Source organism: Epilithonimonas sp. (assembly GCF_032054305.1).
GTDB lineage: Bacteria > Bacteroidota > Bacteroidia > Flavobacteriales > Weeksellaceae > Epilithonimonas.
The window spans coordinates 115,344-346,029 of sequence record NZ_DAMBSX010000003.1 but is presented as its reverse complement, the minus strand read 5'-3'; the positions used below and the strand labels follow the sequence as shown (position 1 = coordinate 346,029).

Here is a 230,686-nt window from a genome sequence, read left to right as displayed (position 1 = left end):
CGTCAACTAATCAGCGAAAAATTGAAGGAAGCTTCCGAAGAAATTCCAAAAGGGGTTGGCTCGCCTGAACTTGCTCCGGTGAGTACGGGCTTAGGAGATATCTATCAATATATTCTTCGCCCGAAGAAAGGAAGTGAAAAAAAATACACGTCCAAAGAACTGCGCACAATGCAAGACTGGATCGTAAGAAGGCAATTGAACGGAACTCCCGGTGTTGCGGAAGTCAATAGTTTTGGCGGAGAGCTGAAACAGTATGAAGTTGCTGTTGATCCCAACCGTCTCAGGGCGATGGGAGTTAGCATTACAGAACTTTTTACGGCATTAGAAAAGAATAATCAAAATACAGGAGGGGCTTACATTGATAAAAAGCCTAATGCCTATTTTATCCGTGGCATAGGTGTCGTAACTTCTCTCGAGGATATTAAAAATATAGCAGTCAAGAATGACAAAGGAAATGTCCCTATTTTCATTAAGGATGTAGCTGATGTTCGTATTGGAAGTGCAGTTCGTTACGGAGCTATGACATACAATGGTAATGTAGATGCTGTTGGTGGCATTGTAATGATGCTAAAAGGCTCCAACAGCAATGAAGTTGTAAATCTGATTAAGGATAAAATTCCTACGATCCAAAAATCTTTGCCGGATGATATTGTAATAGAACCATTTTTGGACAGGACAAATCTTGTTGGAAGAGCAATCAGCACAGTGGAAAAGAACCTGATTGAAGGTGCATTGATTGTTATTTTTGTTTTGGTCGTATTTTTAGGAAATCTAAGAGCGGGATTGATCGTTGCATCAGCGATTCCGTTATCGCTCCTTTTTGCATTAGGGATGATGAATGTTTTTGGGGTCAGTGCCAATTTGATGAGTTTAGGCGCAATCGACTTCGGATTGATTGTCGATGGAGCTGTCATCATTGTGGAAGCAACACTTCACCATTTAGGATTACGGAAATCTACTCAAAAACTGACGCAAACTGAAATGGATGAAGAAGTTTTTCTTTCTGCTTCAAAAATCAGAAATAGTGCGGCATTTGGCGAGATCATCATTCTGATCGTTTACATTCCTATTTTAACTTTGGTCGGTGTTGAAGGGAAAATGTTTACACCGATGGCAAAAACAGTAGGGTTTGCTATTTTGGGAGCTTTGATCCTATCGCTGACTTATATCCCGATGATGAGCGCATTATTTTTATCAAAAAAAATATCACGAAAGGAAACTTTTTCAGATAAGCTGATGAATAAACTACAGGGTGTCTATCAGCCATTACTAAAAAGAGCTATCAAAATCAAGGGTATAATTGTTTCCGTTACGGTACTTTTATTTGCAGTGAGCCTATTTTTATTCAGTCGAATGGGTGGCGAATTTATCCCACAGTTACAGGAAGGCGATTTTGCTTTTCATTGCATCTTGCCTCAAGGAAGCTCCCTGTCGCAAAGCATTGAGACTTCAATGCAGGCTTCTAGAATTATCAAAAAATTTGATGAGGTAAAAATGGTGGTGGGAAAAACAGGGGCTGCCGAAGTACCTACCGACCCAATGCCTTTTGAAGCTACAGATCTGATCATTGTTTTAAAGCCACAAAAAGAATGGAAAAGTGATAAATCTTATGATGAATTAGCGGACGAAATTTCAGAACAACTAGAATTGATTCCCGGTGTATTTTTCGAGAAAAACCAGCCTATACAAATGCGCTTTAATGAGCTGATGACTGGAATCCGTCAGGATGTGGCGGTGAAAATCTTTGGTGAAAATTTGGATTCCCTTGCAATTTACGCAGATAAGGTTGGCAAAGTCATTCAATTTGTTGATGGGGTTACTGCTCCACAAATTGAACGCATCAGCGGGCTGCCACAGATCAATGTAGAGTACGACCGTACAAGAATGGCAAACTATGGATTAAGTATTGAGGATGTTAACAATACTTTAAGTACAGCTTTTGCAGGAAAATCTGCTGGTCAGGTTTTTGAGAACGAAAGACGTTTTGATCTGGTAGTCAGACTCGACAGTCTTCACCGAACCAATATCGATGATGTCAATAATCTGATGATATCCACCAATACAGGAAACCAGATCCCACTTTCTCAAGTGGCTAATATCGGCTATAAACTCGGCCCGGCACAGATCAGTCGAGAAGAAGGGAAACGAAGAATAGTTGTAGGTTTTAATGTCAAAGGTCGGGATGTAGAAAGTGTAGTCGATGATATTCAAAGCAGACTTGAACAACAAATAAAGCTGCCCTCAGGATATTATTTCACCTACGGCGGACAGTTTGAGAATCTGCAGGCTGCAAGCAAGAGACTGCTGATTGCTGTTCCTGTGTCTTTACTTCTGATTTTTTTCTTACTGTATTTTACATTCCGCTCTTTCAAACAGGCTGCATTGATTTTCACGGCCATTCCAATGAGTGCCATCGGCGGGATCTTCGCTTTATTGATCAGAGATATGCCATTCAGTATCAGTGCCGGAATAGGTTTTATCGCATTGTTTGGCGTTGCTGTTCTCAACGGAATTGTCCTCATAGGAACATTTAATCAGCTGGAAAAAGAGGGCGAAACAAATCTTATGAAACGTGTCGTAGAAGGTACTAAAACTAGACTTCGGCCAGTTCTGATGACCGCAACAGTGGCTTCATTAGGATTTCTTCCAATGGCAATTTCGACAGGAGCTGGAGCAGAAGTTCAGAAACCTTTGGCAACGGTGGTAATAGGTGGCTTGATCACTGCGACGTTTCTAACGCTATTTGTTCTACCGATTCTTTACATCATTTTCAACAGTAACTTCAGAATTAAAAATATGAAGATGAAATCTTTGACAACAATTATCGTGTTAGGATTTCTACTTGTCGGACAAACATTGAATGCTCAAACAACAAAAACACTTTCTGTGGAACAGGCTACAGAAATGGCATTGAGCAATAGTTATTCAATAAAAACGAAAGAATTGGATATTAAAGTTTCCGAGGCCTTGAAACCGACCGCTAATGAACTTCCAAAAATGAATTTCAATGCACAGTTAGGTCAATACAACAGTCCGAAGTTCGATCAGTCGTTTTCCATTTCGCAGAGCATCCCATTTCCGACTTTGTTTAAAGCCAGAAAAGACCTGATTGCAGAAGAGATTAAAGCTAAACAGATCAGTAAAGACATCACCGCCAACGAAGTTGCAAGGCAGGTCAGAACTTATTTTTACCAGATTGAATATCTGCACTACAACCAGACCAAACTGATGAAGCTCGACAGCCTTTATCAGGATTTTATCAGGATAGCCACTGTCAGATTCAATGCAGGTGACATCAAAAAAATTGAAATCAGTACAGCAGAAACTCAGAAAGGGGAGATCGGTCTATTGCTAAATCAGAATAAAATTTATCTTGATAATGCATACAAAAATCTGAAAGCACTATTAAATACAGACGATGATATAAAGGTTTTGTTTAAAGAAAATTATGAACCGATGAAAGCGGAATATGTTCTTGACAGTACAGCGATTTCCAGCCATCCAACCGTCAAAGCATTTTATCAGGAAATGGAAATTGCCGATAAAAATAAAAACGTAGAGCTATCGCAGGGCTTACCTGAGTTCAGTTTGGGTTACACGAACCAGTCGATCATAGGTTTTCATACACTCAATGGGCAGGAAAAATATTTTGATGCAGGAAAGCGATTTCACATTGCCAATCTTGGAATTTCAATTCCTTTGACTTTTGGAGCGACGAAAGCGAGAATCCAGTCTTTGGATTATCAGAGGCAAATGGCAGAATCGAACGCAAAACTCCAGCAAAGGCAATTGACAGTTCAACTTGAGAATGCCTTAGAGCAATATAAGCAGGATGTGCAGCAATATGAATATTATGTAGGTAAGGCTATTCCAAATGCAGAAAAAATTGTAAAAGCAGGTCAGCTCGGTTACAAAACCGGAGAAATCTCCTACGTCGAATATCTTTTCGCTCTGCAGACTGCAACCAATATTCAGCTAAAGTATCTGGAATCCATTCAACAGGTCAATCAGTCTGTAGTCATCATTAACTCTTTAATCAATAAATAATATGAAAAAAAATATCATCTATACTGCTTTCGTTTTTGTTATTCTTATGAGCTGTGGAAAGAAGGAGGCCAACACAGAATCGGAAAGCGAAATCAAAACTGAGCAGGCAGAAGAACACGGTGATGAGGTTCCACAGACCATAGCAAGCCTGTCTGAAGAACAGATTAAAGCGGTTGGCATCAATCTAGGAAAGATTGAGATGAAGGAATTGACTTCTACCATCAAAGCCAATGGAGCACTTAGAGTTCCGAACAATAATAAAGCGACCGTCACATCAATGTATGGTGGGATTATTAAAACTTTGAATGTACAGATCGGGGATTTTGTAAGAAGAGGACAGGTAATTGCCTCCATTTCAAATCCGGAATACATTCAGTTGCAAGAGCAATACCTGACCGTGAAAAGCAGGATTGCATTTGCAGAACAGGAATACAGGAGACAAAAGGAATTATTTGATAATGATGCCGGCGCAAAGAAGAACCTTCAGAGTTCAGATGCTGAGCTGAAAACCCTGAGAACACAAAGATCATCTTTGCAGAGACAGCTTCAAATTATGGGCATCAATCCCGCAAATGTCAATAATGGAAATTTGCGATCCGGTTTAGTGATCACGTCACCAATCAGTGGAACGATAAGTACTATTTCTGCACAAATTGGAAGTTACGTTGACATCTCATCGCCCGTTGCGGAAATTATAGATAATGGTTCCCTGCATCTTGATTTGCAGGTTTTTGAAAAGGATCTGCCAAAAATGAAAGTGGGACAAATCGTTCATTTTAAATTAACAAATAATCCTGAAACCGAGTACGATGCCAAAATCTACAGCATTGGTTCATCCTTTGAAAACGACAGCAAAACAATCTCAGTACACTGTTCTGTAACGGGAAACAAATCAGGATTGATCGACGGAATGAATATCACAGGAATCGTAAGTCTCGATAAAAGTACCACGCCTGCGGTTCCCAATGAAGCTATTGTAGAAGCGGACAGCAAATATTTCATTTTTATCAAAACAGATAAAAAGGCTGAAGAGCATCAAGAAGAGGGAGAAGATGAACATTTAAATGAAAAGAAAATATCTAACAAAGAAGAAAAAATGACTAATTTCGAAAAGATAGAAGTTGTGAAAGGTTCTTCTGATATGGGTTACACGGCGATTACAGCTGTCAATGAAATTCCGGCAAATGCTGAAATAGTAGTAAAAGGCGCATTTTTTGTCAATGCTAAACTGAGTAATTCAGGTGAACACGAAGATTAAATTTTTAAAATAACTGTAATGGAACACAAACATATTTACGACGAGGAAGGAAACCAGCTTTGTTGTACAGCGCAGGAAGGCAAAATTTACAAAGACGCAGGTGCCAAAAAATTGCTTAATAACGATAGCTGCTGCTCTACAGAGAATAATAAATCTGAAACGCACAGTGACGATGATGGACACGACCATAACGATGGTGAGAAAAATACATTTCAAATGTTTTTACCAGCAATTGTTTCTCTGGTTATACTTTTGATAGGGATCGTACTGGATAACTTTTTTCCGCAGGAGTGGTTTAAAGGCTGGGTACGGATCGTATGGTATGCGGTGGCTTATTTGCCTGTGGGTCTACCCGTTCTAAAAGAAGCGTATGAAAGCATTGCCAAAGGTGACGTTTTTTCGGAATTTTTTCTAATGGGCATTGCTACTATAGGCGCATTTGCAATCGGAGAATATCCGGAAGGGGTTGCTGTTATGTTATTCTACAGTGTAGGAGAGGTTTTCCAGACACTTGCTGTTTCGAGAGCAAAGAATAATATCAAAGCATTGTTGGATCAGCGTCCTGATGAAGTGACCATTCTGGAAGGTAACCAATCAAAGACCATCCCTGCTAAACAGGCGAAAATTGGGGATATTGTACAGCTAAAATCAGGAGAGAAGCTGGCTCTGGACGGAGAGTTGGTAAGTGAATCCGCATCGTTCAATACTGCTGCATTAACGGGTGAGAGTAAGCCTGATACCAAAAACAAAGGTGAGAGCGTGCTTGCCGGAATGATCAATCTACAGACTATTGCTCAGGTAAAAGTGACAACTGCTTACGAAAACAGTAAGTTGAGCAAAATTCTGGAATTGGTACAAAATGCGACGACTCAGAAGGCACCTACCGAACTTTTTATCCGAAAATTCGCAAGGATTTATACACCCATTGTCGTTGGACTCGCAGTACTGATATGCCTACTACCATATCTGTTCTTGGAAAATTATGTTTTCCGTGACTGGCTTTACAGAGCATTAGTGTTCTTAGTTATCTCTTGTCCTTGCGCTTTGGTTATTAGCATTCCTCTAGGTTATTTCGGCGGAATTGGCGCAGCTTCAAAGAACGGTATACTGTTTAAAGGAAGTAATTTTTTAGACATTATCGCCAATATTAAAAATGTGGTAATGGACAAGACCGGAACAATGACCGAGGGCGTCTTTAAAGTTCAGGAAGTTACGTTAAAATCTGAATTTAATAAAGATGAAATTCTGAAGATGGTAAATGCTTTAGAAAGCAAAAGTACCCATCCGGTCGCTACGGCAATCCATCAATATGTCGGCGAAATCGACCATTCTATACAATTAGAAAATACAGAAGAAATTGCTGGGCACGGATTGAAAGCCAGTATCAACGGAAAAGATTTGCTTGTGGGAAATTTTAAATTGATGGATAAATTCAATATCAAATATGATCTTGACCCTAAGCAGATCGTTTATACAATAATTGCAATCGCATATGACGGAAAATTTGCAGGCTACATTACTATTGCAGACAGTATAAAAGCCGATGCACAGCTGAGCATTGATAAACTTAAAGCCTTGGGTGTAAAAACAACGATGTTAAGCGGAGACAAGAGCACTGTTGTACAATTTGTTGCAGATCAACTGGGAATAACTAACGCCTTTGGCGACTTGCTACCGGAAGATAAAGTCAACAAAGTTAAAGAGATCAAATCACACAACGAAACAGTTGCCTTTGTTGGAGACGGCGTCAATGACGCTCCGGTTGTTGCCCTGAGCGACGTAGGTATTGCAATGGGCGGATTAGGAAGTGATGCAACCATTGAGACCGCAGATGTAGTCATTCAAGACGATAAGCCAAGCAAAATACCGATGGCAATCAATATTGGAAAGCAAACCCGGAAGATTGTTTGGCAAAATATTTTTCTTGCTTTTGCTGTGAAAGCTATTGTATTGGTTTTGGGAGCTGGTGGATTAGCCACAATGTGGGAAGCAGTTTTTGCAGACGTAGGCGTTGCTTTATTAGCTATATTAAATGCTGTCAGAATCCAGAGGATGAAATTTTAGTAAATATTTTCTTCGAAATTATATCCAGAGAGATTAGATGTAACTGCGAGTAAATTGTAAGTTGCAGAAATATTTTTTTACAGGCAAAAAGGACGTTAGGTTAAAACTAACGTCCTTTCGCTTTAAGTATAAATCATTGATAGTGCAATCCTTTATTTAATTTGCTTAACTATATTATTTCTATTAGTTCCATACTTCCAAAATTTAAGTAGTTTATTGTTTAATAAAGAATTATTAAATTACTCTTATAAAGGAAGAATTTTTAATCAACATTTTTTACATTGTTCTTATCTTGAGCGAATATTCCAGATTAATCTTTTTTATTCTTTTTTAATCTTCTTAAGTTTCCAAACTAATCCAGATTATTCTTATTTAGCCAAAACCCTTTGAATACTATTGTTTTAGAAGGTTTTAACGCCCAATTTTGTCACAGAATTTTTAATCAAAATACTAATGAAAAAATTGAGTCATCTTCTACTGGCATTAATAGTAGTATCAATCCAAGGTCAGGTCGGCATCAATACCCAAAATCCAGAGGCGACTTTAGAAGTGGTAGGAAAACCAAATGATGTCAATCATTATGACGGAATTATTCCTCCACGAATTACAGGAAACCAACTCGCTGCAAAGACATATTCATCTACAAAAAAAGGAACTGTCGTCTTTGTTACATCTCCGGCTACCAATTTATCAGGACAGGTCATTCAAATAACTGAACCCGGATTATATTATTTTGATGGCAATTTGTGGCAAACATTTTCAAAAGAAAAGCAACCCACTGAATATAGAATTCTATTGACATTTGATCATACCAGCACTGCGACTCTTAGTGCAACTTCTACCTGGTCCGCTCCGGTTAATTATAATGGAAATACAAATAATCATTTAACCGCTTCTAAATACTATACCATTGGGACAAAAAATTATGGAGGCTTAAAAGGATCCGTATCATTCAGAAAAGTTAATGGTATCGTCAATGTAAAATTTCAAATATTCAGGTCGACTGATTCAGAACCAATTACTTCAGACGCACTTATAAATATTCCGGATATCTTTAGTGACATAGGGTATATTCCTAACCAGATTGTTTTTTTACATCCTGAGAATTCAACAATGCTTATTCCTGCCTTGCTTGAAAATTTTACCATAAAAATTCCTCAAGCTTCTTTAGGCGCAATATCAACATCATATTATACTTATGGAGAAGTTCAGGGCTACTCAAATTGGATCAGACCCTATCTACAATAGGATGCTAAAATTATAGCAATTAATACAAATTATACACAATTAATACGATTCTTAAGACCAAATGAATTTTAATAAAAAATAGAATGAAAACATTAATTTATTTTTTTCTGCCTTTCATAGCAATAACAATACAGGGACAGATTGGAATTAACACCCAGACGCCGGAGGCGACTTTAGAAGTTGTAGGGAAACCAAATGACACCAATCATTATGACGGGATTATTCCTCCACGGATTACAGGAAACCAACTCGCAGCAAAAACATATTCATCTACGAAAAAAGGAGCTGTCGTGTTTGTAACATCTCCAGCTACTAATTTATCCGGTCAGGTCATTCATATCACAAAGTCCGGATTGTATTATTTTGACGGTGATCTATGGAAGTCATTTATACAAGAAGACCCACTAAATACAGTTGCACTCAAGGGCAACACTTCTACGGTTGAACTTATTGTCAAGAACAGTCTGCATCTTAATTTTGATGAGAAAGAAAATTACATACTGGGCATTTCCAGAAATCCAATCACCGGTGACTACAATTCTATTTTTGCCACCGATTCTAATATAACGTCAGGAAAAGGAAATTCAGCCAGTGCTTACGCAATGTCTCAAGGCGAAATTACTGGCAAGCTCAATTATGGCGCGGGAGTTTCGGCATTGAATGGTATTTCAAACGGTGTGATTTCAGGAAGTAGAAATATTGGAATTGGTCCAGGAGCTATGTCCTACATTACTTCAGGAAATGATAACATATCGATTGGCTATCTGTCAGGAACAGGAAACAGAACAGGAGCTAACAATATTTTCATTGGTATTGGCGCTGGTAGCCCGGCCACCGGAAACAGAAGCGTAAGTAATAAACTAGCTATACATTCAACCCCCGTCACAACAAGTTCAACCAGCTTTTGGGATAGTATCACGAACAATTATACGGATTACAAATTTGCTTTGATTTCGGGGGATTTTTCTGAAAGATGGTTAAATATCAATGGCAAGCTCAGCGTAACACCTTCCCAAATGCCCAATGCAGACGGAGATTTATCCTATACAAAAAAAGTGGTTGCCAAAGCTGATGGATCATTTGGTTTCGCAACAGAAACGGTTCCTAACCCTCCGTCTACCGGAACATATATTCTGAAAAGTGTTAACGGCGTAACAAGTTGGGTAACGCCATAATCATAAAACTATGAAAATTTTTTTTAAATCTTTATCGCTAATAATTATCGTTTCGCTAACATCTTGTAGAGCTATTATTTCGAATCCGGGCAAACCATTAAAAGATAATTCTCTAGAAATAAATCAGAAATATGAAGTTCAGGATTTCACTGCAAAAATCCACAAAATAAAAATCACATTAATTGATAATAAAAGTATTTATGGCATTTCCAAAAAAGGAGAGACTATCTCAATCGATAAAAAACAAATCAGGGAAGTGAAAAAAGTAAAGGTCGTGAGTTCTATCGTTGTAGGCATTATGGCAATTGCAACGGTCATCCTTGTTCCAATATAGAAAACAACATTTAGAAAATCAAATTTGAATTTGAAAGATGAATACTGATGAAGCAAAAGATGAGGTGATTTTGATCAGGATCAAGGGTCAAAAAAAGAAAGACTGGAAAAATCTTTGTTCCAAAAGGCAAATTTCTCTGACAAGCTTAATCATCGACTCTGTTGAGAACAGGATTTTAAATGATGAGAGGAGAAAAATATTGGCGTTCATTGAAAAACAGGATAACATTTTCGGGAAAATTGAAACCAACATCAATCAGGTAGCAAAAATAGCAAATGGTCAAAAGTTCATCAGCGAAAAAGAGCTCAGAAATTTTTCGGATAAGTTAGCAGAGATCTTAATTCTGAAAAAAGAACAGAACGAAATATTTATGAAAATCTATGCAAAGCTATCAAAATGATTGTTAAGATCATGGATCCGGCAGGTCCGAGTTTTCCAGGAGTTCATTATAACGATAAGAAAATTGATAATGGAACCGGAGAATTAAAGCTGATGAAAAATTTTCCTTCCTTCATTAACGAATCAAGCAGCAAGGAAGAAGTAAGAAACTATTTGAGAGCTATTTCGATTGGGAACAAAAAAGTGCAGAAACCTCAATTTCACGCAATGATCTCTACGAAATTTCAAGGACATTCGAAAGAAGAGCTGACTAAGATCGCGGCGAATTTTATGGATGAAATGAAATATGGCGAACAGCCTTTCATTGTGGTGTTTCATAAGGATACAGATAATAATCACGTACACATAGTTTCTACCCGAGTTGATAAACAGACAGGGAAAAAGATCAATGACAGTTATGAAAGGCTTAAAGCCCAAAAAGCATTAAGCGTTACAATGGAAAAATTGTATGGTCAGAAACCGGAAGAAGAACTGGAAAAACTGCTGAACTACAAAATAAGTTCGCTTAATCAGTTGGAAACTCTACTCAATAGAAATGGATATAAGATAGGCAAAAACACAAATGATGAAAATTCTTTTAAAATTTTAAAAAACGGGGTAATACAGCAAACACTTTCAGGAAGTCAGATTGTTTTTGATAACAGCAAAAATGATAAAAGGGCAAAGCAGATCAAAGGTATATTAAGCAAATACAAAGAATTGTATTCCACCAAGGTTTTTAAAGTAGAAGATGATAGGCAACTGAAATCGATGCTCCCAAAAGAAAAATTAGAAGAAAATGATTTAAAAGTAAAAATCACTTTTGAAAGTGAACTTCAAAAAAAGTTGAGAGATGTTTTCGGGATCGATATGGTTTTTCATCATAAAGAAAAAAATCCTTTTGGCTACACTGTAATCGACCATAAAACACAAAAAGTATATAAAGGTAGTGATCTACTGAAAATGAATGAAGTATTTGAATTTACTTCTGAAAAGCTGGATAAGAAGACTTTTGAAATCCTGAAGGATTATAATATTCGCAGCCAGGAAACAAAAAAGATCCTGCTTGAATTTTTTAAGAAGAATAATCCGGAAGCAGAAATCAAGGACTTTATGCTTTTTGAAAACCGGGGTAAAAAAGATCTGGAAACCTATCGAAAAGTCCAGTTTGAAGTAAAGGACTTTATTAGAAATAACAAAAACACAAATGATGAAAAAAAAGATATTTCTATAACGACTGCTGAAGACGGAAAGCTGTATGCTGTTCATACCAAGTTCCATTACGTGGGTGAACTTCAGCCATTAATCGGAGAAAAGGAATATCAAAAATTTCTGAATCCCATAAGCGTAAATGAAGTGCAAACAGAAAACCGGACTGAAAATAATGAAAAAACAGAATTAAACAAAGCCGTCAACGAACTTCTTTTTGAGTTGATGAAAAGTTCGGGAACTGCAAAAGACCCTGCCGAAAATGAACTCAAAAAAAGACGAAAAAAGAGACGATAAAGTTGATGGAAAAATCGTCTTCAGTCCAGTAAAAATCAACTAAAACCTATGATCATCACATTTGCTACCCAAAAAGGAGGAACCGGAAAAACGACATTAGCCATAGCTTTTGCCAATTACATTACCGCTATTTCAGAAAGGAAAATCAATGTTTTCGATTTTGATTATCAGAAATCATTTTACTACAAATGGAAAGATGATGAGCTATTGGACATTCCAAAATTGTACGATGTAGAAATTATTGGCGAGGAAGAAGATCAGCCTTTTTCAGACTTTGAAACTCTCATTAATTTAAAAGAAAGCGATGAGATTAACCTCTTTGATTTGGCCGGAACGCTCGATGCAAAATACAGTGATTTGCTCATATACAGTGATTTTATCGTAACACCTTTTGAGTATTCCGATGTTTCTGTAAAATCGACTTTGGTCTTTATCAATATGCTGGGACTATTGGAAAGTGAGGCTGAAAGAGTATTTATCCGTTCCAAATATGATAAAGGCTACAAGTATCTGAATCAGGAAGCAATGGACATTGAGCTCGCAAAATATGGAATGCTGCTGCCAAGTCCGGTATTCAAAAGAAACTGCCTACAAACTATTAATACCAGAAGCCTGATAAGCAAACAAAAATATGCAGTAGAACATACATTCGATGAACTTATAAAATACATCAATGAAACCTCAAAAATCAAAATACAAGTGATTAAAAAGAAGGAAAAAATAAAAGATTCAATACCAACATAAAACAACGATCGACTGACAACTAAATCAATAAAAAATGATAAAAATCTCACTTACCATTCTGGCTGTTTATCTGATGTATTATGCAGGTAATATCTTATACGATCTGTTTCTGAAAAAAGAAAGAGAAACCTATAAAGAAGAGACGGAGGAATTTTCTTTGTCCGAAATTTCCGAACAGTACGAAGATCTTACTGCAACTATAGGGATTGAAGATGTAGAAAATCTCAACACTCCCAAGTCCTTTAATAAAAATGTAATCCATTCTGATATCACTGAAGGAAATGAAGAACGACAAGATCTGGAGTATTTAAGAAAACAATTTGAATCTGAACAAGATCTGGATGAATTCGATAATCCATCAAAAAAGGATTTTACCGAAATTGAAAACCAATCACATCCTGAAAATGCTGAATCAAGCGAAGAGTATTTTGAACAAAAGGAAAAAATATCAACCGAAAAGGAAAATCAGAAACCTAATGAAGTGATTAGCGAAAACCCGATCACGGTTAGTGCAGACCAGAAAACTTCCAGAATTAAAGATTGGAAGGCGATGCTGAATCTTTCTGAAACCCTGGTTCAATTGGTTGCAAATCACGATGGATATAAGGTTTATCAATCCATTATGTAGTTAGTCAACTTAAACAAAATCTAACGTACTGATTATTAGACTTAACAGCGGATTTCCATCCGTTGTCCGGGACTTCTATGCCCAAAATTTAACACTCAATTGATTATTAACCCTTTATAAATTTTTTGAATTATGATGAAAAATTTTTTCACAAAAAACGTGACAACAAAGAAAGTTCTAACCCTAGCCTTGGCAATTATGGCGATAACTCCAGCATTTGCACAAGGTGGTGCAACCGCTATTTCAAATGCCGCAAGTGATATCACTGATTATTGGGATCCGGTCAAGCTGATTTTGAAAGCAGTAGGAGGATTGGTCGGTTTTATCGGAGGTCTCCGAGTGTATAATAAATGGACGAATGGTGACCAGGACGTCAACAAAGAGATCCTTGGTTATGGGGGAGCAATGATCTTCTTGATTGTAGTTCCGGAATTCGTAACAGCATTCTTTGCCTAATATGGGATTCTACCTTTATAAGGGGCTGAAAAAGCCCCTTATATTCTTCGGACTCAAAGGGAAATATATCTTTTACGCAGTTGGTGTCATCGGAGGCGGGGTCATTTCAGCATTGGTACTCTCGAAGTTCGGTCTCTTAGGCTCTTTACTTGGTCTTGCAGTCACCGCAGGCGGAGTTTATCTTATCTTCAGAAGACAGGACAAATATGGTTTGTATGACAAAACCAAAAACTTCGATCACATCTTAATTTTTCCCAAAAGGTTAGACAGTAATAAACTTTTAAAGAATGGCAACAACAAAAAAACAGGCATTTAGCATTCCTTTTATCGGATATGATCTTGGAAAGGATTTCAATTGGGATTTTGATGTACTTTTCGGACAATACGGAAACCCTATTATCGGGATCAAGATAAAAAACATTGTCGAGCAATATTCGGCAGATCCTGACAGCTATCTCACTTTCCACACGGTTTTAAATCAGGTGGTATCAATCATTGGAGAAGGAAGAATTGTTCAGAAGCTCGATATTTTTTCAAAAAAGAAATATTCAGCCGAACAATCCAACCAATTTCTACAACAAAAATATTCGGAACATTTTGACGGCAGACTTTTCAAAACCATTGAAACGGTTCTGTTCTTTACCGATATTATTGATGACAAGCTGAAAAAGAAAAATAAGCATTACAATTTCTCTGAAAAAAGCTATAAAGAACTACGGGACAAATGTCAGAAAGTATTGATGCTTTTGAAGCAGAATGACTCTGAACCGCAGTTTTTGTTTGAGAAAGATTTTGAATATTATATATCAGGTGTTTTGTCGATGCAATTTTCCGATTCTCCCATATTTGATAATATCAAAAGCACCAACGAATTTTTGCAGATCGGAAACAGGTTTGTAAAAAATATTTCCTACGTGGATGTAGAAAATATTGATCTTCCTTCAGAAATTGAGCCTTACTCTGTTCTCGGCGGTAACGGTGCAGCAGCAGAAACAGCAGTTGATAATTTTAGTTTTATCAATGAACTAGAAGATTATGAGACCATTGTCTACAATCAGATCATTACGATTCCGCTTCAGGCACAACAGCAGAGGGAACTCGACAAAAAAAAGAAAAAGCACGAAGGAGCAGCCAACAATTCTCCGTCCAACGCCATTATAGCAGATGAAATCCAGACCCTGCTTCATAACATAGCCATTGACGGACAGCTCGTTGTCAATGCTCATTTTTCAATCCTTTTTTCAGCACAGACACTGGAGAAAATGGAAAATATTCAGTCAATGATTGAAAACAAGCTTTTTACGAAAGGAATCATTGTTTCTAAAAACGCTTATAACCAATTGGAACTCTTTCGGTCAGCTATTCCGGGCAATGGAACAGAACTTAGGGAGTATGATTTATTTATGACGACAAGCGAAGCGGCCTTGTGTTTTTTTTTTAAGGAAAGTTACCCCGTCAATGAAGAGTCCAATTTCTACCTGAGATTCACCGACAGACAAGGTGTTCCGCTAAAAGTTGACCCATCGGATCTACCGATGAAAACAGGAAGAATAAACAACAGGAACAAGTTTGTATTAGGACCGTCAGGTTCGGGGAAATCATTCCTGATGAACAATATTATTGAGCAGTATTTGACCTACAATTATGACGTGGTCATTGTTGATACAGGAGATTCGTATTCGGGAACGTGCAAATATAAGGGAGGCAGATACATCCAATACACTGAAGAAAAACCAATCACGATGAATCCTTTTCTTATGGATCAAAAAGAATTTAATATCGAAAAAATAGAATTTTTAACCAACCTGATCTTCTTGATTTGGCAAGGTCCGGATTCTTCAATGTCTTCCGCACAAAAATCCATTTTAGACAATGTGTTGATGTCGTTTTACCACGGGTATTTCAATGCTGGAACTCGATGGTATGAAAATAAAACTTCTGAAGAACTGATTCTATATCTCGGAAAATACAACATTCACGAAGATGATCTATTCACGGAATATGAGAATGAAGCAAAAGGACAGCATACTTACTATGACATTTTGGGAATTACTTTCGATGCCAGTTCCGATGAAATAAAGGAAGCGGGAAGAAAATTATTGAAATTCTATCATCCTGATAAGAACATCAATAACCCGGAATATGAAAGCGAAAATTTCTATAAAGTGTATGAAGCGTATGACACGCTGAACGATGAAGAAAGAAGGAAAATATACAATGAAACGCAGTTGATTTTAATCAAGTCGAATGACATCATCAGGCAACCCCGATCAGCAGAAGAATGGAATGAATCCTTTAGAAAAGCCATCATCAGGAAAATAAAAGAACTGGAAGAAAAGCTGGTTGTAACAGAACTTTCGTTCAATGGGTTTTATGATTATTGCGATCAATTTCTTCCTATTTACCTGAATAATAAAAAACATAATATTATAGAGAAAGAGTTTAATCTGCGCACCTTTTTATTTGTACTGAAAGATTTTTACAAAGGCGGAAGGTACGGAACAACGCTCAATGAAAGTGCAGATAATACGCTGTTCGATGAATCTTTCATCGTTTTTGAAATTGATAATGTAAAAGATAATCCCAAGCTCTTTCCGATAGTAACGCTCATTATTATGGACACTTTCATTCAGAAAATGAGACTCAGAAAAGACCGCAGAAAAGCCTTAATAATCGAAGAAGCATGGAAGGCCATTGCTAGTAAATTGATGGGTGGATACATTCTTTATTTATATAAAACGGTGAGGAAATTTTGGGGAGAAGCGGTGGTGGTAACGCAGGAACTGGATGACATTATTGGAAATGCAGTGGTTAAAGATTCCATCATCAATAATTCGGATACATTTATTTTGCTTGACCAGACGAAGTTCAAAGACAACTTTGATAAAATCGCTTCATTGCTATCGCTCAATAAAGTAGAGCAAAACAAGATTTTTACCATCAACAATCTCAACAACAAATTCGGGAGAAGCCGATTCAAAGAATTTTACTTAAAAAGAGGTTCAAAAGGAGAGGTCTATGGAAATGAAGTTTCGCTTGAACAATATCTCACCTACACTACAGAAAAACCGGAAAAATCGGCAGTTGAATATTATGTGCACCAATACGGAGACTATGATGAAGCATTGCGCAGAATAGTTGGTGATTTAAAAACCTTCGGAGACAGTCTGGAAAACTTAGTGTCACTCGTGAATTTATACCAAAATCCTTTAGATCAAAAAATCAATTCCTTTTATAGAATGATGAAAAAAGAGAACAAAGGAAAGAATGTTTTTAAAATCATTTCACAGCAACTGGAAGACCGTAATATCAGTTTTTCAGAATTAATCAGTAAACAAAATTACGCTTATGAAAACGTTTAAACCTATAAATTTCCCAAGAGGATTTCGTCACGTTTCATCTCTGGCGAACCATATTATATTGAAGGTTTTTCTACTAATTTTCTCCCTCTGGGGGACAATGGGATTCGCCCAAAACACCTACATCGACCCTACGGTAACAGCGGCAATGATTCTTTATTCTGAAAATCTAAAAGCCAAGCAGAACGAAGTCATTGAGGAAACTTCAAAATTAAAGGACGCACAGACCTGGGTGGGAACACAGATGGTAGCGGCTAATGACATTCAGAATAAAATTCTGAAGGGTTTAAAAGAGGTTTCCGGCACTTTACAAAATGGAATCCAAGCACAGGAAATCTACTCTGAGCTCAATAAATGTTATGCTTATTCATCACAAGTGGTACAACTAGCATCAGAACATCCTGAGTATGCCATTTTTGGGGTGAAAGCTTCACAAAAAACGTATGAGCAAAGTCTCAAGATAGTGAACGATGTTTCTGATATTCTAGCCTCCGGAGAGCTGAATCTGGCTACTGCAGGAGATAGATATAAAATTTTGCATAATATTTCCGGTAATGTGAAAAATCTGAAGCTTTGGCTTTTAGCAATCAAACTGCGATTAGAAAAAGCAAACCGATTAGGATTCTGGAATTCTATTAATCCATTTGCAGGGTACATCAATACCGATAAAGGGATTGTTGAAAACATAATGAACAGGTACAAACGGAATTTTTAATTTTTTCTATTATGAAAAAAAGAATTCTTTTCAGCCTATTTATTCCCGCTGTTTATTTTGTGTTGACATCCTCCGGTGGTGGCTCTACACCAGCTTGGCAACAGGAAAATGTTTCCTTTCCGATGATGGATATAGAGATCAATGCCACGATGAAAGAACACGACAGGCAAAAAGAAATGCGACAAAAACAAACAGCAAATGCTACCGTAGAAACTGCCAACAGAGCCCAATGGAACCAGTTCAAAGATAAGATTACCAAAGTTCAGGACAGATTGCGAATTGTTTCATTTGCCATTCAAGCTATACCAACCGGAATTACAATGAGCAGGGAAATAACGAAGATAACAAACAATCAGACCGCCACTATCAATGAGATAAACGATGCTCCTTATTCCATTATAGCTGTTTTGCCTTCTCAGGTTCAGTTTGTTGATGATCTGCAAATGGTAACACGGCTTGTAACCGGGATCATTTTGTCTTACGGAGCCATTAACCAAATGGAAAAATCAGAACGTAAAGTGTTATTAGAATATGCTTTGGGCGAAGTAAAAACATTGAGCAGGAATTCCACGCATATGCTTTTGAAGATAAGGGATATTAAAGCCAAGATAAAACGCAACAAAAGAGCCTTTCAATATTATGTCAACAGAGATAAGCAAGTGGTTGAGAACATAATGAGTCACATCAAATCCTTTTAGAAATGAAGAAATTAATGACCATTGGAATTGTGGTATTTTCAGGAATCACTGTTAATAGCCAGCAAATAGTTATCAACGACAAACTTCTGTCACAAATTACCGTAAACCACGGCGTCCGATTAGGAAGTGAGCAAACTTTTCTGGATTCATATAAAAAGCAAAAAGAACTGTATGATGATGTCAACAATAAAATTACGCAGATCATAGCCATCCAGGAGTATATCTATCAGCAGTTGAAGAATGTGAATTCAGCCCTGACCCAGAGTAAAAAACTCATTTATCTCTATCAGTATTTGGGTAAAATAGTGACGAACTCCAATAAGATGCTGGATCTATCCACACAGCATCCTGAATATTCTGTACTCATTTCAAAATATTATGTTGAAATCGGGAAGCAGACGATGAAGCTTCAACAAGAAGTTACCCAGGACATTCTCAATGAAGACAAAGATTTTTTGATGGATGCAATGGATAGGGAAATGCTTATTGAAAAGATATTTACCCGTGTCAGAAACATCAACGGAAATATTCTGTACATCAATCTACGATTGGAGAATGCCAAGAAAATCCCTTATCTGTATCAGGTTCCGGTTCTCCGTAATTACATCAATATTGACAGAGCCATTGTCGGAGACATTATCACAAAATACCACTACATCTTTAATTAAAAATTATGGAAAATCTACTGAGGAAAATAAGCTTATTTCAGTTCCTCTTGCTTGCAACCACTGTGTTTGGACAATTAAGTGTAAAGAGATTGAATGACCCTTCCATTGTTGCCCAGCATAAAAGAATGGTCTTTCAAGATTGGGGAGATTGGAGGCCTTACCCAAAGTATTTTTTAGGAATCCAAACCAATTTTGCCTATGCAACAGTTTGGGGAATTTGGGCTCCAAAAATCAACAGGGATTATAAAGATGGGGAAGACATTCGACCATTAAAACCGACAGGAGTGCAAAATCAAAGATTCGCTCAGTTAAAATTTCAGGAGGAAGAAGCACAAAAAATAAAAGCTGCTTCAGATACCATTCATAAAAGAAGCGTTCAGGATTTTGCCCATTGGACATCCGCTACTGTTGATGCCGATCCACTTTGGCTGCTGTATTACAAACGAATGCTAAAACCTATTACTGAATTCCCCGATACACCGCAAAATTTTATCGAGTGGCGATTGAAAGACCAGCAAACGTTTGAAACACTTAGCACTACAGGCACCATAAGAAGATTTCAGGAAGAATTGGATCTCATCAAAGAAAAATATTCAATGTCGAGAAGTATGGATATGCCAAGGGGAAAACGATTCATTATGTACCACGAAACCCTTATCAAATGGAGAAAATTTGTAACGGAATTAAGGAAGCACAATAATAAGACAACACTTCTTACAGATTATAAAAATATTTTGAAAAACCATTCAAATTATGCCTTACCACCGGGATGGATACCTGCTTCAGACCAGCAGATCGTTCACAATGTGATGAGCCAATATAAACACCGATATTAAAAATGAATAAAACGATAACCGTAACTTTTTGCGTATTCGCAATTCTACTGCCTGTCATGGGTTTCGCCCAAACAGACGGCGATTACAGTAATCTACTCCAATTTTTAAAAGGAGATGGCGCCTTTGAAAAATGGTTTATGGAGGTTTTTACCAAATTAGATAATAGTGTACAAGATAGCGCAGCAGGATCTGCTTTGGTAGGAAAAGCGATAGGCGGATTAGGCGCTCTTATGTACCTCGGATATATGGGTTGGCAAATGGCAGCAGGAGATAGAGAATGGGAAATCACTCCAATGCTGAAACCAATTCTGATCGGATTTACGCTTGTTTATTGGAGTGGATTTGTCAGTATGATTCAAGCGCCATTTGAGGCCATTGCCGAACCCGGAATCTCAATTTTCAGCGAAATCGAATCGGAAGTCAATGATCTACGGGTTGAAAGATTTAAAAAACAGCAACAATTATTGGATGCTGTTATAAAACTGAAAGCGGAAGAAGATGCGAAGCAGGAAGTCATTGAGAATACCACTGAAGATGCTGATGATTCGTGGTTTGATATCAGTGAGGGATTGGATAAATTGATTCAGCCTATCAAAGAATGGTCAATACGAATGGAATTCCAAATGCAAAAATTAGTCGCAGAACTCATTGAGTTTTGTTGCCTTTCCATTCTTAGGATTTGTGTATATCTCATTTTCTTCATTCAAAAAATATGGTCTTACATTTTAATCATTTTAGGACCGATAGCTGTTGGAATGGCTCTTATTCCCGGATTTGAAAATTCATTATACAGTTGGGTCTCAAAATTCATCAACATTAATCTTTACACATTTGTTGCCTACACGATCATCAACATCGGTCAGCAATTGATCGCTTCCGGTTATACAATGGAGATCGAAAGGTATGATACCTTATTATCCAATGGAACCATTACCAACTTAGACGCTTTAATGGTCTATGTGAGTAATTCGGGAATGATTTATAACCAGCTCTTTACCTGTGTTGCCTATGTTGTAACAGGCATCGGAGTTTTAATGACCCCTACAATTGCAGACAGTATTGTTTCAGCCGGAGGGGCGGGAGCGATGACTAAAATGAAAAGTGCAGCAGGAAAAATGGCAAGCAGTGCAAAGACAGCAATATTGGCAGCTAAAACAGGTGGTGCATCTGTAGCAGCAGCCACAGCAAAAAATGCAGCAGCAGGTTCAGCATCGGGAAGAGTTCAAAGAGCGCTGAAAAATGGAAAATAACCTCAAAAAAATACCAAAACAAAATGCTTATCAAAAATATAGAACAAAGAATTAAAATCAACAAGGTCATTTCAATCTCAACCATTGTTTTTGCCGTTTTCATTGTCATTGCCGGATTTTTCTTTGCATACAGAATGATTGAGGATTCCAGAAAATCAATTTACATTTTAGACAATGGCGTTCCGGTTCTTGCCAAGCAAACGGACGTACTACTGAATCGACCTGTAGAATACAAAGCGCAAATAGAACTTTTCCACCGATTGTTTTTTACGCTCGCACCAGATGATACCTATATCAAAGATAATATTCAAAAGTCATTGTATCTCATAGATGACAGCGGAAAAAAAGAATATACCAACTTAAAAGAAAAAGGTTTTTACAATCAGATCATCGCCTCCAGTTCGATGGTAAGTATCCATACCGATTCAATTGCACTCAATATGGAACAGGAGAAATTCTCTTTTTTCGGGAAACAAATGATCACAAGAAAATCTTCCGTCATTACTAGGAAGCTGATTACCGAAGGATTTTTTGAAGACATCATCAGAAGTCCCAATAATCCTCACGGCGTGATCCTTAAAAACTGGCGGATCATCAATAACGAAGAACTATCCAATCAAAACAAAAACTCTTACTAAAAATGGAAACTACATTTAAAAAAAAAGGTCAGAAATGGCTGCAGTGGGCAGTTCAACATCCGAAGAAATTCTTCACGTATTCAATGATTCTACTGTCGGTTTCATTTATTGGGTCTCTCATTCAAGGTGTTTTTTTTCCTTCAGAAACAGCATTTAAAATAAGGCCTCCGGTTTTATACTCTAAAAACAAGACCACTCAAAATCTGACAGCAAACAATGATAAAGAAATGGAGAAAATCGTGACGGAATTGAAAACTTTAAAAATAAAAAGAGACCAAAACGCACTGAACAAAGAAGACAGCTTACGAATTGACTATCTGTTCAACCAATACCAAAAATTAAAAAATGGCCGGTAGCACCGGAGGCAATTTATATAAAAATTAAAAATAAATGAAAAAAATAAATTTTAAAGAAAAAAAATATGTTTTGCCACTATTGGCTTTACCATTTCTTTTTCTTTTCTGCTATGTAGGAGCGCAGTTTGTCAAAGAAGACACGTCTGAAAAAGAGAAACTAAAAGAATTGTCTATTTCACTGGGCGATACGCAAGATTCGATTATGACCAAAAATGATGCTTACGATGCGTTTTTCAAAAAAGAGGACAACCGAACAATGCTTGGTGGATTGGACAAAGAACAAGATAGTTTGTTAAACTATGATGACCAATTGTCATTGGCACAAAAAAGAAAAATTGATTCCTTAAAAGCAGAAAACGGAAGACAAAACAGATACCAGACGAAAGAAAATCAATCCTCGTATTACAAACCAAATCAATCACAAAGGGATGACAAAGATTACAATAGGTCTTCTGAGATTATAAAAATGCTGAATGACAAATCTTACGGAAAGCCAGAAAAAGATTATGCTTTAGAAAATCCGAAAACCAATACTCAAACTACCCAACCAGACCCTGTAAAATATCTGAAAGAACAAATGCTTGTGATGGATTCTTTAGAAAAGTCCCGTGATCCTGAGTACCAAAACAAACTTGCTGCAGAACAGAAACTCAAATCAAATAAGGATAAGATGGATGATTTTCTCAATTCAACTTTCAATGTGAGCAAATCCGGAATCAACAGTGGTTTCAATGCTTTCTATAAAGAGAAGGAAAATAGTTTTATCAAGGCGGTCATTGACGAAAATAACAAAGGGTTTTTAGGAAGCAGGATCAGGTTCCGCTTGTTGGAAGACATCTTTGTTGGAAACAAAAAAATAACAAAAGGTTCCATTTTATATGGTCAGATCTCAGGATTTTCAATGCAACGAGTTAATCTCAATATTGTTTCGGTCTTTACTAATGGAGAAATCTATCCGGTCAATCTATCTATTTATGATGTTGACGGTATGAAAGGATTGTACGTTCCACAAAGTGTTTTCAGAGATATGATGCGGGAAATGGGAAGTAACTCTGTACAAGGCACTCAGATGGATATGGGCGGAAAAGGATTCTTCTCAAGTATTGGATCCAGCCTGTTTACATCAACATCCAAATCTATTGCCAACCTGATCAAAGAGAACAAAGCAAAATTGAAGTACAATTCTTATGTCTTTCTCATCGACGAAAAACAATTGAAAGATTCACAAAACCAAAAAAAATAAAACAATGAAAACTTTATTATACACGCTTTTAATTTTCGTAGCAAACTTACTCACTGCAAAAACAGCAACCAAAGAGCAAATTATTTCCGACTTACCGGAAATTGAAATTACTGAAGGAATCAACCTGCATATTATTTCGCCGGAACCCATTCAGTATGTGGATCTGTCAACAGAAAAACTGACTGGAGATCTTCCAACTACCAATATTGCCAGAATAAAAATCACAGACCATCCTGATTCTGACGAGAAAGGAAAAATCAAAACACCATCTGTTTTTTTTAATGGTAAGAAAATCGGAGTGATAACCGTTGTTGCTCAATCTTTCATCGCACAGTATAAAGCTGTTTACAGAAACCAGGACAACCTCAATACGATTACCAATATCCATATTCAACCCGAAGCGATGCAACCTATAGAGTTTGATAAAATGGTTTTCTCAAATCTTGAATTGCGAAAATTTGCGATGGATATTATTCAAAAAAAATCTGAGAAAAATCCAATTAGAGAAGAGAAAAATTTAAAACTCAGCTTTCAACTCAATAATGTATATGTGATAAGCGATTACATCTTTTTGGATATGACTATCAAAAACAATTCTAATCTGAGCTATGATATTGAGGATTTGAAATTTTCGTTAGAAGACAAAAAAATCCACAAAGCAACAAACAACCAAAGTGTAGATCTGACGCCCATTTTACAACTCAATCCTCAAAAGCACTTTAGGAAAAATTTTAGAAACGTTTATGTTTTCAAAAAATTTACCTATCCAAACAGTAAGGTAATGATGATTCGCCTCATTGAAGAGCAACTCTCCGGACGTACCATAGAAATGAAGGTCAATTATTCTGAAATTCTTAAAGCCGATACCTTTTAATTTAATGATTTATACAATGGAAAATTTTTCAATTACACTATGCTTCGCGCTCTTGCTATTAATATTTACCTACCATTCTATTTTGATAATCATTTTTTCTAAAAAACGAAAATTACTCATAAATGACTATGAAAAGCTATTAAACCTTAAAGATTGGTATGAGAAAATATCTGAAGAAGCAAGCCGCTCATACATTATTGAGAGAGTCGAAAAAAGAGGAAATGAGCTAATTAATCAATTGAATCTGTTGAATTCCAATCTTATTGCAATAATAAGAAAAGCAAAAAAAATTGCAGGAACAGCAACAAAAGCTACACAGTAACCTATTAGAAGAACACAAATTACTGAATCAATACTTCGAAAATTATTCTTAATGCAAGAACAACAACATCAAATCAAGATCTATGGCTTTCTACAAAAAGCTGTCTATGCAGTCGTTGCATTAGATTGTGCTTCGCTTTTTTACCTTAATGCTGATGTTCGGGTATTATCAAACTTGTTAAAAAATTTTTCAAAGCTGAGTTTTATTTACCCGCCCATCAATGCCAAATTTGCAACATTAATTTTGATTGGATTAGTAGCTGTAGGAACAAAAGCCAAGAAAAAGAAAGACCTTAATATTAGTAAAGAAATTATCGCTCCTATGATTTTCGGACTGCTGATGATTTTCTCTTCGCTGATATGGCAAAATGAGGCAGGAAATGCAACACTTCCAAAAGTATTTCCCGGCTTCAATCTCTATCAGGTAATTTATGCTGTTCTTTCTTTTTTGGGAGCCGTTATCCTTCAAATGGGTGCAGACAGTATTTCAAAACTGATGCAGCAGAAAATGGGAAAAGACCGATGGAATGTAGAGGAAGAATCCTTCGATCAAAACCAGGAGTTAGTGAACACTGACACATCGATCAACATTCCTTACATCTTCAGATATAAGAATAAGACATATAAAGGGTATATTAATATTGATCCTTTTAGAGGAACAATGGTCATCGGAACACCGGGTTCAGGGAAGTCGTTCGGTGTCATCAATCCTGCCATAAGACAAATGATCGCAAAAGGTTTCTGTCTCTGCATCTATGATTTTAAGTTCCCGGATTTAGCCCAAATTGCTTATTATCATTATCTATTAAAGAAACAAAAAGATCCCAATTACAAACATCAATTTTATGTTATCAATCTGAATGAAGTTGAAAAATCAAAACGAGTTAACCCGTTTCATAAAAAGTACATCCAAACTTTGGCAGAAGCCCAGGAAATGGCAGAATCGATGGTTTCATCTTTACAGAAAGGAGGTTCCAGTTCCGGAGGTGGTTCTGAAGCTTTCTTTACCCAATCTGCGATAAATTTCCTTTCGTCCTGCATTTATTTTTTTGCAACATTCGAAAATGGAAAATATTCTGATTTACCTCATATTCTTTCCTTTATGAATAGAAGCTATAAAGAAATTTTCGATACTCTTTTTACCAATGAAGAAATTTTCTCTTTGCTGTCACCTTTCAAGACGGCCTATGACAACAAAGCATTTGACCAATTGGAAGGCCAAATCGGAACACTCAAAATTTTCCTTTCAAGATTGGCAACAAAAGAAAGTTTTTGGGTGTTTTCAGGAGATGAAGTAGAATTGAAGATAACCGACAGAGATAATCCTTCTATTATTATTCTGGCATCAGACCCGGGAACACAGGATATTAATTCTGCATTGTATTCTTCGGTATTAAACAGGACTTTAAGATTGATCAATTCCAAACACAATTTACCGGGAGGAATTATCGCAGACGAATTTCCGACGATTTATATTCATAAAATTGATAACATCGTAGCAACTGCAAGGAGCAATAGGGTTGCAGTTTTATTAGGGCTTCAGGAACTACCACAACTTCGACAATTTTATAAAAAAGAAGTAGCAGATACCATTTCTGCAATTGTTGGAAATATTCTTTCCGGTTCCGCCAGAGACAAAAATACGCTCGATTGGCTGGAAAAACTATTCGGAAAAATAAAACAGAAGTCATACTCACAATCTATTTCCCAGCAAGGAACGACCACCAGTATCAATGAAAAAATGGACAATATGATTCCTGCCGGAAAAATTGCGGCTCTGAAAACAGGAGAAATGGTTGGAATGATCGCACAGGGAGAAGAAAACGCTGCTGAGGAATATAAAACGTCTGCAATTAGGGGTAAAATAAATTTGGATATGAAAGCCATTCAAGAAGAAGAAAAACACTATGTGAAAATGCCCTCTTATTATTCTTTTGTAGATAAAAAAGGAGTTAACCGCAAAGAAGAAGTGTTGATGACCAACTTTAGAAAGATCAACAAAGAAGTGGAACTCATTGTGAATGAAAATATTAAAGCTGCATAAAATGAAAAAACTAAAATACACATTTACCTTGATGGCGCTGTTTTACAGTTGTTTATCATCTGCGCAATTTAATACGATTACACCAACAATACCGAAAAAATCTGAAAATCCAAAGCTATCCGAAAAATCTAATATTGAAGATCCAGTAAAACAAAAGAATGCTAAGAAATCTTGGAAGCAAGTTTTAAATATCACCACAAAATCAGATTTAAAAAATGAAACCAAAGGTTCGACGAAGTGGTTAACGAGTCAAATTGATTCTTTGAAAATGTTGATTAAAGAATCTAGCAGTGTAAATGAAGTACGAAAAAATGAGTTTGAAAAACTGAAAGATTCCTTGGTGCTGCAATCACTGAATAGAGTAGAAGAGGCACAGCAAACATCAAAAAAACAAAACTTTTCTACAACGTATGATTTCGTAGATGAGCCGGCGGCATCTTTTTCAAAAATTGTGATGCCCCTTAAAAACAAAATTACAGTTACATCTTCTTACGGGACAAGAACGCATCCTATTTTCAGAACAAAAAAAACGCACAACGGTATCGACTTAAAAGCCAGTTATGAAAATGTTTATTCCGTTTTGGACGGAATTGTTACTGCAACAGGTTGGGATTCTAAAGGCGGTGGAAATTACATTAAAGTAAAACATTTTAACCGTTTCGAAACCTCGTACCTACATCTCTCAGAAATATATTATCGAGTTGGAGAAAAAGTAAAAGCGGGATTCATCATTGGAAAAAGTGGGAATACCGGAAACTCTACGGGTCCACATCTGCATTTTTCGGTGAAAGAATTTGGACAGAGCATCAATCCTTCTCATTTCTTAAATGACCTCATAAAAGTAAACAATTTAATAGCAAACCATTATGAACACTAATACTTTACCAACAGACGAACTAAAGAAATATGGAATTATTAATGAAGATAATTCTTATTCAAAAAAACTAAATGCGGATGATATTCAGAAGTTTCTACAAGGATATACCATCGTTGCGGATAACGACAAAAGCAGAGCAACTTTTCAACTGACTGATAATAATACCAAACTGAAGGTCATCCATTTAGAACGAGACAAAAACCTACCGGAAATACTTAAAAACAGTAAGGACAGAGTTGAATATACCGATATTCAAAAGGTCTCTAACAATCTGTTGCCGGAATTTTCGACGCTTGAAAAAAAAGCTTTCATTTTCGACAAAGAAACCAATAAGGTAGTAGAATTCGATTTCATTAAAAATGCAAGAGAATTGACCGCAATTATTGCCGACAAAAAGAATACCGAAGAACTTAACCGTTACATAGCAGAACTTCTAAAACTTAAATCTTTTCTGCAAGATAAAATAGTTCAGTTCCCAGAAATGGCAAAAGAAATTACGAATGATTTGAATATTGTGTCCAAAGAATTCAATACGGTTGCTGGAATCTCTGAAAAGCAAAATCACTCTCAAAAACAGGAAAAATCAGACGTACAACTGAATGTGAACGACCCCGATGTCTATCAAGATGCCAATCGAATGAGAGAGGAGGAAAGCCAAGAGCAGGACGAGGAAATACAAAAGTCAAGAGGTTTTAGAAGATAGCTTAATAGGTGGAAAAAATGGAAGATAATCTAACCTGGTTTGATAAGAATATAACTCCAAGAACAGGAGCCTATAAAAATTTTGTAAAAGAAATGGAAAGTATGTCACCTGAACAGTTTTTTCGGGACGGAGAGAGGCTGTTTACTGATAAAGAGAAAAAGTTTATGGTAATTCACCAATCTAAGGGAAGAGCAGTTATCATAGGTTCAAATTTCACATTGAAAACAATTTTTCATTCAAATCCCGATCTCGTTACTAAGGATACATTTAACAATCCTGCTGAATTAGTCAGATTTATTGAAAAGCAACAACTAGCCAATAAACATTTGATTTTGCAAAATAACAGGGAGTCTACTGAAATCACTGTAAGTAGCGAGTCAAAAAAGCAGAAATTTCTTTCTGATCTCTGGGCTCAGGAATTGGAAAAAAAAACTGATTTAAGTTCCGGATTGACCTATACACAAATTGATGAAAAGCAAGCTCATCATTATCGAAATTATGAAGTTGAAGCTGCAAAGATATCATTAGAAGGGATTCATCAAATTGAAATGACTGATCTGGAAGAAAATGCAGACTTTTTTTCAGATGAAGGCTTTGAAGAAAATTTAATCCCTGCATCTGACCTTCCGGACGGCTGGACCTGGAACGATTACGATGATGGAAGTGGCTCGCTGAAGAGTCCAAGCGGTCATAGGTATTACAGCTATGATCTGCAAACTCAGGAATATACACTACCGTACGGTCGGCGAGAATGGACAGGTATGAGAGATTTTTATAATGAACCACAAACTTTGCACGACTTTAAAATATATGCGGAAGGAGACATAAAGGAAAAAGCAGTCAAAAATAATCTTTATCCGAAACTTTCCGAAGAGGAAAAAAATGATATTCTCAATTACAGGATCTTTATGAAAGAAAACGAATTCATACTGGAGAACTTGCAGATCACAGCGAACCAAAGAAAAGCTTATTCAGAAAAAATGGAATTCGGAACAACAGATGGAGATTATTCTCTTACAAAGGCACAAATGGACACAATCCCAAATGTTATTGATGGTCATACGTTGTCAAAAAATGACAAATACGAATTGGCTTTCGACCTATTGGAAAAACAGCTATATGGGGAATCCTACGAATTATTGGATAGCGGTGAAATTCTAAAAAATTATCTCGATGAAAATGTTTTTTCAAGACACAGAATATTAACAATGAATGATATAAAGTTTAACAATCAAAACCCAAACATTATGGAAACACAAAAAGAACATGAACCATCTCAGTATCCGAAACTTCAATTAAAATATCTTGGTTTCGGAGAAGGAGAACAACTGCACAAAGATTTAGAAAACGGAATTAATGCTCCTGAAAAGGAGTTTGAAATTAAGACCACTTCGGAAAAAACCATGCCCGGAAATGAAGTTGAATTTACATTAAAATTTAATAAAATCGAAAATGGGAGCGTTTTTATGAATTTTTACAATGCTAAACTCAAGAAAGAAAATGGAGACATTTTATCCCATAATTTCCCGGTTAACAGAGTAAATACATTTACAGCTAAAGAAGCTATTAACCTTTTAGAAGGGCGCACAGTTAAAATAGAATTTCACAATCCGAAAACAGAAAAAATAGAACCTGCATTTGCCAAGCTCAATTTTAACGAACCCAAAACGGAAAAAGAAAATTACAATTTCCAGAATTTTTACAAAAATTATGGTGTTGATACGGCTCAGATCGTAGAAAAATCCAATCTGATCTTTGATAAACCGGAATGGAAGGAAAACACCATAAAATCTTTGGAAAAAGGAAATATTGTTAAGGTAAAATTTGAATTAGATGATAAAATATTAGAAGGTAAAGCGGTGCTGAATCCGCAGTATAAAAATCTAAGCCTATACGATCAGGATATGAACAGAATCAACACCAATAAACCTTTAGAAGGATTGGAACAGGATAACAAGCACGAAAAAAACAATGTGAAGGAACAAAGCATTAAACGATAGATAAGACTTACAACCAATCATTTATATCCCAGCGGTAAGTCAAATTAATTTGGCTACCGCTTTTTTTAAATCTACCAAAATGAAAAAACTTATAATACTTCCCTGTTTATTTTTACTACTTGCCCTTATTTCCTGCCACAAAGAAATCAAATCCGAAAAAGGAGGAATCGATGTTTTCTCCAATGTGTATTTTGATGTTTCCAAAAATCTGAACAACATCCAAAGTTTTCATTTGTCAAGCCTTAATTATTCGCGAGATTCTATTATAGAAAGGATTCCGGATGCTGATGCTCCCGAAATAACCCAACAGATTTATTTCATTAAAGATTCATTGTGCTATACCATTGAAAATGAAAATCCGGGCAAAATTATTCTGTCAGACGTCATAAAAAAACAAAAGCCGCTTTCGGTTGAAGAGAAAAAACGAGGAACATTGTTTTCTCAGGAAAAAATCCCCAATTACAGAAACAGAAAAAATCTGAGTGATACGGTTTTGTTTAAGAAAAAATACAAACGATTTGAAATCAACTCACCTTGGATGTACACCCGGTTTTACATTTATCCAACGGACACTATTTTACCGTACTCTATTTACAAACACGTGGAAAAGGACTACCAAGGTAGGCTTGAAAGGATTGATTCTTACAATAAAAAGACGGACATATTCGTGACGCTTCAATTGATAGCAAGAAAAAACTGGGACAGTGAAGCCAAAGAAATTTTTGAATTTAACCACTTCATAAAAAGCAGAAAAAGTGAAAGATGAAGATTTTTTTAATGAGATAAATAATGACATTTCTGTAGTTGAAGGAAATAAAAAGGAACTTATTGTTTTCACAAACAGTAAGGATATGCTTTCATTCTTGGAGCTTCTTCAAATGAATAAGAAAGTCAATAATAGAACATTGATTACGCTTAATTCCGGTTCAAATAGCAAAAAGTTCCTCAATAGATATCAGAATTATGATGGTAAAATGTTTCTTTGTCTTACCGGGGACAGAACGGGAAATGCAATAACCATGAAAATTCTTACAGAATTTAATGGCAAAAATATCAAAGACGTTCGTCCGTTGTATGAAATTTCTGAAAATGGGAATCAAGACCTAAGCGAATATTTAGACAATAAACTCAATCGTCAAGATAAAAATACTAATTTAGTTGAACCAAAAATTTCTGAAAATGAAAGCAATGCAATTGAATCCGGAAGAACATCCGATTCTCAGCAAGTGGGAAACGGAACACCTGAACAACACACTGGAGAACTTGGCTCAAAAAACCAATCCGAGCAAATCGGAAGTTACGGAAGCGGACAATCATTGGGCAGCAACAATGCTGGAAATGGACTTGCAGGCACAGAGCGGAGCAATTTGGGAAACAGAGACCGAGAAAGAGGATCCGATGGTGGAACACAATCGAAAAATGCTCAAAAAAATGAGGGAAGAGAACATTCCTTGGGCGGAATCATATCCGGGAGACCTGTATCCGATAGACGAAGATCCGAAGGAAGATTTTCCGAGGTAAGCGAAAATTCAACAAATTATGTAGAGCTTGATGCTCTCATTTCAAGATATAAAGACCGAAAACTGAATAATGAACAAGTTGCAGAATTGGTTTCCGCAGCTTGTTTTGTTTCTGACGACCACAAAATCTTTCTAAAGGAAAATCTTAACATCACTGATAATTTAAAAGTAATCTGCAACCAATTCCAAAGTGGTGGAACTTCAAAAGAGGGTAGAGGGATTTTAGATGAATACTACACGCAGGATAAAATCGTTGATGCCGTCCGTAATTTAATCAAAGACCATTTCAAAACCCAAAAAGAAATTTCTATTTTAGAACCTAGTATTGGAACCGGAAATTTCATTTATGCTACTCACCGATTATCTGTAAATTCTAAAATTACAGGTTTTGAAATCAACGAGACCACCGCAAAAATTGCCAAAATTCTACATCCCGAGGCGGACATTAATCTTCGTTCGTTTGAAACTGAATTTATTGATGATCGAGGTAATAGAAAAGACTCAAAAGATTTTTCAGAAAAGTATGATTTGGTCATCGGGAATCCGCCCTATGGTGAACATCGGGGACTTTACAAGGGGTTGGGAGAGGAGCCTAAAATTTCAAAATACGAAGATTATTTCGTTAAACGGTCTTTGGATTCACTAAAACCTAATGGAGTTTTGGCAATGGTACTTCCATCATCTTGGCTGAACCGTCGAAGCAATTTAAAAAATGCCAATATTCTGGAAGGTTTCCGCTTACCCAATGGAGCTTTTGCAGGAACACAAATCGGAACCGACATTATCATTCTAAGAAAAAACACTCAAAATATCTCTACTGATATTTCTAATTATTTCGATGATAACCCAGCAAGAATTTTGGGTGAAACCCGAGAGAAAACCAACCGGTTCGGGCGATTAGAAAAATATATTCGCGGAAATTTAGATGAAGCTTTATTTAAGATTGACCAGTTTAAAAATAGGATAGAAACCCAACGGATCGGAAATCTGTTTGAAGATTTGTTTTTAGAGGAAGAAGCTAAAGTTGAAAATAAAGTTTCTGTACCTAAAAAAGGGATTGCAGAAATTGAAGATCCTGCGAGGATTGAAAACAAAAACAAAAATAAAAATGAACTCAATGTAACAGAAGCTCAAGAAAAAATTGACCAAGTACTTTCCAAACTCAATGACATTAAGTTTAAATCTCCCACAATTACGACTGAAATTAGCAAGTATGAAAAACTGCGCAAAGATCTAATCACAAAGCCGACATCGTTTTCTGATGAAAAATTAAAAGAATTGATTGAAAAAAGTGACAGGATTATTTCTATTCACAATATAAAAAATCAGACTGAGTATAAAATTCAGTCAAAACCCGAACTCAAAAAAGGTGTTTTAAAATATCAATTCTCCAAACAGGATAGAATTGTCAATACTTCATTACAAAACAGTTCTGATATTACAAAAGAACAAATTGAAGCATTCAGAGATACGTCTTATGACGGCACATTAAATAATCGCGGAAAGCATTATAGGTTTGCCAACTTCATTGATGGAAACTGGGTTCACGATTTTTATTATACTGAAGGAAATATTTACGCGAAACTGGAACAATTGGAGTGGGATTTTTCTGATAAAAATGCAGTTGGAGGAACAGAAAATCAATACGAAAAACAAAAAGCATTATTAGAAAATGTCCTACCAAAAGCGAAATCGCTAGATGAGATTTATATCAGTCCGAACCACGAGTTCGTACACAAATTTGAGCTAGGTCAAATAGAAAAAGACCAATATAATCACATTACAAAACGTACCGAATCGGTCATTGTAGATTACAATCTTGCGGAAAAATTTAAAGATTTTGTAGGCACCTTGTCAAGTGAAGCGTTTGCGGGTTCTTCAGCTTGGGAAGTGCGAAGCTTTGTAGATAATGAAACGGTTACAGGAAGCGATAAAGAGAGGAATGCGCTAATCAGAGAAAGACGAAAAGCTGCTGCGAATGATTTGTTTTACAAATTTGTCCGGGAGGAACTTTCCGATGATATTAGAACTCGTTTTGTAAAAGAGTTTAATCGAAATTACAATAATATCCACGTTCCGGATTATTCTAAGTTCCCATTATTTTCAAGAATTTATCTGCATTTCAAAGGTCAGGAATTGCGTTTGACCGAAGTTCAGAAAGCAGGAATCGGAAGACAGACCACAAAAGGAGTAGGGCTCTTAGCGCACGAAGTGGGTTTTGGTAAAACATTATCAGGAATCCTTTCTATGCACGAAGCAATGGAAAGGGGAAATGCGAAAAGACCAATCATTGTTGTCCCGAATGACAATATTTTGAAACAATGGGTGGAAACGATTTTTGAAACGATTCCCAATGCGAAAGTTAATGTTTTAGGGAATTTGGGGAAAGATTATGATCTCTCAAAATTTGACAACAAAGACGGAGAAATTACCATCGTTACTTATGAAGGTTTTAATAATATCGGGTTTTCATCAGAAATAACCGAAGAACTTTCTTCAAAATTCAGCTACATCTCTACAAGCGAACTGAAAGGTGTTACCAATACGGAAAGAGACCTCCAAATTGAACTTCAGAAAGAAAAGGAGATCGAGGGAAAAATGAAACGTGGTAAAATCTATGATTGGGAAGATTTTGGATTCGACCATTTGACCTACGACGAAGTTCACAATGCCAATCACATTGTAGGAAAAGTAAAAGTAGAAGACCGAAGATTTGCGTCCGATTTTAGAAGCCAAAACCAACAGACTTCTAACTTGGGAATCAATACCTGGATGGCAGCTCAGTACATTCAAGACAAAAATGACGGAAGAAATGTAACCTTGCTTTCAGCAACGCCTTTTACCAACAAGCCTTTGGAATATTATTCCATTCTTTCTTTAATAGCAAATAAAAGATTAGAAGAATCGGGATATTTTAATGTGAATACATTCTTCGAGACCTTTATGGAAGCGGATAATGATATGGAAATTGATGCAAAAGGTGATGTGAAGTTTAAAGCCAATGTTCGGAGATTTAAAAACAATTCGCTGTTTCAGCAATTACTTTCGGAATTCATTGATATAAAAGGAGAAGAAGACAATCCTGAATTGATTCGTCCGAATAAAATTAACAAAGAGTATAAAATTGAGCAGAATGATCTGACAAAAGAACAATATGACATGCTCAATGAAAATTTCAGCGAAACTGAAAAGGGAGCAATTCTTACGCATATTCTTAACGCCCGACTGATTGCAATTTCGCCGTACCTATCACCATATTATGATGGAGAAGAGCCTTATGTAAAAGAATTTATAGAAAATTCTCCCAAGCTGAAACAGACGATGGATTTAATTCATCAAAATAAAAAAGACATTCCGGAATCCGGACAAATCATTTATTCTGAATTGGCGGTTGCTCAATTTCCAAAACTAAAAGAATATCTCATTAAAGAAATCGGTTACAAACCTGAAGAAATAGGAATTATTACTGGAGCGACCAATAAAAATCAGAGAATTTCTATTCAAAATGATTTTAATGAAGGAAAAATAAAAGTGGTTATTGGAAGTGAGGCCATTCAGGAAGGAATGAACCTTCAGGAACAAACAACAGATGTTTATATGCTTACATTACCCTATAATTTTACTTCACTCCGACAAGTGGAAGGACGAGCGTGGAGACAAGGAAATAAAAACGAAAATGTGAGAATCAATTTTATGCTGGCTAATGACAGTATCGATGTTTTTATGCTTCAGAAATTACAGGCTAAACAGGCAAGATATTTAGAGGCAATGAAAAAAGGTGCTGATCTGCTGGATATATCAGATATCAGTACCCAAGAACTTAAAACATCCATCATCACCAATCCTGAAACTCGAGCCAATATCGAGATTGAACTGATGAAGAAAAGAATTGAAGTCGAGAAAAATAAATATTTAGCTGATAGTGCTTTTGTGCTAAGAAAATACGAAGATGTTTTGAAAGTAAAAGAGTTGGTGACCAAAGCTGAACATTCTTATAACAGGATTGAAGGTTATTCGAAAAATGGCGATGCAAATGCTGACTATTGGAAAAAAGAATTGCCATCTTATCAAAAAACTATTGAACTTCATAAAGCTCAAGTTCAAGAAGTAATTGAAAATTTAGCTCAGAAAGGAATAGATGTTTCTCAAATTGAATTTCAAACCAAAACTACTGAAGATAAAATTGCAGAACTGGATAAAAAGCTGGAGGAACTTACGGAAACGAGGGAGAATTTAGTGACATTGTATAAAATAGAAAAGGCTGAAATGCTTAAAGCGAATGAAAATAGGGATTATGTGAGGGAAAGGGAAGATGAGAATAGAACTCTCTATAATATTTTAATAAAGGCTAATTCTATTAATGATTTTAAAACTAAAAATTCTTTCGGTATAACAATAAACGAAAATGAAGATGCAAATTTGAAAGATCTCTCAACTGTAATCAGAAAAAGGTAAATGAATCTTATAAATATAGCTAAAGTATTTTGTAAGTCATAGTATATTTCAGATCACTAGTGTAAGCAGATTATTATTAAAACAAAGTTAGAGGGGGGGGAAAGGATCACCTAAATTAAATACTCTGCCTCTGGTGCTTAGAATACGATTTAAATAGAATAAAATATAGCAATTTAAAGAATTTATTCATAATTTTGTAGCGTTGAAAAATTTGAGTAAACATATCAGCTTTGTCATTTTATTGTGTTTGGGCTTTTTCCTAATGCCAAACATAACCTATGCTTGTGCTAAAAAAGCAGTTAAGACAGAGCAAAAGTCCTGCTCAAAAGAACAATCCAAAAAATCAGAAGATAAAATCAGTTGCAAGGACAAGTCCTGTGAAAAATGCAACGATGGTCACGGCTGCAACGGTAAATGTAAACACAGTTCTTGCAAATGTAGCATTTCTTCATCTTCATTTGGTTTACCAATACTTATAGATATAAAAACAGAAAACCAGTTTGCAGAAATTAAAACGCAAAAATTCGGTTTCAAGCAAGCCTATTATTCATCGGGCTTCCATTCCTTTTGGCAACCGCCTAAAATAGGTTAAAAAGATGGCTTGTACGCCACAGTTATGTCTTGTCGAAAGCTAATATTAGTTTTCGTAAAACTCTCTATCCCTTAATAATTTAAAAAATTCAAAATGAAGTCAATATCAAAAATATTGATGGTAATCACCGTATTACTATCAGCCATAAGCAGTTTTGCCCAAATTAAAAATGCAAAAACAGAAACAGTGAAAGTATATGGTAACTGTGAAATGTGTAAAACCACAATCGAGAAAGCAGGAAATGTAAAAAATGTAGCCACAGTAAATTGGAATAAAGATACCAAGATGGCTACAATCGACTACGATAGTAAAAAAACAAATCAGGATGAGATTCTGAAACGTATTGCTTTAGCAGGGTACGACAATGAAAAATTTTTAGCACCTGATGATGTTTATGCAAAGTTATCAGGTTGTTGCCAGTATGACAGGGAACTAAAACCAATTGCCACATCTAAAGATGCAGGTATGGATATGAAAGCTGATCACGCTAACCACAACACCAAAGAAATGCCAGCCACAAATATGGCAACTACCCAAAATGAGCCACAACTGAAAGCTATTTTCGATAACTATTTTTCAGTGAAAGATGCTTTGGTAAAAACTGATGCAGGCACTTCATCTGCAAAAGCTGCTGAATTATTAAAGGCAATAAAAGCTATAGAAATGACAAAACTTTCCAACGAAGAACATACCGTCTGGATGAAAATAATGAAAGATTTAACTACTAATGCAGAAAAAATTGCTGTGGCAAAAGATGTTAACAAACAAAGAGAATTTTTCGCTTTACTGGCTAACAATATGTACGAATTAGCCAAAGTTTCAAAACAGGAAACACCTGTTTATTATCAGCATTGCCCAATGTATAACAATGGCAAAGGTGCAAATTGGTTAAGTAAAGAAGAAGCCATTAAAAACCCGTATTACGGTTCTCAAATGCTCACTTGTGGCAGTGTACAAGAAACTATTAATAACAAATAAAAAAAATGTTATGGAAAGTATGAAAAATCAACACGGAATGCAACATACGCAAAAGAGTGCAGAAAATGACCATAATAATTCTTTAGCAATGTACAAACGCTTTGCTGTAATGGCTGTTGCAATGTTTGTAGCAATGTACTTTATTATGTATGCTATGATAGACGGATTTGATAATCTTATTCCGAACATCAATAATTTATATATGACCCTGCTGATGATTTCGGCAATGCTGGTTATTGAATTATGGATAATGAAAGGAATGTATGAAAACAAAAAAATCAACTGGTCAATCATTACAGTTTCCCTTGCAGTTGGCATCTTTTCTTGGTTTGGTATTCGAGAACAATTATTTGTTGGTGATAAGGAGTTTGTAAAAGGAATGATACCACACCACGCAGCGGCAGTACTAATGTCCGAAAAAGCAAACCTTACCGATCCCGAACTAATACAGTTGCAAAAAAACATACTCAGAACCCAAGCACAAGAAATAGAATTTATGAAGCGGAAGCTAAATGAATTTGAAAACAAATAAATAAGATAAATTCTTTTAATGATATCAAAATTTAAATAAAATGAAAAATATAATTTTCTCAGTCATTACATTAGTAACAGTTGCAGCGGCAACAATTTCCTGTAAGCAATCTTCCAATAATAATAGCGACCAGCAGGCCGATGATAGCACAGTGATAACTAGAACCCAAGATTTGTCGACAGCAACACAAAATGATACAGCGCCTTCCGTTACTTCAAGAGATACAGTATCTCAAAAGATGGAAAAGTCTGCTTCAAAAGAGCAGACACAAAACTTCTCTATTGAACCAATTGTAAAAGATTATCTGGTTTTAAAAAATGCACTCGTTGCAGATAATGACAAAGTAGCTGCTAACGCAGGGAAGCAATTATTTACAACTATAAACAATGTAGATATGAAATCAATAGCCGCAAACAAGCATAAGGAGTTTATGGACATTGCGGAGAGTGCAAAAGAAAATGCTGAGCATATTGGTGACAACGCGGGAAAGATAGACCACCAAAGAGAGCATTTAGCAATGTTGAGTAAAGATGTTTCAGACCTTATCGTATTGTTTGGCACAACTCAAAAAGTTTATCAGGACTTCTGCCCAATGTATAATGATGGTAAAGGTGCTGTTTGGATTAGCGAAGCTAAGACAATAAAAAATCCTTATTACGGTAGCAAGATGCTTACTTGTGGCTCTGTAAAAAAAGAGTTCTAAATGAAGAGAGTATTAAAGATAATGTTGGCAATAGTGCTGTTTATTTTTATTGCAATACAATTTTATCAACCTGCCCTTAATGTAAATAAAGGGCAGGTTTACACAACCGATTTTTCGAAAGTTTATACAGTTCCGCCGAATGTGCAAAACATCTTACAGAATGCCTGTTACGATTGTCATAGCAACAATACCAATAATGTTTGGTATTCCAACATTCAACCAATTGCGTGGCTGATGAAGAAGCATATTGATAATGGCAAAGAAAAATTAAACTTTAGTGAGTTTGGCAGTATTACTAGTCGAAGGCAAATAAGTAAATTGAAAGGAATAGCAAACCAAATTAAAGACGAACAAATGCCTTTAGCTTCTTATAAAATAATGCACAGAAATGCACAGCTTTCAATGGAGCAAAAAAAAATGATAGTGGATTGGATGAACAAAACAGCAGACAGCCTTTCAACAGAAAATTAAATACAATGCGAAAAATTAAACAAATATTAATCAGCATTTTTAAAGCAATCTTTATTCATAAACAGGATTGTTGCAAATGAAATTATTTATATGGAACATCAACATACAGAAAATAAAGAAACCCGTGCAGGGCATAAAATGAGCAATATGCATCATGGAGCAAACCCATCAATGGAAATGGCAGGACATAACCATCATGCCATGATGATAGCCGATTTTAAAAAAAGGTTTTATGTCGTGCTCATCCTAACCATTCCAATCATGTTGCTATCAACCATGATACAACATTTTATAAAAGTTGATTGGCAGTTTGCAGGTTCGCAATACATACTCTTTGCATTGTCAACCGTTGTGTTTTTTTATGGCGGCTTTCCATTTTTAAAAGGATTGGTTGACGAAGTAAAAGCAAAGAACCCCGGCATGATGTTTTTAATCGGCTTCGCCATAACAGTTGCGTACATCTACAGCGTTGCAATTGTGTTTGGGTTACAGGGCATGGATTTCTTTTGGGAATTGGCAACCCTTATACTCATCATGCTTTTGGGGCATTGGATAGAAATGAAATCTGTTGCAGGTGCATCAAAAGAATTAGAATTATTGGTGCAGTTAATGCCAGCCGATGCACACATGGTAATGCCCAACATGGTGCATGATGTAAAAACCGACACACTAAAAGAGAACGATATTATTTTAGTAAAGCCAGGCGAAAAAGTAGCAGCAGATGGAATAATATTAGAAGGCGAAAGCTACCTGAACGAAAGTATGCTTACAGGCGAAAGCAAACCAGTACAAAAAGTAAAAGGCGATAAAGTAATTGCAGGTGCAATCAATGGCAACGGTTCTATAAAAGTTACCGTTACCCATGCCGCAAAAGACTCTTACTTATCACAGGTTATCAAATTGGTAGACGATGCACAAAAATCAAAATCACAAACGCAGCTATTAGCAGACAAAGCAGCAAGATGGCTTACGATTATAGCATTGGTTACAGGCATTGCCACATTTTTATATTGGTATCTTACAGGGCAATCATTGGCTTTTGCAATGGAAAGAATGGTAACCGTAATTGTTATTTGCTGCCCTCATGCTTTGGGTTTGGCAGTACCATTGGTTGTTGCAAAATCAACAGCATTATCAGCTAAGAATGGTTTACTTATTAAAAATCGTACAGCGTTTGAAAATTCAAGAAAAATAACCACTATCGTTTTTGACAAGACAGGAACATTAACTGTAGGAAGATTTGAAGTGTCAAAAATTGTTTCGCTGCAAAAAGAGTTCAATGAAAATGAAATCATTCGCCTTGCGTCTGCATTAGAACAAAAATCAGAACATCCCATTGCAACAGGCATCTTGCAAAAAGCAAAAGACCTATCGATCACCGTTCCTGAAACGGAAAACTTTAATGCCATAACAGGCAAAGGGGTTGAAGCAACGGTTGAAGGCGAAAAAATATTGGTAGTCAGTCCGGGATATTTAAAAGAAAATAATTTAGCAATTCCCGAAGGCTTTAATGCCAACGATACGGAAACGGTTGTGTTTGTAATCGTAAATAATGAGTTGGCAGGTTATATTGCTTTGTCAGATGAAATTCGACCTGAAGCTGCCGAAGCAATAAAGACCTTGAAAGAAAATAATATCAAATCTATTTTACTTACCGGTGATAATAACAAAGTAGCAAAAAGTGTAAGCGATGTTTTGGGTATGGATAGTTTTATTGCCGAAGTATTACCACATCAAAAATTAGAAAAGATAAAAGACCTGCAAAGCAATGGCGAATTCGTAGCTATGACAGGTGATGGCGTAAACGATGCACCAGCACTGGCAATTGCAGATGTTGGTATAGCAGTTGGCAGCGGTAGTGATATTGCAGCCGAAACCGCAGGTATTGTTTTAGTGAACAGTAACCCTAAGGATGTTGTAAATCTTATTTTATTTGGCAAAGCCACCTATCGTAAAATGATACAGAATTTAATTTGGGCTACGGGTTACAATGTAATCGCATTGCCTTTGGCAGCAGGTGTTTTGTACAAGCAAGGCATATTGTTAAGCCCAGCCGCAGGTGCGGTTTTAATGACGGTTAGCACAGTCGTAGTTGCAATCAATGCAAGTTTTTTAAAAGTAAAAAAATAAAATGAAAAAGATAACATTAATAATATTCATCGTTGCAACGTACACCTGTGCACAATCACAGGATATGAAAGGTATGGATATGACTAAAAAAGAACAGGTTCAACAGGCAACTTATACTTGCTCGATGCATCCCGAAATTCACGCCACAAAACCAGGCAACTGCCCAAAGTGTGGTATGAAATTGATAAAAGAAAAGGCTAAAACGGTAAAGCAGTCATCAAACAAAAAAAATGATGAAATGCAGATGCCTCCAAAAGAGCAGCCGAAAAAGGTGGACAAAATGAACAATATGTCTATGCAAAAAGAAAAGCCTCAAACCGTAAAAAGAATTGTAAACACAAAACCTCCAAAAACAGTTCGATACGAATTATATGTAACAGATACACTAGTAAACTACGCAGGGAAAGAAAAGAGAGCTATTGCCGTAAATGGTCAAATACCTATGCCTGCACTCACTTTTACAGAAGGCGATACAGCCGAAATTGTCGTACATAATCAATTAAAAGAAAGTACATCATTGCATTGGCATGGCGTTTTTTTACCCAATAAAGAGGATGGTGTGCCTTGGCTTACACAAAAACCAATTAAGGCGGGCGATACTTATACCTATCGTTTTCCGATTATCCAACATGGCACGCACTGGTATCACTCACATTCTGGTTTGCAGGAGCAGATTGGTATGTATGGTAGTTTTGTGATGAAAAAGCGTGAGGATGATAAAACTTTTAGAGAAGGAATAGATGATTTGCCTACTGTACCCATCATTTTAAGCGAGTGGACAAACCTCAATCCCAATAACATTAATCGGATGTTACATAATGCCAATGATTGGGCGGCTATTAAAAAAAATGCTACACAATCATACGCAGAAGCTATCAAAGAAGGTCATTTCAAAACAAAAGTAACCAACGAATGGAAACGTATGTTGGCAATGGACGTAAGCGATGTATATTATGACAAAATTTTAATCAACGGAAATCATACTACCGATTTAAAAAATGTTGATGGCAAAACGCTAAAAGCAGGAGATAAAGTAAGATTACGAGTGTCAAATGGTGGTGCATCCTCTTATTTTTGGTTGCGATATGCAGGAGGTAAAATTACCGTAGTTGCAAATGACGGCAATGATGTAGAACCTGTGGAAGTAGATAGATTAATCATTGCAGTATCAGAAACATATGATGTAGTTGTTACGATTCCTGAAGATGGAGTTTCTTATGAGTTTTTAGCTACTACTGAAGACAGAACACAATCGGCAAGCTATTTCGTAGGTAATGGCATCAAACAACTCATTTCACCACTTCCTAAATTGAAATATTTTGAGGGAATGAAAATGATGAACGATATGATGAAGATGAACGGAGATTTGGACGATATGGGAATGAAAATGAGCTTGAACCAAATGGATATGAACGTAGTAATGTATCCTGAAATCACAGGAGATAGTAAGCAGAAAGAAGACCATAGCCAACACAATATGAATATGAATATGGAAAATGATCCCAACCGTTACAATGCAAATGCTTTGGGAGAAATTAAAACCCTTAATTATGCAATGTTACAATCTCCTTCCAATACGGAACTTCCTAAAGATGCTCCAGTAAAAGAATTGAAATTTACCCTTACAGGAAATATGAACCGTTATGTGTGGAGTATGGATAATAAAATACTTTCAGAAGTTGATAAAATACCTGTAAAAAAAGGAGAAATTCTACGAATTACCATTCATAATAACTCAATGATGCGACACCCGATGCACTTGCACGGCTTTGATTTTAGAGTTATTAATGGCAAAGGTGAAAAATCTCCACTTAAAAATGTTTTAGATATAATGCCGATGGAAACTGACACTATTGAGTTTTTAGCAAACGAAGAAGGAGATTGGTTTTTCCACTGTCATATCCTTTATCATATGATGTCAGGAATGAACAGGGTATTTGCGGTTGATGATTATCAAAATCCAAATTTGCCTGACAAGAAACAAGCATATAATATGTTGCAAAGAGAAAGCAATATGCCTCATTTTATGGCACAAAATGATTTTGCAACTAACGGAAATGATGGTGACGCAATGCTTCAAAATGCAAGATGGAGTTTAGGTACAGAATGGCGTTTAGGTTATAATGATATGCACGGCTATGAGATAGAAACTCATTTAGGAAGATATATTGGTAAAATGCAATGGTTTATGCCATTCATCGGTTTCGACTGGAGGTATCGTAAAATGGGTATGGATGAACACGAAACCAATTTATTTGGTCAGAAAAATGAAAAAGATACACGTAGAGCCATTAGTTTAGGTTTTATGTACACTTTGCCAATGTTAGTGAACTTTCAGGCAGAAGTCTATCACGATGGTATAGTACGTCTTTCCTTAATGCGTGAAGATATCCCCATTACAAAAAGGTTGAGAGCAGGTTTTATGGTCAACACCGATATGGAATATATGACAGAACTAAAATATATTATCAATAAAAATGTGGGCATTCGTACACATTATGATAGTGATATGGGATGGGGAGTAGGCTTATCTCTTAATTACTAAAATAAATTCAACAACCTGCTCGTGGTGTTGAAATAGTTATTAAGATTCATCTTGAATCTTTGTAATATAATACAGATATGTACGCATATCTGTATTATATTTATGAGCAATATTTTATGTAGGAATACAGCCTCTTTTCCGTTCTGGAGCAAATTATAAAACAGGAAATAATGTATGTTTTTTAAAATTGGTATCATAAAAATACTAATCATAATATTCAACAACTGATAAAAGAAGGAGTTGGTATTAGAGGTATCAGCAGATTACTTGATGTCAGCAAAACAACTGTACTTAGAAAGATTTTAAAGATTGCTTCTAAAGTTGTTAAGCCACCAATTCCTAAGAATATTACAATCGAAATTGATGAGTTAAAAACATATACTCAAAGTAAAACCAATGAACGGTGGGTAGTTGCAGCTTATTGCAGGGAAACAAAGAAAGTAATTGATTATAAGCTTGGGAGAAGAACAACCAAGACACTGCAATGTATTATAAATACTTTACTTTATGCAAATCCAAAAAAGATATACAGTGATCGCTTGAATATCTATCCTAAATTAATTCCAAAGCATCTCCACAGTACAAAACGAAGAGAAACCAATCATATTGAGCGTAAATTTCTTGATTTACGAACTCATATAAAACGATTGGGAAGGAAGAGTATCAATAAAGCTCAAAGAGATAAATATACAGATGCTATATTGAAAATCTATTTTTGGGGAATTTCTCTTAATGAAAATAAGGAATCTAAGAGTTTGTCTTATTTGAATTAGGTAGCATTATTGATTTAGTTAAGGTGGCAATATAGTCTAATGTAAAAACTTATAATTTTATATTAGAGTATATTATTGACCTGTTTTTTTTAATCAGCCATTTTCCTAATTCAAACTTCTATATTCATTCGGAGTAACGCCAGTTCTTTGCTTAAAAAGCCTAATGAAATGTTGTGGATACTTGAATCCTAACTCATAAGCAATTTGGCTGATGGATTTATCAACGTGAAAAATTCTTTCTTTTGCGACATCAATAATCTTATTTTGGATAAACTCTTGTGCTGTTTTTCCCGTTTCTTTCTTTATCAAATCTCCAAAATAATTGGCTGAAAAATGCAGTTCATCAGCACAGTAAGCAACAGATGGAAGTCCAATCGAATTAGGCTTTTCAGAAGAAAAATAACCATTGAGTAGTTCTTCAAATTTTTCTAATGTTCCTTTATTGACGTTTTCCCGCGTAATAAACTGGCGGTCGTAGAAACGTTCACAATGACTGAGAAAAAGTTCGATGTTGGAGGTAATAACTTTCTTGCTGTGTTTATCCACAGGTCGATTAAGTTCAAATAGAATATTAGCGAACATTTCCAAACCATTTGCTGTTCTTTTTTTGAAAGATGAAGTGCTTCATTGGTTTGATAGTCAAAAAAACCGTAATCTGAAATACTTTTAGCGAGAGGAGTTCCTTTAATCAAGTCTGGATGGAAAACCAATCCGTGACCTAATGGTTGGTAGATATCGACTTTATTTTCTACATCAACAACCTGTCCCGGAGAAACAAATACCAATGTTCCTTCTTGGTAATCATATGTTGCTCTGCCATATTTTAAATCACCACATTTTACATCTTTTAAAAAAATGCAGTACAAATTAAAATACATTTTAGACCCTGTTCTTTTATGCGCTTTTGAAAAGTCTATCACACTTACCAAAGGATGAAGTGTCTCGTGATTATTGAATTTATTATAATCATCGACGGTCTCAAAATAGATGGACTGATTCATAACGGTATCATTTTGTAATGCAAATCTAAATATAAAAACGACCTCTTTTTTATCTTCTGTCCCGAAACAGTAATATTGGTAATAAGTTCCGTAATCTATCTACCATTATACATATTAATAGGTTGGAAATTTGCAATAACAAGTTGATAAACAATTTTACTTCTTTTTGAAGCAATAATAATTTAAATAAAAAAAATGAAAAAAGTAATATTAAACAACGGTGTAGAAATGCCAGTTTTAGGATTTGGAGTATTTCAAGTGGCAGATTTGGCAGAATGTGAAAAAGCTGTTGTTGAAGCAATTGAAACAGGCTACCGATTGATTGACACAGCAGCATCTTATGGAAATGAGGAAGCAGTAGGAAACGCAATTAAAAGAAGCGGTGTTGCCAGAGAAGAACTTTTTATAACGACAAAGCTTTGGGTTCAGGATGCAGGATATGAAAATACTTTAAAGGCTTTCGAAAAATCGCTGAAAAAACTTCAATTAGAATATTTGGATTTATACCTTATTCATCAGCCTTACGGAGATATATTCGGTTCTTGGAAAGCGATGCAGGAATTATATAATGCAGGAAAAATAAGAGCAATAGGCGTTTCAAATTTCCACCCCGACAGGATTGCAGATTTGATTGCTAACAGTGGATTTACTCCGGCAGTCAATCAAGTGGAAACTCATCCATTTCATCAACAAACAGAAACTCAAAAATTCTTGACTGAAAATAATGTTCAGATAGAATCTTGGGGACCTTTTGCAGAGGGAAAGAATGATATTTTTAATAATGAGGTTTTAAAATCAATAGCAGAAAAATATAACAAATCGGTAGCTCAGGTCATTTTAAATTGGTTGACTAGCAGAAATGTCATTGTTATTCCAAAGTCTGTAAGAAAAGAAAGAATGGCCGAAAATTTCGACATTTTCAATTTTGAGCTTTCTTCTGAGGATATGAATGCTATTGCAACTTTGGATACTGCTTCAAGTCTATTCTTTGACCACAGAGACCCGAATATGGTTAAATGGCTTAGCGAAAGAAAATTAGATTTATAATTCTATTAATCAATAAAAACGAATAAAATGAACAGAAGAGATATTTTGAAAACCGCAGGTCTTGTAGCAGTGGGAAGTGCATTAATGCCTTTTGACTCTTTGTTAAAGGGAGCAGTTCCAACAAATGATAAATTAACTGAAAACGATAATCAGACAGGTCTTTTAAGTGGTCGCAGAAAATTAGGGAAATCTCTGGAAGTTTCTTCTGTTGGATTAGGCGTTCAGAATATGAGCAGAACGTATCAGACAACCATACCGAACCGAAAACAGATGCACAGTATCATTCAGAAAGCATTTGATAATGGAGTGACTTTATTTGATACGGCAGAAGCTTATGGACCTTTTGAGTGCGAAAAGATTTTAGGAGAAGCAACATCCTCTTTTAGAGATAAAATTGTTATTGAAACAAAATTCGGCTGGAACATCGATCAGCAGACTGGAGCTCGTTTACCGGGATTAAACAGTAAACCGGACCATATCAAATTGGTGGTCGAAGGAATGTTGAAACGTCTTAAAACCGACAGAATTGATTTGTTGTTTCAGCATCGTGTTGACCCTGAAGTTCCAATTGAAGATGTAGTGGGAACAATACAGGATTTAATAAAACAAGGAAAAGTTCTGCATTACGGACTTTCAGAACCAGGCGTTGAAACCGTCAGACGCGCACACAAAATTCATCCTGTAACAGCGATTCAAAATGAATATTCGTTGTTGTGGAGAGGACCGGAACAAAAGATATTACCACTTTGTGAAGAACTGGGTATCGGTTTTGTGGCTTGGAGTCCGCTTGGAGTAGGTTTCACAACAGGAGCCATCGATGCTAATACAAAATTTGCCCAAGGTGATATTCGAGGTGGTGAAACTCGCTTTTCGCCAGAAAATATTACTAAAAACCTGGCAATGGTAGAAGTTCTTAAAAACTGGGCTGAAAAGAAAAATGCTACACCTGGACAGATTTCTTTAGCGTGGCTACTTCATCAAAAACCTTGGGTTGTACCCATTCCGGGAACGACACAGATGGAACATATGCTGGAAAATGCAGGAGCGGATAATGTCAAATTTTCAAGCATTGAATTTCAGCAATTTAGTAAAGAATTAGATGCTATTAAAATAGCGGGAGACAGACTTCCTCCATTTGTACAGCAGTTTTCTGATGTGGAAGCGCCTTTAAAAACAAAATAAAATTTAGCAAAAAGTAAAAAAATGAAAAAAAGAATATTAGGAAATAATGGATTAGAAGTTTCCGCATTGGGATTAGGATGTATGGGCTTAAGTTTTGGTTATGGAAAAGTGACTGAAAAAGAAGAAGCCATTCGATTGATAAGAACCGCATTTGAAAATGGTGTAACTTTTTTTGATACCGCTGAATGTTACGGACCGTTTACTAATGAGGAATTAGTAGGTGAAGCATTGAAACCATTCAGAAAAGATGTTGTGATTGCAACGAAATTCGGGTTTGAGGATGGGGATTCTACAAAAGGTCTGGACAGTAGCCCTGCAAGAATCAGAAAAGTAGTTGAAGATTCTTTGAGAAGATTGCAGACCGATTATATCGATTTATTTTACCAGCATAGAGTTGACCCCAATGTTCCGATTGAAGATGTTGCAGGAACGGTAAAAGATTTAATTAAAGAAGGAAAAGTAAATCATTTCGGACTTTCAGAAGCTAGTATAGAAACGATTCGAAGAGCCCACGCAGTACAATCGGTAACCGCTTTACAAAGTGAATATTCTTTATTTTACCGAGAACCTGAAAAAGAAATCATTCCAACATTGGAAGAATTTGGAATCGGGTTTGTACCATTCAGTCCATTAGGCAAAGGTTTTTTAACGGGAGCGATTAATGAAGAAACAAAATTTGAAGACTCAGATTTTAGAAATATCGTCCCTCGATTTTCAGAAGAAAACAGAAAGGCAAATCAGGCTTTAGTAGATTTGGTAAAATCAATCGCAACAGAGAAAGAAGCTACGCCTGCTCAGATTGCTTTGGCTTGGCTTTTGGCTCAAGAACCTTTCATAGCACCGATTCCTGGAACTACAAAACTAAATCGTTTAAACGAAAATATTGGTGGAGCTGATTTGAAACTGACTTCTCAGGATTTATCTGAAATCGAAAAGGCTCTTTCTGCAATTAAAGTTGTTGGAGAACGATATCCACAGCATTTAAAAGAGAGAGTAGGGAAGTAGAATCCCGATATATTATCTCTAAACAAAATTTTATTATTAAATACCATCACTATGAAAAATCTAATTCTTAGCCTTTTTTTAATTCTTGCAAATATGAATCTATTATCTGCACAAAGTTCAAATAATCCTACAGAACAAGAAATTATCAATCTATCCAAACAAAAATGGCAGTGGATGGCTGACAAAAAATCAGAGGAACTCGCTGATTTATTTGATGCTCAGTCTATGTTTGTTCATATGGGTGGCGCTTGGGGAAAAGAGCAGGAATTAAATATCATTAAAAGTGGAGGTATTTGGTACAAAAAAGCAGACATCCACGATGTTTCTGTAAAATTGATAGGAAACACGGCAATTGTTTTAAACAGAATTACATTACTGGCGGTAGTCGGCGGAAATGAAGTTACGAATCCTTTTATGGTAACAGAAGTTTACATCAAAGAGAATGAAGAATGGAAATTGGGTTCATTGTCTTTTACCAAATTAATGACATCCGAAAAATAAAAATATGAAAGATAGAATTTTATTATTTCTCAGCACGATAAATATTCAAGCTCAAAAAACTCAAAGGCAACCTTTAATGATTGCTGAACAGGGAAGTTTTGCCGTGGGTGGAACAGTAATTACCAATCCCGGAACATTTAATCCTTCCAAACCTACTTGAAGGACAAACCTATCGTGGCGACCACGCCTATCTTTTCTACCAAATTCCTGTAAAACCCCGTAAATATCCTTTGGTAATGTGGCACGGCATCGGGCAGTTTTCTAAAACCTGGGAAACAACACCTGATGGAAGAGAAGGATATCAAAATATTTTCTTGCGAAGAAATTTCCCTGTTTACATCATCGACCAGCCAAGACGCGGAAATGCAGGAAGGAGTACAGTTTCTTCAAAAATTGACCCAGTTCCCGATGAGCAGCAGTGGTTCAATGTTTTTCGTGTAGGATTGTGGCCGAAATATTACGACAATGTACAGTTTGCACGTGATTCGGCTACACTTAATCAATATTTCCGTTCTATGACTCCTAATCTTGGGACGATTGATATTAATGTGACAACAGATGCTGCTTCTGCTTTATTTAGTAAAATAGGTCCTGCAATTTTGGTTACTCACTCACATTCTGGCGGAATGGGTTGGATAACTGCTATCAAAAATCAGAATGTTAAAGGCATAGTATCGTATGAACCGGGAAGCGGATTTTTATTTCCTGAAGGAGAAGCACCAAAACCAATTGCAAGTTCTGCTGGAGCTTTAGAAGCTTCAACTGTGCCAATGCAAGATTTTATGAAGTTGACTAAAATCCCAATTGTGATTTATTACGGAGATAATATCCCAGAAAAACCGTCTGAAAATTCAGGTGCAGATGGTTGGAGAGCCCGTTTGGAAATGGCGAGATTATGGCGGGATGTTGTTAATAAATATGGTGGGGATGTAACTGTTGTCCATCTTCCAGAAGTTGGTCTCAAAGGAAATACACATTTTCCATTTTCAGATTTGAATAATATAGAAGTAGCTGATTTGATGTCAAAGTGGCTGAAAGATAAAGGTTTGGATAAGTAATTTTGGTTGCATTATCCGTAATCTGTCTACCGATTTTAATATGCTCTTTTCTGAACTTTGTAATAATAAAATAAGAGATATGAAAAAGTTGAAAAATTATAGTGTATGGTTTTGTGCAGTACTTTTCCTATTGTCATCTTGTTCTAAAGCTCAGGAATCGATGTCCGAAAAAAAGGAAATATCTAAAGACAAAAATGTATTGATTGTTTATCTATCGAGAACAAAAAATACAAAAACAGTTGCAGAAATCATTCATCAAAATGTTGGTGGAACTTTAGTAGAACTGGAATTACAAAATCCTTATCCTGAAAATTATAAGTCAATCGTTGATCAGGTTGCCAAAGAAAATGAAGCCAATTTTTTGCCTCCGCTTAAAACAAAGATTGAGGATATAGAAAAATATGATGTTATCTTTTTAGGATTTCCCACTTGGGGAATGCAATTGCCTCCACCTATAAAAAGTTTTTTAAGCCAGAATGATTTTAAAGGAAAAACAATTATTCCATTTAATACCAATGCAGGTTACGGAATAGGAAGCAGTTTTGAAACGGTGAAAAAATTAGCTCCAAATAGTAAAGTATTAGAAGGATTTACCATCAGAGGAGGAATAGAACGTGACGGAATTTTATTCGTAATGGAAGGAAAAAAGAAAGTAGAAGCAGAAAAAAAAGTGAAAGAATGGATGACTAAAATCGGAATGTCGAAAATAAAGCCATTGAATTAATCTTTAAAAGTAAAGTAATGAAACAATTGAAATATTTTGGTTTTATAGCATTATTAATAACTGCTTCACTGTTTACAAATACCATATACGCACAAAAAATGAAAACCTCCAATCAACAGTTAAGCGAAAAAGATAAAAATATCATCACCATTTCCTCATTTACAGCGCAAGGTAAATTACCAGAATTAAAAAGTAGCTTAAATTCCGGACTTGAGTCAGGTCTAACCATTAATGAAATAAAAGAAATTTTGGTTCACACTTATGCTTATTGTGGTTTTCCAAGAAGCATCAGAGGGTTACAAACTTTTATGGAAGTTCTTGATGAAAGAAAGGCAAAAGGCATTAATGATGTCGTTGGAAAAGAAGCTTCAACAATAGAAGATAACAAAAGTAAGTATGAACGAGGAAAGGAAATTCTTGGTGAACTTACCCAAACAAAACAACCAGACAAACTTTCGGGTTATTCAGCATTTGCACCAGCAATAGATATATTTCTAAAGGAACATCTGTTCGCCGATATTTTTGAGAGAGATGTTTTGACTTATGCTCAAAGAGAATTGGTGACGATTTCTGTAATCAGCGCCATCGGTGATGCAGAACCAATGTTGCAATCTCATTTAGGTATTTCTTTAAAGGTTGGATGGAAGCCAGAGCAATTGACTGAATTTGTTTCTGTTGTAAGCTCTACAATTAATAAGGAAAAATCAAGTGCAGTTAAAACAGTTTTAAATGAGGTTTTAAAAAATAATCCCAAATAAACTGCAAAAAATTGAAAAATGAAAAAGATAATAATGTCAGTAACAGCATTAATCATACTTGCGGTCAGCTCAGGTATTAATGCCCAAACAAAAAAAACAAAAATGGAAAAAATTCAGGAATTAGAAAAAGACTGGCTGGATAATCCACGTTGGAATGGCGTGAAAAGACCTTACACAGCCGAAGATGTACTGAAACTTCGAGGTTCTTACCAATTAGATTATACGATTGCTACCGAAATGTCAAAGAAATTCTGGACAAAACTCAATTCTCAGGATTTTGTTGCCGGATTAGGAGCTTTAACTGGAAATCAAGCGGTTCAGGAAGTTGATGCGGGACTGGAAGCAATTTATCTTTCAGGTTGGCAAGTTGCAGCAGATGCTAATTTGTCTGGTGAAATGTATCCCGATCAATCTTTGTACCCAGCGAATTCAGTACCTTCTGTTGTGAAGAAAATTAATAATGCATTATTAAGGGCAGATCAAATTCAATCCGTAAACGGAGGTGGAGAAAAAGAATATTTAGTTCCAATAATCGCCGATGCAGAAGCAGGTTTTGGCGGAAATTTAAATGCTTATGAATTAATGAAGCAAATGATTGAGGCGGGAGCGGCAGCAGTACATTTTGAAGATCAGTTATCTTCTGCGAAAAAATGTGGGCATTTGGGTGGAAAAGTTTTGGTTCCGACTCAAGAAGCGGTTAATAAGCTAATATCGGCTCGTTTAGCAGCAGATGTTTTGGGAGTACCGACTGTAATTATTGCTAGAACAGATGCAGATGCGGCAGATTTGTTGACTTCAGTTATTGATGACAGGGATAAAAAGTTTGTGACAGGGAAAAGAACTTCCGAAGGTTTCTATGTTGTGAAAAATGGTGTAGAGCAGGGAATTGACAGAGGTTTATCTTATGCTCCTTATGCCGATTTGATCTGGATGGAAACGTCAAATCCGGATCTGGAGATGGCAAGAAAATTTGCAGAAGGAATTCGTACAAAATTTCCAGATAAAATGTTGGCTTATAACTGTTCACCTTCTTTTAATTGGGCTGCAAAATTAAGTGTCGATGAAATGCTGAATTTCCGAGAAGAATTGGGAAAAATGGGTTACAAATTCCAGTTTATTACATTGGCTGGTTTTCATGCTTTGAATACTGCGATGTTTGAATTAGCTTTGGCATATAAAGAAAAAGGAATGGCAGGTTATTCTGAATTGCAGGAACGCGAATTTGCTTTGCAGAAGCAGGGTTTCAGAGCGGTAAAACATCAGTCTTTTGTTGGGACAGGATATTTTGATGAAATTCAAAATATTGTAACCAATGGTTCGGCAGCAACAGTGGCGATGAGAGATTCGACAGAAACAGCACAGTTTCATTAAAAATTTAATATTGGCAAATTTCATTGTATTTTTGCGTTTAACTATTCTTACAAAAAATCCATTATAATTAAATTTAATTGTTGCAATCTTCCTGTTTTGAGGAAGGTTTTTGTTTTGAATGTTCTATTGAGTAAATATTGAGAAATCTCAATTATAAAGATTGATTTTTTATAGTTAAATAGGTTTTATTCTCTCAAAATTACAACAAGATTAAAGATAAGATATTTCCTTTTATCAATTGAAGCTTTTAAAGCAAATAGGTGGGATTAGGGAGTTTTAGTACATAATATACGAATTTTGGTATATTTTTAAGGCTGCCTGTGGCTTTACATTTGTAGTACACTCTTGAAAATTATTGTTTTTATCTCAAAAAACAATGTGAATAATTAATCAAAAATCTGAATTATGGGTTTCATAGACAAAATCAAATTGACTGCCGAATTGGCAAAGGCGAATTTCAGTGAAGGTATTGATGATGGTTACGACCATTCCACTACATCTGCCGGCAAAAAAGGGTTACGCTCTGGGCGTGTATCTGAGTTAACGGCGATGGCAGACCTTAAACCGGGAGGTGCAGAAAACCTCAGGACCATAATGGAAATTGCAGGCGGAAACCTGAAAGGGGCAACCAAAGTAGGAACACTGCACGACCTGCGTATCGTTTTATTTGATAACGATACCAAGATTCTTTTCTGCACGGCTTATGATGGCGACTGGGATGCTTATATTGATGATTTCGCCACAAAAATTCCGCAGCTGATGGACATCATTTTCGGTAATGTGGAAGGCTGGCCGGGCATAAAAGACCCGAGTGTAAAACAGTTCATTCTAGACCATCAGATTACCGCGACCGGCTGGTATGTTGGTGTTCCGCATCTTACTGTAAATGATGTGAGGAGAAATGATAAAATCATTACCGGACTTAATAGGGCGATTGACGAAGCAAATAAAATCTAAGTATGGCATTGGAATTTTTAAAGCGGATATTCAATCCCAATAAAGTAGAAATTGAGCTGAACGAAATACAGGCCTTAATTCTCAGAAGCCGCCCTATTCCGTATTTCGGAACGGTGGCAATCATTGAAATCAAAGATGCTGTGGCAGCCAGACAAATGCTCCAAAAACTCTTGCCGATTGTGAGTTCTGCGGAAGACTGGCATAAGAATGAAGGGGCATCGGTTACGTTGACGTTCACTTATAAAGGTCTGGAAAAAATCGGCGTGCCTAAAGAGTCGCTTGAGACTTTCCCCGAATCCTTCAAGGAAGGAATGGCAGACCGCTCCCGTTTTCTATATGACATTGGTGTCAATGACCCCAAAAACTGGGAAAGGGTTTTTAAAAGGTCGCATATTCACATCGCTGCGGCGATTATCGCCAACAATGAAGAGGCGTGGAAAAGCAAGCTGGAGGAATTTCGGTCTAAATTGGCTGATAATAGAGGCATAGAAGTAATCTTGAGTCACAATTTCAGCGTATCTGAAGAGGTTAAAAATGTGTTCGGATTCAGAGACGGTATTAGCAACCCGGAAATTGAAGGCAGTGGGATAGAAGTTCCGCCTGGATTTGACCGCCCGCTTAAAGCAGGCGAATTTATACTGGGCTATCCTGGAGAAGCCGGCACCATAAAGCCGTTTCCACAGCCTGAAGTTTTAGGGAAGAACGGTTCTTTTATGGTTTTCAGAAAGTACCAGAGCCAAGTGGCGGAATTTAATCAGTTCGTTAAGGAAAATTCTTCTTCGCCGGAAGAAGGCGAACTTTTGGCCGCTAAAATGGTGGGTCGCTGGCGAAGTGGTGCACCTTTGGTTTTAGCTCCCGAAAAAGACGATGAAAAGCTGGGCGATGATTTGCAGAAGAACAATGACTTTTCTTTCAAAGATGATGAATACGGTAAAAAATGCCCGTTCAGTTCGCATATCCGTAGGATGAACCCGAGAGATTCCAAATCTTTTGTTTTGGAGGATGAACGTTTGCACAGGATTATCAGAAGAAGTGTAACTTTTGGCGATATTGTTCCACCGGATATAACCAAAAATGACGGTAAGGAACGCGGCCAGTACTTTATTGGCATTAGTGCCAATGCAATGGGAACACTGGAATTTCTTCAAAAACAATGGGCGAACGATGGTAATGCCCAAAATCTGGGAACAGAAAAAGACCCTGTAATCGGTGTTCAGGACAAAGACGCATTGTTTTCTGCACCGGCAGACCCTTTCATCAAAAGATACCGTGGTTTGCAGACCTACAACATCGTGAAAGGCGGCGAATATTGTTTTATCCCAAGCATTTCCGCATTAAAATGGATTAGCGAACTCCCCTAAAAAAAAGAATTATGGAAGAATACATCAAATACAGTTACGAGCTGGAAGAAATTCCCGAAAATTTCGACGAATATATTACCACCATTAATAACGACATCCGGGAATACATCAAAAATACGCCGCACCTGAGCAGGGCAACGCAACATACAAGAGATGCGCACGCCAACGGCTACGCAGTGTTGAAAGCAGAGGTAGAAATTTTGGATAATCTGCCCGAAGAACTGGCGCAGGGCATTTACGCCAAGCCCGGAAAGCACCAGGCGGCAGTTCGCCTGTCCAATGGTTCGTCCAGAGTTTTGCCCGATAAACTGAGCGGTAATGCACAGGGATTTGCTTTAAAGATTTTTGAGGTAGAAGGCAAAAAATTATCTTCCGGAGAAGAAGATTCGCCCAATGTGGATTTTAACCTGATTAATAACCCTGTGTTTTTCTGCAACTCGGCAGAACATTATGTTTTCATTTCAAAGCTCTTTTTAAAACTAAATGATTTCTTTGAAAGGGGAGCTTTGGGAAAATTGGAATTTGCCGCACTTTGGGTCACCGAAAATAAAAAAGCATTCCCGAATTTTGAGGCTTTGAAGGAATTGGGCGCTCTTAAAACTTTTGAGAAAATCCCTTCCATCAACAGTTTTCTTTACGAATTTTACAGTATGGGAGCGGTTCGCCACGGCGATTATATTGCCAAAGTAAGGGTAGTCCCAACTCAGCAGACAAAGAACGCCATCACGGAAAAAGATATTGATATAGACAGCGCAGAATGGCCTTACAGGAAAGGAATTATCAAAGAAATAGCCCAAAATGACCTTACGTTTGAGCTGCAAATACAACTTTGCAAAGACCTGAAAGAAATGCCTGTCAACGACCTCACAAAAGAATGGTCGCAGGAATTATCACCATTCCGAACAGTAGCAAAAATCAAAATACCGAAACAAACAGTTCCTGAGGACGGTAATTTCGAAATTATGGAAAATATGTCGTTTACACCGTTCAGAACCATCGAAGAAAATTCACCGATTGGAAATTTACAGCGTTCACGACAGTCAGCGTATGTAACATCTTCAACCTCAAGACACGAGCTGAACCACAAAAAACGTCAAGAACCAAAGAACTTGGAGGAAGCATTCAATCCGGAGTTTTATAAATTGTAAAATATTATAAATAAGAAAATCGAAAATCAAATGCTAATATCCTGGAAATTTATGTGATACTGCTATTTCTAGGAAATTTCCCTTTTATTTTAAAGATGAGAAATGGATTTCAACAGAGGGGAATTAGAAAAGTATATGTAGATTCATTTTCAAAATAAAAAGAGGCTGTTGCTTTGTAACAGCCTCTTTTTATAATTGTATAAATAATTAAATTAAAAAAATCTTTTATAACAACTTGGCTTCTTTTAAAATCTCTTCAACATAAGTACCTTCTATTTTCTTGACACCATATTTTTCAAGGATTGAAATCAACCAAGGAAATTCAATTTCATTTAGGTTTTTATTGTCATTAAGGTGATAGATGGATTTCAGCAGTACCCTGATGTCATATGAAGAAGCAAAAACTTCCGGGACACCTCTGTCTACATCCAAAAGGGTGTAAACTGCCTCCATTGCTGTACGCACGGAATATTCGGTCGTGAATACGGTGTCTTTTCCAGTTTCGGCAAAATTACCGATAAAAGCAAGGTTCACAGAACCCTCCGGAACCACCAATGGGCGGTCTCCCAATGCACGAGGCATAAAGTAAGATGTGATATAAGGCATACGGCAAGGGATGCTGTTGGCAGCTTGTGCAATTTCTGCAATTTCATTTTCAGGAACACCAATATGGTATAAAAATTCTTTGCAAAGCTCTATCCCCGTGGCTTCCGTAATTTTCTTTTGGATATAATTTCCTGGTTTATGAGAATACAACCCATAAACCCAAACAATTACTTCATTTTTTTTCTGAGCCTTGAAGTGGGGCTGTCTGCTGATGGAAAAGCCATACCACCAGTTAGAATCGTTTATTGTGACAGGTCCGCTAGTCACTATAGAACCGCTTCTTGGGTCTTTTTTTGTTATTTTTTCTATATACGGAATCACTTTTTCGTCGAAGAAGGTAATGCTTCCGGAGATTACCCAGTTGGCTTCGGGAATGTTTTTGTAGAACTTTTCGGGTTTTCCAAAGGCATCATTCTGGTCTGCCAGATTCTGCCAAAGTTGCCAACTTCCGCCAATGCCGTCAGCAACAGGAGCAGGGTTATGATTGTCACCGTATGTACTGCTTTCGGTAATGGAGCCGTTGGTAACAAACACCAGGTCGTTTTCGGTCAGGCTGATGCTTTCTGCATTGCCATTCTTAATATATTCGATTTTCTTCGCTACTTTTTTGCCGTTTTCATTTTCTACAAGTATGTTCTGAACCTGGCTATCATACTGGAAGGTAACACCGTGGGACTCAAGGTAGCTTACCAACGGACGAATCAGTGATTCATATTGGTTGTATTTCGTGAAGCGTAGTGAGGACATATCTGCTATGCTGCCAACGTGATGGATGAAACGAAGAACATATCGGCGCATTTCCATCGCACTTGCCCAGGGTTCGAATGCGAACATCGTAGCCCAGTAGGTCCAAAAGTTGGATTGGAAAAATTCTTCTGTAAATACCTGGTCTATCTGTACATCCTGTAGTTTTTCTTCAGGAAGAAGAACCAGCGCTATAAGTTCGTGGATGGCTTTCTGGGAAAGTGTAAGCTTGCCATCCGTGGGCAGTCTTTCTCCACGGTTTTCGATAACACGGGCGTGGGAAAAGCTAGGGTCTTCTTTATTGAGCCAATAATATTCGTCCAGTACGGAAACGCCTTCCGTTTCTAATGAGGGTATCGAGCGGAACAAATCCCAGAGGGTTTCGAAATGTGTTTCCATTTCCCGTCCGCCTCGTATGATGTAGCCTTTCTGCTCATTCCAGATACCGTCCATACTGCCACCGGGTAAAGCTAATTCTTCCAGAATACGGATTTTGTTTCCTTCCATTTGCGCATCGCGTATCAAAAAAGCTGCGGCGGCCAATGAAGCTAATCCAGAACCGATAAGTACGGCAGATTTCTGTTCAATATTTGCCGGTTTTTTCGGGCGGGCAAATGCTTCGTAATTCCCATTACTGTAATACATAATTAGATTTTTTTAGTTTATAATATATGATAAAATAACCTTGTTTTTGTTTAATAAAGTTACACATATTGCTTTCACTTTATATATCCCAAAATTCTAATTGTATGTGCTGATATTCCAATAATGTTATCTTTGGAGATTCTGTTTTTCGGTTTCCCTTTTCTTTTTTTCCTGTTTGCGGAAGTAACCTCTGAAGAGAAAATTATGCTTCAGAGCCTCCATATTCTGGTTGAAGCCTTCGGTTCCCTTTTCGATATTGTAAAGGCTGTTATTGATGTTTTTTGTAAGAACGGTATCAGTGATAAGGGCATTTACCGGTCCTTTTCCATTTTCTATATTTTTACTGAATGTCTGCAGGTTTTTACCAACTGTGATAAGTTCATTGCTTACTGTATTAAGATTATTGCTGGCGGCATTGACGTTATTGAAAGTCTGCTTAAGCTGGGACTCAAAATCTTTGTTGGCAAGGAGAAGTCCCGTTGCTCCTTTTCCCTGGCGTGTAGACGTAATGATGGCTTCTGCAGTACTGCTCAGGTTTTCTATATTTTCCGTGCTTTGGCGTATTTTCAGGATGGATAATTTTAAGTTTTCGGCAAATGCCTTGTCATTAATTAATTTTAAAATCTGGCTGCTGTCAATTTTATGCACAGTGTTTTTAAGAGATTTGGATATATCGTGTATATTGTTGTTGCTTGCCGATAGCGTGTTGAGTATTTCATCCACACCTGGTTTGGTATCTGCCGTGAGATATTCTTTTTCCTGCACCGGTCTGCCCGGCTTCCCGTAAGGTAAAATATTGACCACCGCATTGCCGATAATGCCTTCTGTTCCAATCGAGGCTTTGGCACTATTGTCTATATGCTTTGCAATATCTTTGTCTATAAGCATAATGACCTCTATATCATCCCTTTCGGACAATTTTACAGATTTTACAGAACCCGCCTGCATCCCTGAAAATAGCACATTGCTTCCTTCCCTGAGCCCATTAGAGTTTTTGAATTTTGCCCTGAGCTCAAATTTGCTGGTAAAAATACCCGAACCGCTGCCAATGTAAAAGAAAACAGCCATCATAAGTATAGGCCCCGAAATTACAAATAAGCCGAGCTTGATATTATTTTTATTCATATTTTAATCAAAAAATTGTTTAATGTTTTCGTCATCAGAACTTTCAAATTCCTGATAAGTACCTTGTGCATAGCATTTTCCGTCAAGCAGCAAGACTACTCTGTCAGCCGTATTTTTCACACAGTTCATATCGTGTGAGATAATGATTGATGATGTTTTGTATTTTCTATGTATATCCATGATAAGGCTGTCTATTTCTTTTGCCGTTACCGTATCAAGTCCGGTGGTAGGTTCATCATAAAGGATGATTTCCGGCTTGAGGATGACAGTACGTGCCAGAGCTATTCTTTTCAGCATCCCTCCCGACAATTCGGATGGCATAAGGTCTACGGTATGTTTAAGCCCCACACTATCGAGTGCTTCTTCAATCCGTGCGTCAATTTCAACCTGCTTCAGCCGGAACCACCGTCTTCTTAAAGGGAATTCCAGATTTTCGCGGATGGTCATAGAGTCATAGATGGCATTTCCCTGAAAAAGAAAACCTATTTTTGAGCGTGCCTTGTCCAGCTCTTGATTTTCCAGTTGGACAATATCCTGCCCGGAAATCATTATCCTACCGCTATCAGGTGTTAAAAGCCGGACGATACATTTGATAAGCACAGATTTTCCCGTGCCTGATTTTCCGAGAACTACAACATTTTCGTTCTTATCGACCGTTAGGTTAAAACCGTTAAGCACTTTTTTTTCACCAAAGCTTTTATAAATATCTTCAATGACGATGGCCGGTCCATTGTCATTATTGCCGTTTGCTGTTGTTTTTGTTTCCGCCATAATGATGATTTAATTATATCCGAGAATGCCGGTTATCTGTACCGCAATCAGGTCCAAAACGAAGATAAGGATAGAGGAGAGCACGACCGCTGAATTGGCGGCGTTCCCCACGCCCCGTGTTCCTTTTACTGCATTATAGCCTTTATAGGCACCCATAATTCCCACTGCAAAACCGAAAAAAAAGCTTTTGATAAAAGCTGGTATGATGTCACTGAAATCCAAGGAGTCAAAAACCTGTGAATAGAAAAGTGACAGGCTAGTTGTACCGCCAATGTTAACACCTATCCAGGCACCATATAGTGAAATGGCATCCGCCAGGATGATAAGTACGGGAAGCATAAATGTTGTAGCCAGGACACGTGTGGCAACAAGGTATTTAAAAGGATGTGTACCGCTTACTTCCATTGCGTCTATCTGTTCGGTAACCCGCATCGAGCCCAGCTCTGCCCCGATGCTACTGGCAATTTTACCTGCAAAGATGAGAGCGGCGATTACGGGTGCTATTTCACGGATGATGGCAATGCCTACCATTACAGGCAGCTGGGATTCCACACCATAGCGTACGAGGCTTGGCCGCAGCTGCATCGTAAGAACCAAGCCGATGATAAAGCCTGTCATGGCAATAAGCCCCAAAGATTTGTAACCTATGAGATAGCATTGTGCGAGCAGTTCCTTTATTTCATATGGTGGACGGAAACCTAATAGAAAGTAATTTTTGGTAAACTGTGTGATATTGCCTGTTTCCTGTAAAAAACTACGTATTTTAATCATTAACAAATTATTTTTTTAAATTAAAATATTTTTAGTCTACTTTTCCAATTGCTGTATTTTTTTATTGAGCCAATCCCTTATATCTTCATATACATATTCTTTAATATCCTCATTAAGTATTTCGTGTCGCATAGCAGGATAAATTTTTGCTTTAACATCTGTAAAACCATCTTTTTGCATTTGTGTTACCGTTTTTTCGACACCTTTTCCGAAGTCTCCTATGGGATCATCACCTCCGCTTACAAAAAGAAAAGGAAATTCTTTTGGTATTTTTTCTGCCCATTTTCTTTCCGTTGCCTGTTGATTTAGAGAAACTAATGCGCAAAAACCATTATTGGTAAAAGGTACTCCGCATAGGCTGTCCCGGCAAAATGATCCACGGTTGGATTTGCTGAGGCTTAGCCAACTGGTAAGGTCGCCATCTTTCTCGCCTTTAAAATGTTGATTATTAATTATTGAAAAAGTTCGGTTGATGAGTTTGCTCCTGTGTTTTGGTGCAATAATATTGCTGATGGACAGGAAAAATTTAGCCAAACCGATTCCGTTGATTTTTCCTCCCGTTCCCACGATGACCGCGCCTTTAAAATCAGCTTCCTGATTCTGAAGTAAGCATCTTGCAACGAAAGACCCCATAGAATGCCCCAATAAAAAGTGAGAAATGTTAGGGTATTTGTTTTCTAAAAATGCTGCCATCGTTGCTGCATCGTCTATCAGTTGCTGTTCGGGATTTTCTTTTTGAAAATAACCAAGTTCTTCCCGGTTTACCGCCGTTTTTCCGTGTCCGAGATGGTCGTATAATAGAACTGCAAAACCTTTGTTCGCCAGATATTCCGCAAAATTTTTATAACGACCGCTATGCTCCTGCATCCCGTGTAGAATGAGGACAGTAGCTTTCGGAGCTTCATTTATTGGTTCAAATAATTCATAAAAAAGTTGGTGCGTACCTGAGTTGGCAATTTTTTGCCTTTTTATATAGCCTGATGAATGTTTTGCCATAGTCGGTTGATTTTGTACAAAAATAAAAATTCTGCCCTTGATAAAAGCAAGAGCAGAATAAAGTTAGATAAATTGGTTATTATAGACAATCTCTTTTATCGGTTAAAGAGATACGCCTTTAGCAAGAAAGAACTTCGATAAAGTGTAAAGGCAGCTCTTTTTTTATATTTAATTTCTGTAAGAGGTATGGATGGCTTTTGCCAAAACGTCTGGTTTTTTCCAGTGTTCTGTTACTGGTGTTACTTTTTTATCGAGGCCGAGTAGGGTATATACCGCGATACGTGCTGCACGTACCGAATATTCTTCTGTGAAAACCATATCTTCCGGTATTTCTACAAACTGACTAATCATTGCTAGGTTGGTGCTGCCTTCAGGAACAACTGCAGGGCGGTCTGCTTTAGCGTGCGGCTGAAACAAAGCATCGATATAAGGCATCATACACGGAATAACATTGATAACGCTATCTTTTATTTCCTGTTCGTGTTTTTCAAAATGCAAATGATGAATCAACTCTGTCAAAATTTCTTCGCCCGTGCAATCAATCATCGGCTTTTTCACATAATCTCCCACTGCATCTGGATATAATCCGTAGCCCCAAAGGATGGTAGTATCATCGCCTTGCGCTTTGAAATGCGGTTGTGCGGCCACCACAATTGACATTCGCCACGATGAATCTTTAAACGTCATCAAAGCTCCGCTGCCCGGTTTGTTTCCAGTGTATTCTTCAATAAGTTTCAGAAATTTATTTCCTTTGAATGTTGGCGTAAATGAATACCATTTTGTTTCGTCCGGTTTGGTAAAGAACGGGTCTGGGTTACCCAACGTGCCGGGTTTCTTGTTGGCAATTTTACGCCATAATGCAAAACTTGGCGGATTTGACGGCAAATATTTTGCAGGCGTGTAATAATCGCCGTTATTAGAATTGTCTGTAATACATCCGTTGGTAAAGAATACCAAATCGACTTCATTTACGGTTATTTTCTCTGTGTTTCCTTCTGCATTGATGCATTCTATTTCCGTCACGGTAATGCCATCATCATCGGCAAAATCCAAATCGGTAACGGTTTTTCTTAATGAAAAGTCCACTTTATGCTGTTCCAAAAATGCCTTCAACGGTAAGATAACGGATTCATATTGGTTGTATGGTGTTCTGGTAACCCCCTCGAGTGTTTCGATTCTTGAAAATTCCAACAGCATACGTTTCATATAGCGTTGAAATTCAAAAATACTGCTCCATTCCTGCCAGGCAAAAGTGGTTTGCCACATATACCAGAAGTTGGTCGTAAAAAAATGATCGTCAAACCAATCACGAATAGTAATGTTGTCTAAATCATTTTCATCGGCAAAAAACAATTTCAAAAATTTCATCCGGTCCTGAGTGTTGAAACCCATATCCGTTACGGGTAAAATGTTTCCGTTCTTGTCAATCAACCGCGCCTTTGCATTGGTAGGATTCGCGTGGTCAAATGCCAGAATTTCGTCTTTTACGGAAATGTTCGGGACATCCAGAGAAGGGATACGGGATGTTAATTCCCAAAAGTTTTCATAGGTTTCTTCGTTGAGCATACGCCCGCCACGACAGATGAACCCTTTTTCTTTAGATCCCGCACCATCGTTGCTACCGCCCAAAATCGGCAGGGTTTCAATGATGTGAATGTTTTCGCCTTTAAAGTCACCGTCTTCTAACAGATATACGGCACCGGCAAGACTTGCCAATCCGCCTCCGATGAAATATGCATGTTTGTTCGAATTGCTCATATGATATTTTTTTTAGGTTATTTTTATATAATAAAGGTATTGATATACATTAATTCCTTGGTATCCCTAAATTCGAAAATCATATACGGAATTTCTTTTTTAAAAATGCTGTTGTCTTCGATACCTTTGGGGCGATATTGACGCATGCTTTTTAAAGAAACGGCCGAATGCAGAGGTAGAATTAAAGCCCGTTTCAAATGCAATCTGAGAAATATTTTTTTCTGGATAGCCGAGCAGAACGCATACTTCTTTTAATAAGGCCTCGTCAATAATCTGATGTGGCGTTTTGCCGGTCGCTTTTTTTACAATCAGAATAAGATATTTGTTGGTAATGAATAGCTTGTCCGCATAGTATTGTACGTCCTTATGCTGCAAAATATTTTCTTTCACCAATTCATTGAATTTAAAAAAAATATGATTGTTATACTGTGGAGTGGGATATGCGTTGTCTTTTCTGCCTTCATCAGTTAGGACGGCAACTTCCAATAAAATATTAATAATAATAGTACGAACAATATCTTCTGTAAAACGACCATTTCTCGTGGTCTGCTGTTGAAGATAATCCAATAAATTGATTAAGTGCGTACTACTTGATTCGTTGGAAATTACTACGTTAAAGCTATTTTTATTGAATAGAGACAGATTCTCGATAAAAAATGGATTAGAAATGTTCTTGAGCAGGAAATTCTTTTCAAAGAAAAGAACTTTCAGACGGAAATCTTTGCTGTTATTTACAAATTTTATAATTGTTGATGGAGCAGATATCAGGAATCCGTTTTGGGATATCTTGTAATGCTGATTATCAATTTCTAAATCTATACTACCAGAAACACAGATGCAGAATGCATAAAAATCCATTCGGAAGAGTCTTTTTGGGAATTCAAAAATGAGTTTTCCTGACGATATAAAGTAAGGTTTCTCACAATGTACGTGATAAAAAGATAATATTTCTTTAATACTTTCGTAAGCTTTCATAGCTTCTTATTTAGTGGATTTATGCAGGAAGATATATTTTTCGCCTTATATTTATCTCGCTACAGCTCCTCTCTTTTAATCTTTCGGACTTTGTAAAATAAAACACTATAACTGGCAATGGCGCTTACTGTTCCTATGATTATCATTTTTATAACATAAGGATAGGTGAGGTCTACAGCGCCTTTTTCTATGATAAGTATTCTAAAGGCAGGCAGGAAATGCGTAAGCGGGATGATATTTGCAATATACTGAACCCAAACTGGCATTTGGCTGAGCGGCCAGGTAAATCCTGACAGGATAAAGCTGGGTGTGGCAATAACCATAAGGATTTCCGTAGCTTTCAGCTGGTTCGGAACAAGGATGCTCACCAAAATTCCTATAAAGCAGACCGAGATTACAAAAACACCCGCTATTAGGGTAAGCGGAAAAATGTTTTCATAAAAAGGAATTCTGAACCACTTCGTAAAACCCCAGTACATCAGCCATATCCCGAAGCTCATTATGAGATAAGGCACGATTTTAACCAGCATCAGCATAAATGCAGAACGGCTTTTATGTACCAGATATTTGAAAGTGCCGTTTTCAAACTCGGAAGCAAAAGAAAGAGCCAGTCCCAATAGTAATACCTGCTGAAGCACAGTAGCCAAAACACCAGGCCACAAAAAATACATATAGTTGGTGCTTCTGTTGTTCTTTTTTATAAATGTGGTTTTAAATGGCTCATACTGACTCATCAGCAAATTTTCCGGAACTCCTTGTTTACGTAAGGTTTCGACCTGTGTTCCTGCTTTGAGGGTTCCTAAGACCAGCTGAAGGGCTGATGAAGAATAATTTGCGGTCAATACATTTGCTGTATTGACTATGGTAGTGACTTCAGGATATCGTTTTGTAAGCACATCTTTCTCAAAATCTTTTGGAATAATAACGACGCAGGTTGCATCTTTCTCAATCATCAAACGATTGAGGTTTGTCTCATCAAACTGCAGCCTTGCAACAGACAAAACTTCGTTGTCATTCATCATTTCGATTGCTTTCCGGCTGAGTGCGCTTTGGTCATAATCTACCACTATGATTGGTAAATCTGTCACTTTCCCTTTGCTGTACACATATCCCAACAAAACACCGTACATCAAAGGAGCCCCAATAAACAAAATTCGGAGAACCTTGTTGCTCCAGAACAAACCGAACTCCCGTTTGATCAGATTGAGAAATGTTTTCATTATTAAGGTTTTAGCGTTACTGTTGTTTTGCTTAGGATATCGTTTGCTTGTTGGATGTTAATAGGGTCTATTAATATTTCATACAAAGCGTCCTGCACTTCATAATCAGGATATGCTGTAGCAATATTAGCATAGGCACCTATTTGTTTTATATTTCTGATTTTCCCTTTGATATCCCGATTTTTGTAAGGTATATGCACATTGATTTCTTTTCCTTCTGCATAATTTGCCAATTGACTTTCAGGAATAGTAAAACGGAAATATATGGAATTATTAAGAGAACCTTTGAAAAGCGTATATCCTGGTAGTGCCAGTTCCCCCAGCTTCAATGTGATCGATTCTATTTTCATATCCTGTGGTGCAATGATATACCTTTCTTTCTCGGCAACCTGTACTTCTTCCAAAGCTCCCTGTGCACGGTCTTTTTGTCCCAACGCCATTGTTTGCTGTTCTATGCGGACCCCGTTTTTAACATCGGCAATTTCTGCATCTACGGCTATCATTTGTGATTTGGCTCCCTGATACTTTGCGAATACTTCATCATATTGCTGTTGCGGAACCAATGAATCCTTTACCATGGCATTCATTCTTGCCAGGGATTTTTTTGCAAACTCATATTGCTCTACCAAAGCCGATTTTTTGGCATAGAGCTGTGCCAACTGATTGGCAGTAGCACCGTGTACACTCATATCGTACTGTGCCTGAGCAGATTTTACGGCACCCTGTGCCTGTGATTTTTTTGCGTCTACTTCCGGGATTTCCAATATCGCCAATGTATCTCCCTTTTTTACAAGAGCTCCCTCGCTGATCAGAATTTTATCTATCCTGCCTGCTATTTTGCCTACTACTGCAATCTCTTCCCGCTCGGTTTTTCCCTGGATGGTTTGTGATACTTTCGGTTTATTCTCACAAGAAGCTAAAATGCCTGCAATGCTGAGTATGTAAATAATTTTTTTCATTTTGCTTAGTTTTGGATTTTAATAAAGTTTGATAATTTTCCCGATGCACGGTAAACTTCAATAGCAGCATTCCGCTGTTCAATCACGGTTTCTACTTTGTTTAAGGATTCTTTGTATATATCATTTTCCGCTCCAAGGCGTTCAGTGACGTTAATAAGCCCTAATCTGTATTGCTTTGATGCTATTTCATTATTATTTTGTGCTATTTTTTCCCTTTGGATCGCAATATCTACCTTATGTAACGTGGTATTGTATTCTACCTTGTTTTTTTCCAATTCAAGATCTACTTTTTCTTTGGTGTCAGCCAGTTTATTTTCAACCTGGGCGAGTCCTATTTTGGCTTCGTCTATTTTATGTTTACGTTCAAATCCGCTGAAGAGTTCCCATTTCACAGCCACGCCCAACATCCAGTTAGGATGTAGTGTCAATTCATTTAGTTTCAAATTGGCGGTCGTATTTAATTGTTCAATCGGCACTTTTGTATTGGCATTATATAATGATGCATAGCTATATCCCGCAAAAGCCCCAACTGTGGGAAGAAGGCTTCCTTTTTCTTTTTTAAGGGCATATTCGGAAGCTTTTTTGAAAGATTCCAGTGCTTTTATCTCATTTCGTTCTGCTGTGCTCAGGCTGTCCAAAATAATGATGGGTTCCAACTGATGATTAGTTTTAAGAATTTCTTCTTCAGAAAGATTGGTGGACTGTTTTATCTTGAGTATCAAAAGTTTTCTTTTATTTTGAACATCTGCACGTTTGGAAGCCAATTCCAGAGTGGAGAGTTTGATTTTATCTCGGTCATAAGGAATTGCTAACCCTTCGGATATTGCCTTTTCTACTCTTTCTTTTTCCTTATTCAATCTCTTTTCGCTGTTATCGATGAGTGTTTCGGCGGTTTCAAGAAGTTTGAGACGGTCAAAGCTCCCTATGATATCTTTTATGACCTCATCTTTCTGATTTTCCATCATAAAAGCTGTGCCTGTATTTTTTTCTTTGAGAGCCTTGGCTCCATTTAGGATTTGTCCGCCACTGAACAGTACAGCTTTTGCGGTAAGACCTCCATAAAGGATATTCGCATTTGTGCTGAAATCGGAAGATCCCGCAAAAACCGGATATCCTGTGACGGGTAAGTTCAAGGTAGCTAAATCCAATTTTGCATCGCTGCTGATGTAGGAATACAACCCTGCAGCCTCGATCTTCGGTATGTATTTGGCCAATACACTTTTACGCTCCAATTCTAATTTTTGTAATTCAAGATCTTGATTCCTTATTTCAGTGTTTTTTTGCAATGCCTTTCCGATAGCGTAATCCAAATCCTTACTTATAAGAATCTGTGCTTTTGTGATAGTGCCGAATAGGATCAAAGTAATGGCTAACGTTATTTTTTTCATACCATTTCGTTTTGAATATTTTTTTGAATATGCTGAAAGAAGTTTTTTATCTCCATGATTTGATTTTCTGAAAGTCCTTTGGTTGCCCTTTCGGTTACATTGTTAACAATATACATTACTTTTTCCTCTATCTCCTTTCCTTTATTTGTTAAATATATCAGGTTTTGCCTTCTGTCGGTAAGGTGGGGCCTTCTTTCTACGTAGCCTTCTTTTTCCAATTGGTCGATAAGTCTGGTTATACTGGGCTTATCCCTGTGGGTAAAATCTGCTATTGCCTGTTGTGAACATCCATCTTCTTTCCATAGCGGTACCAGCACCGACCATTGTTCCCGGGTCAGGTCAATATTATTCAATTTGAATTGCTGACCCAAAAAACGATTAAACAGCATAGGTACATTGCCAGTAAGCAGATTGTATCGATCTTGTTCAGTTAATATTTTTTCAGCTTTCATATAAAAATTATTTATTGAACAAAGTTAATTAAACAATAGTTGTTGTTGCAACTAATTTATATTAAATTTTTTTAAATCTTAATATGATGAATTTCCAGATGGAATTTCTTACCGATGCCGTTCAACAGACGGGTTATTTAAGTTTGCCATTTCACAGGGTTTATTTTAATGATAATTCGGTTCATCAGGAAACGTTGCCGGATAAGAGGTTTAAACTTCCGGTTGGTGTGAGAGCGAATTATTTTCTTGGAGATAAAGTGATTCTGAGAGCGTACTACAGATATTACACCGACGATTGGGGTTTGAAATCGAACACTGTAAGTCTGGAAACACCTGTTAAAATCTCACCTTTTGTTTCTGTTACGCCTTTTTACAGGTATTATTCGCAAACTGCAGCGAAATATTTTTCACCTTACCAACAACATACGGCTTTCGACGATTATTACACGAGCAATTATGATTTGTCTAAATTCAACAGTAATTTTTACGGTGCAGGAATTAGATTTAATCCTAAAAATGGTCTGTTTGGAGTACAAAGGTTGAATATGTTGGAAATCAGGTATGGCCATTACACGAAATCTGTCGGGATGACTTCTGATATTATTTCGTTAAATTTAAGATTCAAATAGAATTGTAATACTTGACTTGTTGAATGATATTTGACAAGTAATTTTTTAAACGAGTAAAGTATGCATCATCAAGTAGAAAAACATTACGTCAATAGAGTAGGATGGCTTCGTGCAGCGGTTTTGGGTGCGAATGATGGCTTGTTATCAACGACGAGTATCGTGATTGGAGTTGCGGCTGCTTCTCCGGATAGAAATACGATAATTCTTGCCGCATTAGCCGGAATGATTGCTGGAGCAATGTCGATGGCTGCAGGTGAATATGTTTCTGTAAGTTCGCAGGAAGATACCGAAAAGGCGGATTTATTGAGAGAAAAAAGTGAGCTTAAAGAAATGCCGGAAGTAGAGCTGAAAGAATTGGCTAAAATCTATGAAAAGCGCGGTGTAAGTAAGGAAACTGCTCTACAAGTGGCGACAGAACTTACTAATCACGATGCTTTGGCAGCTCACGCTCATGATGAATTAGGAATTAACGAAATCACACAGGCAAAACCTTTGCAGGCGGCCATGGCTTCGTTTGCTTCTTTTGGTTTGGGAGCGTTGCTTCCATTTGCGGTTTCACTTTTGGCACCTATCAAACAAATGGTCTATTTCCAATACGGATTTTCCATTATGTTTTTGATGATTTTGGGAGCGATTTCTGCGAGAACAGGCGGTTCCAAGATGGGAATTGCCATTTTGAGAATTTGCTTTTGGGGAACTGTCGCAATGGGCGTTACGGCTTTGATTGGACATCTTTTCGGAGTTTCTGTGGCGTAAGTAATATTATTAAATAAAAAATAAAGACTGTAGTTTTGGATTACAGTCTTTATCTATTTAAGATTTTAATGAGGTAATTTTTCTCTGAAATAACCATACACCCAAGTTCCCAAAATGGCACTTGCCAAAGTTACGATAACTGCTAATGCTCCGGTTCCGATTTGTGCAAAAAGAGGTCCAGGACAAGCTCCTGTAATTGCCCAGCCAAAACCGAAAATCAATCCGCCATAGATTTGCCCTTTGTTAAATTTTTTTGGCGCAATTTTGATGGGTTCGCCATGAATGGTTTTAATGTTGAACTTTTTGATGAGCCAAACGGAAATCATTCCTGTGAGAATTGCAGTTCCAATCACGCCATACATATGAAAAGACTGCAAACGGAACATCTCCTGAATTCTGAACCAACTTATAACTTCCGCTTTTACAAATACAATCCCGAAAATAATTCCGACGATGAGGTATTTGAGATTTTGGTACCAGTTGTGTTTCAGTTCACTTTCGTTAACGCAAATGGTGTCCTGATGACGTATATCTTCTGTTTCTTTTATCATTTTTAAAATTATTAAAGTGAAAGAATAATCGGCAGAATGACATTTGCCATTAAAAAACCTCCTGCCATAAAGCAGATTGCTGCAATAAGCGACGGTAATTGTAAATTGGATAATCCCATAATAGCGTGACCGCTGGTGCAACCTCCTGCATATCGGGTTCCGAAACCTACGAGAAAACCTCCGACTACCATTGTAATGAAACCTCTCAAAGTTAACAGACTTGCAAAATTCATCAGCTGAGCGGGAACGAGATTGCTGAAATCCGTAATTCCGTAAGTCGCTAATTCTGCTTTCAGTTTAGGATTTACCGAAATTTCTGCGTTGTTGATGAGATAATGAGAAGCGATTATTCCACCCAGAAAAATTCCGAAAACGAAAAACAGATTCCATAATTCTTTCTTCCAGTCATATTTAAAAAAACTGATATTCGCAGGAATACAAGCCGCACAAATATGTCTCAAAGAAGAGCTTATTCCGAAAGATTTATTCCCTAAAATCAGCAAAACAGGAACTGTAAGGCCGATGAGAGGTCCTGCAACATACCACGGCCAAGGTTCTTTTATTAATTCTAACATTAATTTTATTTTTATTTTAAAACTTTACTCTGACAAACAAAATCGCTTTTCGGAACTGCCGTTTTTGCAATTTCGCCAAAACCACCTGCAATTTCGCTAAAATTCCTGTATCCTCTTGCCTGCAAAATACTCGCAGCCATCATACTTCTGTATCCTCCTGCACAATGTAAGTAGAAATGTTCTTTAGAATCTAATGTGTTAATCCATTGATTGATATAAGCTAAAGGCTTGTTGAAAGCTTCATCCATATGTTCTGCACTGTATTCGGATTCATTTCTCACATCGATAATTTTTACCTCTTTTCCCGAGATTTCTTTCTCAAATTCCTTAGCAGAAATTCTATTCACAGTATCGATTTCTTTACCGCTGTTTTTCCACGCATCGAAACCGCCTTTTAAAAAACCAATCACATTATCAAAACCTACACGACTCAATCTTGTAACTGCTTCTTGCTCCTGATTTTCGTCTGTAATCAATAAAATCGGTTGTTGTACATCTACAATAAGAGCTCCAACCCAAGGTGCAAAATCTCCGTCTAAACCAATATTTACAGATTGCGGAATGAGGCCTTTAGCAAAATCATTATTGTTCCGTACATCTAACAATAAAGCTGCGGTGTGTTCCGCGGTTTCTTCGAATTCGTCAGGAAACAATGCGTGAAGTCCTTTAGATAAAACTTCATCAAAACTTTCGTAGCCTTTTTTATTCATCGCAACATTCACCCCAAAATAAGCAGGTGGCGGCAGAAGCCCATCTGTAACTGCTTTTATGAAGCTTTTCTTATCTTTTTGGTTAAGCGCATAGTTTGTTTTCTTCTGATTTCCTAAGCTGTCAAGCGTTTCTTTCTGCATATTTTTTCCGCAGGCAGAACCTGCTCCGTGCGCTGGATATACAATAATATCATCTTCTAATGGCAATATTTTTTCGTATAAACTGTCGTAAAGCAAACCTGCTAATTCTTCCTGCGTAAGATTCGCCGCTTTTTGAGCCAAATCCGGACGACCGACGTCACCCAAAAACAAAGTGTCTCCACTGAATAGTGCTGTTTCTTTTCCTTTTTCATCCATTAATAAAAAAGACGAACTTTCCATCGTATGACCTGGCGTGTGAAGCACTTTTATTTTGATATTTCCCAATTCAAAAACCTGATTGTCTTCTGCAATAATAGTTTCAAACTCTGGTTTTGCGGTTGGTCCGTAGATGATTGGTGCCTTTGTTTTTTTACTTAAATCGACATGACCGCTCACAAAATCTGCATGGAAGTGGGTTTCAAAAATATACTTTAAAACAACGCCGTCTTTTTGCAATCTTTCGATGTAAGGCTGGGTTTCTCTTAACGGGTCAATAATCGCTGCTTCTCCGTTTGAAACAATATAGTAAGCTCCCTGGGCAAGACATCCGGTATAAATTTGTTCTATATTCATTATTCTATTTTTTTAAATTTTTTATTGATACAAAGTTCTCGGTTTAGAAATTTCTGTACCGCTACTTTTGTTACATAAGTATTTTAGATGAATAATTCTTTCACAATAATGTAAATGCCCATTATCAAAATAAACCATCCAAAAGCGGGTTTCAGTTTTTCTCCGTCAATCTTTTTCGAAAGTTGAGCACCAATAATTATCCCGATAATGGCGATGGAAGAAATAGTAGCCAGAAGTTTCCAGTCGATTTCGATATTTTTTATAGATAAGAAAAAACCGATAAGAGAATTGAGAGAAATAATCACCAGAGAAGTTCCAATGGCTACTTTCATTGGTGTCTTCAGCAAATTAACGAGTGCGGGAATAATCATAAATCCACCACCTGCGCCGACAAGTCCGGTAAGAATTCCCACTACAAAGCCTTCACCTGCGGCCAAAATTGTTTTGTTTTTATCAATTTCTACAGCCTGTAATTCTAATTTTGGACTTTTTTTAATCATTTTATACGATGCTAAAATCATTAAACCAGCAAAAATGAGAAGCAGAAAAATATTCTTGGTCACCACAAAATTGCTGATGCTGAAAACTTCATCAGGAATAAGTGGAACAAGATAATTTCGGGTTAGAAAAATTGAAATAATAGAAGGGATTCCAAAAATGAAAGCTGTTTTCAGATTGACCAGACCTTTTTTAAAGTAAGCAAAAGAACCTACAATACTGCTGATTCCGACGATGAAAAGTGAATATTCAGTTGCTAAAAATGCATCCAATCCAAAAAGATAGACTAAGACCGGAACGGTAAGAATACTTCCTCCACCGCCAATTAATCCTAAAGAAATCCCAATTAAAACTGAAGCGATATAGCCAAAAATTTCCATTTGCTTTTATTTATGATGCAAAATTGAAAATCTTGTAGAACACGTACCGCTACTTTTGTTACATAAGAATAATTAATTTTCTGAAAGTGTGATTTTGTTACGTCCAAGTTTTAATTTTCCTGAATCTTCGAGTTGTTTCAAGAGTCTGGAAACCACCACTCTTGCCGTTCCCAATTCGTTGGCAAGCTGCTCGTGGGTTATAATAATAGTTTTTGAACTAAGGTTTGACGATTTTTTATACAATAAATTAAGAAGTCTTTCATCTACTTTTTTAAAGGCTATGGCGTTGATAATATCAAGCAATTCTTCAAAGCGTTTGTGATACAGTCTGAAAATATAGTCGAGCCATTCGGGATATTCTTTAATAAAAAGCGAAACTTTATCCACCGGTAAAAACAGAATTTCGGCATCTTCTTCCACTTCGGCTTTTACGATGCTTTTTTCTTTATGCATACCGCCAAGAAAAGACATAATACAGCTTTCTCCGGCTTTGATGTAGTACAGCAAAATCTCCCGACCATCTTCCTCGGTACGCATTACTTTTATCATTCCCTTCATCACAATAGGAATAGAGCGGATAGAAGCGTTTTCATCGAGAATGATGTCGCCTTCGCGGTAGGCCTTTGTAATACCGTTTTGGTAGAGTTTATCCAGCAAATCTTTTGAATTAGGAAATTCTTTTAATAAAACGGGGTTGTTCATTTTTTTCAATTAGGAAATAAAATTATGTAAATTTCTATTAACACAAACAAGAAATAGCGCCAACTGTCTTCCGCAGGCGCCATTTGGCTGTTGGTGAGCTCCAAAGGAATTTATTCAAATCATTTATTGACAGATATAGATAACATTTTGAGGATATTATATGATGTTTAAATTATAATTCAACGTGAATAATTAAAACAAAATCTCCGTTTTTTGTGATGATCTGGTGAAATTCTATTGATATTGAATTGATACAATAAAGTATATCGTCGCTTAAAATCATATCAGAAAGCTTTAGCGTTAGAACCAAATTCAGAAGCTGCAAAAACAATGATTCAGAAATTAGAAACCATTAAATAAAAAAATGGTTAGTAGTTTAGTTTCCGTTGCGTGCTACGAATGCAACGGATTTAACTGGTCTAAGATAAATCAATGCCAATAGTAAATACACCTGCAATGCAAACACATTTAGATTAAATAGTGTTTTTTGGTGATTCAATATAAAAATGTTCATTCTATATCTCTTTCTTTTCTCCATTATGCAAAACTCTGTAATATTTATTTCCTTCAATCAACAGACCTTCTGATTTTTGGTTGGGAAGACTTTTAGAGTAATCTTTTGGGTGTTTTACATCAATTCCTATTACTTTTTCTTTGTATTTTCTATTGACTTTTGATTGTAGTGTATGCCCAACAACGATTGATTTTGCACTGAATTTATTTAATCCTCGTTCTACTTCTTCCTGGGTCAAATTATCTTTAAAATAACCTCTGTACCAAGCAATTCCTTTGTGAGAAGAAATTAACAATTGCTCCAAGTTTTTCTGCGGATTCGGATAGTAAGGTTTATAATAATTGCTACGGATAATTTGATTGATATCGTCCAGATTTGTTTTATAACCTGCTAAATCTGGATGTATTCCGCCGTGGGCAAAGAGAATTCCGTTGATTTTTTCAATCGCGTTTTTGCTCGACATCCATTTTCCAAGATGGGAATTAATTCCATATAAATCGGTTTGTTTTTTCTTTAGGATAGAAGAAACGTGATAATATTTCGGTGAAGTATTTTCAAAATTTCCCTGCATATTTTTCAGTTCGTGGTTTCCCAAAATGTAATGAACATTTCCACCTTTTTCTTTTGCTTCTTGCTCCAATTTGTAAATAAACCAAAGAACTTGCGTAGTAGAAAAATCCCTGTCCACAAAATCTCCAAGCAAAACAAGATGTCCATTTCCAAATGTCCAATTTAGCTTATTGTCAACGACTTTATTGGTAATCAAAAAATCACGAAAAGTTTTAAAACCGCTTTCAATATCAGAAATAGCTAAAATTTTAGAGTTGTCATTATAGGTATTTTTCGGGATTTCGATTTTGTTGTTGATGGTAAATTCAAATCGTGTTGAATCTAATGGAAAATAGCAATAGGTTGAGATTTTTGAATCCAAAGGATAATCTTTTTGGTGTAAATAAAATCCATCATCTTGATTTCCTCTGACGTAATTTTCAGTTACAACGCTGTCATTTTTATCAAAAATATATGGGCCATCTTTATCCCAATTCATCATTTCAGGATTTTCTGCATACCGAAAACTGGCTCCGTGATACAACCCAAATGAGATTGCCAAAACACCAAGTATCAGAAAGGTAACTACAATATGTTTTAAATATCTAAAAATTCGTTTTTTCATTTTCTTTAATTTTAATTTCAGCAAACCTAAAAAAGCTGATTCCGTTTTCAAAACCTTTGTGACAAACGACTTCTGCAATTGGACAAACAGTATTTGCATCAACTCAAATTGCTTTTATCACTCATTTTCAAAGGTTCAAAACATTGTAAGGGTTGTTTGTCAACGTTATTGCGCTGGGCAATTTATAGTTGTAATATTGCAGTATGATGATTCTGAAAAAAAATAATAAATGGATTGTGATTGCGCTTTTATTAATGGCAATTGTTCCTGTAATAATCACGGTTTATGAAGTGATTTTTACGGGAGATAAATCCGTTATGTTTTTAGGAAATTACCATCCAAATGTCGTATTTCTTGTTGTTTTTTATTACTTGTTTCTATTTAGTTTGGGTGTTTTTTGGCTAGTTCGTCAGATTATTTTTATTTCCAAACTGAAAAACGAAAAAACCAAAGCCGAATTAATGCTTTTGAAAAGCCAGGTCAGTCCGCATTTCTTTTTCAATATGCTCAATAATTTGTACGGTATGATTGCAAAAGACCCCAAAAAAGCACAAGAATTGATACTGAAACTTTCAGATATGATGCGCTACAGCATTTATGAAGGCGAAAAAGAAACAGTTACAATACAGGAAGAAATTGATTTTTTGAAAAACTATATCGAACTCCACAAAATGCGTTACCACAAACAGATAAACGTTGATTTTAAATGTAAAATTGATGAAAATCGGAAAGTTGTTCCACTGCTATTTATCATTCTTTTAGAAAATGCGTTCAAACACGGCGTAGAAAATTTAAGAGAGGATGCGTATATAAAAATGAGTTTGACTACATCTCAAAAAGAAATATGTTTCACCATTGAAAATAATTATGATAAAGCCGAAAACCAATCAGGAATTGGCTTGAAAAACTTGAAAAGAAGATTAGAATTAATTTATCCCAATCAATACGAATTGACTTTTTCGGAAACAGAAAATGTATATCAAGCCCAACTAATTTTAAAACAATTATGATAAGCTATTTAATCATCGATGATGAACATATTGCCCACGACATCATTAAAGGATATTGCGATTTATTGCCGAATATGCAGTTGATGAAAAACTGTTATGATGCTTTGGAAGCCTTTGATTATCTGAGCAAAAACAAAGTAGATTTAATTTTTTTAGATTTGAACATGCCTGTTTTGAAAGGTTTTGAATTTCTGAAAATCTTGCAAAACCCACCCAAGGTAATCGTAACAACTGCTTATCAGGAATTCGCTCTGGAAGGATATGAATACAACATTTCGGATTACCTGCTAAAACCTTTTGGTTTTGAACGGTTTTTAAAAGCTGTAAATAAAGCGATTGGTTCTGTTAATCAAAAGGTTGTAACTAATGAAAAAAGTGAGGGTTCTAACCGAATTTTTGTCCAAAGCAATAAAAAACACATTCAACTGGAAACAGAAAATATTTTATACATAGAAGCAACGGGCAACTATACCAAAATAATAACCACGACTGAAACCATTACCATTCGTGAAAAATTTTCTACTTTTTTAGAACAATTGCCCAAAAACGATTTTGTGCAAGTTCATAAATCATTTGCCGTTGCTCCAAAGCAGATTAACAGTATAGAAGGAAACATTATATTTATTTCAAATTACCAAATTCCAATTGGGAAAATGTTTAAGATAAATATTTTAAAATTGTTAAGATAGTTTATCTGTTACATTCTTTATCTCGCCAATTTAAGTTCAACAAAACCCAATGAGGCAATAATAATTATTGGAATTGCTTGATAATATTTTGAACGTATTATATGGTATTTAAGCTATGTTTTGCTAAGCAAAAATCCTAAAATATCTTATCGTACTTTGGACTTTTCTCCTAATAACAATGCGTAATCAAGTTTGCAAAACTATTTTTTACTATATACTTAAACGTACCAGACCTATTTTTACACTGAAAAATTAATTTTACTTCTCTATGAACAATAAAATTAATTTTTTTGTTTTGTGGAAAAAAATATCTTTTGAGGAAATGCAATTATCCCACTTATCTTTTCGATCGGATGCAAAATAAAGTTGAGACACTATGATACCCTGTAGATAATTTTTATATGTTTACCGCAATATGTATTTTTATGCTCATCACTAATTGAGTCGAGAACTTTATTCCAATGAGCAAACCAAACAGACATAGAAACCACATTTTAGAAACAGAGTCCAACAAGTTTTATAATAATTATTTGCCGAATGAATGGTTTGCAGATAAACCAGACCACGACTATGGAATAGATTACATAACCCACATATCTGTAAATGGACAAGTGACAGGATTAAATTTTTCTGTACAATTAAAAAGCAAAGAGAAAGAATCTAACAAAGAACATGTTTCAATATCTATTAAACAGTCAACATTAGGATTGTTTAATACTAAACTTGAACCTGTCTTGCTGGTTGCATACGTGCAAGAGGACAAGGAAGCTTATTGGTATTGGTACAACGATTTAAATCTTGACCTAACTAAAGTACAAAAAATGGTTAGGATTAATATTCCAAGGGCTAATAAGTTAAGTCAGATTGATTGGAATGTTGTTACAAAATATGTTCAAGATATTTTTAGCATAAAAACATTAATTGACGGCGTAAGAGCATTAGAATATACAGAATTGTCGAATACAGAGGTTTTAGCTTGGCGAAATTATTATGCTGGTAAATATGAGGATGCTTCTTTCTATTTTAGAAGCCTTTTAAAGGAAGAACATAAAAATTATGTAGTAATACTTGAAGGTTTGGCACATAGTCAATATATGTCCTTTAATTACAAGGATGCATTACAAACGATTAATAAATGTATTGAAAATGCTGGTACAGAAAATCAATATTTAACAAAAGCTTGTATTTTGGCAGAAGATGGTGCTGCAACAGGAAGCAAAGGCAAGCTCATTGAAGCGAAAAATATTTTTTATAAGTATCTTTTAGAGGGAAATGATAATGAAGTTAGACATTACAATTTTGCTAATACTTTAAAAAGTTTGGGTAAACTGGAAGAAGCTGTTCAACAATATAAACTATGCTTAAAGATAAATCCAAACAATGCCCAAGCATGGAAAAATTTAGGCTCAATATACTATGACTTACATAATCATGAGGAAGAAATTGTTTGTTATGACAAAGCTTTAAAAATTAATCCCAAACTTCCACAGGCATTATTTAGCAAAGGTGTAACCCTCTCTCATATTTATAAAAAACATACCGAGGGATTATCCCTCATGTTAAAATCAAATGAACAGGAAGAAGAAATGATGAATGGATATCCGGTTGGATATTTTTGGATTGCATATACTTATGAGAAACTCGGTAAGATTGATGAATCATTATACTTTATTGATAAAGGTTTGAGCATTGATCCCGAGAATTTATTTATGCTTGATTTTAAAACTAATTTATTAGCTTCTAATTTTGAGAAAGATGATAATTTAAAGAATACTGCTATTGAATTTTTTGAATATCGACTTGAATTAGATAACCATTTCAAAAGCTTATACTATTTGATTAAAGCTAAAGAAATTCATGACGAAAAAACAATTCTTGTATTGCTTAAAAAGTATACTCCAATCGTCAAATTTGCTGATTCAAGTACACTTACAAAATGTGTGTTAAAATTACAAGACTTATTAAAATTTCTATTGCATTATGATAAATATTTAACCCTTCGACAAACTTATCCATTGAACAGGTATCTGAATCATCTTATGTCCCAAAATCACTCAATATCGTCAGAATTTTATGAGATAATGGATTTGATTTTTGCAAAAGGTTTTAGTGATGCTATTGAAGAATATTATAAAGTTGGAAATATGAATCTAATTGGCGAAGCGATATTGAACGCACTGTCTTTTTTGCCTAGTGCCATTTTTGAACTGATTCCCGATGAAGAATACACTCAAGATGAAGCAGTAGCAATAATGACGCATACTTATTTAGAATATCCTAATATAGCAGTTCGCGAATTTGGTATTCAAGTAGGATTAATTAGTGCGAATTTCGGATTTGAAAAAGTAGACCCTGCAGATATATTGTCTGATTCTTGGTATGAAGAGTTTAGAGAAAATACTTTAATCTACATAAACCGAAGGCTAAAGCTTTTAAAAGAGGAATAAGCGTTAATAACAAAAGAACAACTAATAAGTATATATTTTATGGGTAATATATATTAATTTTATTTCTATCGCTTTGGTCTAAAGTGATAAATCTAAAAAAAATAGGAAATTTTTATCTTTGATAGTCTGTGGTTTAGTGAAATATATAACTCGAAAATTATCTTTTTTTTGGAAAAACTAAAAAAAGGCATATATCCGCTCTCTCAAAAAAATGAAAACCTGACTCTTCATTTAGCCGAATTAATTGTTATTATCTCGCTTATGGGTACGGGTATCAAGATCGAACTTAAATTTTCTTTCAAGAGCTGATCATCACCATTGATACTGGTAGGTTTTACCATGTTATTATGTATTGGTGCAGCAACGGCAACGGGGTATTATTTTTTAGGTTTAGGTTTAGGTCTTGCGTCGGCAGTATTGCTGGGTACTGTTATTGCTCCAACCGATCCTGTTCTCGCATCGGATGTACAGGTGGGGCCTCCAAATGAGGGAATGAAATCAGAGACCAAATTTGCGCTCACATCAGAGCCTGGACTAAATGACGGAGTAGCTTTCCTTTTAATAGTAAGACCTGTCTTTGGATGGCTGGCATTGAATTCATCAAAAATGAAAAACAAAGAAAGGCTGGCGATCGGATTTTGGCATCCGTGGAATGGGTTCGATATTCTATCTTGCATTTGCTTTCAGCAAATATAATTTTGACCATCAGGATGAATTGTGGGCTGCTGTTTCTTTAACGATCCTCTTTTCAATTTTGATTCATGGCCTTACGGCGACGCGTGTCATGGAATATCTTAAAAGAGAAGCATAGGATCAGTAATACAGGGTTCTACAGAAAAGAGCCTCACATTTTAAGAAATACATTGTTCCTGACCACAGTAACGTATCCTTAGCGTATTGATGGCCTTGAATTCAATTACAATGATTTTGAATCTACATAATAAATTCTCTGTAATACTAAATGATATATTAGCGCACCTGAAAAGTAGCAGATAATATCCATAAAATCAGCTGTATATCTTGCTGATAGTAACGGACATATAATTTCAAATACAATGGTCAGATTAAGTGCTGCTCCCAGCAAAAACTTCAGATCCGGTCTCCAATCCGGATAATAGGTGAGCTTCATGATTTTCATTGTAGTATAGCTGAACATAGGGACACTGTATAGATCAGTAAGATGATCATTGAGAGGTACGATTATTCCATTCCTTCTCAGTAATGCGATAATTCCCCAAATGATAAGCCCTCCAATAAACCAATATGAAATATTTAAATTTTTAAACATGCATTGCGCCTAAGATGATGCTCAAGATAATTTGAATGACTTTTAAAAAAATATTGACATCAGGTTTCTGTCTGTCTTCAGCTGAATTATCTTTACTTTCGCTGTCTTCGTAATTAAATAATTGCTTTCCTTCCATTTTTTTTCTCAATCATAACAAAATTCATTCCTACTCCAATTGTCTACTAATAGGTACATAATTTAAGATCCTTTTGATAGTAATGTTTAATTGGAGTATCCTTTCAGCAACTGCCTGTAACTCATTAAAATCGATGATTTCGAAATAAACCCTAGGAAGATATTCTGCTGATCGACGACAGGCAAGCTCCACGTACCCGTATTGTCAAAGACCTGGAGAATCTCTCTCGGCTTATCTTCGGGATGGATGAAAGCTGCCGGGGCTCTCATTATTTTTGTTATCGTAAGCGGCAAATAATTTTCATCATTGAAAAAATAAGGTCTGATATCGTCTAAAGTTAAGATACCTCTCAACTTTTTATCATTATCGATAACTGCAAAAAAATTCTTGTTCCCGTTCTTAACTAAATCAGACAATTCTTCTATTGAAGCATTTTCATTAATTGTTTGGGAATATCTATCAATGAAATCTTCTGTATGGAGTGAGAAAAGAAGATTCTCGTCATGCTGATTCGTAAAAATCTTACCCTGGTCGGCCAAAGATTTTAGTTCTGGGGATATTGGTGAAAACCATTTTGCAATGAGATAGGAGATCACTGAAACGATCATCAAAGGTATAAAAAGGTCGTATCCAAAACTGGACTCAGCAATTAGAAAGATGGCAGTTAGCGGGGCGTAAAGGACACCACTCATCGCACCGGCCATTCCTACCAGAACTAAGTTTGATACAGGAACGTCCTTAAAGCCGATCTGCTGGCAGATTACGGCAAATCAAAATCCGACGGTTCCTCCTGCAAAAAGTGATGGTGCAAAATTACCTCCATTTCCACCGCTGAAAATGGTGAAAGATGTTGAAAAAGCTTTTAACAGACATACACAAACCAGAAATACAATGATCGTCTATTCTTTGATATCAAAGTATCTAAAGAGACTGTTTTCAATGATCGAGTTTGTACTGCCATTGGTAAAGGCCTTGACTGTGTCATACCCTTCGCCGAATAGTGGCGGAAAAAGCACGCAGAGTAACGATAGGATGGCACCGCCCAGCATTGCCTTCCGCAATCTGGACATTTTCAAACCTTTTATAAAATGCTCTACCTTTTGGGAAACCATTAAAAAATATCTTGCATACAGTCCTGTGACAATACCTAATATAAGATAGTAGGGAAGATTCCTGTAATCAAATGCTTCTCTGGTATGGAACCTAAAAAGGATATCTTCCTGAAGCAGAATTCTGGATAAGAGGCTACCACATACCGCAGCAACTACCAGCGGGATAAAATCCGTAAAGACCACGCCTGTCAGTAGGATTTCAAAGGCAAACATGACCCCTGCGATAGGAGCGTTGAAAGCCGAGGCAACACCAGCTGTGGCTCCGGCTGCCAAAAGTAGTGTTCGTTCCTTGTAATTCAGGCGGTAAGTCTGCGCATAATTGGAACCAATGGCAGCACCAGTCACAGCGATAGGGCTTTCTAAACCGGCAGATCCTCCGAGGCCTACGGTTATCGCGCTTTGGACAATTTGTGAATAGGTCTTAACGGATGAGACAATACTCGAATTCTGAGCGATCTCATACAATATGGCACCTATCCCTTTTCTGTCCTGTCCTTTGAATATCGTCAATACGATGCTGGTTGTCAATACGATTCCCAAAAACGGAAAAATGATATAGAACAGGATCTGATATTCAAAATGAACCTTGTTCGTGATAAAGAAATGGATATTGTGTACTATTGTTTTCAGCAGGACACCAGCCAGACCTGCTGTACAGCCCACTAGAATTCCGGAGAGAAGTAAAAACTGGCTGCGGCTGAGCCTGTTGTTGAGCCAGTGGAGGATCAATTCATAGCTGCGGGCCTTTTCAAGTCCATATTTTTGGAAGTCCCTCTTGAACCTGAGAAAACTTATATATCTTTTTTTATTGTTGATATTCACTTACTATAATCGCTTTTATTTGCGCTAGGATCTTGATTAGAATGCGCAATTTTTAGGGTTATTGCAAATATACCAAAAGCTTATGGGATAGGCATCTCTATATCTGCGAAATCAATAAGATCTGTATCCTAAAAGTATGGTAGAAAACGATCTTTCATTTTTTTTGTATCTTACTACGGTCAATTATTCGAAATCATCAATTAAAAATATAAAAATTGTAATTATGAAAATAGGATTATTAGGATTTGGGAAGGCAGGTAAAGCGGTTGCAAATGTTATTCTTCAGCACAAGGATTTTTCATTGGAATGGGTTCTGAAGAAAACTGATATGCTGAATAAGCTTTCTGCAAAAGATATTCTTGGAATCTCAGCATCGGATGACGCATTGATCTATTCTCAAAGCAGCACGGACATTGAAACATTACTTGAGGATCATCCTGTAGACTTTGTTATTGATTTTTCCAACGAAGAAAGCATTCATCTTTATGGCAAGGTCGCAGCCCGTAAAAAGATCAAGATCATCTCAGCCATTTCGCATTACGGAGAAAATGAGATCAAAGTTCTGAAAGAACTTGCAACTGACACTGTGGTGTTTTGGTCGCCAAACATCACATTAGGCGTCAACTACCTGCTGTTTGCGGCATCGCTGTTAAAAAATATAGCGCCTGGTGTTGATATAGAGGTGGTCGAGGAACACTTCAAAGCCAAATCCGGCGTGTCGGGAACAGCAGTGAAAATTGCGGAAACTTTGGATATAGAGACAGAAAGCATCAACTCTGTCAGGGCTGGCGGTATCGTTGGAAAACACGAGGTCATATTTGGGTTTCCCTACCAGACCGTTCGTCTTGTCCACGAATCCATATCACGGGAAGCATTTGGAAGCGGTGCATTATTTGTCGCTGAGAACCTTAAAAGCAAACTGAAAGGATTATATAATTTTGAAGACATCCTGCGACCTTACTTTTTCGCTCAGACTCCAGATATGTTATCTTAAAATCTATCAATTGAAAAAATGCCATTCCAATTTTGGAATGGCATTTTTTGAAGGCTATTTTAATCTAGTTTTCAGTATTGTTTAAAAGTTTGACATTTTTCTCATTCAGCCTTTTTTCAAGCCAGCTTTTAAGCTGTAATTCATTCACTTTCTTTCCCGAATAAATCATCACGAATTGCAGCCTTACACTGTCCGTTTCAGGATATTGGGCAATTTTTCCGTAGGAAACGCCGGACATATCCGGATATAGGATTTGTATCTCTTTGCGTAATGTGGAGTCTGAAACTTTATAATTGTCGAGTTCTGACCGCAGGCTGGATAAAGCTATGTCCTTTTCTGACAGGTTTGTATTGTTTTTGTTGATCTCACTCAGTATCTCTGATTTCAGATCGGAATTGTTTTGCCTGATGTTGATCTTTGTGTTTGCAAGCCCGTTATCAGAAAGCATCTTGTTGTAAGACTTGATCTCTTCAGTAGTGAATTTTTTATTTAGGAATGCAACGTCGATGGTTTTGGGATTGGCGTTGTAGTTTATCTTTTTATAGATCAATGTATATCCATTCTTTTCAAATTCTTTTTGGAGGAAAAGTTCTGCGGTCTTCGTGAATTTCTTTTCATTGTACAGGTTGTAGGCTAAATACGAGCTGGGAACGATCATTACCAGTATTAACAGCGATATGCTGTATCTGATCCTTTTTTCATATTTGTTGTCGACAATAGAGGAAGGATAATGCAGATATTTCACGACAAGAAAAGTAGCAATGCATATAAAAAAGCAATTGATGCTGTAAAGATAGAATGCGCCGATGAAATAAGAAAAATTAAAAGTAGCAAGACCAAATCCGGCCGTACACAGGGGAGGCATCAATGCCGTTGCAATGGCAACACCGGGAATAGGATTTCCTTTTTCTACCCTTGTTATGGCTATGACACCTACCAGTCCTCCAAAAAAAGCGATCAGAACATCGTAGATGTTGGGTGCAGTCCTTGCCAAAAGTTCTGATTGTACATCTTTGAAGGGACTTATGTAAAAATAGAATCCTGAAACCAATAAACTTACTACCGTTGCAATAAGAAGGTTCTTAAAAGATTTCTTAAGCAGAGGAAAATTATAGGTTCCAAGCGCAAATCCTGCTCCGACAATAGGACCCATTAGCGGAGAAATAAGCATGGCCCCAATAATAACCGCAGTGGAATTGACGTTAAGGCCTATGGATGCGATAATGATCGCACAGGCTAGGATCCAGAGATTGGAACCTCTGAATGAAATATTGGACGTGACATTTTCCAGTACCTTATCCTTTTTCTCTTCACCATTGTGAAGATTAATAAAATTAAAGATATTATTCATCGGTTTGAGTTGGTTTAGAATCTTGGTTAAGAATGATATAGCCTATAATTCCTCCGATCAAGGAGGCTGCAAATATGCCGATCTTTGCCTGTGTCTGGTATTCTTCGTGGCTAAAGGCAAGGGAGGTTACAAACAGGGACATTGTAAATCCAATGGATGCCAGAAAACCAAGTCCGAGCAGATTACGGATATTCATCCCCTCAGGTAATTGAGCAATTTTTAGTTTAATAAAAACAGCAGTGAAGCCTACAACACCTAAGACCTTTCCGACCAACAATCCCAATGCCACACCCAATGCGATATTGGTGTCAAATAAACTGTTAAGGTCAATATTTAAAGATACACCGGCATTGGCTATTGCAAAAATCGGTATGATAACGAAAGTTACAACGGGATGCATCGCGTGTTCCAGTATCTGAAGGGGAGGAGTGGCGGCATTTGTCGCCTCATTGATCTTTTCCAGAACATGCAGCTGGTCGTTGGTCAATGTAGGTGTATTTTCAGTAGGGTCTAAATTTTTAAACCTTTCCAGATAGCTGCTGATCTTGGCGATGAACAGATTTTCCTTGATCTTCACATCTGCCGGAATGGTAAAAGCAGCCAAGACAGCAGCGATCGTGGCGTGAACGCCTGAAATTACAAAGCATGTCCATACACCGCAGATGCCAAGGAATGCGAAAAAAAGGATCGATCTGACGCCAAGCTTATTCCCCAGGTACATCACTGCAAGAATGCCAAGTCCTATCAGCAAATACGTCATTTCAATGTTCGATGTATAGAAAAATGCGATTACCAGGACTGCTCCCAAATCATCCACAATTGCCAAGGCAGTTAAAAATACCTTGAGGGAAAGTGGGATCTTCTTTCCCAACAGAAAAAGCACGCCCAATGCAAAAGCAATATCCGTGGCCATAGGTATTCCCCAACCTTTGTGCATTTCCCCGGTCGTATTGAGTAGCAGGAAGATCAATGCCGGCATTACCATTCCCCCAACTGCCGCAACTATCGGAAGCATGGCTTTTCGCGGATTGGAAAGCTCCCCACCGATTATCTCCCGTTTAAGCTCAAGCCCCACCACGAAAAAGAAAACAGACATCAATCCGTCATTGATCCAGTGATGGACGGTAAAATCGAAAAAACTTTCCCCATTCCATTGAAATCCAAAGGTCTGCTCCAGAAAATGATGGTAGCCATCGGATAATGCTGAATTGGCCAAAATCAAAGCAATGATCACACTGATCCCTAAAAGTAATCCTCCCGACTTTTCCTGTTGGATAAATCGCTGAACGGGCTGTGTGATCTTGTCGATCGGCTTTGTGGGGTAACTTTTGATCATAGTTTATTTAATATAGATAACTGCAAATTTATGAATACTAAAGGGAAAAATAGAGGAACATTGCGAAAGTTATTTTTAATATACTTAGATATTTAGCTCGGAAATTTGTAAAGAATTAAAAAGAATATGTCATATGTGGTCAATTGTAATTTTAAAGTTAATTATCAGAAAAGAATGAACGTTTTAAAATTAATTTGTTTAATATTATACGCTTGAAATCTCATTAATCTATAAAAAAATGTCAACAAAAAAGCTTAGTGAATGGTATGCCACTGCGATCTGCGGCAATGATATAACTTCATCTTGTCTGTATGTTTCGGCTCTGGCTATTGTAGCGGCAGGTCAGTATGCATGGGTCGCTCTTTTGATGGTGGCCGTGGTACTATTTCTATTCAGAAAGATCTATGGCGAGGTGGTCGGAGCATTGCCCCTCAATGGTGGTGCATATAACGTATTGTTAAATACTACAACGAAAAGTAATGCGTCTATTGCAGCCTGTCTTACCATATTATCTTACATGGCAACGGCAGTAATCTCCTCAAGCGAGGCGATGCACTACCTACATCATATTTTGCCATATTTCAATGTGAATATAGCAACATTCGTGCTTTTGCTCATATTTTTAGAGCTGACTATTTTAGGAATTTCTGAAAGTGCAGTGGTTGCCCTGGTCATTTTTGTTTTCCATCTTGCAACAATGGGACTGTTAATTGGTTCCTGCTTTTTCTTTGTCTGGCAGCACGGATTCTCAATATTGATCGACAATTTCCATCTTCCTGCCAGAAATGGAAGTATTTTAACCGCTATTTTCTTTGGATTTTCAGCTGCTATGCTTGGGATCTCAGGCTTTGAGAGCTCTTCAAATTTTGTGGAGGAGCAGGAGCGAGGTGTTTTTGCGAAAACATTAAGAAATATGTGGATCGCAGTATCAGTGCTAAACCCGATGATTGCATTTCTTGTGATATGCATCATTCCCATATCGGCAGTAGAATCACACCAAAATTCTTTCTTAAGTTATATTGGGACTTTGACTGGTGGAAAATGGCTCGCTACGATCATTTCGATCAATGCGGTCTCTGTTTTAAGTGGTGCGGTATTAACTTCATTTGTTGGGGTCAATGGTCTTATCAAAAGGATGACTTTGGATAGAATATTACCAAATTATTTTCTGAAGGAAAATAAAAGGGGCAGTACATACAGGATCCTGATCCTTTTCTTTCTGTTATGTCTTTCAGTGCTATTGGTGACCAGAGGACAATTGGCACCACTTGCCGCTGTTTATGCCCTGTCTTTCCTGACTGTCATGGCATCATTTGCGTTAGGAAATATCCTGCTTAAACTCAGAAGGTCTCGTCTGCCACGTCCGGAATACGCCAAACCCGGAGTTGTGCTGTTGGCTTTTGCAGCCATAATCATTGCTTTATATGGGAACATCATGACCAAGCCACAATATCTTGTCACCTTTCTGCAATATTTTATTCCTTCGGTACTGATCATTTTGGCTATGCTGCTGCGAAAGGATATTATGCATTTTATTGTTAATCTGCTGCAGTCGCTGTCGAAGAACTATAAAAAATACACGCTCACAAGACAAAGATCTTTGTACCGAAGCCTGAAAAAACTCTATGAGCAGGATTTTGTTTTCTTCTCAAAAGGTGATGATATAGCAACCCTTAATAAGGTGATGATGTACCTGCACGAAAATGAGGTGACAAACAAGATGAAGATCGTTACGGTATTAAAAGAACAACAGCAACCGGATCCAAAATTCCTCGCTGATTTTGACACTTTGGACCGTGCCTATCCTGAGGTCGATATGGAGTATATTACCATTTTGGGCAACTTTACGCCTGAACTTGTGGAAGAGCTTAGTAACAAATGGGGAATCCCAAAGAACTTCATGTTTATCAGCAGTCCCGGGGAAAAATTCAGTTACAGAGTTGATGAACTTGGAGGAGTCAGGCTTATTCTTTAGATTTTAATTTTGATTGAAGAAGAATAAAAACATAGAATAGAAGATTTTATTAATTCTTATAAGCATTAAGTTGATTTAATCAATTCATTCCGTTAATAATTGCTATTAAGAATGCTTAGATAGGAATTAATTAAAGTCGTTAAAAAACATAATTAATACGTGTCGCCATTAAGAAAAATATTTTGTATTTTCAAACTTATCAATTGATATGAATAAGAGAACAACAAACGCCTTAGCAGTGGAAGATTTCCAGAAAGACAATAATGTTGCCTTTGGTGTTCTGTATCAAAAATATTTTGGCTATACACGGAAATTTGTTCTTGGAAACAAAGGAAATCTGGAAGATGCGGAAGATGTTTTTCAGGATGCTTTGATTATTTTGTATGAGAAATTGTACGATGATGATTTCAAAGCTTACACCTGTCTTGCCAATTACGTCACCGGAATTTCTAAAAACCTGTGGTTGAAAAAATTACGCAACCGAAACTTTTTTGTGGAAATTCACGAAAGCTATTATTTTGAAAACAAAGAAGAAATCAACCAAGCTATAGAAAACGAGAGAGATTATTGGGACAAACTCAATGATTATATTAATGAAATCTCATCGCACTGCCAAAACCTCATCCAGGATATTTTTATGAAGAATAAAAATATCGAAGAAATACAGGAAAAATACAAGTATTCCAGCAAGCACAATGCGCAAAACCAAAAGCATAAATGTGTAGAGCAAATCCGGAAAATAAAAAAAAATAAGATAATTTTTAAACTGATTATCAATACTTTAAATAGAATTGTTAAAAAAATCACCTTTTCACAGGGTGATTTTTTTTGTTTTTGGGAACTTCATAGTAAATACTTTATCTTATGTTCACAAAAATAATTTATACATTCTTTTTCTTAGTTGCCATTTCGTTTTCCGCACAAAGCAAAACCGGAATCGATTTTCAGGCTAAAAATTTAGATGAAGCCAAAAAACTGGCACAACAGGAAAATAAACTCATCTTCATCGATCTGTACACAACTTGGTGCGGTCCGTGCAAACTGATGAAAAAGAATACGTTTCCGAATCCTGAACTGGGAGAATTTTTCAATAAAAATTTCATCAGCCTTTATATTGATGCTGAAAAAGAAGGGACAGAACTTGCAAAAAAATTCAAAATTGTTAATTATCCTTCCTTTCTTTTCCTAGACCAAAACGGCGAATTGGTGCAGTACGAATATGGATATTACAACACAACTCAATTTCTGAATGTAGGACAATCGGTTCTTAAAAAGAAATCCGCAAATAAAGAAACACCAACATTAGATGAGGTAAAGGGAAAAATGGTGGGCGAAACTATTTCCAATTTTACAGCAAAAGATCAATTTAACAAAAACTTCTCCTTGTCGGCAGAAAAAAAGAAAACCGTGCTGGTTTTCATTCGTGGACAATGGTGTCCGTACTGTAACAAATACATCGAAAGTCTTCAAAATCTTGCTCCCGAATTACAATCTAAAAACGCAAGATTGGTAATCATTTCTCCCGAAAAGCCTGAATTTATAGAGAAAACCATCAGCAAAACCAAAACCTCATATTCCGTTTTGTATGATGAAAACTACAAAATTGCTGAACTTTTTGATGTGCTTTACACACCAGAAAAGAAAACGATTGATTTCTACGAAAAACATTTAGGAGATGATTTCAAGAAAAGCCGTTCCGATGAGTCTGGAAGATTACCAGTTTCTGCGACCTACATTTTAGATGAAAATCAAAAAATTATCTGGAGACATTTCAATCCTGATTATAAAGAAAGAGCTTCATTGGAAGATATTTTAAAACAACTTTAATTTAAAAATTATGAAAAATATATTTACACTCATTCTCGTTTTTCTGCTTCCTTTTTTTGTATTGGCTCAAAAAAATGAACACCGAAATTTAGAAAACAAACTGGCAATTCAGGGGTATGATCCTGTTTCTTACATCGAACAGAAAAAAGCGGTAAAAGGTAAAAAAGAATTCGCAGTTAATGTAAACGGAGCCATTTATTATACTTCTTCGGAAAAGAACAAAGAACTCCTCAAAAAAGATCCAGCCAAATACGAACCTGTTTACGGCGGTTGGTGCGCTTTTGCATTGGGAGATTATGGCGAAAAAGTGGAAATCAATCCTACGACTTTTAAAATAATTGACGGAAAAACGCATCTGTTCTACAATAAATTCTTCAACAATACGCTGACTTCGTGGAATAAGAACGAAGTCAAACTGAAAAAAAGCGCAGACCAAAACTGGAAGAAACTGACCAATTAATTATTACTAAAAAATTAAAATGATGAAAACAATGATCACCTTTATTTTCTCTTCTCTTCTCTTAGTTTCCTGCATCAGAGAAAACACCGCAACAGAAGATTTAATGGAAATGGCTCCCGAAAATGCTACTCTGAAATATTCCGGAAATTTTATTCAGGGACCTTACGGAAATAACGTCAACGGAAAAGCCGAAATCTATGAAAAAAACGGAATTTATACTTTGGTTTTTAATGATGGTTTCACGGTTAGCAACGGTCCGGATTTATACGTTTATGTAAGCAAAGAACAGGAACCGTCGCAGTTTATTTCTTTGGGCTTGCTAAAATCTGTGAACGGCGGACAAACCTACACTTTTACGGGTTCCGTAAACTTCGATGAGTACAAATACGCAGTCGTTCATTGTCAACAATACAATCATCTGTTTTCTTACGCCTTATTAGAAAAAAAATAATTATAAAACGATGAAAAACTATATCAATTGGGCATTAAGATTAATTCCCGCCGTTATTTTACTGCAAACATTGTATTTTAAGTTTACGGCACATCCTGATTCTGTTGCTATTTTTTCTAAACTTCACGCAGAACCATTTGGAAGAATTTTTTCAGGTATTCTGGAACTCATCACTGCAGTTTTGATTCTAAACCCGAAAACCACTTTTTGGGGAGCTGTTCTGGGATTTGTAACGATGATTGGAGCAATTGCCTCACACATTTTCATTCTAGGAATTGACACCAATGACGATGGCGGAAAATTATTTTATCTTGCGCTTACCGTTCTTGTTTTTTGTGTAATTCTTCTGTTTAAATTTAAAAAAGCTAAAGTATGAATAAAGACGAATCGGTTTATGTCATCTTACACGAGATTCTTACCGAGCAACAAGAGCTTTTGCAAAAAGTTTCAACAGAAATATACACTCATCAAATTCCATCTTTAGACAATTCTACGATTGGTGGACACACGAGACACATTATTGAGTTTCTGGAAATTTTACGGAACTCTTATCATACGAATCAGATTAATTATGACGAAAGACAAAGAAATCTGGAATTAGAAAAAAATCCTGAAAAAGCGATGGAAGTGATTTTCGAAATACTTTCCAACATCGATTTGCCGAACAAAAATTTAATTTTAAAGCAAACCGTAGGAACTGTTTCTTTAGAAATTCCGACTAATTTCTATCGGGAATTATTGTACAATATTGAGCATTGCATTCATCATCAAGCATTGATAAAAGTAGCTTTTAATGAAATGAAAATGAGTCATTTACTCAACAAAAATTTCGGAATTGCCCCTTCAACGATTCAATACAGAGAAACTCAAAATTTAAACTAAATGTGTACTGTAACGTATTTTCCGCTTAAAAATAAAATTGTTCTGACTTCCAACCGGGACGAAAAACCCAATCGTTCTGCACAAGAAATCCATAGTGAAAAAGGTGTTTTTTATCCGAAAGATGCCACCAAAAACGGAACTTGGTTTGCGGTTTCCGAAAGCGGAAATGCCCTAATTTTATTAAACGGTGCTTTTGAAAATCATCCGGAAAAAACGAATTACCAGAAAAGCCGAGGACTGATTGTTTTGGATTTGATAGAGGAAGAGAACATTTTCAAGTCAATGGAATTAATTGATTTGGAAAACATTGAACCTTTTACACTGGTCATTTTTCAGGAAAACCAACTGGCAGAATTTCGTTGGGATGGAAGTGGAAAATATTTTAAAATGTTAGATATAAATTGTCCACATATTTGGTCTTCCGCAACATTGTATGATAAATCGGCAAGAGAAAAAAGGGAACAAATTTTTCAGAAATTTCTGCAAAACGAGAAGATTTCCGATGAAGATATTTTAGATTTCCACCATCAGAAAACCGATGATCTGGAAAACGGAATTACTATCAAAAGGCAAAATACGATACAAACCATCAGTACGACACAGCTCGTTATTTCCGATGAAATGACACTGAAACATTACGACCGACTGAACCCAGATTCAAAACCCGAAAAAATTTCCCTTAAAAATGAAACTCAAACATCGCCTTCATAAAATTGCACATTGGGAATACTGGTCTACTTTTTCCATTTACCTGCCGCTTTTTCCGGTTTGGCTGTACTGTGCATATAAAGCAAGAACACTGTTGTTCTTCCACGGTGCGAATCCTTCTATAAAATATGGCGGAATGGCGATGGAAAGCAAAAAAGAAATCTACGATTTGATTCCCAAAAACTGGATTCCGAAAACCATTTTTGCTTCCTCAGAAATCCCATTTCAGAAGATTTTATCTGAATTAAAATCACAAGTCATTAACTTTCCTGTTATTGTAAAACCAAACATCGGATTGAAAGGTTTAGGAGTTGTTCAGCTCGAAGATTTAAATGAATTGGAAGATTATCAGAACAACAGCGATTGCGATTTTCTGATTCAGGAAAAAATAAATTATCAGAATGAAGTCGGCATTTTTTACCACAGATTTCCAGACCAAAAATCAGGAAAAATCACAGGAATGGTGAAAAAAGAATTTCTATCCGTAAAAGGAAATGGTGAAAAAACCTTGAGAGAACTGGTGCTGGAAAATCCGAGAAGTGCCTTCCAAATCAAAGCCATAGAACAAAAAATGGTAAATGGGATGCAGGAAATAATTCCTGAAAATGAGGAAATTATTCTCATTCCGTTTGGAAGTCATACGAGGGGTGCAAAGTTTATTGATGTTTCAAGTGAAGTTACTGGAAAATTAGAGCAAAAAATAGATGAAATTTGTACAAAAGTGAATGGTTTTTATTTCGGAAGGCTTGATGTTATGCATGAAAATTTGGAACTATTACAAGAAGGTACAAGCTTTAAAATCATAGAAATAAACGGTGCTAAAAGCGAACCAACACATATGTACGACCCAAAACACTCCTTATTTTTTGCTTGGAAAGAAATCACCAAACACTGGAAAATAATGGCAGAAATCAGTAGAAAAAACCACGAAACGGGTTTTCCTTATCTGGATCTTAAGGAAGGATTTTTAGCTTTGAAAAATAATCTAGCTGTAGAAAAAAAGCTCAGGAAGATTTCTTTGGTTGATTGACTCGTATGCTTTTTAAATTTTAGTATCTGAAAATCTATTGTTTATAATATGTTGCGAAAGAAAAGATCAAATTTATTTGCAAAAAATAAATAAATCTATATCTTTGCAACAGTAAAAACGACGATCTCTAGATTGTTTAAAAAAGTGACCTATTCGGTGACCTCTTAGACAAGAGAACAATATAAAGCTTATGGATAGGGCTTTTTTGAAAAAATAACAAGTCCCGTCCGGATCGCAACTATTATATCAAAATAGTTCAAAACGCTTTAAAACGTATGTTTTAAAGCGTTTTTTGTTTTATGTGTGTGTAGTTAATGGTTTAGATTTGGAGTTTTTATTTAATTTTATTGATTATCAATGCTCTATATAAAGATAAATAAAAAATAAAATAGCGACTCCGGAAGTACTATTCTTATACCCGACGTAGAGTTGTTGCTTTAGCTTATATGATTATGAATAAACGTCGGAACAAATGTATTCACTGTAATTACAGCTACTGTATTATGGAAGGAAGAACATCACAAAATAAGCAGCGTTATCAGTGTAATAAATGCAAAAAAAGTTCATTTAGAATCCAGTGATTTCTCTTCCAGCATAAATCAATACTTATGTAAATTATTGAGTGATTCTAAAACAACGCCTTTGCAACAGACACACCTAGATCAATATAACTTCCAGTAGACCAGTTGATGTCGAGAGGAACACCGGCGTCTTTCACTGTTTCTGTACTCACATCCTTACCCGTGCCGTAATTGATCTGTGCAAAAGGATTTTTATCAATATTAAGCACCAAAAGTAGCCTGCTGCCTTTTTGAAATTGTCTGCTAAAAACCCTGGACCTGTGAAATGGGATGGTTTCTAATTTCCCAGGCACCAGCAATTGACGCTTGCTCATGTCGTAAGCATAGCTTGCTCTTCCCAGAAAATAAGAAAGCTGAAAATATTCTCCTGCAGGTGTGATTTCGTATAATGTTAGGCCTATATCCATATCCTTTTTATTAATTATTGCCTTGAGTTCCCCCTGCAATCTACCAGAAATTGAAACTGCTTGCTTAAATGGTTTAGTTACAAAGAAAAGTCCGTTAATGGTATCAAGCTCCTTTTTGATAATGGGATCTGGATAATAATCGTTATAAAATGAAGTTCTATCTGCAAGGTCAATCCTTTGATGCATAAAAATCTCTTTCACAGGCGTGTGATCAGAAAGAACCTTTTTACCTCCGGGAATACTATCAAGGTAAAATCGGATGTGCTGGTCTTCCATTTTTTCCAATGTGGGAACATGCTTCCATTTATTTGCACCCATTACCTGAAAATTGATTTTATCTCTTAATAAGCTAGGTTTTTTTCCTCCTTTAAGTATATGATCAAGCCATTGAAAAGTAATTTCGCGGGTATTGATCAGCGCATCCGGATCTACCTGATAATCCCTCAATTTCGGCACGCCCCCTGTTTGTGCTCCAAAATGATCGTAAGGGCCTATGATCAGATAATGTTGGGCAGACGGATTGTATTTGTAATGCTCCCTCAGGTACTCGAGTGCAGAGACCTGTCCATCGTCGTAATAACCAGTGATGGTAAGCACAGGAATGTTAATATGCTTAAAGTCGTTTTTATAAGGCACCATCGATTGCCAGTAAGTATCATAATCGGGGTGGGAGAGCCATTTCTGCATCCAGGGGTTTGGAGTGCCGTCAATGCTATCAATCTTGTTGTAAGCTGCGCCACTTTCCCACCAGTTGTTCCGCATCCTGCGCCACCTCGCATTATCGTTATTCACAGTATCATCGGTATATTTATTATTCGTGACGTAAAATGCCCATTGATAATTGGCCGATAAAAAAATATTATTTTCCATAGGCAATCCCAGCCCCGGAATTGCAGCTACGTAAGGTACAATTGTTTTAAGGGCCGGATGCAGGTATTTGGTTGCAGCCCACTGTGCAAAACCAGAATAGCTTCCGCCATACATTCCCACACTGCCATTGCTCCAGGGTTGCTTTGTGATCCAATCAATAACCGCATTGACATCCTGTGCCTCATGTTCGTAAGGTTCAATCGGATCAGGGCTCAGACGTTTGCCTCTCGTATCTGCCACAATGCCTACATAGCCATGATCGGCAGCATATTTTGCTTCCATCAGACTCCTGTTGTTATTGGAATAAATAAAATAGAAAAGGGCAGTGGGCAGCTTTTCTTCCACGCCTTTTTTCCTGACCACAACAGCAGATAAGGTGATGCCATATTTGGTTTTGATCATTACACTATCATTAATAATATAATGATCCGTATCAGGCAAGGTTAATTTTTGTTGTGCAAAGATTTCGATGCTCATTATAAGGCACAGCAAAGCCATACCTAATTTTGTTAAGTTTATTTTCATTATTGAAAAATTTATTGGTTTATTTTTTAATGAGGTTCCTGAATTTTATGGCCTGCCGTTCTGATATCCTGATTTGGTCTCCCGTTTTAAGTACAACCAGTGTACCTTCAATATCTTTTTTAACCATAGTAATATAATCCAGATTAAACAAAATGCTTCTGCTTGCCCTAAAAAACCTTTGGCAATCGGGATTTTCTTCGAGTTTATTCAAGGATGTTTTAAGCAATACATGCTCCTTTCCGAAAAAGAGCCTGGCATAATTTTCAACCGACTCGATCATGTGTACCTCTTTCCATTTAATGAGTTGATATTTACCCCTGTCTTTAATAAAAACAGAAGGCTCATCCTCTCCGCTGATCTTTCCAATAGCCTTATCCATTGCATTTTTAAAGCGTTCTTCGCGCACAGGTTTCATCAGGTAATCCATTGCACTCACTTCAAAAGCCTTTAAGGCAAAACTGTCGAAAGCGGTCACAAAGATCACCTCAGGAATATGGTTTAATGTTTCTAATAGATCAAAGCCAGAACGTCCAGGCATTTGGATGTCTAAAAAGATCAGGTCAGGTTTTAACAACATTATAAGCTTTTCGGCTTCGTCTGCATTTGCCGCTTCACCTAATACCATTACCTTCGGATAACCTTTCAGCATCCTTATCAGTTCTTGTCTGGCCCCACGTTCATCATCAATAATTATTGCCCGTATTGTTTTCATCTGATCGGAATTTTAATTTCTGCACAAACTTTTTGCTGTGTTTCGGATAATCTAAAAGTGGCCAGCTGTTGATAACTGTGGTCGAGTCGGTCTTTCAAATTTCGTAACCCTATACCTTCAATTATTTTATTCTCCTCCAATTGACCTGGATTTAATACTCTGATAATTAAAAAACCGTCCTTTTCACCAATGAACAGATCGATCCTGCCACCATGTTTTTCTAATGCAACCCCATGTTTTACTGCATTTTCTACCAATGTCTGGATGCATAACCTTGGCACCATTAACCCTGATAAAGAAACATCAATATCAAGTTCGTATTCTAATCTTTCTTCCATCCTTAAACTTTCCAGCTCGAGATAATCACGCACAAGCGCGATTTCCTCCTTTAACTTGATAAACATGGAATCGCCCTTATAAAGTCCGCTTCTTAAAAGCTCACTTAACAAATCGATTGCCCTGCCTGCAGCATCGGGACTTGTATAAACTAATGATTTTATCGTGTTGAGTGCGTTGAATAAAAAATGAGGGTTTAGCTGAGCTGAAAGATTATCCAGCTGAGACTGTTTAAAGTTAAGTTCGAGTCTTGCGTTTTCCACTGATAAACGGATCTCTCTTTTCGCATAATGATAAAGGTGATAGGCCAAAATCCATATCGCCATTAATCGGAAGCCTGCTACCAAAATACTTAGGACATTTAAATTAAAGAAATCAACAAAGGATTGCGTTACAATCCCCATAAACCAGAGCCTAACGAGATAGAGTTTACCAATGGTTACCAGGGCGTAAAAAATACCCATCACCGGAATAGCGATCAACATCCGCCAAAGTAATTTATCAAGCGGAAAATCCTGCCAATGGTTTCTTGTTGCAAAATTGCGGTATAGATGCGTGATCAATATATACATCGCAACATCCAGTAAAAAATGAATTACTGCCAAATCCAACCGGAATCCATCGTGATACCAACCTTCAAAAGACCAATACAGCGCGGCTACTGACCAACCGATAAGCTGGCACTTCCAATAAAGAGATATATGTGCTTTCTTTTCCAAAAATATGTAACTTGAAACAAAGCAACGAAAACTAATTTTAAGAAAAAAGATAAAGTACAGGAGCGTGGTCTTTTGGGTGATGAGTGCGGGTTAGTCCAAGTGAGATTATGATAAATTATTGAATATTTTGATAATCAAAGATTTGTTTTTTACTGGGAAGCCTATGATTTCAGCAAATTACGACTCCTGAATGTATTGATCCTATAGCAGATGATCAAGAAATTTGATGTTAGTTGGATAGATAAAAATAAAGATGGTAAAATAGATGAGAATGAAAAGGATTCTATGAAGCCGTATACAGAAGTTACTGTTATAGGAAATAAGGCAATCATTTCCTTTCAAATAGAAGAGACTTTATCAAATTATTTCAATGAGTTTGATGAACTTGAACTATTTATGTCGGTTTCTTGCGATGATGAGACATTAGAATTGCCAGAGAATGAAATTGAATTTTTTGACGTGAAACCTTTATCAGAAGTTGTAAAAGAAATATACGTTAGATTATTACAATTACAAGGACGTTTGTTGAAAATTATACAAGCCCCGTCCAGATCAACTATTAAATCATAATAGTATAAAAACGCTTTAAAACGTATGTTTTTAAAGCGTTTTTTTGCTTTTAGAATGACTAAATAAAAACTCCGCTATTTGCGGAGTTTTTTTAATCTATTGTTTGATAATTTTTATAACACTTTCAGAATTGTTTATTCTTAATAGGTATATCCCCGTAGATAAATCGCTCATATCTGTTCGCCTATTGTTAAACTTACCCTCCTTTACAAGTTGACCGGACATATTATAGATCTGAAAATAATACTCTTTGTCATCTTGAGTGTCAAGATTGATGATATCTTTTACAGGATTAGGAAAAACTTTAAGCTTTTCTGCCATTTGCTCTACTTCGATCTTAGCAAAAACATTGGTTGCTTTTTGTAGTGCGTCTGGTGGAACAGGTATTGCATCGGGCTCATATCTTCCAATTTCTTTTCCGTTAGCATCATATTCTATTTTTGCACAACGACAAGACATTGCTGCTTGCGGCCTAAAGACATATGAAGGCGTTAAGAAATATAAGCTGGATTCACTTTGTGTGGCTGCTGAAACATCTGCATTGAAGAGCATTCCCAGAGAATTTCCGCTTCCGTGGTTGGCGGCGGTCCAAATCCCGGATTTCATAAAAGTAGGATTGGATCCTCCTTTTGTTGCATCTAATGTATTTCCTCCGTTGAATCCTCTGATACCATTATTGGGAAATAGTCCAATGTTATATCCAGGCTTATTAAGTACATATCCATATCTGAATGATCCATATCCGGAAGCATTTCCGAAAACGAAGCTGCCAGGATATTTTATTTTGTTAATATCGTACGGCTCATTGCTTACCATAGCATTAATATTGCCGGGATCCATTCCGTATGTATTATTTACAAATTTGGCATTATAAAACCATGGTGTGTTTCCTTTTGATATAAGGTTGCCTAAGACCGCACCCAAAGATAGGCTGTGGAGGTCTACAATTCTCCATCCTGCAGGACAAGGGTCATATGGAGATTTTTCCGTAGCATGTCCCCATCTTTCCTGCATATTTCCATTTTCATCAGATATCCAGTCTAATTTTGTAGCATCAGTTTGATATAGATAATTCAAAGGATTGTTTACAGAATATTTTAAGACTTTTTTCAATTTATCTATTTTTGAGTCAGATGCTGTTATATTGGAGCTGGCAGAGTATGTTGCAAAAGGCTGTGTATATGAGCTTAGATATTCTGCTTCGGTCATATTGGCTGTATATAAAGCTGCGGTCATAATGCCATTTGCTGGTGTTGCTGACTTTTGTCTGTATACAAAATAGTCATTAAAAGGTCTGCGATTACTGGCAAAATAATTATAAAAAATTCCAGGGTTATAGAAAACTGGCAGCGGGTCCTTTCTTCCCCATTGAAAGTGTAGACCACCACTGTCCCGTATCTGCTCCAATCTCGTGATAGCAGCAGGATTTCCATTTCCATAAGATCCTAAAGGACCAGTAAAGGTGGCATTGTCATAACCATAGAAATGTTCATTTATGAAACGTGATCTTGCTCCCAGATCTCTATCCATGAATGTCGTCTTCAAAGGGACTCCATAACCACTGGTGGTAGGATTCAAAAACTGACTGTTAGCTGATTTTATACCTCCATTATTAATAGTTTCTGGATCAACAGAGTAAGTTTCGATAACAGATTTTGGAGCCCAGATATGCCAGCTCCATACTACTGGATCATTATGTTTGTTGTTTGCCCAGGTTCCGCTTCCCACATGTAAAGCAACAACTGCATTGCCTATTTCGTTTTCTTTAAGAGTTACCTTTAATATTGCTGTATCAATAGAGCCGTCTATGATTTCCATCTTTTGAATCAAATTCGTATTGCTTGTCCAAACTACAGATGAGGATTTAGCGCTTTGCGCAGGAAAAGAAAAATCTGTACTCAAATGAAGTTTGTGCATTGCATATGCCTTTTTCAAAGGAATCTCAATAATTCTATCATTATCCTTATTGGTATCTATGATATTTCCATTTGGATTAGGAGTTGCCAAATTTGAATTGGTGTATTCTACATAGCTATTTGGCAATTTTGTCCAAGATTTTAATGTTTCAAGCGAATAAAGTTCAGTAGCAGAATCAATGTACTCTGTTTCAAATTCTTGTGAAGTATAGGCACTATTAGGGTCATATATACAACGCACGCCTGTACTAGGATAGCCATAGGCATTCTCTCTGAAACTATTCCATCCTATTAAAGTATGATAGCTCAACGGATCAGAGTATAATAATAAACCATTTGCACCATATGTTGGATAACGTTGTCCATCAACAACTTCTGTAGCAGTAGTGAATGTTGATGTGAATAAGCCTCCATCTGCGCTGGAATCTTGATATGCTAACTCTGGTGTTGCCCAACCCGTACCATTTCTTGTAGGGCTGGTAATGTTTGGGTATGCTTCATAATTCCCGTTGATAGGGAACTTGCCAAGATTCATATCTGGGACGGCTGCAAAATCGAACCCGAATTGGGGATATATTTTTATGTTTGGATAATCTGTATTTAAAGCATCTGGTAAAAACTCAGGATTTACCGAGCTTCCAGTATGTTTACCCCAAGGGCTGGATCTGTTTTCATTAGGTGCAGGTGTGCTGGAGTTCCTTCCTCCGGAAAAATACCTGGAAGGTACTCTCCAATTACATGGGCATGGGTCATATGGCGATTTTAGAGCATAGCGGCTACTTTGATCAGCTATGGTTGCATTTGGATCATCTATGTCAGAGTAATATCCTCCACGGGTATCTCCCCAAAGATCCCAAGCAACTATATTTTCACGATACGGGGGATTGTATACCTTATATTTATTTTTTGAAAACCAGGTGGTCATACTTATTGATATCCAGGAATCATTATCTTTTTGTTTTAAAAAGTCCTCACCATCATTCAATAAAGGTTGACCCTTCTTTGCTACATATACCGGAGTGGTGATGATGTTAATAGGATTCTTTATGGAAAACCTTATATTACCATTTGGTGTATCTGTACCTGTATTAAGCTGTGCAGAATATTTATTCCCTCTTATTCTTAAAAATTTAGACCTAAAGTCTGAATCGGTCGGTTTTAAGTTTACCTCTCCACTTATTCCGTAGAACCCAAGATCTTTATGTGAAAATGAAGGAAATGGGTCTTTTCTTCCCCATTGGTATTGTAATCCTGCGGATTTGTGCCAGTCATTCCCTACAAAGTCGACATTGGTGGCTCCAAGATTCCTGTCCATCCATTTCCAATCGGTCACTGTATTACCATCTTTGTCTTTTTCAAAACCATGATGATAAGTACTACCGTTGGTAGGATCATCAGTGACCCAAACGTGCCACGTCCAGTATACAACATTATCTACTCGATACGAAATTACTGCATTGCCTTCTTTGAGTTTATTAACAAGTACTTTTATTTTTGCATTTTCATCCGTTCCATCCAATACCACGGATTTTATTAATCCTACTTCGTCTTCCCAGTACAATCCTGCAGTCGTTATACCTGATGGGATTTGAGTATAATTTCCGCTATCATCTTTCATAAATTCTCCGCCATTTCTCCACATTTCGTAAGCTTTTTTTACGGGAATATATAATCCATCTACGTTATTTCCGTTTTTATCTTTTCCTGTGAAGATATAACTATTTGGAGCTCTGGTCCAGTCTTTTACGATTTCATCCGGCTGTGCCCCGGTATTGATTACAACACAATTGCTTGCACAATCTGTTGAATCATATGCTGTTGAGTTTCCAAAAACACCAACATATTTGATGAATTTTTTAACCTGAGCCTCTATCTCGGGCAAAGGTCTGGATGTTCCATTCCAACCTGCGGTTACTTGTCTGTTTCTGATAGCTCCAACTCCGTATAATGAAGCACTGGAAGTATTGCTTAAAAAGAAATTTTCAGATCCCGGACCTCTGTCTTTTTCATAAAGAGGAGGATAACCGTAATCATTCACTGTATTATAATTACTTAAAGCATCAATTGTTACATAACTACCATTGGCTTTATAGACTCTCAACCCGGTAACCTTGCTGATAACTATTACAACAGGTTCCTGATCTGTGATTACATCCGAGAGTTTATTGCTGATGTAGTTATAGAGATTGTAATATCTGTTCAGTAATGCATTGGGATTTTTAAAATCCAAATATCCTCTTCCCCAAGCTTCGCCTCCTTCTTCCGGTGGCATAAACCAATTACTGAAGTTGATGAAAAAGCCGGCACTTGAGAATTTACCAGCAAACATATAAACAGGATCATGGTAAGAATACTCAAAAGGGCTTGTGTCACTTCCTTGATAGATATATTTTTGAGAACTGGCGATCGTTTCAAGATTATTGGGATTTTCGATTTTTATTGCTGGTGAATTGATGTCAGTATTATCAATTGTACCGTTTCCTTGGATCGATAGGACAATATTATCCAGTTTTTTGTTTAGATGTTGAGAAGTTACCCTGTCTTTTACTCCGGCAACTGTTCCATTTGAATTCAATAGAACTGTTCCATTTTTCTTAGGAGTGAATAGTATCGTATATTCGTTTTCATCCAATTCGCAATTATTTGCGCTATAATCTGATTGTTTGTAATGACTTACTTGCTTTTGCCAAGTGATAGACTGCCAATTTGTAAGACTAGTATTGGAGCTTAGTTCAATCTTTATATTTCGCAAAACTAAGGTGGATGAGGGTAATTCAAAAGTAGCCGTAAGGTCCTGATTATATTGGATATTTGCAGTGAATGACTTACACCAGATTCCTGTCCAATTGCCTTGAGCGTCTTTGTACTTGATGGTGAGCTTTACATCACCTGCAGTAATTGGTTTTATGAATTTTCCTTTAATTACAACTGCACCGTTCTGGTTGATTGTCTGATTAACTTGAATGTTTGAATCTAGATCTATCGTATTTTGAGCATAAATGGGTATTTGCATTAGACTCAGAAATAGAAATAGAAATTTTAAAAAAGATTTTTTTTCCATTTTCATGTTTTTGTTGGTTGTACTTATGTGTTTTGTTCGTTCTTTTAAGCAAGATTTGTTACATTTTTCTAAATTATTTGTTGGTTAATTAAATAGGTTTGATATTATTTTGTAATTTGTTATTAAATTTTATGCAAATATTAATCTTATAGAATTATTTCACAATAAGTAAATAAAATATGACTACCCAAAACACACCTGATGATCTAAAAATTTGCCCTATGCAAAAGCTTTTAAAACTATTTTCTGGCAAATTAAAGCCCGAGATCTTTCTGCTTGCCACAAAATCCAATTTAAGGTTCAATAGCCTTTTACGCGAGATAGAAGGTTCAAATAAGCAATCATTATCAATTGCGTTAAAAGATTTAACAGAAGCCGAGCTACTGAAAAAAATAATTATCACCCAAAAGCCTTTACATATTGAATATCATCTCACAGAGAAAGGCAGATTGTTGATTCCTGTCTTTAATCAGTTGGAAGGATTATTTTAAACAGATTCCTTTGTTGATTATTTATTCTTGTCATTTTTTTTAATTAAAAATGACTGGAATGATAATTCGGTTATATGATGAAAGGGAAAAATTGATTGTGTAAATAGTTGTATATCAGTTTATTTCATGCTTAAGAAATAGGAGCTGCACAATTAATTGTTATGTAAAACAAGCAAATTGTTATTGATAATAGATACCAAGACGTGATAAACAATTATATTTGCATTCATTTTTAACAAAAAATTTATAAACAAATGAAAGAGCTAATCGAAAAGATCAACACAGAATTTGAAGCATTCTCAAAAGAAGCAGAGCAACAATCAGAAAAAGGAAACAAGGCTGCAGGGACAAGAGCTAGAAAATCGGCTTTGGAACTTGCAAAACTTTTTAAAGAATTCAGAAAGGTTTCTGTGGAAGAATCAAAAAAATAATACTTATTCCCAGAATAAGTATTGACAGACAAAAGCTCTTTAATTTATATTAAGGGGCTTTTTAATTATGTGAGGTTACGTATTTTGAATTATATTTAAACCCTAAAATACACAGATCAAATGAAAAAGAAATCACAACTCACCTCCCGGAGCAAAGAAATCACATCGCAATACTTTCGTTTTCTAGATCAGCATATAAATGATGTTGCTGATGGAAGGATTTTGGAGTTTATGGAGCTTAATCAGATCGCTTCGGAACTAGCAATTTCCCATCAACATTTAACAGATACTATAAAAAAAGAAACAGGGGAAAATCCTTGCCATTTTTATGATGAAAAAATAATTCTTAAGGCTAAAGAATTGTTGAAAAATAAAAATATTTCTATTGCAAAGGTTTCACTGTCATTGACTTATGACCCATCCAATTTTTCCAAATTTTTTAAAAAGTGGACAGGAATAACACCAGGCGAATTTAGAAAAAAGGTGTAATAATTCAGAAATTATTCTATCTTCCGAAAAGTTCACCATGTAAATATGATTTTCATTGTTGATTTTTGTAAGATCAACATTAAAAAATATTTAAGAATGTCAACACAAGATGTAAAAGGTAAAGTAGTTTTAATTGCCGGAGGTGGAAAAAACCTTGGAGGACTATTAAGTAAGGATTTTGCTGCGAAAGGGGCAAAATTGGCGATACATTATAACAGCGAAAGTTCTAGGGCGGAAAGTGAAAAAACTTTGGCAGAGGTTCAGGCTTTGGGAGCAGAAGCTTTTCTGTTTCAAGGTGACCTTACCAAGGTCGAGAACATCACCAGATTTTTTGATGAAACGATTGCTAAATTTGGAGGTATTGATATTGCCATCAATACTGTCGGAATGGTATTGAAAAAACCATTTAAAGATACTACTGAAGCTGAATATGATGTCATGTTCGGTGTTAATTCAAAATCGGCTTATTTCTTCTTGCAGGAAGCTGGTAAAAAATTGAATGATAATGGTAAGATCTGCACAATTGTAACATCGTTATTAGCTGCTTATACCGGTTTGTATTCTACTTATGCTGGTGCAAAGGCCCCTGTAGAGCATTTCACAAGAGCGGCTTCTAAAGAATTTGGAAGTAGAGGTATCTCTGTAACAGCAGTTGCACCTGGTCCTATGGATACCCCTTTCTTCTATGGTCAGGAAAGTGATGATGCTGTTGCTTATCACAAATCTGCATCTGCTTTAGGAGGTTTGACGGACATCAAGGATATTGCTCCATTAGTAGAATTCTTGGTAACAGAAGGGTGGTGGATCACTGGGCAAACGATTTTTGCTAATGGTGGTTACACTACTAGGTAGCAATTGATTTTTCAGAATTAATGTAGAATGGATAATTGTGATTTAATATTAAATTCGGTTATCCATTCTTTTTACTCTAAAGAACTACAATATGATACTTAAAATAATTAATTCTATATTGATTCTTGTTGCTCTCATTATGGGATTGAAACAAGGTTACGCTATGTTTTCGGGTAAAGCAGAAATGATGGAAATGTTCAGCAAATGGGGATTTTCCAAAACAGGATTGGCCATAAATGGAGCAATCACTATGATTGCTGCAATCATGCTGATTTTTCCAAAGACGTTTGTATGGGGTAATTTTATCATGGCTGCTGGGATCCTATTGATTATTTGCTTCCATTTGATAGATAAGGACTTGAAAGGAGTAATGATAGAGTTACCATTTTTACTCCTGAATCTGATAATCATCTATCTGCAGCATCCCTTCAAAGATGGTTTTTCATTATGAGAATTTTATACTTTATGCTGATAATAGGCTTGGCCACTTCGGCATGTGCACAAAAAGCTGAAAAAATAACTACAAATCAAAAACAACAAGTAATGGATTTTAACAAAATTACAAATGAGACTGTAAAAAAAGCTATCGAGGCTCTAGAGAATGGAGATAAAAGCTGGTATTCTTACTTTACAGAAAATCCTACAATGACCGATGATGGTAACAGGGTGGATTTCAAATCATTCTTTGCAAAAGCTTTGGGCGAGGAAAAGTTTCTAAGCATTGATAAAGTGGAGAATGATGGTAAGGACATCTATGGAAATTTCAAAGCTGGGAAATGGGGGATATTCAAGGTTTTCTTTAAGTTTCATCAAAATCCTGAAGGCAAATTTGACCGTTTGGATATTGGGCAATCCAATTGATTCTAAATATACGAATGATGAACATATCTCAATCCGTTTTCTAAAAATAATAAGAATGTTTTTACATAAACAAAATGGAAAATTCCGAATAAATGACGGATTAGCTTGATTATATATAATGGACAAAAAAGGATGCTTTTGTGATTGGATTTTTTCAGACGGATTTCATGCTAAGAGATTTTATGTTTTTTGTTTATAAAGCTTTTATTAAATTTACGAGTAAATTACAGATGAAAAAATGAACATATCAAGTCATTACAAGCTCCAGCATTTTATACCTTGGACACGTGTCAAGATTTACAAAATGCTTATTCTGAGTATTATTCCTACTCTTTTTTTTTATTTTTTAGATTGGAAATGGCTTGCTATTCCTTGGGTACCTGTTGCTTTGTTAGGAACTGCTACAGCTTTCATTTCAGGATTTAAAAATACACAGACCTATAACCGGACTTGGGAAGCTAGACAGATTTATGGTGCTATCATCAATAATAGCCGGGCTTTTGGTATTATGGTAAAAGATTTTATAAGGACGGATGATGGTAAAGAGTCTGCCAAGATTCATCAAGAGATCATCTATCGGCATTTTGCATGGCTCACTGCGCTGAGGTTTCAATTAAGAGAGGTCAAGAGTTGGGAAAATGTAAAAACTAAAAGTTATAATCGGGAATATCTAAAATATTATAAAGTTCCTGAGTGGGAAAGTATATTGGATGAAGAGCTGAAGACTTTTCTCAATGAGGAGGAAAGACAATACATACTTTCAACAAAAAATAAGGCTACACAGATCATAGCTATACAGTCTTCACAATTCAAAAAACTGAATGAAGAAGGTAAAATATCAGATTATAATTACGTGGCTTTAGAAAATCAATTGAAAGAACTGTATGATCAACAAGGGAAATGTGAGCGTATCAAAAATTTTCCTTATCCAAGACAGTTTTCAAGTATCAATCTTTATTTTACCAATGCCCTTTGTCTATTGTTGCCACTTGGTTTCATTGGTGAAATTTCGAAAATGACAGAAAAGTTTGGTGAGAATATCATTTGGCTTGTAGTTCCTTTCAGTGTATTGCTGGGATGGGTATTTCTGGTGTTAGAGCAAATAGGTGAGAGTACAGAAAATCCGTTTGAAGGAAGTGCTAATGATATTCCGATTACGCAGATCAGTCGCAATATAGAAATAGACCTGCGGGAAATGCTCGGAGAGAAAGAGTTACCTGTGGTAATACAACCAAATAATAATATTTTAATGTAAATAAAAAAACACAAGAAAAGTTATGAGTATAGAATCTGTTAGAAAATGGTATCCAAAAGCATTAACATCTATTGATACCGTGAATCGTCTTTTAGATACAATAGAAAAGCATTTAGGGCTAAAACCTCATCAACTCATGCATGCAGATAGTATGTGTTGCGATGATGTGAATGCCATACAATATCCGCCAAGAGCATATGAGATGCTGGGGCCTTTTCATTTAGGAGGTTTGGATGGTTTTCCTTTTGCAGGGATTACCGGGATGAATGCTTTTGCCCATCATGTCCCGGAGGACGGCGCGGTGATTATATTTTATGCGCCACATATCGGAATTACCAAAGATGGAAATATTGGTGAGATAAGCAGAGTAGGACAATCTGATAACTCGGCGTGCTGTGGAGCTGCGAAAGGTGCATTGGGAAAATTGGCAAATAATCAAATCATTGGGGGGAATATGACTTCCCTGGATTTCCAGATGAATACTATTGAGCAGATTTTTCTTCATCAGAAAGACCGAATCCTGAATGCGGAAAATCAAATATTCGAAGCTACTGAAGTAATGTACGAGGCGATTGATGATAGGATTGAAGTATTAGTCAAAGAAACCAACTATCCATGTAAGTATGTGATTCTGGTAGGAGCTGTTTTCATCAATGGTGATAAAGATATGGGGTCTTTCTGCCAGTATAAGAAATTCGAATATATTGACCTTGAAACAAAGGAGAGGAAAAGTCTGATGACAGACTATTATAAATAAAAAGTGGGCAATATAACTTGACCCACTTTTTATTTGCAGTTTTAGCATACGACTCTAAGCTGATCTATTAATATACGGCTGTTTTGTAATTAATGCTATTCCCAGCCAATAAGCAGGAGCTAATACAATGGCAGGGACCATAAATGGAAAATAAAATTCTAGTCCAACAAAATTGCATAAAAAGAAAAATACAATACCTAGTAAAGAGAAGATAGACAGTACAACAGCTTGCCTTCATATACTGTTATCATAAGGGTGATATTGTTTTCAGAGTAGATCTCTAACTTGGTGGTAAAAACAAGTTTGTTTTTCTGACAAACAAGCTTTCTTTATTTTTTCTAAAACCCATGTTGTACAGTGTCAGGTAGGTTTCTTCTTTTGTTTTGTAAATAAGTTCTTTAAAATTCATTTTGATGCTGTATCTGCGTTTTTTTGATGTGTACATGTATGGATATTAGTTTTTTTAGTGAATAAAGACTGTCTATATAATTATAGACAGCCTTTATTTGATTAAATAAAATAATAATGAAGAATGATTTCTTACTCTTTAATAACCTTGAAGGATTGAGCACTTTCATCTGAAAAGATAACGGAAATAATGTAGTTGCCGGTTTTCAATGTAGAAAGGTTGATGTCGCCTGATTTATTATTAAATGATAAATTATTCATGACCAGTTTGCCATCCAAAGAATATACTGCTAATGATTTTATGTTCTTCTCGGAAGAGATCTTCAATATATCTTTAATAGGATTTGGATAATATCTAAGAGTAGATTTATTGGATTCTGTAACAGCCATCGTAGCACAATTTAGATCAGAGTGTGTTGCTTCCTGACCTGCTTCTGGAGACAATGATCCTGAGGCTAATTCTGTAGTACTATTGGAAATAGTATAGCTAGGTGTATTATCCCCGAATGTTCCCATAGATTCTATATAGAAAGTAAGCGGTCCATCTGCAAATAATGTTTTAGTATCATCATAGCCTGCACCATAGCCACCTCCGGAAAGAAGGGTTTCTCCAGTACTGTTTTTCAATGTCCAGCTTACTTCATCACCAAAACCTAAGAAATCAAAAACATGTACCGTCCATTGGCATCCGGTAGGAGTTGTACAACTAATATATTTGGATCTGGTGTCAGAAGAGTAGGAGCAATTATCTGCCAGATTAAGATGGAATCTTACGGTTTGATTTTCTGTTGCAATGATGGTCACATTTCCTGTACCATATTTGATAATATTTGTGCCTGTTTCATTGGCGATTGTTATGAAGTCCGTACTCACGGAACTACTGAACGTATATTGTTTACCAGCGGTCAATTGTACAAAAGAATATTCTCCCGTCTTTGCAGATGTTGTGATGGTTTCTGTTGTTCCATCGCACGCAGGAGAGTATATGGTTGTCGGGTTTATTCCATTAGGAGAGCTTAAGCAACCTGCAGCGTGTGGGAATTCATCAAGATGTACAACCCAGCCTGCCGCAAAAAGAACTGGAGCAGTATTGTCAAACCCACAAATGTATTTCCCATCGGCAGAAACACCCATTCCTGTTCCTAATTTCCCATCGAATGTTGTTATATCAACACCTTTTAATTTTAGATATTCGGTCAGAAGTATTGGTTCTGTCATACCGGAATGGTAAACAATAACATCACGATTCCCAAGCGCCCCGCAATATCCAATTGCCAGACCATTTTCTGAAATGCTTGAGAAAACAGGATTGGATATTTTATCTGTAGAGCCAAAAGATTTGTAAGTGTTTGTATTGATATCATAGATGAAGGCTTTGTCGCCTTTATATCCGACAATTTGACCCGCATTATTGATGTCTGCAGCTTCACCGGCCTCAGGGACGTCAAAATCAATATAATGTAATGTCCCAGTTGGGTCAAAATAAGCAGGAACCCAAAATGTACCCATGTTAAAAATGTCTTCTCTATCTACAAACCCGGAAACATATCCTGCATCGTTGATCCCTTGTCCTCTTCCATATTCCCAAAGGTTATCCCCGTCAGTAAGTTTTGTAAGCGTATTGGTTTCCGTATTGTACACATAAGGATAAGAACCGGATGCTCCTACAGATGTTTGCCCGGTTATATATTTGCTATTTCCGGAGATTGCATTTGCATTGCTGAACCAGCTGTTTCCAGGGACATCTCCTGGGAAATAACCGATAGTATTCCAAGTTCCGTTTTTCCGATAGGCTGCCTGGTCAAGATTAGAACCGTCTGTAGCCGTAAAAGGCATTGTTCCCGATACGTTTCCATCGTTGTTTATTTTGTTTGTCGATCTGGCTTCGGGTTCGATAGAGGTACTGGTATCAGTGCTATAATCATAATAACCTCCCGGATGTACACCGACTCCGTTATTATTGATGTCATATAGGCGTGTTCCCCATCCTGTAAGCACTCTTAGATTGGTTTGCGCATTCAGACTACCTAGAAAAAGACAGGCTGAAAGCAAGTAGATTTTTTTCATAATTGTAAATTATATTTAATTGATATCCCAAAGTTGTCCAATTTGTGTCATTTATAAAATTACGGAGTGTGAGAAATTCCGAAATTATCTTTCAAGAATAATGAAACTTATAACGCTGTTTCTTTGGAGTCATTTTTTAATTGAGAGATGAAATAAGATGGGGTTACGCCTGTTTCTTTTTTAAACACTACTGCAAAGACCTCTCTTGAGGCAAATCCACAATCTTCTGCCAAGAAGCTGATTTTATATTCCCTGTACAAAGGATTATTGTAAAGCATTTCTGTGATGTACTGGATCCTTAGTCCGTTGATGTAATTGTTAAAATTCTTTCCCCTGTATTCTTTTATGATATCGGAAAGATATCGTGTATTGGTATTGAGATAATTGGCTACATAGACACGGCTGACCTCTTTTTTGAGAAATTTTTTGGAACTTTCAAACCTTGCTAATTTTTCCAACAGATTTTTTGTCGTGGCATCTGTGATTGCAATTCCTTTATCTTGGATGGAATCTTGGGACTTTGATTTGCTTTTTTCATCTACCTTGATCTCATTTATGATTGCCCTATATTTTTTATGCAAAATCTGTTGGTTTCTTCGCCAAAAAACCCATAATATCAATAGTAAAACAATTAATGAAGCTAAGCCTATAGCTAATATTTTATAGATATTATTGATGTAGATTTCTCCTTGTTCGTCTTTGATAAGTTTTAGAGGTGTATTTATCGTTTTCTTTTCTAGATTTACTAGGCTATCATTCAGTTTTGTATATAAATTCATATAAATGGAAGACTTCTCTTTCTCTCCGGTTTCTACATAGGCTTTGAACATAACTTCATAGATATCACGACGGGTATATGGTGAGCTTATCTGTTTTTCCAGCTTATCTGCTAACTTGCCAAAGTTTATTGATTTATCATATTTTTTCTGATCATAATAGAGCCAAGCAAACTCATTATAAGTAGAAACTTCAAGGTATTTATTTTTATTATGACAAATTTCCAATGCTTTAGATAAATAGTTCTCTGCATCTTTTGTATGATGTAATGCAACGCTCGTCTTGCTTAAATTAATATAAGCTAAAGCCAGAGTAAAATGTTTTTTGTCAATGTAGTCTTTGTTGTTATCTAATTTTTCAGCTGTTTCAAGACTTTTTTTCTGATAATATATAACTGAATCTATGGGAGCATTGATATGAGCTGAGTAGCTTGCAAATCCATTATAAATAAGAGCCTTTTGATAGAATTTATAATTTTTTGATTTTATTTTTTTTGTGATACCAAAGGCCTTTTTGAGATTTTTTAGGCTTTCATCATTGAACCCCAGTTCGGTATAGGCAATTGCTCTCAATCTGTAGGTATTTGAGAGTATTTCGTTGTCATTATTTTCTAAAGCCAATTTTTCGGTCTCCTCACTAAGCTCTATGACATCTTTGTATTTCCCCATGTCATAATATTTGGCCATTAGCATATTGTTACTTTCCAATATGCCTTTTTTATAGTTGATCGCCTCGGATTCTAGGTTGATTTTTTTTAATATCTCTATGGTTCTTTTTAGATCTTTACCGGACAACTCTCTTGCTTTTTCTATCTCATCGTTTATTTGTGCTTTGGAAATTAACTGTTCGGAAAATGTTGTTTGCGGGTAGATCCAACCAAGTAAAAAAAAATTGAATATCGATAAGTATTTCATCTTGTGGAGTTTTGAAATGGTTGCAAAGAAAGTGCAAAGCAAAAGTCTAAAGCGAAGAATTAGTGTGATTTATTACGAATTTCTTACATGTCTATTTTCGGTTAAATATTTGATTTTTAATTTGTTGTGAGTGTTTTTGTCTTGGTTTTTTTTTAATATGGAAACTGGCTATAAAAAAGCTACTATTATCACAAATTATATATATTATTTCTTTTTTATTTGAAAATTATTTGTAAAATTAATTATTTTATTGTTTTATTGTCATTAATATGATGTTATTTTTTAATATTATTTATTATTGATTGTTTATAAGAAAGATATTCGGAATATCTAACCCCAAATTCTTTTTATGCATTATAATATCATATAATATTGCAGAAAGTTATTAAGGCCAATTATAAAAGGTCTTTAAAATTTTCACACAAATGATGAACATAAAAGCAATCATTGAGGTATTATATGTCTTCCAGAGGAAGATAGCCTTTGTGGTTGTTTTTTTTGTATCGGCAACATTGCTATTTGCCGCTGGTCCGGAGGGATTTATACAGGATGATGAGGTTATAAAAAGCGTAGCAAAAGATACGATTGGTATTCATGATATCTCCAGAGTAGAAATTTTTGTGGCGAAAGGAGCATCTATTATCAATGGTGATAGTATCAAAGGTAATTTGAGAATCACCTACGAAAAGACACATGGAGAAAGTACAACGAAAAATAAGATTGCCAAAAAAAGTTTTCAGCTACACGCAGAAAAAAGCGTACAGGAATATATAAAAGTTCCTGCTAAACAACTTAAAGTAAGGATTTCCGAAAGTATTCCCCATTCTTTGCTGACTCTTTCTCTTTACATAGGACATAATTTTGTGATTCCATCTTCACAAACACAAATAAAAGCTGTTGTTTGTTATAATGAAAATTATAAAAGAATATTAGCTACAGTACCACAAGATGCAACAGAAAACTTTGGTTTTGCAAATTCTTTTGTGATAGAATACTATTCTGGTTATTTCTTTTCAAGACCTCCTCCTCCTTCAATATCCTGATTTTTTTAACGAAACCCTTTCTTCCAGTTGGTCTTAAGTCCAGACCGATCAGGGATTCTTATACCCATTAATTCAGATATTCTGTAAAGTCGGAATACACAAAAATAAATTCACAATGAAAAAAAATATAATTCTTTTAGGAGCTATCACTATTAGTTCCCTTGCATTTTCACAGGTAGGAATCAATACAGAGACTCCTCATGCTACATTAGATGTTACTGTAAAAACAACAGGAACCAATCTACCAGAAGGTATTATTGCTCCAAGGTTGACAGGAGACGAGATCAAGTCAAGAGATACATTATATGATACTCCACAAAAAGGAGCTATCGTGTATGCTACATCTGCCGTCGGAACTACTTCACTCAAAACGGCTAACATTACAGCAGAAGGCTATTACTATTTTGATGGGAGTGTTTGGACAAAATTCGGTAGCGGGTCAGAAAGTGGAGCTGCAACAGAACCTTGGTATGTGCAGAATACATCTACTCAGGCAACAGCCAATAACCAAAACATTTACCAGCAAGGTAAGGTAGCTGTTGGTTTTGGAAGTACTGATGCTGTATCCGGGAAACAATTGGAGGTAAAAGGAGATGTAAAGTCAGTTGTGAATAACGCAGGTACATACAGTATTTTAGAAACCAATAACACCGATTTTGGATTACCTTTAAATCTGATGTTTTCTGCCGATAACACAGACGTATTGTCTGCTACCGGGTATGGTGCAGTATCTACATTGTATGGCTCTACTGGTGGTGCGGCTACAATAGAGGCGAAAGGAGCTGAAGGAACGGCAAGCGTGGGCGCTAATGTTACTCCCTTTAACGGAACAAGAGCAGAAATGAGAACAGGCAATCCTACTGTAACAAATGTGGTTATCGTAGGAAGTAATGGCGCAACTGATGGAAATGAAAAGGTGGTATTGCTTAGCGAAAACACTGTAGCAAGCACAGCAACCAGACTACATGTCGATAAAACAGATGGAGTAACCTTTAAATATGGAGGTATATCTTCTCCATCAGGTAATTATACCTTCCCGAAAAATAATGGCGCAGCTGGCCAGGTGCTGGTAACCAATGGGGCTTTACCTACATTGACTACGGGTGCACAACTTTCGTGGGTAGATGCAAGTAGCTTAATTACTGTCCCAACCGAACCTTGGAAAAATCAAAGTGATGCTACAAACGCAACTTCTAATACTGCTGCTATCTATCAAGTTGGTAATGTATCGATAGGTTCGCAAACACCTATTGCTCCATTTACATCCAACTCGGTCACTATTACTCCAAAGTTGTCTATTACAGGTAATGTGGCTACAACAGGGTCTTATTACACAACTACTGGTAAATACGCAGATTACGTTTTTGAAGATTATTTTGATGGGAAATCAAAGATCGACGAAACCTACAAATTCAAATCTCTGAAAGAAGTATCGGACTATATCAAGGCTAATAAGCACCTGCCGGGAGTTACATCTATCAATGATATCCTGAAAACAGAGAATGGCTATACGGTCAATCTATCCGAGTTGTCCATCCAGCAGTTGGAAAAGATAGAAGAATTATATCTGCATACGATAGAGCAGCAGGATGAGATCGCCAAGCAAAAAACAGAGATCAATGACCTGATATCCCGTCTCGAAAAGTTGGAGCAGTTTCTTATAAAAGAAAAAAATAACAAGTAATCCAAATTCCTTTGAAAAATGAAAAATAGACAAAAAGGAATTAATGCAATACTAATGCTTTCGGTATTGTATTGCTCGGTCGGTATGGCTTTTGCCCAAATCGGACCAACCGGAATAGGCACGAGAAACCCGCAGGGTCCGTTGCACATAGATGGCGCTAAGGATAATGACGCAACCGCACCAACGCTGCCGACATCAGCACAGGCCGCCAATGATGTGATTGTTGATAAGACAACCGGTTTTATCGGTGTAGGTACCCTTACTCCAAAAGTGGCCCTTGATATACGTTCTTCGGACACTCAGAATGCTTTAGGTCTAGGCACAACCACAATGACGGCCGCCGCTGCAGCGGAAGGTGCCATAAGATATGATGAAATTAATTTACCTGTAGGAGCAAAAATAGAATATTCAGATGGTGTAGTATGGAACAAATTGTTTGTAGCCCAACAAAAAGCAGTAGTTGTGGCACATAAAGTTACCCCTCTAGATATAGCAAACACGGCAACTAAAATTACCGATTGGTTCAAAGATCGCGACATGACCAGTAGTTTCAATGCTGCAACAGGCGAGTTCACTGCTCCTCACGACGGGACCTACACTTTTCTGCTGACCTTTAATTTAAAAAGCGCTACTATTAATGACGGCACCTTGGTAGAATCACAGTTTTACAGAATCTCTCCGTCAAATTTACTTCTAGCAAGAGTGTATAAAACCTTTGGCCAGTCGATGACAGGTACTTCGGACGATGCCAACGTTTTAAAACCTACACAAGCCGGGGGCTCCAGTACTGCCACGTTTGTATTGGCTGCGGGTGATATTGTTACCGTAAGAATGCTTCATAACCTAACTGGCAATAGTATAGGACTTAGAGTTACCGGTAATCCTTCAGATCCGGCAAACCCAGATGATGGGTTTAATAATTTGACCATTATAGAACACTAAAAAATAGATTATGAAAAAGAAAATTAATATTATATATCAATTGCTGGCTTGTACTCTTGTTTTTTCTACAGGGACTATATCGGCACAGACGGGAATTCTTACTCAAAACCCGATAGTTCTTCTGCACATAGATTCAAAAAAGGATGGCAGTGATACGCCGGGGCATATCACAAATGACGTGGTAGTAACGGCAGAAGGTAGATTAGGTGTAGGTCTTTTGAGTCCCGCTACCAAAGTAGATCTACGCCCGGCAGATTCTTCGGATAGTAAAGGTGTCATAGGTGTGGGCAGCAATTCTCAACTTGCGGGCGATGCGGGTGCGGGTGCCATACGTTATACTCCAGGAGATAATCCCAATACAACAGCAGTAGAAACTACTGGATATTTAGCATATTCTGACGGCGAAAAATGGGTCCCTCTGCCGCTTATAGCGCCAGCCAAAGTAAGTATGAGCGGTAGTAAAAACTCTGCGCTATCTGTTCCTAACAATACTTCTACGAAAATAACTAACTGGACTATGACGGGGAACACGGATGGTTATTTTAACACTTCAACCAATGAATTTACAGCTCCTCGTGCTGGTTTCTATCTGGTGACTTTCAATATTACTTTAGGACCCAACACAGGTGCTGCTGCTAATATACTGAATAACACTTTTATAGAAACATCCATAGAAACTATGAATGCGCCGGCAACAACTATTCCGAGATTTATAACAGTAAATTCTTACCCTGCCTTTCAGGCAAGTGGTGCAAGTGCCACAGCTTCTACAGTTAGGAATTATATAAGCGGTAATTGCAATGGTATTTTTTACTTGAATTCTGGTTCTAAGATTTATTTTCAGGTAAAACATACCACGGGTGGAACTCGTTCTGTTGTGGCGGATGGTACATTAAATAATTTCAGTATCAGAGAATTATAAAAAAGTATAACAATGAGAAGATTACAATATAAAATAAAAAGCTTGGTGTGTACTTGTTTGCCAATGGTATTATTTGTAACAAATGCAAATGCCCAAATGGGTGTAGGTACACTGAGCCCTGCAAATTCCGTAGAAATCAAAACCAATGCCACTACTACTTCCAAAAATGTTATTATAGATAATACAGGAAGACTGGGAGTGTTGGTAGCTGCCCCCCGGGTAGCGATAGATCTGCGTAGTGGCGGAACCAATGGGTCGGTGGCCATAGGCTATACGGATCAATCGGCAGCAGTTGCTGGCAAAGGAGCATTGCGCTATGTCAATAGCCCGGCTATTGGAGTATTGGGCTATCTGGAGTATTCAGATGGTAGCAATTGGATAAGTTTCTACCCGTACGGTAAACCGCGTATTGTGGTAATGGCAAGGAAAGCAACGCAGGATACCGATGTGTTTGAAAGCACGGATCCTGTAGGAAGTGGGACAGAACTAGGTCCTAAAGCTGGTCTTGTACAACGTAGATCGTCTTATTTGACCAATTGGTCGGAAGTATTGGATTCAGATTCTGGTGTAAATGCCAATAATTTCAACCCAGTTACAGGAGAATTCATAGCACCGAGAGACGGTGTATATTTTGCCACATTTACCTTTGCCTTGCAAAATACTACCGTAGAGACCAATACAAATAAACAGACCGAAGCTATCTGGCAGGTTAAGGATGGTACTACAAATGTTATCATACAAAGAGTAAAAACAGAGAATGGTTATTCTTCGGATTCGGGAAGTGGTACTTTGCCTGTAGGTTCTGCCTGTACAGTAAGTGTTTACTTAAAGAAGGGGGATAAGCTAAGACCATTTACCTGGGTTACATTACAGTTTAATGATAGTACATTAAGCAAATTCAATGTTACAAATAGCGGCGAGTATAATGCACTTACGATTGTAGAGCAGTAGATAGAATAATAATCAATGGTTAGTGAGCAATTATTCATGATCAATGAAAATTCAGTAATTGACATTACTAACCACCAATCGATTACCGGTAACTACTAAAAATTAAGACCATGCCTTTTTTGAATTTTGAAAACCGCCATTCCGATTCGGAAAAAACAGCAATAAACTCAATCTTGCAGACCTTACAATCTATTCTATCCGGGAAATTTGCAACACTCACGCCGGAAGAACTGCGGCAATATGAGAGCATCAATGAACAGAATAAGCTGATCGTAAACAAAGTGAAAGATTACAGGGACAATAATCCCCTGCTGTCCAGTCCCGAAATTGATTGGGGTGAGTTCGATAAAGATTATGAGAGCCGCAGCTTTTTACAATCAACTGTCAACGGTCTTACGGGACTAAACCTGGGTTTGGAGAATGCAAAGATCCTGCATGACTGGGACAACTGTCTGGCTTCTTTGGTAGATTATCAATATTCTGTATATCGGAATGATTCCGAAAGCCCCGGTTTTCATACTAAGGCAGAAGAGATCAGGCAATTCTTCCCCTGAAGTGGCGGCACCAAGCTTCCTAAAAATAACAAATAGGCAGGTAAACTCAATTTTTTACGCCCCGAAGTACAACGATAAGGTTGTGCAACCTAAAATTTCTGGTTCTTGCCGCTAAAAATAGGGTCTTAAGCCTTATTCTTTAGGTTTTAGACCTAAAACTTAGGGTTATGTAACCTAAAATTTAGGGTCAGAAACCTTAAAGTTTAGGAACTGGACCTGAAAAGGACTTGCTGACCTAAATCTAATTTTCTAAAAACCAAAATATGATGAATATCAACAATTTAAATCAAAGATCAAAAAGCTTTCGTAGGCATCTTATGATGCTGATAACTTTAGCAGGAAGCATAGCAGTCCACTCTCAGGATGTGAAGGTATTTCCTACTAATGAAGACATTACCGATGCTACCGGAAAAGTTGCTTGGGTAAATGGAGGACCGACTGGTTTCACAGGTGTAACAGCTCCACCGGTAACAGGATGGGTAAATACCCCTAGGATAGTTGACAACAATCTTGCAACGACAGATTATGCACAATATTCTTCAAGTGTTCCTCTTACTCTTGGCACATCATACACGACTACTCCTGTCAGCGTAAGTGATGGCAATATCTACAATACTACACCATTTACGGGATATTATTTAGGGGTAAATGTCAGCAGAACCACTAATGGTGGTGCTGTCGCCAGCCTCGGCAGTATCGTTATAAAGACCTATTTGGGCACCAATCCTATTCCGGTAGAGACCAGCTCTTCTTTAGGGTGGGCTCTTACAGAAATTACAGACGTCGGTTTTTACGTTCACAAACCATTTGACAGGGTGGAGGTTCAGCTCGTTTCAACAGCTTCAAATGCAAATCCTTTTGGCACTGCTACACTAAACCAAAGGGTGCACAATATTTACCTGCAACGCTACACCCGTACCGGTGGTGGTTTTGATACTGTTGGTGACAAAGTTGCCACCTGTAATGCGCAGATACCACTTACAGGTAAAGGTGCAACAGCAGGAGGATATGCTGCAGTAGCAATACCGGTACCGCCTTTCTTAGTTTTAATTCCTGCTGCTTCTTGGCCTACTTTGGTACCTAATCTGGAGGATGAGAAACCTGATACACACGGTACAATTCCTTTTATCAGTCTCGGTTTGGCTACTTACAGGGGTAGTTTAAAAGATGAAGGAGTGGTATATCCTGCCGGTACTTTTGGTGGCGGTGTTTACCAGCTGAATGCCGTATCCGGAGGGATAAATGTAACAAAAACACTAAGGTTCTATTTAAATGGGCTCCAGCAAGGTACGGATATAACAAATCAAGAATTTCTAAGTGCTACTGCAAGCGGGAGTCTTTTGACTGTGGGCGCAGTTTCGGAGTTCCCGTTTGATTCGATTGAATTTGAAATTCAGATGAATATCACTGCAACTGTAGGCGCACTAGATATTTATTATCCTATCATTCAGCGTTTTTGTGATGCCACCATTACTTGTGGTACACCGGTAAGCCTTATTTCCGGAGAACTTACCCCTGGAGGTGCACAAAATCAGCCGGTCTATGCAAAAGCCATCGGTACCAGTGTACTTACAGCTTCTCTTGGAAATCCCGGAATCAACAATGTACAAAGAGTGATAGATACAGATTTAAGTAATTATGCAGAAATAGGCGCAGCCACGGGAATTCAGCTGTATTCCAATTATGGTATCTCAGTTATTTCGAGACAGAAGTTGAATCCCGGTGACCCGGACAATACTACTAACCGCGGTTACCCGGATGGTACTTTTGCCGGTTTCGAAATTCAGGATGATAGCTTTTTAACAGCCAGTGCGGGTAAAAACTTTATCATCAGTACTTATAAGAACGGAATTGAAGTTGGCAGATACAACACCTTGAACATAGCTTCAGGAAATCTTTTTACACCCAATAATGGAAAGTATATTATAGGTTTTAAAAGCGCAGCTTTTGATGAGGTAAGAATTACAGTAGAACTATTAGCGGGCGCATCGGCAGGTTCCAGTACAAAAGTTTACCGTGCAGTGATAGAAAAGTTTTGCCAAACTGCGGTTCAGACCTGTAACACTATTACAGAACTTAAAAGACCAACTTACCCGGTATTTATAGATGCTGCAAATACCGGAGTACAAGGTTTAGCAACAGGAAATACTTATTTTGAAGATTTGAACGATCTTATATCAAACACCGGTCAGCCTGCTAAATTGTACACTGCCATAGGTGGTATAACCAATGCTTCGGTAGCGGTACAGGACGGTAGTAAAGCCATTGGCGTACCAGGAGATGCTACATATGAGTTATATCCTGCCGGTACTTTCGCTGGTTTTGATGTAGCATTCCCTACACTTGCAGCAGCAGAATTGGCAGGGAGCACCATCACGATTTCTACGTTAAATGCAAATGGAACTGTTGTAGATTCTGCTGTGATGAATTCAAGTTTCTTCGGTTTGCACACGTCTGTTCTTAATGGAACTAATAATCGGCAGATATTGGGTTTTGCATCCGATGCACCATTTACTGGTGTTAAGCTTACCGTCAATAAAGCAGCAAGTGCAAGTGCGGGTGTTTTGGAGATCTATTCTGCGGTTATCCAGAGATTCTGTGCAACACCTATGATCAAATGTGATGAGATAGAAAATGTGAGCGTTCCTAAATATCCGTTATATATCAATGGGGAAAGAACAGGGGTTACTGCTTTTATAGATGGCAACAGTTCTGTCAGTCTTTCTCAGAATGCCATAGATGCTGATCCAAACAGTTATGCAACAATGCAACTTGGTGCAAGTGTCGGTTCAGGATTGGGTTTCAGTGTGGCGAATGGCTTTGGTGATTTTCCTACGGATACTTATATCGGTTTTGATATTGCAACATTAGATGTGGCACAGGCAAGCGCTTTTGAACAAAACAAAATAGAATTATACCAAAACGGGACTCTGGTACAGACGAGTACAGGCACTCAGCTTGCCGGCGGATTAAGTACTGCTGTTGTTGCAGGAGGTTTCCAACGTTTGATAATAGGAACAGTAGCTCACGTACCATTTGATGAAGTGCGCTATGTGATCACTCGTGCTGCGGGTGCTTCTGCCGGTGAAATTAGGATCTATAATGTAGTAGCAAGAGATTTCAGTCCAACTTCTACCACTACATGTCCGTTAGTTTTACAATGCGATGGTACTTATGTACTTACAGATGGTCCTACGACTACAACTTCCCCTACAATTCCGGCGGTAATAGAATATGCCAATACGGGGTATGAAGGATTAGCATCGGCAGGGTATGGTATTGATAAAGTTTGGAATGCAGTAAGCCCGAGTAAAACAGATTTTGCAACAATACATTTGCCTGCAACAGCTGGTGTTACAGGGTCTATCTCTATAGCTGTCCCTAAAGTAATTTTACCGATAGGTACGTTTGCAGGATTTATGGTAGATAAACAGAACTTTCCTTTTTCCGGTGCGTTTTTACCAAATGTTAAGGTAACCACATATCTAAATGGTCATTATCAAGAAGAAAGAAGTGGGAATGCTTTGATAGATTTTTCATTCTTTACCCAATGGTTTGGTACGCCTGCAGATATTTATACTCCAGGTTTCCAGGCAACTTTACCTTTTGATGAAGTGAAAATCTCTATTGGCAGTGTTGTTTCATTAGGAGACCAATCATTGAGAGTGTATTCTGCTTATATAGATACAAGAACATCTGTAATAACGGTGCCTGGTGATGGTAACACACCTGTTATTTGTGCCAATAACATTTGTTATAAACCCGGGGCTGTCAACGGCGGGCCTATTTTGGATGGTAAAATGGGTATTAGTTCGTTAGACAGAGCGGGATCTGATCATGCAGATAATTGGCCAATGGAAAGAAAGGGGGCCTGGTTGGTTTTGGAAGCAAAGACCAAGGGATTTGTACCAAACAGATTGGCGTTTGATGCTTCAGGTAATCCTGTAGGTATAGATTCAACCGATTTTGTAGAGGGTATGATGGTATATGATACGACGAACAAATGCCTGAAAATTTATACCAATAATGGTACTGCCTGGGGTTGGTATTGTACCAGTACGCAAACTTGTCCCGAATGATACGAAAATGAAAGTTGTGGGAATCAATTGAAACAATTTTCAATGTCCTTCTAAACCTAAAAAATAACAAAAAATGAAAAATATAATAATAACAATAATGATCTTCTCTGTCATTGCCATAAAATCTCAGGTGGCGATAGGAAAAAATATTTTAACCAATACATCTGTTTCCTTAGAATTTGCGGATACAGAGAACAGGGGAATGATACTTCCTTATGTCGAGGATAAAAGTGGTATTGTAGAAGACGGTACAGTGATCTATGATATGACAGATAAGAAAGTGAAATATCTGAAAGGCGGGAATTGGTTTGACCTTAGCGTAGATGCTACTGGGAATGCAGATGCTATGATCCAGGGACCCGACAAGATAGAAAAGGCCACGGCCAAGACAGCTATCGGAGTTAATGGTTCTACGGATACTACACAAGGTATTTTGGTGTTAACTGATACCAACAAAGCCATGATATTACCTAAAGTGGCAAGTCCGCATCTGAATATCATCAACCCAAGTGCTGGGATGATGGTTTATGATGTAACTAAAAAACAGTTGGCTGTTTACAACGGAACTGTCTGGAGCTTTTGGAAACCGTGAATTTTGATTTTCAAAAACACAATGGTTTATGTATTTAGAAAAATCATAATAATCAATTAAACTTTAAGCCCTCTATTATTTATAAAATCAGATATACAAATGATGAGAGAGATGTTTCTGATGAGGGCTTAATTTTTTAACTCGAATGATGAAAAAGATAAACAACAAGAAGATCATAGATTTTTATATCAAAATATTGGTTGTCATATTAATACTTCTGGCCTTTCTGGGAATTATTATAAATATGTTGAAGCCAGCATCATTTTACCACTTGTTTTTAATAATCTGTATAACAGGGGTGATTGTGAGCTTTTATACCCTTTTAAGGCTTAGAGTTTTTGAATATGAAAATTCTCAACAGTTCATATCCATAAAGCAGCCTTATTTCTGGAAATCAAATCCAGTTGTGACATCTATAGAGTTCCCAATCGATATGTTGGTCGGGTTTAGTATCCGTAAAGGGTTATTCACCACGTCTCTCGTATTAATTATAAAATCTAAAGAGCACAAAACAAAAAAACTGTACTGCAAAATAATAGGGCTAAATGAAGTACAGTTATCTGATTTAAAACGATCACTCCAGAATGCAAAAAATTATTGGGAAAATTAATATCGCCCATTTTTTCTTATATAATTCATAATGGAGAAAGTGAGTAAAGGAGGAATAAAATATTGAAATAATGAGCAAATGTGAAATTTCTAAAAACAGCTTTTTGCAAATGGATGAAAAAATATACAATAACAATAGATTCGAGCATTTAGAGGCTTTTATTTCATTATTGGAGGATGAGTTATCAGAATCTGAAACCTTTATTTCTAACGAGAAAATTCTGGAGATCAGAAAACATATTGATAATAGGGATTACCATGCTATGCAGTCGGTCATGAATCTGTTATTTTCAAATCCTAATGTTCTAGGAAATGAAAAAATAATGAAGCTTAAAGTAGCTGTGCTTTTCTAAAAGACCATCACTACCAAAGAAAGATTATATATAGGGTTGCTCTTTCTTTTAAAAAAGCTAATAAAAAAACGCTTCCAGATTATGGAAACGTTTTTTTTATTTTAATGGAAATTAGGATTTATTTTCAGATCATTCAGGTCGAGCTGCAGCTCTGCTTTTCTAATCTCCTCATCCTCGTAATATTTCTCCTTTCTCATCTGGAAAATATCCAGTCTCTGTTTGTCAAATATCTCTTTCAGGATGGTCTCGTACTGGTCTATCTCCTGGGTAGAGCAGTTGTTGCATTCCATCAGGTCGAGCTGATTTTCTGTATTTTCTGTCTCTATGGAGATCTGCATGTGGTAATTTTTCAGGAGATTGCTCTTCTTCAAAACTTCACTATAGTTAGTATTGATGTGGCTCAAAGCAAGTCGGTTCAGCCTTATCTGTATTTGTGCCTCCTGTTGTTCCTCCGGCAACACGATATCCATCGCTGGCATATTGAGTTTTTTTACTAGGAATGGTAAAGAAAGCCCTTGTACGACCAATGTGATGAAGATAACGACAAAGGTTATCAACAAGATCAGGTTCCTGTGAGGAAATGCAGACCCGTCTGGTAATAGATAAGGAATAGAAAGCGCTGTTGCTAAAGAAACGACTCCTCTCATCCCGGCCCAGCCGATGACCAAAGGACCTTTCCATCCCGGGCTTTGCTCTTTTCTTACAGATTTGAATAGCCATCTTGGGACAAATGCTGCGGGATATATCCATAAAAACCTTATAAGTATCGCAACGATACTAATGATCACACCATACTTGATTCCTTGTATCAGAGATGCTTCTTCTAATCCGTGAATAATTGCTGGCAAAGATAATCCTATCAATATGAAGACCATGGCATTCATTACAAAAATAACGGTTGTCCATACGCCTAGCATGTTAAGTCGGGTATTTCCGTTTTTGAAAATCTCGTGGGAACGGTATGAAATAAAAAGTCCACCGGTAACCACTGCCATCACTCCGGAAAAATGGAACTGTTCTGCACCCAGGTATAAAATATATGGCGTCATGATCGTAAGTGCGGCATCTATGGCAGATGTGGTTGGTAGATAGCGGTGGATAAGATACATGATCCCGGCTCCGACCAGCCCGAATACAATGCCCATCCCTGCGACCAAAAAGAACTGCCCTACAGCTTCGTTCATAGAGAATTGTCCTGTCAATATAGCAGCCAGAGCAAACCTGAATACGATAAGTGATGATGCGTCATTTACAAGACTTTCGCCTTCCAGTATGCTGACGATTCTTTTAGGGACCGGCAGACCTTTCAGGACGGAAGTGGCGGCCACGGCATCTGGAGGGGAAATTATCCCGCCTAACAAAAAACCAAGAGCTAACGTAAATCCGGGAATCATGGCTTGTGAAAGATAGGCTATAATAATAGAGGTAGCGAAGACAAGACCGAAGGCCAACAATGAGATTGGTCTTTTCCATTTCCAAAAGTCATTCCATGAGGTGTACCAGGCTGCTTCGTATAACAGCGGAGGCAGAAAAATCAGGAAGACCAATTCAGGGTCCAGTTCTATCTCTGGGATGCCGGGTAATAAGCTGATGATCAGTCCTGCCAATACCAAAAATATAGGATAGGCGATCTTCATTTTCTTTGCAACCATTACCATCATGAAAACTGAAAAAAGTAATGCGAGTACCAATAATAAATTATGATGCATTGATATAAGGGTTTAGTTGTGTTTTTACCGTAAAAATAAGATTCTGATAATTAAAATCCTATACATTCTATAAATTAATTGAATAAATAGGTCTTGTAATTTGAGATTTTATATAAATGTTTAGTTGTAAGTAGGTTATATTGCCTTTATTGGTGTAAAAGATTGCTATTTTTACATCTCATATGTGTGTTCTGATTGTAACAAATTAAAATTATAGAAGACATATCAATCCAAATATTATTATCTATAAAAATGAAAAAGATCTCATTAAGTGTATTGATGCTGGCATCACTTTCCAGCCTTACTTTTGCACAGTCCAAACAGGCGGCTTTGGAACTAAATTATATGGATACGTCCGTGCGTCCTCAAGATGATTTTTACAGCTATGTGAACGGGACCTGGATGAAAACAGCTAAAATCCCTGCTGATAAGCCAAGCTGGGGCTCTTTTACACAACTTAGAGAAACTACGGACAATAACTCTCTGGGACTTTTGGACAACATCTTGAAAGAGAAGTTCGCGACAGGTTCCGAAGGGCAGAAGATACAGGCACTTTATGAGACTTATATGGATATGAACAAGCGTAATGCAGACGGACTGAATCCTATAAAAGCTGACCTTGCAAAAATTGATGCGATCAAAAATCTTTCTGACCTTCAGAAATATCTTAATGATGCAACCAGAGGTGGTGAAAATGCTTTCTATGCATGGGGTGTTGATGGAGATTTGAAAGATTCTAAAATGAATGCAGTATATCTAGGGGATGCTTCTTTCGGTCTTGGAAGAGATTACTACCAAAAAGAATCTCCAAAAAACGCAGAGACCATCGCCGAATATAAAAAATATGTTGCTAAAGTTCTGACAGAGATCGGTTACAAAAATGCAGATGCGGTTGCGGGGCAGATCGTGGACTTCGAAAAGAAAATGGCGAAGACCTTACTGACCAATGAGCAGATCCGTGATGCAAACTTACAATATAACCCAAAGACTTTGCCTGAGCTGAAAGCTTTGGTGAAAAATATCGATCTTCCAAAGTATCTTGCTGAAGTAGGTGTGAAGACGGATAAGATCATCATTGGAGAACTTAATTATTACAAGAACCTGGATACATTTTTAACAGAAAAGAATATTCCTCTGATCAAGGACTATCTTAAGTTTCATTTGACTTCGGGAAGCGCGGGTTACCTTGATCAAAAATTGGATGACCTCAAGTTCGATTTTTATAGTAAATATCTACAAGGACAACAAGAGCAAAGAGCACTTAACAAGAGAGCTTTGTCGTTGATCAATGGTGTTCTTGGAGAAGCATTTGGAAAGGTGTATGTTGATAAATACTTTACTCCGGAAGCAAAAGCCCAGATGTTGACCTACATAGATTATCTTAAGAAAAGCTTCGGGGTACACATCAATAATTTGACATGGATGTCTACTACAACAAAACAGAAAGCTTTGGATAAGCTGAATAAATTTACTGTAAAAATTGCTTATCCGGACAAATGGAAAGATTATTCTAAGCTGACCCTTAAGTCTGAGAATGAAGGCGGAACATTATACTCTAACCTGAAAAATGTGGAAAGCTGGCATTACAGCAAAGAGTTGGAAAAAGTGGGTAAACCTGTAGATAAAACAGAATGGGGTATGTCTCCGCAGACCGTGAATGCTTATTACAATCCGGTTAATAACGAGATCGTTTTTCCTGCTGCTATCCTGCAGCCTCCTTTCTTTAATCCTAATGCCGACGCTGCGGTTAATTTCGGTGGTATAGGAGCTGTTATCGGTCATGAGATGACACATGGTTTTGATGACAGTGGTGCCCAGTTCGATGGGGATGGTAATCTGAAGGACTGGTGGACGGCCGAGGATAAGGCAAACTTCGAAAAGGCTACGAAAAGCCTTGCCGCTCAATATGACAAATATGAACCTGCAAAAGATGTAAAAGTGAACGGGACTTTCACAAATGGAGAGAATATCGCCGATCTTGGAGGTGTTAATATTGCCTATGATGCATTGCAGATGTATCTTAAAGATAAAGGCAATCCTGGAAAAATTGACGGATATTCTCCTGATCAGAGATTTTTCTTAAGTTGGGCCACGGTTTGGAGGACTTTGTCGACTGAGAAGTATCTTACGAATCAAGTGAAGACCGATCCTCATTCTCCGGGATTCTTCAGAAGCTTTGGACCTTTGGTTAACACCGATGCTTTCTACAAAGCTTTTGATGTGAAAGAAGGCGACAAACTTTACAAAAAACCAGAAGAGAGAATCAAGATCTGGTAAGATAAAATTCGAAATAATAACAAAGGTTCTGTGAATTTCACAGGACTTTTTTTATTGCTGTCTTCATAATGAATAGCCAGAATAGTAAAATTAAAACCTAATCTGAATTCTTTCCAAAAAAGGTCTAGACGTTTTTAGATAAATATTGAGACCTTTTCACTAAAATGTCTCGATGTTTTCGATGGTGTTTGTAATCTCTTTTTTATGAGGTTACTATAGAATATTTTCCTATTCGAAAATAATTAGGATTAGAGAAATATTAATTGAAAGTTGATATGTTAACACTATGAATAATTGAAAAAATAAAAAACCCACTCAATCGAGTGGGTCTTGTATATAAAATCAAAGAATTATTTTTTGATTGCTTTGAAAGATTTAACACTTCCGTCTTCCATTTTAATGTTAACGATGTACAGCCCTGCTTTTAAGCTTGATAGATTAAGTTCTGCAGATGGTGCAAGAGCCTTGATTTCTCTTCCTGAGACATCATTTACAGAGATGGACTTCACACCTTTTACATCAGACACCTTAAGGATATCAGTGAAAGGATTAGGATACACAGAAACGCCTTTTTTGTTCACATCAGATACGGCAAGATTATCAAGCACAGTGATCTTGTAATCTTCTACCTCACCATCGTCACCATTCATACAAGGATTATCAACGTTGCCAGAATAGTAGAACGTTCTTACTCTCATTCTTGTATCTCCTAAAGTAGCACTAGTAGGAACCGTGAAGCTGTATGGACAGGCGGAGCTCAATCCGCTGGTTACATTGGTAGCTGTTCCAAGATCATATCTCTCAGAAGCTTCGAACACTTTATTCTGATTCCAATCGATCCAAGCAATTTGATATTGAGTATAATTACCATCAGTATTTACGGAAACGCTTAAGTTGTAGCTTTTCCCTTTTGTAAGGTCAGCGCCAATTGTAGAAGAGTAGTTTGTATATTCAGTGCCTGCAGCTGTAGTAGTTGTATTGTTGATATTCATTGTTTCTCCGTTGAGCGTAACATTAGTAATACCATCATTAAAACCTGCATTGGTAGGGATTGAAGTACAATAATCTGATGCGCCGGTAACAAAGTTGGCTTCCGAGCATCCGGTTGCTTCACCGATATTATTTAAAGGGACAACTTTTACATAATATGTAGTGTTAGGAGTTGGACTAGAAATAGTATAGCTGGTAGCTGTTACAGCGGTGCCGTTTGCAATATTGTAATTACCTGCGCTAGTACCTAAGTATAGTTTGTAACCAGTTGCGCCGGATGCGATAGCCCAATTGATTATTACAGGGTCGTTAGGATTTGCACCATTGCTTGGTAAAGTGTAGGTAGTACAGCTAGGAGCAGTAGTTGGAGGAGGAGAACATATCACAATCTTTGAATGGTCATCGAACCACGTGCTTCCACAGTTCGCACTTGTATGAGTATAGAAATATACTTCACCATTGCTTGTAGGCGAATAAACTAAAGGTCCTTTTCCATAGACCAAAGGTGTTCCTGATGGAGTTGCAATGGTAATATAATAGTCCGGTTCTGTGGTGGTGAATGTATAGATCCTTCCAGCAGTTAAACTTACTATAGCATATTCGCCACTCCAACTATCATCGGTGATAATGTTTTCTGTTGTCCCGTCACACGTTGTGATGGCAACCGGATCTTCAGGATATGCATATCCATCTACACATTGAGCATTGACAACGTTGGCTAAGCACAACATTGAAAAAGAGAATAAAAGTTTTTTCATAATAATTATTTTAATTGCTAACCAAATTAAGAAAAAAAATCAACAAATACTATGGATTTATCAATAAATAATAAAAAAATCCGTCTGGTTTCTTTAACCAGACGGACCATATTTAACTTTATAATTCTAAGAATTATTTTTTGATTGCTTTGAAAGTTTTTACACTTCCGTCTTCCATTTGAAGGTTAACGATATATAATCCAGCTTTCAAGCTTGATAGGTTAAGTTCTTCTGTAGCAGCAAGAGCTTTTACCTGTCTTCCTGAAATATCGTTCACAGAAATAGATTTCACTCCTTTTACGTCAGAGATCTTAAGAACATCTGTGAATGGGTTAGGGTATACAGAGATACCTTTCTTGTTCACATCAGATACTGCAAGTGCACTTTGGTAATCGATAGTGTAATCTTCTACCTGACCGTTGATCATAGTTGTACAAGCAGTCTGTAACGGTGTGTTCATTTCAGTGAAAGTTGGTGGTTGATAGTTATACTTCACTCTCATCTTTTTCTTACCAAGAGCAGTTCCTCCAGGAATTGTAATATTACCCGTCAATGTAACTGGGTTAGCAGTTGTTCCGGTAGTATAAATTTTAGAAGCAAAAGTATTGAAGTATGATTCTCCCGCATCATCAAAATCACCATCATTGTTCCAGTCTATGAATACTACTGTGGCCCATCCGTTTGCAGCATTGCCATTTGTAGTTCCTAATACTGTTATAGGTAGAGTAGTAACGTCATCTTTAACAACAAATTCAGTCGATGTGAAATCTTGATGTACAGGGAATGTGCCAATAGTAGTAGCTGTAGGGTCAGAAGTATTAGTGGCTCCTGCAAAAGTAACAGATTTAATTGGTGCAATTGCAGTAGGAGCTGTTGAGGTAATAGGTCCACAATGGCTAATATTGCTGTTTGTAGTAAATGAAATCTCTTGACAACCCGTAGCATCACCTACATTGTTTGTAGGAATTATTTTTGTGTAGTAGGTCGTATTAGGAGATAACGAAACGTTAAGTGATGTTGTAGCTCCTGTAACGGTTGTATTTACTACATCGGAAGCTCCCGCAGAAGTCCCAACAGTAATTTTATAACTGGAAGCTCCTTCTACAGATGGCCATGTAAAGCCTACCGTACCAGCAGAAATTGTGCTTCCGTTTGTAGGCAATGTATATGCTGTACAAGCCGGTACTGTTGTAACGACAGCTTGTTTTACAACAAGGTCATCTATATATAGCGCACCAGTAGTACTTCCTGTTCTTGCCATCCATGTACCAATTCCATAGACTTTACCAGGTTCAAATGTACCGGCGGGGATTGTAGCAGTAACAGTTCCACAAGTTGTTACAGCAGCAGAAGTTAATGTAACACCAGTTCCAACCGTGTATATGGTCCAAGCTCCTGATGATTCATTTTGTACGGCATACATTACATATAGTGTTCCTGTAAGGTTTGCTGCTTTTCTGTATTTGAAGCTCACATCGATTTTTTGCCCGTTATCTACTTGTCCGTAATAATCACCTACTTCCAATAGATTTGCAAACCATCCTGTTTGTGTTACTGTAGCACTATAGGTAAGAGAACCTGCTACGGCTCCGCTACAAACATTAGTAGTAGTTGTACCACCGCCTCCAAATTGGCCCATACCAATCATGTCTTCTTCAAAACCTTCAGTGAAGTCATACTGAGCATTCACTCCGATACCTAATGCCAAAAGGCAAGAGAATAGAATTTTTTTCATATTTAATAAATTTATTTAAAACTGATACGAATATAAAGTTTTTTTTCTTTTCGAGAAAACATATTAACATTAAAATGTGATAAAGCTTGCTAATAACAAAAAGCCACTCTAATATGAGTGGCTTGGTATAATTAATCGAAGAATTATTATTTCTTGATTGCTTTGAAAGATTTGATACTTCCGTCTTCCATTTGAAGATTAACAATATACAATCCTTGTTTAAGGTTAGATAAGTTGATTTCTGCAGATGGTGCCAGAGTGTTAACTTGTCTTCCAGATATATCATTTACAGAGATTGACTTCACGCCTTTTACATCAGATATTTTGAGTACATCTGTGAATGGATTAGGGTAGACAGAGATGCTTGATCTGTTAACATCTGATACTGCTTGAGTAGGGCTCTTGATGTTTAGTGTATAATCTTCTACTTCTCCGTAGGATCCTACACCGCATGAAGTAGTGTTTGAAATAGTACCTGTGGTGTCATTCACACGAATTCTCAAACGTGTATTTCCAATTACTGCAGTTGAAGGGATTGATATGGTACCCGTTGCAGTACTAGGAGTTGTAGATGCTCCAGAGTAAGTGTATGTTAAAACTGTTTTTTCGGTAGCATCATCAAGGACACCGTTTTGGTTGAGGTCTACCCAAGCATATACGGCATCGGAAGCGTATCCATTGGTAACAGTAACTGTAATTGTATATGTTTTTTCTAGGGTAACATCTACAGGGGTTGCAGTAAAGTTTTCGTAGCCAGTTGTGCCGGTTGAGTTATTGTCAAGAATGTTAGTGCTTGAACCTGTTTCTGCTAATTTAACATTGGTGCTTCTTTCGAAAGTACCGTTATTACCACTTGCACTACAATATATATAATTACCTGTGTTGAATGAGATCTCGTCACACCCTGTTGCATCTCCTATATTATTGCTAGCTATAACTCTAGCGTAGTAAAGCTTATTAGGTTGCAATGATACTGAATAGTTTAAAGCACTTGTAGAATCACCGTTTACAACATCTGTGCCTCCCGCTGTAGTACCGACATAAACTTTGTAACTAGTAGCACCACTTGCAGCAGACCAAGATAAACTTGCTGGATTTGGAGTAACGTTAATTGCCCCGGTAGTAGGAGTGCTAATTGTTGTACAGCTTGGCACGGTAGTAGGAGCAACGTAAGTGAATTCGTAAGCTCCAATATCTGGTGTTGTACTGTTTCTGGTAACGCCTGCGTAATCGGTTGTGAAATCTAAAATGTCAGCAGCTCCTTTGTTGTCTAGATTTTGAGTGGAAGTAGCATTTACATTTAGTTTCAAGAAGTTTGCATCTGTTCCGTTAGTTGAAACAAATTCAGGCGCGATGTTCAACGAATTGGTCTCACGTGTTGCCACATGTGTTAGGAAATTAGCATAATTATACCCAGTCGTTCCGTTATAATAAACAACACTGTTCGTTGCTGAACCCACTGCAAAGTCATTATTGTTAGAAGTTGTAGCGTAGTTGTTCAAATTCGTTGCTGAAGTTCTTCTTAATGCGCTTGCGAAGCCAGTTCCATTAGGGGTTGATGTATTGGAAATGATATTGTTCTTTAAGTCAAGTGTTGCAGTGGTTGCATTGGTATTATATGTATGAAGAATACCAGTTGAGTTAAAGTTGGCACCAGATGATGTAGCATTCAAGTAAATGCTATTGTAGTATAGGTTTAATTTAGATGTAGCTCCTGTTGATACAAGATTGATACCAGCCAATAAAGCCGATGTAGAGCTGGCAGATGGCGTTCTAAGGTCACCTATAAGGTTGTTAACAATGTTAGTAGTAGTAGAAGCGATTGACCCGCCTACATGAATTCCATAGGCAGCACCTGCGGTACCGTTGGATTGTAAGCTATAGACTTTGTTCCTCAATATGTTGCTGGCCGTACCTGTTGCTCCTAAAAATACACCATATGCTGCACTGGCTGATACTGTGCTGCTAGTGGTAATATTATGAATGTTATTATCTGTAACAGTAATAGAAGGTCCTGAAACTGTAGAATATATTCCATAATATGTTCCTACAGATGGTCCTTGTATATTATTACCCGTTGCGGTAAGGCTTCCTGTATTGGCTGTTGCTGCATATGCGTGCAATATGCCGTAGACAGGAGGGACAGAGGATCCTGTATATAGAGCCGATGTACCAAAATTAAAGGTATTGTTATTGGCAATAAGATTCACTGCGGTACTAGCACTTACGCTAAGGCAATAAATTCCTGCATGTGTACTTAAACTAGAGGCACTTGCATAGTAAGTTTGTCTGGATGGTGCAGATACGTTGTTGTTGTTTACGGTGAAACTTGTATTGTCACCATAGATATATATACCTGCTGCACCTAAACCGCCGCTAGCAAAAGACATGGTGTTGTTTGAGATGTTGGTTCCGGCTTGATATGTACCAAAGAAACCATATGCTGTAATATAAGCTATCTCACCGATATTATTGATTGTATTTCCGGTGCTTGCAGAACTTCCTCCTATATCGTTGTTTGTATCACGAAGAGTATAAGGAGCTGCCGAAGCAAACCCGCCAAAGTAAACACCGATAGAAAGAGGATTGTTAATTGTATTGCCATAGATCTTGTTATAGCTGTTCAATCCATCTGTGCTAGTAGGATTTATAGCTGTTCCGGTTTCATTGGTGTGGGCAAAATAAATTCCCGATGTGCCGGTTACTACAGTCGCACCTGGAAGAAAGTTAATTGTACTGTTTTTTATAGTATTGTAATTGGCACCATCTGTTGCGGAAAGATTGTAAAAGTAGAAACCTCTTTCTATTTTAGTTGTTGGAGTTGTATTGGTTTCACTTTCTTGTAAAGTAACCCCATCAACAGTGACATAATCAACACCTGCAAATTTAAAAAATGCATCCGTGGTTGTAGATGCTCCTGCAGATGCTAGAAATACAGGGTTATCTCCGCTTCCGCTTTTCTGAATAATTAACGGATTGGAGGCAGATAATGTTGCATTCAGAACACTGCTTCCTAACTTTAGACCACCTACTGGGATAGTCTCTGTATAACCCGCAGGTAAATTAAGAGTTACCCCACCAGATCCAACACCATTTGTGTTAAGGTCTGTAAAAGCGTCTGCTAAGGTAGGATAATCCGTACCAATGGTTTTAGTTCCTGTGACCTGGGCAGATACTCCCATGCCAAGCACTAAAATGCTTGCTAGTAAAATTTTCTTCATAATTATTTAATTGTTTAACTTATCGCAAATCTAATGATTATTTTGAATAAGTTGTAAGTATGTATTATATTTTTTTTATTGATTTGGAAAAAATAATATAATTATTGTAAATAATATTGATTGCCTTGAGTCTTGCGTAAAAAAAAGCCACTCAATTGAGTGGCTTAAATACTATAAATAATTTTTAAATTATTTTTTGATTGCTTTGAAAGTTTTTACGCTTCCATCATCCATTTTAAGGTTTACAATGTATAATCCTGATTTCAAGTTAGAAAGATTAAGTTCAGCTGCCGGAGCAAGTGACTTAACTTCTCTTCCTGATACATCATTTATAGAAACCGATTTCACGCCTTTCACATCAGAAATTTTAAGGACATCAATGAATGGGTTTGGATATACTTTCACTCCTCCTTTATTTACATCTGAAACAGCCATTACTGGGCCTGCAATATTTAAAGTGTAATCTTCAACTTGTCCATAAGCGGCAGTTCCGCAACCTGTTGTGGCTAAAGTTGAAGTGAATGTTGCAGTGCTGTCATAGATTAGTACTCTCATACGTGTTGTTCCTTCTGTTGCAGTTGCAGGAATGGCAATATTAGTAGTTGCACTAGTGTAGGCAGTTGAATTTGCTGTAACATTGATCGTAGCGACTAATTCTCCAGCATCACCAAAAGTTCCATTATTATTGTAATCTATGAATGCACGGATAACGTCCCCAGCATAAACTCTATCCGATTTCACAACAAGACCATAAGTACTTTCCTTATTTACATTCCCAACAACAGAAGTAAAGTCTTCGTATCCTGGAGGGTAAGGCGTCGTGCTTCCTGGAGAGGTGTTGTTGATATTGGCAAAAGTAACATTGGTTATTTTGTCGTATTGTGCGCTTGCAGGGCCGCTAGCTGTACAATATGAAACCGTATTGTTCGTGCTGAATGTTATCTCTGTACATCCTGTAGCGTCACCAGATAGGTTAGATGGTACTACTTTGGCATAATATGTTGTATTTACAGTCGCAGGGAAAGCATATGAGGTGCCACTTACTGTTCCATTGAATACTTCACTTCCTCCAGAAGTGGTGCCAATTGTTAATTTGTAATCTACTGCAGTAGGTGCAGCTGTCCATGTGATTGATGGTTGCCCAGCTGATATGACGGCACCATTAGTAGGAGATGTAAAAGTTGTACATGAAGGTGCGGTAGTTACAACGTTCTGAACAATTTTATAATCAGCGGTTACAATTGTTGAGTTTCCAGAACTTCTAACAAAGAAATATCCATAAGCATAATCTTTAGAGCCGTCCAGTTTCAGTGTTCCGGCGGGTATTGTTCCTGTTAGAGTTGTACATGTTGTTACTGTACTAGATGTTATTGAAGCACTTGCAATAGTATTAACTCCCCAAGTAGTTCCGCCAGCATCTGTGTCAAAATATACCAAGTATAAAGTACCTGCACCAGTTCCTGTTTTCTTGTAAGAAAGTGTAACCGTAGCTGCTTGTCCGTTATTAGTTTGCAACGGATCACTATCAGTTAGGGTAGTTAGGTTGATGCCTGCTCCAATTTGCGTATTGGTAGCATTACCTGTTTGTGAAAGACCTCCCCCAACACAACCAGTTGTTGTTGTCGGAGTAGCGGCAAAATAAATCAAATTAGCATCCGTAGTAGGATCTGCTGTGTAGTTGTATTGGGCATTTGCTCCAATTCCAAGTGCTAAAAAGCACGATAGTAAAAGTTTCTTCATAATTGATTAATTTTTAGAATTCAAGCAAATATAGAACATTATTTATATTATTTGGGGTTATAAATTTATTTTTTTTCATTTTATTTCAATAATTAATTTGGAATTCATAATCAATGCTTCGATTTGATAATAAAAAAATCTATTTAAAGTTAATTAAATAGATTTTTTTATTGAATTTTTTCTATTATTTAGTGGTAATTTGAGTTAATTCAGAAATATTTCATAATTGTTGATTTGATGAATAAGCTCTAATAAATTTTCATTGATATTAATTTTGTGTTGCATTGATACAACTTCCAGAACAGATTCATCTTCAGGGTTTTTGATAAAGAAATTGAGTTTTTGCTCGCCTTGATTTTGAATGATATTTTCTCGGAAAAACTCGATGTCTGTTTGTCTTAATGAATCTAATGGAACGACAACTGATAAACTTTTAGCAAATTTTTCAAAAGCTTCTTTCAATTCCAAAACTTCATTCACATTGACGAAAACACGTCCATCTTTTCCCTGGGAGTATTTGATTTTCATAATCACAAATCGTTGAACCTCCAATTTATCTTTCAATTTCATATAATCTCGGTCGCCTAATCGGAAAGAGTAGGAGCCGGTATAATCTTCCAGCATTACAAAAGCTACTTTTTCTCCACTTCGGAAACCGTCTGCAACACGATATTCTGTGATCAATCCAGCGACAGTATATTCTTTAGTATTGTCTTTTTCATTCATCTTGTCTTTCCAACTTTTCTTTTCCTCAAACAGTTCTGCTGTTTTTTGAGGGAATGCCAAATCTTTAAAAGCTTCCACTTCATCCAGATTTAGGAAGTTGAAATTCCCTTTCGGCTCAGCTTTTTTTGCGGATTCTTCGATGATTTCTTCCTCTAGTCCAGAATCGTCGGAAACTACAATGTCTGGAACTTCTTCATCAGGAGAACTGTCTTTTTCTAAAATTGGAGCAACTTCTTCCAAAACAGGCAGATCGTCTCTTTTTTCTTCGAGGACAGCTTTCTTCGAAAGAACACCTTGCATGAATTGGAACTGATATTTGAACTCATCCAAAGGGTGTGCAGAAAGATAAAACCCTATGATCTCTTTTTCTTTATTCAGCTTGTGCATATTTGGCCATTCCGCACATGGCAAAAGTTTAGGTTGCTCGATTTGAACTTCCTCGGCAAAATCAGCAAAAAGCGAATTATCCATCTCATTTTTACTGTCTTGAAAGCTTTGCCCATATCGGGAAAGTCTTTCTATGTTTGTTCTTCCGGAAGCATCGATGTCAAAATACTGGCCGCGATGATAAGAGTCCAGTTCGTCAAAAGCACCGGCTGTTATCAAGCTTTCAGCAACTCTTTTATTGACTTGTGAAGGTGGAATTCTCTCGAAGAAATCATATATGTTTTTAAATTTTCCCTCTTCCCGGATTTTGGTGATCGCTTCACTCGGACCTTCGCCAATTCCTTTGATAGCACCAAGTCCGAAACGAATCTGACCTTTATCATTAACGGAAAACTTATACTGGGATTCATTCACATCCGGTCCTAAAACATCCACGCCAATTGCTTTACAATCTTCCATGAACATTGTGATAGAGGCCGTATTGTTGATGTTGTTACTCATCACACTCGCCATGTATTCAGCGGGGTAATTGGCTTTTAAGTAAGCAGTTTGATAAGCAATCCAGGCGTAGCAAGTGGAGTGGGATTTGTTGAAAGCGTATTCTGCAAAGGCTTTCCAGTCATTCCATATTTTTTCTAATCGTTCTTCGTTGAGATTATTTTTTCTTCCACCTTCGATGAATTTCGGGTACATTTTATTAAGGACATCGATCTGCTTTTTACCCATCGCTTTTCTCAAAGTATCGGCTTCACCTTTGGTAAAGTTGGCGAGTTTTTGAGACAGAAGCATTACCTGTTCCTGGTAAACAGTGATTCCGTAAGTTTCTTCCAGATATTCTTCGAGTTCCGGCAAATCGTAAATGATCTCCTCGGTTCCATGTTTTCTGTTGATGAAATTCGGGATATATTTTATAGGACCAGGACGGTACAAAGCGTTCATTGCAATCAGATCGGCGAAAACCGTCGGCTTCAGTTCACGCATATATTTTTGCATTCCGGGGCTTTCATATTGGAAGATCCCGATGGTTCGTCCGTCCTTAAATAGTTGATAAGTTTTTGCGTCATCAAGCGGAATTGCATCAGGGTCGATATCTATTCCGTGACGTTCTTTGACAAGTTTCACCGCATCTTTGATAATGGTCAAGGTTCTTAATCCTAAGAAATCCATTTTCAAAAGACCGGCATCCTCCGCCACCGAGTTATCGAACTGGGAAACCAAAATCTCTGCATCTTTCGCCGCAATCGTTATCGGAACCAGATTGCTTACAGGTTCTGGTGTGATAATCACGCCACAAGCATGGATTCCGGTGTTTCTGATACAGCCTTCCATTTTTTTTGCACTGTCCAAAACCGAAAATCTGGAGTCATTCTGGTCATTCAGAATGGCTTTCATCTCATCAACTAATTGCTGATCTTCTGGTTTCAGTTTGTCATATTTGGTCAAGGCTTTGGCGATGTTCATTCCGGGGCTTGGCGGAATTAATTTCGCAATCATATTGGTTTCCGGAATCGAAACATCCAAAACCCGACCTGCATCTTTAATTGCAGATTTTCCCCCTAAAACTGAGTAAGTAATAATCTGGGCAACCTGTTCCTGACCGTATTTTTCAACCACCCATTTGATGATCTTATCGCGACCTTCATCATCAAAATCGATATCAATATCGGGCATGGAAACCCTTTCCGGATTCAGGAATCTCTCGAAAAGTAGATCGTATTTGATCGGGTCAACATTGGTGATTCCGATACAGTAAGCCACCGCCGAACCAGCAGCGGAACCACGACCGGGACCAACCCAAACGCCCATTTTTCTGGCCTCATTACAAAAATCCTGAACGATCAGGAAATAACCTGGGTAACCTGTGTTGGCAATAACTTCCAATTCGAAATCAAGTCTTTCTTTGATTTCTGGTGTGATTCCAGTTTCTTTATATCTTTTTTTTGCGCCTTCGTAAGTCAAATAAGTCAGATAGGCCATCTCTCCACGTTTTCCACCATCGATGTCATCTTCCGGATTGATGAATTCTGTAGGAATATCAAACTTCGGAAGCAAAACATCACGCTTCAAAGTATAAGGTTTGAATTTTGCCAAAAACTCATCATACGCTTCGAAAGCATCCGGATAAGCGAGAAAAGCGGCTTTCAGTTCTTCCGCATTTTTAATATAATATTCATCCGTCGTCAAGCCTTTTCTTTTTCCGAAGCCTTTTCCGATAGGCGTTGATAATTTTTCGCCGTCTTTGATGCAACTTAAGATGTCCTGAATGTTCGCATCGCTTTTATCAGTATAAAAAGTCTCATTCTGAGCGAGGATCTTCACATTGTATTTGTCTGCAAACTGAAGTAATACCTCATTCAAATGCTCTTCTTCCGGCAGATTGTGATTTTGGATCTGAACATAAAAATCGTCGCCAAATTCCTCTTTCCACCATTGGAACAGTTCTTCTCCTTTTTGTTCCCCGATGTTCAGGATTGTGCTAGGGATGTCGCCATTGATTCCGGATGTCAAAGCAATCAATCCTTCTTTATATTGTGCGATCAACTCTCTGCTGATTCTCGGAACTCCGAAATAAAATCCTTTCTGGAAACCGATACTTGATAATTTGACCAAATTTTTATAACCGTTAAAATCCTTTGCCAGAAGCACAACTTGCGTTCTTCTGTCCGGGTCGTCTTTGGTAAATTGTTTTTGTTCGTATCTGTCCGAAATATAAAATTCTGAACCTACAATTGGAATCAGCTGATTGGAATCTGGTTCTTCTTCATTGAATTCCTCGCCTTTTTCTTCTGCCTCAGCTTTTCTTGCCAAATATTCTTTATGCTTTTTTGTTACTGCAGAATTGGCTCCTTCCACCGCTGTCACAAATTTGAAGGCGCCCATCATATTCCCAATATCGACAATCCCAACTGCTGAGAAATTATCGTCTTTTGCTTTTTTGATGAGGTCATTGATATTGGTTGTCGCAGTCAAAGTCGAGAAAACACTGTGATTATCAAAATGAAAATATTTACCCAGATCGATCTCATCGATATTCGTAATGTCAACTTGCTTCTTTTTATTATTGAAACTTGCGACTTGTCTTCTGATGACAATTCCGAATGGTTTTATCGGATTCGGATGAAGCGATTGAAATTCCTTTAATTGGGCTTCATTGATTTTCAAAACCTCAGTTGGAATCACACCGATTCTCATCATTTCGAAGAAAACTTGCGCAGTCGCATTCACATCGGCTGCTGCATTATGCGCTTCATCAAATTTGTGTCCGTATAGTTTTTCGTAAAGTTCTTCTAGTTTTGGAGATTTATATCTTCCGCCTCGTCCGCCTTCCAGTTTACAATAATCTGTTCCCAAAATCATCGTGTCGGCTTTTGGCTTTTCCTGAAGATTATCTTTGATATTTTTTCGATAAAATTCTGCTCCGACAATGTTGTAATCAAATTCTACATTGTGTCCGGAAACGACTCTTACATTTTCCAGAGCTTTAGAAAATTCTTCCAAGATCTCCTGCAAATCACGCCCTTCTTCATTCGCGATCTTAGTCGTAATTCCGTGGATTCTCGCCGCGTTGAAAGGGATGTCGTAACCTTCTGGTTTGATGATGTAATCTTGATTTTCGATTAGGTTTCCATTGTCATCGTGGATCTGCCAGGCAATCTGGACCATTCTTGGCCAATTGTCTGAATCTGAAAGCGGAGCATTGAAGTTTTTGGGTAAGCCTGTTGTTTCTGTATCGAAAACTAAATACATCTAAAAAGAATTTTGTGTAAAGTTAAGATTTTAATAAGAGAAAAAAAATGCCTGCAAAATTTGGTTTTGTTAATTGTTCATAAAAAAGTTAATGCTGGTTAAATCTCTTTTATCAGTCATAATTAAATCTAATTTTGAAGAAAAGTAGCCTTTGAAAAAACTTTTATCTATTACACTTTTATTCATTTTAAACTTCATTTTTTCTCAACAGATTGGAGGAAGAATTATTTCTGATTCTATATCTGTGAGTCAGGTTTTGGTTATCAATATTAATTCTCAGGAAAAAACTTATTCTGATTCTAAAGGGCAATTTTCGATTACTGCAAATATTGGCAATGAACTTCGGTTTATAAAATTGGGTTACGAACGTAAAGTGATTAATATTAAAAATTATAATGAATTACTCATTAATATAGAAAAATTAGCCATCGAAATAGAAGAAGTTGAAGTCAAGAAGCAATTGAGTGGAAATCTTCGCAAAGATTCTAAATTATTCGATGAAAATAAAAAGAAAGTCACACTTAATAATGATTTGAAGGTTTATTTTAAAGCGCCTTCCAGTGCAGAAATTTTGAACGCAAAATCCGGGGAATTTGTTCAGCCCGTTGGGGAAGGAATCAGTTTTGGGAAAATTAATAATAAATGGACGATAACGGATCTGGTAGAATGGCTTAGAGACAATCTGAAAGATGATTATTTTATTTCATTAGGGTTGAACTTTTCTGAGATCAATTCATTTTTATATTATTCGTTGCGGACCTTTAATACCAGAAATATTCTGAAATATGGTTTTTGTGATGAACAAGATATCGGGAATCTGAAACTTCACTTTGAAGAAACTTTTAAAAAATTCAGAAATAAATAGTTAATATACTTATAAATGTATTTCAATTAAGTATTTTTTATCTTTGCGGAAAATAACGATAATGAAAAGAATTTTATTCAGTATAAGTTTTTTGTCTGTGTTTTATTTTTCTAATGCCCAGAATCTTAAATTAAAGAATGATTTCAAACAACAACGTTTGGAAAACGAAAAGAAACTTGATCAATATTTTCTAAATAATACAGGAAGATATTCCGAAAAAGATAGAGATAGTCTCAAAGGCAGACTTGCTGGTTTTACAGGGTTTATACCAGTATTTTATTCGGCGGAAGAAACTGGAGCGAATGCAACGGCTAACGTTGATGAACTGCAAAACGGAACTGTGTCAGGCGTTTCTGCTATTACTGGAAATGGCATGAAGATAACAATCTTTGATGAGGGTAGAGTACACGATACTCATGAACAATTTACAACAACCCGGGCTGTAAATAAAGAAGCTTCTACCTTAGCAAAGAGTGCACACACTACGAATGTAACAGGTGTAATTATAGGTAATGGAACCGCCACGGGAAACTTCACCCAAAGCAGTGTCTCTTATCCAAAATCTAATGCAAAAGGAGTTTTACCTCAGGCAACTACAGATAATTATTTGTTCACGGCTACTGCTTTAGGTAATAATTTTGAAAAACTTACCAGCTTATCGGACCTCAATATTTCCAATCACTCTTATGGTGCTAATAATGGCTGGAACAAACCTGGAGCTGCTAATACATATTATTGGTATGGTAATTATGACTTTAGCCATCTGGATACTTATTCCGGGACATATGGTACCAATGACCAAAATTTTGATAAGATCGTTTATGCGCAACCTCAGCAGATCATTATAAAATCAACCGGCAATTATTATGGGATTGGTCCTAATGCGTCTTCTGTAAAATATAGATATGATACGGTCGCTGGGAATTGGGTGCAATTTGCTTCAGGAGATGAGCTGCCGCCTGCCAATTGTAGCCTTGGCTATAATTGTATAGGTTATGGTTCTTTGGCTAAAAATATTCTTACTGTGGGTGCTGTAAATCAATTGACCACCGCAGGTCAAAAATATACACAATCCTCTGATGTCGTAAAATATACTTCCGGAAGTGCTGGGCCAAGAAAAGATGGTGCTGTTAAACCAGATTTAGTGGCTGTGGGTGTGAATATGATCATGCCAAATTATACCTCTAATAGTGTCAATAATTCTTATTTGGTTTCTTTGGGTACTTCTTATTCTGCGGCAGTAGTCAGTGGAATTGCCGGAGCATTGACCCAGGTTCAAAGGAATTTACAAAGTAACAGTACATTTATTTTCAAAGCTGATGAAATGAAAGTTTTACTAACTCATACAGCCAATGAAGCAGGAAGACCTGGACCCGACGTTTGGTATGGATGGGGACTTGTAGATGCTAAGAAAGCTGCACAGGTGCTTGTAAATAGATTAACAGAGGACGCCGTTTTTAATAGAAATACGCTGCAGTCAGGAAATGTATTCACTAAAGAAATACAGGCTACAGGTTCGGAACCTCTAAAAATAAGTATCTCTTGGGTAGATCCTGCTGCCGTACCTTTTACAACAGATGATGATATGCAGAATAATCACGCTTCCAGGCTTGTGAATGATCTGGATCTGAGAGTAGTGGAGGTAAGTTCTGGCACAACTTATTATCCGTGGAGATTGGATATCAATGATCCTGCCGCAAATGCTACAACAGGAGATAATACCGTAGATAATGTTGAACAAATTGTCATAGATACTCCAACTGCCGGGATTTATAGAATAGAAGTAAGTAGCAAAAACTCTCTTGTTGATCAAGACGGAAATCCTGCTTCACAAGATTTTGCTTTGGTTGCAACTGGTACAAAGAAGATAGCTACTATGGCTGTTAATGATTTGAAAAAAGAAGAAGTCAAAATCTATCCGACAAGAACAAAAGATATTGTGAAAATCGAACTTCAAAACGAAGTAGAAAGAATTGCGGTTTTCGATACCAATGGAAGATTAGTTTTTGAAACTCAAGATAAAGAAAAATCTCAAACTATTAATTTGAGTCAATTCCCAAGTTCTGTTTACATCATCACAGTAAAAGCAAAATCAGGAATTATTTCTAAGAAGATTATCAAAGAATAATCTTATAACGATTTAAAATAAAAAAGACACCAAATCTAAGTTTGGTGTCTTTTTGTTTTATTGAAATCTTTTTATCTGATTAGATAGTAGATAACCTCAAAGTATTTGTTTTTCCTCCATTATTAACTGGCATCGCATTCAGATTCACTACAAAATCTCCTTGCTCTACAAAACCGTAATTATGGGTCAACATATTGACTTGGATCACAGTTTCGTCAGTAGATTTTTGCATGTCATAATAGAATGCTCTTACGCCCCACAAAAGATTCAACATCGTGATCACACGTCTGTTGTTACTGAAAACAATGATATGAGAAGAAGGTCTGTGTGCTGATATTTGGAAAGCTGTGTAACCAGAGCTTGTTAACGTTACAATTGCTTCAGATCCGGTAGATTTTGCAATATCAACAGCAGAACGACAAACTTTATCGGTAATGAATCTCTCATCCACACAATTGATCTTTTCTTCGATCACGTGGTTTAATTTTGCATAAAGTGGAGTTTGCTCGATATTCTTTACGATCTTCGCCATGTTTCTTACAACATCTACAGGATATTTCCCAACAGAAGTTTCTCCAGAAAGCATTACAGCATCAGCTCCATCTAATACAGAGTTGGCAACATCATTTACTTCCGCTCTTGTAGGAGTTAAACTGTTGATCATCGTTTCCATCATCTGAGTAGCAATGATAACAGGTTTGGCGTAAAGTCTTGCTTTGTTTACAAGATTTTTCTGAATAACAGGAACTTGCTCCATAGGAACTTCTACTCCCAGATCTCCTCTCGCAACCATAAGGCAATCACATTCCATCAAGATCTGGTCGATGTTTTTAACACCTTCCGGTTTTTCTATCTTAGCAATGATAGGGGTTTTTGTCTTATTTGTTGGATGTTTTGCCATCAATTCTTTTAGATCGATGATATCCTGTGCATGACGCACAAATGATAGGGCTATCCAATCAAACTCGTTATCGAGCATGAAGTTAGCATCCTCTATATCTTTTTCTGTAAGTGCAGGTAAAGAAACATTCGTATTAGGAAGGTTCACGCCTTTTTTAGAACTCAAAGGTCCGCCTTGTATCGTTTTGGCTCTTACTGTATCAACATTGTTGGTTTCGATAACTTCAAATACCAATTTTCCATCATCGATAAGGATTCTTTCTCCAACTTTTACATCCTGAGGAAACTTCTCATAGGTCATATAAACTTTTGTAGCATCTCCTTCCACTTTTTCATTAGTAAACGTCAAAACATCTCCCGGATTAAGGAATGAACCTTCTTTCACGACACCAACTCTAAGTTTTGGACCTTGCAGATCTCCCAAAATAGAGACGGAGTAGCCATATTCTTTATTGATCTCACGAATCAGATCAATGTTTCTTTTTACCAATTCGTAATCGGCATGTGAAAAATTTATTCTAAATACATCGCAACCAGCTTGTATCATCTGTATCATCGTTTCCTTGCTAGAAGTAGCAGGTCCCAGTGTTGCAATTATTTTTGTCTTTTTTAGGTTTTTATTCATAATATTGAATTAATTGATAAAGTTCCTCTTCAGAACTCAATGGATATTCCTGAATATGGAACGCGAAATTTTCCGGGAGCAAAATTAACGAAAAATCCCCAAATATATCAGAATTAATTAAAAGGTAATCCACATCTTCGTGTAGATTTAGTAAATATTTAATATTTGATTCATCTGAAAAAAGTAGATTTTGTGCTTTTTTTTCTACCGCCAGAATCGATTTGTTTGAAATAAAACTATAGCAGTTCTTGGTAGCTTTATCATAGGCCTGATATCTGGAAAAATAATAGTCAAAATACTCTCCTTTGACAAAGATATCACTGATCCTTTTGAATTGGAACTGATTGGCCTTATTAATGAAAAAAAACAATTCGTGCTCTGGGATTGGTCTTGTAAGCCTTATCAATCCAATGGAGATCTCTGTATGATCTACTTCAAGCTTAAGATATTGTTTTTTGATTTTCAATAATATTTTCTTTTTTGCTTAGCATATAAAAAGCCCTTTGAGCTGCTTTTTCTTCAGCTTTCTTTTTTGAGGTTTCTACGGCATTTGCAATTTTCTCATTTTGCAGCCATACATGACAACGAAATACAATTACTTTATTTGGCTGAAATTCCTCACAGGTCTCATATCTGATCGGAATCTTTTTCTTTTGGCTCCATTCCAGCAAAAGACCTTTGTAACTGATGATCTTGTTTTCCAGCTTATTAATGGTAGAAGGTGTAAGAATCCTTTCTAAGACTATCTTCTTGCAGAATTCATAGTCTATATCCAGATAAATAGCGCCGATCAATGCTTCCAGAAGATTGCCTGAAATATTCTCACTAAGGATGGTCTGGCTGATATCAGATTGCAGAAGATGACTAAGTTTTAGGTCATCACCTAATTTGTTAAGATTCTTTCTGTTAACAATCTTGGATTTCATCTGGGTAAGATAACCCTCATTTCCGTTAGGATATGTCTGAAAAAGATGACAGGAAATGATGGTTCCTAAAACAGAATCCCCTAAAAACTCTAGACGTTCGTAATTTTTTTTATTCGTGCTCTTCGAAGAAGACTTTAAAGAGAAAGCTTCTTTGAAAATTTCCAAATCATGGACGTTGTAGCCAACTATTTCTGAGATTTTTTTTCGAAAAATGATGTCTTTTTCCGAAAGTTTTATTCTGTTTTTAGGAAGGAATTTAGAAAAATAATTTTTCAACTCCATAAAAACATATTATATTTTTTTGAAAAGTACACAAGCATTATGTCCTCCGAAACCAAAAGTATTACTCATAGCGATATTAACGTCTTTTTCAACAGCTGTGTTGAAAGTGAAATTAAGTCTACTATCGATTTTTTCATCATCGGTAAAATGATTGATGGTTGGCGGAACAATACCGTGGATAATAGTGTGCAAAGCAGCAATAGCTTCGATAACACCTGCTGCACCCAAAAGGTGTCCGGTCATGGATTTTGTAGAATTGATCTGAATGTCGTAGGCATGCTCTCCGAATAATTTTGCGATTGCATTAGATTCTGCGATGTCTCCCAGTGGAGTAGATGTACCATGCATATTGATATGGTCTACTTCATCGGCAGTTACACCAGCATCTTCCAAGCAATTTTTCATTACTAGATAAGCGCCAAGTCCTTCAGGATGTGGTGCGGTCATGTGATGCGCATCTGCGCTCATTCCACCACCAGCTAATTCTGCATAGATCGTTGCTCCTCTCTGTTTTGCGTGCTCATATTCTTCCAGAATGATACAGCCGGCACCTTCTCCCAAAACAAATCCATCTCTGTCTTTGTCAAATGGTCTGGAAGCTGTTTTTGGATCATCATTTCTTGTAGAGAGTGCATGCATCGCATTGAAACCTCCCATTCCGCTTGCTGTAACAGCAGCTTCCGAACCACCACAGACAATGATATCCGCTTTGCCTAGATTGATCAGCATTTTAGCATCAATCAAAGCATTGGCAGAAGAAGCACAAGCAGAAACGGTTGTGTAGTTGGGACCATGGAAACCATATTCGATAGAAATGTTTCCAGGCGTAATGTCCGCAATCATTTTTGGAATAAAGAAAGGATTGAATCTCGGAATACCATTAGATTCAGCAAAACCGAGAACTTCTGCCTCAAAGGTCTCTAGACCTCCGATTCCCGATCCCCAGATAACACCTACACGATCTTTATTCACATTATCTTCGATAAGTCTGCTGTGAGCGATAGCTTCCCTTGCGGCAATTTGCCCGAACTGGGAATTTCTATCCATCTTTTTCGCCTCTTTTTTATCGAAATAATTGAGAGGGTCATAGTTTTTTACCTCGCTGGCAAACTTAGTTTTGAAATTAGTGGAATCAAAAAGAGTAATGGGAGCGGCTCCGCTCTCTCCTTTTTTAAGGTTTTCCCAGTATTCTTTCGCATTATTTCCGATTGGTGTAATGGCGCCAAAACCGGTTACAACTACTCTTTTTAATTCCATAAATTTTTTTCTGTCTAGATAATATTATTTATTTACAACCTCTTCGATGTAAGCAATAGCGTGACCTACAGTTGTAATTTTTTCTGCTTGATCATCTGGAATTTGAATGTTGAATTCTTTTTCGAATTCCATGATAAGTTCTACAGTATCCAAAGAATCAGCTCCTAAATCATTAGTGAAGCTAGCTTCTGGAGTTACTTCTGTTTCTTCAACGTCAAGCTTATCAGCGATGATAGCTTTTACTCTTGATGCAATGTCTGACATAGTATTTATTTTTAATTATGTTAATTTGGTGCAAATATATAAAATTTCAAATCAAATCAATTTTTTTTTAGTTTTTTAAACTACTTCTAAATCTATTCTTTTTATAATCAAATCTTTATATTTACTCTGTATAGGGTGCAAAATTTTGTTTATTTTTGCGACTTATTATATAATGATATTATGGAACATTTTCCTGATAATGACGATGATTTGTTCACAGGTAAAGACCACACACCTTTGAGGGCGGATGCTTTTGAGCTAAAGCCAGAAGAAAAAGTTAAGAAAATTGAAGGCCTTTTTGCTGAGATTATGCAAACTTTAGGATTGGATATGACAGATGATTCTTTGAAAGATTCTCCAAAACGTGTTGCAAAGATGTATGTGAACGAGATTTTTGGAGGTCTTCTTCCTGAAAATAAACCAGGTGTATCTACTTTCAAAAATCAGTACAAGTATCGCCAAATGCTGGTTGAGAAAGATATTACAGTTTATTCTTTCTGTGAACATCACTTTTTGCCGATTATAGGAAAAGCTCACGTTGCTTATATTTCTAATGGTGAGGTGATTGGTTTGTCAAAGATTAATAGAATTGTGGATTACTATGCAAAACGTCCACAGGTTCAGGAGCGTTTGACAATGCAGATTGTTGATGCGTTGAAAGATGCTTTGGGAACCAATAATGTAGCTTGTATTATCGATGCAAAACATCTTTGTGTGAATTGCAGAGGAATTAAAGATACAGCAAGTTCTACGATTACCGCAGAATTGAGCGGGATTTTCAGAACGAATCCAATTACAAGACAAGAGTTCTTGCATTATGTAGGAAGTCACGCAAAATTTGATTAAAAGTGATTCCTCAAATTATAAGGAAAAATATTAGCATAATTTCAGAAAAATTTAATCACGAAATATTTTATTCTGAAAGCTTATTGCTAATTAAAAATAATCTTAATTTTATTGAAATATTTCCATTTTCAAAAGAAAAAATATTAGTAAAATACAACATACAGAATGGTAGTTATGAAGTTGAAATTTTTACAGAGTATATTTATGATTTACTAATTAATATTTTTCATAGAAATGAGCTTAACAAGGTTGATTTAAATGAAGGAGATTTATTAAGTATTAAAGATTTAGAAGAAGAATTTATTGACATAAAAAAAATTGAGATCAAATTATTCGATTTAATGTCAAAAAATGCTCAGTATTATAATTTTGGTGGTAATAGAGTGTTGACTCAATACTATAAAAATACTTTAATATTAATAGATGATATTTGTTATGCAAAATCTAATGTAATAAACATTAATAATGATAAAATTTAAAAAACATTTGAACAAAATTTTCATAACAACAATTATCTGTTGTTGATGTATTGTATCAATATTTTAAATCATTTTATCACCTATAATTTATCATTAATTAAAATCAATGCAATTAAAAATATACAACTCGCTTTCAGGCGAAAAAGAAGTTTTCAAACCAATATTAGAAGGTAATATCGGGATGTACGTCTGCGGACCAACGGTTTACAGCAATGTGCATTTGGGAAATGTGAGAACTTTTTTGTCCTTCGATTTCATTTATAGGAGTCTTCAGTTTCTTGGCTATAAAGTCAGATATGTCAGAAATATTACCGATGCCGGACATTTGACGGACGATGGCGATATCAATAATGACAGATTCATCAAACAATCCAGATTGGAAAAATTGGAGCCGATGGAAATTGTACAAAAATATACGGTCGATTTTCATGAGGTTTTGAAGAAATTCAATTTGCTTCCTCCAACCATTGAGCCGACTGCAACGGGTCACATCATCGAACAGTTAGAATTAACAAAACTTTTGGTTGAAAAAGGTTTTGCTTACGAAAGTAATGGTTCTGTCTATTTCGATGTTTTGGAATACAATGCAAGAGGTCTTAATTACGGTGAACTTTCCCGAAGAAATATCGAGGAATTATTCGCAAATACAAGAGATTTGGATGGACAAGGCGAGAAAAAGAATCCACAAGATTTTGCCCTTTGGAAAAAAGCATCGCCGGAACATATTATGAAATGGCCTTCGCCTTGGGGAGAAGGTTTTCCTGGCTGGCATCTGGAATGTACTGCGATGAGCACCAAATATCTGGGTGACCAATTTGATATTCACGGTGGTGGAATGGATTTGAAATTCCCGCATCACGAATGTGAAATTGCTCAAGGGAAAGCTTGCAACGGCGTAGAACCTGTGAAATATTGGATGCACGCCAATATGCTGACAATGAACGGGCAAAGAATGAGTAAATCCACCGGAAATTACATTCTTCCAATGGAATTGATTACCGGAAATAACGATTTCTTTGAGAAGGCTTTTCATCCAAGCGTGTTGAGATTTTGCTTTTTACAAGCACATTATAGAAGTGTTTTAGATATTTCGAATGATGCGATGTTAGCCAGTGAAAAAGGATTCAATCGATTGATGGAAGCTGTGAAAATCCTTAATACTCAAGTTCAGGTAGAAGGAGTAGAAACGTCTTCTTTTGATTATAAAAATTGGAAAGAAAAGGTTTTGGAGGCTTTGACGGATGATTTCAATAGTCCGGTTTTGATTTCTCATTTATTTGAGGCTGTGAAGTTTATTTCGGCTTCAAAACTGGGTAAAGAAAGCATTTCTACAGAATATTATGAAGATTTGAAAGAATTCCTTAATTCTATTGTTTTTGATGTTTTAGGATTGGAAACTATTGAAGAATCTAATAATGATAAGCTAGACCAGACTTTGCAGGTTTTAATTGATTTGAGAAATCAAGCCAGAAAATCTAAAAATTGGGAATTATCAGACCAAATCCGTGACCAACTTCTTGAAAAAGGAATTGAGCTGAAGGATGGACGAGAGGGAACAACTTATGTACTGAATTAAACAGAGAAAAACCAAATATTATAAACCTTTCATAAAAATGGAAGGTTTTTTTGTGGAATTTAATCTTGTATTCTAAAAATAAGTAACTTAGTCATAATAATTTAAAATATCAACTATGAAAAAAACTTTATCTTCTTTATTAATGTTGTCAATCGGAACATTAGCTTTTGGACAGCAGGATTTGTTGGCGCTCACAGGCAAAGAAACCTCGAATATTGTTTTTCAGGATTTCAGAGCTTTGGATTCAAGAAAAGGAATGACACAGAAAGTCATTTTATCGGCATCAGAACAGCCAATCGTATTTTCCACAAAACAAAACCGCGAGATTACCGAGGACAAAAAATCGAATGGCAATGCGCTCGCCAATCAAATGGCAACGTTAGCCGTAGATTCAAGAGGGAATTTAATTTATATGCCGTTGTTTTCTTCTAATATTTATGTCCTCGATTCCAAAACAAAGAATGTGATTCTGGTAGAAAATAATCTTTCCAATCCCACTTCTTGCGACACAGGTTCGCAGTTTTCAAGAATGACAATTGGAACAGACGGAAACGTTTATGCACTTTCTAATTCCGGTGCTCAGCTTTTGAAGGTTTTTTATAAAGACGGAAAATATTCGGTCACAGATTTGGGAATCGTGAAAGATGATTCCGGAAATGGAGAAAATCTGTTGAGCAAAATGCAAACAGGTTTCGGAGGCGATATGATTGCGGATGATAATAACAATTTCTACATTTTCTCAGCTTTTGGAAGTGTCTTCAAAATGTCTTTGAATGATATGAAGGCGAAATTCATAGGAAAAATAAAATCTTTGCCTAACAATTTTTCAATTAATGGCGTTGCGGTTAATTCTGAAGGAAAAATCATTTTGGCCAGTGCAAAAGGCGGCGTTTTCCATACTTTGAATCTCGAAACTTTGCAGGCAGAAAAGATGAACAACAATCTGGATATGCCAGTTTATGACCTCGGAAGTTCTTATGTTTTGAAATCTAATAAAGTTGCGATTGATATTAATAAAAATGATATTTATCCGACAAAAGTTTCCGAAGGTTTTGTGAATGTCAGAATCGCCAATAACCAAAAAGGAAATGCCAATGTGAAAGTTTACAACGCTTCTGGGAATTTGGTTTATAATCAAACAATTACCAATATTTCCAATTCTGAAAACCGAATTGGATTAGATAAATTAATTTCCGGTGTTTATGTGGTAAATGTAGAATCCGAAAATGGTAAAACCATTGTTTCTAAGAAAATCATTGTTAAATAGTTTACTTTTAATCATAAATAATTTAAAAATACGGTTAACGAAAGTTAAACCGTATTTTTATTTTAGCAAAGAAGTTTATTTTTGAAAAAACTAACAGCGTTTGAAACGATTTTTACAGATTTTTTTCGTCATTTTATCGAGTTTTATCTTTTCTCAGAATATTTCAGGAAATGTAATGTCAGAGGATGAAGTGTTGATTCCCAAAGTTTTGATTGTGAATATGTCCACTAATCAAAAAACGTATAGCGATTCTTATGGGAAATTTTCTATCAATGCGAATATGGGAGACGAAATTCGGTTTGCTAAAGAAAGTTACAAATTAGGAAAGATGGTAATTACCAATAATAATTTTCAAGTAGTCAAATTGGAGAAAATTCCACAAGAGATAGAGGAAGTAAAAATCATCAATAAAAATCTTGCGGAATCTCAGGAAGAAAAACTCAGAAAAGATATAGGATTACCAAAAGGGCCGGAAAAACCTCGTGAAAAACCAGCTGATGCGGTTGATGATATTGTAAAACCATTGATAAGAATTCCTCCAATGGTGAATGTTCAGGCAATTTATGATGTTGTTAGCGGAAAGTCAAAACGTCTAAGAAGACTTTATAAATATGAAGATCTGCAGGAAGGTTTGGCTTGGATTCATAATAATATTGATCTACAATACTTTTCAGAAGCTGGAATACCATCAGAAAAATTCAATGATTTTCTGATGTTTGCTTTGAAAGACGAAAAAGTTCTGATGTATATGAAGGCCAAAAACATTGGCGGAATTACAGTTGCGCTGGATAATAATATTAATGCTTATTTAGAAAGGATTACGAAAAAATGATTTTTTTACGGGAATATTATTTGTAATTCAATAAATCGTTAAATTGCATCAATATTAATAGACCTTAATAAATGAAACTATACTTTAGTGTTAACTTCGGAACAAAAGTTGGCCAGCGACTCGTTTTGCGCCTGTTTGAGGGCAAGACAGAGCATCGTGACTACAACTTAGACTATTCCGAAAATAACAACTGGACGACCGAACTGGATTATTTTTCCAAATCAATTCTTTACAAATACCTTTTGGTAACCGAAGATGGGGAAGTTTTGGACGAAGAGATTCCTTTCCACAAACTGGATTTTCCGAACAGCTTCAAAGAATTTGTAATTTTTGACCAATGGAATCTTAAAAATTTCCCTGAAAATTATCTGACCAACAAAATCCTTCACAACCGTTTGCAAGGATTTCAACCTGCAAAATCAGCGGTTGTCAAGAAACATACTCATCTTTTCAGAATAGAGGCGCCACTTTATCATCCGAATTGGCAATTGGTTTTAATTGGGAATGTAGATGCTTTGGGAAATTGGGATTACGAAAAGGCAATCGAACTGAATGAAACCGATTATGGTGTGTGGGAAACCGGCGTAGAAATCAATTCTCATCAAACGATTCTTTACAAATACGCAATAAAAGATAAAAATACAGGAAAAATTTTTTACATAGAACCTAGCGAAAATCGTTGGGTTTTCGGAAATCCGAACAACGATATTCTTTATGTGAAAGCAGACCATTATTTCAAATTCGATAATCATACGCTTTGGCATTCTGCAGGCGTTGCAGTTCCAGTTTTCTCTTTGAGAACGGAAGATGGTTTCGGAGTTGGAGAATTTCCGGATATCAAAAAGCTGGGAGATTGGGCTAATGAAACCAAATTGTCTGTAATTCAGATTTTGCCAATTAACGATACAACTGCGAATTACACTTGGACAGATTCTTATCCTTACGCTGCGATTTCTGTTTATGCACTTCATCCGCAATACCTTTCGGTTGAGAAATTAGAATATGCTTTGCCAAAAGATTTGGCTGAAGATTATCGAGCGAAAAAAGCAGAACTGAATGCATTGTCTTTGATTGATTACGAGCAGATGATTTCCGGGAAATGGAAATATGCAACAGCTGTTTTCGATGCGAACAGAGACATAATTCTTAAAGATAAAAACTTCAAAAAATTCATTAAAGATAATGAGGAATGGCTGATGCCTTATTCCGCATTCTGTGTTTTGAGAGACAAATACAAAACTCCGAATTTTAATGAATGGAAGACTCATAAAAAATATGTAGCGGGAAAAGTAGCGACACTTTATTCTCCGAAACATAAAGAATATGCTCCACTGATGCTTCACGCATGGATTCAGTATCAGTTGCATCTGCAGTTACAAGACGCTGTAGAATATCTTCATCAATTAGGGATTTCCGTAAAAGGAGATTTGCCAATTGGGATTTATAGATATTCTGTAGAAGCTTGGACAGAGCCTGAATTATTCGGAATGGATTTCCAAGCTGGTGCACCGCCAGACCAATTCTCGGATTTGGGGCAAAACTGGGAATTCCCGACCTATAATTGGGAAGTGATGAAAGCAGACGGCTACCAATGGTGGAAAAAACGTTTCAAAGTCCTCGAACAATATTTTGATGCGATGAGAATTGACCACATTCTTGGCTTTTTCAGAATCTGGAGAATGCCGATTTCTGCGACTCAAGGTTTGTTAGGCTATTTTTATCCGGCGCTTCCTGTTACAGAAAAAGAGTTTGCTGACAGACAGATTCCGTTTAACTTTGACCGTTATGTGAAACCATTTGTGAATGACCCGATTCTTTGGGAAAACTTTGGAGATGCGAAAGATAAAGTTCAGAATCATTTCTTCGATAATCATCATAACGGCGTTTATACTTTCAAAACGGAATTTGATACGCAGAGAAAATTAACCGATTATTTCAAGAAAGAATCTTGGGATTGGGCAGAAGAAAAATTGATTTCTCTGGCCGGAAATGTTTTATTCTTAACTGAAGAAACAGAAAACGGTGTTGTTTATCATCCAAGATTTAATATTGCTAAGACTACCTCTTACAAATATCTTCCTGACTGGGAAAAAGCGAAACTGAATGATGTTTACAACGATTATTTCTTCAAACGTCAGGATGGACTTTGGTATCAGAAAGCAATGGAAAAACTTCCAGCTTTACTGAATTCTACTACGATGTTAATTTGTGGTGAAGATTTAGGATTGGTTCCGGATTCAGTTCCGGTTGTAATGGATAAATTGGCAATCACCGCTTTGAAAGTTCAAAGAATGCCTTCAGAAAATATTCCTTGGTATGACCCGAGAAATGTAAGTTATCTTAATGTCGTTACTGCTTCTTCTCACGATAGTTCTACGCTTAGACAATGGTGGCACGAGGATAGAAATTTGACTCAAAAATATTTCAATAATCAATTGGGGCAATATGGAACTGCGCCTTGGGATTTGTCTCCGGAATTGTCAGAAATGATAATGAAACAGCATCTTTATACCGATGCAATGTTAGCGATTTTCCCGATTCAGGAATTTTTGGCGACTGACCAAGAATTGATGAATCCAAATATGTACGAGGAAAGGATCAATAATCCTGCGGTTTTCCCACATTATTGGAGATACAGAATGCACCTGAACTTGGAGGATTTGAAAACTAAAGACAGATTCAACCAAAAAATTGCAAGCTGGGTTGAACATAGTGATAGATATTAATCCAAAAAAAATAAAATTAAAAGCCTTTCAAATTTTTGAAAGGCTTTTTTGTTGAAAATTATTAGCTTGATTATCAGTGTTAAATTTGATTTTGAATTGAATTTTAATTCGAAATCTAAATTTTCGTTTAACTTTTATTATCCGTCAATATCCAAAAGACAGAAAGTTTCATTTCAAGGAAAAAATGAATTTTCGAACTTAATTTTTAAAATAAAAGAAAATGAAAAAGATATTTTTAACGCTTGCGATTATTTTTGGTGGACTGGTTTCAGCACAAGATTATTACGATACTTACCCAACCGAATATAACGGCTACGAATATTATGATAACTCTTACGATTATCCGGACGATTATTATTACAACTATCCAACGGATTATTACCCAGACCAATATTACCAAGGTTATTATAACGATTACCGAAACGCGGTTTTCTCTGTGAACTGGAATCAGTTTTTTGTACAATACCGTTTGAGCCCGTTCCAAATCAATCAGATTATGATGCTGAATAATCGTTTTGCTTCCTACGATGCTTGGAACTCATATTACAGATGGAATCCGGACAGATGGTATTATGATAGATTCTATGCTTTGCAAAATATCCTTGGTCCTAGAATCTTTGTAGTGTATCAAAATAATTATTTCCGTGGTGCGAGTCCTTTTGTTTATTACAGAAACCGTTGCGTCAATTTCTACGCAAGGCGATATCCTGTAAGACCAGTTTATAGAAATGTGAATATCAATATTTACAAAGTGAACCGAGGAAATTTCAGAGAAGGATTTAGAGAAAATGTCAGAAATCAAGGAATGATAAATCCAACCAGAAATAACGGAATCAGAAATGATAATCCAAGAAGTGGTTCAAATGGAAATAATTGGGGAGGAATCCGAGGTTCTGAAAATAATGGCATCAGAAATCAGCAAAATGGAGGAATTAGACCGAATGAAAACGGTGGTGTTAGAAATGAAAATGGAGGAATCAGAAATTCTGGTGGAACAAGAGATAATAATTTTGGAGGAATAAGAAGCGGAAGTAAGTCTGATAATGTAAGAAATCAACCTTCTCCAAACATTAGAAACGAAGGCAATGGAATCAGACAAAATCAAAACTCTGAGAGAAAGATTGAAACCAGAAATAATAATCAACGAAATTCTACTCCGAAGTCTGAAAACAACAGCAGAAACTCTGGAATGAGATTCACTTCTAGATAAAATTAAGATTTAACAAAAATTTATAATATCAATAACTTAACATTATAAATTATAACAAATCAAACCAACAGATAAAATTTATAAATATTAAAATCAAAAAAATGAAAAAATTAATTTTAAGCGCAGCGTTTCTTGGACTAGGTGTTTTCGGATTTGCGCAAACTACAGTAAAAGCAGACTTTTCACAGAAAAAAGCTGAACGTTTACAGCAAATGAAACAAGAGTTGAATCTTACTGATGCTCAAGTTGCACAGATCAAAGCTTTACACGAATCCAAAGCGGCTGAGAGAAAGCAAGAAATGACAGCCAAAAAAGAAGACAGAATGCAGAAGATGAAAGAAAATGAAGCTGAAATGCAGAAAATCTTGACACCAGAGCAATTCAAAAAATTCCAAGAGTTGAAGGCTAAAAAAATGGCAGAAAGAAAAGCTCAATTCAAAGACAGAAAAAAAGCTGATGCCACAGTTGTGAAATAAGTTTTTAGTTAGTGATTAATTTCAGAGAGAGTCGTTATTTTTTAACGGCTCTTTTTTTTATATTTGGATTTTAAAGTTAAAATTTCATAAAAAAATAAATAAAGTTATGGTTACCGATAAAATTGCTAAACTTATCAATGAACAAATTACAAAAGAACAATATGCCGCACAATATTATCTATCTATGTCTGCTTGGTTTTCTAGTAAGGACCTTGATGGAATTGCGAATTACTTTCGAGTTCAGAGTAAAGAAGAATTGATGCACGCAGATAAAATGTTTGATTATTTGAACGATGTAGGAGGAGAAATTGTAATAGGAGAGATTCCAAAACCACCACACGAATTCGAAAATGCAATCGATATTTTTGAAAAAGCTTTGGAACATGAAAAAATCGTGACGAAAAGTATTTTTAATATTGTTAAAAATGCCAATGAGGAAAGTGATTTTGCGACAACATCTTTTTTGCAATGGTTCATCAATGAGCAGGTAGAAGAGGAGGCTAGCGCATCTCAGTACGTTACAAAAATAAAAATGGTTTCCGATAATCCATCAGCATTATATCTTTTTGACCAGGAATTGGCGCAAAGGGTTTTTGTTCCAGATACGACCAATTAATTTCTTTTACAAATAATGAAAAAACTAATAACCCTATTGGTGTTGATATCTGTTAAGATGTTTTCACAGAATTATGGTATTACAAACATACCGCCCGAACTCGTAAAAAATGCAGATGTAGTTGTAAGAAATTATGAACAGAAATCTGTTGTGAATTCGGTGAGCCAAGTGGATACTCATTTCACAAAAGTTTTGACGATTATGAACAAAGCTGGAGATGGTTATGGCATTTTGAAGATTCCTTATGACAAAACGAATCGGGTAAGTGATATCAAAGTGAGAACTTTTGATGCTTTTGGGAAATTATCTAAAACCTATTCCAAAAAAGATTTTTCAGATTTCTCTTCTTCGGAAGGATTCGAGTTGTACACAGAATCCCGAATGTTGTATCTCAAAATCATTTCCACAACTTATCCTTTTACGATTGAATTGAATTATGATGAAGATTCTTCTGATACAGCGTTTCTAAATCCTTTTGTTACTTTTTATGGTTACAATACCGCAATAGAAAAATCATCTTACAGTTTTGAAAACAAATCTGGAATCAAATTAAGACGTAATATAAAAGATACGGATTTCGGTAAAATCACTTTCCAGGGAGATGATAATAATTTTTCTGTTTCTTACAATAATATTCCGGCTATCTTAGAAGAAAAATATTCTCCCAACCCAATGACCTTGATGCCGAGAGCAGAATTTGCTTTGGATAATTTCACACTCAAAGGTAAGAAAGGGGATATGTCCAATTGGCAAAATTTTGGAAAATGGTATAACGAATTGTTGGAGCCAGCATCTAAAATCACACCAGAGATTCAGCAGGAAGTTAATGCGCTGAATCTCCAGGGAACTACAGAGGAGAAAGTCAAAACCATCTATCAATATATGCAGAACAAAACCAGGTACGTTTTTGTGGCATTGGGAATTGGCGGATGGCAACCTATGTTAGCGGAAGATGTGAGAAAGAAAAGTTATGGCGATTGTAAAGCATTGACCAATTATATGCGAGTTCTTCTGAAAGCTGCAGGAATTCCTTCTTATTATTCCGTAATCTATATGGATGAAACACCGAAGCTTTTTGATAAAGATTTTCCAAGAATGGACGGGAATCACGTGATTCTTTGTGTGCCAACAGAAAAAGGAAATATCTGGTTGGAAAATACATCCCAAAGAATAGCGTACAACCATTTGAGCTATCGCACAACTGATAGAAATGTGGTGATGATAAAAGAAAATACGGCAGAAATTGTAGATACTCCAAAATCCATAACAGAGAATAATAAGGAGATTTTAAGAATCAAGGCCAATATTTCAGCGGATAATAATTTGGATGTTACATCTAAGTTTTCTTATTCAGGAGGTTTATATGATATGTCGATGCCAATTTTGTCTTTAACACCTGTGGAACAAAAAGATGTTCTGAAACATCGTTATGATAATCTTCAGTTTTCCAATATCGACATTCAGAATCTGATCAATGATAGAGATAACGCTAATATCAATTTTGATTTTAATTTCAAGGCAGCCAATTATTCCAAATCTTTAGGCTCGGATATTTACTTCAGAGCGATTCCTTTTATAGATTCGGATTTTTATTTGGAGGATTCTGAAAGAAAGTTACCGATAGAGATTCCTTTTGGATTCACAGATGACTATGAAATAGAATATACAATTCCGGAAGGCTACAAATTCGCAGAAAATCCAATGCCTGCCAAAATAGATTCAGAGTTCGGGAATTTTTCGATGGAGTTTATTCCACAGGACAAGAAATTATTGATCAAAAGAAAATTCATGTTGAAGAAAGGCGTTTTCCCGGCTGATAAGATCTCTGATTATATCAAGTTCCGAAAACAGACCAATAAAATAGACCATACAAAAATACTTATAACCAAGATTTAATATCAATAACAACTTATGAAAACTTATTTATCAATCCTTATATTATTAGTTTCAAATTTATATTTTTCTCAAAAATTCCTAGATCCGCCAAAATTGGACATAGAAGATTTAAAACTAACATCTTATGCCAAGAATCCTTCAGAAGCTGCCGAGGTACTTTACCGATCATATCATTATTATATCACGGAAGGAGAATTGCATCTGGATGTGATCAGTAGAGTCAAGATATATAAAAAAGGTGATGCGAAAAAATTCTTAGAAGAAGAAATATCAACGTATAACGGAAAAAATAACACCAGTGAAAAAATAACCTCTCTTAAAGTAAATACTTACAATTTGGAGAATGGGAAAATAGCTACAACATCTGTTGATAAAAACTCTAAATACCAGTCCAAAGAAACCAAAAATACGACGGTTACAAAATTTGCTTTCGAAAATGTAAAAGATGGTTCTGTTTTAGAGTACAAATATTCCGTGCTTTCACCATGGATCTATGTGATACCGAGAGTTATGATCGAAGATGAGGTTCCGATCCGCTATTGTGAATATATCTTTGATGCTCCAAGGTACTATGGCTATAATATCAATTATAAAGGAGATTTGAAACCTGTGAACCAAGATGTAAGTGAAAGGGTTTTGTATGGTGCGGATTGCAGAACTTATCGTTTTGCATATAAAGATCTGATACCTTATAGAAATGAAAAATATGTAAATAATATAGATAACTACAGAACATCAATAAGAGCTGAGCTCAATTCCACGGACTTTCCTATTACAGGAGGCGGAAGCATCTATGAAAGCGGACTCAAAGGAGGGTACAAATCTTATGGGGTTTCTTGGAATGATATAAGAAAGCAACTTTATGAAGATGAAAATTTTGGTGATGAGCTAAAAAGAACCAACCTCGTCAAAGAATTGCTTCCTCAAGAAATTAAGTCTATAAAGGACCCTGCAGAAAGAGCTGCTGCAATTCTGAAATTTGTACAAACAAGATATAGTTGGAACAGAGATTATGCGGCGTTTACAGATAAAGGGATCAAAAACCTGATCAATACAAAAGTCGGAAATTCTGCGGAGATCAATCTTCTGTTGATATTGCTGATGAGAAGTGCTGACATCAATGCGGAACCAGTGTTGCTTTCTACCATTGGAAGAGGGCTTCTAACTTCTTATTCTCCTAGTATAGCGATGTTAAATTATGTCCTGGCATTTACAGAGATCAATGGTAAACCGGCATTGTATGATGCAACGTCAAAAATGACATTGCCAAATATCATTCGTCCGGCCGCACTTAACTATTTTGGATATGTAATGACAGCAGCTGATGCCAAGCAGATCAATGTACTTTGTCCCGAGAAGAGCACAACCTACCTTACCGTAGATGCAAAGCTGAATCCGGATGGAACAGTTGCGGGGACCTTCTCAGACAGAGATACACAACTTTATGCCATGATGAATAATGAAAGTTATGATCAGGACAAGACAGATTACCAAAACACAGGGTATAAGGAAAGATACAAATTCCCTTTTACCAATATCAAGACAGAATTGTTGGACAATAATGATTTCCAGACCAGTTTTAATTTTGATTCTGATAGTTTTGTAGATGGGATTGGAGGAAAGATGGTTTTCAATCCATTATTATTCCTATATAATAAATCCCATGAATTTGATCAGGCTGAAGAAAGACGTTCGCCAATTGAACTGATAACGGGTTATGACAAGATCAAAAAAGTGACGGTCACTTTACCCGATGGTTATGTTTTTGAAAACGTCCCTAAGTCCAAAAAATTCAGAACAGAAGACAATGCAATTCAGTACGTTTATAAAGTAACACAAGAAGGAAATAAACTCACAGTAGAAACCACAACAACAGTTGAAGACCCGGTTTATCCGAAAGAATATTATCCCGCGTTCAAACAGATCTTTGATAATATAACAAAGATGGAAGGTCAGGTTGTAACAGCTGTTAAGAAATAGAAAACAAATCCCAGGAATTATTTCTCGGGATTTGTTTTATAATATTAATGAACTTTATTGAACATGAATCATGAAAGTCGCAGAGCGACGACCTGTTAATAGAAAAGCAAACAAAATAGCCCAAGCTCCGTAGGAGCGACCTGTAAAATTTCCCGAACCTTTCCTGCACCCTAGCAACAAACTTTCATTGCTTCCCGAAAGTATGTTGCACCCCTGCAGCAAGCTTTCCGGAACGTCGGAAAGGCAATAGCAGCGCAGTAAAGCATATGCGGGAAAACTAGATGTAGACCACATCTGTTTTAATAACCTTTTTCCCAAACTGCTCAAGTTTGTTTTTATAAAGTTCAACCTGTTTTTGGTCTCTCTCCTTTTCTTCTCCGGTTTTGAAATCAATAATAATCATGCCGTCTTTGGTTTCTATCAATCGGTCTGGACGATAAGTTTTTGATTGCTCATTTTCTGTTGAGAACATTTCTCTCTCGTTGATGATTTTAAGGTCATCTTCAAAATATCCCGAGTAATCCTTATGATTCAGAACATTTTCAATTCTTTCAAGGATCGATCGTTTTTCTTCGCTGGCAATGATTCCTTCCAGAAGATAGGAATTGAGAACTTTGGAAACATCTTTTTTAGTTTTGATCCTGGATAGGATCTCGTGCGTGAAAATCCCCATTCTTACGTGCTCTACACGATTCTGATAACTTTTGGATGTTGTCGCGATCTCTATATCCGATGGTTTTTCTGCCGGTTGTGAAATAGAATAGATGTTCTCCGATACATATTCCTTTTTCTCTTCTCGTTTCTGTTTTTTTAATGATTCCGCTGAGGTTTCAAATATATCGAAAGAATCAAGTTTTTCGCCGTTTTCTGTTGGCTGGAACTGGGTTACAAAATCAAATAATTCCAAATGATTGGCTGACTTGTTCGGTTTTTCCAGATAGAAAAAAAGCTGTTCCACAGGTCGAGTTGTTGCAACGTATTGGATGCAGAAACGGTCAATTTTATTTCGATAAGAATTGATTGAATTAAAGTTGGCCAATTCCTCATCATATCTTTCCAGTTCGGGAGAAAATTGATTTAGAATAACAGTTTTAAGTTCATCCTGGCTGTCAAGGTCAAACCATTCGGAGAATTTCTTGTCGCTATTTTCATTTCTCATCGGAATGAAAACGATCGGGAATTCCAGACCTTTTGCTTTGTGGATTGTCATGATCTGGATCGCATCTACATTTTCACTCGCCTGGATGCTGATCTTTGAAGCTTCATCTTCCCAGAACTTCAAGAATTCTTTTAATGTTGCACCTGCATTTTGAGTATAATTATGGAGCATTTCAAGGAAATTCAGAAGAAAATCAGTTTCTTTATTGTCGACAGAAAATTCGTGAACGTAATACTCGATGAAATTATAAAGATTCAGCTGAGGTATATCTTTCTGGACAAGCTTTAGATTATATTTTGAATCAATAAAGTCTTCAATTTCTGTTTTTGATTCAAGGCTCAGAATTTCTTTGATTTCTGAAGTGAAGTCTGTCATTTTAATTCTTCCGGAAACATTCAGAAAGTACATCATCTTTACCAGAAACTGACGGTTTTTCGGAACTAGATTCCATTTAAGGAATTCAATTAAAGCTTTTAGAGTAAATGCCAAATCAAGCGTCAAACCTTTCTCGGAAATTGTTTTGATGTAAGTTTCTTTTCCTTTGTAATTGACTTTCAGATTTCCTAATAACTGAGAATAATTGAAAATATCAGAATTTCCCCGACAAAGAATGGTGATATCAGAAAAATCAAAACCATTATCAAGACTTTCCTGGATGTCCTTCTGCATTTTTTCTACAGTTTCTTCATAAAAAACATCTTTGGTAGAATTCTCCAAAAGATGAATTTTCACTCGACCTTCCAATTTGGATTTTGCCCCTTGAACAGCATTTTCTCCGAATATTTTCTGATGCTCTTCATTCAGATCCTGCGACATATAATCATACAATCGATTATTAAAATCGACAATATTCTTCGCACTTCTCCAATTGAACTCAAGATTTTCCAGAGTAGCGAATTTCGGAGTGATCTCTTTTTGATTAATGATATCCAACATTAATTCACTTTCTCCGCCACGAAATCTGTAGATGCTTTGTTTAGGGTCGCCAACAATGGTAAAACTTGTATTGTCTGAGGTGATGCTGTTATCACGAAGTGGCAAAAAATTCTGCCATTGCATCGATGATGTATCCTGAAACTCGTCAAAAAAATAATGTTGAAATTGTGTTCCTACTTTTTCATAAATAAAAGCTGAAGGTTCATTCCTGAGATTTTCATTGATCAGAATATTGAATTTCGAAAGTAGAACCAAATCATTTTCTTCCTCGATCTCCAATAATTTTTTCTGAATATCTGCATTGACTTTCAAAGGAAGAATCGCTTGCAGAACTTTTTCTTTTTTCTGAGAATTAATATAAAGGTCGATGATTTCCCTTCGCCAGAAAATCAATTGAGGAAGGATTTCCAAAATTTCAGATTGTTTGTGTTTTCCTTTTGTGGAAGCACCTTTTAGGAAGGTTTCAATTTTAGAGTCTTCTGATGTTGTAGGGAAAGGAAATTTCTTGTCTTTAATTTTATGGAACTCCAGAATATTGACGAAAAATCCACCAATTCCACTTTTTCCACTTGCAAAGTCCTCGATTTCAATTCCTCGATTTTTGATTAATTCCAAAGCTTTTTTTGTGATTTCAAGCGATTTTATTTTGTAAGAATTAATGTTTTCTCGGAGTTCATTTTTTTTGTTCTCATAAGCTTGCCATTCAAAATCTTTGTTGTCCTGCAAAGGCTGATAATGGACGTCGCTCACAAATTTCTTCGCCGAATTATAAAGCGTTTGGTTCAGATTGATTCTTTCATTATTATCTAGATTATAATTGATATAATCCATAAAAGCATCGGAAACGGTCTCGTCTTCTCCGATTTCGTCCAGCATTTTGTCAACTGCTTCTATCAAATATGGTTCCGGCTGAATTTCTAAATTAAAGTTCTGAGCCAATCCCAATTCATAAGAAAAACTCTTTACCAATCGGGAATTGAACTTGTCAATCGTGCCAATGTTGAGTGTGGAGTAGTGATGTAAAATATAATCTAGGACTTTCTGCGAACGGTAATTCAAGTCTTCTAGAGTAACTCTGTAACCTTTTTCAGCAAGCGCTTCTTGAATATTTTTGAGGTCTTGATTTTCGGGATAATTCTCTTTTACAAATTCGCCAAGATAGAAAAGGATTCTTTCTTTCATTTCTTTGGCTGCCTTGTTGGTAAAAGTCAATGCCAGAATAGTTCTTATGGCATCTGACTGATTCGGAAATCTAAGGCAAATCATCAGCAAACTCTGAACCAGGCGATAGGTTTTCCCTGATCCGGCGGAAGCGTTGATGACTGTATATGAGTTTTGCATAGTAAACAAAGATAAAAGAAATATGATACAATAATCAAGACAAAAGAAACACAATGAAAATCAAGAATCTGAAAGTGTAAATTTTGACTTGGGTTTGTTCGTCCTTTCTATATCCTATGTTCGTCCTTCGTTCGATATTAAGATATCTGATGAAATTAAATCAAATGGTTTTTATTTGCTTTAAAATATTAATTGAATTATGGTTTTTTTAGTTTTCGATTTGGTGTGTTAGATTTCCACATCATAATCCAGGCGGAAAGATTTTCTATGATGAATATTCGGTCCGAATTTCTTCAAGGCTTTTTGGTGTGTTTTTGTGCAATAACCAAAATTTGTGTTCCAGCCGTAGTCAGGAAACTCTTCGTGAAGCTGAATCATTAGATTATCACGATAATTTTTTGCTAGGATTGAAGCAGCGGCAATAGAAAGATATTTGCTGTCACCCTTGATGATACAATGATGTGGTATGTAATTATAAGGATGGAACTTGTTGCCGTCAACCAAAATCAATTCAGGTCTTGTTTTCAATTGGTCGAGCGCACGATGCATAGCGTGTAAGCTAGCATTTAATATATTATGCTGGTCTATGAATTCGGGAGAAAGCTCTGCAATGGCAAAATCCACTGCATTTTCACGAATATATAGGTCGAGATTCTGTCTCGTTTTGAAATTTAACGTTTTAGAATCGTTAACTAAATTTTGCTTAAAATTTTTATCAACTATTACTGCCGCAGCCACGACAGGTCCGGCTAGGCAGCCTCTTCCGACTTCATCGCAGCCGGCTTCTAAAAGTGTTTCTGAAAAATTTTGTATCAACAGCATTCTATCTATTTTTTATTAATAACCATCCTTTAAAATTTACGAAGCCCTCTATTGTTATAATATACCAATAGTTATCGGTTTTTACTTTTTCAAAATTTACTTTGCCATCCAAATTAGTCTCATTTTTAATTAATTTTCCTTGTCTGTTATAAATTTTGACATTGATGGGTAGATTATAGTATGCTAAGCTTGTCAAATCCCAAAAATCATTTAGACCGTCATTATTTGGAGTGATAACATTTGGAATAAACGGAATGTTTATAGTTTTACTGGTGATGCATTTTACGCCTGTTTTCTCTCTTACAAAGATTGTAAATAATCCACCTCTTTCATATTTTAATTTGTTGTCGTCTTGCCAGTTCATTCCATCAATCGAATATTCATAAGGAGGATTTCCTTCAGTTACATTTATGATAACATAGTCTGAATTTATTTCAAAATTAAACATAGGACTTTCGACTTCTATAACATTTACACATTGAGTATAAGTACAATTATAATTAGAGGTTAGAGTGACACAATAACTTCCGGAATGCTGAATATTAACACTAGCTTCTGAAGGCCCGCTTTCTCCTGTGGACCAAGAATAGAATTTGAAGCCAGCGCCAGCGTTCAAACTTACACTTTCTCCTTTGCATAGGTAATATGGCCCTTCACCTAAAATATCCGAATAAGGGTTTTTATAAACTGTGAGAGTAATTTCAGAATAGACAGTACATTTTCCACTTACTTTAATGCTTGCAAAAATTTTATCACTGTAAGCAATAGTATTGTTATAATTATTTAAGTTGGCTATAATTTCGTGTTCCTCATTTTGTGCATCTTGTAATGAAATGTAAAATTTGATATTGGGATTAGCCTCTGATGTTAATTTTGATTTTAAACTATTTAGATTAAATGACCCTATTCCTTTTCCATTTGCATCGCAGCTTGTATCTTCATAATTAGGCTTATAATCTGGTTTATAAGAAATTGAAATAGTCTGGCTGTAACTTTTAGGAGAGAAACAGTCGTCTAATGAACCTAGGTATTTATAATTTATAGTGTAAATCCCAACTTGGCTATTATTGACATTAATTAAGCCAGACGAGGCATTTATATCAAGTCCAGCAGATGATGAAAATATACCTCCTATTTTAAAATTTGAAGGCAATGTAGGTGAAACTATACCTGCATCTTTGCATATTGCGAAAGGATATATGAAATCAACTACCGGGTCTAAATATGGTTTTATTTCTAAAGTAGTAGCAAATATGGCATTCCCGCAAATCGAATTTATATAAATAGTATAATTAATAATATAACTACCGGGAAGAGATTTTGTTAAATCTATAACCCCTGTTGAGGGGTGGATACTTAATCCCGAAGATGAAGAGAATATGCCGCCATGTAAAAACTGTGGGTTAAGATTAGGATTTAATTCATTGTATTTTATAATACATACCGGAGTAATATAATTAAAATTTAAATTGACATTGGGTGGAAGGGTATTTTCAATCATCACATCATCCGACGATGAGCAATAATTATTTTTAACAATCCACCTGAGTATAGCTTTATTAGACAGTAAAATAAATATTTGTTTAGGATTTACAGAATTACTTGGGGATACTGTTCCGCTAATAACTTCCCAATGTCCATCTTCACCCGTGTCAGGACTATTGGCATTCATTTCAAAAATATTTGAACATTTTTGTTGATCATTGCCAGCGTTTGCTATCGGTCTTGGTACGACATTTACAATCACTGATTTTGTTTTAGGACAAGGACCGATTGAAGTAACAGTATAAGTTGTAGTTTGGGTAGGAGATGCAGTAACTATATCTCCAGTTGTTGTATTTAGCCCCAGAGCAGGACTCCATATAAAAGGACCACATCCCTGAGTTATTTTCAAATCAACTGAATCTCCTGAACATATGGTTGGAGCATCAGGTGCAATAATTATTTCCTTTGTGTCTAATCCTGAAGCTGGTTGTATAACATAATCAAATGTACAGTCTCCTCCAGTTCCTGTAACTACAGCAGTATATGTTTCACACCTTTCTGTTATAAGACTTAACATATAATATGTATAATCTTTATCAAGATTATACGGAATGTTAAATGATGTTATCAGATTATTACTTGTCAGAGTATTGCAATCTCCCTTGTATATATTTAATTTAAAATACATCGGAATAGGACCATTGGGAGTTCTGTCAGGCTGACCATTTTTAAGCCATACCATAAAACGAGCGGAGAGTTCGCCAGCTTTAAATCTAAAATACGTGTTGCGGGGTTTTGTATATGGCGGTCCACTACTTGTATCATATGTACCACAATACGCATTCTTGAAATCGCAGAGGTCGGTAGCATTATTGCATTCGGTAGATAAGGCTGAGTAACAACTAGGAACTCCCGGAACAACAGGAGGAAGTGCTGGATTATTACCGAATGTGAGGCTCCAGCTTATCAATTGACCAACTTTATTGGAGTCGTTAAATATAAGTAGAGACCATGTACCATTCCCAGATCGATTATTATTAAGAATTCCTAAAGATGATTCTGGAATATAGGTTCCATTATATGGCGGGGAGCCTTGAAAAATATATTCATCGGCCTTATCATCGAAGCAAGTATTTGCATAGTCGGAGCCTTGTCCACCATTATTTTGAGTTAGGTAAGTTATCGACCCGAACGGAGATCTTAGTGCTACTTTAATATTTTCATCAGTTGGAAAAAGAATGTTTATACAGACTTTTTCTAAACCATAGGTAGTGTTCAACTCTCCAACTCCTGTTACGCCCATATCATATATCTGATAATCATTTTTAGGAATTTCGCCTCCAGCACCTGAAAATGTTTGAGCAAAAGGTAAACAATAAATCAAAAAAATTATTAAGTTGTATGTTCTTATAATCATTTTTCAAAATTAAAGAATATTGTGATAATTATCCGATATTTATTATTCCACAATTCTCATTTAGAATTTTTTATTTGAAATTATGCTTAAAATAATAAATAGATGTTAATTCTTAACAAAGTTTTAACAAATTGTATTGTATATATTAATAAAGTTTTGCATTTTTGTCTATTGAAAAATTTGATTTGATATGAAAAAATTAACAACAAGCGTGTTGGCAATAGTTCTTTCGTCGTCTTTTGCAGTAGTTTCTGCACAAGCGGTACAAGATACAGCGAATACGCAAAATATCGAAGGTGTTGTAGTGACAGCTTTAGGTATTAAAAGAGAAAAGAAAGCTCTTGGTTATTCAACTCAAGAAGTTAGCGCAGAAGATCTGGCTAAAAATCCAGTGACCAATTTTACCTCAGGTTTGGCAGGTAAGGTTTCTGGTTTACAGGTTAAAGGGGTTGGTAACTTTGCTGGATCTGTTGATGTCGTTTTGAGGGGGTATCGTTCTATGACGGGGAAAAACTCTCCTTTATATGTAGTTGATGGTGTTCCATTAATAGATGCTAATAATAATACATCGGCACAAACTTTAAATGGTAGACCTGGATTTGACTTTGGAAATACCATTTCAGACATTAATCCTAATGATATCGCTGATGTTAACGTTCTTAAAGGAGCTGCTGCAACTGCATTGTATGGTTCAAGAGCACAAAACGGAGCTATCATTATTACTACAAAGAAAGGTAAAAAATCTAAAGGAATAGGTTTAGAATTTAATTCCTCCATTGCGGTTTCTAATATTGATAAAACTACATTTGCTGAATATCAGAAACAATATGGTGGAGGATATGGATATTATTATGGAGCTTCAGAAAATCAACAAATGAATGATTATGGTGGCTCTCTCAATAATATTGTTCCTTTTTCTGAAGATGCTTCATACGGCGCAGCCTTTGATCCTAATCGTTTAGTGTGGCAATATGGCGCTTTTATACCTGGATCTGCAACATTAGGAAGAGCAACTCCTTGGCTAGCTGGAGCACATGATCCATCATCTTTTTTTGAAACAGGAACAATGTACAACAATGGTGTTTCTTTTTCAAATGGAAATGATGTAGCAACTTTTAGATTATCTTATCAAAACCAGAACGGTAATGATATTTTACCTAATTCTAGACTAAATAAAAATACATTTAATGGTAATGCGAGTTATAAAATAACAGATAAATTAACAGGTACGCTAGGAGCGACATATGTTAGCCAACAAGTTACTGGTAGAAATAATACGGGTTATAGTGGTAACTTAATTTCTGGTTTTAGACAATGGTGGCAAACCAATGTTGATGTTTATGACCAAAGAGATTTTTATAATCAGTCACAACAAAATTATTCTTGGAACATAACATCTCCTACAAATTTGAAGCCTTTGTATTGGAATAATCCTTATTTTCAGAGGTATGAAAACTACTCTTATGATACTAGAGATAGATTTGCTGGAAATTTTAGTCTAAGTTATGATGTAACACCTCATATTAATTTATTAGCCAGAGTTGGTACAGATGGCTATAACATGAGAATGGAGGAAAGAAAAGCTGTTGGTTCCGTTTCTGAACTAATGGGGTTTGGTGCTACTAGTATAGAGCAACCTTCCGGTTTTGCTGTTATGAATATTAAGCAAAAAGAAACTAATTATGATTTCTTAGCCACTTATAAAAATAAGTTTGGAGAATTGGATGTGACAGGGATTTTAGGTTCTAATATTAATATTCAAGATTTTTATTCTAATTCTCAATCTACTGAAGGGGGATTGGTAATTCCTGGCTTATATACGGTTTCAAATTCTGCAGCAGCACCTGCTATTCCAATTACTATTGATACGACAAAAAAAATTGTCGGTATATTTGGACAAGCTAGTTTAGGATATCAAGGGACATATTATCTTGAGGGAACCTTAAGAAGGGATGAGTCTTCTGCCCTACCAACAGAAAATAATGACTACTGGTACTATTCAGGATCTGCGAGTGTTGTTTTCTCTAATTGGGAATTCTTGAAAGGGGGTATTCTTAGTTTTGGTAAGTTACGAGGTTCTTATGCAGAAGTAGGATCTGATACAGGAGCCAACCAGTTGCAAAATCAATATTACGCACAAACTGCTTTTGGTGGCTCACCAGTATATTATTATAATACATCGGCTAAAAATCCTGATTTAAAACCACAAAGATCTAAACAAACTGAATTTGGTGTAAATGCTCAATTCTTTAAAAATAGAGTAGGGTTTGATGTCGCTTGGTTCCAAAATGATTCATTCGATCAAATTCTTGCATTACCTTTATCATTTGGAACTGGTTCTAGCTCACAAGTGAAAAACGTTGGAAATCTTAGAACAAAAGGTTTTGAAGTTTCATTAAATCTGACGCCAATTAAAACAGAAAATTTCAGATGGAATATTGATGCTAATTGGTCTAATCCTATTACTAAAGTTACTGAACTTGCTGATGGTGTAGAAAATATTACTTTAGGATCTTACCAAGGTGGTGTTACAATTAATGCTAGTTTAGATGATTTGTATGGAACTATCAAAGGAACTGATTTTATTTATACTAATGGTCAAAAAACTGTTGGAGCTAATGGTAGATATTTAGTTAGCTCAACTACAGATAATGTTATAGGTAATATGCAAGCTGATTGGTTTGGGGGGGTTACGAATACATTCACATATAAATCATTCTCATTGAGTTTTCAAATCGATGTTAAACAAGGAGGAAGTGTTTTTTCACTTGACCAATATTATGGTTTAGCAACTGGTTTATACCCTGAAACAGCAGGTCTTAATGATTTAGGAAATCCTATAAGAAATACATTAGCTAACGGAGGTGGAGTGATATTGCCTGGTGTTAAGGCCGATGGTTCTGTGAATACTACTAGAGTTTCAGGTAACAACTATGGTTTATATGGATATAGATATGCGCCAGCTAAAGAATTTGTCTATGATGCTTCTTTTGTAAAACTTAGACAGGCTTCTATTTCTTATTCCTTACCAAAAAGTTTATTGTCTAATACATTTTTTAGAGATTTAACATTAAGTGTTATAGGGAATAATCTTTGGATTATCCAAAAGCATGTTCCTTATGCAGATCCAGAAGCTGGTTTGAGTTCTGGTAACTCTCAAGGTTTCCAATCTGGAGTTATGCCTACAAGTAGAATTATTTCGTTTAACTTAAAGGCTAATTTTTAATTCTTAAAAAATAATTACAATGAAAAATTTATTTAAAAATACATTAAAGATTATTGGTATTGGAGCGGTTCTTATTAGCTGTAGTACTTCAGATCTTAACGAAGATCCAAATAGTGCATATACGACCGTCCCGTATTCACTACTTAATTATTCAACTAAAAATTTAGCAGATTACTATAACACACCAAGTGTCAACACTAATAATTTTAGGTTAGTAATGCAGTACTGGCAGGAAACTACCTATGCCGACGAAAGTAATTATGACTTTGTAACTCGTAATATTTCTAACACTGTTTGGACAAATAGTTATGTAAATGTATTGCAAAATTTAGTTGAAGCTAAAAAAATTATTAATGAATATCAACCTACACCTTCAGAGGTGAATTCTTGGCCAGCAACTAAGCGAAATCAACTGGCTTTGATTGATATTGTACAAGCTTTTACTTATCAAGATTTAGTTGATACATATGGAGATATTCCTTATACAACTTCTAATGATTTAGCTAATAATCCTTTACCTGCTTATTCAAAAGCTGAAGATATTTATATTGATTTGATTAAAAGGGTTAAGGCTGATGTTTCTGCTTTGAAACAAGGTGGTAATTTTGGAACGTTAGCTGCAGGTGATAATTTCTATAAAGGAGATATCAATAAATGGATTACTTTTGGAAACTCCTTATTGTTAAAAATGGGAATTACAATAGCCGATTCCAATCCTGCTTTGGCTCAAACTACTGTAACGGATGCAATAGCTGCAGGTGTTATGACATCATTTGCTGACGATTGCAAAATTCAATATGAATCAAGTGCACCTAACTATAGTCAACTTTATGCAAACCTAGTGGCAAATGGTAGAAATGATTTTGTTGCTGGGAGAACAATCATTGATTATATGAATGGTACAAATGATGTTAGAAGAACTAAATATTTTGCAGATAACGTAACACCCTATTCAGGAGGAGTAATAGGTACTCCTTCTCCATTCGAAACATATACACAAATAGGAGATTTTGCATATAGCCCAACAGAACCAGGTATAGTTATGAATTATACAGAAGTAGCATTTTATCTTGCCGAAGCTGCTGCTAGATGGGGGATTGGAAGCCCAGCAACATTGTATAATACTGCTGTAACTGCTTCTTTTGAGCAATGGGGATTAACAAGTTCAGATGCAACGGCTTATTTATCGATTAAACCATATGATGCTTCTAATTGGAAAAAATCAATTGGTGAGCAAGCTTGGGTTGCTCTATTTAATCAAGGTAATCAATCTTGGAATACTTGGAAAAGATTGGATTATCCGGTACTTATTGCACCAAGTACAGCAGTATCTCAAGCAGAGGGTAAAGTTCCAGTAAGGTTACAATATCCTATTAGAGAAGTGACTGCAAATCCATCAAACTATGCGGCGGGAAGTGCTTCAATAGGAGGTGATAAATTGACTACAAAAGTATTTTGGGATAAAAACTAAAAATAAGTTAAATATATCTCAATATTAAAAACCGCAGCAATGCGGTTTTTTTTAATCTAATATTAAAAATAAAAAACTCCAAAGTTAAAGCTTCGGAGTTTTTTATTTTTATAAAATTATTAATTCTACTTCCCAAACAATCCACCGCCCATTCCAGGGATATTCGGCATTTTGCTCATCATTTGCATCATTTGTTTACCTTGAGGACCTTGCATCATTTTCATCATTTTTCCCATTTGGTCAAATTGCTTCATTAAAGAATTAACATCTTCCAATTTTCTTCCTGCACCTTTTGCAATTCTTTGCTTTCTTGAGACGTTGATGATAGAAGGTCTTCTTCTTTCGTCAGGAGTCATAGAGTGGATGATTGCTTCGATGTGTTTGAAAGCATCATCATTGATGTCCACATCTTTGATAGCTTTTCCAACACCCGGAATCATTCCCATCAAATCCTTCATATTACCCATTTTCTTGATTTGGTTGATTTGCTTCAAGAAGTCATCGAAACCAAATTCATTCTTGGCAATTTTCTTATGAAGTTTCTTAGCTTCCTCTTCATCAAATTGTTCCTGAGCTCTTTCAACCAAGGAAACAACATCTCCCATTCCAAGGATTCTGTCCGCCATCCTTTCCGGATAGAAAAGGTCAAGCGCTTCCATTTTTTCTCCGGTAGAGATAAATTTGATTGGCTTTTCTACAACCGAACGGATTGTCAACGCAGCTCCACCACGGGTATCACCATCCAATTTGGTCAAAACAACACCGTCAAAATTCAAAGTGTCGTTGAAGGCTTTTGCAGTATTCACAGCATCTTGTCCCGTCATCGAATCTACAACGAAAAGTGTCTCAGTCGGTTTAATCGTTTGATAAACAGACTTGATTTCGTTCATCATTTGCTCATCAATCGCCAAACGACCAGCCGTATCCACGATGATTGTATCGAACCCATTCGATTTTGCATAATTGATCGCATTTTCAGCAATCGCAACAGGATTTTTATTTTCTACCTCCGTATAAACTTCAATATTGATTTGAGTTCCCAGAACTTTCAACTGGTCAATCGCTGCAGGTCTGTAAACGTCACAAGCTACCAAAAGTGGTTTTTTGCTTCTTTTTTGTTTCAGATAGTTGGCCAATTTTCCGGAGAAAGTTGTTTTACCAGATCCCTGAAGACCAGCAATCAAAATCACAGTTGGTTTTCCGGAAAGGTTGATTCCTTCCTGAGAACCACCCATTAAATCTACCAATTCGTCGTGAACAATTTTCGTCATCAATTGTCCCGGTGTCAGCGATGTCAAAACGTTTTCTCCAATCGCTTTGTCCTGAACCCTTTTAGTAAGGTCTTTGGCAACTTTATAATTTACATCGGCATCCACCAATGCTCTTCGGATTTCCTTTACCGTTTCTGCAACGTTGATCTCCGTGATTTTTCCACGTCCGGAAATATTATGAAGCGCTTTATCTAGCTTGTCTTGTAAACTGTTAAACATAACTTTAATAAGATATTTAAGGTTGCAAAAATAAGAAAATTTAAGCGAAAGTTACAGAATCACTCTCTAGAATTATCAATCATCACTTATCAGCTATTATTTATTTTATTTGGGGCAGCTTAATCCGCCTTCCGCTCCCAATCTTTTCACTCCACTTACGTTGCGTAAAAAGGATTTCCGCTCAAGTCGGGCTGCAGATTGTACGTAAAAACAACATTTGGTAATAAATATAATATTGTCATTCCGCAGGAATCTCGACAGCTGAGTTTAGATTCCTGCGGAATGACAAACTAGATGTAACAATTAAATTTCTTTGCTGAGCGAAGCGCCTTTGTGCCCTTAAAATATTTTCAATAATGTCAAAGGAAATCTTTGTGCGCTTTGTGTTAAAATCTCCAATAAGAATTAAGATAAAATACTTTCCTTACTTTTGCAAAAATCAAAAATTGGAAGATAAAAAAAATAACGCCTCCGATTCTCTAAGAAAGTATGGAAAGTATTCGTCTGTTGTTTTTCAGATGTTATTTATTATTGGAATTGCATTTTGGGGTGGGCATCAGTTGGATTTGTATTTCGAAACAGGTTCCAATGTTTTGGTTTTGGTAATTGGACTCAGTGGACTTTGCCTTTCATTATATACAACCTTGAAGAGACTCGAAATTTTAAATAAAGAAGAACAGGACAATGCAAAACAAAAGTAACCTAATTATCAGTGTGATATTTTTTCTCACATTTATTGTACATTTCGCAATCTGGAAATTTGCATTACATCTGGACGAAGTTATTATTATCAAGTTTTATTTGTTTTTGGCAATCATCTTCATGATGATGTTGACATTGATTGTTCTCATTAACAAAATCGTCCCGCAATTCCTCGGATTGGCTTTGGTAGGTCTTATTCTTGTGAAATTTGGAATGATGTATCTGATTAAAAATAAGCTTCATTTCGATGAGATTCCGGATTACAAATTTCATTTTATAATCCCGTATTTTGTTCTGACAGCGTTGCTTACCTACTATGCAATCCGCTTAATTAATTATGACAAAAAACAGTAAAAATATTCTTTAAAAGAGAAAAAATAGTCTATTTTTGCAAAACGAAAAAAAAATCTACCGATGCTAAAGAAAACGGCAATTTTATTTTACAGTTTATTAATGTTTGCTACAGCTTTTGCGCAGCACGAAAATGTTGAAAATCAACACGGTAAACCTGTAACTGAAACTCCGGAACTTTCTGGAAAAGAAGAGAGAACCAAGGAAGTTAAAGAATTCGTAGACCATCACATTTTGGATGCTCACGATGTTGCCTTGATGGTCAAAGACGGTCATCACATTGGTTTTCCTTTGCCGGTAATTATTTATGATGAAGGATTTCATTTCTTTATGAGTAATACTGAAGGTGTGGATGGGCACGAGTTCATTCACGGTTCTCCGGTAGAAAGTAATGGTAAATTCTACATACTTCATCACGAAAAGATCTACAGAACAGATTCTAAAGGAACTATAACATTAGATAAAGACCATCACCCAACTGAAAAAAGAGTTTTGGATTTGTCTATTACAAAAAGTGTTTTGGTTATTTTTTTAGTTGCAGTTTTAATGATCGTGTTATTCGGAGGAATGGCTAGGTCTTACAAAAAATCTCTTGTTCCAAGTGGTGCTGCGAAATTCCTAGAGCCGATCATTATCTTCATAAGAGATGATATTGCAATTCCAAACATCGGACATAAGTATAAGAGATTTATGGGTTACCTGTTGACGGTATTTTTCTTCATCTTATTCCTGAATGTTTTAGGTTTGATGCCTTTCGGGATTAACGTAACCGGTAATATTGCTATTACATTTTTCTTAGCAATTATGACTTATTTGATCACGACTTTCTCAGGTTCAAAAGATTATTGGAAACATATCTTCTGGATGCCGGGAGTTCCTGTTCCAATGAAGTTTATTATGATGCCAATCGAATTGTTGGGAACTTTGACTAAGCCTTTTGCATTGATGATTCGACTTTTTGCAAATATGACAGCAGGTCACATCGTTGTAATGACTTTGATCGGTTCAATTTACATTTTCGAAAATTGGATCGCTGGAGTTGCATTCCCGTTCTTGACATTTGTAATTTATTTATTAGAAGTATTAGTAGCGTTCTTGCAGGCTTATATCTTTACAATGCTTTCAGCTTTGTTTATCGGTATGGCTGTTGAAGAACACGAGCACGAACACGCTCATCATTAATTAAAATATAAAAACAATTTTTTAAATTATATATTATGGAAATCCCTAGAATTATTGGTGCAGGTCTTATTGTACTAGGTGTAGGTATCGGTCTTGGAAAAATTGGTGCTGCTGCTCTTGAAGCGATCGCTAGACAACCAGAGCAATCTGGAAAGATCCAAACAGCTATGCTTATTGCTGCTGCACTAGTTGAAGGTGTTGCTTTCGCTGCGTTATTCGCATCATAAGCCAAACAAAATCATAAACATTGTTGTAGCGGTTGGCTGCAACAATGTTTAATTTAAAAATTTATAAAAATTAATCTCACTATATAATGGAATTACTTCATCAGTTTTCATCAGGGTTATTTATCATTCAGTCCATCATTTTCTTAGTATTACTTTTTGTATTAGGAAAATTTGCTTGGAAACCAATTCTTAAATCTATCGACGAGAGAGAAACGTCTATCATCGATGCTCTTAATCAAGCTAAATTAGCTAAACAAGAGATGGCGCAGTTGAAAGAAGATAACGAAAGAATTCTTCGTGAAGCTAGAGCAGAAAGAGATGGTATCTTGAAAGAAGCTAGAGAAATGAAAGACAAAATCGTAAATCAAGCTAAAGATTCTGCTAAAGTAGAAGGAGAAAAAATGATTGAAGCTGCAAGACAGTCTATCCAAACTGAGAAAAACGCTGCAATGGCAGACATCAAAACTCAAATCGGAACTTTGTCTGTGAACATCGCTGAAAGTATCCTAAAAGAGAAATTGAATAATGATGGCGCTCAGAACGCTTTGGTAGAAAATATTCTTAACAAATCTAACCTTAACTAATCAGGATGTTAACATCTAAAGTAGCTAAAAGATACGCACAAGGTTTATTGGATTTCACTCAGGAATCTGGTAATACGGAAGCTGTTTTCGGAGAGATGAAGGATATTGTGAAAATAATGTCTTCTTCTAAAGAACTGAATCAGTTTGTGAACACGCCAATCATTGATTCAAGAAAGAAAGAAGCGATTGCTTTAGAAATATTCAAAGATTTTTCTCCCGTTTCTAAAAACATTATCAGATTGGTTATCAAACAGGGGAGAGAAGCACAGCTTAAAAATATTGCTCAAGAATTCATCAATAAAGTAGAAGATATCAAAGGTACACAGCGTATTACTTTGGTTTCTGCAACTGCTTTATCACAAGATAATATCAATAAAATCATCGCTGATTCCAAAATAGTGAATGTTTCTAACTATGATTTGGAAACGATTATCAAACCGGAGATTCTTGGAGGTTATATCCTGAGAATCGGTGACCAGCAGATTGATGCTTCAGTAAGAACTAAGCTGAGCAATATCAAAAAAGAATTTCAACTTAATTAAGAAAAAACAACCATATAATGGCAGAAATAAATCCGGCAGAAGTATCAGCGATACTGAAGCAGCAATTAGCAAATTTCGATACCCAATCTAACGTAGAAGAAGTTGGTACTGTTCTTACGATAGGTGACGGTATTGCTCGTGTTTACGGTTTGGAGAACGTACAGTACGGAGAATTGGTAAAATTCGAGGCTGGAGTAGAAGGTATCGTTCTTAACCTTGAAGAAGATAATGTTGGGGTTGCACTTTTGGGTGAATCCAAATTGGTAAAAGAAGGTGATACTGTAAAAAGAACTCAAAGAATCTCTTCTATCAAAGTTGGTGAAGGAATGCTTGGTAGAGTTGTTGATACATTAGGAAATCCAATCGATGGTAAAGGACCTATCGGTGGTGACCTTTATGAGATGCCATTGGAGAGAAAAGCTCCGGGTGTTATCTTCCGTCAGCCGGTAACTGAACCATTACAAACTGGTATCGTTGCGATTGACTCAATGATTCCTGTAGGAAGAGGACAAAGAGAGTTGATTATTGGTGATAGACAAACTGGTAAAACAGTTGTTGCTATTGATACCATTATCAATCAAAGAGAATTTTATGATGCTGGGAAACCAGTATATTGTATATATGTTGCAATCGGACAAAAAGCTTCGACTGTAGCTCAAATCGTTAAAACATTAGAAGATAAAGGAGCTTTGGCTTATACAGTTGTTGTCGCTGCTAATGCTTCTGACCCAGTTCCAATGCAGGTTTATTCTGCAATGGCAGGTGCATCTATCGGTGAGTTCTTCAGAGACACTGGTAGACCAGCTTTGATTGTTTATGATGATTTGTCAAAACAAGCGGTTGCTTACCGTGAGCTTTCTCTTCTATTGAGAAGACCACCAGGACGTGAGGCTTATCCAGGGGACGTTTTCTACCTTCACTCAAGATTGCTAGAAAGAGCTGCGAAAGTTATCGCTGATGACACCATTGCTGCTCAGATGAACGACCTTCCAGAGTCTCTTAGACCAATCGTAAAAGGAGGTGGTTCTTTAACTGCACTTCCAATTATCGAAACTCAGGCTGGTGACGTTTCTGCATATATCCCAACAAACGTAATCTCTATTACAGACGGACAGATTTTCTTGGAGTCAGATTTATTCAACTCTGGAGTTCGTCCAGCGATTAACGTTGGTATCTCTGTATCGAGAGTAGGAGGTAATGCTCAAATCAAATCGATGAAAAAAGTGTCTGGTACTTTGAAACTAGACCAAGCTCAATATAAAGAATTGGAAGCGTTTGCTAAATTCGGTTCTGACTTAGATGCTGCTACTTTGGCAGTAATCTCAAAAGGTGAGAGAAACGTGGAACTTCTTAAGCAGCCAGTTAACTCTCCACTTCCGGTAGAAAATCAAGTTGCTATGATTTATGCAGGAACTGAGAACTTATTGAGAAATGTTCCAATCAGAAAAGTTAAAGAATTCCAAGTGGAGTATGTTGACTTCCTGAAGAACAAGCACCCGGAAGTAATGTCAGCGCTTAAAGCTGGTAAGATTGATGATTCAATCACAGGTACTTTGAAACAGGTTGCAACTGACCTTGCAGCGAAGTATAACTAAAAATTAGTTGATGGTTTTTGGTTGATAGTTGACAGAATTTTCTAAAACTAACAACCAACAACCGACAACCAACAACTAAATATATATGGCAAACTTAAAAGAAATACGAGGCAGAATTACATCTATATCTTCTACGATGCAGATTACTAGTGCTATGAAAATGGTTTCCGCTGCGAAACTAAAAAAAGCACAGGATGCAATCGTAATGCTGAGACCTTATTCTGAAAAACTTCAGGAGATTATAGAGAATGTAAGTGCAGCTTCTGATGCAGAAAACATCTCTGAGTTCGCAGTAGAAAGAGAAGTGAAAAAAGTCCTTTTCATTACCGTAACTTCCAACAGAGGTTTGGCCGGAGCTTTCAACTCTTCGGTTATCAAAGAATTGAACATTCAGTTCGCAGCTAACGAAAATGTAGAAGTTGAAGTTTTAACCATCGGTAAAAAAGCTTTTGATGCGTTGAGAAAAAACAGAACGGTTTACGAAAACCACAGTTCTCTGTTTGACAACCTTTCTTTCGACCACGTTTCAAATATGACTGGCAAAGTAATGGCGGATTTCAAAGCAGGAAAATTTGATAAAGTATATGTTGTTTACAACAGGTTTATCAATGCTGCAACGCAGGAAGTAGTTACTGAGCAGGTTTTGCCAATTGCTGTTTCAGCGGAGAAAACCACTTCTGAGGTTAACGTAGATTACATCTTCGAACCAGGAAGACAGGAGATTTTGGAAACATTGATTCCTAAGTCTATCAAAACTCAGATCTTCAAGGCTGTTTTGGATTCTGTAGCATCCGAACACGGCGCAAGGATGACAGCAATGCACAAAGCAACTGACAATGCGGAAGCGCTTAGAAACGAACTAAGAATCTTCTACAACAAAGCAAGACAGGCTGCCATTACCAATGAGATATTAGAAATTGTTTCCGGAGCAGAGGCTCTTAAGAACAGTTAATAAAGATAAGTTAAAGTTAGTAGTTAGTTATAAAAAGCATTGGAGGTCAAACTTCAGTGCTTTTTATTATTTTGGGACGGTTTTCAAAATTTATCATCAGAATTTTTCGATTTTAAACAAAAGGATAGATAAAGCTCCGGAGGAGCAAAATGTTTGTAGATAAATCGAATTATTAAAGTGGAGCTCCGGAGGAGCGACACATTCAGCAGCATAATGGCCAAAATTACACTGTCAATTCTTATGCGCTACATCATAATCGGTACAAAAAAAATATCTATCTTTGCAGATATTGTATATAAACATATTAAATGGACCCCGATAGTTTAGTCAAACTTCTCATTGCATTATTTTTAGTTCTTCTGAATGGCTTTTTTGTAGCCGCCGAATTCTCGATCGTCAAAGTGCGATACTCCCAAATCCAGATTAAAGCTGCCGAGGGAAACACAATGGCTAAACAAGCCGAAAACATTATCAAAAATCTTGACGCTTACCTATCAGCAACTCAATTAGGAATTACCTTGGCATCACTTGCTCTAGGTTGGGTTGGAGAAAGTGCTTTACATCATATCATAGAATCTATTTTCCATTCATTGAACATAGAACTAGCTCAAACAACAGTAACAACAATCTCTGTAGTTTGTAGTTTCTTGTTAATTACTGTGATGCACATTGTCTTCGGAGAATTGGTTCCTAAGTCTATTGCTATCAGAAAGTCCGAAGCTACAACACTCTTTATAGCTTATCCGTTACATTTATTCTATAATATCTTCAGACCTTTTATTTGGTTGATGAACTCTTTGTCTAACGGATTTTTGAGAATTATTAAAATTCATCCGGCTTCGGAACACGATATTCACTCTACGGAAGAGCTTCAATTATTGGTAAAACAATCTGCTGATAGTGGAGAAATTGAAGAGGAAAATTACGAAATCATAAAAAATGCATTTGATTTTACAGACCATAATGCAAAACAAATTATGATTACGAGACAGAATATCTCTTCTATCGATATCGAAGATAATACAGAAGAAATTATTTCTCAGATAATGGATAGCGGATATTCTCGTATTCCTGTTTATGAAGGTTCTATTGATAATATTGTAGGTATTTTCTATACCAAAGAAATCATCAGAGAATACATCAAAAGCAAAGGTGAACTGACTCACGAAGATTTGAAAGGTCTGATGAGAGAAGCGTTCTTCGTTGTTGGAAGCAAGAAAATTTCTGATTTGTTGAAAGTATTCCAATTCAAGAAACAACATATGGCGATTGTCATTGATGAATTTGGTGGAACCGAAGGTATTATTACGCTGGAAGATATTCTGGAAGAATTGGTTGGCGAAATCCAAGATGAGGAAGATGAAGAAGAGAAAATCGTTGACAAAGTAGGAGAGAATACTTATTGGATTCAAGCGACTCAACCTTTGGACGAGATCAACGAACAATTACCAAGGAAAATCCCACTTTCTGAGGAAGGAGAATATAACACGTTAGCAGGATTTATCCTGAATGAACTACAAGATATTCCTGAAGAAAATCAAGAATTCGATTACGGCGCTTATCATTTTAAGATTCTTAAGATGCAGAATAAGAGTGTGGAGTTGGTCGAGTTATTCTATAACAAATCTTTAATTGAAGATATAACAGACGAAATCACTGAAGCTTAAAAATGAAAATCTATAATAACAAGTCTTACGACCAGCCAAAACGCCAGTACGAGGAAGAGGTATTGGTTTTGGAAGAAGAAGATGAAGTGTATAAATTGGTGCTTCATAATGACGATGTCAATACATTCGATTTTGTGATAGAATGTTTGATTGAGATTTGTGAACATACTTTGGAACAAGCGGAACAATGTACGATTCTTGTCCATTACAAAGGAAAATGTACCGTTAAAACAGGAGCATTAGAAAAACTTAAACCAATGAATCAGGCGTTGCTTGATAGGGGGTTGAGTTCAGAAATAGTATAAAATAAAAGCTACCAACTTTGGTAGTTTTTTATTTTTAATGAAATCTATAATTGGCTTCGGGTAAGATATTATTCTTCAAAAATTCTTCATATTCCGGCGAAAGCGTTGCTCTTCCATAAGTATTTTTTCCTGACATTGTGCCCAGACGAATTTTATCTTTCCCGTATTTTGAATTAAGCTTGTCGATAGCTTTCATAATAGGAATATGTTTAGAATCGATGTCTTCTTCAAACAGATTAATTAATCTTTCATTGTCAGGAACAAAACTAGAAACCATTACGCCGGCTTTTTTATAATAAAATCCTTCTTTATAAATGGCCTTAAAAATCGAATTCGCATACTTTGCCAGAACAATAGACGAACTGCTCGGATTGGGTAAGACAATAGAAAATCCATCTTTATATTCGCCTAATTCTTTTCGGAATCGATTGGTTTGAATGAAAACGCTGATGACTTTGCAACAGGAATTTTGCTTCCTCAATTTCTCGGCACAATAGATGGCAAAAGTTTCGATTCGTTCTGCAATTTCTTCTTTATTGGTAACCATTTTCATAAAACTTCTACTCACAACAATCGATTTTTTTGCAGACGGAGAATCGAGTTCCAATTGAGGAATCCCTTTCAGCTCATTAATCATTCTAACGCCTTGGATTCCCATTATTTTTCTGATCCACATTTCAGGTTTAGCCAGCAAATCCCAAGCTTTGTAAACACCGTGGTCCATCATTTTTATGGCAGATTTTCTCCCGATTCCCCAAACATCTCCGATATCCAAATCTTTCAATGCAGATTCTATTTTCTCTTTTGAATCCATTATGTAAACACCGTCTAGATATTGTTCGGGGTTCTTTTTTACAATATGATTGGCAATTTTACAGAGTGTCTTTGTAGGCGCTACACCGATACTGACTGGAAGCCCTTTTAGTTTATCTTCAATTTCTTTTCTGATTTTACAACAATAGTCATTCAAATCAAAATATTTGAAACCATGGAAGTCAAGAAATAGTTCATCAATACTGTAAACTTCATAATCTGTCACAAAGCTTTTTGCCAAATTCATTACTTGTTGGCTATAATAATTATAAAGCTCAAATTTTGCAGAAAATGCCTTAACGTTATGTTCTGCAAACAACTCTTTGTATTTGAATGCTGGAGCACCCATTGGAATTCCCAATGCTTTAGCTTCGTTACTTCTGGAAACTACGCAACCATCGTTATTAGACAAAACAACCACAGGCTGATTTTCCAGCTTAGAATCCAGCGTTCTTTCGCAGGAAACAAAAAAGTTGTTACAGTCTAGCAGTGCGTACATATCAGAAAGATATAATTTCTTAAATGTCAAAATTAGTTACATTTTGAAACATTATTGTTATATTTGTTGTTATAAATTATAACAATGTCTATTTTTTCAGATAATATAAGGTTTTTGAGAGCTAAGAAAACGACAACTCAGCAAGAGTTGGCAGATACTTTAATTATTACAAGGTCACGATATGTTTCTTACGAAGATGGACGTTCCGAACCTCCGTATGATGTTTTGATTACAATGTCGAAGTTCTTTCACGTCAGTATCGATCTGCTTTTGACAGTGGACATCAGAAAATATCCTTTGGAAGAAATGATGAATCTGCCGGATAACAGAATTGTCCTTCCAATCATCGTTGATGAATCAGGAAATAACAGTATTGAAATCATTCCTCAAAAAGCTTCGATGGGTTATTTGTCAGGCTACAGTGACCCGGAATATATAGAAAGTCTTCAAAGAATCTCTTTGCCTTTTCTAACTAATGGAAAGTATAGAGCTTTTCCTGCACAAGGTGACTCTATGCCACCTTTCAAAGACGGTTCTTTCATTATTGGGAAATATGTCGAAGATATTAAGGATCTGAAAATTAATAAAAGCTACATTTTCGTGACTTTGAATGACGGGATTTCTTACAAACGTTTTAAAGGTCAAAAGAAAAAATCCATCGAGGTTTCGGCAGACAATTCTTTTTACAAACCTTATGAGATTCCGTTGGGCGAGATTGTGGAGATCTGGCAATATGCATCGGGAATTTTTCCTGAGGATTTTGAACCGGAAGATTTTGATAATTATAACTTGAAAGATATGTTTTTGGAAATCAGAAAAGATATCAAAGAGTTGGATAACAAAGTTTCGAATTCCCCAAATCAATTTTAAAATAGTTTAGTACAGATATGCAACTCAGTTTATTTGACTCGGGCGAATATTACCAATTTCCTACCGATCTATTAGATTATAACGAACATTTTTTGCCTGAGGAAAGAGCCTCCGAAATTGAAAAAAATCTTATAAATAATGTTCCTTGGAAACAAAATATACAAAAATTGTTTGATAAGGAAGTCCTGACGCCACGTTTGACAGCTTGGTACGGAGACGATGAAAAGTCTTATCATTTGGGAGGGAACGAGTTCAGCGTTAATGCTTGGACACCCGAACTTCTGGGCTTGAAATACAAGATTCAGAAATTGACAGGGCATCAATTTAATTCAGTATTGCTCAATTTTTATAGAGATGGAAATGATTCCGTCGCTTGGCATCGGGATAAAGAAAGCGAATTAGGAAATCGTCCGGTGATCGCATCAGTCAGTTTTGGGGAAGTAAGGAATTTTGATTTTCGAAAAAAGGACAATCATCAGAATAAATATAGTCTGCCACTTCAGCACGGTTCATTACTAATTATGAAAGGCGATTTGCAGACCAATTGGGAGCATCGTATTGCAAAATCTACCAGACCAATGAAACCTAGGATTAACTTAACATTTCGGAATATTCGGGAATTGTAGAAACTAAAATTTGAAAATAGTTTCTATTTTTATCTTAGAATATATCGGTTAGTTTTCATTTCACTAATTAAAAGACGTATTTATTAATTTTAACAATGGTATTTTAATTTAAAATTACTATTTTGCATCAAATTATAAAAAAATACGTATGAATTTAAAAATCAACTTTTTGGTTGCTAGTTTTGCACTGACGTTTTCTACGATGTATGCACAGACTACAACATTAGAATCGAAGGCAAGAGACTGGATGTCCAAAAACTCGAATAAAACAGGAATCAGTTCTACAGATAACTTTGACTTCAAATCTTCAAGAAAAAGTTTGTCGGGGGAGACTCTTAGATTCCAGCAGTCAATTAATGGGATTCCGGTTTATGAAGGAGATATCGCCGTACACTTCAATAAGCAAGGAGAAGTGACCTATGGTACGGAAGTTCCGGTTTCCAAAAGACTAAAGCAAGTTAATACTACACCAACATTTAGCAAGGCTGACGCTTTTGAAAAAGCTAAGATTGCAGCTGATATCAAAGGTGAGATCACACATCAGGAAAATGATCTGTACATATTTTTGACAGATTCTGGCGATACAAAATTAGTTCACAGAGTTATTATCAACTCATACGAAACTCCTGGTGATTGGGAGACTATGGTAGATGCGCATTCTGGAGAGGTGATCAGGGTTTTGGATATTGCTAATTATCATCACGATGATAAAAGGAAAAGAAAAGCAAAGCAAAGATCTGCAGAGTTGAAAGCTGCTGGTACAGCTTATATTTTTGACCCAGATCCATTGTCCAGAGCACATGTAGCTTATGGTGGGGATTATGTAGATAATAATGATGCTACAAACGCAAGTCTGGACGCAGCAAGAAGTCTGGTAACTCTTCCGGATATTACTTTTTCAAACGGAGTGTATAGTTTAAAAAGCAAATATGTTCAGATAGCGGATTTTGAATCACCTTCTACAGGTCTTTTCACGCAAGCTTCTCCCGATTTCCTATTTAATAGGAATGAACAGGGTTTTGAAGCGGTAAATTCTTTTTATCATATCGATAGAAGTCTTGCTTATATCAATGAAACATTAGGGATTGATTGTAAATCCACGCTTAATGGCGGAGTGATGATGGTTGACCCGCACGGACTGAGCGGTGATGACAATTCACACTTTATCCCAAGTACACAAAGATTGGCTTTCGGAGAAGGCTGTGTGGATGATGCCGAGGATGCTGATGTAGTTTTGCATGAGCTGGGACACGCCATCCATCATTGGGTTACAGGGCTCAAATCTTCTTCTTCACAAGGTTTAGGGGAAGGCTCGGGCGATTATTGGGCGATGTCTTATAGTAGAAGCCTGAATCAATGGGCACCATCGGAAGCGCATTACAACTGGATGTTCAGCTGGGATGGTCATAATACGTGTTGGGCAGGGCGTATAACCAATTATGCACCCAAATATCCTACATCCAATATTAATAGTTCTTCTGCAATCCACGCAAATGGACAGATTTGGGCAACGTGCTTGATGAGGATCTACGATAGGATTGGTAAAGAAAAAACAGACAGGATCTTCCTTGAAGGTCTTGCTATGACCAATTCTTCCGGAAACCAACAGACTGCGGCTGTTGCGGTAAGACAGGCTGCGATTGATATGTTGGGAACTTATGGCTTCACGTGTGATGATGTCAATATCATTACAGAAGAATTGACAACTACTGGATATACATTACCTGCATATCAATGTGTTAATCTAGCTGTGGCTGATATTTCTAAAAACTCTATTTCTGTTTATCCTAATCCGGTAACAGAGAGCCTGACAGTTTCTATGATTTTCAAAAAAACTGAAACGGCAGAGATCTATAGTTTAGATGGAAGAAAGATTTCTGAATCCAGTATTAATTCAAATAATAATGTGATCAATGTTTCTAACCTTAGTAAAGGAGTTTACTTATTAAAAATAAAAGGCACAGACATCGTTCAGAAATTCATTAAGAATTAATAGAAGGAAGTTTAGTTTAAAAAGATAGCAGCGAACAAAATGGTCGCTGCTTTTTTATTTCTTCTTGTGTGGAATATTCAAAATATATAAACCTTTTAGCAAAAACCTCCGTATGTTTTGTTTAAAACGCACGTGCGTTTTCATTAAAAGATACGTGCGTTTTTATAAAAAGGAACGTACGTTTTTGAGTACCTCTGCAAAGCCACTATTCATCGGCTATACAGAAGTATGTTTTTTAGCTTTTAAAAAATAGGGTATGAACCTGATTTTTCTGAAAAAAACAATAAAAAACCGATTGGATAACAATCGGTTTTTTATTTAAAATTTCACATTGAAGACTTTTTCTTCACCGTTACGTTTTACGGTTACAGGATGTTCTTCGCCTGCGTTGATTTTTGCAAGGCAATCCATGTAAGAATAGACTTCTTTCACCTCACATTTTCCGATTTTCGTAAGAACATCACCTTGCAGAATTCCGGCATTAGCTGCTGGTCTGTTATCTATCACACCATCGATTCCCATTCCGTCTTTGCTGTCTGCATAATTTGGCATGATGCCTAAGCTGACTTTATATTTTGGGACAGCTTTGGTTGCTGCAACTTTAGTTTTGGTGAAAGGAATTTCCTTTTCGTTACCCAAAGCATTAGCTAGACTGAAAACATAATTTGTAATGATTTTCTGACCTGGGTAATTGATTTTATCCGAGTCATCAGTTGGTTTGTGATAATCACTATGAGTTCCTGTAAAAAAGAAAAGAACTGGAATATCTTTTAGATAAAAAGAAGTGTGATCGCTTGGTCCAACACCAGACCCATCTAAAGAAAGATTGATACCTTCTGGTTTGTATTTTTTAACCAATTCCGGGAGGATAGGTGAGGTTCCAACCCCACCTACATTCAGATCTTTGTTGGTATTGAGTCTTCCAACCATATCCATATTGATCATGAAAATAGTATTTGGATAATTGGTTTTGATGCTTTCTGCTAGTTTTTTAGAACCCATCAATCCATCTTCTTCGCCCGAGAACAATGCAAAAACATAATTCACGTTTTCTTTTGTTTTATTTTGTGAAAGCATTCTTGCTAATTCCAGAACTGCTGCGGTTCCGGAAGCATTGTCATCCGCACCATTATGGATTTGTCCGTCGGAATTGGCAAGTGTGGAGTTGTGATGTTCATTTAGTCCAAGATGGTCATAATGTGCGCCGATCACAATGGTTTTACTAGCTTTATTATCCAAAACAGCAATCACATTTTTACCTTTTACAGCTGTAGATGTTTTGTCATCGTGAGGATTTAGTTTCACACTGTATTCAAAATTTTGGATGAATTCTTTCCCTTCATAAGGTTTCAATCCCAACTTTTTGAATTCGGCTGAAAGATAATTGGCGGCTTTTGTTTCGCCCTCAGACCCTGTCAATCTTCCTTGTAAATCATCGGAAGCTAAATAGTAAATATGCTTTTTTAAGTTCTCTTCACTCACCAGTTCTGCAGGATCTGTGGAAGAACTGGATTTTGTAATGGCCTTTGGCTGACTTTTTTGCGAAAAGTATAAGGTCGAAACTCCAAGTAATGAGAATACGGAGATTTGTTTTAATTTATTTTTTGATAAAAACATATAGTCTAATTTTTATTGAGAACAAATCTAAATGTTTTTGTCAAGATAAAAAAATAAGCCTTATTATAAAGGCTTATGATTTTTGTTATGGTAAATTGAATTTTATTCTACAATTATTTTTTTTGTGACTTTATCATTGCCAATACTTATCGTTCCAAGATAAACGCCGGGCTTCAGATTGGAAATATCAATATGATTTGTATTCTCTTTACTAACTAAAATTCGGCTTCCATTCATATCGGTTATTTCAACAGTGAAATCTTTTATGTTGTCAGGTATTTTCAAATTCAAAACATTCTTAGCAGGATTTGGATAAAATTCTACAGATTCCAAATTTGTTGAAATTGACGAATCTTCTAAAGCTAGAGTCGTAGTAGAAGCTGCTGCGAAATGTTGGATTGATCCAACTGCAGACTTACCCACATTCAAAACATAAACCGGATCCATATTGACGAGTTTGTCATTGGCTGTATGGACATATGGATTATTGTAACCGCCTTCATATTCCCAATATCCTGTGATGATCTCCCCATTTTGTTGAAAAGGAACATAGTCTGTACTTTCTGCGGGATCAAAATCTACTGCTAACGGAGAGTATAACAGTGTACAATTTGCAAGTTCCTGAACAGCAATGGCAGCGGCGGCATTATTGCTCGTTGGAGTACTTTGGTCTCTATCGTGATAAAGTTTCGTATTCGCTTTAGTTGCAAGACCGCCAACCTGATCTAGATTCACCACGACTTTGATATCCATTTTTGGGTTTGTTCCGTTTACGATTTGAGAAACATACCTCGAACTTCCTAAAAGTCCTTGTTCCTCACCGGAAAAGTGAATGAACTTGATAGAGTAATCCGTCGGGACATCTTTTAAGATACGAGCTATTTCTAATATGATCGAAGTGCCGCTTCCATTGTCATTCGTCCCAGGGCCATTGATAGAATCAAAATGCCCGCAAACAATTACAAATTTATTTGGATAAAGTGTCCCGGCTTTGGTAACGATAAGGTTTTTGGAAGAGTATCCACTTGCTGTCCAAGAATGTTCAAAAAAATCTGCTGTTGTATAGCCTAGAGAAGTGTATTTGGTTTTTAACCAGTTAAATGCATCTGTGTTTTGTGTTGTTCCAGTTCTTTTCACGCCAAGAGCTTCAAACTCCTGTAAATAAGTATTGATGTTGGTTTGAGAAACTTGATTAGCTCTGTCCTGATATGCTTGTATAAAAGTCTGCGCTTTTGATAGCTGAACACTTGCGATTAAAATAAAAGAAAAAATAGTTCTTTTTATCATTATTTAAAATTTGTTGACAAAAATAAAAAAATCCCGAGAGATATCTCGGGATTTTATATTGATAACAAAGATTTGTAATTATTTTACTTGATCTACAACAGCTTTGAAAGCTTCTGGATGATTCATTGCAAGGTCTGCAAGAACTTTTCTGTTTAGCTCGATGTTGTTTTTCTTAAGAGCTCCCATGAACTGGGAGTAAGATAATCCGTGCTCTCTAGCACCCGCATTGATACGTGTTACCCAAAGGCTTCTGAAGTTTCTTTTCTTCTCTTTTCTACCACGGTAAGCATATTGCATTGCTTTTTCTACCGCGTTTTTAGCTACAGTCCAAACGTTCTTTCTTCTACCGAAAAAACCTTTAGCTTGCTTTAATACTTTTTTTCTACGCGCTCTAGACGCTACAGAATTGACTGATCTTGGCATAATTTAAATTGTTTTTTTGAAATGTGCGGTAACTATTTCATTACTCTTAGTGGCTCCATCTCAGGGTTAAATTGTTGAATTTGTTTTGAATTCTTATAAACCGAATATAGATTTATAAAAACTACTTAATTGCTAATTGACGTAGTACACTTTTTTTGTCCACTTCTGCAACATAAGAAGTTTGCGTTAGATTTCTCTTTTGCTTAGTTTCTTTCTTTGTCAAGATGTGGCTTTTGAAAGCATTCTTTCTTTTGATCTTCCCAGTTCCGGTAAGAGCAAAACGCTTTTTAGCACCTGATTTCGTTTTTAATTTTGGCATTGTTCTGCTTTTTATAGTTTGTTATCAATATTCTCTTTTGATTCCTAAACATAATTAGGAATAATAGTTTGCAAAATTACAAAAAAATTCTGAAACCATAACTTTAATAATTATGGGACAAATGAAAAACCTCAAAGATTAATTCGAGGTTTTCTATATAATTGAATTTTATCAATATTATTTTGCAGGCTTCTTAGGGCTCATCATCATGATCATTCTTTTTCCTTCAAGCTTAGGAAGCTGGTCAACTTTTCCAACATGTTCCAGATCTTGAGCCAGTTTCAAAAGAAGAATTTCTCCTTGGTCCTTGAAAATGATAGAACGTCCTTTGAAGAAAACGTAAGTTTTCAGTTTAGAACCTTCTTCCAAGAATTTTTCAGCGTGCTTTTTCTTGAATTCGTAATCATGGTCATCTGTCTGAGGACCGAATCTGATCTCTTTTACAACTACTTTTACCTGCTTCGCTTTTAGTTCTTTTGTCTTTTTCTTTTGTTCGTACAAGAATTTTTTATAATCTAAGACACGAGAAATATAAGGCTCCGCTTTATCAGAGATAACTACAAGGTCAAGCTCCTGCTCTCTTGCTATTTCTAAAGCTTTTGCTAATGGATAAACTCCTGGTTCAACGTTATCTCCTACAAGACGTACTTCTCTTGCACGGATTTTATCGTTGATTTGATGAAGGTCTTCTTGGACTGGGCGTCTCATCGGACCTCTGCTGTTGTTTCTTTTTAGTGCTATGGTTTTAAAATTTTAAAATTAATATTCTTTATAAGGTCTAATTAGTTTGAGCCTAATTCAAATGCTGGTTTTGCCTGCTCTTTGAAATAAGTTATGAATGCATCAATCGTCATTTCTCCCAAATCTCCTTCGCCTCTTCTTCTTACAGAAATCGTACCGTTATTCTCCTCATTTTCACCTACAATAAGCATAAATGGAAGCTTTTTTAACTCTGCATCACGGATTTTTTTACCCGTTTTCTCATTCCTGTCGTCAATCAATCCGCAAATATCGTGAATTTCCAATGATTCTGAAACTTTTTTTGCATAATCTGCATACTTTTCGCTGATTGGCAAAATCGTAAACTGCTCAGGACTCAGCCAAAGTGGGAAATCTCCCGCAGTATTTTCAATCAAGATAGCAATGAATCTTTCCATAGAACCAAACGGCGCTCTGTGGATCATCACTGGTCTGTGTTTCTCATTATCATTTCCGTTATACCAAAGGTCAAATCTTTCCGGTAAGTTGTAATCTACTTGGATTGTTCCAAGTTGCCAGCTTCTTCCCAGCGCATCCTTTACCATAAAGTCAAGCTTCGGACCGTAGAAAGCGGCTTCGCCGTATTCAGTTACGGTTTTAAGACCTTTAGCTTTTGCTGCAGTTACAATGGCATTTTCTGCTTTTTCCCAGTTCTCATCGGAACCGATATATTTTTCTCTGTTTTCTGGGTCTCTTAACGAGATTTGAGCTGTAAAATCAGCAAAACCAAGTGAACCAAAAACATATAATACAAGGTCAATAACTTTTTCAAATTCCTGCAACAATTGGTCCGGCGTACAGAAAAGGTGTGCATCATCTTGGGTAAATCCACGAACTCTTGTCAAGCCGTGTAATTCTCCGGACTGCTCATATCTGTAAACAGTTCCAAACTCTGCGTAACGTTTTGGCAGATCTTTGTAAGACCATTGCTGTGCTTTGTAAATCTCACAGTGGTGAGGACAGTTCATTGGTTTTAACAGAAATTCTTCACCTTCATTAGGGGTTTTGATTGGCTGGAAGCTGTCTTCGCCATATTTTTCCCAGTGTCCTGAAGTGATATATAATTCTTTTGCTCCAATATGCGGAGAAATTACGAATTCATAACCTTGTTTTTTCTGAGCTTTAGAAAGAAATTCTTCCAGTTTTTTTCTAAGCGCAGCACCTTTTGGCAACCAAAGTGGAAGACCTTGTCCAACTTTTTCTGAGAATGCAAAAATTCCTAATTCTTTCCCTAGTTTTCTATGGTCTCTTCTTTTAGCTTCTTCTAATCTTTCAAGATATTCGGATAACTCTTTTTGTTTAGGGAAAGAGATTCCGTAAACCCTTGTCAACTGAGGGTTTTTCTCATCACCTCTCCAATAAGCTCCTGCTGCATTAAGGATTTTCACAGCTTTCACAATTCCTGTTGAAGGGATGTGACCACCTTTACAAAGGTCTGTAAAGTTATCGTGAGTCACAAAAGTGATTTCGCCATCAGGCAGATTTTCAATCAATTCAGTTTTGAAAGGATTGTCAGCATATTCTTTCAATGCATCAGCTTTTGAAACTTCTCTAAGGTTGAAAGTCGAATTTTTCTTAGCATTTTCTAAGATTTTCTTTTCCAGTTTTTCGAAGTCATTTTCAGACAAAGGCTTTCCTCCGAAATCTACATCATAATAGAATCCGTTGGCTATTGCAGGCCCGATTGTCAGCTTTGCATCAGGATAAAATTCCATAATTGCCTGAGCTAACAAGTGAGCAGAGGAATGCCAAAATGCTTTTTTACCCATATCGTCATTCCACGTCAAAAGCTGCACTGTAGAATCCTCCGTTATCGTGGTTTCTACTTCTGTCTGTTTTCCGTTCACGATTGCAGAAATGGTATTTCTTGCCAAACCGTCACTTATACTTTGCGCAACTTGTAGTGGAGTAACTGCTCCTTCATATTCTCTGATGCTGCCATCAGGAAGTGTAATTTTTAGCATTATGACTGAAATTTTTTAAGATGCAAAAATAGTGATTTTTTAAAGAAAATTCATATTTATTTGGTCTTAACTTTCTCTTTTATAATCTCAATAACATCTACATTTCTCACTTTTGATATTATCCATCCGTGGATGTCGATATACATCAGTGTTCTTTTGTCGTATCGGTTTTTTTCGGATTCTTTCAATTGTTTTTCGAATTCTTTGAAAGCAGACATTTGTTCTGTCGAATTTTTATCACTGATTTGCTTGAAAAAGTTCACAATATTGAAATGTAAATCTGATGGGTTTTTCATCTTTTTAGCAAACTTCAGCGTGTTTTTTACAAAGTCATCGTAATCATCATCAAAACCGGCTTCGAATTTTGCCATCAAAATCAAAATCCTCGTGTGGAAAAGCAAATCCTCCTGAATATTTCCTTTTGAATTAATGATTTTCAAGCCATATTTTATCGTATTCTGATAGTTTTTACTTCCAAAATACATCGATGCAATTTTTAGATAAAGGATTAATAAATGATGTTCATCAACTTTATCACGAAATTTTTCCATTTTCAATTCCAGTTCAGGAATCAGTTTTGTGCCTTTGAAAAAATCTCCTTTGATGAAATAGAGATTCATTAAAGTATTATAATAATTAAGGAAAATCAAGGATTGTGAATTCTCGTTGTGAACAAAAATCTCAGATTTTACCACATTATTGAATTTCTCAAAACTCTTTTCAATTCCTCTGATACTACCATAAATAAACAAAATCTTGAACAGATAAGTATTTCCTTTGATGTACCAAACGGGATGACTTTTTATCATTTCCGGATTCTGATGAAACAATTCTACCCATTGATAAGCGTATTTCAAAGTGTATTTATAATCCTGCAAAAGCTGATTTTTCCAGACGTGTGCTTTGTAATACCAGAGTTTCTCCGTGAAATTCAGTTTTTTAAGGTCGATTTTTGTGACTTTCTTATCAAAGAAATCAATGATTTTTTCTCGGTCTTCATCGTTTTTGATGTAGCCGTGCGTCAGCATTTCGCTGTATAATTTCAAGGACAGATTAGAAAGTCTGGTTGCATATCTGTTTTGCTGGCTTATTTCGCTGGATTGTCGGATAAGTTCGTCTGCTCGTCCATCGATACTTCGAGTAATGAATTGAGATTCAATTACTTTTTCAAGTTCGATAATTTCCGAAGCAATTGTTTTTTCATCCAATTCCAGAGCCGATTGTTTGGCTTTATCCAAGATTTTCAAAGCTTGTTTATGTAACCCTTTTTGATAAAGAATATTAGCAAAATCAAGCTGTTCACGAAGTTGCATTCTATTATTCTGATGACTTGGATTGAGTCTCAGACTTACTAAAATCTGCTTGTAAAGATGCGCTTTCAGATTCGAAAGTTGTTGTTTCGAGGATATTTTTTTCTCAAGAATAATTTCCTCATTGTATTCTTTCATTTTGTCCAATTCAGAAAAAAGCAGAAGAAATTTTGCATCGACATTAATCCCGAGACGATTAACATATAGCTTAAATTGTCTCTTTTCCGAGGTCGAAAGTGACTTAATAAGGACAAATAAAAAATCTTTCTGTAATTCTGACATTGTAAAAATTAAATATTTAAATATCTGATAATTAATTTTTTATAAATTATTTTAAGCAAATCGAATATTGTATTTTTTGAAGCATCTCCATTATAAACAATAAATCAAATTCTACTTTTGAACATCAAAATTAGATAAAAACTCTATTATGAATCCTGAAAAAATTGAAATTTTTGATACGACACTAAGAGATGGGGAACAAGTCCCGGGATGTAAACTGAATACGGAACAAAAATTAGTTATCGCAGAGAAACTCGATTTTTTAGGTGTTGATATTATAGAAGCAGGTTTTCCGATTTCCAGTCCCGGCGATTTCCAGTCGGTTCAGGAGATTTCGAAAATCGTAAAAAATGCCAAAGTTTGCGGATTGACAAGAGCGAATAAAAAAGATATAGAAGTTGCAGCGGAAGCTTTAAAATATGCAAAAAGACCAAGAATCCATACAGGAATCGGGACTTCGGATTCTCATATTAAATTCAAATTTAATTCTACAAGAGAAGAGGTTTTGGAACGCGCTGTTGAAGCAGTAAAATATGCGAGAAATTTTGTAGATGATGTTGAATTTTATGCGGAAGATGCAGGAAGAACCGATAACGATTTCCTGGCGAAAGTCTGTGAAGAAGTCATAAAAGCCGGGGCAACTGTTCTCAATATTCCCGACACAACGGGTTATTGTCTGCCGGAAGAATATGGAGGAAAAATAAAATACCTGAGAGATAATGTAAAAGATATCGACAAAGCGATTTTGTCCTGCCATTGTCACAACGATTTGGGAATGGCAACGGCAAACTCAATTTCCGGAATTATCAACGGCGCTAGACAAATCGAATGTACAATCAACGGACTTGGTGAACGTGCCGGAAATACGGCTTTGGAAGAAGTGGTGATGATTATCAAACAACATCCTGACCTTAATTTCTTCACTGATATCAATTCCAAAATGCTGAACGAAATGAGTTATCTCGTTTCAGACTTGATGGGAATGCCGGTTCAGCCAAACAAGGCAATTGTTGGTGCGAATGCTTTTGCGCATAGTTCAGGAATTCATCAGGATGGCGTCATCAAAAACAGAGAAACTTACGAGATTATCGACCCAAGAGAAGTCGGAATCAATGAATCTTCAATTGTGCTTACGGCGAGAAGTGGACGTTCTGCTTTGGCTTATCGATTCAAAAATATTGGTTTTGATGTGACAAAAGTAGAATTAGACTTTTTATATCAGGAGTTTTTGAAAATTGCGGATACTAAGAAAGAAGTTAATAATGATGATTTAAGCTATATGATTAAATCATTTAATCAAAAAATTGGATAGAAATAAAATGAGCCAAAGCAAAACATTATTTGATAAAGTCTGGGATGCGCACGTTGTAGAAACCGTTCCGGATGGACCTCAGGTGATTTATATAGACAAACATTTGATTCACGAAGTAACTAGTCCGCAGGCTTTTGCAGAATTGGAAGCGAGAGGTTTAGAAATTTTTCGCCCAAATCAGATTGTTGCTACAGCAGACCACAACGTTCCAACTTTGGGACAAGAATTGCCTATCAAAGACGAATTGTCTAGAACACAAGTTCAGCAATTGACAGAAAATTGCAAAAAAAACAACATCGAATTATACGGACTTGGACATCAATATCAAGGGATTGTTCACATCATTGCACCAGAATTGGGAATCACACAACCGGGAATGAGCATTGTCTGTGGTGATAGTCACACTTCTACACACGGTGCTTTTGGTGCGATTGCATTTGGGATTGGAACAAGTCAGGTTGCGCAGGTTTTTGCGAGCCAATGTTTGCTGATGAACAAGCCAAAATCTATGCGGGTTTCCGTGAATGGAAAACTGAATAAAGATGTTCAGGCAAAAGATGTGATTCTTTACATTATTTCAAAAATCGGGACTGATGCAGGAACCGGATATTTCTGTGAATATGCAGGAAATGTCTTCGAGGAAATGTCGATGGAAGGGCGAATGACAGTCTGCAATATGAGTATTGAAATGGGAGCGAGAGGTGGAATGATTGCACCGGACGAAACTACTTTCAATTATGTTAAAGATAAAGAATTTGCACCAAAAACAGAAGAATGGAATGAGAAATTAGAATATTGGAAAACTTTGAAATCCGATTCTGATGCTGTTTTTGATAAAGAATTCGAATTCTCAGCAGAAGATATCAGGCCGATGATTACTTACGGAACCAATCCAGGAATGGGAATTTCCATCGATTCTAAAATTCCAACTGCTCAAAACGAATCAGAAGAAAAAGCCCTGAAATATATGGGATTGAATGCTGGACAATCAACTTCGGACATTAAAGTGAATTATGTTTTTATCGGAAGCTGTACCAATGCAAGAATTGAGGATTTCCGTTCTGCCGCAGATTATGTGAAAGGAAAACATAAAGCTGAAAATATTGTCGCGTGGCTGGTTCCGGGTTCGCAACAAGTAGCAAAACAAATTTATGACGAAGGATTGGATAAAGTATTTAATGATGCCGGTTTCCAAATCCGTCAGCCGGGATGTTCCGCTTGTCTGGCAATGAATGAAGATAAAATCCCAGAAGGTGAATATTGCGTTTCCACTTCCAACAGAAACTTCGAAGGTCGACAAGGACAAGGTGCAAGAACACTTTTGGCAAGTCCATTAACTGCTGCGAAAGTAGCTGTGGAAGGTAGAATCCCTGTTTTGGAATATTAATATTTTGATTTAGAAAGATGCAAAAATTAGTTTTAATCAATTCTCAGGCTGTTCCATTGCCGAGTGAAAATATAGATACAGACCAGATAATTCCGGCGCGTTTCCTGAAAAGTATCAGCAAAGAAGGTTTCGGTGAAAATCTTTTCAGAGACTGGCGATATAATGTTCATACTAATGAACCGAATGCTGATTTCGTTTTAAATAATTCTAAATATTCCGGCGAAATCTTGGTTGCAGGAAATAATTTTGGATGTGGAAGTAGTCGTGAACACGCTGCTTGGGCATTGACAGATTATGGTTTCAAAGTCGTTGTTTCAAGTTATTTTGCAGATATTTTCAAAGGAAATGCACTCAACAATGGACTGCTTCCTGTGAAAGTTTCGGAAGAATATCTTGAAGATTTAATAGAAACAATTACTCAAAATCCATCAACTCAAATTACTGTCGATGTAGAAAAACAAACTATCTCTTTCAATGGGAAAACAGAAAATTTTGAGTTGGATTCCTATAAAAAAATATGCCTGATGAACGGCTATGACGATATTGATTTTTTAACCAGTAAAAAAGACGCTATAAAGTTATTTGAACAAAAAACACAAAAAGTTTATGAGCAAGAATTATAAAATTGCAGTTTTGCCGGGTGATGGCATCGGTCCTGAAGTTACTAATGAAAGTGTAAAAATATTGAAAGTAATCGGGGAGGTTTTTCAATATAATTTCGAATTTGATTATGGTGTGATGGGAGCGGAAGCTATTTATCAGACAGGAAATCCTCTGCCTGATGAAACTTTGGAATTATGCAAAAATTCTGATGCGGTTTTGTTTGGTGCAATCGGCGACCCGGCTTTTGATAATAATCCAGATGCGAAAGTTCGTCCTGAACAAGGTTTGTTGAAACTGAGAAAAGAATTGGGATTGTTTGCGAACATCAGACCAATCAAAACTTACGATTCATTGCTTAAAAAAAGTCCGCTAAAAAGAGAAATCCTCGAAGGAACTGATATCCAAATCTATCGTGAGTTGATTAGCGGGATTTATTTCGGGGAAAAATTTACAGATGAAGATGGCGAATATGCTTATGATGTTTGCAAATATTCCAAAGATGAAATTGTGAAGATTGCACATTTGGCGTTTCAAGATGCGCAAAAAAGAAATAAAAAACTGACCTTAATCGACAAAGCCAACGTTCTAGACACATCCAGACTTTGGAGAAAAATCGTGAAAGAGATTGCTTCGGAATATCCTGATGTTACTTTGGATTTTATGTTTGTTGATAATGCCGCTATGCAGATGATTCTTAACCCAAAGCAATTCGATGTGATTTTGACAGAAAATATGTTCGGCGATATTATTTCGGATGAAGCTAGTGTAATCGGCGGTTCCATAGGTTTGTTGCCTTCTGCTTCGATTGGTGAAAATAACGGACTTTTTGAACCAATCCACGGTTCTTATCCTCAAGCCAAAGGAAAAGGAATCGCAAACCCAATTGCTTCAATTTTGAGCGCGGCAATGTTGTTGGATTATTTAAATTTAAATCAAGCAGCAGAAAAATTGCGTCAAAGTGTAGAACACGCTATCGAAAGCAAATTTGTAACAGTAGATTTGAATGCTGAACAAAATTACTCGACATCAGAAGTTGGAGATTTCATTGCAGATTATATTCATTTCTCAGAGAAATCTTATTATAATTACGAAAATATACAATTGGGTAAATCCACAATTGTTTGATGATGAAATAAAATCAAAGAAAAGAGCCGAAAAATTCGGCTCTTTTGAAAAGTGTAAAGTTATATCAGGATGTGATTGGTTTTAATCTTTTCTACCTTGTGAATCCATCTCGTCAGACATTCCTTTTTCCGGTCTGTAGGCTTCGCTTCTGTTATCTGTGAAATACAAGTCGTTTTTAGCTTTAGCTATGATTCTTGCTCTTGTAGATTTTGAGATTGGATATTCTTTGTGAGTGTCTGGGTATTTTTCTGCAAGATATCCTCTTGTTTTTTCTTCCACATCTATTGCGCCATTGTCGTCAAGTATTGCTTTTGCGGCATTGGCATCTTCTTCTGTTTCAGTGTAAACCGTGATGGTGTTGCTGTTGATACTTGCGTATTGGTAACGGTCAGTTTCTACTTCATTTCGATCAAAAAGCCAATCGAAAAAGCTTTGCTCTTTTTTAGGTTCAATCTTTTCAAGTGCTTCAACTTCAGAATTGGTTAATGAATATTCATACAGACCTGCTTCTTCCAATTTGGTGATGACGTTCCTGCTTTCTGCTTCGTTGGGGAAAATCCCGATGATTGTGTAAGGCATAATAATATTTTTTGGTGTTAAACATATTTGTCTTCAATCAAACAAAAATTGTGGCAGAAAAGTAAATCAGTCGCATTTTAACAAATTTTTAATAATTATAAATTTATATGATTCAGCAATTGACAGTATAAAAAAGCCTTCCAGACAAATTAGAAGGCTCAGTTAACCCTAGAAATCATTATGTGGAAATGATTCGTTTTTAATTTAACTAATTTTAAAACCCAATCCGTCGGGTACATCTGCAATCCAATTTTCGTGAAGATGATGTCTCCTGTTGTTGGTGAAAAAAAGGTTGTTTCTTGCCTTGGAGATGATTTTTGCATTTTTACTTTCAGAAATCACATATTCCCGAGGAGAGACGGAGTAATTTTCAGTCATATAATCCTGAGTTTTTTCTTCAACATTCACTGCGCCATTATTGTCTAGGATATCTTTCACGATGTGGGCATCCTGTTCCGTTTTCAGATGAACGGTTATCGTGTTCTGATCTATACTTGCGTATTCGAAACGGGCTCTGTCCAGATGGTCTTCATCAAATAACCAATTCCAAAACCCATTTTTCTTCTCAATGTCTACATTTTGAGAAATTTCCTCGTCCGAATGAGAAATATTGTAGTCATTGTAACCTGCGTTTTCCAATTTTAAAAGGACCTTGTCAACTTCCAGCTGAGTGGGGAAAAGCCCTACAACAATATATGACATAGCTGTAAATTTTTGGTGAAACGAAATTTTAAAGAACACAGAGAAATCAAGATTGCTTATCTTCTGATTTCGATATTAAATATACATTAATTTTATTAAACAATTTCATTTTCATTGAAATTATTGTGAAATGAGAACTAAACAACTGTTTCTCTTCCTGTACTTTATTGTTTAGTTAATAAAAAATCCTTTCAAAATTTTGAAAGGATATGATAATGTTTTTCTTTGAAAACTTATTTTTCCGTGTTATCTGTTTTTCCGTCTTTGTTGATTTTAGAACCTTTGTCGATATCTTGTTTATCAATATCTGGCGGATTCTTTTTGTCAGATGCGGCAGGAATATTTTTGAAATCTTCATTCTGCTTTTTATTCTCAGCAGAATTGTTGTTTTCGGTTTTTTTATTAGGATTCATAACGGTAAATTTTATAATTCGGTGGAAGGAAACGTATTTGTTTTGTCTTCTATCGAATAATGCAAGGCTTTTGCCAAAACAAAAATTTCGTTAAGATTTTCTTTCAGTTGTTTTTTACTTTGTTCTTTTAGTTGATTTTGATTCACGCTTTTTGCCATATTTTTCTTGGCAGATTCCATAATGCTGTTGATGTCGCTTTGCTTGAATCTATTAACCGCATAATCATCCATAAAATGGATTTTCACATCCGGAAAAATCTCGATTTCTGGTTGAGGTAATTCGTTGATGATTACTTTTTTCTTAATGGTATCAACATCAATTTTCATTCTTTTTAAATCGTAAGAAACCTGAGCTTTTGCAGTCGTGTAAAGAACCATTTCTCTTGGCAGAATATCAAATCCTGCTACTGTCGCCGCTGAACTTTTATGCGTTTGAAAACTGGAAAAATCCTGTTCTAAGACCACCATTTTGTTCATTTTCTGGATTTGGTTCGTAATCAGATAATAATCTTGATTAACCAGAGCCGCATCGTCTTTTTTGTTGCAGCTTCTCCACGATAGGAAAATAAAAACCGTGAGAATAATTCCGAAAATAAAAGAAAGTAAACCTGTATATTTAATCATTGATTTAGAATTTATCAGCAGTGTTTAAACTTGCTAAAAGACAATTCGACAAGCTCAGTTACATCTTTAATAATAAAAATTATTGTCAGTCTGAGGCTCTCGAAAACTTTTTAAACTATTTAAACAAACCTGAATTATTATCTTTTTTCAGAATATTAAGCAAATCTCTTTCCAAATATCCTGTTTCCGGCATTTCTGTAATTCTCCCGATTTCTTTACCATATTTTTTGACAATAATTGTCGGAACACGAGTAATGTTGTAAAGTCCTTCTTCTCCGGATGGCGATTCTTTTTTTCGATTGACTGCGATGATTTGCATTTTGCCGATATTGTATTTCAACGCGTCCAAAATTTTTATCAATCTCGGAAATTCTCTGTGGCTGTCTTCGCACCAGCTTCCTACAAAGACAACCAGACTGTAAGAATTAAGTTTTTCTTTTTTTAATTCTGCCAAACTCGATTGGTCAATTTGATAACGATTGTACTCCTCATCAAACCAAGTTTTGAAAGGTTCTTTTCGGAATTGGTCAAGCGTCTGAGTTCCAAGCAGCATTTTACCGTCATTTTTGGATTCTACTTCTCGGTTGACAATCACTCTTTCTGCACAAGAATTAATCGTCGTTAATGCAATTATTCCTAATAAAATCGAAATTTTTTTCATCTTGAGTTTTTTTATTTTAATAAGGAAGCGATGTCCGCTGCAGAATAATATTTGTTCTTCAGAACCTTGTTGTCTGCAACCCTGTGAACATTGTATTTGTTGCCGGATTTTTCGTAATAAGCATCGGTTCCTTTAGCTTTGTAGAATTCTACCGTTTCCTGCGCCTGAACTTCGTTATCACAAGCTTTGGACATGTTAGAACGCTGAACTTCATTGAATAATTCCACGAATTTCTCTCCCAAACCGAATTCCAAAACTGCACCGCTCAAAACATACTGCAAATCGCAAAGTGCATCTGCCACTTCCACAAGGTCATTATCTTCAATTGCTTTTTTCAATTCATCCAATTCCTCTTGTAAAAGGCTGACTCTCAAAGCTGCACGTTCTTTTGAAGGAATTTGAGGTGTGTCAAGAATTGGAGCGTTGAAGGTTTTGTGAAATTCGGCTACCTGATTCAGGCTATCTAATTTTTCCATTATTTTTCTAAAATTTTAACAAATATAAAAAATGCCGTCCAAGGAGACAGCATTTATAAAACTTTAATATTTTAATTTTTGATTCTAATCGCAAATATCCCTTCCGATTACCAATCTCTGGATTTCAGAAGTTCCTTCGCCAATCGTACACAATTTAGAATCTCTGTAGAATTTTTCAACTGGGAAATCTTTCGTGTAACCGTAACCACCGAAGATTTGAACTGCATTGTTTGAAATTCTTACACAAGCTTCAGAAGCGTATAATTTTGCCATTGCACCTTCGCGCGTCATTTTTTGCTTAGCATTTTTCAGGTCAGATGCTCTTCTGATTAACAATTCTGAAGCATCAATTTCTGTTGCCATATCAGCCAGCATAAAGTTAACCGCCTGGAAACTTGAAATCGATTTTCCGAACTGATGTCTTTCCTGTGCATATTTAAGAGCGGCTTTGTAAGCACCTCTCGCAATTCCTAAACTCAATGCAGCGATAGAAATACGACCGCCATCTAGGATTTTCATTGCCTGTTTGAAACCGCTTCCAACTTCTCCCAGTCTGTGAGAATCCGGAACACGAATATTATCGAAAATCAATTCAGCGGTTTCAGAAGCGCGCATTCCTAATTTATTTTCCTTTTTCCCTGAGGTGAAACCAGCCATTCCTTTTTCCAAGACAAACGCTGTGGAATTATTTTTTGCGCCTTTTTCTCCCGTTCTTGTCATTACAACTGCAATATCTCCGGAAATAGCGTGTGTGATAAAGTTTTTTGCACCGTTGATAATCCAATCGTCGCCGTCTTTTACAGCTGTTGTGGACATTCCGCCAGAGTCAGAACCTGTGTTGTGTTCAGTCAATCCCCAAGCGCCGATAACTTTTCCGGATGCTAATTGAGGCAACCATTTTCTTCTCTGCTCTTCATTCCCGAATTCATAAATGTGATTCGTACAAAGTGAATTATGGGCAGCAACAGATAATCCAATCGATGGGTCAACCTGAGAAATCTCGTCCAAAATGGTCACATATTCCTGATAACCAAGACCGGAACCGCCATATTCCTCAGGAATTACAATTCCCATAAAACCTAACTCTCCCAATTGATGAAACAATTCTACAGGAAAAGTCTGGCTCTCGTCCCAATCCATAATGTTTGGGCGAATATTTTTTTCAGCGAAATCTTTGGCCGTTTCGGCTATCATTTTTAAGTTATCCATTGTGTCGGAATTCATATTTTTATCTTTGCTGCCAAATATAGAAAAATTAGGCTAAGGACAATTTTTTTTTAAAATTTGTTTTTTCTTCTGCAAGAATCAAGGTTTTCATTATTTTAGCATAGAAATTTTCATCAATGAATCCAAAACTGAAAACCCTGTTTTTCTTTCTCATCGGAGCGTTTGCCGGAATATTGACAATGTATCTGATTTCGAATTATAAAATTGAGAAGAGAAATGAAATCCCGACGGAAGCTGGAAGTCAGAAGCCTGATGTTGTTCAATCTGAGACTAAATTCGATACCGAAAAACCTTCTGAAGGAAGTTCAATAGAAGAGTTGACGAATGAAACAAAAGTTATTTCTTATGTCAAGTCAAATCATAAATTGCCGGATTATTATATTACAAAATCCGAAGCCAAAAGTAAAGGCTGGAATCCTTCCAAGGGAAATCTTTGTGATGTTTTGGCTGGAGTAGCAATTGGCGGAGATAAATTCAGCAATCGTGAAAAACAATTGCCAAAAGGCGAACAATATTACGAAGCGGATGTGAATTATAATTGCGGAAACCGAGGCGCAGACCGAATTGTCTTTACTAAAAACGGCGATGTGTGGCTCACGAAAAATCATTATAAATCGTTTGAGAAACAATAATTTAGAAAAATGAAAGAAATATATATAGATTTCGTCAACATTGGCGATTACGAAGATTTTTATGAACAACTGAAATCGAAATTAGAATTACCGGAACATTTTGGAGATAATCTGGATGCATTGTTTGATGTGATTTCAGGAGGATTAGAAATGCCACTTCATCTGGAATTTGTGAATATGAGCGTTGACCAATTGGAATTATTTGAGGACCTTCTGACAACTTTGGAAGACGCGGAAGATGAGGTAGAGGATTTTACATTTACTTATTATCTGGAACAATACGAAGATGAAGAATAATATCAGAAAAGTAACTCAAGAGGATTTGGTTCAGCTTTCACAATTGTTTGATGAATACAGAATGTTCTATCACAAAACATCTGATTTATCCGGCGCTCAACAATTTTTATCTGAAAGATTGGAGAAAAACGATTCTGAGATTTTTGTTGCAGAAGATGAAGGAAAGTTGGTTGGATTCACACAATTGTATCCGATTTTTTCATCAACAAGAATGAAACGTTATTGGTTATTGAATGACCTTTACGTTAATTCAAATTTCCGTGGAAAAGGGTTTTCTAAAGCTTTAATAGAAAGTGCGAAAGAGCTTTGCAGAACTTCCAATTCCTGTGGAATGTATCTGGAAACTGGAAAAGAAAATATGATTGGGAATCAATTGTATCCAAGCGCAGGCTTCAAAAAATATGATGAGGTCAATTTTTATGAGTGGGAAGTGGAGTTATAATTAACAATTAATAATTAACAATTAAAAATGACCGATTTCAAAAAATATATACAGCGCTATCTGGATTTGGTTCCTTCTGAGCAATGGATTGAAGAATTGAAAATTGCTTCGGATGAAACTTTACAAATCTATGAATCACTATCCGAGGAACAAGGCAATTACGCTTATGCAGAAGGAAAATGGAGTTTGAAAACATTGTTGCAACATCTTATCGATACAGAAAAAGTCTTTGCTTACCGAGCTTTGAGATTTTCCAGAAAAGACCAATCTTTGGTTTCCGGATTTGATGAAGAAGCTTGGGCAGATCATTCTTATGCGGATAGCCGAACTTTGAAAAGTTTGATTAAAGAATTTAAATTGACCAGAAAATTATCCGTCAAGTTCTTTAGAAATCTTCCAGAAGAAGCGCTTCAATTGATTGGAATTGTAAATGGAAATGACATCAAAGTGGAAACCATTGGAAAATTAACCGTTGGTCATAATATTCATCATTTGAATATTATTAAGGAAAGGTATTTGCCGAATCTTTGAGTTTGAGAGTGTTAGTGTTAAGGAGTTACTCGCAAATTCTCCGACACTCAAACTTTCCAACCTATTTCTTCCCCATCAAATACTTCCTCCCAGGAATAAAAAGCAACAAAGCTCCAATCACAAAAAGACAAAGTCGGGAAAGAAAATCGCCACTTTTGGTGTAGAATGTTTCTTTGTCAATCAATTTGACTTTTGCGGTTAAAGCACCTTTTGCACCGTAAGGTAATTCATCTACAATATCGCCTCGGGAATTGATGTGGGCGCTGGTTCCGCTGTTTGCTGCTCTTGCAATTTCGCGTCTGGTTTCTATCGCACGAAGTTTTGCATAGACCAACAATTGCTTATGACCTTGAGAATATCCCCACCACGAGTCGTTGGTCACAATTGTTAAAAGATTAGCACCTTTTTTCACATAACCGGTCACAAATTCTCCATATATACTTTCGTAGCAAATGATGGGTGCAATCACAGATTGGTTGTAAGGATTAGCGAAGACTTTTCTTTCGTTGGAAATTCCAAGAGAACGAGTTGTACCACCTAAATCCAGCATTACATCTCCTAAAATTGGTTTAAAGAAATTGATATATGGAAAAATCTCAACACCAGGAACCAGCATTGCTTTATGGTAAACTTCTGGTTGTTGATTCGGAATAATTTGTATTGCCGAATTATATTCATCCACCCAAATACCTTGTCTGTCAAGATAACTCGCTGTTGATGGTTTTTTTTCGTCTTCTTTATAAACATAATAACTGGAAATCCCGCCAGAGAAAATAGATTTCGGATGTTGAGAAAGAAAAGTTTTGATATTATTAATCAACAAACTGTTGTTAAATCCTCTTTCACTAATAGAACCTGGACCAGGAAGTGATGTTTCAGGAGAAAGATATAAATCGATTTTTGATTTTTTATCGTTCTGTAAAACCGAATTTTCTGTGGCTAATTTCAATAAATCACTTTCAATCGTCAAACTGTCTTTTTGATATTTTTCAGTATAAGGGTCTAATGCTGGTTGAAGCATTGTGACGTTGATTGAACCAACAGTTTCTGGCGTATAATTATAATATTTAACCAAAGAAATAACCATCGGTAAAATAATACAACCGGCTGTCATCAATACATTTTTGATTAATGATTTTCTGATTCTGCCTGCTTCCCAAATTCTTATCGTATAAAATGCCAGAACATTACAAATCAGAATCCAGAAACTTCCGCCAGTTGCACCCAAAGTGTCGTACCATTGAATAAATTGATGATATTCAGCGAAAACATTTCCGAGATTCAGCCAAGGCCAGGTGAATTCCCAAACAAGATGAAGCTTTTCAAAAGCCATCCAAATAGCTACAAAAAATACCAAACCGAAATACGTTCCTTGACTTTTTTTATAGATGTGATAAAACACAAAAACCAAAGCCATAAAAAATGAATTGGTCAATACTGGAAACAGAACAGCTAAAAGAGATTTGCTGCCATCAGGTAATTGCGAGTTGTAAAGCCAACCCGTCGTAACCCAATTCCAAATCAAAAATGTGAGATAAGAATAACAAAAAACCGCTAATTTTTTCTTTTTGATATTGCTGAATTTTGCAATGTTGTGTTCCATCATCAGAAGCGGAACCCAAGCAAAAAATATAAAAAACGGAATCCCATAAGTCGGCCAAGAAATGGCTAACAAAACTCCGGAAATTAAAGCCAGTAAAAGGTTTTTCATTGTATTACTTTAGCATTTAGTTTGTCATTCCGTAGGAATCTCTGTGGTTTAGATTCCTACGAAATAACAAATATTATGTTGTATTTTAAGAGAACATCTTCTTCCTCAAGAAATAAAATACTGCTCCTAAAGCACCAATAATTCCCAAAGGTAAAAGAAGATTAAACCATTGCCAATCAGATTTTTCAACATCAATTCTTTGTCTGTCGAGTAGTCGGACTTCGATGGTTCTGTCGCGCAGTTCCATCATATTGCTGTCGTCCAGAAGATAATCCAAAGCATTTCTCAGAAATTGTGCATTGCCATAATGTTCTTTGGTTAGCAAATCTTCGCCCAAAGGAAGCGGTTCGCCTTTCCACATTTGGTTTCTGGCGATATCGCCATCGGCAATTACGAGCATTTTGTTTTCCGGACTTTGAGCTTTAAATCCTGGGTAAGAATTCTTCTCACTTCTTGTCGCATAAGCGGATTTGAATTTCCCTTCCAATGCTACCGCGAAAATCTTCGGTGGAGTAGGACGTTCCATTTCGCCGATGCTGTCCGTTCTTACAATTTCAGAAAGTGCAACATAATTCGGAACGGTTTTGCTGGTTGTTCTTTCGCTGGATTCAAAGAGAACTCTGGTTTTGATATTTGGTCTTCCCAATGTATCAATCGAAGTTGGAAATTCAAATTTTACAGGATTGATATTTTTGGTAATAGGATTTTTGGTTTCAGCAATTCCTAAAGGGAAATAAGGCCAAAGAAAACTGCTGTATTGTGGATTACCTGCAACTTCTCCCGAAACAATTCTTACCAACGCTGATTTTTTCATATCCTTGGTCAAAGCCGGATTAATTCTTAGTCCATAATTGAACATAAAATCAGTCAGATTCAGGTCCAGTGGATATGCCATTATCTTCTTGGCTTGTAAAAGCGTATCCATTTCGGCATTGACTGCATCAATCATCCAAAGTGTTTTTCCGCCATTCATAATGTATTGGTCTAGAATCACTTTTTCGTTATCGGTAAAAGCTTTTCTTGGTTTCGCAATGACTAGAGCGTCCATTTGTTTCAGTTTTGGAACATCCGCCAAAGACAATTCGGTTTTGTTTTCAGGGATGATGGGCCCAATGTTGTAATTTTCCATTGCCAAATCCAAAAACCCACGGAACTCATCCGGACCCAATTCCTGTTGATTGACTAAGAAGCCAATGTTCTTCGCTGTTTCTTCCGTCATTCCTTTGATAGTGGAAGCAAAAGTATATTCCAGGTTTTCTATCGATTTGTTCAATTGAGTCGCCGCATCAATTCCGGATTGCTGAACAATCAATGGCACCGAAGTTCCGTAGCCATTATATTTGATGGCAGCGTATGGAAACATCACGATTTCGGAGATTTTTCCATCCTTCATATCCGGAAGTATTGAAGGTTGCATTCCCATTCCTTTCAAAGTGTCCTGCGGGATTTTCTCTGCAATCGGGTCACGGAATTTGTAATCGATTTTCGAATTGATTTTCCGGAACTCGTCCAGCATAAATTTGGTTTCATTCGAAAGTTGCTTAAAAGAAGCCGGAAAATCGCCTTCCAGATAAACCTCAATCGTCATCGGTTTCTTCACATTTTCCAAAACTTTGATAGTCGATTCCGAAAGTGTGTAGCGTTTTTCCGCTGTCAAATCGAAACGTTTATAAATGATGCCGCTCATCCCGATAATCAGAAGAACAACTATTATAATGAGTGTAATTTTATTTTTTTTATTCATTTTTCTATTAGAATGAATTTTTATAATTTAAATTTTTAGTGCAGCTTAATCCGCCTTCCGCTCCCAATCTTTTCACTCCACTACGTTGCGTAAAAAGGATTTCCGCTCAAGTCGGGCTGCTGCAATTCAACGTTCCAATTAGAAGTCTTCATCTTTTTTCTTGAATCTTTTCCTTATTTCTTTTTCCAGACAAACCAACTCGCCAATCCCAATCCTAAAAATATCACGAAAAGGAAATAACAGACATCCCTGGTGTCAATTTGACCTCTTGTAAAAGCCAAAAAGTGTTGATAAAATCCGATATTTTGCAAAATATAATCTGCGCCACCCATTAATTTGTAACTCGCCAATTGCTCAATCCCGAAATAGAGAATGAAACAAAGGAAAACACCCAAGAGATAAGCCATAATTTGGTTTGATGACAACGAAGATGCTAAAATTCCGACTGCGGAAAAAGCGGCAATCAAAATCGTCAAACCGATATAACTTCCGAAAGTCATACTTCCATCGATATTACCTTCCGGAACGCCTAAAACATAAACCGTATAATAATAAACTAAGCTTGGCAGCAAGCATAAAATGCCAACCAGCCAAACGGAAAGAAATTTCCCGCCAACGATTTCGGTAATTTTCACCGGCTGAGAAAACAGCCAAAATAAGGTTCCGGATTGTTCTTCCTCAGCCAAAGTTCTCATACTGATGGCTGGAATGATAAACATAAAAAGCCAAGGTGAAAGCACAAAGAAACTTTGCAAGGTTGCACTTCCAATCTCGAAAATATTAAAATTGTTCTCGAAGAAGAACAGGAATAATGCGGAAATAATACTGAAAGCAGCCATGATGATCCACGCGCTCCAGTTTCCGAAAAAATTCCAAAGTTCTTTTTTGAATATTGCTATCATAATTTAGTTGTCGGTTGATGGTTTGTAGTTGATAGTTTTTATTTTTTCTTGTTTTTGTTCACCAGTTTTACAATCGAAGTTATCATAATAATGATTCCGAAAAATCCAAGTAATAACTGCCACCAATATTGTATAACGGAATATTTGAGAATTACTGTAAAAACAACTGCGAATAAAATAAAGGTTGCAATCTCGTTGAACTGTCGAAGCTTGATATTCGGAATTTGAAGAGTGTTTCCGTTGAGGTTTTTCAGCTCTTTAACTCTCTTCCAACACCAGAAATGATAAATCCCGAGCCCGACTAGAAATGTCAATTTCAGATGAAACCAAGGTGTTTTCATTAATCCAGAATTCAGATAAATCATCGTCAATCCGCTTAGCAACATCAGAATTCCAGCAGGAACAGTGATGATATTCCAGAGTCTGACGGCCATAAAACTATATTGATTGCGGAGAATCTGTTGTTTTACCTCATCAAACTCATCGGTATCTTTATAATAGACAAACAACCTCACGAGATAGAAAATCCCGGCAAAATAGCTTACCATAAAAATAATGTGAATAGCCTTTATAATTGTATAAAGCATTGAAGCAATATTTTTTGCAAAGATACTTTTTATTGGTTGAAGTGAAAACAAAGAATTGCGATGATTGTTTTTGATAAATTGATATTGTAATTGTGTTTTTTAAATTGATGTTTTAATTAAAATGTTTATTTTAGTGCGAAATAAATAAAATTTAGTATGAAGAAAAAATTACAATTGCTTATGTTCTTACTTCTCGGTATCATGGGCTTTGCTCAAACATTGAGACCCGTTGCCAAAGAGGTGAATGATTTTCATTCTAAAAAAGTAGCTTTTCAAGCGGTCAGCCTTTTTAGTTTGGATAATAGTGGGAAACAGATCGCTTACCAGCAGGCTGCCAGAGATGCAAGAGTTTTGAGGATGGACAAAAATAAACTGTCAAATATCTTATCAAAAAGACCAGAAGCAATGGAATTCACTTTTCCTTTTGAGGATAGAGAATTGGTTGTGGAAATGGTAAAAGTTGATATTTATTCTCCAGATTTCAGAGTAGAAACCAATAAAAAGAAAGTCACGGATTATAGAAAAGGAGTGTTCTATAGAGGGATTATCAAAGGAGACAATAAATCGGTGGTTGCCTTTAGCTTCTTTGATAATGATGTAATAGGTGTGGCTTCTGCGCCTAATATTGGAAATGTAACATTAGGAAAAGCGGTGAGCTCAGAGGATTTTGTGGTTTATAATGATCAAAAACTGACGGGAGCCAATCCTTTCATTTGTTCAGCAGATGAATTGATGGAGAATGAAAAGCAAAAAGTTAAATTCGATCCAAAAGCTTCTAAAGCTCCACAGATGACCAATTCTTGTGTAAGAGTTTACTATGAGATTTGTAATCAGCCTTTTCAGCAAAGTGGATCAAATGTTACCAATACCGTTAACTGGATATCAGCAGTTCATAATAACATTAATACCTTGTATGTAAATGATGGCGTGAAAATGTCTCTTAAAACAGTCTACGTTTGGGAAACTGCTGATCCTTACACAGGTACCTATAGCCAGAATCTAGCAGCTTTCAGAACTAACAGACCAACTTTTGATGGAGATCTGGCTCATTTGGTCAATTATCCTTCTACAACAAGTGTAGCTTATCTTAATTCTCTATGCGGTACTTATAGATATGCCTATTCTGGAATTAATATGACCTATAATAATGTTCCAACTTATTCTTGGACCATTATGGCAATGACACACGAAATGGGGCACGCTTTAGGTTCTCCACATACCCATGCATGTGCTTGGAATGGAGATTCTACGCCAATAGATGGTTGTGGAGCACTTGCTGGCTATCCAGAAACTGGCTGTGATGCAATAGGACCAATCCCTAGTCAAGGGGGAACGATTATGAGCTACTGTCATTTGAATTCGGTAGGGATTAATATGTCATTAGGTTTCGGGGAACAACCAGGTGCGTTGATCAGGCAAACTGTAGATTCTAAAGCATGTTTAGGTACAGATTGTATCAATGTTTGTACGATTACCGTTACTTCCTTGGGAGTTAGTAATATTACGAAGACAACTGTTATTGCAACTATTTCTGATGCAACATCTTCCCAATGGAAATATAGAGTCATGAAAATGGACGGTACGGTCGTGAAATCTGGAATTACAACTGTGAAAACCCTGACAATCGACGGTCTTTCTCCCAATACTTTCTACAAAGTAGAGGTGGGGACAGATTGTTCTGGCGCTTACCAAAGAAGTCAAATGATTTTGACGGATGATGATTGGTGCGGCAAAATAATCACAGATTCGGGTGGAGAGAATGCAAATTATACAGATAATGAAAGCTGGACAAAAACATTCTATCCAGACAGTCCTGGTCAAAAAGTTAAGATTACTTTCCAGGAATTTGATTTGGAATCAGGTTATGATTACCTGACAGTAAGAAATGGTCTCCCAACTTCGCCAGCTTTTACTGGGGCTAGTAACATGAGTGGAACAACCATCAGAGGTCCATTTGAATCTACTCATGCAACAGGAGCCATTACGATTACCTTCACTTCAGATGCTGGTGTTACAGCAAAAGGTTTCAAAGCGCAACTCAGCTGTGCAACACTTGGTGTAGAAGATGTTAAGAATTCTAAAGTATCTCTATTACCTAATCCGGTCAAAAATCTATTTACACTTTCCGGAATTTCTAAAATAACTTCAGTTAAAGTGTTCGATACTTCAGGAAAACAGATTAAGGATTTCGGTTCAGATTCCATTTCTAAAAATAGTTACGATGTTTCTAAACTGAAAACAGGTAGCTATGTTGTAATGGTTAAAACAGATACGGAAACAATCAGCAAGAAAATAATTAAAGAATAGGATTATTGTATTAATAGAAAAAATAGCCAAAATCCACTTTTGGCTATTTTTTTTATTATAATATGAGCGAATCTTTGATATTAATTGGGTTAAATGTCGCTTTTTTCATCCTTAATTGAGAAAAAAAACTTATTTTGGTAGGAAAATTATAATAAACATGAAGATAAAACTACAACTTTTTTTCTTTTTGATTGTTGGTTTCATGGGTTTTGGACAAGGTTTAAAACCAATTGCAAAAGAAATCAATGATTATCATTCTAAAAAATCTGTTTTTCAAAAGCTGAGGCTTTTTAGTTTGGATGAAAGTAACAAGCAGATTACTTATCAACAGTCAGCGCGGGATTTGAGGGTTCTTAGGCTGGATAAAAATAAGCTTTCGGGTCTTTTGTCGGAAAGACCTGAGACGATCGAGTTTACTTTTCCTTTTGAAGATAGAGAGTTAGTTTTGGAAATGGTAAAGGTGGATATTTACTCTCCGGAATTTAGAGTTGAAACCAATAAAAAGAAAATCAACGACTATAAGAAAGGTGTTTTCTATCGAGGGATTATCAAAGGTGATAATAGTTCGGTTGTTGCATTCAGTTTTTTTGATAATGATGTTGTTGGTATTGCATCTGCTCTTAATATTGGTAATGTGACATTGGGTAAAGCAAAGAACTCAGAAGATTTTGTGGTGTACAATGATCAAAAGTTGACAGGCACTAATCCTTTCATTTGTGGCGTAGATGAACTGATGGATAATGAAAAACAGAAAATAAACTTTGATCCAAAGACGTCGAAAGCACCAGAAGTAACCAATAACTGTGTGCGAATCTATTATGAAATTTGTAATGCTCCATTTCTGCAAAATGGTTCTGATATTACAAATACTATAAATTGGATATCAGCGGTACACAATAACATCAATACTTTGTATGCGAACGATGGTATTAAAATATCCCTTAAAAAGGTTTATATCTGGGAAACTGCAGATCCATATACTGGAACTTATGATGATAACTTATGGAATTTCAGTATTAATAGAAAATTTTTTGATGGTGACCTTGCTCATTTGGTCAATTATCCTTCTACAACGAGTGTAGCATTCCTTAATTCTTTGTGTGGAAGTTACAATTATGCATATTCAGGAATCAATATTACTTATAATGATATTCCGACATATTCTTGGACAATTGATGCAATGACTCATGAGATGGGACATTCATTAGGTTCGCCCCATACACACAATTGCGCATGGAACGGAAATGGTTCTCCAATAGACTGGTGTGGTCCTACTGCCAGACCTGCTATTATAGTCAGCGAAGGATTATCGTGCACGTCCGATGTACTTCCCACAAATGGCGGGACTATTATGAGCTACTGTCACTTGATGCCAGATATAGGTAAAAATTTTGCAAATGGATTTGGTGATCAGCCTGCTGCATTAATGAGGGAGGTGGTTGATTCAAAATCTTGCCTAATAGCGGATTGTTCCAATGCTTGTACTTCTAGTTCTACTATATTTTCTATAGATAATGTTTTGAAAAATTCTGTATCTATAACTGTTAATACAGCTTTGGCCGATGATGTGAAGCAATGGAGCTACAGGGTCCTTTCATCTGAAGGTAATATTCTTCAATCTGGCAATGCAACAGAAAATTCTTTTGCGATCACAGGACTTTTACCTGGGACTTTTTATAAGATAGAAATTGGTACGAGCTGCTCAGGTAATTATCAGCTATCACAATGGATTTTGACGGATGATATCTGGTGTGGCAAAACAATAACGGATGCCGGAGGTGCGAATGCCAATTATTTTGATAATGAAGTTTGGACCAAAACATTTTATCCGGACCAGGATGGACAAAAAATCAAAATCACTATCCAGGAATTTGATCTTCAGCAGAGTAAAGATTTTCTTAGTGTGAAAAATGGACCAAGTGCTGATTCTCCTGTTTTTCCTGGAGGTAACAACATGACTGGTTCTTTTATAAGAGGTCCTTTTGAATCTACTCATTCCTCCGGTGCTATAACATTGGTCTTCAAAACCGATGGTTCCATAAATAGATCTGGTTTCAAGGCTTTATTGAGTTGTACAACACTTGGTGTAAATGATGTTAATAATGTTAAAGATGTTACATTGTTACCAAATCCCGTGAAAAACCAATTTGCTATTAATAATGTTGGAAAAATTGTTTCGGTTAAAGTTTTCGATAATTCCGGGAAAATAATCAAAGACTTTGATATGACATCAATTTCTAAGAATATATTCGATGTTTCTAAATTGAAAATTGGCAACTACGTTGTTGTTATCAAAACAGCCAAAGAAACGATAAGTAAGAAAATCATTAAAGAATAATATTGTTGAATTAATAAAAAATAGTCAAAATGTATGTTTTGACTATTTTTTTTTGAAAAATTTTAATCAAAATATGTTTTTATCATACATTGATTTGATTTTAAAATGAACAAAAGCCAAAACTGATTGAAAATTTCAATTGATATAAAATTGTTAAAATTTTGATTCTGAAGCTGATTTTGAAAAAAAAACCTTTTTTTTGTACGATAAATTTAATTGTATTAAAATATGAAGAAAATTCTACAGCTACTATTTTCAATGTGTCTTTTGGGATTTGGAACCGCACAGGGGCTAAAACCTATAGCACAGAAAGTAGCAGATCAAAAGATGGCAAAAAGAAATTTTGTCAAGTTCAGCCCTTTTACCAAAGATGTGGCGTCTAGGAATGAAGCGGTTTACAAAAATGAAGCAGATGGAGTGGCGATAATGCAGCTGAAATCTACCGAACTGCAAAAAATAGTAAGCGAAAGACCACAGGCAATGGAGCTTAGTTTCCCTTTCGAAAATGGAGAAATGACAGTGGAGCTGGTAAAGAATGATATTTTTGCTGGAGGATTTAAGGTAGGAACGGATAAAGGTGATGCAAATTATACTCCAGGGGTTTACTACCAGGGAATTATAAAAGGTGATAACACTTCTGTTGTTGCTTTTAGTTTTTTTGATAATGATATAGTAGGAATCGCTTCTACAAATGAATTCGGGAATGTTGTTGTAGGAAAAGCAAAAAGTTCCCAGGATTTCGTTTCTTATAGCGATTATAAATTGAAATCTAAAAATCCCTTTTCTTGTAGCGCAGACGAACTGCCTGAGAATAAAATTAATAAGCCTTCCTTTGACCCGAATGCAAAAAAGGCTTCCAAAGATGCAAATAGCTGTATAAGAATTTATTTTGAAGTTGGCTATGGACCTTACACACAGAATGGTTCCAATGTAACTTCCACTTCAAACTGGGTGACGGCTTTATTCAACAATATCAAAACGTTGTATGATAATGAAAGTGTGAAGGTTGCAATTAGTGAAATTTATGTATGGACATCAACAGATCCTTATTCTGGTTCGCCTTCTGTCATTCTTAATCAATTCAGAACTACAAGAACTGCTTTCAATGGAGATGTTGCACAATTGATCAGAAATCCTGCGACAACGAGTGTGGCCTATGTCAATTCAATCTGTAGCGTTTACAAATATTCTTATTGTGGTGTCAATGCACAAAATATCGCTGTTCCTACTTATTCTTGGAACATCGAAGCGATGACCCATGAGTTAGGGCACAATTTCGGTTCTCCACATACCCATGCTTGTGCTTGGAATGGAAACAATACAGCCATTGATGGTTGTGGACCTGCATCAGGGAATGACGAAGGTTGTGATGGGCCGCTTCCTACAACTACAAAAGGAACAATCATGAGCTATTGTCATTTAGTGGGTTCTGTGGGAATCAGTTTCGCAAATGGCTTCGGACAACAGCCAGGTGATTTGATCAGACAGACCGTTGCTGGTAAGCCATGTTTGGGTTCTGACTGTATCAATTCTTGTGATGTGACTGTTACCGGAGTTACTTTAAGTGCATTGACTGGAAATTCTGTTACAGCTACAATAGCAGATACAACAGGTACAACTTGGAGATATCAACTTTCAAAAACTACAGATGGTACAGTTGTACAATCAGGTTCTACAAGTAATAAAGTTCTTAATTTCAACGGTCTGGATGCCAACTCATTCTATAAAATTGAAATAGGAACAGAATGTTCTGCAACATATCAGCAGGCACAGGTTTTTATTACCGATGGCTCTTGGTGTGGAAAAATCATAACAGACACTGGTGGAGAAAACGGAAACTATTCCAACAACGAGAACTGGACAAAAACCTTCTATCCGGATGTTCCTGGACAAAAACTTAAAATAAACTTTACTGAGTTCAATCTAGGCGCACATTATATAACATTGAGAAACGGGTTGGCAAACTCTCCCGTATTCACAGGAGCAGCAAGGCTTTCAGGAAGCACAATTCCTAACTCTTATGAATCTACACATGAGTCTGGAGCCATCACATTGACTTTCAGGTCAGATGATTCTTTTGTAGGTTCAGGTTTCAAAGCTAATTTTTCTTGTTCGGTCTTGGCTGTAGATGACGTTATCAGTTCAAAAGACATAGCATTATATCCAAATCCTGTAAAAAACCAATTTACATTGAAAGGTATTAATAGATTGAAATCTGTTGAGGTTTATGACATTTCGGGAAAATTGGTAAAACAGTTCGATGCAGATAGTCTATCCAAGAATAATTTTGACATATCTAAGCTTAAAACTGGTAACTATGTGGTTCAAGTAAAAACAGAGAATGATAGTTTCAGTAAAAAATTGATAAAACAATAATATCAATTCTTATAGAATAGAAAACCGACAATTTCGTCGGTTTTTTTTATTCAAATTCTACATATATTTTTTCGCCGGTATTCATTCCGAAAAGAGTAGAAGCGCCATTCATAACACTACCTTTGTAGATTGTGATCTCTAATAAATCAGCATCATTAAAGATAACAGATGATTTTCCGTGGAACTCTTGTTCTCTGTTCCAATCTGTCACAACATCTGTATATTGATCCAGAATTTTTGTTAAGACAATATTCCTGAATTTAACAGTGAAATTTCCTAAAATCGATGCTTGCTTCTCGAAAAATTTTCTACTGATATTAGAAACGACATTTCCGAAATTATCAATATACATTACTTCACCGACAATCATTTTTTCGTTCTCGTTATAAATGGCTCTTGGAAAAGAAATATCTTTTATTGATTTGATCTTTCTACCAATCACCTCAGGAAGCCCTCCTTTGTAAAGATGCATCGCAGCAGGTACAAAAATGTCCGTGGATGGAAAAGAGACCTTGTCGTCAAACCTGTTATTCAAAGTGATCTCATAGATAGCTTCAGGTTTTATATCAAAAAACATGAGATTGATCACCCCGTTATCGGCACATATGAAATAGTGTCCGTCGATTCTCACAATGATATTTTTCCTTGATCTGTGATAAAAGCTATCTACAGAAATGATATGAATACTTCCTTCGGGGAAAAATTTGTAAGCGTTGCGAACAATGTATGCCGTCTGCAAAAGATTGTAAGCTGTAATGTTATGGGTAATATCAACCACTTTAACTTCCTCGCTCCAGCTTAGGATTTTGCCTTTTATGCTTGCAACTCGGTGGTCCACAAGCCCATAATCTGAAGTAAGGGTGATAACTGACATTCGTTTTTAGGATTTGTTGCAAATTTAATATAATTCAATTTTTTAACCGCCATAACTTATCAAACTATTCATATATTTGTTAAGCTAACCACTAATATTATATATGTTCGAAATAAATTATGAACTTGAAGGGATAAACACCAAAACGTTTTATGGTGTTCAGAATCAAAATTTCAATCTTATAAAATCCAGTTTCCCTACGCTTAAGATCACGGGCAGAGACAATTTTGTATTTGCGATGGGAAATCGGGAGACCTTGGACCTGCTGAAGAAGAAACTTGATGATATTTCAGATTATATATCCAAACACAATTCTTTGGAAATTAAACAACTGGAGTCTCTCCTGAAACTCAAAGACGACTCTGAGAAACATTTGGTCTTTGATCAGGACATCATTGTAAAAGGTGTTAATGGAAAAGTTATCAAGGCCAAAACGACCAACCTTAAGAAACTGGTAAAAGTTTCGGAAAAAAAGGATATGGTCTTTGCGATCGGCCCGGCAGGAACAGGTAAAACTTATACAAGTGTGGCTCTTGCAGTTAGGGCGCTTCGCGATAAAGAGGTCAAAAGAATTATTCTGACAAGACCAGCTGTAGAGGCCGGGGAAAGTTTAGGTTTTCTTCCTGGAGACCTCAAAGAGAAGCTGGATCCTTATTTACAGCCTCTTTATGATGCTCTGAGAGACATGATCCCACATGAGAAACTCGAAGGTTATATGGAGAAGAAAGTTATAGAGGTTGCTCCTTTGGCCTTTATGAGAGGTCGAACTTTGGATGAAGCTTTTGTAATTTTGGATGAAGCTCAGAACACCACACATTCTCAGATGAAGATGTTTTTGACGAGAATGGGAATGAATGCCAAGTTTATCATTACAGGTGATCCAAGTCAGATCGATCTGCCACCGAAACAACAGTCTGGTCTTAAAGAATCTATGACGATTTTGAAAGATGTGGAAGAGATCGGGTTTGTACATCTTACCGAAGAGGACGTTGTTAGACATCCTGTGGTTAAGAAAATTATTGTTGCCTATAATAATAGCGAGAAAAACAGATCTTGATATTTGGTATAAAACTTGGTAATAGTTATTTGAAAAATTTAAATTTTTGAAACTATGAAAAAGTTTTTTTTATTAACTGCTTTTGCAGCTTTTGGACTTGCCAGTGCGCAAGAAGGTTTTAAATTAGGCGCTCATATTGGTGCGCCGACTACCGGTAACTCACCTTTTACTTTAGGTCTTGATGCTGCTTACAGGTGGAACATTGCAAAAGGTTTCGATTTGGGTGTTGCTACAGGATATTCACATTACATAGGTAAAAGTTATGATTATCCCGGAGGGAGCATCAAAGGTGATGATTTCGGATTTATTCCTGTGGCAGTTTCTGGTAAGTATTCTTTTAATGGTGCTCCGATTGCTGTGGGTCTGGATTTAGGTTATGGTATTTCAACTAATTCAAATGTTGACGGTGGATTATATGCCTTGCCAAAATTTATCTATAATATGCCGACTGGTGAATTATACCTTGGATATCAAAGCATCTCTGGAAAATATGGAAGAGGTTATTATGATGACCGTCCTGTTGTAGGAAAAGAGTCTGTAGGTGCAGTGATTGTAGGATACAATTTTTATTTGAAGTAGATTTTAAAATCAGAATAGTTAAAAAAACTCCAGTTAATACTGGAGTTTTTTTCATGTTCAAACAGTTTGTTTCGAAGTTGTTCCGTTTCTCTTTTGTGCAAATTTCATATTGATAGATTTTTTGAGGTCATTTAAAAATCGTATTTTCGCAAGAAAGCAAATCTAACAAAATGAGCAAATCAATCGAAGAGCTGAAAAGCCTTTCAACACAGATCAGAAGAGATATTCTGAGAATGGTTCACGATGTGAATAGTGGTCATCCGGGAGGGTCTCTTGGTTGTACAGAATATTTCGTAGCACTTTACGGAGAGGTCTTGAATTACAAATTACCTTTTACAATGGAAGGTAAGAATGAAGATCTTTTCTTTCTTTCCAACGGTCATATTTCTCCCGTTTTTTATAGCACATTGGCAAGATTCGGATTCTTTCCGGTGGCAGAATTGGCAACTTTCAGAAAACTGAATTCAAGATTACAGGGTCACCCGACAACGCACGAAGGTTTGCCGGGAATCAGAGTCGCTTCTGGTTCATTGGGTCAAGGTCTTTCTGTGGCTTTGGGCGCAGCTCAGGGCAAAAAATTAGACGGAGACAATTCTTTGGTTTACACACTTCACGGTGATGGTGAACTTCAGGAAGGCCAAAACTGGGAAGCATTGATGTATGCTGCTGCAAAAAAAGTAGACAACATCATTTCTACAATAGATTACAACGGAAGACAGATTGATGGCGATACAGATGATGTCTTATCTCTTGGAGATTTGCATGCCAAATTGGAAGCTTTCGGATGGTTGGTTTTGGAAGAGAAAAACGGTAACGATTTAGAAGCAGTTATCGGAATTTTGAACAGAGCAAAAGCAGAAACCGGAAACGGAAAACCAGTAGCAATTCTTCTTCATACAGAGATGGGAAGCGGTGTGGATTATATGGTGGGTAGTCACGCTTGGCATGGAAAAGCGCCTAATGACGAGCAGCTGGCAACAGCCTTCAAACAACTATATTTAGAAGCACCGGCAGATTATTAATTATTAATGATAAATTATCAACTATCATTTATCAATTATAATATTCATCCATCAATTATAATAAAATGAAATATACATACACAGAAAAAAAAGATACGCGTTCAGGTTTTGGAGCTGGTTTGGCGGAATTGGCAGACAGCAATCCAAATGTGGTAGCACTTTGCGCCGATTTAATTGGTTCGCTTAAAATGGAGAAATTCATTGAGAAAGCGCCGGAAAGATTCTTCCAGACAGGAATTGCTGAGGCCAATATGATGGGAATGGCAGCAGGTCTTACCATCAACGGGAAGATTCCTTTTGCCGGGACTTTCGCCAACTTTGCAACTTCCAGAGTCTATGACCAGATTCGCCAGTCGATTGCATATTCCAACAAAAATGTGAAGATTGCAGCTTCTCACGCAGGGGTAACTTTGGGAGAAGATGGCGCAACGCATCAGGTTTTGGAAGACATCGGAATGATGAAAATGTTACCGGGAATGACGGTTATCAATCCTTGCGATTATAACCAGACCAAAGCGGCAACATTAGCAGCTGCAGTGCACGAAGGTCCTGTTTATCTGAGATTTGGTCGTCCTGTGGTGCCGGTTTTTATTCCGGAAGATATGCCTTTCGAGATTGGAAAAGGAATTCTATTACAGGAAGGGACAGATGTTACAATTGTTGCGACCGGACATTTGGTTTGGGAATCTTTGTTAGCGGCAGATGAGTTGGAAAAAGAAGGTATTTCTGTAGAAATAATCAACATCCATACTATCAAACCTTTGGACGAAGAGATTATCTTGAAATCTGTTGAGAAAACTGGCAAAATAGTTTCTGCTGAAGAGCACAACTATCTTGGAGGACTTGGCGAATCTGTTGCCGGAATGCTTTCCAGAAGAAGACCAACACCTCAGGAATTTGTAGCTGTTCACGATACTTTCGGGGAATCCGGAACGCCTGCGGAGCTGATGAAGAAATACCAAATCGATGCAGAAGCTGTTGTAAAAGCAGTGAAGAAAATCATTGAGAGAACGAAATAATTTTAATCAATTATATATTACAGAATCCACCTTTATGGTGGATTTTTTTATTTCCTGAAATTTTCAGTAGCTTGATCCCGCTTTACACTATATCTTTTTTATGATTGCGATCAATTTATTGAAACCTTTCAGCGCAATCAAAAAAAGGATGCCGTTCCAATCGGGGCTATGGGCTTTATCATCCAATTAAGATTCTCTCATAATTTAAATTTCATAAGAATTTAGAGAGAATATAACAGTTAGTTTGTCATTCCGTAGGAATCTAAACCGTCGAGATTCCTACGGAATGACAAATAATATGTTTTAATTTTATTATTTTTGACAATGCTCCAGATTTCTGACTATAAAATCCCTATCACAGAACTAAAAACCAATTTCGATGTCCGGATTTTCATCAAAAGAGAAGATTTGATTCATCCGACAATTTCGGGCAATAAGTTCTGGAAACTCTTTCTTAATGTCAATCAATATCTGGAAGCGAAACCTAATAATCCTCTATTACTGACTTTTGGTGGCGCTTTTTCTAATCATATTGCATCGGTTGCTGCTTTTGGAAAACAATTTAATATCTCGACAATTGGAATCATCAGAGGAGAAGAATTGGAAAATAACTGGCAAAACAATCCGACACTTTCCAAAGCTTCCGAAAACGGAATGCAGTTCTTTTTTGTTTCAAGAGAAGACTATCAAAACAAAGAAAAAATTACACAAGAATTTTTAGAGAAATATCCCAATTCATTGATGATTCCTGAGGGCGGAAGTAATGATAGGGCAGTGGAAGGTGTCCAATATATGCTGGGAAATGACACCAAAGATTTTGATTATCTTTGCACAGCAGTTGGAACAGGAGGAACAATTGCCGGCATTTCTAGGTTTGCAGAAGCCAATCAAAACGTGATTGGAATCAAAGTTGTTAAGGATGATTCGCTGGAAAATCTGGTGAAGCAATGGAGCGGTAGACGCAATTTTGAATTGATAGACGCCGATGAAAACCGATACGGAAAAATATCTGATGGGAATGTCCGTTTTATAAATTGGTTTCAGAATGAATATCAGATTCCGCTGGACCCAATTTACATGGGGAAAATGATGCAGAAGATTTTTGATTTGGCGGAGAAAGGTTTTTTTCCAAAAGATTCAAAGATTCTGGCGTTTCATACGGGTGGATTGCAAGGGATAAAAGGAGCGAATCAGTTTTTGGAAAGTAAGAATAGAACGCTGATTGATTTTGAAGTGTAATGTCAGTTCGAGTAAAAATGATTTGAAGCAAAGCGGAAAATGATTTTGTATCGAGAACTTCTTGTGGGCAACTTCTCGATACGATTTTTTCACAAAAATCTACTCGAAGTGACGGAGTGACAAACGTTCTAAAAAAAGGGAAACCCATAGCCCCGATTGACTCAGATATTATATTTTATTATTTGAATCGTCGAAACTCGTGCCTCGTTTTTCAGCGGCATCCTTTTTTGTCTTAATGGGAAACTCTGTTTCGGATGATAAACGTCTAAGACAAAAATGATATAGTGGAAAGCGGGAAACAGCTCCTAAAAGAATAAAATATTTAGTAAAAAATAAATATGAGAAAAGTATTAGTGATTGGTTTTGTGAGTGTTTTAGGTCTTGTGAAAGCGCAAACCTGGAAAACGGAAGACCAATACATCCAGAAATTTGCGCCGTATGCGGTGGAAGAAATGGAGAAATATAAGATCCCGGCGAGCATCACGCTGGCTCAGGGACTTTTGGAAACCGGCGGCGGACAAAGCCGACTAGCGCTGGAAGGGAAAAACCATTTCGGAATCAAATGCAAGGAAGACTGGACGGGCAGAACGATGAAACATACGGATGATGCGCCCAACGAGTGTTTCCGTGTTTATGAAGACCCGAAGCAGTCTTACGAAGACCATTCGATTTTTCTGGCGACACGAAAGTATTACACCAAATTGTTTGACCTGAATCCCAAAGATTACAAAGCCTGGGCGCACGGCCTGAAGAAAGCCGGATATGCGACCAATCCGCGATATGCATACATCCTGATCGACAAAATAGAGCGTTATAAATTGTATGAATTTGATAATACTTCTAAAGATGAGGTTTATTACGCGATTTTGAAATTATATCCTAATCTTAACAGCGATGCGGTTTTTATGGCGCAACTAAGTCAGGAAAAACAAAACGAAAAAGTTGCTCCACCGACAATTAAAGTAGATTATTCGCAAGGGTCTTACGCAAAACAACAAAGTAAGGTTTCAGAAATCATAGATTTAAAAAGCAGAGCAGAACTTCTGAAAAATATATTGGTGAAAAACCATCCAAATGGAGATTTGAAATTCTTTGTGATGCCTGTAGATGCGGATATTTCTGATATTGCGAAGAAATTCGGGATCAGTGAGAAACGTCTTATGAAATACAATGAACTGGAGGATTCTAAACTGGCGAAGAATGAAGTCATCTTTTTGGAAGGCAAAAATTCATCTGGAAACAAAGAAACTTACAAAGCCGGAATTGGCGAGACGATGCACGATATTGCTCAGAAATTCGGAATCAAACTGAAAAAACTCTATTCCAAAAACCGAATGGAACCGGGCGAAGAGCCAAGAGTAGGACAAACGATTTATCTGCAAAACAAAAAACCGAGAAGTTAGAAGTTAGACTAACAACCATCAACCAACAACCATCAACTAAAATGTTATACCAAAGAAGTTCAGCGCTGTTTGAAGAAGCGTACAAATATATTCCGGGCGGCGTGAATTCGCCGGTTCGTGCCTTCAAATCTGTGGGCGGCGTTCCGATTTTTATGAAATCTGCAAAAGGTGCGTACCTTACAGACGAAGACGACAGAACCTACATCGATTATATCAATTCTTGGGGACCGGCAATTCTTGGTCACACACATCCTGAAGTTTTGGAAGCTCTGAAACTACAGGCTGAAAAAGGATTTTCTTTTGGTGCACCAACAGAATTGGAAACTGAGATTGCTAAATTCATTGTAGAAAATGTTCCTAATGTTGACCAAATCAGAATGGTTTCATCAGGAACTGAAGCTTGTATGAGCGCCGTTCGTTTGGCGAGAGGCTACACGGAAAGAGACAAAATCATCAAGTTCGAAGGCTGTTATCACGGTCATTCGGATTCATTTCTGATTCAGGCGGGAAGTGGAATGGCGACTTTTGGAAGTCCGAATTCTCCAGGAGTAACCCAAGGAACCGCAAAAGATACATTACTTGCTGAATATAATAACATCGAACAGGTTGAAGAACTTTTCAGAAATAATCCTGAGCAGATTGCAGCGATTATCGTAGAACCGATTGCCGGAAATATGGGTTGTATTTTGCCTGAAAATAATTTCCTTCAAAACCTTAGAAAATTGTGTGATGAGAACGGAACTTTATTGATTTTTGATGAGGTAATGACGGGATTTCGTTTGGCTTTTGGCGGTGCGCAGGAAGCTTTGGGTGTGAAAGCGGATTTGGTAACTTACGGAAAAGTGATTGGCGGCGGATTGCCAGTTGGCGCTTTTGCTGGAAGAAACGAAATTATGAACTGGCTTTCTCCAAGAGGACGTGTATATCAAGCGGGAACTTTGAGCGGAAATCCTTTGGCAATGAGAGCTGGACTCAAAACTTTGCAATTGATAAAAGAAGATGCTGATTTCTATAAAAAATTAGATAAAACAACCGAAACCTTAGACTTCGAGATTGGGAAAATCCTTAACGAAAAAGGAATTCGACACAGAATCAACAGAAAAGGAAGTATGATGTCGATTTTCTTTGATGTGACTTCTGCAAGTAACTTCAATGAAGTGAATCAATCCAACATTGGATTGTTCAATAATCTGTTTCATCAGGTTTTGGAACAAGGGATTTATCTTCCGCCAAGTGGCTATGAGACTTGGTTTATTTCGTCTGCAATTAGCGATACAGAGATTGATAAAACGCTGGAAGCTTTTAGGAAGTTTCAGTATTAGATAAAAGAAAACCTTTCCGATTTTGGAAAGGTTTTTTGTATTATGTTGGGTTTTTCCGCTCAGCAATTCATCCTGCGTTTTGCAATATAATGTTAGTGGGAGTTTTATTTGTAGTTTATTTTATGGTTTAACTCAATTGGATTATTTTCTTGTAAAATATAATTTTGCAGTTCTTTGTTCTTTATAGAAATATCCACTGTAGTACCATTCGCATCAGTAAACGTAGCGGTTTTCCACCCTCTTGAATTTATATTATATGGGTCATTAAAATATGATTTTGCAAGTGTTTCATATTTTTTCCAATCAATTTTTATTGTTTTTGTGCGTGCGTCAAAAATATTCCCTCCTTTTTTGACCTCTATCAAATTAAATGAATAGTCGTTGTTTGAATCTTGAATAGAAACAATCAATCCGGGTAAACCATTGAAAATATATGGCCCATCTCCAA

General features: G+C 36.4%; 193 protein-coding genes and 3 pseudogenes (2 of these 196 only partly in view). 130 read left to right on the top strand and 66 right to left on the bottom strand.

Annotated elements, in window-relative coordinates; genetic code table 11:
• The 37 genes and pseudogenes from RTX21_RS08365 to RTX21_RS18020 all read left to right on the top strand — a co-directional run.
• Window positions 1-4,047 carry the 3' portion of a CusA/CzcA family heavy metal efflux RND transporter gene (locus RTX21_RS08365; protein WP_312766805.1) on the top strand. Its footprint begins 318 nt before the window's first position, so 4,047 of the gene's 4,365 nt are visible here — the last part of the coding sequence; its start codon lies off the left edge, out of view; it ends in the stop codon at window positions 4,045-4,047.
• Window position 4,048: 1 nt separating this feature from the next.
• Window positions 4,049-5,305: an efflux RND transporter periplasmic adaptor subunit gene (locus RTX21_RS08360; RefSeq protein ID WP_027379089.1), complete on the top strand. Its 1,257-nt coding sequence runs from the start codon at window positions 4,049-4,051 to the stop codon at window positions 5,303-5,305.
• Between the two features lie 18 nt (window positions 5,306-5,323).
• Window positions 5,324-7,369 (top strand): heavy metal translocating P-type ATPase, encoded by a 2,046-nt coding sequence (locus RTX21_RS08355; protein WP_066439508.1) that lies wholly within the window; start codon window positions 5,324-5,326, stop codon window positions 7,367-7,369.
• A 453-nt stretch (window positions 7,370-7,822) separates the two neighbouring features.
• Window positions 7,823-8,617 (top strand): hypothetical protein, encoded by a 795-nt coding sequence (locus RTX21_RS08350; RefSeq protein ID WP_185157123.1) that lies wholly within the window; start codon window positions 7,823-7,825, stop codon window positions 8,615-8,617.
• Window positions 8,618-8,700: 83 nt separating this feature from the next.
• A complete protein-coding gene (locus tag RTX21_RS08345; protein WP_312766801.1) occupies window positions 8,701-9,792 on the top strand; it encodes a hypothetical protein in 1,092 nt (363 codons plus the stop codon).
• A 10-nt stretch (window positions 9,793-9,802) separates the two neighbouring features.
• Complete coding sequence (locus tag RTX21_RS08340; RefSeq protein ID WP_028122616.1) at window positions 9,803-10,126, top strand: bacteriophage spanin2 family protein; 324 nt, start codon at window positions 9,803-9,805, stop codon at window positions 10,124-10,126.
• Between the two features lie 37 nt (window positions 10,127-10,163).
• Window positions 10,164-10,526, top strand: coding sequence for a hypothetical protein (locus RTX21_RS08335; protein ID WP_168638724.1), 363 nt, complete (start codon window positions 10,164-10,166; stop codon window positions 10,524-10,526).
• Complete coding sequence (locus RTX21_RS08330) at window positions 10,523-12,010, top strand: relaxase/mobilization nuclease domain-containing protein (RefSeq protein ID WP_168638723.1); 1,488 nt, start codon at window positions 10,523-10,525, stop codon at window positions 12,008-12,010. Before RTX21_RS08335 ends, RTX21_RS08330 begins: the two co-directional genes overlap by 4 nt.
• Window positions 12,011-12,058: 48 nt before the next feature.
• Window positions 12,059-12,754 (top strand): ParA family protein, encoded by a 696-nt coding sequence (locus RTX21_RS08325; RefSeq protein ID WP_051879936.1) that lies wholly within the window; start codon window positions 12,059-12,061, stop codon window positions 12,752-12,754.
• A gap of 34 nt (window positions 12,755-12,788) precedes the next feature.
• Window positions 12,789-13,382, top strand: a complete 594-nt coding sequence (locus RTX21_RS08320) for a hypothetical protein (protein WP_123902439.1) — start codon at window positions 12,789-12,791, stop codon at window positions 13,380-13,382.
• A 135-nt stretch (window positions 13,383-13,517) separates the two neighbouring features.
• Window positions 13,518-13,838 (top strand): DUF4134 domain-containing protein, encoded by a 321-nt coding sequence (locus tag RTX21_RS08315; protein WP_371462110.1) that lies wholly within the window; start codon window positions 13,518-13,520, stop codon window positions 13,836-13,838.
• A 1-nt stretch (window position 13,839) separates the two neighbouring features.
• Window positions 13,840-14,154: a DUF4133 domain-containing protein gene (locus tag RTX21_RS08310; RefSeq protein WP_034975939.1), complete on the top strand. Its 315-nt coding sequence runs from the start codon at window positions 13,840-13,842 to the stop codon at window positions 14,152-14,154.
• Window positions 14,126-17,200: a TraG family conjugative transposon ATPase gene (locus RTX21_RS08305; RefSeq protein WP_168638722.1), complete on the top strand. Its 3,075-nt coding sequence runs from the start codon at window positions 14,126-14,128 to the stop codon at window positions 17,198-17,200. Before RTX21_RS08310 ends, RTX21_RS08305 begins: the two co-directional genes overlap by 29 nt.
• Window positions 17,187-17,912, top strand: a complete 726-nt coding sequence (locus RTX21_RS08300; RefSeq protein ID WP_228454768.1) for a hypothetical protein — start codon at window positions 17,187-17,189, stop codon at window positions 17,910-17,912. The genes RTX21_RS08305 and RTX21_RS08300 overlap by 14 nt, the downstream gene beginning before the upstream one ends.
• An 11-nt stretch (window positions 17,913-17,923) precedes the next feature.
• On the top strand, window positions 17,924-18,610 hold the full coding sequence (locus RTX21_RS08295; RefSeq protein ID WP_063969904.1) for a hypothetical protein: 687 nt from the start codon (window positions 17,924-17,926) through the stop codon (window positions 18,608-18,610).
• 2 nt (window positions 18,611-18,612) lie between these two features.
• On the top strand, window positions 18,613-19,278 hold the full coding sequence (locus RTX21_RS08290; protein WP_063969905.1) for a hypothetical protein: 666 nt from the start codon (window positions 18,613-18,615) through the stop codon (window positions 19,276-19,278).
• 5 nt (window positions 19,279-19,283) lie between these two features.
• Window positions 19,284-20,114: a hypothetical protein gene (locus RTX21_RS08285; RefSeq protein ID WP_312766793.1), complete on the top strand. Its 831-nt coding sequence runs from the start codon at window positions 19,284-19,286 to the stop codon at window positions 20,112-20,114.
• Between the two features lie 2 nt (window positions 20,115-20,116).
• Complete coding sequence (locus tag RTX21_RS08280; RefSeq protein ID WP_168638718.1) at window positions 20,117-21,364, top strand: hypothetical protein; 1,248 nt, start codon at window positions 20,117-20,119, stop codon at window positions 21,362-21,364.
• A gap of 23 nt (window positions 21,365-21,387) precedes the next feature.
• Entirely contained in the window at window positions 21,388-22,002 is a 615-nt protein-coding gene (gene traK / locus RTX21_RS08275) for a conjugative transposon protein TraK (RefSeq protein WP_028123317.1), read from the top strand.
• Window positions 22,003-22,004: 2 nt separating this feature from the next.
• Window positions 22,005-22,358: a hypothetical protein gene (locus RTX21_RS08270; RefSeq protein WP_028123318.1), complete on the top strand. Its 354-nt coding sequence runs from the start codon at window positions 22,005-22,007 to the stop codon at window positions 22,356-22,358.
• A 34-nt stretch (window positions 22,359-22,392) separates the two neighbouring features.
• Window positions 22,393-23,601 carry a conjugative transposon protein TraM gene (traM, locus tag RTX21_RS08265; protein ID WP_028123319.1) on the top strand — a complete coding sequence of 403 codons (1,209 nt, stop codon included), beginning with the start codon at window positions 22,393-22,395 and terminating at the stop codon, window positions 23,599-23,601.
• A 4-nt stretch (window positions 23,602-23,605) separates the two neighbouring features.
• A complete protein-coding gene (locus RTX21_RS08260; protein WP_312766792.1) occupies window positions 23,606-24,475 on the top strand; it encodes a DUF4138 domain-containing protein in 870 nt (289 codons plus the stop codon).
• 16 nt (window positions 24,476-24,491) lie between these two features.
• Window positions 24,492-24,797 (top strand): hypothetical protein, encoded by a 306-nt coding sequence (locus RTX21_RS08255; protein ID WP_312766790.1) that lies wholly within the window; start codon window positions 24,492-24,494, stop codon window positions 24,795-24,797.
• A 51-nt stretch (window positions 24,798-24,848) separates the two neighbouring features.
• On the top strand, window positions 24,849-26,840 hold the full coding sequence (locus RTX21_RS08250) for a type IV secretion system DNA-binding domain-containing protein (protein WP_312766788.1): 1,992 nt from the start codon (window positions 24,849-24,851) through the stop codon (window positions 26,838-26,840).
• 1 nt (window position 26,841) lies between these two features.
• A complete protein-coding gene (locus RTX21_RS08245; protein WP_076395298.1) occupies window positions 26,842-27,717 on the top strand; it encodes a M23 family metallopeptidase in 876 nt (291 codons plus the stop codon).
• On the top strand, window positions 27,707-28,420 hold the full coding sequence (locus RTX21_RS08240; RefSeq protein ID WP_076395291.1) for a hypothetical protein: 714 nt from the start codon (window positions 27,707-27,709) through the stop codon (window positions 28,418-28,420). The genes RTX21_RS08245 and RTX21_RS08240 overlap by 11 nt, the downstream gene beginning before the upstream one ends.
• Before the next feature lie 17 nt (window positions 28,421-28,437).
• A complete protein-coding gene (locus RTX21_RS08235; protein ID WP_168638713.1) occupies window positions 28,438-30,420 on the top strand; it encodes a hypothetical protein in 1,983 nt (660 codons plus the stop codon).
• Window positions 30,421-30,499: 79 nt separating this feature from the next.
• Window positions 30,500-31,186, top strand: coding sequence for a hypothetical protein (locus RTX21_RS08230; protein WP_168638712.1), 687 nt, complete (start codon window positions 30,500-30,502; stop codon window positions 31,184-31,186).
• Complete coding sequence (locus RTX21_RS08225; RefSeq protein ID WP_228454766.1) at window positions 31,176-36,395, top strand: Eco57I restriction-modification methylase domain-containing protein; 5,220 nt, start codon at window positions 31,176-31,178, stop codon at window positions 36,393-36,395. Before RTX21_RS08230 ends, RTX21_RS08225 begins: the two co-directional genes overlap by 11 nt.
• A 278-nt stretch (window positions 36,396-36,673) precedes the next feature.
• Window positions 36,674-36,874, top strand: coding sequence for a hypothetical protein (locus tag RTX21_RS08220; RefSeq protein WP_028123599.1), 201 nt, complete (start codon window positions 36,674-36,676; stop codon window positions 36,872-36,874).
• 206 nt (window positions 36,875-37,080) lie between these two features.
• Entirely contained in the window at window positions 37,081-37,965 is an 885-nt protein-coding gene (locus tag RTX21_RS08215; protein WP_066436364.1) for a DUF3347 domain-containing protein, read from the top strand.
• Between the two features lie 10 nt (window positions 37,966-37,975).
• Complete coding sequence (locus tag RTX21_RS08210; protein ID WP_028123601.1) at window positions 37,976-38,497, top strand: DUF305 domain-containing protein; 522 nt, start codon at window positions 37,976-37,978, stop codon at window positions 38,495-38,497.
• 40 nt (window positions 38,498-38,537) lie between these two features.
• Complete coding sequence (locus tag RTX21_RS08205) at window positions 38,538-39,200, top strand: DUF3347 domain-containing protein (RefSeq protein WP_028123602.1); 663 nt, start codon at window positions 38,538-38,540, stop codon at window positions 39,198-39,200.
• Window positions 39,201-39,671, top strand: coding sequence for a heme-binding domain-containing protein (locus RTX21_RS08200; protein ID WP_028123603.1), 471 nt, complete (start codon window positions 39,201-39,203; stop codon window positions 39,669-39,671).
• A 90-nt stretch (window positions 39,672-39,761) separates the two neighbouring features.
• Window positions 39,762-41,801 carry a copper-translocating P-type ATPase gene (locus RTX21_RS08195; protein WP_066436367.1) on the top strand — a complete coding sequence of 680 codons (2,040 nt, stop codon included), beginning with the start codon at window positions 39,762-39,764 and terminating at the stop codon, window positions 41,799-41,801.
• Between the two features lies 1 nt (window position 41,802).
• A complete protein-coding gene (locus RTX21_RS08190) occupies window positions 41,803-44,346 on the top strand; it encodes a multicopper oxidase domain-containing protein (RefSeq protein WP_157450500.1) in 2,544 nt (847 codons plus the stop codon).
• A gap of 203 nt (window positions 44,347-44,549) precedes the next feature.
• Window positions 44,550-45,119: pseudogene (locus RTX21_RS18020) on the top strand (IS1 family transposase); the annotation flags it as partial.
• Between the two features lie 105 nt (window positions 45,120-45,224).
• Here RTX21_RS18020 and RTX21_RS18015 read toward each other — a convergent pair.
• A pseudogene (locus RTX21_RS18015) lies at window positions 45,225-46,120 on the bottom strand (helix-turn-helix domain-containing protein).
• A gap of 195 nt (window positions 46,121-46,315) precedes the next feature.
• Between RTX21_RS18015 and RTX21_RS08175 the strand changes: the two are divergent.
• The 12 genes from RTX21_RS08175 (at window position 46,316) to RTX21_RS08120 (ending at window position 57,232) form a co-directional block, all read left to right on the top strand.
• A complete protein-coding gene (locus RTX21_RS08175) occupies window positions 46,316-47,167 on the top strand; it encodes an aldo/keto reductase (protein WP_034972728.1) in 852 nt (283 codons plus the stop codon).
• 27 nt (window positions 47,168-47,194) lie between these two features.
• Window positions 47,195-48,349 (top strand): aldo/keto reductase, encoded by a 1,155-nt coding sequence (locus RTX21_RS08170; protein WP_312766769.1) that lies wholly within the window; start codon window positions 47,195-47,197, stop codon window positions 48,347-48,349.
• Window positions 48,350-48,370: 21 nt separating this feature from the next.
• A complete protein-coding gene (locus RTX21_RS08165) occupies window positions 48,371-49,354 on the top strand; it encodes an aldo/keto reductase (protein ID WP_034972724.1) in 984 nt (327 codons plus the stop codon).
• A gap of 51 nt (window positions 49,355-49,405) precedes the next feature.
• Entirely contained in the window at window positions 49,406-49,855 is a 450-nt protein-coding gene (locus RTX21_RS08160) for a nuclear transport factor 2 family protein (RefSeq protein ID WP_034972722.1), read from the top strand.
• A 4-nt stretch (window positions 49,856-49,859) separates the two neighbouring features.
• Window positions 49,860-50,015: a hypothetical protein gene (locus RTX21_RS08155; RefSeq protein WP_245750488.1), complete on the top strand. Its 156-nt coding sequence runs from the start codon at window positions 49,860-49,862 to the stop codon at window positions 50,013-50,015.
• Window positions 50,016-50,091: 76 nt separating this feature from the next.
• Entirely contained in the window at window positions 50,092-50,913 is an 822-nt protein-coding gene (locus RTX21_RS08150) for an alpha/beta fold hydrolase (protein WP_312766767.1), read from the top strand.
• A 79-nt stretch (window positions 50,914-50,992) separates the two neighbouring features.
• The gene (locus tag RTX21_RS08145; RefSeq protein ID WP_034972721.1) at window positions 50,993-51,637 is read left to right on the top strand and encodes a flavodoxin; all 645 of its coding nucleotides are present in this window, start codon (window positions 50,993-50,995) and stop codon (window positions 51,635-51,637) included.
• 17 nt (window positions 51,638-51,654) lie between these two features.
• Window positions 51,655-52,395: a carboxymuconolactone decarboxylase family protein gene (locus RTX21_RS08140; protein ID WP_034972719.1), complete on the top strand. Its 741-nt coding sequence runs from the start codon at window positions 51,655-51,657 to the stop codon at window positions 52,393-52,395.
• A gap of 102 nt (window positions 52,396-52,497) precedes the next feature.
• Window positions 52,498-53,766, top strand: coding sequence for an isocitrate lyase (aceA, locus tag RTX21_RS08135; RefSeq protein WP_034974114.1), 1,269 nt, complete (start codon window positions 52,498-52,500; stop codon window positions 53,764-53,766).
• A gap of 405 nt (window positions 53,767-54,171) precedes the next feature.
• Entirely contained in the window at window positions 54,172-54,723 is a 552-nt protein-coding gene (locus RTX21_RS08130) for a hypothetical protein (RefSeq protein ID WP_028122560.1), read from the top strand.
• A gap of 2 nt (window positions 54,724-54,725) precedes the next feature.
• Window positions 54,726-56,084, top strand: a complete 1,359-nt coding sequence (locus tag RTX21_RS08125; protein ID WP_034972716.1) for a Dyp-type peroxidase — start codon at window positions 54,726-54,728, stop codon at window positions 56,082-56,084.
• An 11-nt stretch (window positions 56,085-56,095) separates the two neighbouring features.
• Window positions 56,096-57,232 carry a catalase family protein gene (locus RTX21_RS08120; RefSeq protein ID WP_312766764.1) on the top strand — a complete coding sequence of 379 codons (1,137 nt, stop codon included), beginning with the start codon at window positions 56,096-56,098 and terminating at the stop codon, window positions 57,230-57,232.
• A 225-nt stretch (window positions 57,233-57,457) separates the two neighbouring features.
• On the opposite strand, the gene RTX21_RS08115 is transcribed toward RTX21_RS08120, so the two are convergent.
• From RTX21_RS08115 to RTX21_RS08065, 11 genes are all read right to left on the bottom strand, one after another.
• Window positions 57,458-59,227, bottom strand: coding sequence for an oleate hydratase (locus tag RTX21_RS08115; RefSeq protein ID WP_312766762.1), 1,770 nt, complete (start codon window positions 59,225-59,227; stop codon window positions 57,458-57,460).
• Window positions 59,228-59,353: 126 nt separating this feature from the next.
• A complete protein-coding gene (locus RTX21_RS08110) occupies window positions 59,354-60,352 on the bottom strand; it encodes an MlaD family protein (RefSeq protein WP_312766760.1) in 999 nt (332 codons plus the stop codon).
• 3 nt (window positions 60,353-60,355) lie between these two features.
• Complete coding sequence (locus RTX21_RS08105) at window positions 60,356-61,123, bottom strand: ABC transporter ATP-binding protein (RefSeq protein WP_034972708.1); 768 nt, start codon at window positions 61,121-61,123, stop codon at window positions 60,356-60,358.
• Between the two features lie 9 nt (window positions 61,124-61,132).
• Window positions 61,133-61,894, bottom strand: coding sequence for an MlaE family ABC transporter permease (locus RTX21_RS08100; RefSeq protein ID WP_034972706.1), 762 nt, complete (start codon window positions 61,892-61,894; stop codon window positions 61,133-61,135).
• Window positions 61,895-61,930: 36 nt separating this feature from the next.
• Window positions 61,931-62,890 (bottom strand): alpha/beta fold hydrolase, encoded by a 960-nt coding sequence (locus RTX21_RS08095; protein WP_312766754.1) that lies wholly within the window; start codon window positions 62,888-62,890, stop codon window positions 61,931-61,933.
• 168 nt (window positions 62,891-63,058) lie between these two features.
• Window positions 63,059-64,648: an oleate hydratase gene (locus RTX21_RS08090; protein WP_312766753.1), complete on the bottom strand. Its 1,590-nt coding sequence runs from the start codon at window positions 64,646-64,648 to the stop codon at window positions 63,059-63,061.
• Between the two features lie 99 nt (window positions 64,649-64,747).
• A complete protein-coding gene (locus RTX21_RS08085; protein ID WP_312766751.1) occupies window positions 64,748-65,623 on the bottom strand; it encodes a helix-turn-helix domain-containing protein in 876 nt (291 codons plus the stop codon).
• 59 nt (window positions 65,624-65,682) lie between these two features.
• A complete protein-coding gene (locus RTX21_RS08080) occupies window positions 65,683-66,843 on the bottom strand; it encodes an ABC transporter permease (RefSeq protein WP_034972702.1) in 1,161 nt (386 codons plus the stop codon).
• 2 nt (window positions 66,844-66,845) lie between these two features.
• Complete coding sequence (locus tag RTX21_RS08075) at window positions 66,846-67,802, bottom strand: HlyD family secretion protein (protein WP_034972700.1); 957 nt, start codon at window positions 67,800-67,802, stop codon at window positions 66,846-66,848.
• A 5-nt stretch (window positions 67,803-67,807) separates the two neighbouring features.
• Window positions 67,808-69,190, bottom strand: coding sequence for a TolC family protein (locus tag RTX21_RS08070; protein ID WP_034972699.1), 1,383 nt, complete (start codon window positions 69,188-69,190; stop codon window positions 67,808-67,810).
• On the bottom strand, window positions 69,187-69,642 hold the full coding sequence (locus tag RTX21_RS08065) for a MarR family winged helix-turn-helix transcriptional regulator (RefSeq protein WP_051879765.1): 456 nt from the start codon (window positions 69,640-69,642) through the stop codon (window positions 69,187-69,189). Before RTX21_RS08065 ends, RTX21_RS08070 begins: the two co-directional genes overlap by 4 nt.
• Before the next feature lie 83 nt (window positions 69,643-69,725).
• Between RTX21_RS08065 and RTX21_RS08060 the strand changes: the two genes are divergently transcribed.
• Both RTX21_RS08060 and RTX21_RS08055 read left to right on the top strand, forming a co-directional pair.
• Complete coding sequence (locus RTX21_RS08060) at window positions 69,726-70,271, top strand: DUF3570 domain-containing protein (RefSeq protein WP_245750485.1); 546 nt, start codon at window positions 69,726-69,728, stop codon at window positions 70,269-70,271.
• Window positions 70,272-70,331: 60 nt separating this feature from the next.
• Window positions 70,332-71,027 (top strand): VIT family protein, encoded by a 696-nt coding sequence (locus tag RTX21_RS08055; RefSeq protein WP_034972698.1) that lies wholly within the window; start codon window positions 70,332-70,334, stop codon window positions 71,025-71,027.
• A gap of 65 nt (window positions 71,028-71,092) precedes the next feature.
• Here the strand turns inward: RTX21_RS08055 and RTX21_RS08050 are convergent, their stop codons facing one another.
• The 6 genes from RTX21_RS08050 to RTX21_RS08025 all read right to left on the bottom strand — a co-directional run bounded on the left by RTX21_RS08050 (window position 71,093) and on the right by RTX21_RS08025 (window position 76,845).
• Window positions 71,093-71,578, bottom strand: a complete 486-nt coding sequence (locus tag RTX21_RS08050; RefSeq protein WP_034972697.1) for a YeeE/YedE family protein — start codon at window positions 71,576-71,578, stop codon at window positions 71,093-71,095.
• An 11-nt stretch (window positions 71,579-71,589) separates the two neighbouring features.
• Window positions 71,590-72,153, bottom strand: coding sequence for a YeeE/YedE family protein (locus tag RTX21_RS08045; protein ID WP_034972696.1), 564 nt, complete (start codon window positions 72,151-72,153; stop codon window positions 71,590-71,592).
• Between the two features lie 11 nt (window positions 72,154-72,164).
• Window positions 72,165-73,577: a rhodanese-like domain-containing protein gene (locus RTX21_RS08040; protein WP_034972694.1), complete on the bottom strand. Its 1,413-nt coding sequence runs from the start codon at window positions 73,575-73,577 to the stop codon at window positions 72,165-72,167.
• Window positions 73,578-73,660: 83 nt separating this feature from the next.
• A complete protein-coding gene (locus tag RTX21_RS08035; RefSeq protein ID WP_116036822.1) occupies window positions 73,661-74,455 on the bottom strand; it encodes a sulfite exporter TauE/SafE family protein in 795 nt (264 codons plus the stop codon).
• Window positions 74,456-74,527: 72 nt separating this feature from the next.
• The gene (locus RTX21_RS08030) at window positions 74,528-75,157 is read right to left on the bottom strand and encodes a Crp/Fnr family transcriptional regulator (protein WP_034972690.1); all 630 of its coding nucleotides are present in this window, start codon (window positions 75,155-75,157) and stop codon (window positions 74,528-74,530) included.
• A 515-nt stretch (window positions 75,158-75,672) separates the two neighbouring features.
• Complete coding sequence (locus RTX21_RS08025) at window positions 75,673-76,845, bottom strand: metallophosphoesterase (RefSeq protein ID WP_034974110.1); 1,173 nt, start codon at window positions 76,843-76,845, stop codon at window positions 75,673-75,675.
• A 203-nt stretch (window positions 76,846-77,048) separates the two neighbouring features.
• Here RTX21_RS08025 and RTX21_RS08020 point away from each other — a divergent pair, with 203 nt between their 5' ends.
• The 4 genes from RTX21_RS08020 (at window position 77,049) to RTX21_RS08005 (ending at window position 81,687) form a co-directional block, all read left to right on the top strand.
• Window positions 77,049-77,855: a sensor histidine kinase gene (locus RTX21_RS08020; protein WP_245750484.1), complete on the top strand. Its 807-nt coding sequence runs from the start codon at window positions 77,049-77,051 to the stop codon at window positions 77,853-77,855.
• Complete coding sequence (locus RTX21_RS08015) at window positions 77,852-78,544, top strand: LytR/AlgR family response regulator transcription factor (protein WP_034972688.1); 693 nt, start codon at window positions 77,852-77,854, stop codon at window positions 78,542-78,544. The genes RTX21_RS08020 and RTX21_RS08015 overlap by 4 nt, the downstream gene beginning before the upstream one ends.
• Window positions 78,545-79,005: 461 nt before the next feature.
• Window positions 79,006-80,991, top strand: coding sequence for a tetratricopeptide repeat protein (locus tag RTX21_RS08010; RefSeq protein WP_051879764.1), 1,986 nt, complete (start codon window positions 79,006-79,008; stop codon window positions 80,989-80,991).
• A 318-nt stretch (window positions 80,992-81,309) separates the two neighbouring features.
• Window positions 81,310-81,687 carry a hypothetical protein gene (locus tag RTX21_RS08005; protein ID WP_123902433.1) on the top strand — a complete coding sequence of 126 codons (378 nt, stop codon included), beginning with the start codon at window positions 81,310-81,312 and terminating at the stop codon, window positions 81,685-81,687.
• A gap of 220 nt (window positions 81,688-81,907) precedes the next feature.
• Here RTX21_RS08005 and RTX21_RS08000 read toward each other — a convergent pair whose 3' ends face one another.
• From RTX21_RS08000 to RTX21_RS07985, 4 genes and pseudogenes are all read right to left on the bottom strand, one after another.
• A complete protein-coding gene (locus RTX21_RS08000) occupies window positions 81,908-82,147 on the bottom strand; it encodes a hypothetical protein (protein ID WP_312766719.1) in 240 nt (79 codons plus the stop codon).
• Between the two features lie 124 nt (window positions 82,148-82,271).
• A complete protein-coding gene (locus tag RTX21_RS07995; RefSeq protein WP_157450504.1) occupies window positions 82,272-82,415 on the bottom strand; it encodes a hypothetical protein in 144 nt (47 codons plus the stop codon).
• 86 nt (window positions 82,416-82,501) lie between these two features.
• Window positions 82,502-83,023, bottom strand: coding sequence for a CBS domain-containing protein (locus tag RTX21_RS18010; RefSeq protein ID WP_262483973.1), 522 nt, complete (start codon window positions 83,021-83,023; stop codon window positions 82,502-82,504).
• Window positions 83,003-84,190 (bottom strand): annotated as a pseudogene (locus RTX21_RS07985) (chloride channel protein); the annotation flags it as partial. The pseudogene RTX21_RS07985 and the gene RTX21_RS18010, both read right to left, overlap by 21 nt.
• A 382-nt stretch (window positions 84,191-84,572) precedes the next feature.
• On the opposite strand from RTX21_RS07985, the gene RTX21_RS07980 reads away from it, so the two are divergent.
• Window positions 84,573-85,343 (top strand): 4-hydroxy-tetrahydrodipicolinate reductase, encoded by a 771-nt coding sequence (locus RTX21_RS07980; protein ID WP_034980039.1) that lies wholly within the window; start codon window positions 84,573-84,575, stop codon window positions 85,341-85,343.
• A gap of 64 nt (window positions 85,344-85,407) precedes the next feature.
• Here the strand turns inward: RTX21_RS07980 and RTX21_RS07975 are convergent, their stop codons facing one another.
• Both RTX21_RS07975 and nhaA read right to left on the bottom strand, forming a co-directional pair.
• A complete protein-coding gene (locus tag RTX21_RS07975; protein WP_066436416.1) occupies window positions 85,408-86,694 on the bottom strand; it encodes a DUF389 domain-containing protein in 1,287 nt (428 codons plus the stop codon).
• Window positions 86,687-88,030, bottom strand: coding sequence for a Na+/H+ antiporter NhaA (gene nhaA / locus RTX21_RS07970; protein WP_066436418.1), 1,344 nt, complete (start codon window positions 88,028-88,030; stop codon window positions 86,687-86,689). Before nhaA ends, RTX21_RS07975 begins: the two co-directional genes overlap by 8 nt.
• A 238-nt stretch (window positions 88,031-88,268) precedes the next feature.
• On the opposite strand from nhaA, the gene RTX21_RS07965 reads away from it, so the two are divergent.
• From RTX21_RS07965 to RTX21_RS07925, 9 genes are all read left to right on the top strand, one after another.
• On the top strand, window positions 88,269-90,005 hold the full coding sequence (locus tag RTX21_RS07965) for an APC family permease (RefSeq protein ID WP_066436421.1): 1,737 nt from the start codon (window positions 88,269-88,271) through the stop codon (window positions 90,003-90,005).
• A gap of 208 nt (window positions 90,006-90,213) precedes the next feature.
• Complete coding sequence (locus RTX21_RS07960; protein ID WP_074719343.1) at window positions 90,214-90,885, top strand: RNA polymerase sigma factor; 672 nt, start codon at window positions 90,214-90,216, stop codon at window positions 90,883-90,885.
• Window positions 90,870-91,832: a redoxin domain-containing protein gene (locus RTX21_RS07955; RefSeq protein WP_116036945.1), complete on the top strand. Its 963-nt coding sequence runs from the start codon at window positions 90,870-90,872 to the stop codon at window positions 91,830-91,832. Before RTX21_RS07960 ends, RTX21_RS07955 begins: the two co-directional genes overlap by 16 nt.
• 10 nt (window positions 91,833-91,842) lie before the next feature.
• Entirely contained in the window at window positions 91,843-92,292 is a 450-nt protein-coding gene (locus RTX21_RS07950; protein WP_034976058.1) for a YHS domain-containing (seleno)protein, read from the top strand.
• A gap of 19 nt (window positions 92,293-92,311) precedes the next feature.
• On the top strand, window positions 92,312-92,743 hold the full coding sequence (locus RTX21_RS07945; RefSeq protein ID WP_082738247.1) for a DM13 domain-containing protein: 432 nt from the start codon (window positions 92,312-92,314) through the stop codon (window positions 92,741-92,743).
• A 10-nt stretch (window positions 92,744-92,753) separates the two neighbouring features.
• Window positions 92,754-93,119: a DoxX family protein gene (locus RTX21_RS07940; RefSeq protein ID WP_034976052.1), complete on the top strand. Its 366-nt coding sequence runs from the start codon at window positions 92,754-92,756 to the stop codon at window positions 93,117-93,119.
• The gene (locus RTX21_RS07935) at window positions 93,116-93,625 is read left to right on the top strand and encodes a hypothetical protein (RefSeq protein ID WP_034976048.1); all 510 of its coding nucleotides are present in this window, start codon (window positions 93,116-93,118) and stop codon (window positions 93,623-93,625) included. The genes RTX21_RS07940 and RTX21_RS07935 overlap by 4 nt, the downstream gene beginning before the upstream one ends.
• Entirely contained in the window at window positions 93,626-94,336 is a 711-nt protein-coding gene (locus RTX21_RS07930) for an NRDE family protein (RefSeq protein WP_051879939.1), read from the top strand. It begins immediately after the preceding gene.
• A complete protein-coding gene (locus RTX21_RS07925) occupies window positions 94,311-95,363 on the top strand; it encodes a hypothetical protein (protein WP_034976046.1) in 1,053 nt (350 codons plus the stop codon). Before RTX21_RS07930 ends, RTX21_RS07925 begins: the two co-directional genes overlap by 26 nt.
• A 628-nt stretch (window positions 95,364-95,991) precedes the next feature.
• On the opposite strand, the gene RTX21_RS07920 is transcribed toward RTX21_RS07925, so the two are convergent.
• From RTX21_RS07920 to RTX21_RS07910, 3 genes are read right to left on the bottom strand one after another with little or no spacing between them, the layout of a single operon-like run.
• Window positions 95,992-97,719 (bottom strand): CocE/NonD family hydrolase, encoded by a 1,728-nt coding sequence (locus RTX21_RS07920; RefSeq protein WP_312767013.1) that lies wholly within the window; start codon window positions 97,717-97,719, stop codon window positions 95,992-95,994.
• A 46-nt stretch (window positions 97,720-97,765) separates the two neighbouring features.
• The gene (locus tag RTX21_RS07915) at window positions 97,766-98,458 is read right to left on the bottom strand and encodes a response regulator transcription factor (RefSeq protein ID WP_312766691.1); all 693 of its coding nucleotides are present in this window, start codon (window positions 98,456-98,458) and stop codon (window positions 97,766-97,768) included.
• The gene (locus RTX21_RS07910; protein WP_312766690.1) at window positions 98,455-99,513 is read right to left on the bottom strand and encodes a histidine kinase; all 1,059 of its coding nucleotides are present in this window, start codon (window positions 99,511-99,513) and stop codon (window positions 98,455-98,457) included. The genes RTX21_RS07915 and RTX21_RS07910 overlap by 4 nt, the downstream gene beginning before the upstream one ends.
• Before the next feature lie 210 nt (window positions 99,514-99,723).
• On the opposite strand from RTX21_RS07910, the gene RTX21_RS07905 reads away from it, so the two are divergent.
• On the top strand, window positions 99,724-100,083 hold the full coding sequence (locus tag RTX21_RS07905) for a hypothetical protein (protein WP_312766689.1): 360 nt from the start codon (window positions 99,724-99,726) through the stop codon (window positions 100,081-100,083).
• A gap of 96 nt (window positions 100,084-100,179) precedes the next feature.
• Here RTX21_RS07905 and RTX21_RS07900 read toward each other — a convergent pair whose 3' ends face one another.
• Window positions 100,180-105,012 carry a T9SS type A sorting domain-containing protein gene (locus RTX21_RS07900; protein WP_312766687.1) on the bottom strand — a complete coding sequence of 1,611 codons (4,833 nt, stop codon included), beginning with the start codon at window positions 105,010-105,012 and terminating at the stop codon, window positions 100,180-100,182.
• Between the two features lie 227 nt (window positions 105,013-105,239).
• Between RTX21_RS07900 and RTX21_RS07895 the strand changes: the two genes are divergently transcribed.
• From RTX21_RS07895 to RTX21_RS07860, 8 genes are all read left to right on the top strand, one after another.
• Window positions 105,240-105,551 carry a helix-turn-helix domain-containing protein gene (locus RTX21_RS07895; protein WP_312766686.1) on the top strand — a complete coding sequence of 104 codons (312 nt, stop codon included), beginning with the start codon at window positions 105,240-105,242 and terminating at the stop codon, window positions 105,549-105,551.
• Between the two features lie 254 nt (window positions 105,552-105,805).
• Window positions 105,806-105,982, top strand: a complete 177-nt coding sequence (locus RTX21_RS07890) for a histone H1 (RefSeq protein ID WP_312766685.1) — start codon at window positions 105,806-105,808, stop codon at window positions 105,980-105,982.
• Window positions 105,983-106,102: 120 nt separating this feature from the next.
• Window positions 106,103-106,471: an AraC family transcriptional regulator gene (locus tag RTX21_RS07885; RefSeq protein ID WP_312766682.1), complete on the top strand. Its 369-nt coding sequence runs from the start codon at window positions 106,103-106,105 to the stop codon at window positions 106,469-106,471.
• Window positions 106,472-106,567: 96 nt separating this feature from the next.
• Entirely contained in the window at window positions 106,568-107,323 is a 756-nt protein-coding gene (locus RTX21_RS07880; RefSeq protein WP_312766679.1) for an SDR family oxidoreductase, read from the top strand.
• 91 nt (window positions 107,324-107,414) lie between these two features.
• Entirely contained in the window at window positions 107,415-107,774 is a 360-nt protein-coding gene (locus RTX21_RS07875; protein WP_312766677.1) for a DoxX family protein, read from the top strand.
• A complete protein-coding gene (locus RTX21_RS07870) occupies window positions 107,771-108,184 on the top strand; it encodes a hypothetical protein (protein WP_312766676.1) in 414 nt (137 codons plus the stop codon). The genes RTX21_RS07875 and RTX21_RS07870 overlap by 4 nt, the downstream gene beginning before the upstream one ends.
• 238 nt (window positions 108,185-108,422) lie before the next feature.
• Window positions 108,423-109,439 carry a bestrophin family ion channel gene (locus RTX21_RS07865; protein ID WP_312766674.1) on the top strand — a complete coding sequence of 339 codons (1,017 nt, stop codon included), beginning with the start codon at window positions 108,423-108,425 and terminating at the stop codon, window positions 109,437-109,439.
• Between the two features lie 22 nt (window positions 109,440-109,461).
• Window positions 109,462-110,196 carry a hypothetical protein gene (locus RTX21_RS07860; protein WP_312766672.1) on the top strand — a complete coding sequence of 245 codons (735 nt, stop codon included), beginning with the start codon at window positions 109,462-109,464 and terminating at the stop codon, window positions 110,194-110,196.
• Window positions 110,197-110,736: 540 nt separating this feature from the next.
• Here RTX21_RS07860 and RTX21_RS07855 read toward each other — a convergent pair.
• On the bottom strand, window positions 110,737-112,671 hold the full coding sequence (locus RTX21_RS07855) for a T9SS type A sorting domain-containing protein (RefSeq protein WP_312766671.1): 1,935 nt from the start codon (window positions 112,669-112,671) through the stop codon (window positions 110,737-110,739).
• A gap of 107 nt (window positions 112,672-112,778) precedes the next feature.
• A complete protein-coding gene (locus tag RTX21_RS07850; protein ID WP_312766670.1) occupies window positions 112,779-114,362 on the bottom strand; it encodes a helix-turn-helix domain-containing protein in 1,584 nt (527 codons plus the stop codon).
• A gap of 425 nt (window positions 114,363-114,787) precedes the next feature.
• Here RTX21_RS07850 and RTX21_RS07845 point away from each other — a divergent pair, with 425 nt between their 5' ends.
• From RTX21_RS07845 to RTX21_RS07805, 9 genes are all read left to right on the top strand, one after another.
• A complete protein-coding gene (locus tag RTX21_RS07845; RefSeq protein WP_312766669.1) occupies window positions 114,788-115,405 on the top strand; it encodes a hypothetical protein in 618 nt (205 codons plus the stop codon).
• A gap of 115 nt (window positions 115,406-115,520) precedes the next feature.
• A complete protein-coding gene (locus RTX21_RS07840; protein WP_312766668.1) occupies window positions 115,521-117,089 on the top strand; it encodes a hypothetical protein in 1,569 nt (522 codons plus the stop codon).
• An 18-nt stretch (window positions 117,090-117,107) separates the two neighbouring features.
• Entirely contained in the window at window positions 117,108-118,031 is a 924-nt protein-coding gene (locus tag RTX21_RS07835) for a hypothetical protein (RefSeq protein ID WP_312766665.1), read from the top strand.
• A gap of 10 nt (window positions 118,032-118,041) precedes the next feature.
• Window positions 118,042-118,953 (top strand): hypothetical protein, encoded by a 912-nt coding sequence (locus tag RTX21_RS07830; protein WP_312766663.1) that lies wholly within the window; start codon window positions 118,042-118,044, stop codon window positions 118,951-118,953.
• Between the two features lie 12 nt (window positions 118,954-118,965).
• Entirely contained in the window at window positions 118,966-119,904 is a 939-nt protein-coding gene (locus RTX21_RS07825) for a hypothetical protein (RefSeq protein WP_312766662.1), read from the top strand.
• A gap of 110 nt (window positions 119,905-120,014) precedes the next feature.
• Window positions 120,015-120,458, top strand: coding sequence for a hypothetical protein (locus RTX21_RS07820; RefSeq protein ID WP_312766661.1), 444 nt, complete (start codon window positions 120,015-120,017; stop codon window positions 120,456-120,458).
• A gap of 263 nt (window positions 120,459-120,721) precedes the next feature.
• Complete coding sequence (locus RTX21_RS07815; protein ID WP_312766659.1) at window positions 120,722-124,537, top strand: hypothetical protein; 3,816 nt, start codon at window positions 120,722-120,724, stop codon at window positions 124,535-124,537.
• A 73-nt stretch (window positions 124,538-124,610) separates the two neighbouring features.
• On the top strand, window positions 124,611-125,129 hold the full coding sequence (locus RTX21_RS07810; RefSeq protein ID WP_312766657.1) for a hypothetical protein: 519 nt from the start codon (window positions 124,611-124,613) through the stop codon (window positions 125,127-125,129).
• A 680-nt stretch (window positions 125,130-125,809) separates the two neighbouring features.
• Window positions 125,810-126,091 carry a hypothetical protein gene (locus RTX21_RS07805; protein WP_312766655.1) on the top strand — a complete coding sequence of 94 codons (282 nt, stop codon included), beginning with the start codon at window positions 125,810-125,812 and terminating at the stop codon, window positions 126,089-126,091.
• Between the two features lie 101 nt (window positions 126,092-126,192).
• On the opposite strand, the gene RTX21_RS07800 is transcribed toward RTX21_RS07805, so the two are convergent.
• The gene (locus tag RTX21_RS07800) at window positions 126,193-127,728 is read right to left on the bottom strand and encodes a Na+/H+ antiporter (RefSeq protein WP_312767012.1); all 1,536 of its coding nucleotides are present in this window, start codon (window positions 127,726-127,728) and stop codon (window positions 126,193-126,195) included.
• A gap of 351 nt (window positions 127,729-128,079) precedes the next feature.
• Between RTX21_RS07800 and RTX21_RS07795 the strand changes: the two genes are divergently transcribed.
• Entirely contained in the window at window positions 128,080-130,077 is a 1,998-nt protein-coding gene (locus RTX21_RS07795) for a M13 family metallopeptidase (protein WP_409414972.1), read from the top strand.
• A 350-nt stretch (window positions 130,078-130,427) separates the two neighbouring features.
• Here the strand turns inward: RTX21_RS07795 and RTX21_RS07790 are convergent, their stop codons facing one another.
• The 5 genes from RTX21_RS07790 to dnaE all read right to left on the bottom strand — a co-directional run bounded on the left by RTX21_RS07790 (window position 130,428) and on the right by dnaE (window position 143,381).
• The gene (locus RTX21_RS07790) at window positions 130,428-131,825 is read right to left on the bottom strand and encodes a GEVED domain-containing protein (protein ID WP_312766652.1); all 1,398 of its coding nucleotides are present in this window, start codon (window positions 131,823-131,825) and stop codon (window positions 130,428-130,430) included.
• Between the two features lie 133 nt (window positions 131,826-131,958).
• The gene (locus tag RTX21_RS07785) at window positions 131,959-133,560 is read right to left on the bottom strand and encodes a GEVED domain-containing protein (protein ID WP_312766650.1); all 1,602 of its coding nucleotides are present in this window, start codon (window positions 133,558-133,560) and stop codon (window positions 131,959-131,961) included.
• Window positions 133,561-133,706: 146 nt separating this feature from the next.
• Window positions 133,707-136,781, bottom strand: a complete 3,075-nt coding sequence (locus RTX21_RS07780) for a GEVED domain-containing protein (RefSeq protein WP_312766647.1) — start codon at window positions 136,779-136,781, stop codon at window positions 133,707-133,709.
• A gap of 189 nt (window positions 136,782-136,970) precedes the next feature.
• Entirely contained in the window at window positions 136,971-138,521 is a 1,551-nt protein-coding gene (locus RTX21_RS07775) for a GEVED domain-containing protein (protein WP_312766646.1), read from the bottom strand.
• 204 nt (window positions 138,522-138,725) lie between these two features.
• Complete coding sequence (gene dnaE / locus RTX21_RS07770) at window positions 138,726-143,381, bottom strand: DNA polymerase III subunit alpha (protein WP_312766644.1); 4,656 nt, start codon at window positions 143,379-143,381, stop codon at window positions 138,726-138,728.
• Window positions 143,382-143,532: 151 nt separating this feature from the next.
• Here dnaE and RTX21_RS07765 point away from each other — a divergent pair, with 151 nt between their 5' ends.
• Both RTX21_RS07765 and RTX21_RS07760 read left to right on the top strand, forming a co-directional pair.
• On the top strand, window positions 143,533-144,246 hold the full coding sequence (locus RTX21_RS07765; RefSeq protein WP_312766642.1) for a hypothetical protein: 714 nt from the start codon (window positions 143,533-143,535) through the stop codon (window positions 144,244-144,246).
• Between the two features lie 61 nt (window positions 144,247-144,307).
• A complete protein-coding gene (locus tag RTX21_RS07760) occupies window positions 144,308-146,374 on the top strand; it encodes a S8 family peptidase (protein WP_312766640.1) in 2,067 nt (688 codons plus the stop codon).
• A 79-nt stretch (window positions 146,375-146,453) separates the two neighbouring features.
• Here RTX21_RS07760 and pyk read toward each other — a convergent pair whose 3' ends face one another.
• From pyk to RTX21_RS07735, 5 genes are read right to left on the bottom strand one after another with little or no spacing between them, the layout of a single operon-like run.
• On the bottom strand, window positions 146,454-147,899 hold the full coding sequence (gene pyk, locus RTX21_RS07755; RefSeq protein ID WP_312766637.1) for a pyruvate kinase: 1,446 nt from the start codon (window positions 147,897-147,899) through the stop codon (window positions 146,454-146,456).
• Window positions 147,892-148,365 (bottom strand): IPExxxVDY family protein, encoded by a 474-nt coding sequence (locus tag RTX21_RS07750; protein ID WP_312766635.1) that lies wholly within the window; start codon window positions 148,363-148,365, stop codon window positions 147,892-147,894. The genes pyk and RTX21_RS07750 overlap by 8 nt, the downstream gene beginning before the upstream one ends.
• Window positions 148,340-149,107 carry a ribonuclease III gene (gene rnc, locus RTX21_RS07745; RefSeq protein ID WP_312766633.1) on the bottom strand — a complete coding sequence of 256 codons (768 nt, stop codon included), beginning with the start codon at window positions 149,105-149,107 and terminating at the stop codon, window positions 148,340-148,342. The genes RTX21_RS07750 and rnc overlap by 26 nt, the downstream gene beginning before the upstream one ends.
• A gap of 9 nt (window positions 149,108-149,116) precedes the next feature.
• On the bottom strand, window positions 149,117-150,364 hold the full coding sequence (gene fabF, locus RTX21_RS07740) for a beta-ketoacyl-ACP synthase II (RefSeq protein WP_312766631.1): 1,248 nt from the start codon (window positions 150,362-150,364) through the stop codon (window positions 149,117-149,119).
• Window positions 150,365-150,388: 24 nt separating this feature from the next.
• Window positions 150,389-150,628 (bottom strand): acyl carrier protein, encoded by a 240-nt coding sequence (locus RTX21_RS07735; protein ID WP_002976354.1) that lies wholly within the window; start codon window positions 150,626-150,628, stop codon window positions 150,389-150,391.
• Window positions 150,629-150,808: 180 nt separating this feature from the next.
• Here RTX21_RS07735 and folE point away from each other — a divergent pair, with 180 nt between their 5' ends.
• The 11 genes from folE to RTX21_RS07680 all read left to right on the top strand — a co-directional run bounded on the left by folE (window position 150,809) and on the right by RTX21_RS07680 (window position 164,532).
• Window positions 150,809-151,474 (top strand): GTP cyclohydrolase I FolE, encoded by a 666-nt coding sequence (folE, locus tag RTX21_RS07730; protein WP_312766629.1) that lies wholly within the window; start codon window positions 150,809-150,811, stop codon window positions 151,472-151,474.
• 2 nt (window positions 151,475-151,476) lie between these two features.
• Window positions 151,477-151,953: a hypothetical protein gene (locus RTX21_RS07725; protein ID WP_312766628.1), complete on the top strand. Its 477-nt coding sequence runs from the start codon at window positions 151,477-151,479 to the stop codon at window positions 151,951-151,953.
• Window positions 151,954-152,059: 106 nt separating this feature from the next.
• Window positions 152,060-153,529 (top strand): cysteine--tRNA ligase, encoded by a 1,470-nt coding sequence (gene cysS / locus RTX21_RS07720; RefSeq protein ID WP_312766627.1) that lies wholly within the window; start codon window positions 152,060-152,062, stop codon window positions 153,527-153,529.
• Window positions 153,530-153,644: 115 nt separating this feature from the next.
• Complete coding sequence (locus RTX21_RS07715; protein ID WP_312766626.1) at window positions 153,645-154,796, top strand: T9SS type A sorting domain-containing protein; 1,152 nt, start codon at window positions 153,645-153,647, stop codon at window positions 154,794-154,796.
• Window positions 154,797-154,896: 100 nt separating this feature from the next.
• Entirely contained in the window at window positions 154,897-155,628 is a 732-nt protein-coding gene (locus RTX21_RS07710) for a hypothetical protein (RefSeq protein WP_312766625.1), read from the top strand.
• A 71-nt stretch (window positions 155,629-155,699) separates the two neighbouring features.
• Window positions 155,700-158,354, top strand: coding sequence for a 4-alpha-glucanotransferase (locus RTX21_RS07705; RefSeq protein WP_312766623.1), 2,655 nt, complete (start codon window positions 155,700-155,702; stop codon window positions 158,352-158,354).
• A 220-nt stretch (window positions 158,355-158,574) separates the two neighbouring features.
• Window positions 158,575-159,564, top strand: coding sequence for a hypothetical protein (locus RTX21_RS07700; protein WP_312766621.1), 990 nt, complete (start codon window positions 158,575-158,577; stop codon window positions 159,562-159,564).
• A 101-nt stretch (window positions 159,565-159,665) separates the two neighbouring features.
• Window positions 159,666-160,040: a hypothetical protein gene (locus RTX21_RS07695; protein WP_312766619.1), complete on the top strand. Its 375-nt coding sequence runs from the start codon at window positions 159,666-159,668 to the stop codon at window positions 160,038-160,040.
• Between the two features lie 106 nt (window positions 160,041-160,146).
• A complete protein-coding gene (locus RTX21_RS07690) occupies window positions 160,147-160,656 on the top strand; it encodes a ferritin (protein WP_312766616.1) in 510 nt (169 codons plus the stop codon).
• A gap of 15 nt (window positions 160,657-160,671) precedes the next feature.
• Window positions 160,672-162,552, top strand: coding sequence for a DUF3857 domain-containing protein (locus tag RTX21_RS07685; RefSeq protein WP_312766614.1), 1,881 nt, complete (start codon window positions 160,672-160,674; stop codon window positions 162,550-162,552).
• A gap of 93 nt (window positions 162,553-162,645) precedes the next feature.
• The gene (locus tag RTX21_RS07680; RefSeq protein ID WP_312766611.1) at window positions 162,646-164,532 is read left to right on the top strand and encodes a transglutaminase domain-containing protein; all 1,887 of its coding nucleotides are present in this window, start codon (window positions 162,646-162,648) and stop codon (window positions 164,530-164,532) included.
• A 277-nt stretch (window positions 164,533-164,809) separates the two neighbouring features.
• Here RTX21_RS07680 and RTX21_RS07675 read toward each other — a convergent pair whose 3' ends face one another.
• The 3 genes from RTX21_RS07675 to RTX21_RS07665 form a co-directional block, all read right to left on the bottom strand.
• Window positions 164,810-167,968, bottom strand: a complete 3,159-nt coding sequence (locus tag RTX21_RS07675) for a UvrD-helicase domain-containing protein (protein ID WP_312766609.1) — start codon at window positions 167,966-167,968, stop codon at window positions 164,810-164,812.
• Window positions 167,969-168,196: 228 nt separating this feature from the next.
• Entirely contained in the window at window positions 168,197-168,790 is a 594-nt protein-coding gene (locus tag RTX21_RS07670; protein ID WP_312766608.1) for a ribonuclease HII, read from the bottom strand.
• A 1-nt stretch (window position 168,791) separates the two neighbouring features.
• Entirely contained in the window at window positions 168,792-171,692 is a 2,901-nt protein-coding gene (locus tag RTX21_RS07665) for a T9SS type B sorting domain-containing protein (protein WP_312766606.1), read from the bottom strand.
• 190 nt (window positions 171,693-171,882) lie between these two features.
• On the opposite strand from RTX21_RS07665, the gene RTX21_RS07660 reads away from it, so the two are divergent.
• Complete coding sequence (locus RTX21_RS07660) at window positions 171,883-174,918, top strand: SusC/RagA family TonB-linked outer membrane protein (RefSeq protein ID WP_312766604.1); 3,036 nt, start codon at window positions 171,883-171,885, stop codon at window positions 174,916-174,918.
• A gap of 19 nt (window positions 174,919-174,937) precedes the next feature.
• Complete coding sequence (locus RTX21_RS07655) at window positions 174,938-176,389, top strand: SusD/RagB family nutrient-binding outer membrane lipoprotein (protein WP_312766601.1); 1,452 nt, start codon at window positions 174,938-174,940, stop codon at window positions 176,387-176,389.
• A gap of 125 nt (window positions 176,390-176,514) precedes the next feature.
• On the opposite strand, the gene ffh is transcribed toward RTX21_RS07655, so the two are convergent.
• Complete coding sequence (gene ffh / locus RTX21_RS07650) at window positions 176,515-177,879, bottom strand: signal recognition particle protein (protein ID WP_312766599.1); 1,365 nt, start codon at window positions 177,877-177,879, stop codon at window positions 176,515-176,517.
• Window positions 177,880-178,325: 446 nt separating this feature from the next.
• Between ffh and RTX21_RS07645 the strand changes: the two genes are divergently transcribed.
• From RTX21_RS07645 to RTX21_RS07600, 10 genes are all read left to right on the top strand, one after another.
• On the top strand, window positions 178,326-178,580 hold the full coding sequence (locus RTX21_RS07645; RefSeq protein WP_089770082.1) for an AtpZ/AtpI family protein: 255 nt from the start codon (window positions 178,326-178,328) through the stop codon (window positions 178,578-178,580).
• A complete protein-coding gene (locus RTX21_RS07640; RefSeq protein WP_312766597.1) occupies window positions 178,564-178,935 on the top strand; it encodes a hypothetical protein in 372 nt (123 codons plus the stop codon). Before RTX21_RS07645 ends, RTX21_RS07640 begins: the two co-directional genes overlap by 17 nt.
• 60 nt (window positions 178,936-178,995) lie before the next feature.
• On the top strand, window positions 178,996-180,114 hold the full coding sequence (atpB, locus tag RTX21_RS07635) for a F0F1 ATP synthase subunit A (RefSeq protein WP_312766595.1): 1,119 nt from the start codon (window positions 178,996-178,998) through the stop codon (window positions 180,112-180,114).
• 35 nt (window positions 180,115-180,149) lie between these two features.
• Window positions 180,150-180,341, top strand: coding sequence for an ATP synthase F0 subunit C (gene atpE / locus RTX21_RS07630; RefSeq protein WP_027384648.1), 192 nt, complete (start codon window positions 180,150-180,152; stop codon window positions 180,339-180,341).
• An 86-nt stretch (window positions 180,342-180,427) separates the two neighbouring features.
• Window positions 180,428-180,925, top strand: coding sequence for a F0F1 ATP synthase subunit B (locus RTX21_RS07625; RefSeq protein ID WP_312766593.1), 498 nt, complete (start codon window positions 180,428-180,430; stop codon window positions 180,923-180,925).
• 5 nt (window positions 180,926-180,930) lie between these two features.
• The gene (gene atpH / locus RTX21_RS07620; RefSeq protein WP_312766591.1) at window positions 180,931-181,467 is read left to right on the top strand and encodes an ATP synthase F1 subunit delta; all 537 of its coding nucleotides are present in this window, start codon (window positions 180,931-180,933) and stop codon (window positions 181,465-181,467) included.
• A gap of 17 nt (window positions 181,468-181,484) precedes the next feature.
• Window positions 181,485-183,062: a F0F1 ATP synthase subunit alpha gene (atpA, locus tag RTX21_RS07615; protein ID WP_312766589.1), complete on the top strand. Its 1,578-nt coding sequence runs from the start codon at window positions 181,485-181,487 to the stop codon at window positions 183,060-183,062.
• 85 nt (window positions 183,063-183,147) lie between these two features.
• Window positions 183,148-184,014: an ATP synthase F1 subunit gamma gene (atpG, locus tag RTX21_RS07610; protein ID WP_312766587.1), complete on the top strand. Its 867-nt coding sequence runs from the start codon at window positions 183,148-183,150 to the stop codon at window positions 184,012-184,014.
• A 308-nt stretch (window positions 184,015-184,322) separates the two neighbouring features.
• Entirely contained in the window at window positions 184,323-185,681 is a 1,359-nt protein-coding gene (locus RTX21_RS07605; protein ID WP_312766585.1) for a hemolysin family protein, read from the top strand.
• A gap of 2 nt (window positions 185,682-185,683) precedes the next feature.
• Entirely contained in the window at window positions 185,684-185,986 is a 303-nt protein-coding gene (locus RTX21_RS07600; protein ID WP_312766583.1) for an ATP-dependent Clp protease adaptor ClpS, read from the top strand.
• 34 nt (window positions 185,987-186,020) lie between these two features.
• Here RTX21_RS07600 and RTX21_RS07595 read toward each other — a convergent pair whose 3' ends face one another.
• Window positions 186,021-187,298: an SOS mutagenesis and repair protein UmuC gene (locus RTX21_RS07595; RefSeq protein WP_312766580.1), complete on the bottom strand. Its 1,278-nt coding sequence runs from the start codon at window positions 187,296-187,298 to the stop codon at window positions 186,021-186,023.
• An 84-nt stretch (window positions 187,299-187,382) separates the two neighbouring features.
• Here RTX21_RS07595 and RTX21_RS07590 point away from each other — a divergent pair, with 84 nt between their 5' ends.
• The 3 genes from RTX21_RS07590 (at window position 187,383) to RTX21_RS07580 (ending at window position 190,787) form a co-directional block, all read left to right on the top strand.
• Window positions 187,383-188,168, top strand: coding sequence for a LexA family transcriptional regulator (locus tag RTX21_RS07590; protein ID WP_312766577.1), 786 nt, complete (start codon window positions 187,383-187,385; stop codon window positions 188,166-188,168).
• Window positions 188,169-188,185: 17 nt separating this feature from the next.
• Complete coding sequence (locus tag RTX21_RS07585) at window positions 188,186-188,794, top strand: alpha-ketoglutarate-dependent dioxygenase AlkB (RefSeq protein ID WP_312766575.1); 609 nt, start codon at window positions 188,186-188,188, stop codon at window positions 188,792-188,794.
• 148 nt (window positions 188,795-188,942) lie between these two features.
• Entirely contained in the window at window positions 188,943-190,787 is a 1,845-nt protein-coding gene (locus RTX21_RS07580; RefSeq protein ID WP_312766573.1) for a T9SS type A sorting domain-containing protein, read from the top strand.
• 318 nt (window positions 190,788-191,105) lie between these two features.
• Here RTX21_RS07580 and RTX21_RS07575 read toward each other — a convergent pair whose 3' ends face one another.
• From RTX21_RS07575 to RTX21_RS07545, 7 genes are all read right to left on the bottom strand, one after another.
• Window positions 191,106-192,404: a M20/M25/M40 family metallo-hydrolase gene (locus RTX21_RS07575; protein ID WP_312766572.1), complete on the bottom strand. Its 1,299-nt coding sequence runs from the start codon at window positions 192,402-192,404 to the stop codon at window positions 191,106-191,108.
• A 102-nt stretch (window positions 192,405-192,506) separates the two neighbouring features.
• Entirely contained in the window at window positions 192,507-193,691 is a 1,185-nt protein-coding gene (locus RTX21_RS07570; RefSeq protein ID WP_312766571.1) for a M28 family peptidase, read from the bottom strand.
• Between the two features lie 78 nt (window positions 193,692-193,769).
• Complete coding sequence (gene rplT, locus RTX21_RS07565; protein WP_027384638.1) at window positions 193,770-194,114, bottom strand: 50S ribosomal protein L20; 345 nt, start codon at window positions 194,112-194,114, stop codon at window positions 193,770-193,772.
• Between the two features lie 121 nt (window positions 194,115-194,235).
• Window positions 194,236-194,433, bottom strand: coding sequence for a 50S ribosomal protein L35 (rpmI, locus tag RTX21_RS07560; RefSeq protein WP_312766570.1), 198 nt, complete (start codon window positions 194,431-194,433; stop codon window positions 194,236-194,238).
• A 177-nt stretch (window positions 194,434-194,610) separates the two neighbouring features.
• Window positions 194,611-195,141, bottom strand: coding sequence for a translation initiation factor IF-3 (gene infC / locus RTX21_RS07555; RefSeq protein WP_312766568.1), 531 nt, complete (start codon window positions 195,139-195,141; stop codon window positions 194,611-194,613).
• A 74-nt stretch (window positions 195,142-195,215) separates the two neighbouring features.
• Window positions 195,216-197,156, bottom strand: a complete 1,941-nt coding sequence (thrS, locus tag RTX21_RS07550) for a threonine--tRNA ligase (RefSeq protein ID WP_312766567.1) — start codon at window positions 197,154-197,156, stop codon at window positions 195,216-195,218.
• 56 nt (window positions 197,157-197,212) lie between these two features.
• Window positions 197,213-198,748, bottom strand: a complete 1,536-nt coding sequence (locus RTX21_RS07545; protein ID WP_312766565.1) for a hypothetical protein — start codon at window positions 198,746-198,748, stop codon at window positions 197,213-197,215.
• A gap of 148 nt (window positions 198,749-198,896) precedes the next feature.
• On the opposite strand from RTX21_RS07545, the gene RTX21_RS07540 reads away from it, so the two are divergent.
• From RTX21_RS07540 to leuB, 4 genes are read left to right on the top strand one after another with little or no spacing between them, the layout of a single operon-like run.
• Window positions 198,897-200,060: a 2-isopropylmalate synthase gene (locus tag RTX21_RS07540; protein WP_312766563.1), complete on the top strand. Its 1,164-nt coding sequence runs from the start codon at window positions 198,897-198,899 to the stop codon at window positions 200,058-200,060.
• 7 nt (window positions 200,061-200,067) lie between these two features.
• A complete protein-coding gene (leuC, locus tag RTX21_RS07535; RefSeq protein WP_312766562.1) occupies window positions 200,068-201,447 on the top strand; it encodes a 3-isopropylmalate dehydratase large subunit in 1,380 nt (459 codons plus the stop codon).
• Between the two features lie 17 nt (window positions 201,448-201,464).
• Window positions 201,465-202,070 (top strand): 3-isopropylmalate dehydratase small subunit, encoded by a 606-nt coding sequence (gene leuD, locus RTX21_RS07530; protein ID WP_312766560.1) that lies wholly within the window; start codon window positions 201,465-201,467, stop codon window positions 202,068-202,070.
• Window positions 202,054-203,175, top strand: a complete 1,122-nt coding sequence (gene leuB / locus RTX21_RS07525; RefSeq protein WP_312766559.1) for a 3-isopropylmalate dehydrogenase — start codon at window positions 202,054-202,056, stop codon at window positions 203,173-203,175. Before leuD ends, leuB begins: the two co-directional genes overlap by 17 nt.
• Before the next feature lie 81 nt (window positions 203,176-203,256).
• On the opposite strand, the gene RTX21_RS07520 is transcribed toward leuB, so the two are convergent.
• The 7 genes from RTX21_RS07520 to RTX21_RS07490 all read right to left on the bottom strand — a co-directional run bounded on the left by RTX21_RS07520 (window position 203,257) and on the right by RTX21_RS07490 (window position 207,853).
• Window positions 203,257-203,754: a hypothetical protein gene (locus RTX21_RS07520; RefSeq protein ID WP_312766557.1), complete on the bottom strand. Its 498-nt coding sequence runs from the start codon at window positions 203,752-203,754 to the stop codon at window positions 203,257-203,259.
• Between the two features lie 204 nt (window positions 203,755-203,958).
• On the bottom strand, window positions 203,959-204,456 hold the full coding sequence (locus tag RTX21_RS07515) for a hypothetical protein (RefSeq protein WP_312766555.1): 498 nt from the start codon (window positions 204,454-204,456) through the stop codon (window positions 203,959-203,961).
• A 233-nt stretch (window positions 204,457-204,689) separates the two neighbouring features.
• Window positions 204,690-204,869 (bottom strand): hypothetical protein, encoded by a 180-nt coding sequence (locus RTX21_RS07510; RefSeq protein WP_312766553.1) that lies wholly within the window; start codon window positions 204,867-204,869, stop codon window positions 204,690-204,692.
• An 11-nt stretch (window positions 204,870-204,880) separates the two neighbouring features.
• A complete protein-coding gene (locus tag RTX21_RS07505; RefSeq protein ID WP_312766550.1) occupies window positions 204,881-205,492 on the bottom strand; it encodes a DUF4230 domain-containing protein in 612 nt (203 codons plus the stop codon).
• Between the two features lie 115 nt (window positions 205,493-205,607).
• Window positions 205,608-206,153, bottom strand: a complete 546-nt coding sequence (locus RTX21_RS07500) for a thioredoxin family protein (protein ID WP_312766547.1) — start codon at window positions 206,151-206,153, stop codon at window positions 205,608-205,610.
• 11 nt (window positions 206,154-206,164) lie between these two features.
• The gene (locus tag RTX21_RS07495) at window positions 206,165-206,629 is read right to left on the bottom strand and encodes a nucleoside triphosphate pyrophosphohydrolase family protein (RefSeq protein ID WP_312766546.1); all 465 of its coding nucleotides are present in this window, start codon (window positions 206,627-206,629) and stop codon (window positions 206,165-206,167) included.
• A gap of 84 nt (window positions 206,630-206,713) precedes the next feature.
• Window positions 206,714-207,853, bottom strand: coding sequence for an acyl-CoA dehydrogenase family protein (locus tag RTX21_RS07490; protein WP_312766544.1), 1,140 nt, complete (start codon window positions 207,851-207,853; stop codon window positions 206,714-206,716).
• 119 nt (window positions 207,854-207,972) lie between these two features.
• Here RTX21_RS07490 and RTX21_RS07485 point away from each other — a divergent pair, with 119 nt between their 5' ends.
• From RTX21_RS07485 to RTX21_RS07470, 4 genes are read left to right on the top strand one after another with little or no spacing between them, the layout of a single operon-like run.
• On the top strand, window positions 207,973-208,488 hold the full coding sequence (locus RTX21_RS07485; RefSeq protein ID WP_312766541.1) for a ribonuclease domain-containing protein: 516 nt from the start codon (window positions 207,973-207,975) through the stop codon (window positions 208,486-208,488).
• Window positions 208,489-208,497: 9 nt separating this feature from the next.
• Entirely contained in the window at window positions 208,498-208,785 is a 288-nt protein-coding gene (locus RTX21_RS07480; RefSeq protein WP_312766539.1) for a barstar family protein, read from the top strand.
• Window positions 208,775-209,227, top strand: a complete 453-nt coding sequence (locus RTX21_RS07475) for a GNAT family N-acetyltransferase (protein ID WP_312766536.1) — start codon at window positions 208,775-208,777, stop codon at window positions 209,225-209,227. Before RTX21_RS07480 ends, RTX21_RS07475 begins: the two co-directional genes overlap by 11 nt.
• 27 nt (window positions 209,228-209,254) lie before the next feature.
• Window positions 209,255-209,758, top strand: a complete 504-nt coding sequence (locus tag RTX21_RS07470) for a DinB family protein (protein ID WP_312766533.1) — start codon at window positions 209,255-209,257, stop codon at window positions 209,756-209,758.
• Between the two features lie 61 nt (window positions 209,759-209,819).
• Here the strand turns inward: RTX21_RS07470 and lnt are convergent, their stop codons facing one another.
• From lnt to RTX21_RS07450, 4 genes are all read right to left on the bottom strand, one after another.
• A complete protein-coding gene (lnt, locus tag RTX21_RS07465) occupies window positions 209,820-211,469 on the bottom strand; it encodes an apolipoprotein N-acyltransferase (protein ID WP_312766531.1) in 1,650 nt (549 codons plus the stop codon).
• Window positions 211,470-211,554: 85 nt separating this feature from the next.
• The gene (gldG, locus tag RTX21_RS07460) at window positions 211,555-213,213 is read right to left on the bottom strand and encodes a gliding motility-associated ABC transporter substrate-binding protein GldG (protein ID WP_312766528.1); all 1,659 of its coding nucleotides are present in this window, start codon (window positions 213,211-213,213) and stop codon (window positions 211,555-211,557) included.
• A gap of 173 nt (window positions 213,214-213,386) precedes the next feature.
• Window positions 213,387-214,115 carry an ABC transporter permease subunit gene (locus RTX21_RS07455; protein WP_312766525.1) on the bottom strand — a complete coding sequence of 243 codons (729 nt, stop codon included), beginning with the start codon at window positions 214,113-214,115 and terminating at the stop codon, window positions 213,387-213,389.
• Between the two features lie 38 nt (window positions 214,116-214,153).
• Window positions 214,154-214,702, bottom strand: a complete 549-nt coding sequence (locus RTX21_RS07450; RefSeq protein WP_312766523.1) for a CopD family protein — start codon at window positions 214,700-214,702, stop codon at window positions 214,154-214,156.
• 156 nt (window positions 214,703-214,858) lie between these two features.
• Between RTX21_RS07450 and RTX21_RS07445 the strand changes: the two genes are divergently transcribed.
• From RTX21_RS07445 to RTX21_RS07435, 3 genes are all read left to right on the top strand, one after another.
• Window positions 214,859-217,009, top strand: a complete 2,151-nt coding sequence (locus tag RTX21_RS07445) for a M12 family metallo-peptidase (RefSeq protein WP_312766521.1) — start codon at window positions 214,859-214,861, stop codon at window positions 217,007-217,009.
• Window positions 217,010-217,166: 157 nt separating this feature from the next.
• A complete protein-coding gene (locus tag RTX21_RS07440; protein WP_312766519.1) occupies window positions 217,167-219,347 on the top strand; it encodes a M12 family metallo-peptidase in 2,181 nt (726 codons plus the stop codon).
• 228 nt (window positions 219,348-219,575) lie between these two features.
• Window positions 219,576-221,723, top strand: coding sequence for a T9SS type A sorting domain-containing protein (locus RTX21_RS07435; protein WP_312766517.1), 2,148 nt, complete (start codon window positions 219,576-219,578; stop codon window positions 221,721-221,723).
• Window positions 221,724-221,769: 46 nt separating this feature from the next.
• Here the strand turns inward: RTX21_RS07435 and RTX21_RS07430 are convergent, their stop codons facing one another.
• Window positions 221,770-222,597 (bottom strand): SAM-dependent chlorinase/fluorinase, encoded by an 828-nt coding sequence (locus RTX21_RS07430; RefSeq protein ID WP_312766514.1) that lies wholly within the window; start codon window positions 222,595-222,597, stop codon window positions 221,770-221,772.
• Between the two features lie 103 nt (window positions 222,598-222,700).
• Here RTX21_RS07430 and RTX21_RS07425 point away from each other — a divergent pair, with 103 nt between their 5' ends.
• The 7 genes from RTX21_RS07425 (at window position 222,701) to hemL (ending at window position 230,238) form a co-directional block, all read left to right on the top strand.
• Window positions 222,701-223,654: a PhoH family protein gene (locus RTX21_RS07425; RefSeq protein ID WP_312766513.1), complete on the top strand. Its 954-nt coding sequence runs from the start codon at window positions 222,701-222,703 to the stop codon at window positions 223,652-223,654.
• A 54-nt stretch (window positions 223,655-223,708) separates the two neighbouring features.
• Window positions 223,709-224,233 carry a hypothetical protein gene (locus RTX21_RS07420; protein ID WP_312766512.1) on the top strand — a complete coding sequence of 175 codons (525 nt, stop codon included), beginning with the start codon at window positions 223,709-223,711 and terminating at the stop codon, window positions 224,231-224,233.
• A gap of 170 nt (window positions 224,234-224,403) precedes the next feature.
• Complete coding sequence (locus RTX21_RS07415; protein ID WP_312766511.1) at window positions 224,404-225,255, top strand: transketolase; 852 nt, start codon at window positions 224,404-224,406, stop codon at window positions 225,253-225,255.
• Window positions 225,256-225,320: 65 nt separating this feature from the next.
• A complete protein-coding gene (locus RTX21_RS07410) occupies window positions 225,321-226,274 on the top strand; it encodes a transketolase family protein (protein WP_312766510.1) in 954 nt (317 codons plus the stop codon).
• A 324-nt stretch (window positions 226,275-226,598) separates the two neighbouring features.
• A complete protein-coding gene (locus tag RTX21_RS07405) occupies window positions 226,599-227,513 on the top strand; it encodes a pyridoxal-phosphate dependent enzyme (RefSeq protein WP_312766509.1) in 915 nt (304 codons plus the stop codon).
• A gap of 338 nt (window positions 227,514-227,851) precedes the next feature.
• Complete coding sequence (locus tag RTX21_RS07400) at window positions 227,852-228,916, top strand: glucosaminidase domain-containing protein (protein WP_312766507.1); 1,065 nt, start codon at window positions 227,852-227,854, stop codon at window positions 228,914-228,916.
• 41 nt (window positions 228,917-228,957) lie between these two features.
• Window positions 228,958-230,238 carry a glutamate-1-semialdehyde 2,1-aminomutase gene (gene hemL, locus RTX21_RS07395; protein ID WP_312766505.1) on the top strand — a complete coding sequence of 427 codons (1,281 nt, stop codon included), beginning with the start codon at window positions 228,958-228,960 and terminating at the stop codon, window positions 230,236-230,238.
• 104 nt (window positions 230,239-230,342) lie between these two features.
• Here the strand turns inward: hemL and RTX21_RS07390 are convergent, their stop codons facing one another.
• Window positions 230,343-230,686: the end of a GLPGLI family protein gene (locus tag RTX21_RS07390; RefSeq protein WP_312766504.1), read on the bottom strand. It continues 445 nt past the right edge of the window; 344 of the gene's 789 nt are visible here — the last part of the coding sequence; its start codon lies beyond the right edge, outside the window; its stop codon occupies window positions 230,343-230,345.

What these genes read in the sequence shown, in the direction of transcription:
- atpB (WP_312766595.1), top strand. Translation starts at nt 178,996, where the DNA reads ATGCTAAAGAAAACGGCAATTTTATTTTACAGTTTATTAATGTTTGCT.
- RTX21_RS08075 (WP_034972700.1), bottom strand. Translation starts at nt 67,802, where the DNA reads ATGAAAAAAATTATTTACATACTCAGCATTGCAGGCATTTTAGCTTCT.
- RTX21_RS07900 (WP_312766687.1), bottom strand. Translation starts at nt 105,012, where the DNA reads ATGCAAATACCCATTTATGCTCAAAATACGATAGATCTAGATTCAAAC.
- RTX21_RS08030 (WP_034972690.1), bottom strand. Translation starts at nt 75,157, where the DNA reads ATGAACAACCCCGTTTTATTAAAAGAATTTCCTAATTCAAAAGATTTG.
- RTX21_RS07885 (WP_312766682.1), top strand. Translation starts at nt 106,103, where the DNA reads ATGAAAAAGAAATCACAACTCACCTCCCGGAGCAAAGAAATCACATCG.
- RTX21_RS08165 (WP_034972724.1), top strand. Translation starts at nt 48,371, where the DNA reads ATGAAAAAAAGAATATTAGGAAATAATGGATTAGAAGTTTCCGCATTG.
- RTX21_RS08105 (WP_034972708.1), bottom strand. Translation starts at nt 61,123, where the DNA reads ATGGCGGAAACAAAAACAACAGCAAACGGCAATAATGACAATGGACCG.
- RTX21_RS08125 (WP_034972716.1), top strand. Translation starts at nt 54,726, where the DNA reads ATGGCATTGGAATTTTTAAAGCGGATATTCAATCCCAATAAAGTAGAA.
- RTX21_RS08050 (WP_034972697.1), bottom strand. Translation starts at nt 71,578, where the DNA reads ATGATAAAAGAAACAGAAGATATACGTCATCAGGACACCATTTGCGTT.
- RTX21_RS08215 (WP_066436364.1), top strand. Translation starts at nt 37,081, where the DNA reads ATGAAGTCAATATCAAAAATATTGATGGTAATCACCGTATTACTATCA.
- RTX21_RS07915 (WP_312766691.1), bottom strand. Translation starts at nt 98,458, where the DNA reads ATGAAAACAATACGGGCAATAATTATTGATGATGAACGTGGGGCCAGA.
- RTX21_RS08175 (WP_034972728.1), top strand. Translation starts at nt 46,316, where the DNA reads ATGAAAAAAGTAATATTAAACAACGGTGTAGAAATGCCAGTTTTAGGA.
- RTX21_RS07930 (WP_051879939.1), top strand. Translation starts at nt 93,626, where the DNA reads ATGTGTACTGTAACGTATTTTCCGCTTAAAAATAAAATTGTTCTGACT.
- RTX21_RS08325 (WP_051879936.1), top strand. Translation starts at nt 12,059, where the DNA reads ATGATCATCACATTTGCTACCCAAAAAGGAGGAACCGGAAAAACGACA.
- RTX21_RS07760 (WP_312766640.1), top strand. Translation starts at nt 144,308, where the DNA reads ATGAAAAGAATTTTATTCAGTATAAGTTTTTTGTCTGTGTTTTATTTT.
- folE (WP_312766629.1), top strand. Translation starts at nt 150,809, where the DNA reads ATGGAACATTTTCCTGATAATGACGATGATTTGTTCACAGGTAAAGAC.
- RTX21_RS07660 (WP_312766604.1), top strand. Translation starts at nt 171,883, where the DNA reads ATGAAAAAATTAACAACAAGCGTGTTGGCAATAGTTCTTTCGTCGTCT.
- leuB (WP_312766559.1), top strand. Translation starts at nt 202,054, where the DNA reads ATGAGCAAGAATTATAAAATTGCAGTTTTGCCGGGTGATGGCATCGGT.
- RTX21_RS08100 (WP_034972706.1), bottom strand. Translation starts at nt 61,894, where the DNA reads ATGATTAAAATACGTAGTTTTTTACAGGAAACAGGCAATATCACACAG.
- RTX21_RS08155 (WP_245750488.1), top strand. Translation starts at nt 49,860, where the DNA reads ATGAAAGATAGAATTTTATTATTTCTCAGCACGATAAATATTCAAGCT.
- RTX21_RS08000 (WP_312766719.1), bottom strand. Translation starts at nt 82,147, where the DNA reads ATGTTCAGCTATACTACAATGAAAATCATGAAGCTCACCTATTATCCG.
- RTX21_RS08010 (WP_051879764.1), top strand. Translation starts at nt 79,006, where the DNA reads ATGAGCAAACCAAACAGACATAGAAACCACATTTTAGAAACAGAGTCC.
- RTX21_RS07500 (WP_312766547.1), bottom strand. Translation starts at nt 206,153, where the DNA reads ATGAAAAAAATTTCGATTTTATTAGGAATAATTGCATTAACGACGATT.
- RTX21_RS07445 (WP_312766521.1), top strand. Translation starts at nt 214,859, where the DNA reads ATGAAGAAAAAATTACAATTGCTTATGTTCTTACTTCTCGGTATCATG.
- RTX21_RS07600 (WP_312766583.1), top strand. Translation starts at nt 185,684, where the DNA reads ATGAAAATCTATAATAACAAGTCTTACGACCAGCCAAAACGCCAGTAC.
- RTX21_RS07450 (WP_312766523.1), bottom strand. Translation starts at nt 214,702, where the DNA reads ATGCTTTATACAATTATAAAGGCTATTCACATTATTTTTATGGTAAGC.
- RTX21_RS07690 (WP_312766616.1), top strand. Translation starts at nt 160,147, where the DNA reads ATGGTTACCGATAAAATTGCTAAACTTATCAATGAACAAATTACAAAA.
- traK (WP_028123317.1), top strand. Translation starts at nt 21,388, where the DNA reads ATGCTTATCAAAAATATAGAACAAAGAATTAAAATCAACAAGGTCATT.
- RTX21_RS07545 (WP_312766565.1), bottom strand. Translation starts at nt 198,748, where the DNA reads ATGTCAGAATTACAGAAAGATTTTTTATTTGTCCTTATTAAGTCACTT.
- RTX21_RS07655 (WP_312766601.1), top strand. Translation starts at nt 174,938, where the DNA reads ATGAAAAATTTATTTAAAAATACATTAAAGATTATTGGTATTGGAGCG.
- RTX21_RS08250 (WP_312766788.1), top strand. Translation starts at nt 24,849, where the DNA reads ATGCAAGAACAACAACATCAAATCAAGATCTATGGCTTTCTACAAAAA.
- RTX21_RS07415 (WP_312766511.1), top strand. Translation starts at nt 224,404, where the DNA reads ATGAGCAAATCAATCGAAGAGCTGAAAAGCCTTTCAACACAGATCAGA.
- atpE (WP_027384648.1), top strand. Translation starts at nt 180,150, where the DNA reads ATGGAAATCCCTAGAATTATTGGTGCAGGTCTTATTGTACTAGGTGTA.
- RTX21_RS08080 (WP_034972702.1), bottom strand. Translation starts at nt 66,843, where the DNA reads ATGAAAACATTTCTCAATCTGATCAAACGGGAGTTCGGTTTGTTCTGG.
- RTX21_RS07975 (WP_066436416.1), bottom strand. Translation starts at nt 86,694, where the DNA reads ATGAATAATATCTTTAATTTTATTAATCTTCACAATGGTGAAGAGAAA.
- RTX21_RS07785 (WP_312766650.1), bottom strand. Translation starts at nt 133,560, where the DNA reads ATGAAAAAAATTCTATTCTCTTGCCTTTTGGCATTAGGTATCGGAGTG.
- RTX21_RS07830 (WP_312766663.1), top strand. Translation starts at nt 118,042, where the DNA reads ATGAAAAAGAAAATTAATATTATATATCAATTGCTGGCTTGTACTCTT.
- atpH (WP_312766591.1), top strand. Translation starts at nt 180,931, where the DNA reads ATGTTAACATCTAAAGTAGCTAAAAGATACGCACAAGGTTTATTGGAT.
- RTX21_RS07955 (WP_116036945.1), top strand. Translation starts at nt 90,870, where the DNA reads ATGTTCACAAAAATAATTTATACATTCTTTTTCTTAGTTGCCATTTCG.
- RTX21_RS08045 (WP_034972696.1), bottom strand. Translation starts at nt 72,153, where the DNA reads ATGTTAGAATTAATAAAAGAACCTTGGCCGTGGTATGTTGCAGGACCT.
- RTX21_RS07595 (WP_312766580.1), bottom strand. Translation starts at nt 187,298, where the DNA reads ATGTACGCACTGCTAGACTGTAACAACTTTTTTGTTTCCTGCGAAAGA.
- RTX21_RS07520 (WP_312766557.1), bottom strand. Translation starts at nt 203,754, where the DNA reads ATGCCTTACACAATCATCGGGATTTTCCCCAACGAAGCAGAAAGCAGG.
- RTX21_RS07605 (WP_312766585.1), top strand. Translation starts at nt 184,323, where the DNA reads ATGGACCCCGATAGTTTAGTCAAACTTCTCATTGCATTATTTTTAGTT.
- RTX21_RS07410 (WP_312766510.1), top strand. Translation starts at nt 225,321, where the DNA reads ATGAAATATACATACACAGAAAAAAAAGATACGCGTTCAGGTTTTGGA.
- RTX21_RS07825 (WP_312766662.1), top strand. Translation starts at nt 118,966, where the DNA reads ATGAGAAGATTACAATATAAAATAAAAAGCTTGGTGTGTACTTGTTTG.
- RTX21_RS07950 (WP_034976058.1), top strand. Translation starts at nt 91,843, where the DNA reads ATGAAAAATATATTTACACTCATTCTCGTTTTTCTGCTTCCTTTTTTT.
- RTX21_RS07945 (WP_082738247.1), top strand. Translation starts at nt 92,312, where the DNA reads ATGATGAAAACAATGATCACCTTTATTTTCTCTTCTCTTCTCTTAGTT.
- RTX21_RS07575 (WP_312766572.1), bottom strand. Translation starts at nt 192,404, where the DNA reads ATGTTTTTATCAAAAAATAAATTAAAACAAATCTCCGTATTCTCATTA.
- RTX21_RS07400 (WP_312766507.1), top strand. Translation starts at nt 227,852, where the DNA reads ATGAGAAAAGTATTAGTGATTGGTTTTGTGAGTGTTTTAGGTCTTGTG.
- atpA (WP_312766589.1), top strand. Translation starts at nt 181,485, where the DNA reads ATGGCAGAAATAAATCCGGCAGAAGTATCAGCGATACTGAAGCAGCAA.
- RTX21_RS08240 (WP_076395291.1), top strand. Translation starts at nt 27,707, where the DNA reads ATGAACACTAATACTTTACCAACAGACGAACTAAAGAAATATGGAATT.
- RTX21_RS07590 (WP_312766577.1), top strand. Translation starts at nt 187,383, where the DNA reads ATGTCTATTTTTTCAGATAATATAAGGTTTTTGAGAGCTAAGAAAACG.
- RTX21_RS07570 (WP_312766571.1), bottom strand. Translation starts at nt 193,691, where the DNA reads ATGATAAAAAGAACTATTTTTTCTTTTATTTTAATCGCAAGTGTTCAG.
- RTX21_RS08350 (WP_185157123.1), top strand. Translation starts at nt 7,823, where the DNA reads ATGAAAAAATTGAGTCATCTTCTACTGGCATTAATAGTAGTATCAATC.
- RTX21_RS07920 (WP_312767013.1), bottom strand. Translation starts at nt 97,719, where the DNA reads ATGGCTTTGCTGTGCCTTATAATGAGCATCGAAATCTTTGCACAACAA.
- hemL (WP_312766505.1), top strand. Translation starts at nt 228,958, where the DNA reads ATGTTATACCAAAGAAGTTCAGCGCTGTTTGAAGAAGCGTACAAATAT.
- fabF (WP_312766631.1), bottom strand. Translation starts at nt 150,364, where the DNA reads ATGGAATTAAAAAGAGTAGTTGTAACCGGTTTTGGCGCCATTACACCA.
- RTX21_RS08140 (WP_034972719.1), top strand. Translation starts at nt 51,655, where the DNA reads ATGAAACAATTGAAATATTTTGGTTTTATAGCATTATTAATAACTGCT.
- ffh (WP_312766599.1), bottom strand. Translation starts at nt 177,879, where the DNA reads ATGTTTAACAGTTTACAAGACAAGCTAGATAAAGCGCTTCATAATATT.
- RTX21_RS07890 (WP_312766685.1), top strand. Translation starts at nt 105,806, where the DNA reads ATGAAAGAGCTAATCGAAAAGATCAACACAGAATTTGAAGCATTCTCA.
- RTX21_RS07795 (WP_409414972.1), top strand. Translation starts at nt 128,080, where the DNA reads ATGCTGGCATCACTTTCCAGCCTTACTTTTGCACAGTCCAAACAGGCG.
- RTX21_RS07815 (WP_312766659.1), top strand. Translation starts at nt 120,722, where the DNA reads ATGATGAATATCAACAATTTAAATCAAAGATCAAAAAGCTTTCGTAGG.
- RTX21_RS08295 (WP_063969904.1), top strand. Translation starts at nt 17,924, where the DNA reads ATGAAAAAAAGAATTCTTTTCAGCCTATTTATTCCCGCTGTTTATTTT.
- RTX21_RS08150 (WP_312766767.1), top strand. Translation starts at nt 50,092, where the DNA reads ATGTGGCACGGCATCGGGCAGTTTTCTAAAACCTGGGAAACAACACCT.
- RTX21_RS07860 (WP_312766672.1), top strand. Translation starts at nt 109,462, where the DNA reads ATGAGTATAGAATCTGTTAGAAAATGGTATCCAAAAGCATTAACATCT.
- RTX21_RS08335 (WP_168638724.1), top strand. Translation starts at nt 10,164, where the DNA reads ATGAATACTGATGAAGCAAAAGATGAGGTGATTTTGATCAGGATCAAG.
- RTX21_RS07485 (WP_312766541.1), top strand. Translation starts at nt 207,973, where the DNA reads ATGAATCCAAAACTGAAAACCCTGTTTTTCTTTCTCATCGGAGCGTTT.
- RTX21_RS08035 (WP_116036822.1), bottom strand. Translation starts at nt 74,455, where the DNA reads ATGGAAATTTTTGGCTATATCGCTTCAGTTTTAATTGGGATTTCTTTA.
- RTX21_RS08090 (WP_312766753.1), bottom strand. Translation starts at nt 64,648, where the DNA reads ATGAGCAATTCGAACAAACATGCATATTTCATCGGAGGCGGATTGGCA.
- thrS (WP_312766567.1), bottom strand. Translation starts at nt 197,156, where the DNA reads ATGCTAAAAATTACACTTCCTGATGGCAGCATCAGAGAATATGAAGGA.
- RTX21_RS07780 (WP_312766647.1), bottom strand. Translation starts at nt 136,781, where the DNA reads ATGAAGAAAATTTTACTAGCAAGCATTTTAGTGCTTGGCATGGGAGTA.
- RTX21_RS07685 (WP_312766614.1), top strand. Translation starts at nt 160,672, where the DNA reads ATGAAAAAACTAATAACCCTATTGGTGTTGATATCTGTTAAGATGTTT.
- lnt (WP_312766531.1), bottom strand. Translation starts at nt 211,469, where the DNA reads ATGAAAAACCTTTTACTGGCTTTAATTTCCGGAGTTTTGTTAGCCATT.
- RTX21_RS07420 (WP_312766512.1), top strand. Translation starts at nt 223,709, where the DNA reads ATGAAAAAGTTTTTTTTATTAACTGCTTTTGCAGCTTTTGGACTTGCC.
- traM (WP_028123319.1), top strand. Translation starts at nt 22,393, where the DNA reads ATGAAAAAAATAAATTTTAAAGAAAAAAAATATGTTTTGCCACTATTG.
- RTX21_RS07580 (WP_312766573.1), top strand. Translation starts at nt 188,943, where the DNA reads ATGAATTTAAAAATCAACTTTTTGGTTGCTAGTTTTGCACTGACGTTT.
- pyk (WP_312766637.1), bottom strand. Translation starts at nt 147,899, where the DNA reads ATGAATAAAAACCTAAAAAAGACAAAAATAATTGCAACACTGGGACCT.
- aceA (WP_034974114.1), top strand. Translation starts at nt 52,498, where the DNA reads ATGGAAAAAATTCAGGAATTAGAAAAAGACTGGCTGGATAATCCACGT.
- RTX21_RS07895 (WP_312766686.1), top strand. Translation starts at nt 105,240, where the DNA reads ATGACTACCCAAAACACACCTGATGATCTAAAAATTTGCCCTATGCAA.
- RTX21_RS08355 (WP_066439508.1), top strand. Translation starts at nt 5,324, where the DNA reads ATGGAACACAAACATATTTACGACGAGGAAGGAAACCAGCTTTGTTGT.
- RTX21_RS07515 (WP_312766555.1), bottom strand. Translation starts at nt 204,456, where the DNA reads ATGTCATATATTGTTGTAGGGCTTTTCCCCACTCAGCTGGAAGTTGAC.
- RTX21_RS08040 (WP_034972694.1), bottom strand. Translation starts at nt 73,577, where the DNA reads ATGAATATAGAACAAATTTATACCGGATGTCTTGCCCAGGGAGCTTAC.
- RTX21_RS08230 (WP_168638712.1), top strand. Translation starts at nt 30,500, where the DNA reads ATGAAAAAACTTATAATACTTCCCTGTTTATTTTTACTACTTGCCCTT.
- RTX21_RS08205 (WP_028123602.1), top strand. Translation starts at nt 38,538, where the DNA reads ATGAAAAATATAATTTTCTCAGTCATTACATTAGTAACAGTTGCAGCG.
- RTX21_RS07960 (WP_074719343.1), top strand. Translation starts at nt 90,214, where the DNA reads ATGAATAAGAGAACAACAAACGCCTTAGCAGTGGAAGATTTCCAGAAA.
- RTX21_RS08320 (WP_123902439.1), top strand. Translation starts at nt 12,789, where the DNA reads ATGATAAAAATCTCACTTACCATTCTGGCTGTTTATCTGATGTATTAT.
- RTX21_RS08015 (WP_034972688.1), top strand. Translation starts at nt 77,852, where the DNA reads ATGATAAGCTATTTAATCATCGATGATGAACATATTGCCCACGACATC.
- RTX21_RS07700 (WP_312766621.1), top strand. Translation starts at nt 158,575, where the DNA reads ATGAAAAAGATATTTTTAACGCTTGCGATTATTTTTGGTGGACTGGTT.
- RTX21_RS08170 (WP_312766769.1), top strand. Translation starts at nt 47,195, where the DNA reads ATGAACAGAAGAGATATTTTGAAAACCGCAGGTCTTGTAGCAGTGGGA.
- RTX21_RS07820 (WP_312766661.1), top strand. Translation starts at nt 120,015, where the DNA reads ATGCCTTTTTTGAATTTTGAAAACCGCCATTCCGATTCGGAAAAAACA.
- RTX21_RS07505 (WP_312766550.1), bottom strand. Translation starts at nt 205,492, where the DNA reads ATGATTAAATATACAGGTTTACTTTCTTTTATTTTCGGAATTATTCTC.
- RTX21_RS08095 (WP_312766754.1), bottom strand. Translation starts at nt 62,890, where the DNA reads ATGGCAAAACATTCATCAGGCTATATAAAAAGGCAAAAAATTGCCAAC.
- RTX21_RS07435 (WP_312766517.1), top strand. Translation starts at nt 219,576, where the DNA reads ATGAAGAAAATTCTACAGCTACTATTTTCAATGTGTCTTTTGGGATTT.
- RTX21_RS08210 (WP_028123601.1), top strand. Translation starts at nt 37,976, where the DNA reads ATGGAAAGTATGAAAAATCAACACGGAATGCAACATACGCAAAAGAGT.
- RTX21_RS07440 (WP_312766519.1), top strand. Translation starts at nt 217,167, where the DNA reads ATGAAGATAAAACTACAACTTTTTTTCTTTTTGATTGTTGGTTTCATG.
- RTX21_RS08190 (WP_157450500.1), top strand. Translation starts at nt 41,803, where the DNA reads ATGAAAAAGATAACATTAATAATATTCATCGTTGCAACGTACACCTGT.
- RTX21_RS18010 (WP_262483973.1), bottom strand. Translation starts at nt 83,023, where the DNA reads ATGATCGTTTCAGTGATCTCCTATCTCATTGCAAAATGGTTTTCACCA.
- RTX21_RS08270 (WP_028123318.1), top strand. Translation starts at nt 22,005, where the DNA reads ATGGAAACTACATTTAAAAAAAAAGGTCAGAAATGGCTGCAGTGGGCA.
- RTX21_RS08145 (WP_034972721.1), top strand. Translation starts at nt 50,993, where the DNA reads ATGAAAAAGTTGAAAAATTATAGTGTATGGTTTTGTGCAGTACTTTTC.
- RTX21_RS08120 (WP_312766764.1), top strand. Translation starts at nt 56,096, where the DNA reads ATGGAAGAATACATCAAATACAGTTACGAGCTGGAAGAAATTCCCGAA.
- RTX21_RS08060 (WP_245750485.1), top strand. Translation starts at nt 69,726, where the DNA reads ATGATGAATTTCCAGATGGAATTTCTTACCGATGCCGTTCAACAGACG.
- RTX21_RS07735 (WP_002976354.1), bottom strand. Translation starts at nt 150,628, where the DNA reads ATGTCAGACATTGCATCAAGAGTAAAAGCTATCATCGCTGATAAGCTT.
- RTX21_RS07585 (WP_312766575.1), top strand. Translation starts at nt 188,186, where the DNA reads ATGCAACTCAGTTTATTTGACTCGGGCGAATATTACCAATTTCCTACC.
- RTX21_RS08310 (WP_034975939.1), top strand. Translation starts at nt 13,840, where the DNA reads ATGGGATTCTACCTTTATAAGGGGCTGAAAAAGCCCCTTATATTCTTC.
- RTX21_RS07875 (WP_312766677.1), top strand. Translation starts at nt 107,415, where the DNA reads ATGATACTTAAAATAATTAATTCTATATTGATTCTTGTTGCTCTCATT.
- RTX21_RS08345 (WP_312766801.1), top strand. Translation starts at nt 8,701, where the DNA reads ATGAAAACATTAATTTATTTTTTTCTGCCTTTCATAGCAATAACAATA.
- RTX21_RS07835 (WP_312766665.1), top strand. Translation starts at nt 117,108, where the DNA reads ATGAAAAATAGACAAAAAGGAATTAATGCAATACTAATGCTTTCGGTA.
- RTX21_RS07845 (WP_312766669.1), top strand. Translation starts at nt 114,788, where the DNA reads ATGATGAACATAAAAGCAATCATTGAGGTATTATATGTCTTCCAGAGG.
- RTX21_RS07865 (WP_312766674.1), top strand. Translation starts at nt 108,423, where the DNA reads ATGAACATATCAAGTCATTACAAGCTCCAGCATTTTATACCTTGGACA.
- rpmI (WP_312766570.1), bottom strand. Translation starts at nt 194,433, where the DNA reads ATGCCAAAATTAAAAACGAAATCAGGTGCTAAAAAGCGTTTTGCTCTT.
- atpG (WP_312766587.1), top strand. Translation starts at nt 183,148, where the DNA reads ATGGCAAACTTAAAAGAAATACGAGGCAGAATTACATCTATATCTTCT.
- RTX21_RS07425 (WP_312766513.1), top strand. Translation starts at nt 222,701, where the DNA reads ATGTTCGAAATAAATTATGAACTTGAAGGGATAAACACCAAAACGTTT.
- RTX21_RS07790 (WP_312766652.1), bottom strand. Translation starts at nt 131,825, where the DNA reads ATGAAAAAACTTTTATTCTCTTTTTCAATGTTGTGCTTAGCCAACGTT.
- RTX21_RS07705 (WP_312766623.1), top strand. Translation starts at nt 155,700, where the DNA reads ATGAAACTATACTTTAGTGTTAACTTCGGAACAAAAGTTGGCCAGCGA.
- RTX21_RS08160 (WP_034972722.1), top strand. Translation starts at nt 49,406, where the DNA reads ATGAAAAATCTAATTCTTAGCCTTTTTTTAATTCTTGCAAATATGAAT.
- RTX21_RS08255 (WP_312766790.1), top strand. Translation starts at nt 24,492, where the DNA reads ATGGAAAATTTTTCAATTACACTATGCTTCGCGCTCTTGCTATTAATA.
- RTX21_RS08020 (WP_245750484.1), top strand. Translation starts at nt 77,049, where the DNA reads ATGATGATTCTGAAAAAAAATAATAAATGGATTGTGATTGCGCTTTTA.
- nhaA (WP_066436418.1), bottom strand. Translation starts at nt 88,030, where the DNA reads ATGATCAAAAGTTACCCCACAAAGCCGATCGACAAGATCACACAGCCC.
- RTX21_RS08245 (WP_076395298.1), top strand. Translation starts at nt 26,842, where the DNA reads ATGAAAAAACTAAAATACACATTTACCTTGATGGCGCTGTTTTACAGT.
- RTX21_RS07880 (WP_312766679.1), top strand. Translation starts at nt 106,568, where the DNA reads ATGTCAACACAAGATGTAAAAGGTAAAGTAGTTTTAATTGCCGGAGGT.
- RTX21_RS07840 (WP_312766668.1), top strand. Translation starts at nt 115,521, where the DNA reads ATGAAAAAAAATATAATTCTTTTAGGAGCTATCACTATTAGTTCCCTT.
- RTX21_RS07490 (WP_312766544.1), bottom strand. Translation starts at nt 207,853, where the DNA reads ATGAATTCCGACACAATGGATAACTTAAAAATGATAGCCGAAACGGCC.
- RTX21_RS08055 (WP_034972698.1), top strand. Translation starts at nt 70,332, where the DNA reads ATGCATCATCAAGTAGAAAAACATTACGTCAATAGAGTAGGATGGCTT.
- RTX21_RS08025 (WP_034974110.1), bottom strand. Translation starts at nt 76,845, where the DNA reads ATGAAAAAACGAATTTTTAGATATTTAAAACATATTGTAGTTACCTTT.
- RTX21_RS08130 (WP_028122560.1), top strand. Translation starts at nt 54,172, where the DNA reads ATGGGTTTCATAGACAAAATCAAATTGACTGCCGAATTGGCAAAGGCG.
- dnaE (WP_312766644.1), bottom strand. Translation starts at nt 143,381, where the DNA reads ATGTATTTAGTTTTCGATACAGAAACAACAGGCTTACCCAAAAACTTC.
- RTX21_RS07715 (WP_312766626.1), top strand. Translation starts at nt 153,645, where the DNA reads ATGAAAAAAACTTTATCTTCTTTATTAATGTTGTCAATCGGAACATTA.
- infC (WP_312766568.1), bottom strand. Translation starts at nt 195,141, where the DNA reads ATGAGACGCCCAGTCCAAGAAGACCTTCATCAAATCAACGATAAAATC.
- RTX21_RS08340 (WP_028122616.1), top strand. Translation starts at nt 9,803, where the DNA reads ATGAAAATTTTTTTTAAATCTTTATCGCTAATAATTATCGTTTCGCTA.
- RTX21_RS07675 (WP_312766609.1), bottom strand. Translation starts at nt 167,968, where the DNA reads ATGCAAAACTCATATACAGTCATCAACGCTTCCGCCGGATCAGGGAAA.
- RTX21_RS07855 (WP_312766671.1), bottom strand. Translation starts at nt 112,671, where the DNA reads ATGAAAAAAATCTACTTGCTTTCAGCCTGTCTTTTTCTAGGTAGTCTG.
- RTX21_RS08065 (WP_051879765.1), bottom strand. Translation starts at nt 69,642, where the DNA reads ATGAAAGCTGAAAAAATATTAACTGAACAAGATCGATACAATCTGCTT.
- RTX21_RS07775 (WP_312766646.1), bottom strand. Translation starts at nt 138,521, where the DNA reads ATGAAGAAACTTTTACTATCGTGCTTTTTAGCACTTGGAATTGGAGCA.
- RTX21_RS07870 (WP_312766676.1), top strand. Translation starts at nt 107,771, where the DNA reads ATGAGAATTTTATACTTTATGCTGATAATAGGCTTGGCCACTTCGGCA.
- RTX21_RS07670 (WP_312766608.1), bottom strand. Translation starts at nt 168,790, where the DNA reads ATGCTGTTGATACAAAATTTTTCAGAAACACTTTTAGAAGCCGGCTGC.
- RTX21_RS07805 (WP_312766655.1), top strand. Translation starts at nt 125,810, where the DNA reads ATGAGCAAATGTGAAATTTCTAAAAACAGCTTTTTGCAAATGGATGAA.
- leuD (WP_312766560.1), top strand. Translation starts at nt 201,465, where the DNA reads ATGCAAAAATTAGTTTTAATCAATTCTCAGGCTGTTCCATTGCCGAGT.
- RTX21_RS08300 (WP_228454768.1), top strand. Translation starts at nt 17,187, where the DNA reads ATGAAAACGTTTAAACCTATAAATTTCCCAAGAGGATTTCGTCACGTT.
- RTX21_RS07995 (WP_157450504.1), bottom strand. Translation starts at nt 82,415, where the DNA reads ATGGAAGGAAAGCAATTATTTAATTACGAAGACAGCGAAAGTAAAGAT.
- cysS (WP_312766627.1), top strand. Translation starts at nt 152,060, where the DNA reads ATGCAATTAAAAATATACAACTCGCTTTCAGGCGAAAAAGAAGTTTTC.
- RTX21_RS07935 (WP_034976048.1), top strand. Translation starts at nt 93,116, where the DNA reads ATGAATAAAGACGAATCGGTTTATGTCATCTTACACGAGATTCTTACC.
- RTX21_RS07405 (WP_312766509.1), top strand. Translation starts at nt 226,599, where the DNA reads ATGCTCCAGATTTCTGACTATAAAATCCCTATCACAGAACTAAAAACC.
- RTX21_RS08200 (WP_028123603.1), top strand. Translation starts at nt 39,201, where the DNA reads ATGAAGAGAGTATTAAAGATAATGTTGGCAATAGTGCTGTTTATTTTT.
- RTX21_RS07965 (WP_066436421.1), top strand. Translation starts at nt 88,269, where the DNA reads ATGTCAACAAAAAAGCTTAGTGAATGGTATGCCACTGCGATCTGCGGC.
- RTX21_RS07540 (WP_312766563.1), top strand. Translation starts at nt 198,897, where the DNA reads ATGAATCCTGAAAAAATTGAAATTTTTGATACGACACTAAGAGATGGG.
- RTX21_RS08220 (WP_028123599.1), top strand. Translation starts at nt 36,674, where the DNA reads ATGCTTGTGCTAAAAAAGCAGTTAAGACAGAGCAAAAGTCCTGCTCAA.
- RTX21_RS07800 (WP_312767012.1), bottom strand. Translation starts at nt 127,728, where the DNA reads ATGAAGATCGCCTATCCTATATTTTTGGTATTGGCAGGACTGATCATC.
- RTX21_RS07455 (WP_312766525.1), bottom strand. Translation starts at nt 214,115, where the DNA reads ATGATAGCAATATTCAAAAAAGAACTTTGGAATTTTTTCGGAAACTGG.
- RTX21_RS08235 (WP_168638713.1), top strand. Translation starts at nt 28,438, where the DNA reads ATGGAAGATAATCTAACCTGGTTTGATAAGAATATAACTCCAAGAACA.
- gldG (WP_312766528.1), bottom strand. Translation starts at nt 213,213, where the DNA reads ATGAATAAAAAAAATAAAATTACACTCATTATAATAGTTGTTCTTCTG.
- RTX21_RS07475 (WP_312766536.1), top strand. Translation starts at nt 208,775, where the DNA reads ATGAAGAATAATATCAGAAAAGTAACTCAAGAGGATTTGGTTCAGCTT.
- RTX21_RS07940 (WP_034976052.1), top strand. Translation starts at nt 92,754, where the DNA reads ATGAAAAACTATATCAATTGGGCATTAAGATTAATTCCCGCCGTTATT.
- RTX21_RS08280 (WP_168638718.1), top strand. Translation starts at nt 20,117, where the DNA reads ATGAATAAAACGATAACCGTAACTTTTTGCGTATTCGCAATTCTACTG.
- RTX21_RS07695 (WP_312766619.1), top strand. Translation starts at nt 159,666, where the DNA reads ATGAAAAAATTAATTTTAAGCGCAGCGTTTCTTGGACTAGGTGTTTTC.
- RTX21_RS07430 (WP_312766514.1), bottom strand. Translation starts at nt 222,597, where the DNA reads ATGTCAGTTATCACCCTTACTTCAGATTATGGGCTTGTGGACCACCGA.
- RTX21_RS08070 (WP_034972699.1), bottom strand. Translation starts at nt 69,190, where the DNA reads ATGAAAAAAATAACGTTAGCCATTACTTTGATCCTATTCGGCACTATC.
- rplT (WP_027384638.1), bottom strand. Translation starts at nt 194,114, where the DNA reads ATGCCAAGATCAGTCAATTCTGTAGCGTCTAGAGCGCGTAGAAAAAAA.
- RTX21_RS07640 (WP_312766597.1), top strand. Translation starts at nt 178,564, where the DNA reads ATGCAAAACAAAAGTAACCTAATTATCAGTGTGATATTTTTTCTCACA.
- RTX21_RS07495 (WP_312766546.1), bottom strand. Translation starts at nt 206,629, where the DNA reads ATGGAAAAATTAGATAGCCTGAATCAGGTAGCCGAATTTCACAAAACC.
- RTX21_RS08195 (WP_066436367.1), top strand. Translation starts at nt 39,762, where the DNA reads ATGGAACATCAACATACAGAAAATAAAGAAACCCGTGCAGGGCATAAA.
- RTX21_RS08085 (WP_312766751.1), bottom strand. Translation starts at nt 65,623, where the DNA reads ATGAAAGCTTACGAAAGTATTAAAGAAATATTATCTTTTTATCACGTA.
- RTX21_RS08360 (WP_027379089.1), top strand. Translation starts at nt 4,049, where the DNA reads ATGAAAAAAAATATCATCTATACTGCTTTCGTTTTTGTTATTCTTATG.
- leuC (WP_312766562.1), top strand. Translation starts at nt 200,068, where the DNA reads ATGAGCCAAAGCAAAACATTATTTGATAAAGTCTGGGATGCGCACGTT.
- RTX21_RS07925 (WP_034976046.1), top strand. Translation starts at nt 94,311, where the DNA reads ATGAAACTCAAACATCGCCTTCATAAAATTGCACATTGGGAATACTGG.
- RTX21_RS07510 (WP_312766553.1), bottom strand. Translation starts at nt 204,869, where the DNA reads ATGAATCCTAATAAAAAAACCGAAAACAACAATTCTGCTGAGAATAAA.
- rnc (WP_312766633.1), bottom strand. Translation starts at nt 149,107, where the DNA reads ATGGAGTTGAAAAATTATTTTTCTAAATTCCTTCCTAAAAACAGAATA.
- RTX21_RS07905 (WP_312766689.1), top strand. Translation starts at nt 99,724, where the DNA reads ATGATCAAGAAATTTGATGTTAGTTGGATAGATAAAAATAAAGATGGT.
- RTX21_RS07810 (WP_312766657.1), top strand. Translation starts at nt 124,611, where the DNA reads ATGAAAAATATAATAATAACAATAATGATCTTCTCTGTCATTGCCATA.
- RTX21_RS08115 (WP_312766762.1), bottom strand. Translation starts at nt 59,227, where the DNA reads ATGTATTACAGTAATGGGAATTACGAAGCATTTGCCCGCCCGAAAAAA.
- RTX21_RS07850 (WP_312766670.1), bottom strand. Translation starts at nt 114,362, where the DNA reads ATGAAATACTTATCGATATTCAATTTTTTTTTACTTGGTTGGATCTAC.
- RTX21_RS07665 (WP_312766606.1), bottom strand. Translation starts at nt 171,692, where the DNA reads ATGATTATAAGAACATACAACTTAATAATTTTTTTGATTTATTGTTTA.
- RTX21_RS08110 (WP_312766760.1), bottom strand. Translation starts at nt 60,352, where the DNA reads ATGAATAAAAATAATATCAAGCTCGGCTTATTTGTAATTTCGGGGCCT.
- RTX21_RS08290 (WP_063969905.1), top strand. Translation starts at nt 18,613, where the DNA reads ATGAAGAAATTAATGACCATTGGAATTGTGGTATTTTCAGGAATCACT.
- RTX21_RS08305 (WP_168638722.1), top strand. Translation starts at nt 14,126, where the DNA reads ATGGCAACAACAAAAAAACAGGCATTTAGCATTCCTTTTATCGGATAT.
- RTX21_RS07480 (WP_312766539.1), top strand. Translation starts at nt 208,498, where the DNA reads ATGAAAGAAATATATATAGATTTCGTCAACATTGGCGATTACGAAGAT.
- RTX21_RS07470 (WP_312766533.1), top strand. Translation starts at nt 209,255, where the DNA reads ATGACCGATTTCAAAAAATATATACAGCGCTATCTGGATTTGGTTCCT.
- RTX21_RS08315 (WP_371462110.1), top strand. Translation starts at nt 13,518, where the DNA reads ATGAAAAATTTTTTCACAAAAAACGTGACAACAAAGAAAGTTCTAACC.
- RTX21_RS07625 (WP_312766593.1), top strand. Translation starts at nt 180,428, where the DNA reads ATGGAATTACTTCATCAGTTTTCATCAGGGTTATTTATCATTCAGTCC.
- RTX21_RS07980 (WP_034980039.1), top strand. Translation starts at nt 84,573, where the DNA reads ATGAAAATAGGATTATTAGGATTTGGGAAGGCAGGTAAAGCGGTTGCA.
- RTX21_RS08260 (WP_312766792.1), top strand. Translation starts at nt 23,606, where the DNA reads ATGAAAACTTTATTATACACGCTTTTAATTTTCGTAGCAAACTTACTC.
- RTX21_RS08330 (WP_168638723.1), top strand. Translation starts at nt 10,523, where the DNA reads ATGATTGTTAAGATCATGGATCCGGCAGGTCCGAGTTTTCCAGGAGTT.
- RTX21_RS08285 (WP_312766793.1), top strand. Translation starts at nt 19,284, where the DNA reads ATGGAAAATCTACTGAGGAAAATAAGCTTATTTCAGTTCCTCTTGCTT.